The 230,686-nt window shown below is 44.3% G+C and carries 155 protein-coding genes, 5 tRNA genes and 2 pseudogenes (2 of these 162 running past the window's edge); 80 read left to right on the forward strand and 82 right to left on the reverse strand.

Translation table 11 applies throughout. The annotated features are described in order from the left end of the window. On the reverse strand, positions 1-32 hold the start of the coding sequence (locus K9M52_RS17590) for an acetyl-CoA carboxylase carboxyltransferase subunit alpha (RefSeq protein WP_224069750.1). 943 nt of this gene lie to the left of the window's left edge; the window shows 32 of its 975 coding nt (coding positions 1-32); its start codon is at positions 30-32; its stop codon lies beyond the left edge, outside the window. Between the two features lie 137 nt (positions 33-169). Here K9M52_RS17590 and K9M52_RS17595 point away from each other — a divergent pair. The 6 genes from K9M52_RS17595 (at position 170) to K9M52_RS17620 (ending at position 2,917) form a co-directional block, all read left to right on the forward strand. Continuing rightward, positions 170-243 (forward strand) — tRNA-Asp (locus K9M52_RS17595). Positions 244-262: 19 nt separating this feature from the next. Next, positions 263-336, forward strand: a tRNA-Asn gene (locus K9M52_RS17600). 100 nt (positions 337-436) lie between these two features. Continuing rightward, a tRNA-Asp gene (locus K9M52_RS17605) sits at positions 437-510 on the forward strand. 18 nt (positions 511-528) lie between these two features. Next, positions 529-602, forward strand: a tRNA-Asn gene (locus tag K9M52_RS17610). A 250-nt stretch (positions 603-852) separates the two neighbouring features. Continuing rightward, the gene (locus K9M52_RS17615) at positions 853-1,443 is read left to right on the forward strand and encodes a dihydrofolate reductase family protein (protein WP_224069751.1); all 591 of its coding nucleotides are present in this window, start codon (positions 853-855) and stop codon (positions 1,441-1,443) included. 286 nt (positions 1,444-1,729) lie between these two features. Next, positions 1,730-2,917: an MFS transporter gene (locus tag K9M52_RS17620; protein ID WP_224069752.1), complete on the forward strand. Its 1,188-nt coding sequence runs from the start codon at positions 1,730-1,732 to the stop codon at positions 2,915-2,917. Between the two features lie 55 nt (positions 2,918-2,972). Here K9M52_RS17620 and K9M52_RS17625 read toward each other — a convergent pair whose 3' ends face one another. Continuing rightward, on the reverse strand, positions 2,973-5,267 hold the full coding sequence (locus K9M52_RS17625; protein ID WP_224069753.1) for a GH92 family glycosyl hydrolase: 2,295 nt from the start codon (positions 5,265-5,267) through the stop codon (positions 2,973-2,975). Positions 5,268-5,553: 286 nt separating this feature from the next. Between K9M52_RS17625 and K9M52_RS17630 the strand changes: the two genes are divergently transcribed. Beyond that, entirely contained in the window at positions 5,554-6,003 is a 450-nt protein-coding gene (locus K9M52_RS17630; RefSeq protein WP_224069754.1) for an SRPBCC family protein, read from the forward strand. Positions 6,004-6,025: 22 nt separating this feature from the next. Here the strand turns inward: K9M52_RS17630 and K9M52_RS17635 are convergent, their stop codons facing one another. Further along, the gene (locus tag K9M52_RS17635) at positions 6,026-7,246 is read right to left on the reverse strand and encodes a DUF6051 family protein (protein WP_224069755.1); all 1,221 of its coding nucleotides are present in this window, start codon (positions 7,244-7,246) and stop codon (positions 6,026-6,028) included. A 341-nt stretch (positions 7,247-7,587) separates the two neighbouring features. On the opposite strand from K9M52_RS17635, the gene K9M52_RS17640 reads away from it, so the two are divergent. The 3 genes from K9M52_RS17640 to K9M52_RS17650 all read left to right on the forward strand — a co-directional run bounded on the left by K9M52_RS17640 (position 7,588) and on the right by K9M52_RS17650 (position 10,184). Further along, on the forward strand, positions 7,588-8,712 hold the full coding sequence (locus K9M52_RS17640) for a DEAD/DEAH box helicase (RefSeq protein WP_224069756.1): 1,125 nt from the start codon (positions 7,588-7,590) through the stop codon (positions 8,710-8,712). A gap of 20 nt (positions 8,713-8,732) precedes the next feature. Then, on the forward strand, positions 8,733-9,167 hold the full coding sequence (locus tag K9M52_RS17645) for a cold shock domain-containing protein (RefSeq protein WP_224069757.1): 435 nt from the start codon (positions 8,733-8,735) through the stop codon (positions 9,165-9,167). Between the two features lie 153 nt (positions 9,168-9,320). Beyond that, positions 9,321-10,184, forward strand: a complete 864-nt coding sequence (locus K9M52_RS17650; RefSeq protein ID WP_224069758.1) for a class I SAM-dependent methyltransferase — start codon at positions 9,321-9,323, stop codon at positions 10,182-10,184. Between the two features lie 32 nt (positions 10,185-10,216). Here K9M52_RS17650 and K9M52_RS17655 read toward each other — a convergent pair whose 3' ends face one another. From K9M52_RS17655 to K9M52_RS17670, 4 genes are all read right to left on the reverse strand, one after another. Further along, complete coding sequence (locus K9M52_RS17655) at positions 10,217-10,414, reverse strand: hypothetical protein (RefSeq protein WP_224069759.1); 198 nt, start codon at positions 10,412-10,414, stop codon at positions 10,217-10,219. A gap of 219 nt (positions 10,415-10,633) precedes the next feature. Continuing rightward, positions 10,634-12,547 carry a glycoside hydrolase family 2 protein gene (locus K9M52_RS17660; RefSeq protein ID WP_224069760.1) on the reverse strand — a complete coding sequence of 638 codons (1,914 nt, stop codon included), beginning with the start codon at positions 12,545-12,547 and terminating at the stop codon, positions 10,634-10,636. 53 nt (positions 12,548-12,600) lie between these two features. Next, positions 12,601-13,596: a glycoside hydrolase family 43 protein gene (locus tag K9M52_RS17665; RefSeq protein ID WP_224069761.1), complete on the reverse strand. Its 996-nt coding sequence runs from the start codon at positions 13,594-13,596 to the stop codon at positions 12,601-12,603. A 197-nt stretch (positions 13,597-13,793) separates the two neighbouring features. Further along, positions 13,794-15,185, reverse strand: a complete 1,392-nt coding sequence (locus K9M52_RS17670) for an exonuclease domain-containing protein (protein ID WP_224069762.1) — start codon at positions 15,183-15,185, stop codon at positions 13,794-13,796. Positions 15,186-15,533: 348 nt separating this feature from the next. Here K9M52_RS17670 and K9M52_RS17675 point away from each other — a divergent pair, with 348 nt between their 5' ends. The 8 genes and pseudogenes from K9M52_RS17675 (at position 15,534) to K9M52_RS19085 (ending at position 22,010) form a co-directional block, all read left to right on the forward strand. Continuing rightward, positions 15,534-16,292 (forward strand): SOS response-associated peptidase, encoded by a 759-nt coding sequence (locus K9M52_RS17675; RefSeq protein WP_224069763.1) that lies wholly within the window; start codon positions 15,534-15,536, stop codon positions 16,290-16,292. Positions 16,293-16,541: 249 nt separating this feature from the next. Continuing rightward, a tRNA-Ala gene (locus tag K9M52_RS17680) sits at positions 16,542-16,615 on the forward strand. A gap of 418 nt (positions 16,616-17,033) precedes the next feature. Further along, positions 17,034-19,403: an ABC transporter permease gene (locus K9M52_RS17685; RefSeq protein WP_224069764.1), complete on the forward strand. Its 2,370-nt coding sequence runs from the start codon at positions 17,034-17,036 to the stop codon at positions 19,401-19,403. An 89-nt stretch (positions 19,404-19,492) separates the two neighbouring features. Beyond that, positions 19,493-19,630 (forward strand): annotated as a pseudogene (locus K9M52_RS19225) (TetR/AcrR family transcriptional regulator); the annotation flags it as partial. Positions 19,631-19,639: 9 nt separating this feature from the next. Then, positions 19,640-20,044 (forward strand): TetR/AcrR family transcriptional regulator, encoded by a 405-nt coding sequence (locus K9M52_RS17690; protein ID WP_262902411.1) that lies wholly within the window; start codon positions 19,640-19,642, stop codon positions 20,042-20,044. Between the two features lie 6 nt (positions 20,045-20,050). Then, positions 20,051-21,295: a beta-ketoacyl-ACP synthase II gene (gene fabF, locus K9M52_RS17695; RefSeq protein ID WP_224069766.1), complete on the forward strand. Its 1,245-nt coding sequence runs from the start codon at positions 20,051-20,053 to the stop codon at positions 21,293-21,295. A gap of 145 nt (positions 21,296-21,440) precedes the next feature. Next, the gene (locus tag K9M52_RS17700; RefSeq protein ID WP_224069767.1) at positions 21,441-21,806 is read left to right on the forward strand and encodes an iron chaperone; all 366 of its coding nucleotides are present in this window, start codon (positions 21,441-21,443) and stop codon (positions 21,804-21,806) included. Positions 21,807-21,845: 39 nt separating this feature from the next. Further along, positions 21,846-22,010: a DUF6728 family protein gene (locus K9M52_RS19085; RefSeq protein ID WP_317197277.1), complete on the forward strand. Its 165-nt coding sequence runs from the start codon at positions 21,846-21,848 to the stop codon at positions 22,008-22,010. A gap of 19 nt (positions 22,011-22,029) precedes the next feature. On the opposite strand, the gene K9M52_RS17705 is transcribed toward K9M52_RS19085, so the two are convergent. Beyond that, positions 22,030-22,539, reverse strand: a complete 510-nt coding sequence (locus K9M52_RS17705) for a GtrA family protein (RefSeq protein WP_224069768.1) — start codon at positions 22,537-22,539, stop codon at positions 22,030-22,032. Between the two features lie 183 nt (positions 22,540-22,722). Between K9M52_RS17705 and argS the strand changes: the two genes are divergently transcribed. The 7 genes from argS (at position 22,723) to K9M52_RS17740 (ending at position 32,115) form a co-directional block, all read left to right on the forward strand. After that, entirely contained in the window at positions 22,723-24,519 is a 1,797-nt protein-coding gene (gene argS, locus K9M52_RS17710) for an arginine--tRNA ligase (RefSeq protein ID WP_224069769.1), read from the forward strand. A gap of 329 nt (positions 24,520-24,848) precedes the next feature. Further along, positions 24,849-26,123, forward strand: a complete 1,275-nt coding sequence (locus K9M52_RS17715) for an aminotransferase class I/II-fold pyridoxal phosphate-dependent enzyme (protein WP_224069770.1) — start codon at positions 24,849-24,851, stop codon at positions 26,121-26,123. A gap of 159 nt (positions 26,124-26,282) precedes the next feature. After that, entirely contained in the window at positions 26,283-27,161 is an 879-nt protein-coding gene (locus tag K9M52_RS17720; RefSeq protein ID WP_224069771.1) for a UbiA-like polyprenyltransferase, read from the forward strand. 31 nt (positions 27,162-27,192) lie between these two features. Further along, the gene (gene ruvX / locus K9M52_RS17725; RefSeq protein ID WP_224069772.1) at positions 27,193-27,606 is read left to right on the forward strand and encodes a Holliday junction resolvase RuvX; all 414 of its coding nucleotides are present in this window, start codon (positions 27,193-27,195) and stop codon (positions 27,604-27,606) included. Positions 27,607-27,667: 61 nt separating this feature from the next. Next, positions 27,668-28,243 (forward strand): peptide deformylase, encoded by a 576-nt coding sequence (gene def, locus K9M52_RS17730; protein ID WP_224069773.1) that lies wholly within the window; start codon positions 27,668-27,670, stop codon positions 28,241-28,243. 74 nt (positions 28,244-28,317) lie between these two features. After that, on the forward strand, positions 28,318-29,328 hold the full coding sequence (locus tag K9M52_RS17735) for a hypothetical protein (protein WP_224069774.1): 1,011 nt from the start codon (positions 28,318-28,320) through the stop codon (positions 29,326-29,328). Between the two features lie 483 nt (positions 29,329-29,811). After that, on the forward strand, positions 29,812-32,115 hold the full coding sequence (locus tag K9M52_RS17740; RefSeq protein WP_224069775.1) for a sodium-translocating pyrophosphatase: 2,304 nt from the start codon (positions 29,812-29,814) through the stop codon (positions 32,113-32,115). Between the two features lie 141 nt (positions 32,116-32,256). Here K9M52_RS17740 and K9M52_RS17745 read toward each other — a convergent pair whose 3' ends face one another. Further along, the gene (locus K9M52_RS17745; RefSeq protein WP_224069776.1) at positions 32,257-32,454 is read right to left on the reverse strand and encodes a hypothetical protein; all 198 of its coding nucleotides are present in this window, start codon (positions 32,452-32,454) and stop codon (positions 32,257-32,259) included. A gap of 26 nt (positions 32,455-32,480) precedes the next feature. Here K9M52_RS17745 and K9M52_RS17750 point away from each other — a divergent pair, with 26 nt between their 5' ends. From K9M52_RS17750 to K9M52_RS17765, 4 genes are all read left to right on the forward strand, one after another. After that, on the forward strand, positions 32,481-33,302 hold the full coding sequence (locus K9M52_RS17750; RefSeq protein ID WP_224069777.1) for a queuosine precursor transporter: 822 nt from the start codon (positions 32,481-32,483) through the stop codon (positions 33,300-33,302). Positions 33,303-33,473: 171 nt separating this feature from the next. Next, positions 33,474-34,136, forward strand: coding sequence for an alpha/beta hydrolase (locus tag K9M52_RS17755; protein ID WP_224069778.1), 663 nt, complete (start codon positions 33,474-33,476; stop codon positions 34,134-34,136). Positions 34,137-35,118: 982 nt separating this feature from the next. Then, positions 35,119-38,313 (forward strand): SusC/RagA family TonB-linked outer membrane protein, encoded by a 3,195-nt coding sequence (locus K9M52_RS17760; protein WP_224069779.1) that lies wholly within the window; start codon positions 35,119-35,121, stop codon positions 38,311-38,313. Positions 38,314-38,375: 62 nt separating this feature from the next. Beyond that, positions 38,376-40,238 carry a RagB/SusD family nutrient uptake outer membrane protein gene (locus K9M52_RS17765; protein ID WP_224069780.1) on the forward strand — a complete coding sequence of 621 codons (1,863 nt, stop codon included), beginning with the start codon at positions 38,376-38,378 and terminating at the stop codon, positions 40,236-40,238. Between the two features lie 163 nt (positions 40,239-40,401). Here the strand turns inward: K9M52_RS17765 and tamL are convergent, their stop codons facing one another. The 5 genes from tamL to K9M52_RS17790 all read right to left on the reverse strand — a co-directional run bounded on the left by tamL (position 40,402) and on the right by K9M52_RS17790 (position 51,809). Beyond that, positions 40,402-42,741, reverse strand: coding sequence for a translocation and assembly module lipoprotein TamL (gene tamL / locus K9M52_RS17770; protein ID WP_449500888.1), 2,340 nt, complete (start codon positions 42,739-42,741; stop codon positions 40,402-40,404). Positions 42,742-42,767: 26 nt separating this feature from the next. After that, positions 42,768-48,068 carry a translocation/assembly module TamB domain-containing protein gene (locus tag K9M52_RS17775; RefSeq protein WP_224069782.1) on the reverse strand — a complete coding sequence of 1,767 codons (5,301 nt, stop codon included), beginning with the start codon at positions 48,066-48,068 and terminating at the stop codon, positions 42,768-42,770. Positions 48,069-48,242: 174 nt separating this feature from the next. Continuing rightward, positions 48,243-49,331 (reverse strand): glycoside hydrolase family 43 protein, encoded by a 1,089-nt coding sequence (locus K9M52_RS17780; protein WP_224069783.1) that lies wholly within the window; start codon positions 49,329-49,331, stop codon positions 48,243-48,245. 54 nt (positions 49,332-49,385) lie between these two features. Continuing rightward, entirely contained in the window at positions 49,386-49,640 is a 255-nt protein-coding gene (locus tag K9M52_RS17785) for a hypothetical protein (RefSeq protein ID WP_224069784.1), read from the reverse strand. Between the two features lie 66 nt (positions 49,641-49,706). After that, positions 49,707-51,809 carry an alpha-L-arabinofuranosidase C-terminal domain-containing protein gene (locus K9M52_RS17790; protein ID WP_224069785.1) on the reverse strand — a complete coding sequence of 701 codons (2,103 nt, stop codon included), beginning with the start codon at positions 51,807-51,809 and terminating at the stop codon, positions 49,707-49,709. Between the two features lie 551 nt (positions 51,810-52,360). Between K9M52_RS17790 and K9M52_RS17795 the strand changes: the two genes are divergently transcribed. The 4 genes from K9M52_RS17795 to K9M52_RS17810 all read left to right on the forward strand — a co-directional run bounded on the left by K9M52_RS17795 (position 52,361) and on the right by K9M52_RS17810 (position 58,686). After that, positions 52,361-55,558, forward strand: a complete 3,198-nt coding sequence (locus tag K9M52_RS17795) for a SusC/RagA family TonB-linked outer membrane protein (RefSeq protein WP_224069786.1) — start codon at positions 52,361-52,363, stop codon at positions 55,556-55,558. Between the two features lie 71 nt (positions 55,559-55,629). Continuing rightward, on the forward strand, positions 55,630-57,264 hold the full coding sequence (locus K9M52_RS17800; RefSeq protein ID WP_224069787.1) for a RagB/SusD family nutrient uptake outer membrane protein: 1,635 nt from the start codon (positions 55,630-55,632) through the stop codon (positions 57,262-57,264). Positions 57,265-57,458: 194 nt separating this feature from the next. After that, complete coding sequence (locus tag K9M52_RS17805; RefSeq protein ID WP_224069788.1) at positions 57,459-57,995, forward strand: DUF488 domain-containing protein; 537 nt, start codon at positions 57,459-57,461, stop codon at positions 57,993-57,995. Positions 57,996-58,458: 463 nt separating this feature from the next. Continuing rightward, positions 58,459-58,686, forward strand: a complete 228-nt coding sequence (locus K9M52_RS17810; RefSeq protein WP_224069789.1) for a hypothetical protein — start codon at positions 58,459-58,461, stop codon at positions 58,684-58,686. 185 nt (positions 58,687-58,871) lie between these two features. On the opposite strand, the pseudogene K9M52_RS19230 reads toward K9M52_RS17810, so the two are convergent. After that, a pseudogene (locus K9M52_RS19230) lies at positions 58,872-59,054 on the reverse strand (zinc ribbon domain-containing protein); the annotation flags it as partial. Between the two features lie 523 nt (positions 59,055-59,577). On the opposite strand from K9M52_RS19230, the gene K9M52_RS17820 reads away from it, so the two are divergent. Further along, positions 59,578-60,591 (forward strand): helix-turn-helix domain-containing protein, encoded by a 1,014-nt coding sequence (locus tag K9M52_RS17820; RefSeq protein WP_224069791.1) that lies wholly within the window; start codon positions 59,578-59,580, stop codon positions 60,589-60,591. A gap of 607 nt (positions 60,592-61,198) precedes the next feature. Here K9M52_RS17820 and K9M52_RS17825 read toward each other — a convergent pair. From K9M52_RS17825 to K9M52_RS17845, 5 genes are all read right to left on the reverse strand, one after another. After that, a complete protein-coding gene (locus tag K9M52_RS17825; RefSeq protein ID WP_224069792.1) occupies positions 61,199-61,825 on the reverse strand; it encodes a TlpA family protein disulfide reductase in 627 nt (208 codons plus the stop codon). A 235-nt stretch (positions 61,826-62,060) separates the two neighbouring features. After that, entirely contained in the window at positions 62,061-64,118 is a 2,058-nt protein-coding gene (locus K9M52_RS17830; RefSeq protein WP_224069793.1) for a glucosidase family protein, read from the reverse strand. Between the two features lie 258 nt (positions 64,119-64,376). Next, the gene (locus K9M52_RS17835; protein ID WP_224069794.1) at positions 64,377-65,105 is read right to left on the reverse strand and encodes a hypothetical protein; all 729 of its coding nucleotides are present in this window, start codon (positions 65,103-65,105) and stop codon (positions 64,377-64,379) included. Between the two features lie 793 nt (positions 65,106-65,898). Continuing rightward, positions 65,899-67,644 carry a RagB/SusD family nutrient uptake outer membrane protein gene (locus K9M52_RS17840; RefSeq protein ID WP_224069795.1) on the reverse strand — a complete coding sequence of 582 codons (1,746 nt, stop codon included), beginning with the start codon at positions 67,642-67,644 and terminating at the stop codon, positions 65,899-65,901. A gap of 41 nt (positions 67,645-67,685) precedes the next feature. Then, positions 67,686-70,730, reverse strand: a complete 3,045-nt coding sequence (locus tag K9M52_RS17845) for a SusC/RagA family TonB-linked outer membrane protein (protein WP_224069796.1) — start codon at positions 70,728-70,730, stop codon at positions 67,686-67,688. A 51-nt stretch (positions 70,731-70,781) separates the two neighbouring features. On the opposite strand from K9M52_RS17845, the gene K9M52_RS17850 reads away from it, so the two are divergent. Continuing rightward, positions 70,782-71,045: a hypothetical protein gene (locus K9M52_RS17850; protein WP_224069797.1), complete on the forward strand. Its 264-nt coding sequence runs from the start codon at positions 70,782-70,784 to the stop codon at positions 71,043-71,045. A 259-nt stretch (positions 71,046-71,304) separates the two neighbouring features. On the opposite strand, the gene K9M52_RS17855 is transcribed toward K9M52_RS17850, so the two are convergent. Continuing rightward, the gene (locus K9M52_RS17855; RefSeq protein WP_224069798.1) at positions 71,305-72,048 is read right to left on the reverse strand and encodes a class I SAM-dependent methyltransferase; all 744 of its coding nucleotides are present in this window, start codon (positions 72,046-72,048) and stop codon (positions 71,305-71,307) included. A 301-nt stretch (positions 72,049-72,349) separates the two neighbouring features. On the opposite strand from K9M52_RS17855, the gene K9M52_RS17860 reads away from it, so the two are divergent. Next, entirely contained in the window at positions 72,350-73,366 is a 1,017-nt protein-coding gene (locus tag K9M52_RS17860; protein ID WP_224069799.1) for a helix-turn-helix domain-containing protein, read from the forward strand. A 1,104-nt stretch (positions 73,367-74,470) separates the two neighbouring features. Here the strand turns inward: K9M52_RS17860 and K9M52_RS17865 are convergent. The 3 genes from K9M52_RS17865 to K9M52_RS17875 form a co-directional block, all read right to left on the reverse strand. Further along, entirely contained in the window at positions 74,471-75,175 is a 705-nt protein-coding gene (locus K9M52_RS17865) for a TetR/AcrR family transcriptional regulator (RefSeq protein WP_224069800.1), read from the reverse strand. Further along, positions 75,150-76,424 (reverse strand): aminotransferase class I/II-fold pyridoxal phosphate-dependent enzyme, encoded by a 1,275-nt coding sequence (locus tag K9M52_RS17870; protein WP_224069801.1) that lies wholly within the window; start codon positions 76,422-76,424, stop codon positions 75,150-75,152. Before K9M52_RS17870 ends, K9M52_RS17865 begins: the two co-directional genes overlap by 26 nt. Positions 76,425-78,163: 1,739 nt before the next feature. After that, the gene (locus tag K9M52_RS17875) at positions 78,164-78,919 is read right to left on the reverse strand and encodes a hypothetical protein (protein WP_224069802.1); all 756 of its coding nucleotides are present in this window, start codon (positions 78,917-78,919) and stop codon (positions 78,164-78,166) included. 467 nt (positions 78,920-79,386) lie between these two features. On the opposite strand from K9M52_RS17875, the gene K9M52_RS17880 reads away from it, so the two are divergent. The 4 genes from K9M52_RS17880 (at position 79,387) to K9M52_RS17895 (ending at position 84,803) form a co-directional block, all read left to right on the forward strand. After that, positions 79,387-81,018, forward strand: a complete 1,632-nt coding sequence (locus K9M52_RS17880) for an ABC-F family ATP-binding cassette domain-containing protein (RefSeq protein ID WP_224069803.1) — start codon at positions 79,387-79,389, stop codon at positions 81,016-81,018. Between the two features lie 826 nt (positions 81,019-81,844). Next, positions 81,845-83,113, forward strand: a complete 1,269-nt coding sequence (locus tag K9M52_RS17885) for an OmpA family protein (RefSeq protein WP_224069804.1) — start codon at positions 81,845-81,847, stop codon at positions 83,111-83,113. A gap of 65 nt (positions 83,114-83,178) precedes the next feature. Continuing rightward, a complete protein-coding gene (locus K9M52_RS17890) occupies positions 83,179-83,895 on the forward strand; it encodes a hypothetical protein (protein WP_224069805.1) in 717 nt (238 codons plus the stop codon). Positions 83,896-83,942: 47 nt separating this feature from the next. Continuing rightward, positions 83,943-84,803, forward strand: coding sequence for a hypothetical protein (locus tag K9M52_RS17895; RefSeq protein ID WP_224069806.1), 861 nt, complete (start codon positions 83,943-83,945; stop codon positions 84,801-84,803). Between the two features lie 69 nt (positions 84,804-84,872). Here the strand turns inward: K9M52_RS17895 and K9M52_RS17900 are convergent, their stop codons facing one another. The 5 genes from K9M52_RS17900 to K9M52_RS17920 all read right to left on the reverse strand — a co-directional run bounded on the left by K9M52_RS17900 (position 84,873) and on the right by K9M52_RS17920 (position 90,545). Continuing rightward, positions 84,873-87,698, reverse strand: coding sequence for a glycoside hydrolase family 2 protein (locus K9M52_RS17900; protein WP_224069807.1), 2,826 nt, complete (start codon positions 87,696-87,698; stop codon positions 84,873-84,875). Between the two features lie 109 nt (positions 87,699-87,807). Next, complete coding sequence (gene xseB, locus K9M52_RS17905) at positions 87,808-88,077, reverse strand: exodeoxyribonuclease VII small subunit (protein WP_224069808.1); 270 nt, start codon at positions 88,075-88,077, stop codon at positions 87,808-87,810. Continuing rightward, the gene (gene xseA / locus K9M52_RS17910) at positions 88,055-89,494 is read right to left on the reverse strand and encodes an exodeoxyribonuclease VII large subunit (protein WP_224069809.1); all 1,440 of its coding nucleotides are present in this window, start codon (positions 89,492-89,494) and stop codon (positions 88,055-88,057) included. Before xseA ends, xseB begins: the two co-directional genes overlap by 23 nt. Before the next feature lie 189 nt (positions 89,495-89,683). Then, entirely contained in the window at positions 89,684-90,382 is a 699-nt protein-coding gene (locus K9M52_RS17915) for an SGNH/GDSL hydrolase family protein (RefSeq protein ID WP_224069810.1), read from the reverse strand. Between the two features lie 13 nt (positions 90,383-90,395). Continuing rightward, complete coding sequence (locus K9M52_RS17920; protein WP_224069811.1) at positions 90,396-90,545, reverse strand: hypothetical protein; 150 nt, start codon at positions 90,543-90,545, stop codon at positions 90,396-90,398. 150 nt (positions 90,546-90,695) lie between these two features. On the opposite strand from K9M52_RS17920, the gene K9M52_RS17925 reads away from it, so the two are divergent. Next, a complete protein-coding gene (locus K9M52_RS17925; RefSeq protein WP_224069812.1) occupies positions 90,696-92,123 on the forward strand; it encodes an alpha-L-fucosidase in 1,428 nt (475 codons plus the stop codon). Between the two features lie 498 nt (positions 92,124-92,621). On the opposite strand, the gene K9M52_RS17930 is transcribed toward K9M52_RS17925, so the two are convergent. Further along, entirely contained in the window at positions 92,622-95,828 is a 3,207-nt protein-coding gene (locus tag K9M52_RS17930; protein WP_224069813.1) for a glycoside hydrolase family 2 TIM barrel-domain containing protein, read from the reverse strand. A 502-nt stretch (positions 95,829-96,330) separates the two neighbouring features. Here K9M52_RS17930 and K9M52_RS17935 point away from each other — a divergent pair. Beyond that, positions 96,331-99,573 carry a SusC/RagA family TonB-linked outer membrane protein gene (locus tag K9M52_RS17935; protein ID WP_224069814.1) on the forward strand — a complete coding sequence of 1,081 codons (3,243 nt, stop codon included), beginning with the start codon at positions 96,331-96,333 and terminating at the stop codon, positions 99,571-99,573. A 33-nt stretch (positions 99,574-99,606) separates the two neighbouring features. Further along, on the forward strand, positions 99,607-101,340 hold the full coding sequence (locus K9M52_RS17940) for a RagB/SusD family nutrient uptake outer membrane protein (protein WP_224069815.1): 1,734 nt from the start codon (positions 99,607-99,609) through the stop codon (positions 101,338-101,340). A 414-nt stretch (positions 101,341-101,754) separates the two neighbouring features. Here K9M52_RS17940 and K9M52_RS17945 read toward each other — a convergent pair whose 3' ends face one another. From K9M52_RS17945 to K9M52_RS17975, 7 genes are all read right to left on the reverse strand, one after another. Then, the gene (locus tag K9M52_RS17945) at positions 101,755-103,029 is read right to left on the reverse strand and encodes an alpha/beta fold hydrolase (RefSeq protein ID WP_224069816.1); all 1,275 of its coding nucleotides are present in this window, start codon (positions 103,027-103,029) and stop codon (positions 101,755-101,757) included. A gap of 6 nt (positions 103,030-103,035) precedes the next feature. Further along, positions 103,036-103,596: a hypothetical protein gene (locus tag K9M52_RS17950; protein WP_224069817.1), complete on the reverse strand. Its 561-nt coding sequence runs from the start codon at positions 103,594-103,596 to the stop codon at positions 103,036-103,038. A 2-nt stretch (positions 103,597-103,598) separates the two neighbouring features. Then, positions 103,599-103,871: a DUF2089 family protein gene (locus K9M52_RS17955; RefSeq protein WP_224069818.1), complete on the reverse strand. Its 273-nt coding sequence runs from the start codon at positions 103,869-103,871 to the stop codon at positions 103,599-103,601. A gap of 125 nt (positions 103,872-103,996) precedes the next feature. Next, positions 103,997-105,124 carry an epoxide hydrolase family protein gene (locus tag K9M52_RS17960; RefSeq protein WP_224069819.1) on the reverse strand — a complete coding sequence of 376 codons (1,128 nt, stop codon included), beginning with the start codon at positions 105,122-105,124 and terminating at the stop codon, positions 103,997-103,999. Between the two features lie 79 nt (positions 105,125-105,203). Further along, the gene (locus tag K9M52_RS17965) at positions 105,204-105,959 is read right to left on the reverse strand and encodes an SDR family NAD(P)-dependent oxidoreductase (protein WP_224069820.1); all 756 of its coding nucleotides are present in this window, start codon (positions 105,957-105,959) and stop codon (positions 105,204-105,206) included. Between the two features lie 119 nt (positions 105,960-106,078). Next, a complete protein-coding gene (locus tag K9M52_RS17970) occupies positions 106,079-106,702 on the reverse strand; it encodes an NADPH-dependent F420 reductase (RefSeq protein ID WP_224069821.1) in 624 nt (207 codons plus the stop codon). 127 nt (positions 106,703-106,829) lie between these two features. Further along, complete coding sequence (locus K9M52_RS17975; protein ID WP_224069822.1) at positions 106,830-107,516, reverse strand: SDR family NAD(P)-dependent oxidoreductase; 687 nt, start codon at positions 107,514-107,516, stop codon at positions 106,830-106,832. 112 nt (positions 107,517-107,628) lie between these two features. On the opposite strand from K9M52_RS17975, the gene K9M52_RS17980 reads away from it, so the two are divergent. Beyond that, entirely contained in the window at positions 107,629-107,973 is a 345-nt protein-coding gene (locus tag K9M52_RS17980; RefSeq protein ID WP_224069823.1) for a winged helix-turn-helix transcriptional regulator, read from the forward strand. Positions 107,974-108,291: 318 nt separating this feature from the next. On the opposite strand, the gene K9M52_RS17985 is transcribed toward K9M52_RS17980, so the two are convergent. The 13 genes from K9M52_RS17985 to K9M52_RS18045 all read right to left on the reverse strand — a co-directional run bounded on the left by K9M52_RS17985 (position 108,292) and on the right by K9M52_RS18045 (position 135,143). Then, positions 108,292-109,782, reverse strand: coding sequence for a RagB/SusD family nutrient uptake outer membrane protein (locus K9M52_RS17985; RefSeq protein WP_224069824.1), 1,491 nt, complete (start codon positions 109,780-109,782; stop codon positions 108,292-108,294). Between the two features lie 42 nt (positions 109,783-109,824). Next, complete coding sequence (locus tag K9M52_RS17990) at positions 109,825-112,854, reverse strand: SusC/RagA family TonB-linked outer membrane protein (RefSeq protein WP_224069825.1); 3,030 nt, start codon at positions 112,852-112,854, stop codon at positions 109,825-109,827. Positions 112,855-113,400: 546 nt separating this feature from the next. Then, positions 113,401-115,407 carry a glycoside hydrolase family 97 protein gene (locus tag K9M52_RS17995; RefSeq protein WP_224069826.1) on the reverse strand — a complete coding sequence of 669 codons (2,007 nt, stop codon included), beginning with the start codon at positions 115,405-115,407 and terminating at the stop codon, positions 113,401-113,403. Between the two features lie 81 nt (positions 115,408-115,488). Further along, on the reverse strand, positions 115,489-117,786 hold the full coding sequence (locus tag K9M52_RS18000; protein WP_224069827.1) for a GH92 family glycosyl hydrolase: 2,298 nt from the start codon (positions 117,784-117,786) through the stop codon (positions 115,489-115,491). A gap of 84 nt (positions 117,787-117,870) precedes the next feature. Continuing rightward, on the reverse strand, positions 117,871-120,249 hold the full coding sequence (locus tag K9M52_RS18005; protein WP_224069828.1) for an alpha-L-rhamnosidase-related protein: 2,379 nt from the start codon (positions 120,247-120,249) through the stop codon (positions 117,871-117,873). A gap of 248 nt (positions 120,250-120,497) precedes the next feature. Next, positions 120,498-123,560 carry a SusC/RagA family TonB-linked outer membrane protein gene (locus K9M52_RS18010; protein ID WP_224069829.1) on the reverse strand — a complete coding sequence of 1,021 codons (3,063 nt, stop codon included), beginning with the start codon at positions 123,558-123,560 and terminating at the stop codon, positions 120,498-120,500. Positions 123,561-123,616: 56 nt separating this feature from the next. Then, entirely contained in the window at positions 123,617-125,395 is a 1,779-nt protein-coding gene (locus K9M52_RS18015; RefSeq protein ID WP_224069830.1) for a RagB/SusD family nutrient uptake outer membrane protein, read from the reverse strand. Between the two features lie 3 nt (positions 125,396-125,398). Then, on the reverse strand, positions 125,399-128,668 hold the full coding sequence (locus K9M52_RS18020) for a SusC/RagA family TonB-linked outer membrane protein (RefSeq protein ID WP_224069831.1): 3,270 nt from the start codon (positions 128,666-128,668) through the stop codon (positions 125,399-125,401). A 38-nt stretch (positions 128,669-128,706) separates the two neighbouring features. Next, complete coding sequence (locus tag K9M52_RS18025; protein ID WP_224069832.1) at positions 128,707-129,699, reverse strand: DUF4961 domain-containing protein; 993 nt, start codon at positions 129,697-129,699, stop codon at positions 128,707-128,709. A gap of 14 nt (positions 129,700-129,713) precedes the next feature. After that, positions 129,714-130,142 (reverse strand): DUF5004 domain-containing protein, encoded by a 429-nt coding sequence (locus K9M52_RS18030; RefSeq protein WP_224069833.1) that lies wholly within the window; start codon positions 130,140-130,142, stop codon positions 129,714-129,716. A 24-nt stretch (positions 130,143-130,166) separates the two neighbouring features. Beyond that, entirely contained in the window at positions 130,167-131,915 is a 1,749-nt protein-coding gene (locus tag K9M52_RS18035) for a RagB/SusD family nutrient uptake outer membrane protein (protein ID WP_224069834.1), read from the reverse strand. Positions 131,916-132,191: 276 nt separating this feature from the next. After that, entirely contained in the window at positions 132,192-134,513 is a 2,322-nt protein-coding gene (locus tag K9M52_RS18040) for a GH92 family glycosyl hydrolase (RefSeq protein ID WP_224069835.1), read from the reverse strand. Between the two features lie 69 nt (positions 134,514-134,582). Then, complete coding sequence (locus K9M52_RS18045) at positions 134,583-135,143, reverse strand: RNA polymerase sigma factor (RefSeq protein WP_224069836.1); 561 nt, start codon at positions 135,141-135,143, stop codon at positions 134,583-134,585. Positions 135,144-135,787: 644 nt separating this feature from the next. Between K9M52_RS18045 and K9M52_RS18050 the strand changes: the two genes are divergently transcribed. Beyond that, positions 135,788-138,652 carry a carbohydrate binding domain-containing protein gene (locus K9M52_RS18050; protein WP_224069837.1) on the forward strand — a complete coding sequence of 955 codons (2,865 nt, stop codon included), beginning with the start codon at positions 135,788-135,790 and terminating at the stop codon, positions 138,650-138,652. 31 nt (positions 138,653-138,683) lie between these two features. After that, positions 138,684-140,222: an apolipoprotein N-acyltransferase gene (lnt, locus tag K9M52_RS18055; protein ID WP_224069838.1), complete on the forward strand. Its 1,539-nt coding sequence runs from the start codon at positions 138,684-138,686 to the stop codon at positions 140,220-140,222. A gap of 28 nt (positions 140,223-140,250) precedes the next feature. On the opposite strand, the gene K9M52_RS18060 is transcribed toward lnt, so the two are convergent. Further along, on the reverse strand, positions 140,251-142,605 hold the full coding sequence (locus K9M52_RS18060; RefSeq protein ID WP_224069839.1) for a GH92 family glycosyl hydrolase: 2,355 nt from the start codon (positions 142,603-142,605) through the stop codon (positions 140,251-140,253). Between the two features lie 38 nt (positions 142,606-142,643). Beyond that, positions 142,644-143,486, reverse strand: coding sequence for an alpha/beta hydrolase (locus K9M52_RS18065; RefSeq protein ID WP_224069840.1), 843 nt, complete (start codon positions 143,484-143,486; stop codon positions 142,644-142,646). Positions 143,487-143,749: 263 nt separating this feature from the next. On the opposite strand from K9M52_RS18065, the gene K9M52_RS18070 reads away from it, so the two are divergent. The 3 genes from K9M52_RS18070 to K9M52_RS18080 are packed head-to-tail and all read left to right on the forward strand — an operon-like array spanning position 143,750 to position 148,895. Then, positions 143,750-146,497 carry a glycoside hydrolase family 38 N-terminal domain-containing protein gene (locus K9M52_RS18070; RefSeq protein ID WP_224069841.1) on the forward strand — a complete coding sequence of 916 codons (2,748 nt, stop codon included), beginning with the start codon at positions 143,750-143,752 and terminating at the stop codon, positions 146,495-146,497. A gap of 49 nt (positions 146,498-146,546) precedes the next feature. After that, entirely contained in the window at positions 146,547-147,866 is a 1,320-nt protein-coding gene (gene fucP / locus K9M52_RS18075; protein ID WP_224069842.1) for an L-fucose:H+ symporter permease, read from the forward strand. Positions 147,867-147,878: 12 nt separating this feature from the next. Continuing rightward, a complete protein-coding gene (locus tag K9M52_RS18080; protein WP_224069843.1) occupies positions 147,879-148,895 on the forward strand; it encodes a LacI family DNA-binding transcriptional regulator in 1,017 nt (338 codons plus the stop codon). A 25-nt stretch (positions 148,896-148,920) separates the two neighbouring features. On the opposite strand, the gene K9M52_RS18085 is transcribed toward K9M52_RS18080, so the two are convergent. Continuing rightward, positions 148,921-150,435: a sialate O-acetylesterase gene (locus K9M52_RS18085; RefSeq protein WP_224069844.1), complete on the reverse strand. Its 1,515-nt coding sequence runs from the start codon at positions 150,433-150,435 to the stop codon at positions 148,921-148,923. Positions 150,436-150,992: 557 nt separating this feature from the next. Between K9M52_RS18085 and K9M52_RS18090 the strand changes: the two genes are divergently transcribed. Beyond that, the gene (locus K9M52_RS18090) at positions 150,993-152,381 is read left to right on the forward strand and encodes an SGNH/GDSL hydrolase family protein (RefSeq protein WP_224069845.1); all 1,389 of its coding nucleotides are present in this window, start codon (positions 150,993-150,995) and stop codon (positions 152,379-152,381) included. A 117-nt stretch (positions 152,382-152,498) separates the two neighbouring features. On the opposite strand, the gene K9M52_RS18095 is transcribed toward K9M52_RS18090, so the two are convergent. Both K9M52_RS18095 and K9M52_RS18100 read right to left on the reverse strand, forming a co-directional pair. Beyond that, entirely contained in the window at positions 152,499-154,229 is a 1,731-nt protein-coding gene (locus K9M52_RS18095) for a hypothetical protein (RefSeq protein ID WP_224069846.1), read from the reverse strand. A gap of 711 nt (positions 154,230-154,940) precedes the next feature. Next, a complete protein-coding gene (locus K9M52_RS18100; RefSeq protein ID WP_224069847.1) occupies positions 154,941-155,609 on the reverse strand; it encodes a DUF4760 domain-containing protein in 669 nt (222 codons plus the stop codon). 359 nt (positions 155,610-155,968) lie between these two features. Between K9M52_RS18100 and K9M52_RS18105 the strand changes: the two genes are divergently transcribed. After that, on the forward strand, positions 155,969-156,286 hold the full coding sequence (locus K9M52_RS18105) for a hypothetical protein (RefSeq protein WP_224069848.1): 318 nt from the start codon (positions 155,969-155,971) through the stop codon (positions 156,284-156,286). Continuing rightward, positions 156,283-156,927 (forward strand): ATP-binding cassette domain-containing protein, encoded by a 645-nt coding sequence (locus tag K9M52_RS18110; protein ID WP_224069849.1) that lies wholly within the window; start codon positions 156,283-156,285, stop codon positions 156,925-156,927. The genes K9M52_RS18105 and K9M52_RS18110 overlap by 4 nt, the downstream gene beginning before the upstream one ends. 57 nt (positions 156,928-156,984) lie before the next feature. On the opposite strand, the gene K9M52_RS18115 is transcribed toward K9M52_RS18110, so the two are convergent. Genes K9M52_RS18115 through K9M52_RS18130 form a run of 4 tightly spaced genes read right to left on the reverse strand, consistent with a single transcriptional unit; the run spans position 156,985 to position 162,820 of the window. After that, complete coding sequence (locus tag K9M52_RS18115) at positions 156,985-157,548, reverse strand: dihydrofolate reductase family protein (RefSeq protein ID WP_224069850.1); 564 nt, start codon at positions 157,546-157,548, stop codon at positions 156,985-156,987. A 53-nt stretch (positions 157,549-157,601) separates the two neighbouring features. Further along, complete coding sequence (locus K9M52_RS18120) at positions 157,602-160,640, reverse strand: efflux RND transporter permease subunit (RefSeq protein ID WP_224069851.1); 3,039 nt, start codon at positions 160,638-160,640, stop codon at positions 157,602-157,604. Positions 160,641-160,646: 6 nt separating this feature from the next. Next, complete coding sequence (locus K9M52_RS18125; protein ID WP_224069852.1) at positions 160,647-161,579, reverse strand: efflux RND transporter periplasmic adaptor subunit; 933 nt, start codon at positions 161,577-161,579, stop codon at positions 160,647-160,649. After that, positions 161,576-162,820: a TolC family protein gene (locus K9M52_RS18130; RefSeq protein ID WP_224069853.1), complete on the reverse strand. Its 1,245-nt coding sequence runs from the start codon at positions 162,818-162,820 to the stop codon at positions 161,576-161,578. The genes K9M52_RS18125 and K9M52_RS18130 overlap by 4 nt, the downstream gene beginning before the upstream one ends. Before the next feature lie 179 nt (positions 162,821-162,999). Between K9M52_RS18130 and K9M52_RS18135 the strand changes: the two genes are divergently transcribed. The 3 genes from K9M52_RS18135 to K9M52_RS18145 all read left to right on the forward strand — a co-directional run bounded on the left by K9M52_RS18135 (position 163,000) and on the right by K9M52_RS18145 (position 166,732). After that, entirely contained in the window at positions 163,000-163,773 is a 774-nt protein-coding gene (locus K9M52_RS18135; protein WP_224069854.1) for a phosphatase PAP2 family protein, read from the forward strand. Between the two features lie 96 nt (positions 163,774-163,869). Further along, complete coding sequence (locus K9M52_RS18140) at positions 163,870-164,616, forward strand: phosphatase PAP2 family protein (protein WP_224069855.1); 747 nt, start codon at positions 163,870-163,872, stop codon at positions 164,614-164,616. 7 nt (positions 164,617-164,623) lie between these two features. After that, entirely contained in the window at positions 164,624-166,732 is a 2,109-nt protein-coding gene (locus tag K9M52_RS18145) for an LTA synthase family protein (RefSeq protein WP_224069856.1), read from the forward strand. A gap of 6 nt (positions 166,733-166,738) precedes the next feature. Here the strand turns inward: K9M52_RS18145 and K9M52_RS18150 are convergent, their stop codons facing one another. Continuing rightward, positions 166,739-167,152, reverse strand: coding sequence for an EamA family transporter (locus K9M52_RS18150; RefSeq protein ID WP_224069857.1), 414 nt, complete (start codon positions 167,150-167,152; stop codon positions 166,739-166,741). Between the two features lie 225 nt (positions 167,153-167,377). On the opposite strand from K9M52_RS18150, the gene K9M52_RS18155 reads away from it, so the two are divergent. From K9M52_RS18155 to K9M52_RS18215, 13 genes are all read left to right on the forward strand, one after another. Then, positions 167,378-168,043, forward strand: a complete 666-nt coding sequence (locus K9M52_RS18155; protein ID WP_224069858.1) for a response regulator transcription factor — start codon at positions 167,378-167,380, stop codon at positions 168,041-168,043. After that, positions 168,043-169,359 (forward strand): sensor histidine kinase, encoded by a 1,317-nt coding sequence (locus K9M52_RS18160; protein WP_224069859.1) that lies wholly within the window; start codon positions 168,043-168,045, stop codon positions 169,357-169,359. The genes K9M52_RS18155 and K9M52_RS18160 overlap by 1 nt, the downstream gene beginning before the upstream one ends. A 115-nt stretch (positions 169,360-169,474) precedes the next feature. Beyond that, positions 169,475-170,764, forward strand: a complete 1,290-nt coding sequence (locus K9M52_RS18165) for a hypothetical protein (protein WP_224069860.1) — start codon at positions 169,475-169,477, stop codon at positions 170,762-170,764. 11 nt (positions 170,765-170,775) lie between these two features. Next, positions 170,776-171,225 carry a QcrA and Rieske domain-containing protein gene (locus tag K9M52_RS18170; RefSeq protein ID WP_224069861.1) on the forward strand — a complete coding sequence of 150 codons (450 nt, stop codon included), beginning with the start codon at positions 170,776-170,778 and terminating at the stop codon, positions 171,223-171,225. A gap of 32 nt (positions 171,226-171,257) precedes the next feature. Beyond that, the gene (locus tag K9M52_RS18175) at positions 171,258-172,343 is read left to right on the forward strand and encodes an imelysin family protein (protein WP_224069862.1); all 1,086 of its coding nucleotides are present in this window, start codon (positions 171,258-171,260) and stop codon (positions 172,341-172,343) included. Between the two features lie 84 nt (positions 172,344-172,427). Then, the gene (locus tag K9M52_RS18180; protein WP_224069863.1) at positions 172,428-173,798 is read left to right on the forward strand and encodes a di-heme oxidoreductase family protein; all 1,371 of its coding nucleotides are present in this window, start codon (positions 172,428-172,430) and stop codon (positions 173,796-173,798) included. A gap of 228 nt (positions 173,799-174,026) precedes the next feature. Further along, positions 174,027-174,818: a helix-turn-helix domain-containing protein gene (locus K9M52_RS18185; protein WP_224069864.1), complete on the forward strand. Its 792-nt coding sequence runs from the start codon at positions 174,027-174,029 to the stop codon at positions 174,816-174,818. A gap of 146 nt (positions 174,819-174,964) precedes the next feature. Then, complete coding sequence (locus tag K9M52_RS18190; RefSeq protein ID WP_224069865.1) at positions 174,965-175,396, forward strand: DoxX family membrane protein; 432 nt, start codon at positions 174,965-174,967, stop codon at positions 175,394-175,396. 21 nt (positions 175,397-175,417) lie between these two features. Then, complete coding sequence (locus tag K9M52_RS18195) at positions 175,418-175,777, forward strand: dimethylsulfonioproprionate lyase family protein (protein WP_224069866.1); 360 nt, start codon at positions 175,418-175,420, stop codon at positions 175,775-175,777. Between the two features lie 141 nt (positions 175,778-175,918). Then, complete coding sequence (locus tag K9M52_RS18200; protein ID WP_224069867.1) at positions 175,919-177,367, forward strand: serine hydrolase domain-containing protein; 1,449 nt, start codon at positions 175,919-175,921, stop codon at positions 177,365-177,367. A 331-nt stretch (positions 177,368-177,698) separates the two neighbouring features. Beyond that, complete coding sequence (locus K9M52_RS18205) at positions 177,699-179,060, forward strand: NAD(P)/FAD-dependent oxidoreductase (protein ID WP_224069868.1); 1,362 nt, start codon at positions 177,699-177,701, stop codon at positions 179,058-179,060. Between the two features lie 139 nt (positions 179,061-179,199). Further along, entirely contained in the window at positions 179,200-179,955 is a 756-nt protein-coding gene (locus K9M52_RS18210) for an SDR family oxidoreductase (RefSeq protein ID WP_224069869.1), read from the forward strand. Positions 179,956-180,154: 199 nt separating this feature from the next. After that, entirely contained in the window at positions 180,155-182,872 is a 2,718-nt protein-coding gene (locus tag K9M52_RS18215) for a sigma 54-interacting transcriptional regulator (protein WP_224069870.1), read from the forward strand. 16 nt (positions 182,873-182,888) lie between these two features. Here the strand turns inward: K9M52_RS18215 and K9M52_RS18220 are convergent, their stop codons facing one another. From K9M52_RS18220 to K9M52_RS18250, 7 genes are all read right to left on the reverse strand, one after another. Continuing rightward, positions 182,889-183,761, reverse strand: a complete 873-nt coding sequence (locus K9M52_RS18220) for a hypothetical protein (protein WP_224069871.1) — start codon at positions 183,759-183,761, stop codon at positions 182,889-182,891. Between the two features lie 55 nt (positions 183,762-183,816). After that, complete coding sequence (locus K9M52_RS18225) at positions 183,817-184,194, reverse strand: GntR family transcriptional regulator (protein WP_224069872.1); 378 nt, start codon at positions 184,192-184,194, stop codon at positions 183,817-183,819. A 12-nt stretch (positions 184,195-184,206) separates the two neighbouring features. Beyond that, positions 184,207-184,998: a hypothetical protein gene (locus tag K9M52_RS18230; protein WP_224069873.1), complete on the reverse strand. Its 792-nt coding sequence runs from the start codon at positions 184,996-184,998 to the stop codon at positions 184,207-184,209. 44 nt (positions 184,999-185,042) lie between these two features. Next, the gene (locus K9M52_RS18235; RefSeq protein ID WP_224069874.1) at positions 185,043-185,891 is read right to left on the reverse strand and encodes an ABC transporter ATP-binding protein; all 849 of its coding nucleotides are present in this window, start codon (positions 185,889-185,891) and stop codon (positions 185,043-185,045) included. 197 nt (positions 185,892-186,088) lie between these two features. Then, a complete protein-coding gene (locus K9M52_RS18240) occupies positions 186,089-187,345 on the reverse strand; it encodes an MFS transporter (RefSeq protein ID WP_224069875.1) in 1,257 nt (418 codons plus the stop codon). Between the two features lie 44 nt (positions 187,346-187,389). Then, on the reverse strand, positions 187,390-188,040 hold the full coding sequence (locus K9M52_RS18245) for a FadR/GntR family transcriptional regulator (RefSeq protein WP_224069876.1): 651 nt from the start codon (positions 188,038-188,040) through the stop codon (positions 187,390-187,392). 163 nt (positions 188,041-188,203) lie between these two features. Beyond that, positions 188,204-188,938 carry a YggS family pyridoxal phosphate-dependent enzyme gene (locus K9M52_RS18250; RefSeq protein ID WP_224069877.1) on the reverse strand — a complete coding sequence of 245 codons (735 nt, stop codon included), beginning with the start codon at positions 188,936-188,938 and terminating at the stop codon, positions 188,204-188,206. Between the two features lie 486 nt (positions 188,939-189,424). On the opposite strand from K9M52_RS18250, the gene K9M52_RS18255 reads away from it, so the two are divergent. After that, entirely contained in the window at positions 189,425-189,679 is a 255-nt protein-coding gene (locus tag K9M52_RS18255) for a hypothetical protein (protein ID WP_224069878.1), read from the forward strand. A 193-nt stretch (positions 189,680-189,872) separates the two neighbouring features. Here K9M52_RS18255 and K9M52_RS18260 read toward each other — a convergent pair whose 3' ends face one another. Continuing rightward, positions 189,873-190,592 (reverse strand): 3-keto-disaccharide hydrolase, encoded by a 720-nt coding sequence (locus K9M52_RS18260; RefSeq protein ID WP_224069879.1) that lies wholly within the window; start codon positions 190,590-190,592, stop codon positions 189,873-189,875. 450 nt (positions 190,593-191,042) lie between these two features. On the opposite strand from K9M52_RS18260, the gene K9M52_RS18265 reads away from it, so the two are divergent. Together K9M52_RS18265 and K9M52_RS18270 are read left to right on the forward strand one after the other, a co-directional pair. Continuing rightward, entirely contained in the window at positions 191,043-192,527 is a 1,485-nt protein-coding gene (locus K9M52_RS18265) for a BamA/TamA family outer membrane protein (RefSeq protein ID WP_224069880.1), read from the forward strand. A 374-nt stretch (positions 192,528-192,901) separates the two neighbouring features. Then, positions 192,902-193,897 carry an Rpn family recombination-promoting nuclease/putative transposase gene (locus K9M52_RS18270; RefSeq protein ID WP_224069881.1) on the forward strand — a complete coding sequence of 332 codons (996 nt, stop codon included), beginning with the start codon at positions 192,902-192,904 and terminating at the stop codon, positions 193,895-193,897. Between the two features lie 241 nt (positions 193,898-194,138). Here the strand turns inward: K9M52_RS18270 and K9M52_RS18275 are convergent, their stop codons facing one another. Beyond that, the gene (locus tag K9M52_RS18275) at positions 194,139-196,826 is read right to left on the reverse strand and encodes a glycosyl hydrolase 2 galactose-binding domain-containing protein (protein ID WP_224069882.1); all 2,688 of its coding nucleotides are present in this window, start codon (positions 196,824-196,826) and stop codon (positions 194,139-194,141) included. A 786-nt stretch (positions 196,827-197,612) separates the two neighbouring features. Beyond that, entirely contained in the window at positions 197,613-198,746 is a 1,134-nt protein-coding gene (locus K9M52_RS18280; protein WP_224069883.1) for a hypothetical protein, read from the reverse strand. A 212-nt stretch (positions 198,747-198,958) separates the two neighbouring features. Here K9M52_RS18280 and K9M52_RS18285 point away from each other — a divergent pair, with 212 nt between their 5' ends. Continuing rightward, positions 198,959-200,971 carry an ATP-binding protein gene (locus tag K9M52_RS18285; protein ID WP_224069884.1) on the forward strand — a complete coding sequence of 671 codons (2,013 nt, stop codon included), beginning with the start codon at positions 198,959-198,961 and terminating at the stop codon, positions 200,969-200,971. Between the two features lie 64 nt (positions 200,972-201,035). On the opposite strand, the gene K9M52_RS18290 is transcribed toward K9M52_RS18285, so the two are convergent. After that, positions 201,036-202,052, reverse strand: coding sequence for an ROK family protein (locus K9M52_RS18290; protein ID WP_224069885.1), 1,017 nt, complete (start codon positions 202,050-202,052; stop codon positions 201,036-201,038). Next, positions 202,045-203,283 carry an MFS transporter gene (locus tag K9M52_RS18295; RefSeq protein ID WP_224069886.1) on the reverse strand — a complete coding sequence of 413 codons (1,239 nt, stop codon included), beginning with the start codon at positions 203,281-203,283 and terminating at the stop codon, positions 202,045-202,047. Before K9M52_RS18295 ends, K9M52_RS18290 begins: the two co-directional genes overlap by 8 nt. Before the next feature lie 562 nt (positions 203,284-203,845). Between K9M52_RS18295 and K9M52_RS18300 the strand changes: the two genes are divergently transcribed. The 3 genes from K9M52_RS18300 to K9M52_RS18310 all read left to right on the forward strand — a co-directional run bounded on the left by K9M52_RS18300 (position 203,846) and on the right by K9M52_RS18310 (position 205,291). Continuing rightward, positions 203,846-204,385 carry a helix-turn-helix domain-containing protein gene (locus K9M52_RS18300; protein WP_224069887.1) on the forward strand — a complete coding sequence of 180 codons (540 nt, stop codon included), beginning with the start codon at positions 203,846-203,848 and terminating at the stop codon, positions 204,383-204,385. Between the two features lie 193 nt (positions 204,386-204,578). Beyond that, positions 204,579-204,947 carry a response regulator gene (locus tag K9M52_RS18305; protein WP_224069888.1) on the forward strand — a complete coding sequence of 123 codons (369 nt, stop codon included), beginning with the start codon at positions 204,579-204,581 and terminating at the stop codon, positions 204,945-204,947. Positions 204,948-205,048: 101 nt separating this feature from the next. Beyond that, positions 205,049-205,291: a hypothetical protein gene (locus tag K9M52_RS18310; protein ID WP_224069889.1), complete on the forward strand. Its 243-nt coding sequence runs from the start codon at positions 205,049-205,051 to the stop codon at positions 205,289-205,291. Between the two features lie 360 nt (positions 205,292-205,651). Here the strand turns inward: K9M52_RS18310 and K9M52_RS18315 are convergent, their stop codons facing one another. The 7 genes from K9M52_RS18315 to K9M52_RS18345 form a co-directional block, all read right to left on the reverse strand. Further along, a complete protein-coding gene (locus tag K9M52_RS18315; RefSeq protein WP_224069890.1) occupies positions 205,652-206,974 on the reverse strand; it encodes an erythromycin esterase family protein in 1,323 nt (440 codons plus the stop codon). Between the two features lie 9 nt (positions 206,975-206,983). Next, positions 206,984-207,694, reverse strand: a complete 711-nt coding sequence (locus K9M52_RS18320; RefSeq protein WP_224069891.1) for a phosphoribosyltransferase — start codon at positions 207,692-207,694, stop codon at positions 206,984-206,986. Positions 207,695-208,432: 738 nt separating this feature from the next. Continuing rightward, positions 208,433-209,185, reverse strand: a complete 753-nt coding sequence (locus K9M52_RS18325) for a DUF3823 domain-containing protein (RefSeq protein ID WP_224069892.1) — start codon at positions 209,183-209,185, stop codon at positions 208,433-208,435. 90 nt (positions 209,186-209,275) lie between these two features. After that, the gene (locus K9M52_RS18330) at positions 209,276-211,156 is read right to left on the reverse strand and encodes a RagB/SusD family nutrient uptake outer membrane protein (RefSeq protein ID WP_224069893.1); all 1,881 of its coding nucleotides are present in this window, start codon (positions 211,154-211,156) and stop codon (positions 209,276-209,278) included. 17 nt (positions 211,157-211,173) lie between these two features. Then, entirely contained in the window at positions 211,174-214,389 is a 3,216-nt protein-coding gene (locus tag K9M52_RS18335; protein ID WP_224069894.1) for a SusC/RagA family TonB-linked outer membrane protein, read from the reverse strand. 1,395 nt (positions 214,390-215,784) lie between these two features. Continuing rightward, positions 215,785-216,972 (reverse strand): DUF1501 domain-containing protein, encoded by a 1,188-nt coding sequence (locus K9M52_RS18340; RefSeq protein ID WP_224069895.1) that lies wholly within the window; start codon positions 216,970-216,972, stop codon positions 215,785-215,787. A gap of 18 nt (positions 216,973-216,990) precedes the next feature. Further along, the gene (locus tag K9M52_RS18345) at positions 216,991-218,364 is read right to left on the reverse strand and encodes a DUF1800 domain-containing protein (RefSeq protein ID WP_224069896.1); all 1,374 of its coding nucleotides are present in this window, start codon (positions 218,362-218,364) and stop codon (positions 216,991-216,993) included. Positions 218,365-218,941: 577 nt separating this feature from the next. Between K9M52_RS18345 and K9M52_RS18350 the strand changes: the two genes are divergently transcribed. Next, a complete protein-coding gene (locus K9M52_RS18350) occupies positions 218,942-219,196 on the forward strand; it encodes a CBU_0592 family membrane protein (protein WP_224069897.1) in 255 nt (84 codons plus the stop codon). Here K9M52_RS18350 and K9M52_RS18355 read toward each other — a convergent pair. After that, positions 219,176-219,775, reverse strand: coding sequence for a TetR/AcrR family transcriptional regulator (locus tag K9M52_RS18355; protein ID WP_224069898.1), 600 nt, complete (start codon positions 219,773-219,775; stop codon positions 219,176-219,178). The genes K9M52_RS18350 and K9M52_RS18355 overlap by 21 nt on opposite strands. Positions 219,776-220,636: 861 nt before the next feature. On the opposite strand from K9M52_RS18355, the gene K9M52_RS18360 reads away from it, so the two are divergent. From K9M52_RS18360 to K9M52_RS18375, 4 genes are all read left to right on the forward strand, one after another. Next, positions 220,637-223,807 (forward strand): SusC/RagA family TonB-linked outer membrane protein, encoded by a 3,171-nt coding sequence (locus tag K9M52_RS18360; RefSeq protein WP_224069899.1) that lies wholly within the window; start codon positions 220,637-220,639, stop codon positions 223,805-223,807. 40 nt (positions 223,808-223,847) lie between these two features. Beyond that, on the forward strand, positions 223,848-225,365 hold the full coding sequence (locus K9M52_RS18365; RefSeq protein WP_224069900.1) for a SusD/RagB family nutrient-binding outer membrane lipoprotein: 1,518 nt from the start codon (positions 223,848-223,850) through the stop codon (positions 225,363-225,365). Positions 225,366-225,508: 143 nt separating this feature from the next. After that, positions 225,509-227,926: a phosphocholine-specific phospholipase C gene (locus K9M52_RS18370; protein WP_224069901.1), complete on the forward strand. Its 2,418-nt coding sequence runs from the start codon at positions 225,509-225,511 to the stop codon at positions 227,924-227,926. Between the two features lie 233 nt (positions 227,927-228,159). Beyond that, entirely contained in the window at positions 228,160-228,672 is a 513-nt protein-coding gene (locus K9M52_RS18375; RefSeq protein WP_224069902.1) for a hypothetical protein, read from the forward strand. On the opposite strand, the gene K9M52_RS18380 is transcribed toward K9M52_RS18375, so the two are convergent. After that, positions 228,644-230,062, reverse strand: coding sequence for a GDSL-type esterase/lipase family protein (locus K9M52_RS18380; protein WP_224069903.1), 1,419 nt, complete (start codon positions 230,060-230,062; stop codon positions 228,644-228,646). The two genes, K9M52_RS18375 and K9M52_RS18380, sit on opposite strands and share 29 nt — an antisense overlap. A gap of 50 nt (positions 230,063-230,112) precedes the next feature. Continuing rightward, positions 230,113-230,686: the final stretch of a sulfatase gene (locus K9M52_RS18385; protein WP_224069904.1), read on the reverse strand. It continues 974 nt past the right edge of the window; 574 of the gene's 1,548 nt are visible here — the last part of the coding sequence; its start codon lies off the right edge, out of view; it ends in the stop codon at positions 230,113-230,115.

Consider the following 230,686-nt stretch of genomic DNA (forward strand, 5'->3'; position numbering starts at 1 on the left):
TCCAGAAACTGTCTGTTGGGATACTGCGGCATAATTGTTTAACTTTTAGTAATATCGAGTGTAAAAGTAACGTTAGAAAATTTTTTTAAAAAATATTTGTTTGATAAAATTATTTGTCCTTATATTTGCACACCCAAAACAAAGGATATCAAGTAGTTCTGGGTAATTTGGATCGGTAGTTCAGTTGGTTAGAATGCCGCCCTGTCACGGCGGAGGTCGCGAGTTCGAGTCTCGTCCGGTCCGCTTCTTGAAAAGTTAAGATTCTTCCTTAGCTCAGTTGGTTAGAGCATCTGACTGTTAATCAGAGGGTCGTTGGTTCAAGTCCAACAGGGAGAGCAAAATAAAGGAATTTCAGATGAATTCTTTTTGCCTACAAAAATGGAAGATTTGCGGGTTTTGAAATAAGTTCTTTATACATTTGCAGAGATGCATATTTGGATCGGTAGTTCAGTTGGTTAGAATGCCGCCCTGTCACGGCGGAGGTCGCGAGTTCGAGTCTCGTCCGGTCCGCTTCTTGAAAAAGAAGATTCTTCCTTAGCTCAGTTGGTTAGAGCATCTGACTGTTAATCAGAGGGTCGTTGGTTCAAGTCCAACAGGAAGAGCAGAAAATTAAAATGAATTTAAGTCAGTTTTGGAAATATGACTTATGAAATTAAAGCAGTTATAAATTTATCATAGCTGCTTTTTTTGTGTATATAATATATTTCTATATTTTTTGATAAATTAAGTAATACAAAAAGCTAACAGAAAGAGAATAGATTAGCGCGCATAATTGCCCCTCTATTTTGTCGTTATTTACCTTGAGTATTCCCACGTGAACGATCTAATTTTGGGAAATAAAACTTTTAAATTATGCGTAAACTAATGATGAAGATGTCGATGTCTGTTGACGGCTTTGTAAGTACGGGAAACGGCAAGATGGACTGGCTTTTCAGAAGCTCGGACGAAGAATCCAGGGCCTGGTCTGTAGGTGTCACTAAGGAAGCGGGGTTGATTATTATGGGCCGTAAAAGCTTTCATGACATGGTTTCTTACTGGCCTTCAGCTACCGGCCCTTTTGCAGCACCCATGAATGAAATCCCAAAAGGGGTCTTTACCAGAAAAGGATATGATGCGGCCAGTGGTATTGCACCCAAGGACAAGGAGCTGCCCGCAGCAGTGTCATGGGCGCAGGCAGAGGTGTTTAATGGAGATCTTACGGAAGAAATCAAGGCACTAAAACAGGAATCTGGAAAGCCCATTGTTGCGATCGGTGGTGCTGAATTTATGCGCAACCTGATTGCTACTGAACTCATTGATGAATATCAACTGGCCATCCACCCGGTAATCCTGGGCTCCGGATTACCTATATTAAATGGATTGAGGGAGCAATTGGATTTAAAATTGGTAGATGTGAAATATTTTCCAGGAGGTATTGTTGTTCATACTTATCAGCCGGCTTAATAGTATATTAAACACAGAATATTCTTTGATTTTACGCAATTTTAGTGAAAAGGGAAATCTGATTTATCTGACGGAATTCTGGGAAGGCTTCTTTGGCTAACTTTATCTGTCTGGAGCTTCCCCATGATCACTTAAGATCGCATAATAAAATCAGAATGTAGTCTAATGACATCAGCGATCGGCCGGTTCATACGTCCGCCACTTACGCATGAGCTGGTCCAATCGGTTTTAGCCCGATATTTGTGCAATCGCAGAGCATTACAACGGTTTTCCAGTCATGGCAAAAATGAAAATAAAATCTGGCGAATTTATAGCGCTCTCGGCCAGTTCAATGATGTTGACGGCCTTGGGTATTGATATTATGCTGCCTGTTTTCGGAGCAGTGGGGAATTATTTTGAACTCCCACCCGATTCCAATGTTACAGCCAATATTGTTGTTTTCTTCTTTATGGGTCAGATAGCCCAACTTATTTTTGGAATACTCTCTGACCATTTTGGAAGATTGACTATTTTAAGAATTGGCTTTCCTCTTTATATCATTAGCGGTGTCATTGCTGCATTCGCTCCTAGCCTTCCTGTTATGTTTGTCGCGAGATTTGTAGCAGGAATGGGCGCTTCAGCTGTTTTCTCTACAACTGTTGCCGGAGTCCGTGACAGATTTGTAGGAGATCAAATGGCACGTATTATGTCCCTTATTTTTACAGTTTTCCTATTTACGCCTGTCTTTGCGCCCTTTTTAGGTAAGATCATCTTGGCAATTTCTACCTGGCATATGGTTTTTCTGGCGCCTTCCCTATTTGCAGCCTTTGTTTTCCTATGGTCATTCCGCTTAGAAGAGTCATTGCCCAAGCAAAGCCGGAGGCCTGTTAATTGGAATAATATACAATCGTCTTTTGTCAAGATAGTCATGAACCGGCAGTTTATCCGGTATGCCGGCACATCTACTATTCTATTCGCTGCATTTAGTGCGTACATTGCCAGTTCAGAATATATTATTGCAGAAAAGTTTGGTCATCCAGAATTATTTACCTGGATCTTCGCAGGTATTGGATTACTTATGGCATTTACTACTTCTTTAAACGCACGGTTAGTTAATCGTTTTGGAGCCAGAAGAACATTGAGGGGGTTGATAGTTATTTATACAACTATCGGAGGGCTCTTGCTACTGTATACGATTCTATCTGGCCATACGCCAAGGATGTGGGTCTTTTTTCTAGCTGTTGCACCTATGTTGGCATTGAACCTGGCCATCGAACCCAACAGCAGCGCATTGGGGCTTGAACCATTAGGCGATACGGCGGGATTTGCTTCTGCTATCTATGGAACTTTTTTCTTTTTTATTGGCGCGTCGTTGGGATCTGTGGTTAGTCATTATTTAGTGAATGGTGTTTTACCACTCATTTTATGTTTTTTTGGAGGAGGGGTAATTGCTTTCCTTCTGATTTATAGTGACCGCCGCGTGCATGTCAATTAAGGAAACATAGGTAATGCTGATTTTAAGCTTCCGATAATTTGGACGATATCTTCGTCTACGGCGTGGAGCCTGATTCGCTGTCAGATAAAGAGGGGCCGCGTTCTTCTGCTCCGCTTCCCCACTTTGTAGGGTGATCCGTTAACCATATTTGAAGATAACCGCCCTGATCAAAGAGCATTCTGGAGAGGTAGTTTTTATGATATGTTTTCCCATTTAGATTGATGTGATCAATGTAGCTAGCCGAATCGGATGCACTTGTCACGTGAATAGAAAGGACTTTTCCATTTCCTAATCGTAGCGATATACTATCAAAAATGGGGCTTGCTAACATAAAGGTACCTGAAACCGGATCTACCGGATAAAACCCCATAGAGGCAAAAATATACCAGGCACTCATTTGACCGGCATCGTCATTACCGTCTACGCCGCCGGGCCCATCGCCGTATGCCTCTTGTAATATCTTTCTCACTACACGCTGTGTCTTATAGGGTGAGGATGTATAATTATACATAAATGGAATCTGATGGCCAGGTTCATTTCCGTGCCAATAGCCATCCTTCGCAAATAAACTGTCCAGGCTGCTTTCCAGCTTCTTTGAACCGCCTATCAATGCAGCCAGGCCTTTGATATCCTGAGGAACATAAAAAGTATATTGAGCCGGCGTTCCTTCTGTAATATAGCTGGCACGCTGATAAGGCGCGAACTCATGTACCCATTTTCCCGAAAGAGACCTCCCTCTTGCCATCCCAACTTTCGGATCAATGACATTTTTATAATTCATGGCACGCTGCGACAGCTCTTTATAGTCTGCTTTATATCCGAGTGCCTTTGCAAGACTGCTTAATGCATAATCATCATAAGCATATTCCAGGGTTCGGCTTACCTGTTCTTTTTTATGGAATGCCTCCGTGATCTCGTCTTCCAATGGTATATATCCGTATTGCAGATAAGATCTTAGAGCCCTGCGGCCCTTACCAAGTGAATAGGCGACTTTGTCGCTTGTGTCAAAGGCGTTCTTACGCAGATAGGAATAAAGCTCCCTGACAGCGTAATCACGGATACCGAAGTTATAAGCGGCAGCGATAAATGGTGCTGCATGATCGCCGATCATGGCTGCTGTATAATTATTCCAGCAAGGGAAAATGGGGACCCAGCCCCCCTGCCTGCTTTTTAGTAAAATAGACCGTATAAAATCTCTGACGGGCTCCGGTTCAATTAACATCATCAAAGGCAACTGCGCCCTATAGATATCCCACATTGAGAAATCATCATAATAATTTCCATTTGCAATATGCTTGATTGCTGAACGTTGCCGTCCATCAAAGGCCGGATAGGTGCCGCTTACATCGCTGAATAGTCGCGGTTGTTGATAGGCATGATATAGTGAGGTATAAAATATCTTCAGATCTCGAGTTTTCTTTGTATATACTTTAACACGCCCCAGATGCGTTTCCCAATTTTGAATTGCGGCCTGTTTTATTTTCTGATAATTCCAGTGAGGGATTTCAGCCTGAAGGTTATTTTTGGCTTCTTGAATACTGGTAAAGGAAGTCCCCATCTTCAGTCTTAGTGTCTTTCCTATTGGCAGATAATAAGACAACACGACTGTACCGCTATCTACTACAGCTGTTGTAGCTTTCCCTCTCTGGATTTTTGCGGGGGCTGTCTGCGAATACAAATAGAAGTTCCCATCAAATCCGGCATATTCCCCCCAACCTTGGTAGATGCGGTGTGCCGGATTAAGCCCAGTGATAACATGGTGATCCGCTTTTATTGAAACCCTTCCCTGGTTAAAATCACTGTTCGTTCGGATAATTAGATGAAGCGTATCTGTTGTAAGCATAGTGATCTCCCAAATGGCGGACCTGCGGGTTGCAGTCATTTTCGCCATATATTTCTTTGGAAAACGGATTTGATATTCATAGGGTGTGGCTAATTCGACTTCATGATTCAATAATAATGCCGCACTGTCACTTAGCGCACCCACAACCGGTAAGATAGACATGCTGCCGTAATCCTGAGTACAGGAGCCGCTCAGCCAGTGACTGGCCCTGAATCCTTTGAATACCTTTGCTTTATATTCATAAGGCGGCAGGCATTTCTGCTCGGACTGGTTCGTCTGTGGCGTAAATTGTGTCATAGCGAAGGGAAGCCCGACCGCTGGAATGGTATTGCCGCTTCGCTCACTGCCAACTTCACTATGAGCCAGAGCGGCGGCAGAAGAGGAAGAAGCTGTACCCGACAAAGGTTCCACATAATCCACCCTTCTTGTGTGATTTGAAGTATTTTGCGCTTCAGCCAAATAAATGATTCCTGTCAAAAAAATACAAACTAATAGTTTTTTTGCCATTTAATATTTGCTTATGATGAAACTCAGTCGATTGTTTGATAATTCAGTAAAATTACGCTATAAAAGGATAAAAGGCAATGCTCAAGCGACAGTTCTGCCGAAGGTCGCAATCTACCCGTGATTTTGTCTTAATCCGGCCCGCCATATAATGAGAAATTTTGGCATCTTTGTGGTGAGATGAATCGGTAAGCCGATCCGGTCTTCAGTGGAGCAGCAACCACTGTGTTTCACAAAAAAACGGGCGTCTCCGAAAAGCCTTAAGAGTAGGAAAGTAAAATTAAATATTATGTCCGGTAACAGTGTTTCTTTTCACAGAGTCTTAAAAGCAGCCCCTCAAAAAGTATATAGAGCCTTTACTGAAGAGGCTGCAATTGCCAGTTGGCTTCCTCCCTATGGTTTTCTATGTACGGTACATCAAATGGATGCCCGGGTGGGTGGTACATTTAAAATGTCATTCCAGAATTTTTCGACAGGCAACAGCCATTCATTTGGAGGCACCTATTCAGAAATGCAACCTGGAACGTTGCTCCAATATGTGGAGTCTTTCGATGATCCTAATTTACCGGGAGAAATGAAGACCACTATTAAAATGAAAGCTGTAAGTTGTGGCACCGAGATCAATATCGTCCAGGAAGGCATTCCAGAGATCATCCCAACAGAAATGTGTTATTTAGGTTGGCAGGATTCTTTGGATAAACTGATAAAACTGGTCGAGCCCGAGATTCCTGATGCATAACTCTTTGTATCTTTTCGCTTGATTATAATTCGTTAAAAAAGGCAGCAGCTTTTTGCATTACCTGATTATAGGCTATGTCGGTTTGTTGCCTGTATTTTTCCATCAGGGAGAACGGGTGGACATGGTCGTATGGGAAATCAAAATCCATAGGCTCAACCCGAATGGGGATGTCTCTGTAATCACCCTTTAACGTGGACAGCACTTCTACAGGAGGGATAACCTCATCTTTTTTCAGTGGAACTGCCATAATCCTTTCATGCATGCTGGCCATTTTATTTTCCCGCTCTTGCTTATAGTGATTATAATGGAGCATTAACTTAAAAAAATTTTCTCCCTTATGCATATCCATATAATGGGCTAGTCGCTGGCTAGCCTTAAAGTGGTTGTGGAGTTGTTCGCTAAAGTAGCTGTTTAAGGTATGGCCGCCATTTGAATCTAATATATATCTGGATATTGGAAAAGACCTGTCCAGTGTCGTACCCCCGCAAAAAGCAAATAACCGCGTGTCATTAAAATATTCATTAGGATTCGCCATAAGTAAAATGATGGAGAGGAATGCGCCAATTGAATAGGAAAAGAAATCAATAGGGCTGTCCGGTGCGACACCTGATACCTGATCCTTTTTAATTTTTCTGACGAGCATAGTCACATCCCGGTAGGTCTGCAGCCCACTCCAGAATAAGCGATCTGGTTGGTTACCGAGGCGGATGCTAATGGCTGTATTCACCGCGCTAATATTAGAATATCCTGGGTGTTTTTGCTGACGGATTTGCGCTACCTGATGCATAGATTTAATATCTGACCAGCTTTTTGGTGCTCTGTTCATATGGAAAGCAATAGGAAACAAGATGACCGATTTACCCGTCAATTGTACAAGGCTTGCAGCCCAGGGAAGATATTTATCCCAGCTTTTCTCATTTAACCCATGAAACAATAATATAACGCCTTTGCTATTCTTATTTTTATAAGGCGGCTGCATGATATAATAGTCGAAATACTTGTTTTCTTCGATGGCAATATCTTTCATCTTTAGGGGATGCAAAGCATATTCAGAATCCGTTTCAGGAATCTCTTTAAAATTATGATGGTGCTGTGGGCAGCGATACTGAGTCTTGCCTGGGAGGATTTTTGCCCCTGCAGAAGTGAAGGCATGTTTATCCAGCCTAACACCTATTGTTTCGTCTATCCCACCGCCTCGTTTCATAAGTGCCTTAACTCCGTAATATAATTGTTGATAATCCATTTTTATATTGTTCAATGATGTAATGCCAATCCATGACTATCAGATTGCTTGATCAAAACTAAAGGGAAAGCGTCAATTAAAAGCCACCTAAGCGTTAAATTAGATTTTTCTAACTAACGTTTTTTGTGTACCTTTGCGCCAGTTTAATTCAAATCTTTCATAGCAGGTCTGCAATAATTAACGCTACTTCTGAATTGTTCCCAGTCGAATTGCTTTTAATTACACTCAGCAAAGCTTAAAACAAGCTGTTGTTAGCTGATAGCAAAGATTGGATTACCGAGGATCAGGCCAGATCCTATTTAAGGATCCTGGCTCATCAGTATAACATTAAAACAATTTAGATGTCATTTAAGGACTTAAACATTATTCCACCTATTTTATCAGCCCTTGAGGCTCAAGGCTATAAAACGCCCACCCCTATTCAACAAAAATCTATTCCTATTGTACTCGATCGCCACGATTTATTGGCCTGTGCACAGACAGGAACAGGTAAAACGGCTGCATTTGCAGTACCTCTATTACAGTTGATGGCGGCTCAAAGAAGTGTTAAAAAGGGCGAAATAGAAGCATTAATATTGGCGCCGACAAGAGAGCTGGCTTTACAGATCGGGGAAAGCTTCCATAACTACAGCACAAATCTTTCTATCAGGCATACAGTTATTTTTGGGGGTGTATCTCAGAACAAACAGTTAAACGACCTGAAATCCCGGCCCCAGATTTTGGTGGCTACGCCGGGACGATTGTTGGATTTGATTAACCAGGGATTTATAGATATATCAAAAATTCAGTATTTAGTATTGGATGAAGCAGACAGAATGCTGGATATGGGATTTGTGCATGATGTAAAAAGAATCGTACGATTGATCCCTAAAGAACGGCAAACATTATTGTTTTCTGCGACGATGCCAACTTCCATTATGCAGCTCGCAGGAAGTTTGTTGTATCAGCCCAGAAAGGTTCAGGTTGATCCGGTTTCATCTACCGCTGAGACAGTGCAGCAGTCTGTGTTTATGGTAGGTAAAGAGCATAAGAAATTATTACTTGCACATTTATTGAAAGAAACAGCCGCCGATAAAACGCTGGTTTTTACCAGAACAAAATATGGCGCCGACAAACTTGTAAGGCTCCTGGTTAAAAAAGGAATTACTGCGACCGCCATTCACGGTAATAAAAGCCAGCAGGCACGTCAACGAGCACTGCACCATTTTAAAAGCGGACAAATTAAGGTGATGGTGGCTACTGACATTGCAGCCAGAGGCATCGATATTGACCAGTTACCACAGGTCATTAACTATGAATTACCCAATATCGCAGAAACCTATGTGCACCGTATTGGCAGAACCGGAAGGGCAGGCAGTCCCGGGCTTGCGATCTCTTTCTGTGATACTGAGGAAGTGGCTTACCTGAAGAGTATTCAGAAACTGATCGGATTTAAGGTAACTGTGCAGCAGCACTCCTTTCACTAAAAAAATAAAAGAACAACAATATGGGTATAACGCCGGCAAAGAAAGAAAAAGAGAAGAAAAGAGCAAAGGCTAAACAGGAAAAGGCTGAAAAAATGAGAGAGCGCAGAGAAAACGCCAAGAAAGGTAAGACACTGGAAGAAATGATGATGTATGTGGATGAAAATGGTAACCTTTCGCCTACACCGCCCGACCCTAAAAATAAACAGGAAATTGATCCTTCAGAAATTGATCTGACAGGGTTCCATCCTAAAAAAGAACAATCCATTAAAAAGGGAATCCTCACCACCTTCATAGAAGACAAGGGCTATGGCTTCATAACAGACCTGAGCACCAAGCAATCGTATTTTGTGCACCAGAATAATTTTACTGAAGAAATAAAGAAAGGGGATACTGTCACGTTTGAACTCGAAAAAACGCCTAAAGGTGTCAACGCCTGTTTTGTCAAAAAGATTTAGACGATAGATTGCTGATAATACGTCAGGGTCTCTTTTAAATGAAAGAGACCCGGGTGGCGGCCTGTGATACCGCATAAAATCTTTCCATTTCCCAACTAGATGCGTTGGTTGTCTTTTTCCCGCCCTTCGGGATCAGTTATTTAAGTCTTATATTTGTATGCAGTTAGACTGATCTATAAAGCAATGGAGAAATTAGATAATACAGCAGAGAGAACAGCCTTATGGCGTGCATTGCATCTGGAAATTGACGCCAATCCTCCTATATTTGAAGACGACTGGGCGCTTAGACTTACCCGGCCTGCTGCTGACTGGCAACAGCGGCCGGATATGAAATTTACTAAACCTATCCGGGCGTCTATGGTCGGCAGAGCCAGGTTCGTGGAAGATCAGATATTACACAGCATCAAAAATGGGGTTACACAGTATATAATACTGGGTGCCGGGTTGGATAGCTTTGCACTTAGACATCCCGATTTGAAAGGGCATGTGGAGATATACGAAATCGACCAACCTGATACGCTTCGATGGAAAGAACGACGCATTGAAGAACATTTAGACATATTGCCGGCCAATCTTCATTTTATACCGGTGGATTTTGAAAGAGCGACTTGGTGGGAGGCTCTCAAGAACTCCCTTTTTGATTTTTCTAAACCTACTGCTATCTCCTGTACCGGTGTGACACTCTACCTTAGTAAAGAGGCAATAGATGAAATGCTGTTACGCATTGCAGACCTTGCCCCGGACTCGACCGCAATCATCAGCTTTTATGCACCTGTTGAAGATTTGAAAGGAGAAGACAAGGCACTGATGGAAGTCTCCATCAAGGGCGCAGCATCTTCCGGGACGCCTATGATCAGCTTTTTTAATGCGACCGAGGTTAAGGAAATCACGCTAAAGGCAGGGCTTAAAAATTGCAGGACCTATGATACAGATGACTTGATCAAGCGTTATTTTGAAGGAAGATCAGATGGGTTATTACCGAATGCAGGCGAAATATTTTTGGTGGCAGAAGTATAGTTCAGAAGGCCATCCCTGTATAACTGAGCATGTCAAGGTAAGGCGGATTCTTCGTCTTGGTCCGTTTCCTGATCATCATCTTTATGCAGCTCGGGTTTAATATCGGATTGAATCACCTCCTTCTCATATTCTTTTCCATCCTTAATATTGCGCCGGACCAGCCACACGACCAGTACAATGGCTGTTAGTATGAACAAGGCGAACCATAAAACATTACTGGATATTTCCATAGCCGTGAAAATTGAATTCAAGTGCAGTGCAAATTTTTTGCCCTGACTATACAAATTTAATTCATTTTCTAGCCATATCCGCTAGTTGTAAAAGTATAACATAATCAAAACAAAGGTTCCTGCCAGACAAGGGATTAAAATCCATATGGCCGGATCAATGGTTCGAGGTCAATATGGATTTTAAGCGGAGAAAGCCGGCAAACAGCTGTTACGAGCTTCTTATCTTTTCTGGAATGTATTATTCACTGGTTTTACAGCCCATCCCTTCTTTTGTATGTCCTTATAGTATTGCTGCAATATATAAAAAGCTTTTTTCTTTTGCCCCTTATCACTATAAAGGCCCTTACGATTCCATCCTTCCTGATAAACAGGATTGTTCCGCTTAGGAGATCTGAAATCTGCCAGTATCCAGGGCGACATACCCACCCAATTGTCTGGCATTCTTGCCAGCATATCTATTAATTCTCTATAATACCAGGCCTGATATTCTTCGCTAAACCGGGTCAGCGAATCCGCGTGAAAACCATATTTCGCTCCACCGCCTGTTTCACTGATAAACAGCGGTTTATTATAAGGGGTTGCCCAATTAGTCGTGCGGCATTTATCCGGCGTTCCTCCATACCAACCCAAATATTCATTAAATGCCACCAGGTCAACGAATTGTCCCAAAGGGTCGTCTATTATATTGACGTTTTTACCAGAGTTGTAATTTACCTCCAGTGCAGCTGATATCATCCTTGAAGGGTCCAGACTGCGGCCTTTATCGATCAAGGCATGCATAAAATCTGTGCGAGCTTTACTGACAGGCGTTTCATTGCCGACGGACCAAACGATAACACTTGCCCTGTTATGGTCCCTGGTGATCATCTCCCTAAGTTGTTTTTCGGCGTTTTGATACACGGCCCTGTTGGTAAAATCGATGGTCCAGTAGACAGGGATTTCTGACCATACTAAAATGCCCAGGGAATCAGCTGTTCTGGTCATGGTCTCATCGTGGGGATAATGAGCCAGCCTGACCATATTACAGCCGAGTTCTTTTGCCTGATTTAATAATTGCAATGCATCGCCTTTACTCCAGGCCCGGCGTGTCTCTTGCGGGATCTCTTCATGTATGGCAATCCCTCTCATAAACAGGGGTTCGCCATTCAATAAGACTTTATTGCCGCTAGCTCTGACCGTTCTAAAGCCGACCTTATCCGTTATTTTGTCTTTACCTATCGATAGAATTACCTGATAGCATTTTGGATGCTGAGGGCTCCAAAGCTCGATCTGGGGAACCGTGAAATCAATGGCCGTCTTGGTATCGTGGATGGAGAAGCTTTTGCTGAAATGCAATTCGGGAATAGATATAGTGAGTTTTTCCGCTTTGGCAGGTATTTGGTTGAGTTGTACGGCGCCTTTGATGACTGCCTGTTTTGTTATGGGCGCATCCAGATATATAAAGAAATCCCGTATAAAAATCTGTGGCACCTCAAGCAGTTCGACACTGCGGGTGATGCCGCCATAATTCCACCAATCGGTATTCAGTGTCGGCACATCGTCTTTATGGCGGGTATTATTGACCCGGACCACAAGGTCGTTGCCCTTTTCTTTCAAGAGGCTATCTGGGATTTCAAAGTTAAAAGGCGTAAATCCGCCCTCATGGAACCCCAGTTTCTTTCCATTCAGATATACATCAGCCCGGTAATTAATACTGCCAAAATACAGATAAACTCTATTCGACTTTACTTTTTTATGGTAATCAAAAGACTTTTGATACCAGACAGTTCCTTCGTAATACAGGAACTGTTCTTTCTGATGATTCCAATCCCCCGGAACCTGCAGGCTGTACTTAGGATTGTATCCAAATTCGGTCAGATCTGTTTTGCTTTTAGGGTAGTCATTCCAGTAAGCTGAGGGGTTATTTTCTTTCAACTCTTTATACCGATAATCAAAAAATCCTGTTTCATAGGGATCTACAATATAGTTCCAGCGACCATTTAAAGAGACACTATTTGACTGGCGGCCGGGAACATCTGTGATAAGCGGTGTGCCCCTACCCGCCTGTTCTTGTTGTTGTGCATAGGTGCCCGTTACCATACTGCTCCCGGCTAAAAAGCCTGTTATCAAGAAAAGTCGCCTGATTTTTTTCATCTGAATATTCTAGTTTGAATATGAATGTATAAGTAGGAAAATAATCAATTTGATTATAGTTGCCACGCTTCTTTCCAACTGATTTCTATGTTAGCTGAATCTTCACCAGTTTTGTTTTTCGGTTTTAACGAAATGGGCAAAAATTGATATCTGCTGTCTTTAAGGTTCTTAGGGTTCCAGCGGTCAGCCATATACATAAAACGATCCCGTTTTCCCGGTAGTTGAAACACGAAGGTAGGCTGCCCATAGAAGGAAATGCGGCTGTTCCGGCCCTTTAATGGATTGCCTTTTAATGCCCACGGACCATAGAGGTGGTCTGCTACTCTTAAGGAGAGCTCGTTGGGTGCCCAACCTGTACAACCGCTGGTTAACAAGTAATATTTGCCCCGATATTTAAAGATTGCTGGCGCCTCTCTATGGTTTGTAAATAACAGAGAGTCTTTAGTAGTCACATACAAATAATCGTCGGTGAGTTGAACAATTCGCAGGTCGTAATTTTCTTTGGAAGAATAGATTTCGTAAGCAGTGCCATCTTCATCGACAAAAATGGTCATGTCCCGGCTCATATGGCCATTGGGTCTGAAACTGTGTATAAACCGGTAAGGCCCTGTAATTTTATTACTGACAGCAACACCGACTTTTGCAGCGCCATACCCCTTTCCCCTCACTTCCACATGAAACCACATGACAAACTTTTTAGTTACCTTATTATAGATCACTTTGGGGCGCTCCATGATACCGCCAAAGGCGATATCACTAGTGGTGTCTTTGGAATGTCCCAGTGCCAGTCCTTCGGGCTGCCAGTTATAAAGATCATTAGAGGAATAAACGCTGACACCCAATGACTGGTGTTTCCCTCTTCTTTCTCCAAACCAGTAATAGTGTTTTTTGTAATAAATTATGTTACCTCCATGTGCATTGATGGTATCCCCATTGGTATCCAGCCAGGTCGCTCCAACTTGAAAATGATCGCCTTTGACAGGCTGGCTGTGTAAGCCGGTGATTCCAAGAAAAAACATGCAAATAACAAAGACGATAATTTGTTTCATTTTACTCAAAATAACTGTCCATATAATATGCCTAATAGCGGTAAAAATCATATACTAAATGGCTGTTCAGTATATTCATTGTTTAAGAATTGAAATTAGACAATATTACTCAATCAATTGTCTCCAATACAAAATAAACCATTTACACAAAGTGGACAGGGGGGTAAATCGGTAATTATCCAGGTAGTTTTTGAGATTTAGTTATGCATGTTGTCCCACATTTCATATTCCTTCATAAGCACTTTCTCCGGAAAGGTTTTGGCATAGCTGTAAATTAGTTGCATTATATAGTGATTGCCCTGATATAGCTTGAGCAGTTTTTTGGCATCTTCTATCTGAGTCAGATCTGTATCCTTATGTATATAGCCCATGGCACAAAAATGTCCCTTTTCTACATAGATACAGCTCTGTTCATTTTCTGTTCTGCCTTTATCAATAATGACAAAGGTAGGCAGTTGCTTGCGGTACTCCTGTAAAGCTTCTCTGACGAGGTCATTATAATATTCTGGGTCTGTTTTGCGGGGACAAAGTCCACCTTTGGTCTTACAGCCCCCTTCGCTACTGCAATTGCCAAGCCTGCAGAGCTCTGGACAGAGATCAAACTCGTGTACCATTTCGTGGAGCACATTAGAGGCTTCTACCAGGTGTGAGAAGACCAATTCTGCTGTCTGACTTTTATTGAATTTGCCGATAGCCATGCGGAGATAACCATCTAGTGCTTCATAGACAAAAAGACCGAATTTTGGTTCATATTTTTTCATGGCCCGGTTATATTTGGGCCAGAGCCGTTTTATTTCTAGCGCTTCCAACAGGAAAGCTATGAGCTCGGTTCCACAGCTTTCAAAACTAATGTGATGGATACAACGCAGGAAGTTCTGGCGTTGGGGATTGGGATTATGACCGGTAAAGTGTTGGGCGACCCGCTTACGAAGGTCCTTTGCCTTACCTACATAGATTACTTTCCCTTTGTCGTCTTTAAAATAGTATACTCCAGGGCTGTGTGGCAACGCTTCAAAATCAGTTTTGGGTAAATTTGGGGGTAGCGTTTGATCTCCTGCTCCTTTTTTAAGCATACCCATTATTACACCTTTGTTATCCCATTCCAGCAGCCTTGAGAACAATATCGCGGTCGCATCCGCATCCCCACCCGCTCTATGCCGGTCTACCAGAGGTATCTCAAGAGCAGCACAGAGCCTGCCTAAGCTATAGGATGATAACCCTGGCTTAATTTTACGGCTCATTCTCACAGTACACAATTTGGTAGCACTATAATTATAGCCAGCTTCTGCCAGATGATATTTGATAAAGGAGTAATCAAAATTGACATTATGTGCAACAAAGATCCTGCCTTGAAGCAGGTTGTATATTTTATCTGCTACCTGGTCGAAAGAAGGGCTGGTGGCGATCATGCTATTATTGATGCCGGTAAGAGCCGTAATATACACGGGTACGGGTACGCCAGGATTGACGAGGGTTTCATATCGTCCGATGACCTCCTGTCCGTTATGCAGAACAATGGCAACCTCCGTAATACCGCATCCGGAAGCGTGACCGCCAGTCGTTTCAATATCAACAATTGCATACTCCATTCCAGTTATTTAATGTCGTTCGGAATCTATAAGATTACTCGGTTTATTAAAACGCCTAAAAGTTAACTATTTCCATCTAAGGCAAAATATAACTGCATTTTCATTGATAGTATAAAATACTCGAAATAAGCGTTTGCAAATATTTATTTGATATCAGCGTTGCCATACGGACGAAATTTACACAGGTGACAGGCTGATGTAAATCCTATTTGAGTTATCTTTAGGATGCAATAATACTTATTTATATAGTACGGTGAACCAATATGTTTAGTTGTAAGATTTAATTACTTGATTTGTAGACTATTAGGTTGTTATTTATTTTATTAACGCTAAAAATTCAATCGGAGTATGTCATATTTGTTTTCTTTTGCCGGAACATCGGAGAAAATATGCAAAGTGTTTTCTGGGTTAACTGTAGATCCACAGGTGCATAGTTTTCAGCCAGTCTATCTAATCAACGGATTCTCTCTAAATAACCATCCTGTAATCCTTTCAGAAGAAGGGCAACTGAAATTGACAATGTTCGGATGGGGCATGATAAGGGAAAATGCGCTTTCCTATATGGATAAGTTGGTAGAAAAACAACGAGTTCGCTTATTGAAGGCTCGGGCGGAAAAGATAGTCGGAGATTCCAATAGTCTATGGTACAGAAAAAGGCAAAACCGGGTATTGATCCCTGCAACCGGATTTTTCGAGCATAGGGAGGTCAGAGGGTTTAAAAGTAAAGTACCCTATTATGTCCGCTTAAAAGAACGTCCGATATTTTTCTTACCGGGCTTGTATAATTACACACAATTACCTGGCACAAATGGCGGTCGTATTGGTACTTTTACGATGATTAGCCGGGATGGGAACTCTGTCATGAAAAGTATTCATAACAGCGGCCAATTTCCTCACCGGATGCCGTTATTTTTACCTGAAGCACTGGAAAGAAAATGGCTGGATCCCGCCCTCTCCGATAAGGAATTACAAGACGTTTTAGATTATGAAGTACCGTCTTCAGCACTAGAGTACTATCCTGTGAAGTCTTTACATCGGGCAAACCCGAAAGATCCGACGCTAATTGAACCCGTGGATTATCCTGGCCTGCCTCCGATTGAAACATAAAGGGTGCGGTTTTCTGGTTGTCTTAATTGTTGATCTCCGCTCAATTCAGTTGCGACATTTTAAATATTAGCACATGGTTGTAGTAACCGGGCTTTTAATATTCATATCACTATTTCGACAGTCACCGAGCTTTTTCGTTTTGTAATGCGTATAAATGAAAAATTATTAGTAGAAATATTTGTTTTTTAAATTTTCGCACCTACATTTGCTGAAATTTTTAGAGAAGCTTATACTTCAATTGCTCTTTAAGGGGGATTAGCTCAGTTGGCTAGAGCGCTTGCCTGGCAGGCAAGAGGTCACCGGTTCGAATCCGGTATTCTCCACAGTTTATTCAAAGACCTCAAATTTTATTTTTGAAAGTAAGATTTGAGGTCTTTTTATTGTTGATATCTATAAGATGATGCTTGCCATTTATAAATTAGCGATGATCAGATTCAGTTTTTTTACTTGCTTTGAATGCATTTCCTTATCCGCTATAATCGGACGAGACAAAGTTTCAACTTTTTTCAGGATCAGACACCTTGTATAGCTATAACAGGACGAGTCAACCTGTATAGCTATATTAGGACGTGTCAATGTGTTCGGTATCGGACACCCTATGTAATAGAAACGTACACCCACATTTTTACCACATTTTTATAAATTATTGATAAATAGCCTGTTGAGAAAGTGGCATGCGAATAGGATTTAGATAACAACATCAAACTCGTATTTTCTAAATACCGTTTATAATCTAGCCTTATGCTCAGACATTATATCAAAACCGCCTGGCGATCTCTTTTAAGAAGCAAAGGCTTTTCCGCAATAAATATTGCCGGCCTGGCCATTGGTATGGCCAGTGTAATCCTGATTGGACTATGGTTACGAAATATGGTTAGTACAGACAGATTCTATCAAAAGGAAGATCAGCTTTATATTCTATCCAACCGTGACAAAAATGGCGGTAATATATGGGCATGGCAGGCAACGCCAAAAATTCTGGGACCGACACTAAAAAGAGAACAACCAGCAATAGAAGCCGTTAGTAGATACAACGGCACTAATTTTTTATTTACAAGTGGCAATATCAAGATGAATGCCGAAGGTGCTTATGTTGATAGCAGCTTTCTGGATATGTTTGATATGAAGCCGCTTTTTAGCACTAATAAATATGTAAACGCGCTTGCCGGTAATGACAAAATTGTATTAACACAGGCCTTTGCTAAATCTCTATTTGGTAATACTGACCCTGTCGGTAAACCCTTAATGCTAAATAATAAATACAACGTGACAGTTAGTGCGGTGATAAAAGATTTACCCAGTAATACGCAATTTGCTTTTGACTATCTCCTCTCCTGGGGTTTTGCGAAAAAAGCGGGCAATTATGATGAGTGGTGGGGCAATAACTCTGTCAATACCTTTATACAACTTCGACCTCATAGTGATTTAACGGTGTTCAATAATAAAATTAAAAACACGACGATTGACCATTCAAAAAGCACAGACGCGCAAACCACTGAAGTGTTCGCATTCCCTCTTAGCAAAAGGTTTCTATATAATAAAGACGTTAACGGCCAATTTGTTACTGGTAATATCGTTACCGTTCGTCTATTTTCTATTATTGCGCTCTTGATCCTGATCATTGCCTGTATTAATTTTATGAATCTGAGCACGGCAAGGAGTGAAAGGAGAGCCAAGGAAGTAGGCGTCCGAAAAGTAATTGGCGCTTATAGAAGATCTTTAATTGGTCAGTTCTTATCAGAAAGTATTTTATTGTCAATACTTGCTTTTATGATTGCCATAGCGATAGTTGTCATTGCCCTGCCGTTTTTTAATCAATTGGTCGGCAAAGAGTTGACCATTCCCTTTGGCAATCTCTATACCTGGTTGGCTGCAGTCTGTTTTGTGCTCTTCACTGGTTTGTTGGCAGGGAGTTATCCCGCCTTATTTCTATCGAGTTTCCGGCCGGTTAAAGTATTAAAAGGGGCTTTTAGGAAATCCCATTCCAAAATAAGTTTGCGTTCAGTACTGGTGGTTATCCAATTTACATTCAGCATCATCCTGATCATCGCTACGGTCATTGTTTCCAGACAGATTAAATACACGCAGCAACGCGACAATGGTTATGCTAAAAACGGTTTAATTTATACTCCGATTTCCGGGCAGATCGAGAAAAACTATCTTGTTATAAAGCACGAACTCTTAAGCAGTGGCGCTGTTTTAGCGGTATCAAAAAATATGTCTCCAATTACCAGGCAATCCAGTGGTGGTTGGGGAGGCAAGTGGCCGGGTAGCACACCTGAAGATGAGCATACCAACTTCGCCAGGTATAGTACAGACGCAGATTTTGTAAAAACCATGGGTGTACAATTAATATCAGGAAGAGATATTGATATATACAAATACCCCGGGGACAGTACGGCCTGCCTACTCAACGAAGCAGCCGTCAAAACAATGCATATTAAAAATCCGGTTGGGCTAAATTTCTATTTTGACACAACATTACATGTGGTGGGTGTTGTGAAAGATTTTGTGATTAACGGGGCGGCAGAAAAAGTTCATCCGATGATTATATTTGGACCCGGCTCGTGGTTCAACGATATACATTATCGATTGAACCCAAACCGGCCAACCGAAGACTGCTTAAAGCAGATAAAAGCTATTTTCAACAAATATAATCCTGAGTATCCTTATCAATACGCTTTTGTGGATAAGGATTATGCAAAGAAATTTGCAGAACTACAACAGACTTCAAAGCTGTCCAGCCTGTTTGCAGGCCTGACGATTTTCATCTCCTGTTTAGGATTGCTAGGACTGATCATATTTATGGCAGAGACCCGGACTAAAGAGATCGGGGTTCGAAAAGTACTCGGGGCATCTGTATTCAATATTACAAAGTTGCTTTCCTGGCAATTTTTAAAACTCGTTGGCCTTTCTTTTTTAATCGCCACGCCTATCGCCTGGTATGCCATGCATAAATGGCTACAGAATTTTGATTATAAGGTGCACATTGAGTGGTGGTGGTTTGTGGCGGCCGGTGCCCTATCGCTTGCGATCGCCCTGATAACCGTAAGCTGGCAGGCAATTAAAGCCGCCAGAACGAATCCTGTCCAAAGTTTGAAAACTGAGTAAACATCGACAGAAACAGTACATTCTGTTAAAAAACGAGGTTTTGGCAGAAATATTTTGTCTACCTACTAATAGGTAGGTATATTTGCTATATGAACACACGTGATAAAATAATCCAGCTTGGGGATACATTCATACGAAAAATAGGTTATAACGCATTTAGTTTCAGTGATATATCCAAAGAGCTAAACATTAAAAACGCTTCAATACATTATCATTTTCCTGCTAAAACGATGCTCGTGACTTCTATAATTCAGAAACATCAGTTGTTGCTGGAAAAATTTAAGAAATCCGTATCGACTGCCACGCCGATGGAGAAAATGATAAAATTTCTTTTAGTTTATTCAATTGGGCGTTCAGGCGATAAGATAAGTATTCTCGGGGCGCTGTCAAAGGACTATTACACTTTTGAACCGATGGTACAGGTTGAGTTAAAGCTCCTGATGGAAAATACATTGAATTGGCTGACAGAAACCCTGAAAGAAGGAAAGATAGAGGGCATATTCCATTACAAAATGGAGGATAGAACGAAGGCATTAATAATCATTACAAATATTCTCGGAGCTGAGCAATTAGCCCGGATTACATTCAAACACGATTTTCAGGAAATTAAGGAAACGATCCTTTCTGATTTGATAAAATAGCAATAGATGAAAAGAGTTGTAATAACAGGACTTGGTGCATTGACGCCCATAGGCAATACTGTGGAGGCATTCAGGCAAGGATTGTTTAATGGCCAAAGTGGTGCCGGACCTATTACGAAATTTGATGCGACGAAATTCAATACCCGGTTTGCGTGTGAACTTAAAAATTTCGATCCGCTGGATTTTATGGAAAAGCCTGAAGTAAGAAAGTACGATTTGTTTACCCAATATGCCCTCAGCTGTGTTGACCAGGCGATAAAACAAGCCGGTATTGACTTTGATAAGCTCGATAAAAACCGCATTGGTGTTATTTGGGGGTCCGGGAATGGTGGTATTACGACCTTTCAACAGCAGATTACGGAATTTAATGCAGGTGACGGAACACCCAGATTTAATCCCTATTTTATTCCAAAGATGATTGTGGATATAGCTGCCGGGATTATTTCAATAAAATACGGGCTGAAAGGCGTAAACTTTGCAACTGTTTCCGCCTGTTCCACCTCTAACACCGCTATTATTGATGCGTTCAACTATATCAAATGGGGAAAAGCTGATATGATTATTACGGGTGGCTCTGAAGCGCCGATTACCGAAGCATCCGTCGGCGGTTTTAATGCTGCCAGAGCATTATCGACCCTTAACGGCAACCCACAGGCCGCGTCCAGACCCTTCGATATACAAAGAGATGGTTTTGTTATCGGCGAAGGAGCGGGTGCGCTTATACTGGAAGAAATGGAATATGCCAGAAAGAGAGGAGCCACTATTATCTGCGAGATTGTAGGCGGAGCCATGGCCGCTGATGCTTATCATTTAACGGGTACCCATCCAGAAGGCGAGGGTGCAACGCTCGGAATGAAACTGGCATTAGAAGACGCCCAAATCAAACCGGACCAGATAGATTACCTGAATGCACACGCTACTTCAACAAAACAGGGTGATACAAGTGAGTTGAGAGCCATAGAAACCGTGTTTGGCAGGTCAGCAAGTTTAAACATTAGTGCAACAAAGTCAATGACGGGCCATTTACTGGGTGCCGCAGGCGCAATTGAGGCAATTGCCTGTATTCTGGCCATTCATGAGCAAACTGTTCCTCCCACCATAAATACGGCTGAAGTAGATGCTGAGTTTAATGATGTTTTTAACCTGACGCTTGGTTCTGCCCAGAAAAGAGTTGTAAATTACGCGATGAATAATACTTTTGGATTTGGAGGTCATATTGCAACAAGCATTTTTAAACGGTATATCTCTTAAAGATAGCTGATCGGCCTAAACGCCAGCACCTTTCGGCCCATTAAAAAATTGGTAATTCCGCTTAATCTGATGCGCAGGCGCTTTAAATATCGTATCTTACAACCGAAGTTGATCCATTTTTACAGACCCTTAAAAACCAAGTCTAATGGAAAAGACCTTTTCAAATGTTGATGCCTATATTGCCAGTTTCCCTCCGGATATCCAGATGCTATTAGACGATGTACGAAGTACAGTCAAAAAAGCCGCTCCAGGAATCACTGAAGGAATCAGTTATGGGATCGCTGCTTATCATTATAAGGGAAAGCCTGTGTTATATTTTGGAGGATTCAAAAAGCATATAGGACTTTATGCCACACCTGAAGCACAGCAGGAATTTAAAGAAGAGCTGTCGGACTATAAGCAAGGCAAAGGCTCTGTCAAGTTTCCTTTCGGTAAGCCTCTCCCCTTGCCACTGATCACCCGGATCGTAAAATTCAAAATGCAACAGCTTAAAAGTAGTTCGAAAAGGTAGTACCTTTGCCTGATAAGCATAAATAAAGTCAGCAAAGTAATGGGTATTTTAAAACAAATAGCAGAATATCTTTATATTAAAAGAGATAAAAGCAAGCCAAAACCTAGTCTATATATCAGGATGATGCATGGCATGAACCGAATTTCCATTATTGTATTCTTAATTGCGCTGCTAATCCTGCTTTACAGATGGATATTTAAGTAATCCTGCATTTTAGCGCGGTTTAGTTGTCTACAGCAGGCTTTTGCCGGAAGGAAAAGTAGCGTTGGGAGAAATAAGTAAATGTAATGACTAGGGCATAATCAATTATATACGCCGGCGTAGGATACCAGTGAAATACTTCGACAAATATTTTAAGGAAAGTATAATTCAGCAGAATATTACACATAACGATCATGAAATATCTGAATAGCTGCACACGCCTTCTAAGGTGTGAACCTGGAAAAACCACAAACAGGCTCAGGTAAAAGCCGATCGGAAAAGTAATCAGAAAAGCAGAGATAAAGGAAGCTACATAAGGTGTCAGCACCAGGCCAAAGGGTAGATAAACCAATTGTTTCTCATATACGAAATGCAGGAACGAAGAGAACAAAATAATGTTCAAAGCCGCATTACCCCCTCCACAGACGGCATATCGAAAAGTCTGTGCCGGCATAATCCTTTTAAAGGGCGGATAAAAGAAATCCACCAATGTCAGAATCAATTTTTTTAACTTATAATGAAGCTTCAACATAATTGAGTCGCAAATGTAAATAACAAATCCTTAATAATCACGCATCCTTCATAATGATTTGCACCATTTTACCATATATATTTGAACTCATATTCACCTAAATTGTGCCATTTTTCCCCTTCCAAAACTGTATTTGTTATTCCTTGCTAAACAAATTATTTTTGCCCACAGAAATACTTTTGCATGAATATTATTACACAGATAAAATCTGCCGCAGCGGCCACCATTGAATCTTTATATGGCATACATCTTTCCCCGGAATCAGTGCTCATTAATCAGACCAAACCGGAATTCGAGGGAGACTATACTGTTGTTCTCTTTTCCTTTGTAAAACAACTTAGAAAGTCTCCGGAAGCCTTAGGCCAGGAGATCGGTGAACAGTTAGTTAAAGGCTGGCCGGACCTTTTTACAGATTTTAACGTGATCAAAGGCTTTTTAAACCTAAGTGTAGCAGACAGGTACTGGCAGGATTTTCTTGAAGAAAATCTTGGCGGTACAGGTAAGACGGCTTTCGGCCAATTGCCGGCCACCGGGGAGCGGGTCATGGTAGAGTACTCCTCTCCTAATACAAATAAGCCCTTGCACTTAGGACATTTAAGGAATAACTTCCTGGGTTATAGTATCACAGAAATTCTTAAATGCGCGGGGAATGAAGTATTTAGCTCATGTGTGGTGAATGATCGAGGCATCCATATCTGTAAATCCATGATTGCCTGGCAAATGTTCTCAAATGGAGCAACACCTGCCTCAACAGGCATCAAAGGAGATCATTTCGTCGGACAGTATTATGTAAAATTCAATGATGAGTATAAACTACAGGTGCAGGCACTGATTGACAGCGGCCTGGAAAAAGAGCTGGCAGAGAAACAGGCTCCCATCATGGAAGCTACCCAACAAATGTTGCTGGACTGGGAAGCGGGCAAACCTGAAGTGATTGAACTTTGGAAGAAAATGAATAGCTGGGTATATGAAGGGTTTGATGTAACTTATAATACGATCGGAACCACCTTTGATAAAGTCTATTATGAGAGCAATACCTATTTATTAGGCAAAGATTTGGTGGAACAGGGTCTCGCAAAAAAAGTTTTCTACAAAAAAGAAGATGGCAGTGTCTGGATAGACCTCACCCAGGATGGGCTGGATGAGAAATTGGTAAGAAGAAGCGACGGCACTTCTGTCTACATTACGCAAGATATAGGTCTGGCCGAACAAAAGCAAAAGGAGTTTAATATACAGGAAAGTATCTATGTTGTCGGCGATGAACAAAATTATCATTTTAAGGTATTAAAACTCATCTGCCAAAAACTTGGCCTGCCCTCTGCAGACGGTATCTACCATTTAAGCTATGGCATGGTAGAATTGCCGTCGGGGAAAATGAAGAGCCGGGAAGGGACTGTCGTCGACGCCGACGACCTGATCGCCAATATGATCGAAATCGCCCGCCAGAAAACAGAGGAGCTGGGTAAAGTGAGCGATTTTAACGAGGAGGAGCTAGCCGTCCTGTATAATATGATTGGTTTGGGAGCACTTAAGTTTTTCCTGTTGCGTGTAGATCCTAAGAAAAAAATGCTGTTTAATCCGGAAGAAAGTATTGACTTTCATGGATTTACCGGGCCATTTGTACAATATACGTATGCAAGGATCAAAAGTATTCTGCGGAAGCTGGAGCTGCAGGGTGAACAGACGGCCACAGATAAAGTCGCTACAGATCTTTTGAAACCGGAAAAAGAGGTGCTGGTTGCTTTGGAACAATACCCTGCATTAATTCAGGAGGCAGCAGATGAGCATGATCCTTCAAAGATCGCCATTTATGTCTTCAATCTGGCCAAGCTGTTCAACGCGCTTTATGCTGAACTTTCTATCCTTAATGCAGAATCGAAGCAGAAAAAGATGCTAAGGTCCAGCATCGCCCTTCTTACCGGGGATACTATTAAACGTAGTATGGCTCTTTTAGGCATCGAGGTGCCAGAAAGAATGTGATTTCTTTATTAATTCGTTGATTTTTAATTATTATGGTTATTTAAATAAAGTAATAGTTTAGTTATGAGATGTTGTTTCAAGACTAACGTAATGCACATCGGTAGATAATTTTACAGCTGCGGTTTATATTAATGTCTATGTATTATATAAAGTATTATTTATTAATAATTTGTAATTTAATTTGGCAGCTTTGATCCCCAAGAGGTTTATGCGACTCTGTGGTGTTTTACTCCCTAGTGGATGTATACAGTTTTAATTATATTGAATCTTCCTGTACATTTGCAGCACTGAAAATCAAAAATTGTCCTTTATAATAAAATAAGCACATTATGGCAGATATTTTTGCACGACTGCTGCAAGACTCAGGCCCGATAGGCCAGCACCGCGACAGAGCACATGGTTATTTTGCCTTCCCGAAGCTGGAAGGACCACTAGGAAGTCGCATGAAATTTCGTGGAAAGGAGGTGATTGTATGGAGCCTTAATAACTATTTAGGTCTGGCCAATCATCCGGAGATTCGTAAAGTTGATACAGAAGCAACAGCGGCTTATGGACTGGCCTACCCGATGGGAGCCAGAATGATGAGCGGTAATACGGAAAAGCACGAAGAGCTGGAAAGGCGCCTGGCAGCATTTGAAGGCAAAGAAGATGCTATCCTGTTAAACTATGGCTATCAAGGAATCATGAGTGTGATTGACGCTGTATGTGGCAGGCATGATGTGATTGTATACGACGCTGAGTGTCACGCCTGTATCATGGATGGCATGCGCATGCAGTTGGGCCATAAATTTGTCTTTAAGCACAACGACATCAAAGATTTTGAAAAACAGATGGACCGTGCTACTACGCTGATCAATAAACAAAAGCAAGGCGGCATTCTGGTCATCTCAGAAGGTGTATTTGGCATGGCCGGTGACCAGGGAAAGATCAAGGAAATCGTTTCTTATAAGGGAAAATACGATTTCAGGCTATTAGTGGATGATGCCCACGGTTTTGGGACTTTAGGGGAAAAAGGTGCTGGTGTTGGCGAAGCTCAGGACTGTCAGGACCAGATTGACCTCTATTTTTCCACATTTGCTAAATCTATGGCCTCTATCGGCGCTTTTATCGCCGGTGACAAAGCCATTATGGATTATATTCGTTATAATATCCGTTCGCAGATTTTTGCGAAAAGCTTGCCGATGCCGCTAGTCGTCGGTAACCTGAAAAGACTGGATATGCTGCAGACGATGCCTGAGCTAAAAGAAAAGCTTTGGAGTAATGCATTAAAGCTGCAAAATGGCTTGAAAGAAAAAGGATTTGATATTGGTGAAACCAATACGCCTGTTACGCCCGTATATATGAAAGGAGGTGTTGAGGAAGCCACCGCTATGGTTATGGACTTAAGGGAAAACTACAGTGTTTTTGCCTCTATTGTGGTGTATCCTGTTATTCCTAAAGGGCATATCATATACAGGCTGATACCTTCTGCGGTGCATACGGATGAGGATATCGAACAGACTTTACTGGCCTTCAGTGAAACTAAAAAGAAGCTGGATGCCGGTGCCTATAAGGTCGCTGAAATTCCCGATGACTGGCGGCAGACCACAGCCTCTGATGTCTAAGCCAGGTGCTTAGTACAGAAGCATTTAGCACAAAATAATATAGGAGGTTTAAAGTTAACTGGCAAATTCCTTATTTTTAGGCAGCTGGCAAAGACTTTAAACCTCTTTTTTTAATCCAGAGCTTCTCTTTCCATTAGGTATTTGAATGTAAAAACGTATATGAGCACCATTAAAAATTATCTGTCGCTTGTAAAATTTGCCCACACGATATTTGCCCTGCCCTTTGCCATGATTGGCTTTACATTGGGTGCAGTGGTTGTATATCAGCAAGGCAGTTTTACAGGTAAAGAGATTCTAATTAAACTATTACTGGTCCTGGTTTGTATGGTAACGGCCAGAAGCGCCGCTATGGCATTTAACCGGTATTTAGACCGTCACTTCGATGCGCGTAATCCCAGAACGGCCATCAGGGAAATTCCCAAAGGGATCATTTCTGCGGGTAGTGCGCTGCGGTTTACCGTTGTTAACTGTCTATTGTTTATGGCGGCAACTGCGTTTATCAATCCGATATGCCTCATACTCTCTCCTGTCGCTTTATTTGTCATTTTATTTTACAGCTATACGAAGAGATTTACCTCACTTTGTCATCTAGTACTGGGCCTTGGACTTTCACTGGCACCCATCGGAGCCTATCTGGCTTTAACCGGTGTTTTCTCCCTGCTCCCGATCCTGTTTTCCCTGGCAGTGATAACCTGGGTAAGTGGTTTTGATATTATTTATGCCATGCAGGATATCGATTTTGATAAATCGCAAAGCCTGCATTCCATACCGACTGCAATGGGCGGGGCCAGGGCGCTCAAGACCTCTGAACTGCTACACGTGCTGAGTTCAGCTTTTGTGGTTGTGGCCGGGATCTATGGACATTTTTCCTGGTTGTATTGGATTGGTATCGGTGTATTTATTGGTATGTTGGTCTATCAGCATCTGCTGGTCAAGCCTAATGATCTCAGTCGGGTGAATATCGCCTTTATGACGGCTAACGGCATTGCCAGTGTGGTATTTGGCTGTCTGGTTATTGCAGACATTATTTTTATTTAGAAAGAAAACTATTTGCCACTTAATAAATCAAATGGGAAGAATCATATGTATCGACTATGGTGGAAAGCGCACGGGAATAGCGGTTACAGATCCGCTAAAGATCATTGCCAGTGCGCTTACAACTATACCTACGACAGAATTTATCTCTTTTTTAAAGAGCTATTTAGCAAGTGAACAGGTGGAACGAATTCTAATTGGCGAGCCTAAAAACTGGGATGAATCAGATACACATGCGACAGCCATGGTTAAAAAGGCCATTGCCAAACTTCGAAAGAATTTTCCCGATATACATATTGAGACAATTGACGAGCGTTATACATCCAAGATGGCCAGTCAGGCCATGGTGGAGATGGGCATGAAGAAAAAGGATCGGCGCCAGAAAGGCAATACCGACCAAATAGCGGCTACGATTATGTTACAGGAATATTTGGGGCATCATATTTGAATAATTTAGCCTAACTTTGCCCTTTAGCAGAAACCTAAGATAAAAGAAATTATTATAATATATGCAATTACCCATTATCGCCTACGGTACGCCTATTCTAAGAAAAGTGGCGCGCAATATAGACGCTGATTATCCCGATCTGAAAAAATTGATCGAAGATATGTGGGAGACTTTATATGCCAGTAATGGTGTTGGTTTAGCCGCTCCGCAGATTAACCGGGATATCCGTTTATTTTTGGTGGATAGTGAGGTCATATTTAACAACATGGAGCCGGATGACGAACCCTATCCGGATGCACCTGGTATCAAGCGTGTTTTCATCAATGCAAAGATCAAAAAACTGGAAGGTGAACCTTGGTCATATAATGAAGGCTGTCTGAGTATTCCAAAGATCAATGAAGATGTTATCCGGCCCGAAACCGTTGTACTGGAATATCAGGACGAGAACTTTGAACATCATACCGAGACCTTTATCGGTATGACTGCTCGCATCATTCAACATGAATATGATCATATAGAAGGCAAGCTTTTTATCGACTACCTGAAACCCCTTAAAAAGAAGCTCCTGCAGCGTAAGCTGACAGATATCTCTAAAGGAAAGGTGCAGGTAGGATATAAGATGCTGTTCCCTAAATAGATCCGAACCGAATAAAAAGGCCTGGTTGCGCTTATCTTAAGACGTAATCTTTTTTTGGCAGTTATTTATAATGTATGCCACCCAATAAAGCACCAACCGGACAGCAGATCCGTATATCACCTTTAAGAAGCCTGATCGCCATACTATTGGTGTTGCTTTGCAATGCCAGCATAGTATTGATTCCTGGAATCGCAAATGCGCAATTTGTCAATGAGGGAGATACATTACGTCCCGGAGATACATTGCTGGCGGCGGATAACCTGACACTGCCCGTGGTTATTGTCAATTCTGTGAACAGCAGTCAGCTACTCAGACGGATTAAAAATGATACCAGTTTCTATAAGGCTTTTAAAACACTTCGGGTCGTCAACTATAATTCCGATAATCATATTGAGGTATATAATAAGAAGGGAAAGGTAAAGGCAAGCTATCAAAGCCAGGCAGTGCAAATTCGCCAGGGAGGCTGTAGAACGACCCGTATTCTGGAGCAGAAAACGACAGGTGATTTTTTAGACCGGAAAGGGAATTATAACTATACCATTGGCGATCTGTTCGCAGGCCTTTTTTTTGCCAAGGGCAAGGTCTGCGGTGAGACGAATATCGTAGCCGGACATATGAATTTTGAAACCAGCGGGCTTTCCGGTATTGAGAAGAAAAAGGAACAACTCAAAATGCTCTTTTTTAACCCTGGCAAAAAGATCCCGGGGATCCCTTTTATTGGTGATAAGTTAGATCTCTATGATAAGGAAGCCTTGAAAAAATATAATTATCGGCTGGACACCGTGACCTACGGTGAAAATCATGGATACGAATTCACCATTACACCTAAACCAGGTGCCAGAGGGGTGGTCATTGATTATATGCGGACCATCTTCGATGCTGAAACCATGGACGTTTTATATAGGTCTTACTCCCTAAGCTATAAAGCGGGTGTGTATGATTTTGACGTCAAAATGCAAGTAAAGCTAGGCGTTAGAAAGGGGCAGCTGGTACCCGTAGACCTGCATTACAAAGGTAACTGGAGCGTTTTATTCAAAGGCAGGGAAAGAGCCAGTTTCTCAGCCAGTTTGTCTGATTTTCGTTAATGTCGCTATTGGCAGCCAACCGATAATATCAACGTAAAGTTCCCTATAATTTAATTCCATTCGGCACAATCGTAAGCAAAAAATAATAAGGGGGAAAACGCGGCTCTATGGTGTTCTCTCCTAAAGATAGTCCCATTGCCCCTTCAGTCTATTATTTCGAAATTAAAGACGACCTATTAATCACCTCGTGGGCTATTATAAAGATCATTTCCGGTTTGAAAAGGTCATAATATGCATAAACAATAATTTGTCATGCCCTGGTGGCTAGGTTGCTTATAATATAATTCTTATTATGTAGATTTGTAATAGCTGGCATCGGGTAATGCCCTCGGCCTGTTTGACATTAGTAGTAACTTTCTCATTAACAAAAACTTATAGGTCTTTTGTCATTTGCCAGATAGTTGTTGAACACTTTGTTAAATTTAATTTTTTAATCCTTATATTTGTTTCATATTCATTTTTTAATTAAAAAACATGTCGTCTATGAACAATTTGTTTTATGTGGTACCTATCCTGGGTCTCATAGGTCTTATATTTACGATCATCAAGAGCAAGTGGGTTACGGCACAGGATCCGGGGCTGGATCGCATGAAAGAAATCTCTAATTATATTGCCGATGGCGCGATGGCCTTTCTAAAGTCTGAATATCGGGTTATGTTATATTTTGTTGTTATAGCAAGTATTCTCTTAGGGGTAATGGGTTATAGTAATAGTAGCTCTCACTGGTCAATCGCACTTTCTTTTGTTGCCGGCGCCTTCCTGAGCGCCCTGGCAGGTTTTATCGGTATGAGGATCGCCACCAAGGCCAATGTAAGAACCGCTAATGCAGCGAGAACCTCTCTTAGAAAAGCATTGGCTGTTTCCTTTACCGGAGGGTCGGTCATGGGTATGGGAGTGACTGGCTTGGCGGTAATGGGCTTAGGCGGGCTCTTTATAGTATTGTTAATGACTTTTGCTCCGGGTGCTCTCAGTGATACCGAGGAAGTTGCGAAGGCCATCGAAGTATTGACAGGCTTTAGTCTCGGAGCGGAAAGTATCGCATTATTTGCCCGTGTGGGTGGCGGTATATATACCAAGGCGGCTGATGTAGGCGCGGATCTGGTAGGTAAGGTAGAAGCCGGCATTCCGGAAGACGATCCCCGTAATCCAGCCACGATTGCGGATAATGTAGGCGATAATGTCGGAGATGTCGCCGGCATGGGCGCTGACCTCTTTGGCAGTTATGTTGCGACTATTCTTGCTACCATGGTCTTAGGCCATGAAGTTTTAGGCACTAGTGGTGTAGCATTGACAGATGGCTACAATGGATTCTCTCCTATCCTACTGCCCATGTTGATTGCCGGTGCAGGTATTATTTTTTCTATTATCGGTACTTTCTTCGTTACCATCAGTGAAAATGCCGGACTTAGCACGGCAAAAGTACAGGCAGCTCTGAATAAGGGAAACTGGGGGGCGATCATCCTGACCGCTGTTGCCACATATTTTATAGTTAACTGGCTGTTGCCGGCAGACACGACCATGGTGTTACGGGGCACACATTTTACCAGAAATGGCGTATATGGTGCCGTTTTGGTAGGCCTTGGCGTAGGTACGTTAATGAGTATAATCACAGAATATTTTACGGCGATGGGTAAACGCCCGGTGAAAAGCATCATTCGTCAATCCGGTACCGGCCACGCGACCAATATCATTGGTGGGCTGGCAGTAGGTATGGAAAGTACGATGTTACCCATTATTGTACTGGCAGCCGGTATTTATGGATCCTTTCTTTGTGCCGGTCTATATGGGGTGGCTATTGCTTCTGCAGGTATGATGGCCACGACTGCCATGCAGCTGGCTATCGATGCTTTTGGTCCGATTGCAGATAATGCCGGTGGTATCGCTGAAATGAGTGAACTGCCCGGCGAGGTCCGAGAAAAAACAGATATACTGGATGCTGTAGGTAATACAACGGCGGCCACTGGTAAGGGGTTTGCTATTGCCTCCGCCGCTTTAACTTCCTTAGCCTTATTTGCTGCCTTTGTCGGTATCGCCAAAATAGACGGCATCGACATCTACCGGGCTGACGTACTTGCAGGATTATTTATTGGCGCCATGATTCCCTTTATATTTTCCTCTTTTGCGATTAGAGCGGTGGGTGAGGCAGCGATGGCTATGGTTGAAGAAGTTCGCAGACAGTTTAAAAATATTCCCGGTATTATGGAAGGCAAAGCCACGCCGGAATATGATAAATGTGTGGCGATTTCTACCAATGCTTCATTGAAAAAAATGTTGCTGCCGGGAGCTATCGCGCTTATCAGTCCCTTAATCATTGGTTTTGTATTTGGCCCTGAGGTACTCGGCGGTTTTTTAGCCGGGGCGACCGTGTCAGGCGTGCTGATGGGTATGTTCCAGAATAATGCCGGTGGCGCCTGGGATAATGCTAAAAAGTCCTTTGAAAAAGGCGTTGAGATCAATGGCGAAATGCACTACAAGAAATCAGATCCGCACAAAGCCTCTGTAACCGGTGATACAGTTGGAGACCCTTTTAAAGACACGTCAGGTCCTTCCATGAACATTCTCATTAAGTTGATGAGTATCGTTTCTTTGGTCATTGCGCCGACCATTGCCAAGCTGCATTCCGATGACATCCAGAAGAATCTCAAACAGAAGCAGGAAAACATTCAGCAACTACTGGGAACTGAGCATCAACAGGCATATATCAATCATCTTCTGATACAAAACAATGATACCGCAGCCTTATTCACAAGGCATGTTGCAGATAAAAAAGAATTATCAGGTTCATAACATAGATACAAAAGAGCAGCTGATCGCTGCTCTTTTTGTTTCGATTCCGTAATTTTGATGTTTTCCTATAATAAAACGGGTAGAGGACGTCATGCAAAGAATTTCCTGGTTAGCTAAAATCGCGTTTATTTTCAACATCATCTATTTTGTAGATCTTTTGCTGCGTTTTAAGATAATAGCCAACCAACTGCAACAAGGGCCGATAGGGCTCCTTGGGGGCTGGTTACTGGCTCCTGTGTTTAATCTGGCACTGCTGTTCTCCATCATTCTTATTAAAAGAAAAGGAAAGCCCCTACCCGTCTCAAAGTGGATCTGGGTATTTTGCCTTTGCTGTTTCATATTCCAAACAGTTTTATTTTTATTTTATGATTAATCGATTTTTAAAGGACCGTCCCTCTAAACTGTTCTTAGGCTTTACCGCTTTTTTTGTAGCCAATGCCCTGATTGCAGAATGTATCGGCGGGAAAATCTTTTCTTTGGAAAAGGTTTTTGGGTTTCAGCCTGCGAACCTGACATTATTCGGAGAAAGCGGCCTTTCTTTTACCTTGACCTGCGGCGTGTTGTTATGGCCCCTGGAGTTTGTCATTACCGACATTGTAAATGAGTTCTTCGGCCCCAAAGCAGTGAGAAGAATTAGCTATACTGCGATCATTTTGATTGCGTATGCCTTTATCATGTTTTATTTGTCCATTCATATTCCATCAGCAGATTTTTGGATCACTTCGGGCAAAGAAAAAGGTATTGATAATATGCAAAAAGCCTTTAATGGTATTTTCGGGCAGGGTATGTGGATTATTATCGGCTCCCTGGTTGCCTTTCTCTTCTCCCAGTTGGTAGACGTCTATGTGTTCCAGAAGATCAAAAAAAGAACCGGCGATAAAATGATCTGGCTTAGGGCAACAGGCTCTACCTTGGTTTCCCAACTGGTGGACAGTTATATTGTATTGATTATTGCCTTTAAGATCGGCAATAATTGGGCCTGGTCTCTGGTACTGGCTATCGGTGTAATGAATTATATCTATAAGTTTGTGGTAGCAATTATTATGACACCTGTTATCATCTATGTAGAGAAATGGATCGAGCGTTATGTGGGCAAGGAAACAGCCCATAAAATGCGGCTTAGTGCCATGGGGCAGGAAGCCGATTCAAAGGACGATGGCTTTGCAAATATACCAACAGCGGGTTAATCAATACATCTTCTGTATTTTTTACTTAATGTAGTAGTGTTCTAAGAGGCGAAACACGGGTATTGCCCCAGATTATACATTGCCCTGATTAAGGAAATTTTGCGGATAGATTTCTCTTCTTGCTGGCAAATCATTACATTTAAGGGAGAAATTGTGATAAATCAATCGTCAATGAATGTATATTTTATGAGTGGCCTGGGGGCGGATGAGCATATGTTTTTAAAAACAACACTTCCTGAAGGCTTCGAAATACATCATTTGGCTTGGCTAAAGCCTTTAAAAAATGAGCCCTTTCCGGCCTATGCCAGACGGCTAGCGGAAGGAATCGACGAATCGCAACCATTTTTATTAGTGGGTCTTTCTTTGGGGGGAATGATGGCCATTGAAATGAATAAATTTCTGCAACCGGATTATACCATTCTCATATCCAGTGTTACCAATAGAGAAGGATTGCCTTTTTGGTTTAAATTGGCCAGCTTAACCGGCATTTATAGGATTGTCCCCAATTATTTTTATCATCATCGAAACTTTATCACGGCCTGGCTCCTGGGCGCACAGTCTAAAGAAGACAAAGTTTTATTGAGTAAAGTAATGCTAAATGCTGATCCTGTATTTGTAAAATGGGCCGTGCCAAGGATATTAAAATGGGACAACCATTTTATTCCCGCAAAAATGAAGCATGTACATGGTACGGCGGACGTTATTTTGCCTTACCGGCCCAATAAAAGAACTTTGCCGGTTGAAAAAGGAACCCATTTCATGGTGTACAACCGGGCTGGTGAAGTTAACCGGCTGCTAAAAGATATACTGAACAAAGCAGGTATCCAGCCTTAAATTTAAGATGTTCACTACAGGTATTAAATCAGCGGACGTCGGCGTACATTTATACACCTTCTTAATAATCTATCCGTAACTGTTAAACTCGATCGTATATTTTGACTCCTGATACATTGTTGTTGCCTAAGGGCTAATTACAGCGAATTATCTTATCCACGAACCTGAACTCGTTTTCTTTTTTACAGGAAGAAATTGTTGCCTAAACGCCTGTTTATAAAAAATATTCTCCGGAAAGTTCATGACTTGTACAGGTACCGCTTGTGTGGCATCTGGCTAATAACCATTCGGTTATAGTTATGATATTAACAATTATAACATTAATTAGATTAAAAATATTGTAGCAAATTAACAATTAGAATAATCATTTCTTGTAAATTTTGTTTGTTTTACACCTTTATCCCTCGTTTTATATTAAGTATAAAATATTTATAATCAATGTAATATTGTGTGTTTAGTTCCTGGTAATTCGCACTACGGAAACGATTCCGTAGAAAATTTAGTTTTGAATGATCTGCAATGGCTATCTTAGCCTTTGACATTTTTTAACAAAGAAAAATCTGTAAATGGAATTATTCTTTAAGGATATGTTGATACATACGACTATTTGGAAATGCTATTTGAAAAGGCTGAAGATTGCGGGCATTTTTTCGGATTGTAGCGTGAAAACCTTTTCACTTTCAATCCGTCCTTATTACTGATTTCTACTACATACAGGTATTAAAACTCGAAGTATCCAGAGCCATTCCTGTTTGCCTGACTTACACCTTTTTCCAATTGGCAATAGGGATCATATTTTACATCTATTCTGAATTTCATTTTGGTTGCAGTCGAGCTGCATAATTTATTTTTTAACGATTAAAAAAGGAGGTATTCTACGAGAGACCAGAATAAACACCTCTGAAGAACACTTCAGAGGCTACTTTCCGTTAACCCTGAAGTAGCCACCCACACATCACTCAATTATTAAAACTATTTTTTCATGAAAGAAACACATCCAAAAGTTTCTGGTATCTGCTATTTTACCAGAAACCCACTAAAGACTTTCTCTCTGGCGGTCATCGCACTGTTGTTTACGGGAATATCTACCAGCCAGGCAACTCCCCACAAAACAGTTTCTTTTACAAAAGAAACGGACCATTATCAACAAATGGTTTCAGGGATAGTCCGGGACACATCCGGTGCACCCATTGAGGGTGCTTCGGTTGAAGTGGCCGGTTCAAAAAGGGGTACCCTCACAGACGCCCAGGGACACTATCAAATTGAAGCCGCCAGCGGCGCCACGCTTGTATTTAGATTTGTCGGCTACATAGAACAATCCATCCAGGTAAAAGGCAACGAACTGAATGTTAGCCTTGTACCGGAAACGACCACTTTAGACGAAGTGGTGATGATCGGTTATGGTACCCAAAAGAAAAGGGATTTAACGGGTGCTGTATCCACGGTCAACACGGAACGATTAAAAAATGAAAACCCTACTTCGTTACAGGATATTATGCGTTCCAACGTACCGGGGCTGGCCGTTCCTTATAGTACATCTGCCAAACCGTCCGGAGATTTTCAGATACGCGGTAAGAATACTTTGAATGCGGGGGCAACACCGCTAATTGTTCTGGACGGAGTGATCTATTATGGTTCGATCAATGATATTAATCCAGATGATATAGCGTCCGTGGATGTCTTAAAGGACGCAAGCTCTGTTGCTGTATATGGTGCAAAAGCTGCTGAAGGTGTCATTGCCATTACCACCAAGAAGGGTAAAACCGGCAAACCAACCGTTTCAGTGAATGCCAACTATGGCAGAGTTACCCCGGAAATCAACCGGCGTCCTTACGATGCGGCAGGCTATGTCAAGTTTAGAGAAAACGTGGCGCTAAGCCAGAACGCCTCAACGGCAGAGCCTTATGAATATAGTGACCCCAGAAAATTGCCGAGTGATATAAGCGTAGACGAGTGGCTGGCCTATGATGGCTCTAAGGGGGACCCTGTACGTATCTGGCTGCAGCGGTTGTTGATGAGAAATGTAGAGATAGACAATTATCTGGCCGGGCGCAGTGTTAACTGGTACGATATGATCATCAATAGCGGTACCCAGCAAAACTATACCGCGAGCTTGTCCGGAAAAACGGACCGGGTATCCTATTATTGGTCTGCCGGTTATCAGAATAACGAAGGTGTTGTTTATGGAGACAAGTATTCTATTGTCAGGAGCCGTTTAAACCTGGATGCGAAAGTAACGGATTTTTTCAGCATGGGTATGAATCTGGGCTTTGCCGTCAGAGATGAAAGCGGCGTACCTGCGGACTGGGACCGGGCTATAACCAACTCTCCCTTGGGTTCCATTTATACTGATGATTCGTCCACATTGCGCTATAGTCCTAACGACCAACAAGGCCTGGGAGAAACCGAGAATGTACTGGCGGGGCCGACCTTTACAGACCGGCTTAAAAAGTATTACACGCTCAATACTAATTTTTACGGAAAAGTAAAGTTACCCTTTGGTATTCAGTATCAGGTAAACTTCACGCCTCAATTTGAGTGGTATCAATATTACAACCACAATTCTTCTCAGTTTATCGGTTCCAACTGGGAGGTACAAGGAGGTATTGCGCATAGAGAGCATTCAGTTACGTACCAATGGAATATCGATAACCTGCTGACCTGGAATCACGACTTTGGAGATCATCATTTTGAAGTTACCTTACTGCAGAATGCGGAAAAATACCAGTACTGGAAAGACTTAGTGGATAACAATGGCTTTGTACCGAATGACAACCTAGGTTATCATAATATTGGTGCAGGTACTAATCCGATCCCTTCCAGCGATGACCAGTACGGTACAGGTCAGGCTTTTATGGGTAGACTCATTTATTCTTATAAACAACGTTATCTTTTGACCGCCTCCGTGAGAAGGGATGGTTATTCCGCCTTCGGAGATGATTTTAAATGGGGTACTTTCCCGGCCGTGGCGCTGGGTTGGGAGTTTACAAAGGAGCCCTGGTTTAAAACCAACTGGTTAGACTACGGAAAGTTGCGTCTCTCCTATGGTATAAACGGCAACCGTGATATCGGCCGTTATGTTGCGCTGTCTAATATTACCACCGGCAAATATTTTCATGTGGGTGAAGACGGCGCAGTAGAATCTGTCAGTGAACTGTTCGTTGCTAATATGGCTAATCCTCGCCTCCAATGGGAAAGAACGGCCGCCTATAATGTCGGTCTGGATTTTAAAATGTTCCATGGTGTCATCTCCGGGAGTATCGACGCTTATAAAAGTAGAACGACCAATCTGCTTGTTAAGCGTTCGTTGCCTGATCTTATCGGATTTAGCTATATCTGGACCAACCTGGGCAGAATTGATAATAAAGGGCTTGAGTTTGCACTGACTTCACAAAATATCAATCGTTCCAACTTTAAATGGAGCAGTTCTTTTAATTTTTCTTTAAACCGCAATAAGATCGTCAGTCTCTATGGCGATCAGCAGGATATTCGTGATGAAGAAGGTAACGTAATCGACCACCGGGAGCCGGATGATATTGCAAATGGCTGGTTTATCGGCCATCCACTGGATGTGGTCTGGGATTATAAAGTGTTGGGTGTTTATTCCACCGATGAGGCAGATCTGGCGAATAAATACGGACAGCAGCCTGGTGACTTTAAGATTGAAGATGTTAACGGCGACGGCAAGTACACGAATGAGGACAAACAGTTCCTGGGTTATAAAAATCCAAGATATACTTGGTCGTTGCGCAATGATTTTACCTTCCTGAATAACTTCAATTTTTCTTTTGTGATTTATTCAAAGCTGGGAGGGATGTCTCAGTATAATACCGCTAAAAACAACAGCGGATTTATTGACCGCAGTAGTTGGTATGATCTGCCTTACTGGACACCAGACAATCAGATCAACGATTATTCAAGACTATTTTCCAGTGATGGTGGCGCAAGTTATAATGTTTGGCGAAAAACATCTTTTGTCCGTTTGGCGAATGTCTCACTGGCTTATACCTTCCCAAGGGATCTCATCAAAAAGGCACAGATCAAGGATCTACGCGTTTATTTTACTGTCAGAAATGCGGCTATATATGCCCCCGACTGGGACTTCTGGGATCCAGAAATGGCGACTCAGGGACCTTCTCCCCGGTCTTATACACTGGGCTTAAATGTTACGTTGTAATGGCAGCTTATTAGAAAGCATGAGTTAATGGTAAATAATCTTGAAAAGTAAAAACACAGAAGATGAAACATTTAAATAAATATACAACTAAGGCACTTCTTATTGTCAGCGCTGCCTGCTTGATAACTGGTAGCTGTAAAAAGGACTACCTGGATTCCAAACCACTGTCTTTCTATACACCTGAGAGTACCTATAATACGGCAGAAGGATTAAAAGGGGCGTTAGTCGCTTGTGAGCGCAATCTGCGATATAATTGGTCCGGTGACGGTGCACCGGAAATTACCCAGTTGATCTTTTCTGATATTGCAGTAGATGGTACTGACGACAAGTCCGGGCCAGCGCAGAATATGGATCTGCAGATCACGCCCGATGCCATAAGCAGTGGTAATGACAACGCCAATCATAACCGGATTTATTATTACTGGCATCAGGGGTATGCAGACATTAAATATGCCAATACCGTGATTACCTATATCGATGAACCCAAGTGGGATACGACAGATCAGGAGCAGCTGGCTATCAGAAATGACATTTTGGGACAGGCCTATTTTCACAGAGCCTACCGTTATTATGAACTGACCAACGAGTTTGGTGACGTGCCCTGGATCGGTAAGCTCTATAATGAGCCTAAACTGGATTTTAAAACTGTCGACCGAACGGTTATTTTGAAACAGATCCAGTCCGATATGCAATATGCTGTTCAATGGGTCACTGATGAGGGAAAGGCGAAAGGGGAAGTAACCAAAGGAGCCTGTCAACACCTGTTGGCTAAAATTAATCTGGCTCTGGGTGATTTTGATGGCGCTATACAGGCAGCGACCGATCTGATCGACGGCGGCGTTTACCACCTCATGACCGAGCGTTTTGGCCAGGACGCGAATAATGCCGGAAAAAACGTCGTATGGGATCTGCATTTAAACAGCAATAAGGACATCGCTACGAATAAGGAGGCGCTGATGCTGGTGATTGATAAACCCGATATGGATGGAAAATTTGACGGAGGCACACAGATCATGCGTCAAACGTTGCCCTATCTGGCCGGTGGTAAGATTAAAACGCCTTTAGGCAATAAAGGCCTTTCCGACAGAGCGGATATTCCGCTGTCCTTTTCCGCTGTCACCGGCAGAGGAATCGGCCGTTGCCGCCCGAGTTGGTATGCGGAAAAAGCGATCTGGACGGATGCAGGAAGTGACCTGCGTCATGCACCCGGCAACTGGATGGAAATGGAGGACTTCGTTTACAATGAACCGGCCTTAAAGGGAAAGGACCCCTATTATGGTAAGCACTTACAGAAATACAGTGATGACAATGTACTGCTTTGCGGTGATACATTGCGCCAATGGTTCGGTTTTCCTTTCTATAAATTGTATATCCCCGATAACATCAATACGCCTCCCAGAGGAGGCAACGGAGACTGGTATGTATTTCGCCTGGCAGAAACCTATCTGGTCCGTGCGGAAGCCTATTTCTGGAAGGGCGATTTAGCACACGCTGCAGAGGATATCAATAAAGTCAGAATCAGGGCCAAAGCGACACCTATTCAGGCTTCTGATGTAACCATGGCGATGATTCTGGACGAAAGGGCACGGGAATTATATTATGAAGAAGAAAGAAAAGTGGAGCTTACACGTATCGCTTACTTATATGCGCAACTCGGCAAATCTTATAAGGGGCATACCTATTCCGCTGCCAATTTTTCTACCAGTAATTTTTGGTACGACAGGGTTATGGAATGTAACAACTTCTATAAGAACAATACGGTGACGCCGCACGGAGACATGTATAAGATCAGCCCATATCATGTATTGTGGCCCGTTCCGCAAAGTGCCATAGATGCCAATACAGGGGCACGCATCAATCAAAACCAGGGATATTCAGGCGCAGAGGGTAATATTGAACCTTTAAAGGAGATCCCGCAGGGTTAAGCATAGACAACAACTATGAATCAATGCGTTTTTAATAGTTGAGTGTGTTGATGTGCATGCGCTCACGCGTATGGCTCAATGCCGGAGGGGTGAGCACCGGGACAGATCGGACGATCTGGTATCCTGGTACCTCACCCCTCTTTCTGTATACTGAGCAGTCGTACTAGAATGGATAGCCGATGGCAATATTAAAGATCAGGTTATCTTTACGCCAGCTATTGCTACCGAAGTCGATCTCATCAAATACCCATCTGTCTCCTTTAGCCTTCCATGGTTTTCTGATCGGCATGCCTAAATCAAGCCTCAGTACAAGTACGGTCAGGTCAAAGCGAAGGCCGACACCCACGTCAGCGGCCATTTGATTGAGGAAATGCCCGTTAAAAACAGCGCCAGGTTGCCCTTCGTTGGAATTAAATAACCAGATGTTGCCAAAATCTGTAAAAACGGCGCCTTCGACAAATCCAAACAGGTGTGGCCGGTATTCGACAGTACCTTCTATTTTAATATCTCCTGACTGGTCGGGGAAGAAATCACTGCCTGCATATGCATCTGCGACGTTGTAGGTGCCTGGTCCCAGAGAACGCGCTCTAAAGCCCCGAAGGCTATTGGAACCGCCGATAAAAAATTGCTTGCTGTAGGGCAATATAGTAGAGTTCCCATATGGAATGCCCACTCCGGCCAGAATCCTCGCCGCCAGTTTACTTTTTCTGGATATTCTCCTGAAATACCTGAACTCGTTTTCTATTTTGATATATTGATTAAATTCCTGGCCAAAGAGTTTTTTTACATTTCCCTCTCTGGCATTGGCTCCTGCAATGATACCGTATAGATTAGCGGAAAGGTCAATGGCGGCATTATAATAATAGGTGCTTCTTTTATAGGATTGTGCTGTATTTGTGACCGTATAACTATAGCTGGGGCCAAAAGTGAACTGCTTGTCAATAACATGGGCCAGTGTCGGATTCTGGCTATGCGCTACACTATCCGCATAGGCCTCGGAGATGCCTGTCGGGTTCACATAGGTTATATTCAGCAGATTCAATTCATGGGATCGTTTTGCATTTTCACGCCATTGATAACCAAAGGATCCTGTAAAAGAGTTCAATGTGTATAAATGAATTCTTTTATTCAAGGAGTAGCCTAAACTAAGGTTGGTGTGAGGGATATAGGCATTATCAGATTTAAAATCAAAAGGACTGATAAATCGCGGCCAGCTAATACCTGTCTTAATACCCGCCTGATATACATTATTTCCTTTACTGCTGCCTCCCATCTGTATATCTGTACTACCAAAAAGAGATACCGTAAAGGCTTCAGCGCCCTTAAAGGCATTTCTGTTTTTCCAGTTAATATTTATCTGTGAACCCATAAAGTTGGCAGAGGTAGTTCTGCCTTGCAGTTCCAACTGCAGGGATTTGCCTTTATATGGAGTGAGGTAATAATAAACATCCAGCTTTGCAGAATCTTCTTCATGTTGCACAAACTTATTTTTGACAAACTTATAAGGACCCAGATTGATCATCCTGTTGATGCTGTTATTATGCAAGCTCCTGCTATAGGTGTCTCCCGGATGCATGAGTACGGTATTTTTAAACGCGTAAGGTTTAATCGTATGATGCGGATCCACTACATTATACCAACCGTACGGTTCCATAAGAGATTTATGGCGACCGGTATCCCGCAGAGAATAGCCTGGGTAGACAAAAATACTGTCGATCTTATAGATTTTTTCAGCCTTTGCAGGTGTTTCGGGTTTTACGGTTACATCCATATCGACCTGGTGATGGCCGATGGTGCTGTCCACTTTGACCAGAAGATCTTCCGGTGTAAAGAAATAAAACCCTTTGTTCTTCAGGCGGTTGTCGATACGGACCCTTTCATTTTTAATATCATCCAGATTGTATTTTTTGCCTTTTCTGAGAATAGATCTCCGGGTGGCTCTTTTAATAGCTGTTGTCAGTGAATCCACCGGCTTTGGAAAGCTGACTGAAGCTATATGGTAAGACGGCCCTGGGATAATTTCATAAATCGCTTTTCCCTTTTTTGCCGTCGTATCCAGGTTGCCACTTGCTAATGCCTGAAAATAACTGTTATTTTGGAGATAGCCTTGCAGGATCTCACTGTTTTTAGCCAGGTTGACATCATTGACGAGTACAGGCGGCTCTCCAAATTTCTGATTGAGCCAATGTTTCAATCCCTTGGTCTTATTGGTTTTCGTCTTGTTGTAAATATAGAGCTTGATACGCATACCCAAAAACGAACTATTGGGAACCGGCCGGAGCAACTCATCCATCTGCTCCTGCAGATCTTTTGCTTCATTGGAGGTGATTTCAGCGGTCTTTTCCATTTGGATTTTACTACCTGTATACAGCTTCTGCCCTTGTTGCAAATAGCGTGTATTACTACAGCTACTGAGCCATAATACAAGACAGATCCACAACACGGTCGGGAGCGCTGATGACACCGTTACAAGGAATTTGTTATGTGTTTTTTTATAAAACATACCGAGATCTGTTGATATGATAAATCTTACTGACTGCTACTGCTTTGTTTTGTCTGCTCTGCCTTTGCTTCGGCGGCATTTTGCTCTATCTGACGGCGAACCGCCGCCTGCTCCTCTTCATCTTTCGTTTGCGCTTTATAGGTATCCTTAGTAGTTGTATTATCGTTACCGGTACTGTCTTCTTGTTCCCGTTCCATGCGCTGACGCTTCCTGAATCTCCTGCGCCACTCCTTTTGTTTCTCTGTTTTTCCTTTAAGGATTTCTTTAAAGGTGTCATAGTCCAGGGTCATAGAGAAGCCTATCCCCGTTTCAACAACCTGGCCTTGAATGACAATAAAATGGTCATTCCGGTAAGCGCGTAATAAATAACGCCCGTCTCTGCTGAGCTTATATCCTATCGAAACATTCCCGGCAATACTGGTGGCTTTCTCTCCTGCCTGTGCACCTTCCAGATTGAAGTTATTGCCTACGCTAACCGTTAACCGGTCATTCAGGAAACTTTTCGACAGGCCTACATTCAGGTCCGTTCTATTGGTAGCGGTACCGGAAGAGTAATCTTCTCCAGAGGTCAGTCCAAAGTCCAGGTCCACGCCGCTGATCAGATTGTCGGCCAGCCGGTTGAGCTGGTCGGAAAGCAAACTGGATACGCTATTTCTAAGTGCCCCTTCTACCGTCTGCCCTTCCACCATACTCTGCAAAGGATTATCTCCGATAAAATGTCCCAGCACCAACACACCGAGGACTTGCTTATTCATTTCATTGGGATCCATTCGGATCTGGGCTAACCGGGTGTTCACCGCCGTGGTCACTTCGCCCGACACATTGACCTTACTTTTATCATCGGGTAACATAATATCAAAGCTGATCTCCGGCTTGAGTAACTCGTTTTTCATCATCAGATTTACCTCAAACGGTAATTTCTGTTTAAACTGTACGGTATTTTCCGTGCCGGTCAGTTGATTTTCTACCAGATCCAAGGGCGGTACATTGGCTATATAGACAGCTGTCAGATCAACATTGGCACTGGTAGGGTCACCGGTCCATACAATAGTACTTCCTTTTTTGAAGGTGAATTTTCTCTTGACGGTAGCATAGGAGAGATTATAAGACCCGTCATTAACTTCATAGGTGCCCGTAAGACTTGTCTTGCCGCTTGGGTCAATACCGCCATTTAGGTGCGCTTCTCCCCTGAGTTTGACCATATCACCATTGCGCTCATCCAGCACAATCGAAAACAGTGCGTTCTTATCTACATTGATGGTCGCAGATATGTCCATTCCCTGAACCGCTGTATTTCTTAAGGAGTCCAGTTGCCTTTCTACCAGAATAGAGTCCAGGTTGGGCTGCGGGTTCTTTTTAACAAACTCGACTACACCCTCTCTTTCTTCCACAGAGGGGTCTGCACTGGGAACCACAATGGTTAGATCTGTTTTATCGCGAACGCCAATTGTGCCATCCACGACTGGCGAATTCATATTGCCGTCGATATTCATGCGGGCATCCATATAGAGTTTGCCATAATATAACGGATTATCCGCCTTCGTGCTGCTGATAACCTGGAAATCGCGGGCATTGACCCTCAAAGCAAAACCATAATCGGTAAAATTGGTGGTTTTGATCCTGCCATCAATGGTGAGCCGGTTTTTCTGCTGATCCAGCACATGCACCCTGTTAAAAACGATACCTTCGTCATCAAACTGTATTTTTTCATCAGGCATCGTAAAAGGTGCATTCAACATTGCCACATTAAAAGCTGCCTGGTTAAAATGCAATTGACCATTTATTTTAGGTTGGTCAATACTGCCCTGAATGGTCATACGTCCGTCCAGGCTCCCATTCATATCCTTTAGATAACCCAGTGTCAGCCCCTCGATGGATTTAAGTGCCAGTTTTTGTACATTCAACTCAAAATCCATCTTACTTTCAGGGTTGGTATAATACGCACCGGCAAGGTCCACCTGGTTGCCTTGCCCGGTGATCGCAACATGTGTCTGGTATTTGCCGGCTGTTTTATTATCTATGTTTAAGGCGATATTACCAATCGTATCCGTTTTAAAATTCAGATCCTGGATATTCATATTCGCTGTGACCAAGGGATTGGTCATGACCGAATCGATCGTAGCCTCTCCGCTTAGTATACCTCCTACCTGGATAGAGTCCTGATTGATGATCTTGGTTAATGTTTCAATTTTGAAATCTTTAAAATTAACTTTTAGCGGGGCACCTCCTGCTTCAGGTACACTTTGCACCAGTAATTGTTGGCCTCGATCAGATATGCCAAAGTTGTGGATTAGAATACCACTGGAATCATACCGGATGAAATTATCCGGCTGTACTTTCCAGGGTGTATAATCCAGTAACAGGCTATCGGGTAGCAGCCGCATCTGCAGCTGACTGCCATTAATAGCTGCCTGAGCGCCTAATCTATAATACGGTTTTCCGGCCTGGTCATGTACGTTTAACAGGGCATTGAGCTTATTTTGCCGGACAGTCCCCGCGATTGAAGGTTCATATAGCTGAACGGCGTCTCCCACAGCGGCATGTTTAAAGCCGGCCATATAATTCAGCTGACTGTTATCCCCCTGTATACTCAGATGACCTCCTGAAAGGGTATCCGTGTCATAGACCACGGAGGGAATTACCCCCCGGATATCCAGTACTGGTTCTTTGTTATCAAAACGCCCGGTGATGCGAATGGTATCCATTTGTCTTAACTCCGGCAGAAAGGATGCCAGCATCGGTGTTCTGAATACCTGCGCATTGAAACTGAATTGCTGGTGACTAGTGGAGTCGGAAGAGGTGGAATCAGCTGATATGCGATTGGTTGTAATGGTGTTTTCAGCCTTTTTATGGGCAATCGTCAGGCTGTCTGCGCTTTTGTCTCCAACGGGTAAAGCAGGAAGGCTATCTACTGCCATATACTTATTGAAGAGCTGCTGAAAAGCGGGTGCCAGCTTTGTTAATTGATATTGTCCCTGCATCACAGCGGTCAGTCCCAAAGTAGCTGCATCCAGGGTCAGGCTGCTGGAGTCAGGACCAGCCTTTGATACAAAACTCAGAGAATCCGCCTGTAATCTTTTATTGCCGCTGACCAGTACCAGATTTTTAACGTCTATGGAACCGTTCAGAGAGTCCGGATCAGCACTGGCGAAGCCTGCTGACACGTGGGTATGTAATTTAAGCGTATCCGTTGTCAAGTGCAGTGCCTGAAAATCTGCGCTGTCCAGTTGCAAATCCAGGTTAAGAGCGGGAGCCCTGGATGTCATGTCGGCATCTCCCGTGAGGTCAAAATGTATATTCGGGTCCGCCATCGCGGCTGCAACGGTATATTTACCCTGGTCTGCATCGGCCTTAAAGTTGAGGTTCTGATAATCATATCCCTTTAATTCCAATGAATGAATCACACCCTTTAAAGCCAGGCTGGCTTTTTTGGGATTGAAGCTCTTTCCTTTCAGATCTGTTTGCAAGGATATTTTGCCGACCATATCCTGCATGCCAGTCATCTTACCGATATTGAGCTCCTCTGCGGTCAGGTATCCCTGATAGGTTTCCTGATCGGTAGTGCGCATATCAACTTGCCCTTTAAAACCGGCATTCCCGTCACTACTGTTTAACACCAGATCGGTCTTGAACTTACTGATGGTTCCTTCAAAATAACCGCTGGCCTGCATAGACACCGGCAGTTGATACCCTTCAGGCATGACACCGGCGGGCATCATTTTATTAATATCTTCACCTGTTGTTGTAAGCTCTCTCAGGGTCAGATTCATAAAGGTTTTATCGGGATCAGGCAGGCCCATTAAATGCCCGGTAGCTTTCAGGCTTGTATTGCCTAGTCCACTTACCTCCAATGTAGGAATATTTAGATCACCTACTTTACCCTCTAGTTTCGCTTTTAGCCGTACCCGGCTGGCAGTGAAATTCGTTATAGCAGGATAGGCCTTTAAAAAAGGAGCTATCATCAATACGTCCTGCATTCCGACATAACTATTCTCAATAGTAGCGTTTATACCCAGCAGTGAAGGATTTTCTGCGACCGCATCCAGCGAAGGATAGCTGATGGCGATCTGATCTTTTAATTCACTATTGGGGAGTCTGAGAAAAAAGTCTTTGAAGTAAGCCGCTCTTGGGCCATAAAAAAAGATGCCACTCAGACTATCGACGGCAAACCCGCTTCTATCTTTCAGCGACAACGCTTTAATATTTCCCTGCATACTGTCCGAGACGAACCAGAAGTTATCTATCAAGACATGGATATGCTGCATATCCAAATGGCCATAATCCAATCCTTCTTTTTGGTCAGGCATTGCTTCGTTATCAAAACGAACCCGGTTGTTGTTTAATACAATTTTGTTTACAGATAGTGACCAGGGTGCATTATTTGCCGGTGTAATCAGCGTATCAATATGTTTGGCGGTCTCGGAAACGACCTTTGTAACGGTCGTAGGATTACGCATCACAACAGATGCGCTGGTGGTATCTAATTGTATTTGCCGGATTCCTATTTTTTGTTTAGCTAAATCGATCCGGTCAAAATTCACGAGCAGTCTCGCCAGGTCAATACCGGCATCCATTTCCGCTGAGTGATAGTTCAACCATATTTTTGACAGATCTACCTTCCCAACAGAAAGCGTCATATTGAGCGGTTCTGTGGCCGTGTCTGCCACAGGCGAGGCCTCACTGAGTGCCAGCTGTTGTATATTCGCCCGCACATTACTCAGGTGAGTGACCGGAATACCGAATCGCATTTTGTTCAGATCAAACTCGCTGACTCTGGTGTCAAAATGCCCGACATAAAAATGTATATAATTTTGATCGACAGAATCATTATACGTCATTTGTATCCGGTCCAGGTTGATCCTGTCCAGATCGATGGCAAAACTGGAGGAAGAACTAGTGTCCTCAGTTGCCTGTGTCGTGTCGGCGAAGGCGGCAATGATATAATCAAAATTATAAATACTGTCCTTCGTCCTGGAAATTTTAGCCGTCACTCCCTGCCAGTTGATCTGATCGACCACCAGTCGCTTTTTAAACAGCTTCCATAAATCCAGCCTGGCCTCCAGGTCCTGACTGTAAAGTAAAGTGTCCCTATGCTGATCTTCCAGATAGACGCCTTTAACCGAAAGAGCGGTCGGAAATTTTAAGTAAATGGAAGCGATCTCTACTTTGGTGCCTAGCTTATTTTCTAAATAACTAACCGCTTTTTTACGGATAAAGTTTTGAACAGAGGGAACCTGCAATAGCAATACGACCAATACCAGAACCAGGATCACAGATCCCAGTACCCACAAAAGGGTCTTGAGTGCTATTCTAAGGGTTTTAGTCAAAAATTAATTTTGCTGTAAAGGTAATTTATAGTCACCGGGTTAACAAGGATATAGACGACATTTAAAGAATCTGTAATCCAAAGATCCCTACCTGTCAAAATATCAAGACAGATTGGGCAATTATCTCTACAAATGGGATGCCTGATTGTCTAAGCAATCCCGTTAACAACCGGTCTATTGGTGTGTCAGTAACAGCGGTCTGACGCTGTGATAATCCATCTTGATTCGATCAGGGCTCCGCCTGCTCGCTTTAAATGTAAAAGGCATTATATAAGTTTTTCGGGGGCCGACTGCTGAATGGGTATGATGGGCATGAAATACATAATAATATTGCCCGTCTTTATCTTGAAACACGTCTCCATGACCCGTGCCCGAAAGGCCGGTCTTAGCACCGGTAATAATAGGATTATCCGCTGCTTTTACCCAGGGGCCGGTTGGGGACTTAGAGGTGGCATATCCTACACTGTAATCCGGGTTTCTAAAGTCGTTGGCGCTATAAAACAAATAATAATAGCCACGATGGAATAAGACGGTAGGCCCCTCGGTTACCGGCCACTTAGCGGCCGTGGTATTTTCCCAGTCAGTGGTCGCCTGGATACAGCGCTTTTCCGTACCCGCCTTAACAGTAAACTGGCCTTTTTCCGCCCCTGACACAGCCTGTAGTTCTGCGACATATATTTTGTTGCCCGCGTCCAGCTTGACATAGTAGATATAGGTCTTGCCACTGGCACTGTCACGGTATATAAATGGGTCGATGTGTTTAAACCCGTCCTCAAATAGTTTGGCCGGATCTTTCTGAACAAAAGGCCCTTCCGGTCCACGTTCTGACCTGGCAATGGCAATCTGCTCACTAGCTGTATAGGCCATTAAGAACGGCCGGTCGCCGCCCAAAGAGATGACCTGTGGTGCCCAGAAGCCACTGTTTCCATAACTATGAGCGCTATCGAGTACAAGATAAGAGGCGCTATTATTGTGTAATATCCTTTTCCAGTGATGCAGGTCACTGGACACAAAACCTTTGAAACCAGCCCTGACGGTCTGGTCTGCTGCCGTACCATACAAATAATATCTGATGACCCCGTTCTGCTGAAATTTAAAAATTGTGGGGTCGGCGATGGAGAGCGTATCAATTGCCTTGCCTGTTTTTGCATACTGGCCCGAGACGGGTGCCGACAGTTGTAAAAGTAATATGCAAAGACACCCAAACCTGAGAAGAAAAGATAATGCGTTATTGCTGTAAAGAGAATATGTCATTGCTTTCATCCCTCAAATATAATGCAGAACATGCAGAAAAGCTATGGCTACTATCAGGTGAACCTATTTGAGTGCTTCTGTTAACGCCTGACTCATCACCGCAATGAATGCGCTGTCTATATTGTCCTTACTACCAGAGGCCTTATATGGGTTAGCTAGCGTGGCCCGGAAACTTCCCTCTTCGTCGGGTTCAAAAAGCACCTCCTGATTTCCGATCTGTGTGGAAATCTTATAAGTATATCCCAGACGCCGGAATGTAAATTCAAGTGTGACCTCCTTGCCTTTATACTGCACAGGTAACGTAAATGTTTCTTCCATTGATTCAGTCATTAAATCATTGCAGAATACAAAGTGACCGGACTCGTGTCTCTATAACGTTCACCCCTATTGCGCTCGTCTCGCAGGAAGCTCGAATACGTTTACGGAGCAGGCTGGAACGCTTACCGAAATCTGTGCTTCATTTCCGCGGGACTGAACCCTGGGTAACACGTAGTCAGGGCTGCCGGGCCTTTTGTTTTCTTGTTGCTTTTCTCCAAAGCTAAGGTATATCGGTTGAATGGCATCGGGTTCCTGCAAACTGTTATAGCGATAAGCGGAATCACTGTGCAATAAGGTCCATTTACCTACGGCGTTTCTGGCGATCCTAAGCCCCCTTAATGTGATTTGAAGCGATTTAGCGCGACCCGATACATTCACCAGTTTTATAAAGGTCTGGCCCGTTCTGCTGTCAAATGTAGTACTGGCATACAGGCTGTCTTGCCCTTTTAAAGGCGCATTACCCGACGTGATAGGCAGTACCTCTGTGCCCTTAGACAGTGAAAATATTTGTTGTACATAATAATTAGGCGTGGCTATGGAGGTCAGGTTGTCAAACCAGATCAGATCCGGCCGCCATTGCCAGGCATTGACATTAGCTAATAGAGGTGCATAGGAAGCCATGCGTACAATATCCGCATTTCTTTCCAGTCCGGTCATAAATGCCGCTTCTGTCAGCGCGCTGTAAAAACTATTGGCTGATTCCGGTGCCGCGGAAGCTTTTCCGTGTGCGGCATACTCTCCGGCAAAGACTTTGGGGCCTTTTCTGTCATACGTGTCATAACGGCCGGCATTTTTTAAAAACCATTCTGGTGGTGCGTAATAATGCTCATCAATTAAGCTGGGATGGAGTCTGCGAAGCGTGGTCCAGGCGGTATCAAACCACTCACCGCTGTTATAGGGACCACTGCCAGACACCAGCTGAATTTCCGGGTGCGCTGTCCGTAATCTGCTTTCAAATATTTTATACCTGTCAAAATACTGCGTATCCCACTGCTCATTACCCACCCCAAGATATTGAAGGTGGAATGAGCCAGGGTGTCCCATCCGGGCGCGAAGACGGCCAAAAGTTGTTGAGGTGTCTCCATTGGCAAATTCAATCAGATCCAGTGCATCTTGAATATAAGGCTCCAGGTCGGCCGCGACTTCTCCTGAATTAAACTGGCAGGCCATACCACAATTAAGGATAGGTAAAGGCGCAGCTCCCAAATCTTCTGCCAGCTGAAAATATTCAAAAAAACCCAGCCCATAAGACTGGTAATAATCCGGTGCGTTCCGAGGCGCCTTAAACTCTGTCTGCCATCTGTTGGAAATGGTTGTTCTCTCCGCTACAGGTCCTACCGTGTTTTTCCATTGGTACCTGTTCACCAAAGTCCTACCCTCAACGATGCATCCACCGGGAAACCGGATAAACCCCGGATGCAAATCATAGAGCTTTTGTACCAAGTCTTTTCTAAGGCCGCCCGGCCGGTTTTTCCAGGTATGTACCGGAAATAAAGAGAGCATATCTGCATCCAGTTGTCCGTTTCCTTTAAGAAGAAGCCTGAGGTGTCCTTTTTCCACCGTATTTTTGGCGGTCAATGTATCGCTATATTGTACCCACTCCCCTGTTGCCGGCAGCGGCTTCCAGTCAGAACGTGTGAATATGTGACCGGCCGAGTCCACGATCAGTAGCTGTAACTCGATCTGCTGGCCTACATCCAGCCTAAAATTCCCGGTAAACCGGTAGGGCTCATTTTTAACAAACCCCATACCCCTGAAACCTTCGTTCTCCAGTCCAAAATAATGGCTGATCGATATATGTGCATATCTGTGATTGCCATTATGTGGTTCATTATTGCCTTTGTTTGTGATCAGTACTTTACCGCCTAAACTGACCTGCGGTTGGCGGGCATCTTCTTTGCGTAATTGTTTCCATCCCATAAACGGGTCGTCAAACTCAAATGACCGGTTTTTAACGAGTTCGCCGTAGATCCCACCATCGGCTGCGAAGTTTATATCTTCAAAGAAGATTCCCCACATCGTAGATGATACCGCTTTACCTCCACTCCGCCCATCGATCATCAGATGTGTTGTATGTGTGCTGTCATTGGGCATGGCGGCTTGTATGTGGCCAGCCAATGCAAAAATGCATGAAAGAATAACGAATACCTTACGATTCAAATAATTCATTTGGAGTGTGTTTAATCAATTGCAAATTACAAATGTAAATATAACACTTGTTAACCAATAATCAATGAATGTTAGCATAAAAACAATAATATATACATTTTAGTAACAGAAATAAGCGGCGTGTTCAAGATCGGTTATTATGTTATATATGTGATTCCAGATTGATATTATTGATAAGTTGAAAAACCACTTTAAGTTAACATGAATTATAAAGCAATACTAATTTTTTAGTTATGGTTTTCTAAAACAAATTATGCAAACAACTGAGTTTTTGCATTTTTTTTCATAGGTACAACATTTTATACCTATGAACATGTATTATTTTTTGTATTGCTCCAAATGTCTGTTTTACATTGTTTTGCGGACGACATTGCGTATTAGTTTTTTAAGAATAATTATTTTTTTATCCTATGCAAATTTTGTCAATCGTTTGCGTAACGACGGCCTATTTGCAAGAATTGGTTAAGTGCCTGCCTATATTTGACCAAGGCAATGTTAATGTGTTTTTTGGTTTTATTAATGACCATCCACTCAACAAAAATTTTGAATTCATGAAAAAATCTCAGGGAGTTTTGTTATTCGACAAAACCAAGGGCGCTTTTAAGTATGGCGTCGGCCTGATAGCTATTTCTGCTTTGATGATGCCGTCCGGTTTTTTATGGGCAGCAGGAAATCCAAGCAGCAACGACAGCTACACTGATCAGGCAAACAAACAGCAAATTACTGTTACCGGTCATGTAAAAGACCAGTATGGGTTGCCGCTTCAGGGCGTGTCTGTACAAATAAAAGGCACCAATAAAGGGGTGATCACCGGTATCTCGGGAGAATTTACTATTACAGTTCCCGGACCAGAGTCTATTCTGGTATTTACTTCTATTGGTAAACAAACTGAGGAAATTAAAGTAGGAGGCCAGACGGATATCACTGTTCAGATGGAAGAAGGCGCCGGCAATCTGGATGAGGTCGTGGTTGTTGCCTTTGGTAAGCAGCAAAAAGATCTGATTACCTCTTCTATCGCTGTGGTCGATAATAAGGTCATGCAGGACCGGCCGGTACCCAACCTGACCTCTGGTTTACAAGGACAAGTGCCCGGATTAAATATTGTTTCTAACTCGGGGCAGCCGGGTGCTACACCTTCCATCAATATTCGCGGAGCAGGCTCATTGAAAAGCGAGACGAATCCGTTGGTTATCATCGACGGGATTCCGGGGTCATTATCGATGATCAATCCCAATGATGTTGCTTCAGTATCGGTTTTGAAAGACGCCTCTGCATCCTCTTTATATGGAGCCAGGGCTGCCAACGGTGTTATTCTGATTACTACTAAACAGGCAAAAGTCGGTAAGGCAAGTATTAATTATTCCGGTTATGTGGGGGTAGAAAATCCGACTGAACTCTTTAAAGAAGCCAATGCCTACAACTACGCCAATGCTTATAACACCGCCCTGATGATGGATGCGACCAGCAGAAATAATCCGGAAATGGATCCTTCTAAAAAAGTGTTCACCGATGAGGAGCTGGCTGCATGGAAATCCGGCCAGGTACCCAGTACTGACTGGCGTGATGCCCTTTTCAGTGAAAACGGGTTTACCCAGTCCCATAACCTAAATATTTCCGGTGGTCTGTCCAACGAAAATATCGCCGTTAGAAATAACCTTTCTTTGGGCTATTTTCAGGAGAAAGGCAACGTCGTCCACACAGATTATGACCGCGTTACCTTACGGGATAATGCAGGCATTGATCTGGGCCGTTTTGGCATCGATCTGGGCCTTGCGCTCACCTATACCAATCAAAAGGCGCCCACATCGGCAAAAGTCGGCGATCTGTGGGCTATTACCAGTGCCATTAATCGTCAGCGTCCTGTTGACCTCATCAAAGATGAAAATGGTGACTGGGTTATTACGGCTACCAATGATACCCGTAACCCCGTGCGCCAGGCGCAGGAAGGCGGCCTGTATCAGAAGAAGATCTATAATGTGATTGCCAATCTGAAGTTGCACTATGATATCACTAAAGATCTGGTACTTAATTTTACGAACAGCGTTAATTATCTAAGTACGAATGCAGATCAGTTTAAAAATACACTGGAATGGTCCAACGGAACGACCACAGGACCGAATTCATCGACCAAAGAATCCTTCAGCACTATGCATTATATGCAGCAGCTGGATCTCAACTATGATAAACATTTTGGCGATCACCACCTTAAAGTTATTGTTGGCGGCCAGCAGGAATATGAAAAATACAAATACCTTAGTGCTTTCCGCCGCGATTTCGTCAATAACAGTTCCGGAAGCCTGCAGCTGGGTGGCTCAGACGGCAAAGATAATAGTAGTGTTGACTGGGACTGGGGGCTGATGGGCGCTTTTGCCAGGATCAACTACGATTACAAAAGCCGTTATCTGTTAGAGCTGAACGCCAGAGAAGACGGATCTTCCAGATTAACGCCTTCCGCTCACTGGGACTTTTTCCCGTCAGCCTCTGCCGGATGGCGCATCTCCCAGGAAGATTTTTTTGCTCCACTGCGTCATATCTTCTCCGAATTAAAACTCCGTAGCAGTTATGGTGTATTGGGCAACCAAAATATTGTAGGTGCGGTTGACGATGATAACAATGCTAAATATTATCCTTATCAGGCTATTGTGGGTCCTACAGTGGATCCCGCTTATTGGGGGCAGCTCTATTATGTATTTGGCGGTAATCTGATTACACCCATGAGTGTGGTACAGGACCCCAATAACACATTCACCTGGGAAAGAACAGCGATTACTGATATTGCCTTGGAAGGCGCCATGTTTAATAACCTTGTGAACTTCTCGTTAGGCTATTATAATAAAACCACAAGGGGGATGTTGATGACAAAAACCGTTTCGGCGGTCAATGGCGGCAAAGATTATGTAGCCAACATTGGTAAAATGCGCAACGCAGGTATTGAGCTGTCGCTGGGACTCACCAAAATGAATCCAGATGGTTTTTCCTATAGCCTGAACGGCAACCTGAGCTATGGCACCAATAAGCTGCTGGATCTCGGGGGGGTCGGATTGGCGCCAGGATCCACGACCGCTCAGATTGCCGGACATCCTAATAATGCCTATTACTTGTATGAAGCTGACGGACTGATTACTAAAGAAGAGTTTTTAGATCCTGATTTTGCACTGATCAATGGACAAACATATGGCGACCAAAAAATTGTTGACCAAAATGGCGATGGTAAGATCGATAATAGTGATCGTGTGCTGATCGACAAGAATTCCACTCCTAAATGGCTGTATGGTCTGAACTTTGACTTTGGCTATCATAATTTTGGTATTGCCGGTATGTTACAGGGTGCAGCTGGTGGTTGGCTTTATTTAGGCGCTAGTACCGGTTACGGATTTAGCAGCGGCTATGGCATTACCAACTGGACTATCGAGAATTCCTATGATCCCATAAATCATCCAGAAAACTATAATACGCGGTTGCCGAGGGTATCTGTCGCCAATTCCGTCAACGCCACCTACCCTTCCACTACGTATTTGTTTAATGCTTCTTATGTGCGTTTAAAGAATCTGCGCGTATATTATAGCCTCCCCGACAGCTTTCTTAAAAAAATCAGTATGAGAAGCGCCAGACTATATGTCTCCGGTCAAAACCTCTATACCTGGTCCAAGCTACCAAGGGATTTAGGGATTGATCCCGAAGTCGCCAGTCCTACTGCCGGTTATCCGTTGTTGAAGACCTATTCCTTCGGCATCGATGTTACGTTTTAAGCTGTTAAACAGTAATCCATTTTTATTCAGGACGGTCGATCGTGCTGAATAAACCCTATAAAATTATTAGAATGAAAAAAATAATATTAGCAATGGCCGTACTTGCCGCTCTGCAGTTTGTTTCCTGTGTTAAGCTGGATCGGGAACCCACAGACGGCTATTCTACTGACAAGTATTTTACCAACAGACAGGCAGCTGAAAGTAATCTGGCCTCCGTCTATCAACTCACTAAAATGAGTGGTTTTTTTGAGGACGGAAACACCATTCTTTTAGATGATATTACCGACAACGCATACTGTCCTTTTACCAATCAGCTGCCTTATTTTATCGCACAAGGCACAGCAACACCTTCGCTGACGGGTAAATACGCGGATGTATACCGGACATATTTTAGTTATGAAGGCATCAAGAACGCCAATTATTTTCTGGAAAACATCGACAAGGTTCCTTCAATGACCGATGAAGAAAAAACGGAAATGAAAGCAGAAGTTCGGTTTTTAAGAGCGTTCAACTATGCTAGAAAAATGATGTTCTTTGGCGGTGTGCCCATTGTGACTAAAGTATTAGCCTATGGAGAGGAAAATGAGTACCCCAGAAACACCGAAAAAGAAGTCACGGATTTTGTTTTGAGCGAGCTGGACACCGTTGCCGCCGAGTTACCAGTCACCAGAGAAGATGCAGATTATGGCCGTGCCACCCGCGGCGCTGCCTTAGCCCTGAAAGCCAGAGTTGCCCTTTTCGCAGGCGACTATAGCACTGCTGAAAAAGCGGCCAAGGCAGTCATTGATCTGGGCGTTTATGGCTTATATAATAACTATGAAGGACTTTTCTGGGAGAAAAATCAGACGGATCCTGCGCGCAATAAAGAAGTGATTCTCGAAGTTACTTATAAAGCGCCTACCTGGGCTTCTTGGATAGATGCATTATATACAGTAGCAGAAGGCGGCTGGAATTCTGTCAACCCTACTCAGAGTTTGGTAGACGCCTATGAGACCAAAAACGGAAAGTCAATAACTGATGATCCGGCATATAATGCGGATAAACCCTATGAAAACCGGGATCCTCGTTTTTATGCTTCGATCATCTATCCCGGCGAGAAATGGAACGGCCGTATTTTCAACAGCCTGGAACCCGTAGGCCCGGATGAATATTACAATTCTTCCAAGGGTAACCGTAGCCGTACCGGCTATTGTCTGCGTAAATATTGCGCGCCGCTCAATGATCTGCCCAATGGCGATCCGGCAGATGGGCAAGGCTTAAGCTTTATCGTCTTCCGATATCCAGAGGTATTGCTCACATATGCGGAGGCCTTGATTGAGCAAAATAAGGATCTGTCCACAGCAGCTGCTATGCTCAATCAGGTTCGTGCCCGTGTCAATATGCCCCCGGTCACAGAAACCAGTCAGGCCGGTCTTAGAAAAAGGTTACGCAATGAGCGTCGCGTCGAGTTTGCGTTTGAAGGACTTCGCTGGTATGATATGAAACGCTGGAAGATCGGTGCGGAAGTGATGAATGGCCCTGTGTATGGTGTACGTCCGGGTAAAGTTAATATGACGACCGGAGAGGTTACTTTTACCAGCAAAAATCATATTACTGTTGGATCAGAAAGAGTCTTTAACGCTGATAGAGATTATTATTTCCCTATTCCCCAGGAAGACCTGGATGCCAGTGAAGCGTTAAAAGGTCATCAAAACCCCAATTGGTAAACAGACGTATGTACCGTGCCGCAAGTACAGACATGAATGGGTAAGCTGACCCATTGCAGGCAGATAATTGACCATAAAAAGAAAGCTGTCTCCAGGGCTATATATAGGCCGGAGACAGTTTTTATTTATGGCAAACTAGGTAGTATAATGATTTATACCCGTCCGGTCCGTAATTTGCGATAACAAAATAAACAATGTCAACGTCCTCCAAAGAAATGCTCCCCATCATCTATACGATCGGTCATTCAAACCGGTCAGAAGCTGAATTTTTGACTTTGCTAAAGGAATTTCAAATCCGGTTATTAGTGGATATCCGCCGTTTTCCCGGCTCTGCAAAATGGCCCCAGTTCAGTCAGGCACATTTGCAACACGCTCTACCGGAACATGACATACAATATTTTCATCTGGAAGCCCTGGGCGGCAGAAGATCCATCCATAAAGACTCAGCAAATGTCGCCTGGCGCAATGCTTCTTTTCGGGCCTATGCTGATTATATGGAAACACCTGCTTTTGCTGCAGGTATAGAAGAGCTGGAAATGCTGGCGCGGCAACATACAACTGTGATCATGTGCGCCGAAGCCGTATGGTGGCGCTGCCACCGGTCTTTAGTTTCCGATTACCTAAAAAATGCAGGATGGCAGGTTTACCACATAATGGGGCGTGCAAAGGCCACTGCCCACCCTTATACAGCCGTCGCAAAAATCGTGAACGGGCATTTATCCTATCGATAATATAATAAAGGAGTAAAGTAGGGCTGAACGGAAAAGTATAATGATTGTAAAAATATATATTACTAATTATCAACCTTTTATGTTTCTTTCCTTTCTATTTTCATAAATAGATTTTTTTATTTTAGGATTTTCTTTACATTTGTATAGAGACAAAAATCATCCACCTGCCTTGTGTAAGGCAGGCTTTCAATGTAATATATTAAGGTCAAGTATATTAACTTTTATTATTATTTAGTTGCATATATAGTAATCATATTATTATGTATATATATTATTCCAGTAGAGTCAGCTCCTACTGGTATTAGCTACAGTGAGAGGAATCCGACAAAACCTCACTCTTGTACTTGTAAATTGCCCCTGGTTCCCCAGGGGCTCTCTTTTGTTCATATGATTGTGCCGACGATGGAATGTTATTTGGGGAGTCTATTCTGTAATTTGATCGACAATCTTAAAAATGAGTCCCATGAAAACGAAAAGCTTACCGGGCAGCTTGATCATCACCATTACCATGATAGTATTATTTGCAGCACAAAGTTGTCATAACCGTTATGACGAGGGCTCAGAAGAAGGCCATTATGATACCGTTCAGACCAGGACAAACGATCACACAATGACCAATCAGCAACATGATGGTCTGGATAAGGCCAAAACCGATACCATCGCTACAGTTGATTCAACCGGTAATCAATAGTCATTACATAGTTGCGTCAAAACGATTTTATTCCAAGCCGGCAGTAGCGTGAATATAACTTATTTGCTGGTACTGCTCAGCTATGCATTAGATTTCTCGTTTTGCATAGCCTTCGCTTTAGGTCTCACAGACTCCCCTGATGGGGACGTTCCTGCCTGTTTTTGTTTAATGTCCGACTGCGCACCCTAGCCGGACAATATTTTTAGACCTTTCCCGAGTATGTTCCTGGCATTTACATCTTTGTCATGGTGGGTATGACAGCAGCCGCAGGTCCAGGTCCTGTCTGCCAAAGTCAGGTCTTTTTTCTTTTCCCCGCAAACATGACAGGTTTTGGAAGAGGAGAAGAACCTGTCAACTTTCACGGACTTCCGGCCATACCAGTCTCATTTATACGCTAACCGGGCCAGTAGCTTTCCCAGTGAAAGATCTGACAGGGATTTTGCTAAACAGTTACTATTTGCTTAATGAAAATTTTGTAATCTTTTTTATATTACTACAATTGTATAGCCGGCTGTTCAGAATATTAATCGTAAAGTTTTCCAATTTATTAGAAGTATATAGTGAAAAATTTGAAATTTGTATATTTAAACAATTTTACTGTTTATTTTCGGATAATAATTTGACTTTTATAAATGACTACAAAACAACCAATTAAGTCACTTATTTCAGAATACTATAACTGCTTTTATCATATTTCTTTATGGTAATTAATTAATAATCAACAGATTTGCTTATATTTGGGCTGCCGTTTTAACGGCAAAAACTACATGTGGAAAGATGTTATCCGGCTAACCCCTTTTACAACAACTTACCGGACGACATAAAGCAAAACCAGTCTTTTAATATCGGATACAGTGTACCAGCTGTTATCCCAATACGAAATGTTTACACATGAATGATTTAAAACTTTATGATGACCGACATAATTTACTGACCATTGAAGCGGGCATCCCCAAAAAATTCAACAACCACAGAATCCCCGATGCCGCCGGTTATCACGTCAAAGTAGGTAGTAACGGTTATATGCTGTTTCAACATATACCAGGCGCATTATGGAATATCTGGATCTCTCATTATCTTTTTACCAAGAATACCACTATATATTGCGTAGGTAGTATTGATGGCGTTGAGTTCCATAATATCCTTGAAGGAAATGCACTTTATAAGAATGGTGACGATGAGTGGCAACATTTGAAAGAAGGCGACCATAACGTATTGTATAATCACACCGTTAGATCTACTGCTAAGTTTCACGATTCACCCCTGGTTACCTTTGATGTTCATCTGACCATACCGGCTTTTAAAACACTGATTGCCGATCAACCTGCCTTTAGAGAATGGATTTCTTATTTTAGCTCGGGTATTAATGCCCGGTTATATCAGGAAGCCGGTTCAAGAAACCTGCCTTTACAAGCGATGATTATGCAAATTGTTGATAAGTGTAAACAGGCAGGATTTGACAGCAATGGCAATCGGCAATTACTGCGGCAATTTCTGGATTCGATACTGGATAATAAAAGCCTCGATTGTAGTTACAAGTATTCTTTTGAAGAAATCGGGCGTTTGATAAAGGCGAAGGAGCGTTTAGGTGCTGACCCTGCCACAAGGATCAAGATTGCTGACCTCTACAAAGAGACGATGATGGGACACAAAAAATTCACAGAAGGGTTTAAACTTATGTTTGGGGTGCTGCCTAGTGTATTTGTATTAAATGAGAAAATTCGAGTGTGTAAATCTTTAATGATACAGCAAAGGGATCTGACCAATGATGATTATGCAATGATAATGAATTTTAATTCCGGGAGCCATTTTGCCAGAACATTCAAAAATATTGAAGGTTGCACGCCTAAGCAGTTCCGTAAAAAATACGGATTATTCAAAAATAGAAACAATAACTTGACCTAAAGCAGGCAACTAGTACTTTCTTAGTTATTGTTGTTTAGCTTTTGACCAAAAAATGACGTAATCTTTCTCTATTAACTGTGGCTGTTTTCTGATAATAATACGGATATTTGTACCGCGATTCAAGTTGATCGGGTGAGTGTTCTAGACAAGATGCGTGAAAAATTTGAAATCTGACAATTGCTTGAAAACGACTCTTTGGGTTTAATCAGAGAATGAATTAAAAACAACAACGATAATAAAAACGAAAACAACAAGTACTGAAGAAGAAGACTAAGCTCGCTATTGCTAATATTAATAAGATATCACGATCGTAAACTTTATGTTGACATTGATTCGCTGTAAATTGTTATGGTTTATAATAATTGAAAGCTAATGCTGTCACCTGCTTCATGCGAACGGCGCGACTGGCTTAAAAATACTCGTCCAGTTTTGGTGCTTTCAAGCATCGATCTGGATTGAAAATGTGTAACGACAATCAAGTAGTGATTGCTGTTGTATGAAAGATTCGATTTGCCACGTGAAAAAACTGGGGGAAATTTGATTGGGGCTCCATTCGATCGAATTTTCCCCTTTATTTTTCCTGCTTCCTTTACCGACATCCAATGAATCAGATCCTGGAGGCCAATTGTTCTGGCCGAGTGTTGTCCGCATAGATCTTCGTTAGGTGGCCTGATTTATCGTAACTGGCAACAAACGGGAAATGCTGTACTTTATAATATTTTTGCACCGTAAAACGATAACCTTCTGTACCCATTTTAATTTGCGGATATTTGTCTAGTGCGTTCTTTTTATAAAAGGCTTCTACGCTGTCCAGTTCTTCATAAGTGATAAAAACGAACTGCTTATCCTTCAGCTCCTCCAGCCTTTTAACCAGGGCTTCAGTAAATCGCTGGCATTCGTCGCAGCCCGGCGAGAAATAAACTAAGACAACTGCTTTGCCAGGTACTAAGGACTTATATGTATATGTCTGCCCACCAACCAATTGTATCTTAAATGGTGCAATGGTTGCAATTCGTTTTTGGTATTGCCCTTGCGCTGACTTTTGATAGTTTTTGCCTAACTCCGCAATCATAGCTTTTCTGTTTGCAGCACTCGCGAGTCCTCCAGTGTCGACACTAACCGGTTTATCAGATTTGATCCGTTCTGGAGCATTGCTTTTATTGCCGGTTTGGCACGAAATGCATACGCCTATTGATGTAAATATCAAACCCGACCATATTATTTTTTTTAGCATCAGATTCATTTTATCGGCCGAAAAATAACGGGGTCCTCGTTTCGTTCTGTTAACTGCCCGCCTTGCGAAATCGTCTTGACTATGATACGGATAACCTGTTTCAACTATCGTTCGACGCTTGAATGTCATCTGAACAATGAACGAGCCTGCTCAGCGCCGCAGGTATCATTTTACTTAAACGAATATATTAACTCAGCTGTTGTTCACCAAAAAAAACGATGACTGAGTATTGTGGCTACAGCGTTATTTCATAGGGCGTTTTTTCGTCCCAATAACCATGATGCAATACGCCGTGCCTGTTATAAACCGTAATTTTGATTTTTGCGCCCTCTCTGTCTACCCGGACGGAAAAATCCTGCTCTTTGTTACTGTCAGAATTGAAGGCTTTAATATGGGCTAAAGTCATGGTCTTCCAGTCCCTGGGCATATACGGCATTAATGTAAAGCGATTAAACCCGGTTGGCTGGATACCAAACAAGCCCTCGGTGACCGCTCTCAGGTAAAGTCCACTTTCTGCAGACAATTGCCGTTGCCCTCCTTCTGGCCAGGCTTCGATTGCATAAGGCACATGGCTGCCTAGCAAGCGCATGGCACTATAGTAACTGAAATATGGATAGCAGAGATCTGTCTTTCCTGCATTGAATAGCCCTCTGAAGGTATACAGAGTGCCTCTGTCCCAATAAGTGCTGTCTCCCTGTTCTGTCAAAATACCATTCTTGCTCCAAAGTTGTTTACTGAGTAGTGCCGCGGCCGTACCTTCTTTACGATCCATCAGTCCCATCACCAGTGGCAGGCAGATCCAGGACCGTAATGTGGTATTGCCGTCATAATATCGATAGGTTTCAAAATGATCTATTGTCCTGCCAAAATACTGCTCAATAGCGAATGCCAGCGCCTTTGCGCGCGCTTTATAAATACGGACGGAATCTGTGTGACCAAGTGCTCTTGCCAGGTCTGCCGCACTGACTAAGGCACCATAAGCCAGCGCATTTGTGGAAAGGTTGGCCTTACCGGAAGGAAAGCGACCTTCCAGTTCATCACTATTAGAAGCAATAATACCCTCCGGTAATTTTCTGGTCTCCAAAAAGTTAAGGCACCAGGTGATCAGCTTCCAACATCGTTTCGCTTCCACTATTTCGCCATATGCCAGTGCAAATCTGGATGCGCCATAGGCGATCATCGCCTGGTCGCCCCTATCCCCTGCGCCCTGCCAGACATCTGTTCCTTCTGCAATAATGGAGCTGGGCAGCGGTTTATATTCAGGATTCATATACCGGGCAAATAGCCGGTAACAATTAATAGCAGACGCGTTACCTTCCTCATAACCCAGAAATGGGAAAAACGGGCTCATATATTCTGCCTGATCATTGGCCCAAATGGCAGCATAATATACACCTCCGCCCGGCCCATGCATTAACCCTCCCTTGGTATCAAAAATACTTTCCGATGCCCGGATCTTCGCAAAATCAAACATCCGGTTAATTGTATCATTGGGCGTTTGAAGCACCAGGTTTTGATGGATTTCCTTGAGATATCTGGCTCTTTTCTGCCATTCATAGCGGCCATCATAATGATAAGGCTGTTCCTGCATAGTGCGCCCATCCGTTACCAGTGCCAGGTCAATGGCGTCGCCCGGAGTTATGACCAATACATTGTCCTTATTAAAGGCATTTTCCGGGAAATACTTTTGCCGAAGCACGTAGCTGCCGTACACACCTTTGGAACTGTCTGTCATTCGGACGCTGTCTTTAATGCCCTGAAAGTTTAAAGTTACAGGTTTCTCAGACTGGTTTACAAGCCGGTATTGCTCAATAAAGGCTGGTTTGTCCATACTCGGGAACAGGTTTGCTTTTATGAGCAATCCTTCCGGGGTTGTGGCAGTGAAGCCCAGTTGTCCGTGAATACTAAAGCGGGTGGGTTGTAATTGCAGCGGCCTGCCATTTATCGTAATGCCTGGCAACGGCGGCCCATTAAAGTGCTGGCTGAGTTGACCATACGTGTTATTAGGGATAATACGTAATCTGGTAAAGATAAGCTGTCTTTTTAAAACCAGCCTGCTGTGTTCATCCACCCCATAGCGGACAATTGCAGCCATGTATTTTCCACTCATCTCCAGGTGGTCCTGGTAGGAGCTCTTTAATGAGGCCACCTGCAAAGCGATTCCTCCATCCACCGAATCTTCCAGGTTCCATATTGGCTTTTGCGCCCCGATCTTCCTGCTATATAAGCTCACAAATAATAACAGGAAGAGTAACTTACTATAATAACCCAGGTTATGACGATATATCTTCATGGGATGATATTAATAAATAGAATAGGCGAATGAGCAGATTCTCCTACAATTTATGGATTATATATGAGAAGTGTACCGTGACTACCCTCTTTTTTCTTAAGAAATTCGAATCGGCTTGCCAAATAAAATGATACGAAGGGTGCAGGCCTTAATAAGCTATCCATTTCTCCAATAAAACACCGGACCCAACCATAAGGGTTGGGCCCGGCTAACCTACCAATTATTGAAAATTTTGACCATTTGTAGGCATTCAATTGTTTAAAGCAGACAACTGAGTTTTGCTAATACATGCATATCCTTGTTGATCAGGTCTCCAGATAACCCGTTTTTAGGCGCTTTTAGCGATACAAGCATAGCGTTAATGGCTCTTTTGAATATCACCGCCCCGAAGCTGCGGTAATAGCTCAAAATATCGAAGAGGGTCTGTTTAAAAAAGCTTCCAAGATTTTTACCCCAAAAGAGGTAGAGGAAATTCAGCGGTAGTTTGCCTGCAGCATACTGGGCAAACTCATTTTGAAAATCAGGGCAGGCCTTTGCGCGATCCGGTACCTTGCGAAGGACCACCTCGGAACCGGAGACAGGATATGGTTTCGGTTCCCGAGAAACGAAGTTGTTTTCTGTGGGATCAATGACAGCGCATTTGCTTTTGGTGAACACACCCACCTGTCTATGCTGGCCTGTACAATTACCTGACATATATGGGATGGAACGCGGGTTATCCGGCTCCGAACTTTCCGCGATAATCGTATCCGGCTTCCGGATTATATCGCTACCCCCGTCCACTATTGTTTCCATTTTGAATGTTCCATCTTCCAGCCTTTCTGCAGAAGCCTCTTTCTGCAATTTGTCCAGTAAAATGACCCGCATCCAGTCAAAAGGAAGATATTTGTTCTCGCATTGTGTTAGGTGATCAATATCCCTATTCCACTCATCTAAAGTAGCTGTCAGGAAGATATCTTTGTTCTCACTGTATTCATATTGTTCCATAGCTGGTCTCTTTAAAGGGTTTCATTTATATCTTTAACATCATCACCAAAAAGGTTACATGGAACGGCAGTTAAATTCGAGCAATTTATCTACCCCCGTTATTAATTCAATTTCCGATGCTGGCATATAGGTGAAAGAAAAGTGCATACAGGAAATTCAAAAAATAAAGCCATGTAACCAAGAAGGTGTATGATGGTTGTTTGGCAATTACAGATTTCATTTGTTTCACAAAGATAAGACGGTACAATATTGAAAACCAAATTAAAATGTCGGAAAAGCCCTGCTTTTCTAAAATAAATGGGTATAAAAATGGTCCTTTTTTTTGGAAAATTAAAATTGCCTTTCAGTATCGCTTTTTCAATTGGTTGATCTTTTATTATGTATAGTATAACACCCATATATGATTAAAAATACAACTATAGAAAATGGGATATTTTAGACACCTTTTTTGTTTTTTTCATCAATGTCATTAGCTTAATTGCACCTACCCCTGTCGACAGCTACTATTCTGTATTTATAGAACGTGCCGTAAAACCGATTCATCACGTAGTGTGGGTGGGATGTAAGGCACAAAAGTATTTGGCTGTTTTACAAAGTACATTTACCTTCGTTTTGTCAGTAAAAGACTTAAAAACCTCGTAAGGGACTTGCGAGTACACGTGTGGAGCGATAATAAGACTTCTAACCCATTTGGGCAGTAAGCAAGTCGCTGTGAAGCACGAAGCCCATTCATCGCTTTAGCATGGGGGGTAGTTCACCTAACCATATATATCCTTAAGTTATTGACATTGCCTTAATAACCTTCATTTTGTACCAGAAAACCTTCTTTACTGGAAGCGCCGTCGATGGCCTGTTGTGGTATAGGAAACAACCGCTTTTTCGCATCGTTATTTGTTTTTTCAGTCCATCTGCCTTCATATTTTCCGAACCGAATTTGGTAGGTTCTGCGTAAACCCTCCCAGTATAACTCAAAACCTGATTCACGAAATAGAATATCCAGATTTATTTTACTCAATGGTGCCGGAGTTTGAGCAGGACGGGCGTTTCTGGATGTACGTAAGAAATTGATATCTGCAAGCGCTCCTGCCTGGTCGTTATTTCTCAGCTTTGCTTCTGCCCGCATCAGATAAATTTCTCCCAGGCGAATCAATACAAGATCAACAGCACTAAATGAACAACAATCGGGGGCCTTGTGACTAAACTGGTATTTCGAAAAACGGTACCCCGTATTATGCAGGCTGCCTTCTGCTGTAAAATCAATTTTGAGGGTATGGTTTACATAAGTTCTGCTGGTACCACTGGTTCTCGTGTTAATTACCGGATAAATCCTCACTCCACCATCGTCGCACTTTAAGATCTTACCGTTTTCATCTTTTCTGGGGCCCCAGATAATTCCGCGCAAGATGCCCCTGTCTATCTCGAAATCTTCAGCTTTTATACAATAGTAATGATTGGAATCATTAGAGGGATTAACGCCGGTAAGGTCTTTGAGGTTATCGGGAACAATCGTATTCTTCTTAAAGAAGCGGGCATCGGCATCAGCCGGGTCAACCTGGCCATATGCGTCAACCCAGGTTTGGTAAAAATCAGGCGTAAGTGCAGCCGCGTCGGTTCCCCGTGTGCTGGGAGACTCAGGCCTTGGCACCTGATCTCCCGAAATCGACCAGTAAGCCCATCGCTGATGCTCCGTCTGAAGTACGCCTCTTTGATCCAGCGCAAAAATAAGCTCAGCATTCGCTGAGTTATTATCGCTGAACAAATCAAAATATTCCGCAGACAGCTCATAGGGGCCGGATATGATATTACTGGTATATTCAATCACTTTGTCCATGTCCTCTTTTTTGAATTTTGGTGTGCCATAGGGATCGCGATACACTGCAGCATTCAGATATAACCGTGCCAGCAGCGCCATAACGGAATATTTGTTCAGCCTTCCGGAATAACTGTCATCACCCATGGCATCCAGCGCAGATAAAAGATCCTTTTCTATATAATCTATGGCTTCCTGTTTTCTTAAAATTTCCGAAGTTTCTGATGATTTTTCTTTTTTAAAGACAAGTCCCCAGTTATCAAGTGCCATCATATTCAAATAAGCTCTCATGGCTACCATCTCGGGCAGTGCTTTACGGGCTTCTTCATCCCCCTTTTCAGCCTCCGGCTTCAATTTTTCTATAGCCAGTACCGTTTTGGATAATGTTTGGGTAATCTTTTTCCAGGTATCGCCAACCAGGCTATTACTTGGCGTCATCAAATGTTGATGTACCGCTATGAATTTGCCGCCGTCGTACCAATCTTTACCACCTCGGTATGGTAGAATGGCTTCATCTGACGCAATTTCCTGTAATCCAAAATTTACGGTATGCAACCAAACATCACGAAGGCTGCCATAGACTGGCGCTATTGATCCGGACACCAACTCCGCCTGACCTGTTCCTGTTAACGACTCATCCAGTATTTCTTCTTTCAATTTCGTACAAGCAAACACCGTATATATAATTGTGACCAGCACAAGAGCCCGATAAATATTTTTACTTTTCATTTTTCTTTCTATTTTGATTCTTATTTAAGAGATCGTTCCGATTAAAAAGTTAGGTTAACGCCAAACATAAAGGTTCTGGCCTTGGGATAAGTATAATAATCTATCCCGAAAGTTTGTATGCCTCCAGATTCAATTCCTGTGTTCAACTCAGGATCGAATCCTGAATAATCCGTTATAACGAAAAGGTTCTGGCCTGTCAGCAAAATCCTGATATCTTGAAATGCACGACCTAAACCTATTTTCCCCGGATCTAATTTATAAGATAATGTTGCATTGTTCAATCTCAAAAATGAACCATTTTCCAGAAACCTGGTAGAAACAGTATTGGAATTAGCAATAGATTCGCTGGGGAATTGTACTGCAAAATCAGTTGTATTATTCGACCTGGAAAGCTGCGCCTTTGTAAAGAGCGACATTTTTGTATGGTTGTAGATTTTATTTCCCGAAATGCCGTTGAAGTTCATTCCAAAGTCAAACGCCTTATACTTAAGATTTACATTAAAACCGTAGATAAGATCGGGTATTGCACTGCCCAGCACTCGCCGGTCGTTATCCAATATGGTTCCATCACCGTTTGCATCCCAAAATTTATTTAATCCATCGGCACCGATCCCGTCGAACCTGAAAAGATAGAATGCTCCAATAGGCTCATTGTTTATGTAGCCGTTAATGGTAGCACCGGTTTGACCGGCGCCCTGTGCCGATCCAGTGGTTAAAACCGAATAGGGCGAATTCTTGACCTTGTTCATGATATAAGTTATGTTGCCTCCCAGGCTATACGAAAAGTTACGGGTAGCATCACTATTATAATTCAACGCCAATTCAAGTCCATTGTTCTGAATTTTCATATTCTCAATATTGGCCCAATAGGTTGATGTCGGCTCAACAGGATCCGTCGGGACCACCTCCAGTAATATGTTTGATGATTTTTTGTTGAAATAATCTACCGTACCTGACAGTTGGTTGTTTAGTAAGGCAAAATCGAACCCAAAATCAAACTGCGTGGATACTTCCCATTGTAGATTGGGGTTGGCGAGCCTGGTGTAAACAATACCATATGGATAACCGTCGATAGAATTAGAATTGGTATTGATCGGGTAAGTGTCTGAGCTACCGGAGCCGGAAACTAACCGGGTTTCAGAATAGCTTGCCTGTGTAATCTTGGATGGAATTTCCTGGTTTCCGGTTTGTCCCCATCCGCCGCGCAACTTCAGGTTATCGAATATAGAATTTTTCATGAAAGCTTCATTGGCGATATTCCAGCCAAAAGCAAAGGAGGGGAAATAACCATACTTCCGGTTATCACCAAATTTTGAAGAGCCGTCTGCCCGTAAAGTAGCAGTAACCAGAAATCTTTCATCAAAGGAATAGTTTATCCTGGCAAAGAAAGATTGCAGTTCATTTTTAACGGCAGATGAATTTACAGAAGTCGGGTATTGATCAGAGCTGGTTTGATCCTGGTATATCGGCTCTATATTGTTATCTGCAAAGCCTCTGTAGGCAAACTGCCGGTTATTATCAGTGAACTTTTGGTACGAATGACCAACCATCGCTGTTAATTTATATAGAGGTTTACTCAGGCTGTAGGTGAGGGTATTTTCTGTCAGTTGATTGGAATTTGTACTGATATCAGTTACTACATCGCCATTAGAGACATCGCTTTCATTGACAACAGAGGTATAGGGTTTATATTGCCGGTCACGGTTCGTCGAAGAATAATCTATACCAAAATTCAGTTTATAGACAAGCCCTTTTACGATTTCAATCGACGGAGATATAGTGGCCAAAAAACGGTTATTGAGGGCTTTATCGCTATAAATATTATACCTGGTAATTGGGTTAAGTTCGTTTGTTTTAAGTGGTGTAGGAATGCCGTTTGTATAGGCAGGTATGGTTGGATTTAAGCCAAGCATATCACTGATTGTCGCATTGATATCTGGTCGAAGGTTCTCGATATGTGAAGCTGTTATGTTATAATCAACATTTATCCTGCCATTCCATGCTTTTTGCGTCATATTCAACTTACCAGAATACCGCTCTAATTCACTATTCTTTAAAATTCCTTCTTGCTTTTGATATCCACCGGACGCAAAGTAGGAGAATTTTTGGCTGGTTGCTCCGCTCATTGAAAAAATCAGGTTATTGGAAACCCCTGATTGAGTCAGTTCATCCTGCCAGTTTGTATTTCCTCCATAATCAATAAGAGTGCCTCCCGAGGCCGGTACCTGCTTGCGAAAAGCTGCGGCATCAAAAACTTTGATTTTCCCGGCCATAGACGACATAGCCGTGGACAGCCCGACGTTTATCTGTGTTTTTCCATCTTTTCCTTTCTTTGTAGTAATAACTACTACCCCATTAGACGCCCTGGAGCCATATACCGCTGTGGCACTTGCATCTTTTAAAACATCGATGCTGGCAATGTCGCCGGGATTAAGGAAGTTAAGGGGATTGGAAGCAACCCCAATGGATGAGTTGTCTATCAGGAAGCCGTCAATAACATAAAGAGGCTGCGTTCCAGATCTTAAGCTGCCGATACCTCTGATAATTACATTCTGTGAAGTACCGGGTTCGCCGCTGCTGGAAGTTATATTCACACCGGCCATTTTTCCCTGTAAAAGCTCTACCGGGTTGGTTACAACTCCTTTATTGAAGCTTTCGCTCTTTAGCGATACAATAGAACCCGTAACGTCCGATCTTTTTAAGGTTCCATACCCCACTACCACAACATCGTCCATTTGTGAAACAACTTGAGTCAATTGAACCGCTATTTTTGACTGACCATTCACCGGAATTTCTTTTGTTTCATAACCGGTAAAGGAGATTTGAAGAATAGCATTCGGAGCAACATCGATTATAAATTTCCCATCAGCGCTCGATGTCACGGCATGTGTTGTCCCTTTTTCTAGAACTGTAGCACCAGACAATGGCCGTCCATTTTTATCCGTTACCTTACCTGACACAGTTTGTTGTAATGCGGTTTGGCTTGCTTGCAAAGTACTGGCAAGACGTGGAGCACTTATTGCAGCCGAATACATCGACGGCGTTGAGAAACACGTGACTGCCAATAATAGTTTTTTGAAATTCATAGAAATTCTGGTTGGTTGAAAATGATATCAATCAATTAAATAATTTAGAACTTGAAACGATGGCGTTCGATTCGAGGCGAAATTATCGGTAGCGTTGTAACAAAAGGTTATGAGGGTTTTAATTTTATATTAACTTATCAACTTTTGTCCGCCGTGTTGATTACTAATATTTTATTTCTCTTTATCCTTTCTTTTCTTAAGGTAATGACATTGATTTTTTCATCGCTTTTTCCGGCAGCGCATAGCATCGCCGCAAGAATGGGTGGCAGAGCAGTTGTATTAAAAATCAATGCTTTAAGCAATCGCTTTCCATAATATGGAGTAAATGGGCATGGGGGATAATGAACTATGCATACCTACCTATGCCTTTTCTTCATAGCAGCAACCAGCAGTCAACAATTGATGCATAATTATTAGTAGTTCAACAACAACAAAAAGATAGCACCAGGGAGAATAATTAACCTGCCTGATGCTATAATGCTATAAAAAGTAAAGTAACAGATAATAGTTTCTGTGTCCCGGCGTCGCTGCCTGTTTATGATAAACACCTGACAATATCACGCAATTACCTGGATCAGGGACGACGCATTATATAAAAGAAATAATTATAATACTGTCGATATTCATGATAGATCTTCAATTCCGTCTTGATCTGTTCCAGAAATCCCTGCAGCGCCGGGCTACCCGATCCATCAAGCTGTGCCAGTTTTTGTGAAACAGGCTCATAATAATTTCTCCAGCCTACATCAGGAAGCGCGAATGCACCAATTGTGCTATAGCCCATCATCTCCATCAATCTCACTTTAGCAGACACCAGATCCATCTCAGGATAGTTGCTGTTCCAATAGTCTGTTAATAATTGGGGGCGGCTTTCTGTTGTCCAGGAAATTTCAGAAACCACCATAAAACCACCAGGCTTTAGGAGTTTGCCCCAGTTCTTCAAACCATAAGTGAATCCCATATTATAAATGGCACCTTCACTCCAGATCAGGTCAAAACTCTCTGCTTCGAAAGGTAACTTATCCATTTGTGCATGATGCAGCTGAATTCTGTCACTAAGACGCTGTTGGTCCCTTTTGATTTTTAATACATCTAAGAAATCCTGTACTCTATCCAGGGCATCCACCTTGGCACCGGTTTCCTGGCCCAGGACAATGGTTTGGGCACCGGTTCCACATCCGATGTCAAGTATATGTTCAATAGGACCCATTTCCATGATTCTGGTAAGGGCCCATTTCGTGGCCCGCGTGCTACCAGGTCCCTGCCTGGGCAGATCTTTGTAAAAATCAGTGATAATTTTCAGCAACTGTTGATCCATATGCGTTTTATTTAGGTGGAAAAAACAGCATTTACTCAATGCGTGTTTGTAAATCTAATGATTTCCGGCAAATTATCCTTATTTGTCATCCTTTTATTTTTGCAATGTCTCTGCTTCTTTTAAATACTCATTATCTGTAGATGAAACTCGTTCTGAACAAAGTTATTATTTGCCATGACATGCTAAAAATATGATTTTACCATTTGGTAAGAATATTTTCAAAATACATCATATTATTGACAATTATTCTATATATTTACTACTTCAACTTGTGAATATTACACCTAACAATACGCTATAAATGGAGAAAATAAAGATCTGGCTTGCCGGAGGTGACCCTTTACCAATTAAACAAGGCTTTCCCCGTCGCTACAAATCACGACAGTTTAATAATGCAACCTGCTACCATATAGAAGTCTCTGAAGACGAATATATCCTTTTCCAGAATATACAGGTTGGCCCCTTCTCTTGCTGGTATACGGAGTATTTCTTTAATAACCCAAAGATCTTATACTGTAACATGGTCTCTGAGGGTGTTGAGTTTCATAGTCTAATAGAAGGCGCTGCTATGTATAACATGAACCATCACCAAAAATGGTATATGGAATCGGAAGGCGTTCATAATATATTAGTGAATCCACCTCATCACACTATAACTGCGCTTACGGTTACGCCGTTAAAAACGTTTGATATACATGTAACAGCAGATTATTTTTTGTCGCTGATTGAGGACTATCCGGCGTTTGCCAAGCTATTACCGGCATTGAAGTCTGGTAAAATGGGAACACTATTCTCTGATAAGGAACAAAGTGCACTGGAGCTGAGATATCAGATCTCCAAAGCCCTTCAACGCTTTGCGCAGCAGACAAAATATACGCCACTGGAAAAGACCGCCTTAATGCAAGATATCAAGGCTGTCATTGCCTCTTACGCCAATGTTGATAGGCCTATGTCAACCGGCTTTAAAATTCAACAAGCAGAAATAGACACACTGATCCATATTAAGAATTATATTCAGACGCACTTTATGGACAGCCAGGTCATTGCCGATGCGCAATTAAAGTATCCGATATCTCCGGAAAAGTTAAACAAATGTTTTAAGATTCTATTCAATAGAAAGCCAAAAGAGTTCCTGATGTCTGAAAGAATCCGGCAGGCCAAAATATTCATGCAAAATAATCCTACCGCGACCAGACAGGAAATTGCCATGTCCGTAGGTTATTTGGACGCCAGGCATCTGAATACTTTATTTATCAAGTTTGAAGGCCATAATACGGAGCAATACAGGGCACAATTGCTGCAATTATCTAAACGCTAATGCAATCTGCTCTTTCAGGATTCGGACCGGTTCGGTACAAAGGTGTAACTGAACCGGTCTGTTTTATTTAGTTGCATGCCTAACCTGATGAATAAAAGCTGCCTGGCAATGAAGCATCCTTTCCGCATTTGACCCAGTTTTTTTCACCAACATTTCATGAAAAAATTCGCATTAAAACAAGAGAATTCTTCCTTCAATTTTCCCTCATTTTATCCATGAATAAGCGCAGCGGGCGCATTATATTTGTTGGCGTGAAAGAAACATACTTTTGGACAAGGCTGTTAGAGTGGCGAATAGTTTATGTGGCTGAGAAACTGCCAGAGAGCCGACTATTTCGAAAAGCTCTGTGTTTTAAGCAAAGCTATTGCACTACATGATTGATTAAATCGAAATGCCCTGGCCGGCTGGAACTGGTACATTGATAGCGTTACAGGTATCTGAGTGGAAGAGGTTGTGTGTATATTTTAATTTCCTGTCTTTCAACTGGTCGCGATCAGGATAGCCATTCCCCTATTATTTGTCACAGTAACTCATGCTGTAATCAGCCATGGGTCTTCCTTTTTGATATTGTCGTTATAGAATTTATTCATCTTATGCATTGTATATTATGTTACAACAAGTGTAACCCGACAAGACTTCGTCTGGGTCGGAAAACATCGGCGCAGCGGTGTTACCCTCTTTTTGCGCTCTGTTTACGAAACTGTCAACGCACAATAGAATTAATATACTGTGACATCTGGCCGAGGGCTCCTTGATTCGCTCATGGGACGGGTTGTCCTTACATTAGAGAGATAGGGTTCTTACCATAAGTCACTATCATAAGTTTGCCCCTAAACAATTTAGAATAGCGGCTGCTTAGATATGCGCTCAAACGACGGCATGAATACTGTAGCCCCTGTTTTATAAATCCAGGCAGCGTACGCGTATTATGGAAGGGACAATAATGAAGCTTATCGGGCTGTTCTGACTTCTGTCTCAGGTTGAACAGGGCTTGGGATGGGAAAAGTCGGGGGCTTTCATTAACAAAGAATAAGAAAAGCCTTTTTTCAAAAAAGTTAAGGAAGGTACTGTTTTAATATACCTTCCTCAACTTTTCGGCAAAGATTATTTTTTTGCTTTTTCTTTTTCGTGTTTTTTCTGCTGTTTTTTGGCTTCAGCATATGTCCATTCAACTAGACGACCAAAGGTCTGTTTTACGGCTTTGTAGTCTCGGTCTTTGTTGATATCCAATCCACAGAATGAACTTCCGTTGGCTCTGGCATGCAGTACCAGATAATAAATCCCACCGATCAATAAGGCTTCGGTTGCCCTGAAATTGACATCAGTATTTCTAAATGTCGATTTTGCTTTTTTAAACAGTGTTTCTCCAAATGCTTCCCTTTCATCGGCAATTTCACGCATCAACTCACTTTCTTCACTGATTTCCCAGAGCAGGATTTTCTGCAACTCTTCAGAGTTATAGATAAAGTCCATCTGATGCTCCATAATAGAAATCACTGATTCTTTATCTAAAGTGGGTTTGGCATTAACCTCGTCAATCAGGTCCTGTGGAATATTGTTCCAGTAGTCTTTACTTTTGACATACATTTCGACAAGCCTGTCTACGTTGCCAAAGTAAAGATAAATCAACTTGTTATCTAATCTGGAGGCTTTACCGATACGGTTAACAATTAAACCTTTATAGCCTTCTGAGCGGATGATTTTACCAACTGCTTCTAAAATCCTGTTTTTAGTTCTTTCTTTGTTCCTGATTGGACCATCTGTAACTTTTCTAGCCATGGTTTTAGTTTTTATATTTAATTTTTGCAATATGCAACTTTTTATCCGAAAACTCAAATCCTTCCAGCACTTTATCTAATTGTTCTTTCGTATGTGTTGCCATAACACTCATTCTGATGCGTGCATCTTTCTTAGACACAGCAGGATAGAGAATCGGATTGGTGTAAATACCCTGGTCTAATAAAATTTTTCCAACCTCGCTGGTCATATGCGGATCACCTATTTTCACCGGTACAATGGCAGATTGAGTCGTTCCTACGTCAAACCCTAAATCCACTAATCCAGATTTAAGATGATTGATATTCTCCCAAAGCTTAGCCTGCCACTCAGGCTCTTCCTCTAACAATCGGATAGCTGTGGTCACACCGGCGACAGCCGGTGAAGAAGTTGCAGAGAAGGCATTCTGTCTGGACTGATACTGCAAAAAAGATGATATATTCGGATTGGAGATCACAAATCCCCCAATATTCGCAAATGTCTTGGAAAAGGTTCCTGTGATAAAATCCACTTTATCTTTCATGTCAAAATGCTGCAAAACCCCCTTGCCTGCCTCTCCTATTACACCGATGCCATGCGCATCATCTACCATAATCAATGCGCCATACTGACGGGCCAGAGCATAGATCTCTGGAAGCTTGGCCATATCTCCGTCTTGCGAATAAATACCGTCGATGATAATCAGCTTGGTGCGATACTGAGGCTGGACCATCTTGAGTATCCGTTCCAGGTCTTCTAGGTTATTGTGTAAAAACCTTTTAGTATTGGTTAATTGGATACCTTCATATACACTGGCGTGTACGGCCATGTCGACAATTGCTATATCTTCCTTCTGCAGCAGACTCATAAGAGAAGAGCTATTGGCCGTATATCCGGTATTATAAATGATTGCAGAGCCGGGCTCCCTGTCAAAGAAGCGGCACAGCATATCTTCCAGCTCCTTGTGATAACTATAATAACCACCTATTAATGGAGATGCGCCGGCACCTGTTCCATACTGCTCAATGGCAGCAATGGAAGTTGCCTTGACTTTTGGGTGTTGTGTAAATCCTAAATAATCATTGGAGACAAGACTAACATACTCTCTGCTCCCGGTTCCGTCGACATTCTGAATATCAATCAAAGGCCCACAACCACTGTTGCCCAGCAGTCGGTAGTTGAGATGACCACTTTTTTTCATGTACTGCAGAAACTCGTAATGGACATCTGCCCGCTGCTGTACACTAAAATCTTTAATATTTTCGAAATCTTTAAAAGATGCTTTGGTAAAGTCAATTTTCATAGGGTATAAAAAAGAGTGAATGTAAAATGAGCCAGCCTGGGAAAAGCCATGGGAATATGATCTTCATTTGCCAGACCCAATCGACTCTACAAAATATTAATTCATATTTGAGAACGAAAGATACTATAATATTTTGCATTCAGGTAATATTACACGGGGAATTTTTCTCATTAATCAATAATTATTGGGAAGATTTAAACATTTCGGAATAATTTCTCTCGAAGTTGTTACTTATTCCGGAAATAATTCCAAGTGGTTTCTTATTATTTTGTATGTCAAACAAAGGACACTTTTGGGGTTTAACAACGGATAGGTAAGTTCAATGATGCTGCTAGCAGCCGGTTGGGCTTCAAGTTTCAGAAGATGGTTTTGAGAGCCGGGCTTTATTTAGCATAATAGTTTTGTAAAGGAATACATAATCAATCACTTCTTTGTCAACTGACTATTTCTAAGGTAGCCAGGTCCGGTATCGAATTTATCTGAGCTATGTCGGAAAACAGCAAGTCCATTGCCTTGTGTTCTAAGAAAGTATCCAAAAGCAATATTCCCGGATAGAACTGGCCGGCAAGCGATGAGGCGATATAGGAAAATCGTCGGATCCACAACGACAGCCCATAAACGGACTGGTTTACCCAGGTCAGGCTTGTACCGCTGAAGGATGATTTTGTTATTATTGAGAAGACAGCAATCACAAGCATTCATTCAAGGCCTGATTAAAAAGAAAAGAAATATCTGATCACCTTATCCCCAAAACAGGAAAGTGTCAGATCAGCAATGCGCCTTTGGGGAGTTCGAGGTCGGGATTTGCGAAGTACAATTAATACAAACCTTCACCAAAACCATTTTACCTGAAGTTTGTTTAAAGTGCCACAACCCAGAGCGAAATGCCTCATTTAAAAATAATATACATTTTCTGGCACATCGGTGAATATGAAAGATAGTATAATCTAATCCGGTAATGGGTAATGCATGATCTATTTAATGAGGAATGCGTCGACACTGTTTTCAAATATAATTGATCAATAGACGCCGGGCAACTTCCAAAATGGCAAACGGGAGTCACACGATACCGGTTTTTCCGGGGTTGGTTTAACGGTTTTGCAGGATAAAAGGCTTCACCAGACAGGGCTTGGAGAAACAATATATTATTACCTAGTATGAGGTAGAGCCTAACTTTAATTAACGCTAAGTAATCTTTGTAGAGCGGGCGCCAGCTCGAAGCAATTATTTTTCTCTGCAAATGATAACATCAAAACCTTCGTAGGAAGTTTTATCATTTATCATATATTATTTCTTTAAAAAAATGATTATTAATTTAATATAAACTATTATTTATTATTTAAGTTAAGTAATATAAGTGAATTTTATCTTCATGATACTTCAATCGTATGTATTAAAATGCCATACGGAAAGTGGTGATAGAATATTAAATATATATCAAATGAGTGATATAATTAATTGATTATCAAAATTAAACAGAATAGTAAATATGAATCTATGCCGGGGCAATATTTAGTTTATATTTAATTAACGTTTGTATATTATTAATTATTAACTTATTATGATTAAAACTGGTTGAATGTTGTTAAATGAATAAGCCTGCCGCCGGCTTGAATTTCTTGTTATTGTCTTTTTTTAAAAAGTTGGATACCAGCCGTTTGCATAATATAATGCATAAGTTTAAGTAATTGATATATTTGGTTGATAATTAATATATTAATGATAGCTGAAATATGGTGTCACTGTTGCCTGTATACAAACTTTTTGTTCTGAAGCAGGATTGTGTCAGCAACTTCCAGCAGTTTTACATCCGGGGGCGAATATCTTTTCGGCGTATTGCTGGTGAACTTCCAACAACTCCCGCTACTGTATATGAACAAATCGGCAACGTGGAGCTCTATTTGTCCGTCTTTAATATCTATAAGAAATTGATTGCGCCCTCTATATGTCAGAATCTCTTGACTGGCACTGTTTATTGTGTATCTGCGAAAGCCGGCTGTATTGAGCATGGCGATCTCCAGCCCACTGCAACCTGACCCATAGAAGTTTGACGAGTCTCTGTTAATCAAGGTGTATGTCCCGTCTTTATTTGCCGCAATATCGCAAATCACTGTATCCTTCAAGGAAGGGAAATGGATGAATAAGGCAATCGGACCCGGCAAGATTTTAAGGATACTATTACCGGGTGGTTCTTCCAACGTCTGGGTGCCGGTATATTGCTTAAAATCATGGAGCAGTTTTTCCGGAAAATCCTCCCCAAAAAAATCAGGCCATGATTTTCCATAAGCCCAGTATTTTAAGACGCCGCCGATAATATTCCTGTCTGCGGTGCTGCCTTGATTTGTGTACAGTGTCGGCGCCTCATAATAAACCGTATTGGAAAGGAAATAGGTACCCTGTTTTACATTAATTTTCTGAATGTCATCATTCTTTTTGCATCCGAAGCTCACTAAAATAAGTGAAAGGAGTAAACATGGAAGTAGATCTTTTTTCATCCATCTTTTTATGTAAAAATAAGTTTAATTTATATCACTAAGCGATTTATTTATATATGGATTCGAAGAAGTGACCATGCTGCCAATCGTAAAGTTTTTAAAGTCGCCAATACGCTGATGGCACATTTAAGCGAAGTGTACATTTATACGCGTTGCATAATAATCCACCGAAGGATCAGTGGGATAGCTATCTGAATCTTGGATTGGATGGGCATTGCGATGTAGTCCGTTTATGATTTACCGGCGCTTGCTAAGAGAGAAGATAGACAAGTGTGCCGCCTGCCCTCAAAAATCGCGGAAATTTCTTTGGGAACGTCGAAATTTGGTATAGCTTTGCAACGCAACAATAAAGCATACCGCAATGAAAATGTAATTTCTTTTCCATATATGACAACCGGCTGAGGCAGCTGGTATATGTTCGTTTACCGGGTGCAGCGTACATGCCGTACTTTGAAAGAAAAGAAATTATGTTGCAACTTCATCAACTTGCCTATGGGCATCCCAACGGAGATATTTTATTTCAACAGCTAGATTATACGCTCACGGCAGGGCTAACCGGACTTACGGGTCCCAACGGATGTGGTAAATCTACCCTGCTCAGACTCATGGCTGGTCATATTCTGCCGACAGAAGGCCGGATTGAAGCCATGGAGATACCCTACTATGTTCCGCAGCATTATGGACAGTTTGACCATTTAACGATAGCTGCGGTCCTTCAAATCGAAAAACCACTAAAAGCCTTGCAGGCGATATTGGCAGGAGATACCTCCGAGCAACATTTCACAGCGCTGGATGACGGCTGGGATCTGGAAGAAAGGCTGCAGAAAGTCTTTCACCTTTGGGGACTTAGCACAATCAGGCCGCAACAGTCTTTTGGTGCGTTAAGCGGTGGTATGAAAACCAAAGTCCTGCTGAGTGGTCTTTGTTTACATAACCCCAGGTGCATATTACTGGACGAACCCACTAATCATTTAGATGGAACCGGGCGCAAATTGCTTTATCAATATTTAGATGGGTTTAAAGGCGCCGCCCTTATTGTGAGTCATGACAGGGTCTTACTGGAGAAAATGTCGACCATTGTTGTACTTCAAAAAGAAGGGTTCACGACCTATGGAGGCAATTACAGCTTTTACATGCAGGAGCTGGACAAACAAAAAAACGCTCTGCAGCAGCAACTTAAATCCAGATCACAATCTCTCAAACAGGCAGAAGAAATACGCCGGCAAGTGATACAGCGTAGACAAAAGTTGGATAGCCGGGGAAAAGGGAAGCAGCAAAAAGCGGGTCTGCCGACTATTTTGCAGCATTCCCTTCAAAATAAGGCAGAAAACAGTACGGCCAGACTGGACGGCGGCCACAGAGAGAAAATAGAGCAGCTGAAGTCAGACGTAAAAGCCCTTAAAGAACAAGATAAAAACCATGCGGGGATGCGGTTGGCCATCCCCGGTTCAGACCTGCACAGTGGCAAGCTTCTGGTAGAAGCCAAAGATCTGACATTTTCCTATGCGCCTACAGCCGTCCCTGTCTGGAACGTTCCGCTGAACTTCAGTCTATACAGTTCAGACAGATGGGTAATTGCCGGCGATAACGGCAGCGGTAAATCCACTTTAATGCAACTTATTCATAATCAGGTTAAACCAACAAGTGGTATATTATATATAGCTGATGCCACCATACTGCATTTAGATCAGCATTATCAGATCATAGATGATGCGTTAAGTGTAATGGAACAGGCTGATGGCTGTAAGCATTCCGCTACCCTTACTCATGAAGTCGGTATTGCTCTTACCCGGTTTTTATTTACCCCCGATTATTGGGACAAACCCTGTCATACTTTGAGCGGAGGAGAACGTATGCGTCTGGCTTTATGTTGTCTCTATTTGAAAAAAGAGGCGGCAGATATACTGCTACTTGATGAACCGACCAACAATCTGGATCTCGACAACCTGGCTATTTTAACGCAGGTAATAGCCGCTTTCAAAGGAACCTTACTGGTAACATCGCATGATCCACTGTTTTTGGAACAAATCGGAGTGACTCATGCACTTAGCATGGATGAAGGCGGCAAGGTCGTCGCACTGGAAAAAACATCGAGTTGAACAAATTGTTACCAATATACCGGCGATTTTATAATCAGCCGCCACTATCCTACCTTTGTAATCCAGAAGATCCGAACCCTTAATGCACGAATTGCATCACCATCAAATTTGTAAGCCATGACGTTGAGAATACACAGAACCGTTCCGGTAATGCCGTCTATTCCGCCATTTAATTGGGGTGGTCTTATTAAAATGATCAGGAAAATACTAGACAATTGGCGATAACACCCGATCAGCCTATCATCCACCCGTATGGACTACCTTTTTCTTAGCAGCGGCAGTTTACCGGGGTATTATCATTAGAGCAGGATTTCCAGATGTCCGAAAACTTAGACGGAGGGCGGTGCCTAACGGTAATAGCAGTATCCTTGCCGGTATATGCTGTATGCCGGCCACAAAGCGTCCGGATTTGTGATGTCTGCCTTAATACCGGACAGGCCTTTCCGGTATTAATCATCGTTTATAATTTATATCCTTTGCTGTTTCCCTTGCCAGTTTGTACAATTCTTTTGCGCGCCAATATACCAATGTTTCATTGGTTATTTGCTTAATGAATTAGATATTACCGGGAATTCCCTACACCGCCATCTGGCAAAAGATGAACTCCTTAGGCCGATTTCCAGATCTGTAACGGGGCATGTCGGGGAAAATCCCGTCCGTGGATCCCCAAAAATCCCTTTTTTAGGGGAGAGACAAAAAACCAGTCTTTTCGGGATTGTCTGGCTTTGAATAAGGACAGAACTTCGCATTACAAATCAGCAAAATAAGAAAAGCCAGCCAGTATAAGCCTTCAGCAATCAGAAGTTACAATCAGAAAAACAAGATCATGAAACAGAATCTAAAAAACGGCAATATCAGAGGTGCCTTTTTAGCGGTGGTAGCAACACTTACTCTTCTTGCATCCATAACATCATGTCCAGTCCAGGCACAACTCTGGAAAAAAGTAAAGGACCGGGTAAAACGGACCATAGAAAATAAAGTCACCCAAAAATCAGAAGACGTGACAAATAAAACAATGGATAAAGCCGAGGTCGCCATCCAGGGGAAAAAGCCTGCAGATGCAGGCAGCGGTGCTGTAGGGGGTGGCCAAAGTAGTCCATCCTCCATTTCTACGCCACAAGCAACTGTCAGCGATTACAGAAGTTATGATTTTGTACCGGGAGACAAGATTATTTTCGAGCCGGATATACGGCAGGAAGCAGATGCAGAACTACCTGCCCGTTTTAAGCTCATCAAAGGGAATGCAGAAATCCAGAGTTATGAAGGCGATAAGCTTCTTCACCTGGATAAGGGTGCCCGCATGATCATTTCTCCTTTGATGTCGACAGAAAATTATCTGCCCGCGCAATTTACGGTGGAATTTGATATGTCTTATGAAGTCAATGATTCCTACATGAGGTATGTCAATTATTTCGATGTGGATTTCCAAAAATCAGATAAACAGTTCGATGCGCCACTCTATCAATTCCGGATCACGAGTGGTTCTGGATGCGAGTGGGGAGACGGTGGGCATATTCATCTGCCGGAAAGCCTGGCCCGGACACTTGCTGCGGATGGTAGCTGGCACCATATCGCTATTTACATCAATAAGAATATCGGCAAGGTCTATATTGATCAATACCGCGTAGCGGCTTCTAATACGCTGGCTACCGGAGCCGGTAAAATGGCAGTCGGCACCGATGGGAGATATGGCATTAAGATCAAAAACTTCCGTTTAGCAGCAGGAGGGTCTGACAAATATAACAAGGTGGTAACAGATGGTAAATTTATAACGCATGGAATCTTGTTTGATGTAGCTAAAGCTACCATTAAACCACAATCTGCCGGAACGCTCAATGAAGTGGTTAAAATGATGCAGGCACACCCGGCACTCAGGTTTGAAATAGACGGCCATACCGATAATGATGGCTCAGATGAAACCAACCTGAAATTGTCTGAAGAGCGGGCTGCTGCTGTAAAAAAAGCGCTGGTCCAGATGGGTATCGCCCAGGACAGACTCACTACTAAAGGGATGGGTGAGCGCCAACCTATTGACAGCAATGATACCCAGGAAGGGAAGGCCAATAACCGGCGGGTAGAGTTTATCAAAATCTAGTGCGGTGCGGGCATTCCATCTGTTAAAATCAGGTAATGTATCAATAGTTATTTAAAGTCGATCTGATGTTTTTACTATTCAGTATAGCCATGAGCCATCCAAGGAATGTATTACTGCTCTGCATCTGTTTAACCTGTGCCCTGCTGGTGGTAAGTTGCAGCAAATCTGATGCTCCCGTTAGTGACAAAGACGGTAATGATCTGCCCGGGCATATCAGCGGCATGGGGCCTTCGACGGAAGCCCTTCAGGGACAACTCTTCCATTTTAGCGCCGGCGTAGCCATTGACGGAGGTATAAAAGGTGTTTCAGCACTTGAGTCACAGGGGGACTATTGTCAGGTCATAGGCAGCGGCAGCTTTGTTTTGATATCCATGGAACTAGTGAACAATACAGGTAAAGATACTTTACTGGTATTGCCTGCCGGTCTTAGTTTTGCATCTCAAAGCCTGGAAGACCAAAATGGTCTTCTGATACAGGACGTGCCTGTATACCTGGCAAAAAACACCTCCTGCAAAGTTTTGTTATATACCTATTGCCTCAACGAACATCGCCATGCCAGCAGCGATGAAAGTAGGTATGACTTTGGCCCTGTATGCAATGCGGCTCCTATCAAAGAGTTAATCCAACTGCTGGCAGACAAAAAAGTAAATCTGGCTCCCGGAGAAAAGGCCAGTCTTGACGGGGCTATGGGAGATATCCAGCTTTGGATCTGGCAGATTACGGATGGCGAAGGTTTAACAGCCAGTGATAAACAACGTATCAGCGTACTAGAGAATAAGTAAATAACTACATCAGCCACAATACAAATTAAAACGATAAACTTACAATCATGACCTATACCTATCTTTTTAAAAGACCCGTTTCCATATGGCGGGTGACACTGCTAATAACCATTACCTCTTTTATAATGAGCAGCTGCTCGAAATCCGCCGCCAGTAGCGGGAGCGGCGACAATAAGGGCAGCGATCAGAGATCCGGTGACAGCAATTCAACCCATAAAAGCCTAGGCTATATGCCCGATCAACAAGGAACGGTATTAACGTATACGATCGTCTCAGGCGACGAGATCGGTGCCAGTGCCCGAATTAATTATTTAGATATACATGACTCCGCCGGCTATCGCGTCGCAGCGGCAGAAGCTGTCGTTGCGGGTATTAAGCTCTATCCATCTGCCAGGTATAATGAAGAGTACACCTACTCCACCTCCTATTTCGCTACTGCCTATTATGACGCCCTTCAGCTACTGGCCTCCACATTTAATAGTTTTACCCATCAGGAAACACCTCTTACGATGAAACTACCCCATAAAGACGCACTGCATAAGGTTGCATTTCCGACGACGGTTACGGCGACCTGGCATGGTGTCAAAGATGAAGACGGTACTGTGACCGACAGCAAGATGAAACAAACTGTTCAGGAAGGCGTCATTGATTCATCGGCCGTCATACAAACAGCAGCGGGGACTTATAAAGATTGCATCCGGGTCCACTATTTAAAAAGTCAGCAACGTATTATTTCCATCAGTTCGCCTGATGGAGACTACACCGTAGACAATACCGTCCATTTCGATATTATGGTATGGATGGCCAAGGGGGTGGGCGCGGTGAAAACCATAGAGCTCAATCTGGATACCGGCCTCTCTACAGTCACAGATCTGACGAAAATCGAGCAGCCCGGCAATGCAGATTAAACCAGTCATATCCTATTTCCCAACACAACCGGAAACTTAAGCATACAACGTTGTAAGCTTTTGCTGTGATCACAGGATCCGGACATTTTTTTTCGGCAAATTCCAGCCCTCAACCGTAATCTCCATGTCTGTAGGCGCTGTTGGTTCGAATTTGGAGGTATTTTCAGTTGAATGGATCATTTTTTTCTGGACCGTTTCTGAAGGAGGATCTACGTAGATCGTTTTAGCATCGCCGGGAAGTATCGTCAGGTAATTATCTGAATAAAATGCCGGCAATATCCGCTTCTGAGTGGATTTATTGACAACAGAAATCCTGTTGAAAAAAGCTGGCGCTGCCTCTTTCGGATTATCCAGCTGCACTTCTATTCTTTTTTGTCCGCCGGCCTCTTCAATCCAACGTGCCGTTATTTGTAGAGAGGAGGCCTTCATATGTTGAAGGCCACTGTAATTACCTGCTTTGTCTCTGGTCCAATAGATATTTTCACTGATGATATTTTTATGCAGATCTAGTAACTTTAAGGACAAGAGCAAGCCTTTCCCCGCTTCCGGTCTTGACAGCGCGCCGGCCACAGATAAAAGAAGTTTAGGGTGTTGTGGTATGGCCTGCGTGATCGTTCTGGTCAGCAGCTTTGTGGCACCGTCATAGCTACAGACTGTAATTTCCATGATCAAATTGCGTACGGTCTGATACGTATTATTGGCGATATATATACTGCTATCGGCCGGATTAAACATCAGATGCACTTTTTCAGCGGCTTTTTTAAGCCCATAGAGACAGGCATTGGGATCCAGGTAATAGTCGTACATCTGCCCACGCATAGCCGTCCAAGGGTTTTGGGTTTTCCAGATGATAAAACCTGTGTACCAATCCCACTGCCGCGCCGTAAAGCCTTCCATTAAAGCCCGATACTGATTATAATTGATCAGCTGACAGATCCTGGCAAATTCAGTCGTATTTTCCGGTTGTCCATACCGGCTCACAGAACTGCCATAACCGATATATTTATGATATTGCCAGACACTGTCGATCAGCGTACTTTTATCATAACCGGATTGCTGACCGGCGGCGGGTAGCTGCTCGGGCAAACTGCCGGGTGGCAAAAAGCGCTTTAGAGAAACAATATCTCCGATACCCACGGAACCGATTTCAGAATTAAAAGGAAAAGTTCTATGGGTCCAGAACTTTTCTATCGGCTGTATTCCATAAGGTCCGTCTCCATTTCCTCCCAGCGTATTAAAAGACATGCTGTCAGAATTGGAAAAATCAATATACCAGCGGGTGGTATCCAACAGCGGCAGCAGGCTGTCTTGTAATCCGGATTGCAGATCCGGTGCCAGGGTTATTTCATTGCCACCACACCAGATGGCCAGTGACGCATAATTGCGGAGCATCCGGATCTGGTCTGCAGCAGATGCTAAGAACAGGCCGTGATCATCCGGGTACCCTCTTCGTGTCCAGATATCATCTTTCTTTTTGGGATCCTGCCACCTGCCATTGCAATCCCCCGACCCCCAAAAATCCTGCATTACCAGTAATCCATACTTGTCGCAGGCCTCATAAAATTCCGGCCGCTCGGTGAGTGCGCCACCCCAGACCCGGATCAGATTGAGCCCCATATCCCGATGAAATCTCACTTCAGCATCATACCGCTCGGGGCTGAGTCGAAGCATTGCGTCGGAAACAATCCAGTTACCCCCTCTGATAAAAAGTGGCTGACCATTGACGAGTACCTCTGTGCTTCTGGTTCTGTCATTCCATCTGTGATCGATCTGGCGAACGCCAATCAAAAGATGCGTACTATCCGACACATTTCCATCCTGCAATGTAAACTGAAAACTGGCCGGGTATAGAAACGGCAAGTGATGATCCCCCAAGGCTTCCATGCCCGACGGCCACCAGAGTTTAGGACGGTAAAGGGTATCTGTGTCGAAGATGACAGTCGTAGATGCTCCCGCGCCTATTGTCACTTTTCTGGTAAGCACACTGCCTGCCATATGAAAGCTGGCTGTCCCCGTGACAGAATGGTCCGAACGGTTATGCAGGTCCACCGTCGTATGGAGGATAGCTGGCGCCTGGTCTTTAGCGGAAGGCATTCTTTTGCCCGGAACACGCGTCACCACATGAGGTGCCGATAGGAAGATTGGGCCCTCGCAGGAGATAAAAACCTTATCCCAGATGCCTGTATTACGGTCTCTGACCGGTTGAATCCAGTCCCAGCCCGCCACATATTGATGGGTGACATTTTTAGCGATTGTTCCGTCACCCCCCTGGCCACCATTGGGATTACCAACCGGATCCGGTGGATAAACAATAATCGCCAGACGGTTGCTTCCCTCTTTATTCAGTAGCCTGGTGATGTTAAAATGACGGCGCAAAAACATACCCTTTAATGTCGTATCATTTAGTTTATGTCCATTCAGGTAGGCATCGAACCCATAATTTACACCTCTTAAATGCAAATAATATTGCCCATCATGATCGAGGTTGCTGATCGCAAAATCTTTGACAAACCAATACGTGTAGTAATCGCTTCCTGTTGCATAAATATCGGGGATCTGATTGTTGTTCATGCCATAAAACGGATCCGGTACTTTACCATTATTGAGTAAGCTGGTCAGTACGGTGCCAGGCACAGTGGCAGGTTGCCACCCTTTTAAAGAGGCGCCGGGCTCGGCCCATTTGCCGATATCCTTACCCGAAGAAACAGTTGCTGCCTGTTTAAAAACCCAGCCCCGGTTAAGCTCAGTTTGAACAGCTTTGGCCGCGCCATCTATCCTCAACGGCTGCTGGCCGGCGCTATTGAGAGTCGCCATTAGGAAAGAAAAAGCCAGTACAGCTGCTATTGATCTTTGGCACAAATGATGGGTCAGTAAGGAAAAAATAAGTTTCTTCATCAAATTACAAGGCGTACAACGCATCTAGTGTAAATATAATAGGTGATATCAATGTATTAAAACAGCCTGGCCAATTGGGGCCGGCTTTTTATAGAATAAATGTGGTCTGTTAATCACGCCTTTTATCGTCATCCTTATTATTGACATTTGCTGGATTACTTCCTGGTTTTGCGGCACTTTTCCCCTCTTCCATGCTGGTCATCACAGCCGCCACTTCCTTTTCCGTAGCGCGCAACTTGTTTTGACAAAAGGCGATTAACTCCGCAGCGCGCTTTACGCGGACAGCCAGTTCATCAATGGAGACAGACTCATTTTCCATTTCCAGGGCAATGTTCTCCAGCTCTTCGTAAGCAGCACTATACGTTAAATCCTGTTCCATCTGTATTTTCTTTTTTATTGTTAACCGTTACATCCAGTGTGATCTTACTGGTAATAATTTCTATTGATTGGTTTTTTGTTAACTGGGTATGATCAGTGATGATCCTTCCTTTTGCCCTGATCAGGGCAAAGCCTTTTTGCAGGATCTGATCCGGGCTCATTAACCGGATATTTGTTTGCAGATGCCTGAGGCCGGTATCGGCGGCCTTCAATTGAATCCCGGACCAGGTCCATATCTTATCTTTTTGAATGCCTATGTCCCTTCGTGCGCCAGCAAGTCTGTGTTCAACGGTGCTAAAAACTTCATGTTTAAAGTTTTGCAAAGCATGTTGATGCGCATAGACTAATTCCGTAGTGCCGGTGACTATTAATGACTGCAGTTTATATAGAGCGCGTTCCTGCAGCTGCAGAAAATCGCGGGTCCGGTGTAACAGGCGGCCATTGAGATGTTCCACCAGCCGGGTGCGCTCTGATAAATAGGTTTTGGCATGCAGCAGAATGGACTGGCGAAGTTCCGATATACTTTTCTCAAAATTTCGATTATGATGCAGTATGAACTCCGCGGCCTGTGTAGGGGTTTTCGTGGCAGTATGCGCCATCAGGTCAGCGATCGTTTCATTTTTCTGATGCCCGATACCAGTGATGACCGGTATCGGAAACTTAGCCACGGCTCTGGCGATCTGGTAATGATCAAATACAATAAAATCTGTTTGGGCACCACCCCCTCTAAGCAATAAAACAGCATCATACGATTTGCCGGAATTAAACACCTGAATAAGCTGTCCGACGATCTGATCCACATTATCCACTCCCTGTACCACGGTCAGATATCTATCCAGCTCAAACTGATAGCCTTCCGGATTTTTTTCCAGTGTGTGGATAAAATCTTCCATGCCTGCCGATGTCAAAGATGAGATAATGGCCAGTCTTTGCAGTACAGGTGGCAACTGGATGGATTTATTGCGCGTACGATAACCCTCGGGTGTCCTTTCAATAAAATCATTTTCCTGCACCAGTTTTTGAAGCGTCAAATGCCGGGCCTCATATAACTTCCCGACCGTATAAGCCGCATCCAGGTCCACCAGATCGAGTGCCAGACCATACTGCTGGTGGAATACCACTTTGACCTGCGCCAATACCTGAATATTACTGGTAAACCGCTGTCCCGTTTTCTTTTCAAATTCCTGCACTTTGGTTGAACCGGCTCCCCAGGCCTTGGCAGAAAACTTTGCCAGTAAACCATCGGTGTCCTCTCTTTTTTCTACCAGCTCAAAGCTATGATAATTTTTTTCCTGTCTGTATTGATGCCCCGAGACTTCCGCCAATACCCAATAAGCTGTCTGTCGGAACCGGGTATCCAGTACCTGCCCGACAATGGCAGCCAGTTCAGAGAGCCTTATATAAGGAGGATATTGCATATGTTTGAATAATGAAAAACTGCCTGAGGGTGATTTAAATTTTAAAGACAAAAATACAATAACTCAGCGGAAATGCCCGGGTAGCTGGTAATGTACAATATAAAAATTGGCGGTAACTTCAGGCTGGAATAATACCAGCAAAAGAAATACCGCCGATCCAACACGATGAATATGATGTATGTTCAGCTCTTAAAGTGCTTTTTTGATGGACTTCAGGACGATCTCTTCCATGATCTTGTACCCTTCCAACGTAGGATGGACGCCATCTTTGGCCAGGCTGGCCGGTAATCCGCCCCTTTCATCTGCCAGTCTGGAGAAATAATCCACATAAATAAAATGATTTTTGCGGGCATAGGCCTGAATCATTTTATTTAAAGCAGGAATTTTTATATTAGGCTGCTTGCCTCTACTCCAGGGATAATCGAAAGCTGGCGTAACCGAGCATAAAAGCACTTTAACACCATGCGCCTTTGCCAGTTCAGCCATGGACGCCAGATTCCCCATGATATTATCCAGTTCGATATCGCCGGTATTTCCAGCAATATCATTGGTGCCCGCCAGAATGACTACGGCTTTGGGATGTAAGTCCAGTACATCTTTTCTAAAACGCACCAGCATCTGAGATGTCGTCTGTCCGCTGATGCCTCTGCCGATAAAGTGATGGGTCTTGAAAAAACTACTATCATTATGATACCAGCCTTCTGTAATGGAGTTACCCATAAAGACCACCTGCCTGTCCGAAGACGGCAACGCTTTGACCATCTGATTGGAAGCGTTATATTTTTTAAAGTTAGCCCAGTCTCCTTTCTGGGCCTTGGCTTGTATAGTGCCCAACCCAAATGTAAGCATCAGCAAGGCTGCTGCAGTAATTTTGCTTTGAATAGTCATAGTCATTTGTAATTTAATAGATCGATTTTAGTTTTCTGAATGAGTTAAAAAGCTGACAGGTGGCTGCTGGAAAAAGCATTGGTAAATGTTGAACAGCCGTGTGTTTCATGATCGGAACGATCTGCCATTCTTCCTGCCATCCGCCTTCTTTTTCAAAGGTCAAATTAAGAATTTTATAGATTGAGGCGGCAACTATTAACATTTGATTGCAGTTTCTCCATATGAACGGATTGAAAACAGTAATTGAAGATTGCTTCAAAGAAGCCAAGATTGTTGTATAACAAGTTAATTTGTCATTAAAGACTTGAAATAAATGCGTGTAATTTCATGGAGCAAAATCACTCAACCGTATCATCAGGCACAGCGGATATATTTTGATCACCAAAATCTAAAAGATACCATGAAAAAACTGATCTCTTTTTTATTACTTGCTGTTTTAGTAACAGGTACCGTTTACAGCCAGCAACACCTGTCAAATGAAACCGCGCAGCAGAAAACAACGCGTATGAAGTGGTGGACAGATGCCCGATTCGGCATGTTCATCCATTGGGGGCTGTATTCAGAAGCCGCCCGTCATGAGTGGGTCAAAAACCGGGAAAGGATGACCAACGCTCAGTACCAGAAGTATTTCGACAATTTTGACCCTGACCATTTCGAACCCAGAAAGTGGGCAAAGGAGGCAAAAGCGGCCGGCATGAAATACGCGGTACTGACCACAAAACACCATGAAGGGTTTTGTCTGTTCGATTCTAAGTATACGGACTACAAAGCGATGAATACAAAAGCACACAGAGATCTGGTCCGGGAATTTGTAGACGCCTTCAGAGCTGAGGGACTGAAAGTAGGCTTTTATTATTCCCTGATCGACTGGCATCATCCCGATTTCACCATCGACAAACATCATCCGCAGCGCCTGGATAAGGGCGACAGTGCTGCCTACGCTTCGTTAAATCGGGGGAAGGATTTCGGTAAATACCGGCAATATCTGTTCAACCAGGTGAAAGAACTGCTGACTAATTACGGGAAGATCGATATTATGTGGCTGGACTTCTCCTACCCCGGCAAGTTCGGTAAGGGCCATGAGGACTGGGGGTCCAAAGATCTATTAAAAATGATCCGAAAACTACAGCCAGGCATTATCGTAGACAACCGGCTGGACCTGAACAACTATGCTGACGGATATGATTTTGAAACGCCCGAACAGGTGAGCGCCGAAACCCTTGCCAAATACAGAGGCAAGACCTGGGAGACCTGTCAGACATTCTCTGGCTCCTGGGGCTATTATCGCGATGAAACATCCTGGAAATCCAATCATCAACTACTGGACCTGTTAATATCCTCTGTAACCAATGGAGGAAATCTGATCTTGAACGTCGGACCGACTGCCCGGGGAGAATTTGACTATCGTGCCATCAGTCATCTGGATAGCATTGCTTACTGGATGCACGCCAATGACAGGGCCATTTATGGCTGCACCTATGCGCCAGATAGCTATCAGGTACCGGATGGCACAAAGATCAGTTATAATCCGGTCACAAAACGGCTTTATGTCTTTTTATATGAGCTGCCTGACGATGGTAAGTTAATACTGCCAGGATATGCGGGAAAGATCAGTTATGCGCAGATCCTAAGTGACGCTTCAGAATTGTTATATAAAGAACAGAATGGTGACATTGTCTTAACGCTGCCGAAGGTCCGTCCGCCCTACGATATCCCGGTTGCCGAACTCATGCTGAAATAATATTTTCTAGACAGTAAAAGAGCCACGGGTTGTTTTAATTTTCAATAATAAAGCAACCGGGAAGAGAAACAAAAACACCATTGTTTTTGGGGCTTTGGAAAAAACTTAACAATACATAGATTACGGGGGCGAATTCGCCCCCGTAATCTATGAAGCCGGCACAAATTCATTTACCATGAGTCCTTCTCGTTGGATTGAATTAACAGACGCGATAGGTGGACGCCTCCGGCGACGAAGTGCCCACTCGTTTGCATGTGTAGTCCGACTGGGTACCCCAGTCAGACTACATTTTTAATGCTTTTTTAATATTGACAGCCTCATTGAGATCTGTCTGCTGTTCGGCATGCCGGGACGGTATTTCGTCATAGAAAATGAAGATGCTATATCAGGATAAGTCAGTAAGTTGTACCAAGACAGAATCCTTTACTTCTTTTGATTAAAGAATCCCGTCATGGTAGTGCAACTCAGACATTCCAAATCAGTCGACTCCGCTTACGCTTACTGTTTTTTACCCGACAGGTCCAGCCCGTAGCTGAAGCGGGTATCCCTGGAGCGGACAATAAAACGTTCCAGCGGTTTAGGGCCGCAGCCGTATGATCCGACCCCCAGTGTCTGATGGGCAATGACCAGCACCGAAGCGTCAGGCTCTGGCAAATCAATTTTATATTCAACCGGTGTCATCTGCTCATCACTATACGGCAATGCCGTGAATTGTATATAGGACTGACCCACATGAAAAGCTTTCAGGCCTTTACCGGACATGCTGTCTGTCAGATTGATCCAACGGACATCTTCATGGTTGCCGCAATCCATCGGCTTTTCATAACCCGTCATCTGGGCCATAATGCTGCTGGAATAGTCCCCGACGTCAAAACCGGATTTACGGTCGGCGTAATTTTCCATAGGCCCCCGTCCCAGGTATTCAACCCGGTTGAGCGATTTATTTAAAAACAGCCGGACGCCCAGTCTGCCGAGTGCTATGTCCTGCTTGCTAAAATGGACTTTGTTGTCAGCCGTCAGCCGGCCATTTCCCTGGATCGTATATACCACCTGATGTTCTACACTGAAATTGTGATGACCTTTACCGGTAAGGGTAACAGAAAGCTGTACCTCAGTTGGCTTTTGCGCTATTATGTGGCATTCAACAGCTGTCCATTTCAAATCATCCAGTCCATAGGCTTTCCAGTCACCATAGGCCCACATGTCATCTTTTCTGTGCGGAGCCCGCCATAAATGCAGATAAGGACCTTTCGCCCCTTCTTTGAGCAGGCTTTCTCCCTGGCTGGTCATACGGGTAAATACACCGGCTTTCTTATCAAAATTCAATGTAAAACCCCGACCTGTTATCAGGATGTTATCTCCCTGTGTCTGTACTTTTAGCTGACCACTGACAGGAGGCGCTGCTTTAGCCACCGGAGTGCCCAGTTCAAATTGCTGACTGGCCACCTCATACCCTTTATTCGCCCAGAGCGCATCACTGCCCAGCTGAAAGGCAACGCGTACAAAATACGCCTTGCCAGGTTTTGCCTTTAATTTGTACGGAATCTTGACGTCCTTTTGCTGTCCGGGGGCCAGCGCCCCTATTTTTAATGGACCGCCGGCGACCTGATGGCCGTCTTCCGATAAGGCCCACGAAGCGGTGAGCTGATCCAGATCGGTAAACTGGTATCTGTTTTTAAGGGTGATCATCTGAGCCGCCGTGTCCTTTAGACGGATCGTTACCCATTGATAAGCATGCTTGAGTTCCGGATAATGGGGTTTGAGGCTGCGATCAGAAAAGACTACGCCTTTATGGATAAAATAATGATCGTTGGGTACTTCCCCAAAGCCGCCGCCAAAGGCTGTAATCGGATGCAGCGGGTCTCTTCTGTTATAGATACCCTGATCCTGCCATTCCCAGATGGCCCCACCCAAAAGCGCAGGGTACTTATCAAAAAGATCATTATAGAGATCTACGGACCCCATTGAATTAAACATCGCATGCGCATATTCACAAAGATAAAACGGTTTGGTCAGCCGGCTGTCTTTGGCATGATCTTCCACCCCATCCAGGCTGGTATACATTTCACTGTCAATGTCGGCCGGATTTTTATCACCGATGCCGAAGCCCTGGTAATGAGTTGGACGCGTCGGATCGATTTCCCGGATCCGGCTGAGCGCGGCCCTAAAGTTGGTGCCGCCGCTGCCACATTCGTTACCCAATGACCAGATAATTACACTTGGATGGTTCTTGAAGTTTTCTACATTGGCCACATTGCGGTCAATGATCGCCCCTTTGATCCTGGGATCCTCATTAAATTCATCCCAGGCGCCGTGACTTTCGACATTCGCCTCTGCCACCAGATAGATCCCATACTGATCACAAAGCTCATACCATCTGGGATCATCACTGTAATGACAGGTGCGGACATGATTACAATTGGCCTGTTTAATCAGTTCAATATCTCGGATCATCTGCTCTTCGGTGACAGCGTGGCCGTCATCCGGCCAGTTTTCGTGACGGTTAACGCCCTTGAGTTTAATGGGGACACCGTTTACTAAAAGTTCGCGACCCACGATCTTAATATCTCTGAAGCCCGTTTTGGCTGAGAGAATCTCTGCTGAAGTACTCTCCGGCGTCAATTTTAATACAGAAGTATATAAAACCGGCGTTTCTGCCGTCCATTTTTTAGGATCTTTCACGGTGATTGCTTTATGCAGTTCTACTTCCTGGCCTGGCCTGAGTTCCGGTACACTGACCGTTGTATTTTCACCTTTTATTTCCCGGTTGCCTTCATAGAGCTGCAAAGTGAGCTCTCTTGCAGGCTGGGTCCTGTCACTGAAGTTTTTCACTTTGGCACCCAACTCTAATGTGGCATTCTTGTATTGCTTATCCAGCCTCGTTTTAATAAAGAAGTCCCGGATATGCACTTTAGGGCTGCTCCAGAGCGTAACATTGCGGAAGATGCCGCTTAACCGCCACATATCCTGATCCTCCAGATAGCTTCCTGTGGTAAACCTGTAGACCTCTACGGCGATCATATTTAGGCCGGGATGCACATACTTTGTCAGATTAAATTCAGCCGCATTGCGGCTATTCACGCTATAGCCGACCTTCTGGCCATTGACATACAGGAAAAAGCCAGCGTCAACGCCGTCAAAAGTGACAAAGACCTCTCTGCCATCCCAGGTAGCGGGCACCTCAAAATTGCGGCGATAGCTGCCCACTGGGTTTCTCTTCTCATAGGTGGTAAAGCTGACGGGCGGCGTACTCATAACCTTTGGAAAGTCTTTTTGAAAAATATAATTGTAGTTACTATAGTTAGGTGTCCCATAGCCCATCACCTGCCAGTTAGATGGCACGGGGATATCTGCCCACCCGGATACGTCATAGCCTGGTTTATAAAAGTCCACCGGCCTTTTCTGTGGCCAGTCAACCCAGTTAAATTTCCAGGTGCCATTCAGGCTCCGCGCAAAGGTTGAATGACGGCGGTCGCCCTTTAAAGCTTCCTGCAAATTACCGTAGGGCATTAGGGTCGCATGGTACGGTTCTTTATTGATACCGAGACATTCGGGGTCCTGGATTTCCTTAGGTACGGCTGCCGTATCTGTCTGGCTGAACAGATGGCTGCCTGAGGAACCCTGAGAGCGGCCCTGCATAAATAATCCGCTTAATAACAGGGACGCGCCTGCTAAAAGACTTCTTGAGATAAATAACTGATGCATTTGCATGTAGTTTTCTGATTGGTTTATAGAAAAAGTGAGTGATAAGCTACTGTGTTTTTGCGTATTTTTATTTGCGGCCTTTTTAGTGCAAACCTTTGCATTGAAAAGGCCACAAATAAAAATAGTGATCTGGCAAGATAATTAAAAATCTCAAGGATGACGGCGCTGTTTCCATTTTCTGAAAGCTTCCCTAAGCCATTCAAATGAAAAGTCGCTTTTTTTCCACAATTATTCTATGGAAAAATGGTCGAATAAATCCGACATATGAAGCTCCTCCGGCGGACTATGAATGTTTGTTAAAAAGAGGGCTGGCAGGCATTATCCCCAACACATGATTATATAATGTTATCCTTATTTATGCCATTTTTATTCAATATACTGTTTTATGTTAAGCATATTTTGCACAAACTTGTTAAATTTTATTTTTTATTAACATAACTATTTAACATATCTTAGGGGAGCAATTGCATCAAAATCAGTACACTTTAAAACATTTTAATGTATGAAAAGATTGAACCCCACTGCAATGTTACTTTTCTTGCTTACATTTTGTTTTGCCATGAGTTTCCAGGCTTTCGCGCAAAGCAAAACCGTTTCAGGAAAGGTAACTTCAGAAAAAGGAGCGCCGCTCCCCAATGCCTCTGTTGAAATTCAGGGCAAAAAAGTAGGAACCACCACTGACGAGAGTGGGCAATATACGATTAATGCTGCCGTCGGCGATGTGCTACAGTTTTCTTCCGTCGGTTTCAAAAAAGCCACCTTCACTGTCGGGAACGATGCTGTGATTAATATGCAGCTAACACCGGTCAATTCAGATCTGAGTGATGTGATCGTCGTTGGTTACGGCACCATGCAAAAAAAGGATCTGACCGGAGCGGTCGCTGTGGTGGACATGAAAGAAGTCAAGGATCAACCTGCTGCGAGCCCTGTAGAAGCGATGCAGGGAAAGGCCGCCGGTGTACAGATCATCAATGATGGATCTCCCGGATCGACTCCCCAGATCCGTATCAGAGGTTTCAGTACGATTAATAACAACGATCCGTTGTTTATTATTGACGGAATGCCCTATACAGGGAAGCTAAGTTGGTTAAGTGCTGAGGATATTGAGACGATGCAGGTCCTCAAAGACGCCTCTGCCGCCTCAATCTATGGTTCCAGGGCCAATAACGGTGTTGTGATCATTACCACTAAAAAAGGCCGGGTCGGTCCGCCCAGGATTTCTGTTACATCTTATTACGGTGTTCAGGCGCCTAACAAAGGGACTTTTCCCCATTACCTCAATCCACAACAGTACGCTGATTATCTGTTTACGGCTGTAAAAAACGCCGGGATCCCCATTAACGAAAAGTCCGTGGGTGATAACTATGGCACAGGCGATGTGCCCACATTACCCGACTACCTGATTGCTGGCCCCGGGGATAACAAAGGACAGAATATAACACCGGCGCAGACAGATCCCTCTTTGTATCGTTACTCCCAGGACGCGTCGACCTTCTATCAGATCACCAAGGCCAATAAACAAGGCACTAACTGGTTTGAAGAAATCACGCATAATGCACCCATGCAGAGTCATGAAATGAGTATCATCGGTGGCGGTGAAAATGCCACCTATGCCATCAGTGGCGGCTATTTTAAACAAGACGGTACCGTAAAATATACCGGCTTTGAAAGGGCACAGATTCGCGCCAACTCAACATTCAAGACATTGAATGACCACCTGACCATCGGAGAGAATATGCAATATTCCCGTATGAAGTTTAATGGCTTTGCCACGAACCCTAATGTAGCGGGCAGCTATCAGGGAGAAGGTTCACCGATTGGCTGGGCCTATCGTATTCAGACCATCATTCCCGTATATGACATCAAAGGTAATTTCGCCGGTACCAGAGGCAGTATGCTGGGGAACGCAGAAAACCCGCTGGCTGTCCTGTACCGCGCCAAGGACAACATCAACAGCGATAATCAGTTCTTTGGAAGCGTTTATGCAGACCTGAAAATTGTCGAAGGCTTGAATTTAAAGACCACTTATGGTCTGCGGTATGATAACTATTCTTCGATCAGCATCGGGTACCCCAATCCTGAGTTCTCTGAAGGGAATTATGACAATAATCCGTTAAATGAAACCCAGGGTTATGCCAGTGAATGGACCTGGACAAATACCTTGACCTACAAGCATACTTTTGCCGAAAAGCATGACCTGACTTTACTGGCGGGAACAGAAGCGGTACAAAGCAACGGCAGGGTACTTACCGGGACCGGTAATAATTTCTTTATTTTCGGAGACATCAATTACTATTATCTGGATGCCGCCAGCACCAATAAATCCAGCGGAAGCAGCGGTTATAAATCTTCTTTGTATTCATTATTTGCCCGTGCGGATTATGATTATGCCGATAAGTACTTACTCAGTGCCACGATCCGCAGAGATGGCTCCTCCAATTTCGGCCCTAATCACCGTTATGGTAATTTTCCGGCCGCCAGTCTTGCCTGGAGAATTTCCAATGAAGATTTCATGAAAGGTGCTGACTGGATCAACGACTTGAAATTGCGTGTCGGTTATGGAGCCACCGGTAACCAGACCATTCCTTCTTTCCAGTACCTGCGTCGTTATCAGGCTTCACAGAACACCACCTCCTATCCTATCGGTGGTACAGATCTGAGCAGTGGTATCTGGACCAACAGCTATGACAATCCGGATGTTAAATGGGAAGCGCTGAAGTCCTGGAATGCCGGACTTGACTTTACCGTTATGAACCATAACCTGGACGGGTCTCTGGACTTCTACAACAGAAAGACTACAGATATGCTCTATCCGGTACCATTGCCGGCTCAGGCCGTCGGTGGCGGTGCTTCTCCGTATGTGAACATCGGTACGATGACCAACAAAGGGATAGAACTCGCCTTGAATTATCATTATCATCAAAGTGCCGGTAAAGACGCATTCAAGTTTGACCTGGGTTTTAATATCTCCAGAAATGTCAATAAACTGGTTTCTCTTGCACCTACCGTTGCAGAACAGATCTATGGTACCTTCAGAAGTATCAATACTTCTATTTTGAGAGCCGGTGAAGTATTTGGCGCCTTCTACGGATATAAAGTAACCGGTATCTATCAAAGTGAAGACGATATCAAAAACACGCCATCTTATGACGGTGCGCGCGTGGGCGGTCAGAAATATGCCGACATCAATGGTGATGGTACGGTTAATGCTGACGACCGCACCATTATCGGTAACCCGCACCCTGATTTTCTCTATTCTATCAGTTTTAACGCGAACTACAAGCGTTTTGATTTATCTATGTTCTTCAATGCTTCTCAGGGTAATGATATCTTTGACGCCACCCGCTATTATACAGATTTCAGCGCTTTTGATGGAGCCGTCAGCACGCGCCTGTTAGATGCCTGGAGTCCTAGTAATACGGGCAGTCATGTTCCGGCACCTTACAGAAACCCGTCAGCCATGGAACTGCAATCCAATAGCTATTATATTCAGGACGGCAGTTATTTTAGAATGAAGAACATTCAGTTAGGCTATACATGCCCGACAGAGAAATGGTTTAAAAACAAAGAGATCAGCAATCTTAGGTTCTACGTCAGCGCCACTAATCTGTTTACCATTACGGGGTACTCAGGGTTAGATCCTGAAGTAAGCCAGTTCTCCAGCACCTTCTCTGCTCCTGGCGTAGATCTGGGCGTTTACCCGGCTTCCCGTCAGTTTATCTTTGGTATGAATGTCACTTTCTAAGCTTCCTTGAATCACATTAAACTCGTATTAATTATGAAAAAGATAAATCAAATAATTATTCCACTCTGCTTGATGTTCGCGCTTTTTTCCTGCGGCAAAGGCTTTTTGGAATCTACACCCAAGGCGCAGATCACGGACGATCAGCTACTGACCACCAAAGCGGTCAACAATGCGCTGGTCGGGGCATATGCATTAGTCAACGGCAATATCAATGGCACCTGGGGGAATTATTCCACGGCTCCCAGCCAATGGCTCTTTGGAGAAGTGGCCGCGGATGACGCCCATAAAGGCAGCAGTAATGCCGACCAGTCGCCCATGAATGATATTGAACTGCATAAAGTCAACCCTACCAATGATAACTTACCCACCATGTGGAATAACTATTATGAAGGGGTGATCCGGTGTAACCTGACATTAAGATTACTTGCCAAGGTTCAGGCAACGGATCAGGACGATAAGTTCTCTGATGAAGAAGCTAAGCTCATCGAAGCACAGGCTAAGTTTTTGCGTGCCCACTATTATTTCTTCCTGATCCGTGTCTTTGGCAATGAGATCCCCTATATCGATGAAAGCATTACCAGCACGGCAGATGCTGCCAAGGTGCCTAATGATGCGGATATCACGCCGAAGATTGAACAGGATTTACAATTTGCCGTAACCAATCTAACTTATGATAAACCTGGTGGTCAGGCTGGCCGGGTCGATAAATATGCCGCTGAATCCTACCTGGGTAAAGTCTACCTATATGAGAAGAAATATGATCAGGCATTGCCGCTGTTTAAAGATGTCATCACGCGCAAACCAGCGCTGACCAGTATTCCTTTTACGGACAATTTTGACGTGAATAAGGAAAATGGTCCCGGCAGCATCTTCGCTGCTCAGCATCTCATTAACCCGGACGGTTCCGGTGATAATGGAAATATAGGTGATATGCTCTCCGGCTTTTATGGGAACGCGCCTGTCAACTGCTGCGGTTTCTTCCAGCCGTCTGTTGATCTGGCCAATGCTTATAAAGTAGATGCCAATGGCTTACCTTATCTGGATCCGGCAGATTACCGTGCGAATCCCTATAAATCTGATGTAGGCCTTTCAGGATCAGCCAAGGAAAATTATAAAGTAGACCAGAACCTGCGGGTAGACCCCAGACTGGATTATACGATAGGCAGAAGAGGGGTTCCGTTTAAAGACTGGGGCATCTTTCCAGGGGACGCCTGGATTCGTGAAGCAGCCTTTGGCGGTCCTTTTGTCTCTAAAAAGCAAATGATCGATAAGGCCGATTTTGGCGGCAATAGTGTTCCCGGTACCCCACAGATCACCAGCTTAAATGTCAATATCATTCGCCTGGCGGATGTATATCTGATGGCGGCGGAATGTGCTGCCCAGACAAACGATCTGACATATGCATTAAACAGGGTCAACGATGTCCGTAAAAGAGCCGCATTGCTGCCGGCGCTTAAAATCGGCGGTACACCTGCGGCCAAATACCTGGTCAAAACCTATCCATCTTTTGCCAGTAAGGAATATGCCATGAAGGCTATTGAAATGGAAAGACGGCTGGAGCTGGCTCTTGAAGGACACCGGTTTTATGATCTGGTCCGGTGGGGTATTGCTAAAACGGTGATTGAAAGCTACCAGAAATTCGAAACAAATTATGTGTCAGCTTCCCAGCCGCTCACCTTTGAGGACAGGGATAAGATCTTCCCTATCCCTCAGCAACAGATCGATCGTTCAGGTGGCGTACTACAGCAAAATATTGCTGGAAAATAGCAAGAGCGTGAAAGAATATGAGTTGATACATATGATGCAATTTAACGCAAGAAATCGGGGCTTTGGCCCCGATTTTTTTGGCCCTTATACACGCATCAATCTATCAATAGGCAATGCACATATTCTCATAGTAAGCATTGTAACCGGCGGTTCCTTTATGCAGTTTATCGCATGCAAGCAATTAAATGTTGAGTTTACCTCTGAAAGAATATCGTTTGTGTACGCTATCAATTTTCGATCTACGAATAGAGGCAAAGAATCCTGGTATTGAATATTTCTATGAGGTGATCGGACTAGTTATAATAGGGATCAGGAAAGAGGACATTTTTCTGATGGATCTTTATATGCGTTGATGATGGATTAGGCTACTTCTAAAAGTAACGAGTTGGAACCGGCCAAAACTATTTAATGCTATCAGTGGGCTAAAATCCACTCTGCAATATCTTCGGTGACATTACCAGGTATATGTTTCTGCCCTACATAATCTTTGGGACCCGGTGTTCCTTCGCTCGGCATAAAAATATGAGACAACTCCGGATAGCTCTTGAAACGGATATTCGGCATACCTTTGGTCGCGCTTTTCCATAAGTTAAAATCCGTCATCCGGACTTGGTAGTCCTTTTCTCCTTGCAGGATCAGAACGGGCTGGGACAAACTTTGAATGATCTGTAACGGTTTGTAGGATCCGAGGGATAACCAATAGCTCGCTTTTTGATTCAAGGGCAACGAATCAGGCAAAGAGTTCTCATTGAAGGCCGAGCTGTGCAGATAATTTACTTTTTTTCTTATTATTTGTAGCGCCTGGTTCCTTTTTTTATCTGGTAGCAAAGAATCCAGATAGATGGCTTGTTCGAGGAGCAAGTCCTCAATTTGTCGAGCGGGCGCTGCCAACATGACTAAGCCACTGAGTACCCCATCCGCTTTTTGAGCTATTCTGGGGGCCATCAGGGCGCCCAGGCTGTGCCCGATTATATACAGTTTGTAATTGCGAAAACTGTCATTTGCATGGAAATAGCCAATGATATTTAAAACATCATCTGTTACTTCATCATCTACGGTAAAATTCTGAGGTAATGAACCTGGATCTACATAGGTTCTTTTATCGTATCTGTAAGAGGCGATGCCTTTTTTTAATAATTCATCTGCCAGATCCCGGAAAGGCTTAATCTGTCCTAATGTTTCATCCCGGTCGTGCGCGCCGGAACCATGGACCAAAATAACCAGCCTTTTATGGTTGTTTTTACTGGGAATAAGTAAGGTGCCTGGCAATGTCAGATTGCCCGATTGTATATTGTACGTGTTGGGGTCATTTGCAGAATAACTGTTTTTGGGATGTGGCGTCAAAAACAGGCCAATGACTTTTAAGTCCTTATTAATAACTGTTTTAAAATCCAGGCTGTCTTTTGCAAATCCACAAAAAACATAACAAGCCTGATTGCTCAGTTCCGGTTTTAAAGTTGTCGATATGATTTTTTTAAAATCCCCCAGTTTTTGAATAATGCCTTGTCTCAATTGTCCCAGCATAGCCGATGTTACCTTATTCTTAAAAGAGCTGTCCGCATAACTGAGTGCCTGGTCATAATTTCCTTGCATAAAGGCATTGACAAATGCGTTAGCATTATCCTGTGCTGTCTGCGCGAAGAGTATTATTGGAAAGAGCAGCACCAGCAATAAAAGTTTCAGTTTCATAAGGTATTATTTTAGATGAATGCAATGGATAATAAACAGAGATGTGGCCTCCGCCATGATCATTACGGCAATAAACGACCATATGGCTTTTTGGCCTTTGATATTTAAACAAATCCGGTAGCTGTTGTAGTAAAGAGCAATGGTCCAAATAATACATAAAAGGGAAAAAGTAGAAGCGATATAAAATCCCGCCGTAAAGTGAATCTTGGACAGATTGCTCAGTGCCGCGGTGTCAATATAAGGAATCGCAAAGGCCGCAATGGCAATCAGCAATAAAGGAAATCTGCTAAGCAGCGTAGTTCCGGCTATATCTATCCATCTGAATCTTGTTTTAGTGAAAATCAGGCCGGCTAATCCAAAATAAATAACCAGACATAGCCAGGCAATGACATAATAAAACGCGTAAGGCCAGATCGTCGAAAATGGGAACACGTGAAAATCGATGACGCCATTAAATACACTATGACTATAAAATGATATCAACAATGTTAGAAAGGTAATTACGATACCCATATTGAGGGCTCTTGTTCCGGCTATTTTTTGAAAAGGGTTAAAAATAGAAACCATGATTAGCCCTCCAAATTTTTTATTTTTTCAATAATATCATCCAATATATTGCGCACAGTAGGATAACTGAGTTTCATTTGTTCCGCTATTAATTTGATGCTGCCGCTGGCCTTGACAAATTCAAGAATGAATTTCTGATCATCGGCCGTTAAATGTATCAAATCCGGTAGCTGAAAGTCCCCCATTACTTTAGTCTGGCAATATTGACAATTGAGTGATTCAACATTTAGGTGGCCGTTGCAGCTAGGACAGTAAATAGGTAACTTTTTCTCCATTTCGGCTCAAATATACTAATATTTATCAATTTTATTTAACTATAGTTTAATAAAATTAATTTTTTTATTAAATAATTTGAATTATAGTTAAAACCCATTTCTTTAATATTTTAGTCTATTATTTTTTAAGACCGCTCATGAAAGAATCCCCTGATGTCTTTTGCTAGGAGACTGGGTTGTTCCATTGCTGCAAAATGTCCGCCGTGTGGCATTTCGGTCCAATGCTCAATATTAAATCCTTTTTCTATATAGGAACGTGGCGGTGTAGGGAGTTCCTTTGGAAATTTTGCAAATGCCACCGGAATACTTACAAAATCATGCTCTCCAAATATGAGTGGATGTAGGCTGTTTTCATGATAAATACGGATAGAAGAGTGAATTGTCTGTGTAATCCAATATAAAGTAACATTTGCCAGTAATTCATCTTTTGAGAAGACTTGCTCAATATTGCCATTATTATCCCTCCAACTGTTAAACTTCTCAATTATCCAGGCACATAATCCGACGGGTGAATCATTTAACCCATACGCCAATGTAATGGGTTTTGTAGCATGCTGGTAAGCGTATGCGCCTTCCTTTGCAGACCAGCCATTTGCAACTTTTTGAAAATGTTTTACTTCCTCTGGGAGCAACGTATTATCTTTAAGGAATGGTTTGTACGATCCTGAAATATAGTTAAGATGCAGTCCTATTATATTTTCAGGATGTTTTAACGATAACCATGTGCTGATGCCGGAACCAATGTCTCCACCCTGACAACCATATCTTTGGTAGCCTAATTCAGTCATTAGTTTATGCCATAGTTCAGCCACAAAAGCGCTATTACATCCCGGTTCTGTTGCTTTGCTGGAAAAGCCAAATCCAATAACACTCGGGATCACCAGATCAAAGGAGGTATGCTCATCATTCGTTAGCAACGGAATCAGTTTCATCATTTCAAGAAAGGATCCTGGCCAACCGTGCGTAATGAGTAATGGAATCGACTTTTTCCCCTTTCCCTTGATATGCAAATAGTGAATTTTATGCTCCTCAATTTCTGCTATGAAATTGGGATAGGTATTAATTTCACTTTCAACCTTTCTCCAGTCAAAAAAGCTGGCCCAGTAATCCGCCAATTCTTTCATATAAGAAAGGCTCGCTCCATGGTTCCATCCAGAATCCATTATTTCATCCGTCCAACGGGTATTTTTAATTCTTGATTTTAGATCATCAAGAGTTTTCTGAGAAGCGCTGACTGAAAATGGTGTTATCATAATAAAAGATAATTTGTAAATGTAACAAAAAATGGAAACAGTCAGAGGGGCCGGCTGTTTCCATTTTGAGCGAATGAAATTAAAAACCATACATGCCACCCGAAACCGATATTTGTTCTCCCGTAATCCATGCTGCATCATCGGAGGCAAGGAACACGGCAGCTTTCGCAATATCTTCTGGTCGACCTCTGCGGCCAAGCGGCGTATTTGCAATAAACATTTTCTCGTACTCACTGCCGGCCGTAACACCTGCACTTCGGGCACCTTCCGTATCCGTTGCACCCGGCAGGATGGAGTTGATACGGATGTTCTTGGCGCCCAATTCTTTCGATAATGATATGGTTATTGCATCCAGAGCGGCCTTAGTTGAAGAGTATAATGAAGCCGACGGAAGTGGATATTTGCTTGCACCCGAACTAATATTGATAATATTACCGCCCTTACTTTCAAATGATTTCAGTGCGATCTGAATTGTCAGTATCGGGCCTAAAACGTTGACGTCAAAATGCTGACGAAAGGCCTCTACCGACACTGCTTCAATAGGTAAATACTGTTGAAACACGGCATTGTTCACTAAAATATCTAAAGTGCCAAAAGCCTTTTCTGTTTCTTCAAATAGCCTAAGAACATCTAGTTCCTTAGAGATATCTGCTTTCACGGCAATAGCCATGCCACCATTGTGGTTGATGGTTCTTACTACTTTATCCGCTGCTTCTTTACTCGATGCGTAATTTACAACAACTTTTGCACCTTCTTCTGCAAAATGTTTTGCTATGGATGCGCCTATGCCTTTAGACGCCCCTGTAATTATCGTTACTTTATTCTTTAGTTTCATTTTTTTTTATCATTTAAATTTGTAAATGGATACTATTATGGAAAGCTAATGGGTTCCATAACTTACTGATAAGGTTGTGATAGCCCCGAATCTCTGATAATTTATAATCATGCGATGCATTAGTTAGCCTTGATCAAGTCCTTGAAGATAAGTTGCCCCCAGGTATTACCGTATCCATGTACAAGCATCCCTCCTTTTGAAAGCGCGCCAAGATCAATCGGCGCAAAACCAAGACCTTCTGCAAGTCTGCCGATTTCTGCCGCCGCACTATCATCGTCGCTTGTTAAGAAAACAACTCTTTTACCTCCTGGTACGGCGGGGTTCTGGCTAATGATGGAAGCGATCAAATGATTGAATCCCTTCACCAGCTTAGATCCGGTGAACGCATTTTCTACGACCTTGGCGGAAGGTAACCCTCCCAACTTCTCAAGAGGTACACCGTACGCGTTCGTCACATCCACGATAGTTTTACCTTCCCAGCTGGGGAGTGCCTTTGCAACATCTGGGTGCGACTCGAAACGGACAGCCAGGAAGATGATATCTGCCTTGACGGCTGCTGCGAGCGTTGTGGGGATAATTTCCGGTCCGATGACGGCCGCTTCGGCTGCAAAAGCTTCCGGCTGGCGGGTCGTCGCAACGGATACCTGAATATGATTACGTGCGAAGGCTGTGGCCAGTGCCTTGCCAACGCTGCCGAAACCAATTATTGCGTAATTTTTTCCTTTGTTATCTGATTTATTCATTTTGAAAATTTTTAATAATTAAATGGTATTGGTGTATGTTCATATCTGGTTAGAAAGTGATTATTTAGCTAGATAAGTCATGCCCCCATCAACAATTAGTTCCGCGCCAAGCATAAAGGCTGAATCGTCAGAAGCCAGAAAAAACAGCGGTTTTCCCGATGTCAGATGGCTGACCGATCCTGCCTGTTGGCATTACACTGGCAAAATGTTCTTTTACAGCCTCTATCTGTTCTGTGGGGACGAACTTTTCAAATGCCGGTGTATCTGTCGTACCCGGTGTTATGACATTCGCCCGGATTCTCCTGTCTAAAAGGTCGTTTGAAAATGCTTTTGCGAAATAGATTACGGCTGCTTTTGCGGCACCATAAAGCCCAAATGAGGGGTATGCCCGATGGGCGGCATTTGAACCGATAAGAATAATGGAGCCACCGTCATTCATATATGGAAGTGCTTTATTAACAGTAAAATAGACACTCTTTAGGTTTAAATCCATTGACTGGTCATAATCGGCTTCAGTGGTATCTGCCACTGTGCCATTTATCCCGCCGCCCGCATTCGCAACGACGATGTCTATTTTGCCAAATTTATCAGAGGTTTCCTGAAACACCTTCTCCAGGCCCGTCAGGCTAGTTACATCCGCATTGATGGCAATAAAGTCGCCGCCAAGCTGATGCGCACTACTGGTTAATGTTTTCTGGTTTCTACCGACTATAGCACCCTTTGCACCCTCACTTTTGAGTTCCTGGGCAATGCCAAATCCGATGCCGCTATTACCACCTGTAATTACGGCTATTTTGTTTTTTAATCTAGTCATGTTTTTATATTATTTTAAATTGTTTCACAAAGATACTATTGATGGTATCTAAAATATCCTATATTTGTATTATCTAGTACCCAACAGGTAACTAGTTTTAAATACGTATAAAATGAGAGATGAAAATTTTTGCAGATCACAATGTCCATTTACTAGAGCTATTGGTACAATAGGTAATAAATGGAAGCCTATAATTATTAATGTAATTAAGGAACGACGGCTGCGTTTTGGACAATTGGATGCCATTATTCCGATGATAACGCGCAAAGTATTAACCCAGCAATTGAAAGAAATGGAAGAAGATGGCATTATCCAACGCATTGCTTATAAAGAGCTGCCTCCTAGAGTAGAATATTCACTTACGGAAAAGGGCTTAGCTTTCTTGCCTATTCTGGAACAAATAAAAGAATGGAACTTAAAATATGAAACAGATCCAATATTCGGAGCAACAGCTTAAAACGCAGTAGTCGATACTTATATCAGCATATATAATTCATATTGTCTGTTTCGTATCACACTTCAATAGTGACTCGCCTCAACACAATAGCAGAAGCTTTGGACGGATAATGGATTAAAAATTCTCCGTTATGTAAGCAGGACATGCGTTGCACTTATTGTATAGTCTCCGAAAATGTTATTATAGCGCAAATGATCAATGTTCCTAAAACGGATTGTTGTAGAAGCGCTTGCTTAGCTGAATTTCTTAAAGTACTGAACTGCGCCCTTTAAAAAAAAAATCGGGGCATTGCCCCGATTTCACTATAATCTCTTTTACTCACTTAAGGTTCGGATTCTTCTGAATTTCATTGAACGGAATCTGAAACAGAAGATCCTTCTCCTGAAAGGGCTCCAGACGCGTCGGCGCCTTGTAGCCAATCAGGTTTACTACTTTATTGTTTACCACGTCGAAGGCTTTGCGTGTTCGGACCATATCATACCATGTTTTAAATTCAAAGCAAAGCTCCCAGAAGCGCTCTTTATAAACCTCATTAAAACTGATCGATCCGGGTTTGTGATAATCAGATACCGCCCTGTGATGCACGAGATAATAAGCATCAATGGCAGCTGGGTCGGAGGTCTGTCCGCCGTCGGCCTGCGTTTTTGCTTCCGCGCAGTCAAGCAAAACCCCGGCGTAGCGGATCAGTGAGAAATTCGCACCGGATTTTCCCGTGCTCTCCGCAGCCTCATCCCAGTATTTGTAAATATAGGGTTGCCTGAATTTAATGATTTGACCCGGATCTCCGTATTTTTCATGTTCGGTATAAAAGAATTGCTGATTATTTTTGCGGCTATCATCCGGCGCGTAGGATTGATAAAAAGCCATACTGGGGGCGAGTCCTCCCCCACCGGTATAATTGACAGAGATGGGCGCTTCCGGGTAAGGCATGAGAAAAAAGTGCATGATGTTATTGGAGTTCTGTTCATTATGTTGCAGCATAAAGATATGCTCACCTGTATTCTGCAACGCGGGGTCGCGAAGATCTGAATAGTGATTAAACAATGAGAATTTTCCACTTTGAATCACTTCCAGGCTCTTTTCATACGCTTTCTGATAATAAGGCGTTCCCTTGCTAAGTGGGAACCCCGCCATTGTAATATAAACATGTGCCAATAGTGATTTAATGGCACCCATTGTCACATGGCCTGACTTATCTGTCCAGGGAAGCCCCGAGGCTTCCGCCGCCTCGAGGTCGCTGACAATCTGATCATAAATCTCTCCCTCGGTGGCTTTTGGAAGTTGAATATTCGTAAGATCGGTTGTAGGCGTAGTTTTTAAAGGTATGCCTCCAAATAACCGCACGCCTTGAAAATAATACCAGGCTCTTAAAAAGTACAGCTCTCCCAAATACTTGTTTTTGGCCTCATCGTTTATAATCGTGGTCTTGGAAATATTTGCAATGGCACTGTTACAATTTTCAAGCGGGTAATAGGTGGCATTCCACCAGGTCTGATACCGGCCGTCCGTGTTGATCAGGTTTTTCATATCCAGCCAGGCCTGGTCAGCGCCGTTTCTGGGGCGGACACTATAGCCTGTAATATATTCCAAGGTAAAGACAGCACTGACGCCGACACCGATATCTGCGGTAAACATATCATCAAGCCCTAAATAAGCCCCATTGACAGCGGCCCGGATCTGGGATTCAGTTTTATAATACGCATTGGTGCTGATAAAGCCTGTTGGCTTCTCTTCCAGAAACTTATTACAAGATGCTAAAAGGCCTGCAAGTGTGAACAATAAACAAAGCTTTTTTATATTGATTTTCATGGTCTCTTTTTTGAGTGTAAAAGAAATGTCCTCTGGGTAGGGTTAAAAAGTAACGTTCAGATGTAAGGCAATGACTTTGGGCTTAGGATAGCCATATACATCGACTCCCTGGTTTAGACCTCCTCCAAAGGAAGAAATTTCAGGATCGTAGCCCGTATAATCGGTAAAAAGAAAATAATTCTCGGCATTGATGCCGACGCTTAATTTTGTCAGATGCCATCTATCCACGAGGCGCCGATCGAAGTCATAGTTTAAGCCAATATTTCTGATACGCACAAAGGACCCGTCATGGATCGTGAAATTGTCAATGCCCATGGCACTATTTTGTTCCGCAGTAGTCCTGAGTGCACCTAAAATGGTATTTTGATGCGCTGGTGTCCAGCTATTCAATATACTCGTGTAGCTATTGACATTTGGGTTATCCCCTTCAATAATAAAACGGCTGAAGTCCATGATCTTATTGCCCTGCATGGTTTGTACGTCAAAAAACAGTGTGAATTGCTTATAACGGAGTGTACTGGTCAGGTTCATTTCAAATCTCGGCAGCTTATGACCGAGATAATCCTGGTCATCTCCATTGATAGCGCCGTCATTATTTTTGTCCAGATATTTAATATCGCCTGGCTTACGGCCGTATTTAGCAGCTTCGGTGGACTGGTCCGATCCCCAGGTACCGATGCGGGTATATCCATAGAATTCATCCATCTCCCTGCCCTGTTCAATTCTTCCTGCCCATTGCCCGAGGATATCCCCGTTAATATCCAGTACCTTGGAACGATTCATTGAATAATTGAGCGAAGTGGTCCAGTCCCAGTTTTCTGTCACGATATTGCGGGTGGTCAGGGCCAGTTCGATACCGCGGTTGCGGATGGATCCGATATTGTCCCATGTCGTCTGGTAACCGGTTGTGGCGGGTAATTGCTTGAGATATAACAGATCTGTTGTACGTTTACTGTAATAATCGGCGGTAAGCTGGATTCTGTTGTCAAGAAATGCCGCGTCAATGCCGACATCAAACTGGTTTTGCCGTTCCCATTTCAGATCATTATTACCCAGGTTGGTCAGGACGACAGCAGGCTGCCCTGTGCCGTCAAAGACCGCCACCTGACTGGAGAGCTGATTGAGTGTCGCATAGTTGCCTATCTCCGAATTGCCCACGACTCCATAGCTGGCCCGGATCTTCAGATCACTGATCGAAGACTTCACGCCCTGAAAAAAATCTTCATTGGAAATACGCCAGGCCCCGGACAGGGAATAGAAAGTGCCGTACTTATTATTTTTACCAAATCTGGAAGAGCCGTCCGCCCGAAGTGAACCGCTCAGAATATAACGGTTATCATAGTTGTAAGTCGGGCGGAGGTAATAGGAATTGAGCTGATATTCCGCCTTGGAAGAATTCGGCTGTTCTATGACAGTCCCTGTCTGCAAACTGTTATAGGTGAAATAGTCATCAAAAAAATTCTCGGCCCCTGCCTTCGTGGAAGAGCTGACATTATAATACCAGCTTGCTCCTGCGATGACGTTTAAATGGTGCTGGCCGAAGTTGTTATTATATGAAAAGTATTCTTCATTGGTCCAGCCTGCACTTGTACCATTCGTTCTCTGCGCTATGCCGTTTTGAGTTTCCGAGACGCCAAATACCGTTTTACCTGCATAGTAATTCTCATAGGGACCGGCGTACTGGCCGCCCCAACTGGTGGTGAAGTCCAGCTTTCGACTGAAATGAATCGTGGCGATGAAGCTGCTCTGGGCATAGATATTCCCCTGGATATCCTTGATTTCACCTAGCAGTTTGACAGGATTCTCTGAATTCTCTGCCCCTGGATAATCCCCTTTACGTGAATAAGTCCCATCCTTATACCTGACCGGCAAAAATGGCAGGAACTCATAGGTTTCCCGGATGGCATTTAACCCCAGCGTATTCATTTCCACGTTATTGCCTTCGAAGGCGCCGGCGTTGATATTGGCTTGCAAATGCAGCCAGGGCTTTACATCCCATCCGATATTCAAATAACCATTAATTTGCTTCTGATAGCTGTTGAGCATGATCCCCTGTTGATTCTTATACGACAGGTTCGCCATAATATCCATTTTATCTGTCCCTCCCGAAAAGGATAGAGAGCTGTTGATCGAATAGGCAGCTCTGGTAGCTTCCTTTTGCCAGTCAGTATTATATCTGGGTGTCCCGTCCGCGTTAAATAGTTCATCCTTTCTGGCAAAATCATTATCAGGGTCTAAGTGAGGCGCTAATTTATCGCTGTAGGCATACTGTCGCCGAAGCATCTCCAGCGCGCCTTCTGCATCCAACAGTTTCAGTTCTCTTTCCAGCGTTCCTATACTGCTGGTGTGATTGAAACTGACCAGCGACCTGCCCCTGGCTCCTTGCTTTGTGGTCATAATAACAACACCATTCGCGCCACGGGCGCCATAAATAGCAGAGGCAGCTGCGTCCTTTAATATGTCTATTGATGCAATTATATTCGGATCTATCGTTGTGGGATCCGCTCCCACAATGCCATTGATGACATACAGCGGTTCATTGGACGCATTCAATGACCCTGTACCCCGTATTCTGATGGTCGGGGCTCCCCCAGGTTTTCCGGAATTCTGAAAGATACTCACGCCGGCAACCTTTCCCTGGAGTCCCTGGATGACATTTGTGGTGGTTGACTGTTCTGTCAGCTGAGCCGCGTCGACAGAAGCAATTGCAGTCGTCAGGTTCTTTTTTTCCACCGAACCGTAACCGATAACGACTACATCATTTAATGCGTCGACTTCTGCGGCGTACAAAACGATCTGCAGCAGTTTTTTCCCACCTACCGCTATATGCGTCGCTGTGTATCCGACATATCGGATCTGCAGGGTGTCATCTTGCCGGACCCTGATGGAAAACCCGCCCTGCGCTCCGGTGATCGCAGAAGTCTTGTTAAGCAGACTCTGTACTGTTGCGCCTGCAAGCGGTTTACCCGTTGAATCTGTAACTGTACCGGTAACTTCGTACGTTCCGGGTGGCTCCTGACTACGGGCCACCAGCGAGATCAAAAACAACATAGCTAGAAAACAATACTTCATGGCTTATAATAATTTTTTAATGAGTGGATGCGGTGGTCAGTAGGTGGCCACTTATTCCGTTTTTTGTCACATGACCGGTATGCTTCTTTTGTGATATTCGGTTTATTTCCCTAATGTGTGTTATAAGGAACGCCTGAATGGCTGTAATTTCGACACATAGCTTTAACGGTGACCGCCATTGTGCAGCCATATTTTTTCATCATTAAACGTAAATCACAAAAAGGTCAAAAAACACCAAAAAATTACCAGTTTTCAAGTGGCGGATTTTTGGGTATTATGTTACTTTCGTAATGAGAGCTGACCGTTTGCCTAATATTTTGTTCTAAGCAGTATCCTGGTTTTTTGATGCAAAAATTGTCAGAAAAAATTTCCTCTATTTAGGTATTATCATGCAGGCATAAAAATAGCCTGTCAGCCGGCTTTAATAACATTAATATTGAAGCCGGCTGACAGGCCAATTGCTTTTTTCTTTAATCTTTCAAATGGCTATCTGCCTTAGATTTGATGTACAGGACAAAGAGACTGCTATCGACATACGGAATCTGTCTATAACCTTATCAACCGGGCTACATATCCGCCGCCTTTTGCCATCCGGATCGTTATTGTTGCCTCTGGGTTTACTTGCAGCGTTTTCATCTGGAAGTCCTTGGCATTACGGTCCGCATTAGGCCCGTCCTGCCACAAGATCATTTTATAATTTCCTTTGGGAAGGAAGTCCAGCTTTATTTCGAAATCCCTGGGTTCCCAATCTGTCATGGCTCCAATATACCAGTCATTATTCAATGCCTGGCGGGCAATCACGACAGATTTTCCGACCTCGCCTGCCAGTGGGACGGTGTTTTGCCAGACCGTCGGTACGGCCCTTAAAAACTCCATGCATTTTGGAGAACGGATATAATGCGTAGGCACGTCGCTGAGCATTTGTAAGGGGCTTTCATAAATGACATACATGGCCATCTGATTGCACCGCGTACCGAGCGTCATGGGTTCTGAAGGCACGGCTTTAAAAGCATCTTTTTGTACATTGCGCATTCCGCCCGGTGTGAAATCCATTGGACCGGCCGCCATACGGGTATAAGGCAGTGTCGCTGTATGTCCCGGTGTGATCCAGTCGGTAAATTTACTTAGCTCATTGCCAAGGACTCCTTCAGAGGTCATCACATTCGGATAGCTGCGAATAAGCCCCGTCGGCTTATAGGCGCCGTGAAAATCCACCAGGATCTTACGGGCGGCAGCGGCTTTTGCCACTTTTTCATAATAGTCTACCATCAGCTGGTCATCCCGTTGCATAAAATCAACTTTTATACCCTTGATACCCCACGAAGCAAAGCTATCCAGTGCCTGGTCCAGTTGCTTGTCCAGGGTCAGCCAGCTGGCCCAGAGTATAAGCCCAACATTTTTTTGTTTCGCGTATCTGGCCAGCATCTCTACATCTATATCCCTGGATTGCTTGAGCAAATCCCTCACGTCACACCAACCTTCATCCAGCAAAACATATTCAATGCCGTTTTTGGCCGCAAAGTCTATATAGTATTTATACGTATCGTTATTAATACCCGCCCTGAAATTCACATTATACACGTTATTGAGATGCCACCAATCCCATTGGACTTTGCCGGGCTTTACCCAGCTAAAATCACCATCTGCCGGGCGTGCCAGATTATAAACCATCTGGTTGGCAAGAATATCCTTATCTTCTCTGGCCACCATCAATACCCGCCAGGGGAAGTCTCTGGCGCCCGCCGCCTTAGCAATAAAGTCAGCCCTTGCCTCGACGTGCACATCTCTGTCCCCCGCCTCTTTGAGGCGGGTAGGAAAATGCGGAAAAACGCCTTTTAAGCCGCCTCTGCCTGTGCCCCTGACCCACATTCCGGCATAATCGAATAAAGAGGACTCTGTCAGTAAAAGCTGAATGCCGCCGGCTTCCATCAGGACAGGTAAGCTGGCCAGTTTGCCGGATCGAATACTGTCCACCGGCCAGTGGTGATAAAATCTTTCGTTACCGGAATAAAAACCCTCTTCGAGGGCGTACCAGAGACTGTCGCCGGCCTTCAGGCCTATTTCAGCCTGCTCACCTACGATATGATAAGCGGTGTTATAGTCCCTGGATGGAAGGGTACTCCACCGCCAGGCGACCCCGTTATTATATACCCGCCAGGTGAGTCGTAAATTATTTTTAAAAGCAATGGTAAGCTCATTGCAATGATTGATTACGACAGAGGATTTTTGAGCAACGACAGGCTTCAGCCGCTCATCAATGATTTGCTTATGGCTGTTTTTAACCTGCCAGCCGGGAGATTTTGCCGCCGCCTCTGTTGTCGTCTTGTTGGTCCTAAAACTGAGCACGGCCGGAGAGAGGATCGGTTTGCCGTCAACCGTGAGATCATAAGTGATTTCACTTCCGACCTGAAGATTGACCTGCAGTCGTCCATCGGGAGAACTGATCTGATACTGCTTTTGCTTTGTTCCCTGTGAGGTGTTTTGTGCAAATGCGCTCAGGGTAACCGTGGATAAAATAAAAAGGAACCAGTTGCCTAAAAACTTTTTTTTCATGAATACATTTTTTTAATCCCTAAAATTTGTTTTAACGCATAGCGTGTCAGGTTCGTTGAAAAAGCATTACCTGTTGCTATATCAGTCGAAAGAAGGCGGTACCGGTAATCCGTTTACGCCCCAGTGCCTGTTGGGCTTACCGGACAGTTTAAAGCTGAGGTTCGCGCCGTCGCTAAGCGTTTTCCACTGGATCCAGGTGCTGTTGTAGGGATGGCCATTGAGTTGCATTGCCTGGATATAGGGCTTATCGGGACTGCCGCCACTAATCGATAATAAACCGCCGGGCAGGTGTACGCGGATCTCATTGAAAAACGGGCTATGGACAGAAAAACCGCCTACGCCGGGTATTTCCGGATAGAGACCTATGCAACAGAAAACGTAATAGGTTCCCATTGCCCCCAGGTCATCATTTCCCGGTAATCCGTCTTCTCCGCTACCGTATGCTTCCTTGATAATGCGGTGCACCACGGCCTGCGTTTTGTAAGGTGCGCCCGCCCAGTTATAGATCCAGGGAATACCAAAACTGGGTTCATTGCCGCTGGCAAACCATTCTTGCCCATAATTGGCGTCCAAACGGACAAAAAGGCTGTCGAGCCTCGCCTCGGCTGCTTTGTTGCCACCGATTGTGTCAATCAGGCCCCTGAGATTGAAAGGCACCATCCAGAAATAATTCTTGTAGGTGGACTCCCGCCAATCTTCATAATAAGGTTTCCAGCTGCCGTCCGGATTCCTGGATTGTAACCATGTGCGCTGCGGATTGTATAAGTTCTTCCAGCTTTGCGCCCTTCCCAGAAGTCCGCCACTCAGGTACTGATCATCTGCCGCAGCGAGCGCAAACCTGGCAATGGCAAAATCCGCGCTGTTGTATTCCAGCTGAATGGAAGCGTCATAATACCCTTTTTTAAGATACTGGCCGAGTCCGGGCCTTGTGAGAAACTGCTGCGCGTGCGCGGTGGAATCTGTGGCGCCGTGCAGCATGATCTTCAGAAGCTTCCTGGCGTCGTAGTTTCGGGCGCCAAAAGCATAGGCATTCGCCACCAGGATACTGGACGGGTCACCCTGCATAATACCGGTTTCCTGATTGGCCAAAACCCAGCGGGGCATACCGCCGCCTGCCTGCTGTGCAAAATCACCCAGCGAAGCAACAATGTCGGAGGTTTCGACAGGCGCCAGTATACTTAACAGCTGAATCTGGGTACGATAGGTGTCCCAGTTGCTGAAAGAAGTGTATTGCGGCCGCGAAGAGCGGTGAACTTTATTATCGGCACCCATGTATTCCCCGTTGATATCGGAGCAGATATTGGGGTGTATAAAACTGTGATACAAATGGGTGTAAAACTGCGTGATCCTGGAAGTATTCTTTGTCGAGGAAAGGTCTTCCTTCACCTCTATTTTGGACAGATAACTGTTCCATGCCGCCTCTGCCCGCGCCTTCCACTGATCAAACCCCCATCCATGATCTTCTGCCAGAAGATTCTGTCGGGCATTGTCTACTGAGACATAAGAGATGGCTATTTTATATTTTACCTGCCGGCGATCCTTTTTAAGGTCAAAAGTAAAATAAGCCCCGGTGTTGATTCCTTCGACAAAATCGCTGCCCGGTCTCAGTTGCTCTCCTTTCCAGGTGCCATGGGCGGAGGGTTGAATGTCGAATTCAGCGACAAAGTAAACTTTATAGGAAGCATTGACACCACAAAACGAACCGCCCATAGCGTATCCCTCAATGCGCCGGCCGTCTTTAATGGCCAGGGCTGAGGCGGACAGGGGCGTTGAGGCGACACCGCCGCCGACGATAATCGTTGCCTGACTGCTGTCCCCGTTAAAGACAAAACGGGCTAACCCACAACGCTCCGATACGGTTAAGCTGGTCCGGATATTTCCCTGGACCAGTCCCTGGTAATCGCCTGCCGTCCCGGATTCATTTGTAACGGGAAGGCGCAGGTGCTTAATATTTTCAGGAGAGAGGCGAAGCGCTCCGTTCAGGGGCAGTACCGGAAAGTTTCCCATATTTTCACAGCCGGCGCCGTTTAGCTGATTGATGACAAACCCTCCCTGTCTGGAAAAATACGTCCTGGTAAACTGTACCATTCCAAAAGGATAGGTTGCTCCGGGAAAAGTATTGCCGGCGGCGGTGTTGCCGATCTTTGTATCTACCAGCCTTGCGTAGTTAAGCTTACAGTTTTGAGCAAAGCCTGTGTTTTTGCTGACCTGCCGCTGCGCCCGTGAAGGATTTATTGTCACAAAGAGAACTGTGAGCAACAGCATGAGCGAAGCGTAGAGAGAACATATAGAAGGCTGTCCTCTATTTCGGCGGGGGGAGCTGTATGGAGATATACGAAAAATCAATACTTTAACGGCTTTTGGAAAAAGAAGTTTCATTAGTTCAATGCACGGTTTAAAAGTTTGATGCAAGGCGATCAGCGTTCCGCTGGTGTGCATCAAAGCTGAGCTGTTCGATAAATTTTACAGGACAAACTGATTGCTGCCGGCCACGAGCGGAAACGATTTACCTTTCCATATAAACCTGCCTGCGACAGCTGCAGGGAGCCGGATCTGAATTTGCCATTTGCCATTGGTTTGCCTGTAGGACACTTTAATTATACCGTTTGGATGCGGTATTTCTCCGCTAATATTAGTGAGCTCGCCCGGATGCGGTTCGATCTTTACTTTTCTGAATCCCGGCCCGTCGCTGTCGATCCCAAGAACGGTTCTGTAAAACTCAATATTCGGACTGGCGCCCCAGGCATGACAGTCTGATCTGGCATACTGCAAATTAGAATCCTCAGCCCAGGTGGTCAGGCCCATTTTCAGATTCTCCCGCCAGATATCCAGCCACTGCAGATAATTATCACCCAGCCCCCCTTTCACCAGGGCCTTATTCAGGTAATACTTAAAATAGATACTGCACTGCACAAGGGTGGTATCCGTTATCAGCCTTTTGTTGAAGGCCGGTAAATCAGAGCCGGGAATAAGGTTTGCCAGAATTGCCATCGCATTGACATGTTGAGAGTACGTATTTTTTTCTCTGGTGTCGGCAAAAAGGCCTCTCCTGGCGTTCCAGTATTTTTCACGTATCGTATTTTCCAGCTGCTTTGCCTTGCTTCGATACAAATCTGCAAAGGCTGTCATTCCCAGGCCCCTTTCCATGCCGCCGGCCCACTGGTAGGCTCTGAGCAACTGTAGGTCAAGCATGGCTGCACTGCCGTCACTGCCCGAGGGCGCCTGTCCCATCTCCCAACCCGGACCTCCGACCCAGTCCACGAATTTCCAATAGGGCAGATTTTTAAGTGAGCCGTCTGCTCCCTGAAAGTGGCTGAAAAATGCGAGCACCTGTCTGGCTCCCGGTAGTTTATCCCGGACAAAAGCGCTGTCCGGCCGGTACATCCAATAGTCATGCAACATGCCGATATACCAGAGCGAAAAAGTAGAGATGATCTGAGTGCCGTGGCTGGGCCAGCGGCTCATGGTCACCCCTTCGGGCAGCCTGGAATGATCGATCAGGTTAAGGGCGTTGCGGGCCAGGCGGTCATCCCCGCTGTTAAAATAAGAAATCATCGCCTGTATACGGGTGTCACCGATATACTGTAGCTGCTCGTAATAAGGACAGTCCATATAGGTTTCCATGGCATCCAGCCTCGCTGTCCGCCAGCCCCTTTCCAGGATCTTGTTAATGACGGTATCCCTGGTGTTAAACCGGGCGTTTAGTTTAAACGGATAACCCGTAAAGGTACCGTATACGTCGTCAATGATCAGCGGCGCTGACCGTGTATGGATGCGCAGCTGTATATACCGATAGGTCCGCCAGAACATCGAGGTGTAGGTTTGCCTCAGACTGCCATCTGAGAGGATACTGTCTGCCATGCCTGTAAAGAATTTGCCCTCCACTTCGTCACGGTGACCTTTTCTGGGATGGTTATCCTTGTCTTTATCTTCAGGATTTTCATAGAGTGTCTCCGCATAGCCGATCGCAATACTGGCGCTTTCGCCCTCGCTGAACTGCAGTGTAAAATACGCGTTGGTCAGATATGTCTGATCCAGCAGCAGGGTAACGGTGGTGTCGGCCGGGATACGGATCTGTTTTTTCGTCCCCGGAAATTCCCTGGAAGGGGCAGCCATTCCGACCGTTTTTCGCAGCAGGGGGATACGCTGATAGGTCCTTTCCATGGCGGGCAAGGGAGAAGGCACCAGCATCCATCCCGCGTCAGAACTCCCCTTTGGATAGCCATTGCTGACGACAGTGGCGGATGGCCAGGCGCTGTCATCGAAGTCCTGATTTTTCCAGCCTTTAATCACCTGACGCATATCTGCCAGTTGGCCGGGACCTGCAATAAAATAGTATTGTATGGGCCGGTATCCTTCATCTTTGATACATTTCCAGGAGGTATCGGTGTTCACTGCCGATTGCTGCGCTGTATTTCCCTGAACGATGAGCCCGGTCCGGTAGGTGATCTGCGCTTCATTGCGGTACTGGCCGTCATTCCATACCAGCGCTGCGATAATATTTTTACCTGCCTTAAGATACGGCGCCAGGTCGACGGTTTCATAATTCCAGTGGGAAAGATCGCCCCTGGCGGGACCCAGAGATACCAGCTGGCTGTTGACAAAAAGTTTATAGCGGTTATCCGCAGAGATCCTGACTTTATAAACAGCCGGCTTTTCTTTCAGCTCAATTGGTTTACGAAAATGATAAACGCCGTACTCGGTTCCGGTAATCCCTGGCGGCGCGATCCATTTCGCGGCCCAGGGCTTAGGCTGGTAATAATGATCGCCGGACTGTGCCTGAACGCTAAGGGCCGCGGTCAGCAGTGAAAACAATACACTCAGAAAATAAAGAGGTTTCATAGATTGTCGTATTTGGATAGCAGGAACCTTTTTTAATAACGCGTCATTAGCAGAACGGCCATCTTTCGTGGCCGGTAACTGTTTGACCGCATAGATTTGTGTTGAAAAAAATCCATGATCAAATCTGTTGATTCGGCGCTTCTGCACATTTGATCTCCATATCCGGAAAAAATTGATTTGACCTGTCCTGTTCATTTATTTTTCAATATTCATGGACCGGTCTTACGGGACCGGACGTAACATCATTTTTAGAATCCGACCTGCAGACCCAGGTTAATGACCCGCTGATTCTGGTAGGCATCACCCGCACTATTGGACTCCACTTCCGGATCCTGCTGATATTTTTTACTGATATTGCTTTTTGTCGCCAGATTATATGCACTTAGATACAGCCTGGCATTATTGATCCTAAAAGGCAATAGTTTTTTAGGCAACTGATAACCCAGCTCTACTGTTTTTAAACGGATATAATAGGCATCGATCAGCCAGAAGTCAGACGGATAGACCGATGGGCTGTTCACGGTAGTGGGGTTCGTGGTGAGCCTGGGGAACGCAGCCGACCCGGCGTGCTGAGGCGTCCACCTTTTCTCATGAATGGGCTGGAACTGACTCTGGAAGGGTTCGATGGCAATACCTTTCAGGTAGAGGCTGTAATTAAACGCGCCCTGGAACAGCAGGCTTATATCCAGCCCCTTGTAGCTGAATTTGACCGGCACGCCAAAAGTGGTATTCGGCAGGTTGGGCATACCGATCGCTGTACGGTCATATTCATCAATCACGCCGTCGCCGTTCAGGTCCTCGTAGCGCAGATCACCGGGTTGTACGGGAATAGCGGTCGTAGGTTTGGCGACAGCCGGGTCATTGATATCTGCTTCGGTATAAAATCCGATAGATCTATAACCGAAGGGCTGATTGATGGGATGTCCTGTTTCTGCCAACCAGGGATAAGTCGGCGTCGCTTCCGCCTCATAGAGGATCTTGTTTTTAGCATAGGACCAGACAAGTCCGACACTGTAACGCCAGTCTCCCATCTGGTCACTATAGGTGATCTGCCCGTCAAACCCGCGGTTCACGGTTCTGGCTACATTCGTGGGCGACACGCCGATTCCCAGAATCAGCGGAATATCATTTCTGGTAACCAGCTGGTCAAACCGGTAATCATGGAAATAATCGGCTGTGATGGAAAGCTTATTATGCAGCGCGTTAATATCTACCCCGATATCAAAACTTCTTTTCTGTTCCCAGGTGACATTGGGATTACCCAGCGCCCCTTCATAAATAGAACCCTGGCCCTGCGCGGATTCCCCGAAGCTATAACCCGGACCCTTAACATAGACCTGGCGGTACAGGTACTGATCACCTGGCGCCACATCTGAACCCACGACACCATATGAAGCCCTGATCTTAAACAAACTGAAACCCTTCAACAGATCTTTAAACAAGGCTTCCTTTTTCAGGTTCCAGCCCAGGCCAATGGCCGGAAACAGGCCATAGCGTTTATCGGCATCAAAACGGTCCGAACCGTTATAGCCCAGGTTAAAGTCGATCAGGTATTTCTGGTCAAAATCATATCCGATCTTATAGGAGAAGCCGCGAAACTTATGGGGGGCTTCGGCAGTTTTGTAATTGGTGTAGTTCTCCTGGTTCCACAGTAAAAGGGAATTAAAGTGATGGCGTCCGAAAGCCCGGGTATAGTTTAAAAAGAGTTGCATATTCACCCGTTGGTCTTTCAGGTCCGTGTTGCCGATCGTACGGTATCCGATTAACGTATACCCGCCGGAACTGGTACCGGTATTCAGCGAATAGCTATCTGTCAACGGATCATAATGATAAGAAGGCGGAAAAGCGTAAGGCCTGGCGAGATTCAGGGAATTGAGTTCCACGCCCGCATAGGCCAGACGGCCCGACAGGGACAGCCCCTTGGTAACGAAGTCCATGTTTTCCTTAAAGCCAACAAGCGCATTAAAGTCCGTTCTGCGCTGACGGCTATAGCCTCCCGTGGCGATCCGGCCGTTGAGCGTCGGCAACTGGTCTTCCGTATCAAAGGCATAGGCGTAACTGCCATCCGGGTTTAAAAACGGCGCAGAATATGGATGATACTTCGAAAAATCATACAGTGTACCCGTTACGTTCTGATTATAGGGCGAATTGATATCCCCGAACCGGGCGGTTACATCGAGCCGGAGGCTAAAATTGCGCGTTGCCTGGATATCGAGATTGGATCTCAGGTCATATCTTCTGTAAAAATAATTGGTATTGACCCCGTCCTGACCGGTGGAAAAGTCCCGGACATTACCGTTCTGGCTGAACACCCCGCCGGATACAAAATATTTAACCGATTTCGAACCGCCCGATACGTCCAGATTGGCATTATGCTGCAGGGAATAGGGCTTCATGATCGCTTCATACCAGTTCACGTCCGGATGGCCGTAAGGGTCATTGCCGGATTTAAAGGCATCGAGATCCTCCTGGGTAAACAGCGGGTTTAGCCCGTCGTTCTGATAGGCCTCATTGACCAGCGTCGCCGTTCTGTACGCGTTAAGGAATTTCGGCTTTCTGACCGGAGACTGCATACCGGTTTCTACACGGAAATTAAACTGGGGTTTGCCGGTAGCGCCCCGTCGTGTGGTGACGATCAGAACACCGTTCGCGCCTTTGATCCCGTAAATGGCTGTCGTAGACGCATCCTTTAATATGGATATGCTCTCAATTTCATTGGTATTGATCTGGGAAAGCTGCTCGTAGGTATATTCTATGTCGTCTACGATGATCAGGGGTTTATTACCGTCAGGGTTTAATGAGCTCACACCGCGGATAAAATAGTCGGAGGCGTCCTTTCCCGGCTGGCCGGAGCGCTGCTGGGCAAAGAAGCCGGGCATGCGGCCAGCCAGCGTATTTTGAACGCTGGAGGTAGGAATGCGGCGGATCTCTTCAGCCTTGATCGTGGCAACGGCGCCGGTATTGGTAATACGGTTGGTCTTGCCGAAACCCACGACCATGACTTCATTAAGAGAGGTCGTTATCTGATGGAGGGTCAATTCCATATGACGTCTGCCGCGCACAGAGATCCGCTGTGCGTGATAGCCGACAAGCGTAATAAGTAAAGAGTCCTGGCTTTCTTTCAATACCAGAGAAAACTGGCCGGAAGAATCCGTGGTCACCATATTGGTCGGGTGGGCGATTTCGTTAACGGTGGCACCCGCCAGCGGGCCGGCCGAGTCCACAATGACACCTGTCACTTTTTTGCCCTGGCCATAACTGAACACCCCGTGGCAGACCAACAGTAAAAGGATAAATGCAATTTTGTTCATGAATCGAGTATTAATGAATTCAATTATTTTATTGGGTGCACGAATAGAACACGACTTTATTTCCAGCCCGGATTCTGCTCCATCTTTTCATCTTTTATAACCTCCGTATAAGGGATGGGATACAGATACATTTTCGGAGCCGTAAAGGAAGGACTGTAGACGTCCACAGGATTGTAAAACACCTGCCCGTTGCCCGTGCGTTGTATATCCATACCGCCGACCGGCTGGCTATACAGCTTTTCGGCGATCTTCCAGCGGCGGATATCCCAGAAGCGTTGCTCCTCAAAAGCCATTTCGATCCGCCTTTCATTTTGGATAGCCCCGCGCATGTCCGTTTGATCCATGTTCGGATCCAGGCCGTAATGGCCCTCACTGCCCGGATCGATGCCGGCTCGCTTTCTGAGCTCATACAGCACCTGAAATACTTCAGCGGTCGGCCCTTCGAGTTCATTGATCGCTTCTGCATAGTCCAGCAGGATACCGGCGTACCTTATGAAGATCCAGTCATGTAACGTATTGGAATAAAGTCCGTTGGCAGCATTCTCAAAATCACCCATAAACTTGCGCAAGTAATAACCTGTTTTTGTCTGCTGCACATTGCCGCCAGGACGGTCCAGTCCGCCCTCAAAGAGCTCCACATGGCGGTTTAACCACTGCTGGTCGTTGTAAAAAACAGTCCATTTTAACCGGGGATCCCGGCCCATATATGGATTGGCCCGGTCATACCCACTTGTGCCGTCCGTTGTTGACAATCCGTTGAGCATCGGAAAGGCATCGACCAGGTTCTGTGACGGGCTCACCCGTCCGTTACCGCCGGCAGAGGTATAGCCTACCGGCCCGTTGGTCTTCTCAATATTCTGATTATAGCCGTTTTGCCGCCAGAATATATTTTCCGTATTCGGGCCGACAGGCATGTTTTGCGTGCTAAATACCTTTGGAAATTCTTCCATAAGGCTGTAGTAATGCAGGTCAATGACTTTCTTTGCCGCGTCAGCTGCGAGCTTCCACCGGTTTTTATCAAATCCGGTGTAGCCGGTCAATGGATTGGAGGGGTCAATATTGCCGCCGTTGAACAGCGGGCTGGCTGCATAGAGAAGCACTTTGGCTTTTACGGCCATGGCGGCTTCTTTTGTAATCCTGCCATAGCTCGTACTGTTCACAATTTTCTGTGATCTGAGCGAATCGGCAGCTTTATCCAGTTCGCTGACAATATAATCCACACATTCCTTGAAACTATTTCTTGGAAGTTCCATATCATCTGTCAGTTCATATACCTTATCTCCCAACAGCGGCACGCCGCCATATCTTCTGATCAGTTCAAAATAAGTCCAGGCACGCAGAAACCGCGCTTCGGCCTTATATGCCGTTTTAGCCGGTCGGCCGTCGGGCAGCTTTTCAATGAGCGGGACGCGGTCGATGTTAGTGATAAAGACTGTCGCCGAACGGATTGCCTGATAAGACCTGGCCCAGTTGTCGTCTGCGCCCGGGTCCGTCGACGTATAGGCGCCATCCGCTATTTTCTGTACAGCAGAAAGTGAGGTGGCTGATGAGAGGCCGTCGTCTGTAGCTTCATCCAGGTAGTCTCCGCCCGAAAGCCGGTTATGGCCGCTGACCAGCGCGTCATTATAGACTTCATTTAGAAAGCGGATTGCATAGACGCCGGCCGAGTCATGCACATCGAAGATCAGGTCTCTGGTCTGTTGCTGACCTAAAGGAATCTGTTCGTAATCTTTGGCGCAGGAGGACAGCATTGCAGCGGTTACCAGCGTTGCTCCAATCATTTTTATGAAAGATGAAAACCGCCTGTTGTGATGGTATATAGTAGGTTGCTGCATTTTCTAAAGTTTAATGTTAATACCGGTATTAATCACTCTTTGCATAGGATAACTGGGCAATGAAATCTCAGGATCCACGCTGTCATAGGCAGCCCATGTCCATAAATTCAGGGCGTTGGCAAATACTTTGATACTGCCTACTTTCAGGCGTTCGGTCCAGCTATAAGGTAACGTATAGGCGATACCCACATTTTTCAGTCTGATATAATTGCCGTTATGCAAAAACAGGGAACTGGAGGCAAAAATCGGGTTATAATTATAGCCGTTGCCGCCTGCGCTAAGGGCCGGATAAACTGCTGAACCGGCCGTCTCCGGGGTCCACCTGTTCTGTATCTGCTCATATGCCTGACCATAACCGTTGTTCTGCCCCAGGAAGCCCGCGTCCATAGTCAGGTTATTGACATATATATCCCGGTTCTGAACGCCCTGGATGAGGAAATTCAGCTCAAACCCTTTAACGGAGAAACCGCCGCTCAATCCGTAGTAGAAAAGAGGCCCGGTGTGGCCCAGGGCCGTCATGTCAAACTGGTCAATGACCCCGTCACTGTTCATATCCTTGTACTTGACATCTCCCACGCGGAGCACATACCCCGGAATGGTAGGCCAGACGTCAGCCTCGTCCGCGGTCTGAATGAATCCTTCGGCGATAAGTCCGAAACGCTGCCCCACCGGGAGACCGGTGCGGAAATTCCAGAAGTAAGGCTGCGCCTGTTCATCCATGAAGAGCACCTTACTGTATTGTAACGACGCATTCCCGGTAATGTAGTAGTTGAAATTCCTGGCGCTGTTCTGATAGGTTACAGAACCTTCCAGCCCGTGATAGAGGGCCCGTCCGATATTCTCTGCCGGATAATCCAGTCCGATCAGCTGAATGCTCTTGCCACGGTTTTGCATCAGGTCGGCATACCGCTCGTGATAATAGTCAAAACTGGCCTGCAGATGATAGTTAAAGAGCGTGATATCCAAACCGATATCCAGCTTATTGGCTTTTTCCCAGGTGGCGTTCACATTGGGCAGTGTACGGCCTTCTTCAACGCCCTGCGGCCCGGGATACTCACTGCCAATCTGATAGGCCACGTTCACCTGCTGGAAATGTTTATTCCAGATGTAATAGCCATAGTTGTCCACATTAGCGTTACCCGTTTTGCCATAGGTGCCGCGCAGTTTTAACTGATTGATCCAGGTAAGATTTTCCCGGATAAACTTTTCTTTGGCGATATCCCAGCCCAGGCCGCCTGCGTAGAACAGTCCGTAACGGTGCCCCGCCTGATAGCGGCTGTACCCGCTGTAATTAAGTGCCGCTTCGGCAAAATATTTTCCTGCGTAATTATATTGTCCCTGGAAAGCATAGTTACTTAAAACAGAAGGCAGGTCATAATTAAACAGTGTCTGTTTCTGGTCATAGAACAGTTTGAGGCCCAGCTGATGCTGGCCGAAAGTCTTGTCATATCCCGTAGATGCCTGTGCGTACCAGTACCTGGCCCAGGAAGTGGCTTCGAATTCATTTTCCTGATTAATCGTGCTGCCGAACCGGTTATAGGTCGTATCACCGGAAGGTGATACATTGAACTGAAAGATCGGCACCTGTTTACTGCGGTTTATAAAACTGGCCGACTGCACGGATACGTTACCGTTCAGCCGCACCCACCATCCGGGCACCCAGTTATCCAGTTTATAGCGCATATCCAGATTCACCATGATATCCCGCTCCTGATCCGACAGATAGCCGGATTCCAGGACCTGCGCCATCAGATTATCGGTATAATTGGAGGTGCCGCCGAAGGAGCCGTCCGGATTGTACACCGGATAAGCGTTATTGGGCGTATTGAGCAGGGCCGACAGGATGGCCGCCGGTCCGGTACCTGGCTGATTATTATCCATGATGCGGCCGATGAGGTTCAGCCCCAGATCAAAATCCCGGTTGATCTTAAATCTGATCTTGGAATTGATCGAATATCGTTTCTGGTTTAATTTTGTACTATAGGTATGCTCGTCGGATCCGATAAACATGCCGTCCTGGTTCATATAGCCCAGATCCACCAGGTAACTGGCCTTTTCGCCTCCCCCGGTCACGTTGATGTTATAGCGCTGCAGGAGCGGATTATCTTGGATGATCTGGTCATACCAGTTGACGTCAGGATGCCCGTATGGATCAGAACCGTTCTGATAGGCGGCAAAATCTTCCGCCGTATAAGCCGGTTTTTTGCCGTCGTTGAGCAAAGCTTCATTGAGCAGATAAGCATATTTCCCCGCGGAGAGCGGCTTAGGCAGCTTCAGGGACTGCTGTATACCGGCCTGCGCCGTAAAGCTCAGACGGGGGGCGCCTTTTACCGGCTCAAGGGTCGTGACGATCAGTGCGCCCCTAGAACTGTTCTGGCCCAACAAGATGGTGGAGAGCGCATCCTTAAGCACAGTGACCGACTGGATCTGATCGGGATCCAGGGAGTAAAGTTCCCGCTGCACACCGTCGATGACCACTATCGGAGATTGACCGTAAGAGCTGTTATGCCCGCGCAGCTGAATATTAAATTGTGTATTGTCGGTGGGGCCGGTGCCGCTTTGGTTGGTCGGAATATTGCCGATAAAAATATCGACGGCCGTCTGGCTGGTCAGCGGTGGTGTATAAAACCCCTGCGTCTGGATGACATTCAATCCGGCAAGCCTGCCCGGAAGCCCATAGGTATATTGCGGAGCCGGCGTATAAGAAAGTTCATTGCGGGTAGTTGTGGCTGCGGCCCCTAAAAAACTGCCAGCCGGCCGGCTGCCGTAAAGCACGTCTAAATCGCTTCGTACGGCAGGGGTGAGCACCGCAGTACTGTCATCGCTCTTGCCGTCAGCAGCTGTGACATCAGTCAACGTTTCCTTTTTGACACCTGTAGGTGCCGGCGGCAAGAAACTGCGCCGCATGCGGACCTGCAAAGAAGATTTGCCGGTTATTTTTTCTACTTTCTGATCATACCCCTCAAGGGTAAAATAAAGGACCGATCCACCGGATATATCCAATGTAAAAGTACCCTCACTATCAGTTGATGCCAATAATTTTCCGGCCCGGTTTTTAATCATGACGCCCGCCAGGGGTTTATTATAGAGGTCTATCACAAGGCCGCTGATCTGTTGGATGCCCGCTTCACTGCGGATCGTAGTGGACGACCTGGCCATGCCCGGGCTTTGTTGCCCGACGGAAGGAGTCTGTGCGTGCGCCGCCATCGTCGAGACCGTGACAGCCATTACTGTCCTGAAGAAAAGTCCGTATTTGCGATATTGTTTTCCCATAGAAATGATATTATCAAATATGTTGAAATAGGAAGGCGTTATTCACAACTGAAAGTATAAGTAAAAGGCGTGGCGCCAGTACCGTCCTTCCCGACCAGTTTTTGCCCCGTTTTATCCGTGAAATAATAAACCAGGCCGGATAGATGCTGGTCCTGCCCCAGTTTGAAAAATTGCCGGGGCCAAAGGTCGATCCGCCATTTTTTCAATGCATAGCTGGTAAGCTTTGTCCGGTCATCCTGTGCGCAGGCGTTCAGGGTGTCGCCATTGGTCGTAACACCTTTCATACACAGATATACCTCGTCGGCGTCTTTGAGTTCCGTATCAATGATCCCGCCGTCAAAATTCAGCGTGACAATATCATTTTCCAGAGACTTCAGCGGATCTACTGTCGACAGCTGCGGATTGCAGTAATCAAGCAGGTCGCCCTGACCAAAGACGCGAAAACATCCGGGAAATGCGGAGGCATAATAATCTGTGCCGGACAGCCCGTCTGAACTATTGGCCACGACATAGCCCAGTTTGAAAGAGAGATTCTCCACCCCTACCTTTACTTTGATAGAGATCGTCACGGTAATGGCGAGATTGGCTACGACGCTATACGCGTTATCAGAATAAAAGGCGACCCACTCCCATCCGGGCAAAAGGTTGCCGCCGTTGCCCACTTTTTCGGCGATCACGGTTGGCCAGTCTTTACCCCCGCCCTGAGGAGCCGCTACGCCAGGTGCGACCGGGCTCATCGTTTGCGTGCCGGTTGTAATGCTACTGGTGAAAGTAATCTTGGAATGGGCAGCACTGTTCCATGATTTAGGGACCAGCAGGGCTACCATGAATTTTGTATTATTACGGGTGTCATTGGTATTAATCGTGACATGCAGTGTGGAGGAGAGTGTATCGCCCCCATTGACACTGTCAGCCTGATCTATGCTGTCAATGGTGATACTGCAGCTCACGATTACCAGAAAACCGGCTATGAGTAGGAGCGCCGCCTGCCACCATCTGGTGCGTTTAGTGTTTTGAAGAACCTTTGCCATAGTGAATCTTTTTTCTATTGAACTTTCTGTAAAGTATATTGGTAGGTATTAGAGGTGCATCCCGGGGAAAAACTGATGATCATATTGCGTACTCCCTGATTGACAGGAAACTCCATATCCAGTTTCCGGACCTCCTTTCCTTCCTCAGTAAAGTAGATGCGGAAAGGATACTGCGGGTCATCCAGCTGGAAGGATCCGTCCGTTGTAACAGGAAAAGGCACCAGGCTGTCCAGACTGTAGTGTCCGTCCTGAAAGACGATTTTAAAACCGGAAAAGTCAAAACGGCCGGTCAGGTCTGTTCCGTTTCTTAAGGCCTTGGTAATTTTCCAGGTCCCGTTTAGTGTTTTGGTGGATTCAACGGGCTTCAGGCCGACCTCACGCTGACAGGCCAACAGGCTGCAGGAGGCCGTCAGGATTAACAGAAAGCTTTTAAAATTTTTCATAACTGAATTTTCTTTACCAATCAATTAATAAAGCGGATTTTGTTTCAGTCCGGTCAATTTGGATATTTCAGATAACGGCAGCGGCCATAGATACATCGCTTTACGGAAGTTATGCTTGCGGACATTAAATTCTTTATAGGTCACTGTATTGCCTCTGTCGACCTCCATTCCATGCATCATCTGGTTTTCCGTAGAGTCAGCGATCATCCACCGGCGGACGTCAAAGAATCTAAAACCTTCAAAGGCAAGTTCCACCCGGCGCTCATTTCTGATGACGCGGCGCATGGCGGTCTGATCCAGATCCGAGGGTAGCTCATAAGGCCGGAGCCCGGCGCGCTGACGGACGGCCTCCACAGCCTTAAAAACGGACTGATCGGGACCTGCCGCTTCATTTTGCGCCTCTGCGTAATTAAGCAGGATTTCTGCGTAACGGATCAGCGGAAGACACCGTTTGGATTCATTGATACCGTTGTTGATAATATTGGGGTCGATCATTTTGAAAATATAATAACCGGTTGAAGTGCCTTTATGAACGGCGTCCCCACTGGCAGCTACGGCCGGCGTCACCTTGGTATTCCAATACAGCGCTACCGGACTGGGCTCGTTGGCGCCATAAGTTATTCTCAGCGTTGAATCATGGATAATACTGTAATTTAGCCTTGGGTCCCTGTTTTTATAAGGATTCGCAGCGTCATAGCCTGATCCCTCTTCCGTGATCAATTTGCCGTTGGCCATGGGGAAGGCGTCGACGATCTCCTGATAGGGAAACGGCCCGCCTGATCCCCCTCTGGAAGGAACATCCCAGAGCGACTCCAGGTATTTATTGTTACCCATCATATGAGCCAGAATATATTCGGTGTTATAACGTTGCGTAAAGAGCTTCTGGAAGCCGTAACCTAACTGCCCGGCCATAGTGGTAGAATCAACTACCAGCTGATATTCGTTCATATCGATGACATCCTTGGCGGCGCTGGCGGCGCTGGCCCACCTGGCGGGATCCTGGTCCGGATACGCAACAATCGTATCCAGGCCGTCAAGTCCTTTACCGAGGCCACCATTATTAAAAAGCGGACTGGCTGCATATAACAGTAGTCTTGACTTCAGGGCCAGTGCGGCACCCCTGCTGGCCCGTCCATATTCGGAACCTCTTTGTACGGGTGGCAGATCGGCTGCAGCGGCCGAACATTCGCTTAAAATATAATTCACGCAGGTTTTAAAGGAATTTCTGATCTGAGGCATCGGGTCAGAAGCCTTGTAAATAGAATCTCCGATAATAGGAACACCTCCGTAGTGTTCCAGCAGCATAAAATAATACCAGCCGCGAAGAAAATGCGCTTCAGCCGCCGTAGATTTCTTTAAGGTTGCTGAAAACGGAATCTTGGGCAAATGCTTTAAAAACTGGTTGACTGCCCGGATGTTATTATAGCAGACGGCCCAGGCATCACTGGGTACGACAGTTGGATTAACTGTTCCGGTAGCAAACTGAATAAACCCGTTGGAGCTGGACGCATTAGGGCCCTCGGCCTCATCGGATGCCGCCTCCAGACCGGCAGCATAACTGCCCCCGTTGAAGCGCCTGGGGTCCGTTGCGAAGCCGATCTGCGTATAGATATTGTTCAGAAAGGCCATCGCATTGGCACTATCCGAGAAAGTAGACGCTTCATTGAGACTGGTTGTGCTGGTCTGGTCCAGAAAGCCACTCTTCTGACAGGCACTTAATGCGATAAAAAAGCCTGCAAGGGATACCACCCAGGGGATACACTGTTTTTTCATTACAATTATAATTAAGGGCCTATAATTTGACTATTTTAATCAGTTAGTACTCAAGTTGTCAACTTTTTGCTCTTCCTGCTTTCTCTCGACAGCGATTTGTCCGGATACTGCTTTGATGTATCTCTAAAATATAATCTATCTTTAAAGACACTTTCGGCAAATTCTACCGCTACTGTTTTTTATGTTTTTTTAACGGTGTTTTTTCCCCGACCGCTATGCGTGACCGTAAAACAACTTTTATACAAATACCGCAGATATTGTTTTTAGCCAGGTTATTTAATTTTTGACCGGCAGGCTTTTAGTGGCGGGTGTCAGAGAAAACGGCAAGTCGGCAGGCAGCCGCCCTCTTTCTAAAGCAGGTTGATCACCCATTTCAAAGACCAGTCGTCCTCCCTGCATAATGGTTGCATAATCGATCCAGCTGGCCGTAAACGGGCGGCCGTTTAAAGTAGCTGACTGGATGTATATGTTTTCGGGGCTGTTATTTTTAGCTTCAACGGTAAACTGCCGCCCGTTTTCCAATGAAATTGTCGCTTCTGTAAATATAGGACTGCCGATCACATACTGATCGGTACCGGGACAGACACTGTAAAGCCCCAGTGCGCTAAGTACATACCAGGCCGACATCTGCCCCTGGTCTTCATCGCCCGGATATCCCTCAGGTCCACTGTTAAAAAGGTGAGACATAATATGGCGGACATGGTACTGTGTCTTCCAGGGCTGACCGGCATATGTGTACAGATAAGGCAGGTGCTCGACAGGCTCATTGCCCTGGGCGTACTGTCCCATCCCGGCTGTTACCATTTCACGCATTTCATGGATCGTATCCCCATAGCTGCCCACATCGATGGAGTCTCCGGCAGCAAACAAGGCATCGATTTTTCCGGTAAAACGTGCGGGGCCTCCCATCAGCTCTATCAGACCCTGGACATCATGGAAAACTGACCAACTGTAATGCCAGGCGTTACCCTCTACAAACGGACCGCCCCATCTAAAAGGATTAAAGGCCGGATCAAAGTTGCCGCTACTGTCTTTTCCTTCCATAAACCCGGAAAGTGGATTGAATACATTTTTATAGTTATACAGCTGACGGGCAAATATTTTTTCATAATAAAGATTACCCGTTGCTTTTGCTAACTGATAGGCACAGAAATCATCATAGCAGTATTCCAGGGTCTTTGCCGTGGATCCTACCTCCTCCTTTTTATAAGGAATATAACCCATTACAAAATAATCGTCCCATTCCTTTCTGCCGAATCTGCCATCCGGCGCCGAACCTCGGACCTCATGTAAATAATAAGCCAGCGCGCTATCCGGATTAAAACTGTGAATACCTTTCATCCAGGCGTCCGTCAGAACAGAGATCGCATGATTGCCGATCATTACACCACCGGTTTCTCCAGGGAAAGACCAGGATGGCAACCAGCCACACGCTCTTTTTACTGCCAGGATGGCTTTCATATACCGGCCCTGCAGCGTCGGCTGTAATAAATTATATAGAGGAAACTTTGCACGAAACGTATCCCAGTATCCATCATCCGTATAGAAATATCCCTGATGAATACGCCCGTCATTGGGGCTATAATAATAAGGATGCCCCGAACTGTCCAGATCATAGAACTTGCAAGGGAAGAGACTCGACCTGAATAAACAACTGTAAAAGGTTTGAAGTGTTTCTTTTGAGGCCCCTTTGACCCGGATCTGCCCCAGTTTTTTATTCCAGATGCTGTGGGCTTCCAAACGCACCTGATCAAAAGATTTGTCTCCCAGTTCTGATGCGAGGTTTCTTCGTGCCTGACGGCTACTAATATAAGAGGAGGCGACCTTAACTTCTAGCCGCGTGCCTTTTTTAAACCGGAGATAAATTCCTTTTTTTTTGCCGGATACGCTATCCTGACCGGACGTGACAGTCCCCGAAGCCCCATCCCAGCTGCCAAAGGCTTCAATGGGCTGGTTAAAACGAAGTATGAAATAGTTTTTAAAGTTCCCAGGAATGAAAAGGCCGTTTTTAACGTACCCCGTCACCAGGCCCTGCTTCACATCAATGTGAAATGCACTAAGATCGGTATAACCGTCCAGCACCAGAAAACCTGGCGCGTTTTTGGGAAAACTAAACCGGAATACAGCACCCCTGTCCGACGGACTAATCTCCGTCTGCACACCATTGTCAAAGCGTACCCGATAATAATCCGGCCCCGCTATTTCATTTTGATGCTGGAAGCTGCTGGCGCGCTTATCTTCATTTACCTCCAGTTTTGCTGTTAGCGGCATCAGTGTAAATACCCCATAGTCATTCATCCAGGGACTACACTGGTGCGTCTGCCCGAAGCCACGGATAGTGCTGTCCTGATAGCGGTACTTCCAGCCGTTACCGTTATTTCCTGTCTGGGGGGACCAGAAATGCTCTGCGAAAGGCAGTGCTACGGTGGGATAAGTATTGCCATAAGAATAATCCGGACTGGACCGGGTTCCCTGTAAAGTATTGACATACCCGACCAGATCGCTGACAGGGCTTTGAGACCAGCCAGTCGTAATCATCATTACCATAGCCATCAGGTAAGCTATTTTTGAATGTACAAAGACTTTAGATGACTTCATAATAACCGGATAACTGGATAATGAATGAGGTGTTAGCTGCCGCCCACCACTTTGGTGGGCAAAGGCATATTAGGCGGGCATCCCGTTGTAGTTTAATTTCAGTCTGAGTATTTTCAGTGCCTTTACAATATGTTTTTCTACAGTGGAAGTAGAGATATTCAACTCCCTGGAGATGGCTTTATGAGAATAGTCCCCTTCCCTGCTCAAAAGGAAAACCTGTTTACATTTTTTGGGCAGTCCGTTGATCGCAATATGTAAGTGGGTGTTCAGTTCCTTTGTCTCAAGTATATTAGAAAAAACGTTTTCGCCTGCCTGCCGATAATAAATTTCATGATGGCAGTGATGGTGGATCAGCTTGTCACGTTTGCTGTTGATGATTTTATAACGTAGCGTCTGATACAGATATGCCCGGAAAGAGTATTTAATGTCAATTCTTGACGCTTTCTGGAATAAAGAGATAAAAATATCCTGTACCAGGTCTTTGGATTCGGCACGGGAGCCCGTCAACCGGAAAGCCTCGCTCAGCAGGTTAGACCAATACCTTTTGTATATCTGTTCAAATGCTTGTCGGTTACCGGATTTAAACTGCTGGAACAGCTCAATGTCTGTGTAAAACGGTGCAGGTTTCATAATACATTTTTTTTAGGGCGATTAAGGTATACTCGAGAATAACTTACATGACTTTACTAAGTAAACGGCTTAATAATCTTATAATATAAATTATTTTATCTATATATTAATTGTTAATATTATTTAAAATTATCTGCTTCAAACATGCTAATTGCTGTTATTATTGAGCAATATTAAGACTATAAATCGATTTAGCAAATATAATTTTAAAGTTTTTTTATTTATTCTCCAAATTTAGTTAACATTTTTTATCATATTAAAAAATATGATATAGATAGTAGGATATTGCCCAAATCGAAAGAGCCGGTTCAAAGAAAAAGTGACACCTGCGCGGGGAAATATGCTGCGGTAAAGAATCTTCTTTCAAAAAATACTGACTTATTGGAATAATGTTGCCAGCTGCTTTCTCCTGGCATCAAAAATTGCTTTTTTGCCGACACAACTTTGTCCGACAATGGCGGAGATAGCTCCTCAATGTGTCAAATCTGGTGGAGGTATGACCACTTTAACTGTAAATACATCCTTAACGCTTAATAGAATTTTTCCTGGAACAAGACGGTGAGCTATGCATTAGAGCATAGCGCTGTCTTATTCTATAAAAGATCCAACACAAAATCTAATCACCCCATTAATCCGGTTCAATTATGAAGAGACTGATGCTCTTAACAGCTGCCTGCTTACTTATTTACAGCCAGATCTTTGCCAACCTGACACAAAGTCAATGGCGTTGGCGTAATAATGATGGAAACGAAACGTCTGCCACCTGGAAAGCGGACCAGGGCAGTACGATTACCATATCAGATTACAAAGCCATTCGCCTGCGCATGAATGTTTATAACAGCACCGGAGATGTCAAGACCATGGACCATCAGCTAAAATATGCAACTTCTGCAACGGGTCCCTGGTATACCATCACCGATGCGTCGGCTATTAACGCCTTTGTGCTGGGAGGCGACAATACACTGATTAGCCAGGGACGGTCTACCACTTCGCAAATGCCAGAGGGAAGCTATAGTTTTGTGCCCGGCACGGTGATTACCATGCAGGACCAGATAACAGATACCTTTCAGAGCAACACCCGACGGGAATTTGAATGGTGCATTAAGCCAACAACCCATACCCGGCCAGGTGTCACTTATTATTTTAAATCCAGCGCCGGAGATGCTCAGACACCCCTACCCTCCCTTACAGCTTCAGGGGATGCTTTTACCGCACCGCCAGCAGCCATATTATCCAATGGCGGCTTTGAAAACGACTTGAATGGTTGGATAACGGCTACAGCCAATGGCAGTACTGCGACATTTACGCCCACTCAAACGCCATTAGAATTTCACGCGGGGACGAAAGCGCTGGCGGTAAATGTAACCAATGCCGGGCCGGCCGGCTCAGTGACCTTAGCTACAGACCCAATAAACCTGCAGGATACAGGTGTTTATCTATTGCGCTTTTGGGCGATTGCCCAATCGCGCAACGCACTGTTGGATATTGAGCTGAACAGTCCTTCCGGTGATGATTCTTGCCATTATCAGATATATGACCGTTTTGATGATACCAAAAACGGTTGGCAAATGTACCAGTATGCATTCCGGGTTACTGAAGGGCCGGCCACACTTACTATGCGTTTCAATAGTAATACCACGTATTACCTGGATGATATTGAGCTCATCAATGACAGGACCCATCCAAATATCGACGTTCACGCTCAATATATCTGGCAAAATAACTTTAATGAAAGCTACGGTTGGTTGTCAGGCGATAATAACAACCCGGTACTATTGCCCGACAGCAGTGTTGCCTGGGTCTATAATGACTCTTATATGGGTACCATCACGCCACATTCCAATGTTCTCTCCTCTGGCCATATTATTAACAACCTGGTCGTAAAGCAAACCGGTGATGTGCTGACTTCGGTCTACAAAGGTACTGCGCCCAGTTCCCAGTCCCTGTTCAGTCCCGGCAACGGCAATATTTTCTGGCAAAGTGGCGGCATTATTGAGAACGGTACCCTGAAGGTTTTGCTGATTGAAATAAATAATGGTAACTATGCCGGTCACAGTTGGGTCGGAACACTTTCCTTACCGGATTTACAGCCCATAGGCTTAACCCGGTTGCCTGCTACTATTAATGTCAGCCCCAACTGCATTATGACGGACGGGGCCTATAATTATATCTATTTTGGTCAATCGAGCGGTACTTTTGAAATGCATACCCTTGTTGCCCGTGTTCCCGTGGGGCAGTTCGATTCCCAGACACCCTGGGAATATTACCAGGACGATGGCAGTTGGTCTACCGACTACGCAAATGCCAAAAGTATTGCCACCGGTGTCGCTGCCGGTAATGTCTTGAAACTCGGAGAAAATAATTATGTGATGAGTGGTGTGCCACATCTGGCTAACGAAATAGCCGCCTGGTTCGCCCCGACCCCCTATGGCCCCTGGACCAATAAAACGATTATCTACAACATCCCTGAACAGGAAGGCATACTCGCCTATCAGGGACATCTGGATCCACTGAGCAAAGGTGGTTATTATACATTTACCTATTCTGTCTATCCATTTGTAACAGAGGACAATGGCTCATCGGGCTCTGTTCCGATGCAGTTAGCGGTTAAATCTACCTATCTGCCCATTTTTGTCAGAGCCAGGCTCGCAGAACTCTCTCCTTATACGCCAAGTAAATCAGCCGATTCCCTCTTGAGCTTTACTGCTCAGATGGGAAGCAGCAGCGTTCAACTCAACTGGACATCCGCCCACACAACGGATGAGCATTATGAGGTGCAGCGTAGCCCGGACGGCACAGGTTGGACAATACTATCCAGCGTAGCCGGTAAGGATTCCGTCACTTTGGCCAGTTACAGAGTGACGGATCCCAGTCCGCTGACGGGCATCAATTACTACCGGCTGGCGCTCTACAATCTGGACCATCAGCTTAGTTATTCCAATGTTATTGAAGTGGATAATGGAGGAACAGTCCCTATACACCTGACCAGTTTTACCGCAGCCAGGCAGGGTACGGTTAAAGTCCGGCTCCACTGGACCACCGCTACTGAACAAAATGGTGCCGGTTTTACGGTTGAACGCAGCCGGGACAATAAAGTCTTCATCCCACTATACCATGTCACAGGAGCTGGTGTCACTTCCGGCACCTCCCGTTATACCTATTATGATGAAAGTCCACTTACTGGTGTTAATTACTACCGGCTCAGTTATACCGCCGGTGGCAGAGAACAAAAGTCAGCCGTCCGCATTGTTCATCTGCCAGCTACTGTTCGGCTGCTGATAACACCCAATCCGGCGCAGGGAAATATCAGATTTAGTTTAAAAGGTTATACCGGCGATCATTTCCAGACAATACTGACCGATATAGCAGGTAAAGTGATCGATCAGCGTGTGATACATACATCTGACGGTCCGTTATTCAGTCTGCCGATTAGACCTGCAAGCGGCATTTATCTATTAAAGATCACGGGTCCGGATATTAAAGAAACGAAGAAGGTGATCATACGATAAATAGAAAAAACACAGATCTAAGTATGTCTATATGCTAAAATTCAAACGTAGCGTCCTTCGCCCCCGAACTGGCGGGCGGGCACTACTGTCCGGTCTGCTTACAACTGTCGCTATTACCCAGTTCAGCCCGGTACTGGTATGGTGCTGTTTTGTTCCCTTATTCACGCTGCTATCGACCGGCTCGGTAAAAACGGCCGTTAAGGCTGGTGTGTATTTTGGCGCGGCGTTGTCTCTGGGACTGTTTTTTTGGATGATACCCGGTGCCAGCCGTTTCACCGGTCACCCGACACTGTATGGCTGGTTAGGCCTGGTTGTGGCTGGTACCTTTTTTTGTCTTTTTTTCGGATTGATCAGCGGTGTTTTCAGCTGTTTAAAATGGCGGGGAAAAAACCACCTTGTCTGTATAGATACATTACTCATCAGCAGTTTTTTTTGCCTGGGAGAAGCGTTCCTTGAAAAGATTACGACCGGTGGTCCCTGGTTGCGTTTTCATGCTGGCTTTCCCCTGGCCGCCAGCCGCTATGGGATACAGCCGGCTGCCTGGCTGGGCGTGTACGGGTTGTCCTTTGTTGTTGTGGCCGTAAACTATTTGTTCTCACTGGCTATCCGGCGAAAAGCCTGGCACGGGCTTATACTGCCGGCAGGGGTTATCGTGTTGTATTTGGCTAGCGGTTATCTGCTAAAACTTCATTTTGAGCAAACACGACCAGCCGGTAAAAGAATAACAGTCGCCATCTTGACAGAAAACACGCCACCGGAAACCAAATGGAATGATCAGACCGGCAACCAATTGGCACAAGGGCTCTTGCGGCTGAGCCGTCAGGCAGCCGCAGCAAAGCCAGACATCGCGCTATGGTCGGAGTCCGCCATTCCCTGGACTTATCGTAAAGACGATGATCTGGTAGCCGCCGTTTTAAAGAATACAGCGCCGGCTGGTCTTACCCATATACTGGGCATGAATACAGTTACTGGAAAGGAAAATGTTGTCTATAATTCAGCCTACGTCATTACATCAGATGGACGGGTGAGCGGCAGATATGACAAACAGGTATTATTATCGCTGATTGAAGAGCCCGTTGGAGGACTGCTGCTTCCTTTTATGAGCAGCGGCGGTTACTCTGCCATGCCCGGCCCCGGCAAAGACCCTGTTCTTACGCCTGTGGGTAAGGCAGGTATACTGATCTGCAACGAATCGATGCAGCAGGAGCTGGCCCGGAGCGCCGTTCAAAAAGGCGCCGTTTTCCTGTGTAATCTGAGCAACGACGGCTGGTTCAGTGACAGTTATCTGCCGGGTGCGCACTTTTATAATGCTAGACTCAGAGCCGTTGAAACCAGAAAAGATATGGTGGTTAACAGTAACCTCGGGTATTCGGGACTGATTCGAGCTTCAGGCGATATCAACTTTATGCAAAAGACCGACCACCCGACAGTAGCGCTGGCCAGCATAGAGGAAAATCGTTCGCAGCCACTGGCCGTCAGATATCCATGGCTGTCACTGTATTTTTGTTTGGGGCTGGTATTGGCTTTGCTGATTTTGAGGTCTTTGTCAATCGGTCAGCCAACAAAATAACGCCCTGTCCGCCTTTGCTAGGCCAGCGTTAAGGCTCCGCCCCCCAGGATTTATTTGGCCTGTCTCCCATCACCAGTTCAAGCGTACCGCCGGCCGCCATATCACTATGCATCAGATAACATTTGTTATAAGGTTTCCCATTGAGTTTGGCGGACTGGATATAAATGTTCTTTTCACTATTGTTTTTGGCTATGATGGTAAAATTTTTGCCGCTTGCATAGGGCGCCATCAATTTAAAGCGGATTTTAGAAAAAACAGGAGAAGTGATCTCATAACGCGGGTCTCCCGGGCAGACGGGATGAATGCCTGCAGCTGCCAGTACATACCAGGCCGACATCTGTCCTACATCTTCATTGCCGACCAGACCTTCCACTTTATTGTGGTATGCCCCGGCACAGATCCTTCTGGTCCACTGCTGCGTCAGCCAGGGTGCACCCACCCGGTTAAAAAGAAAAGGCACATGGTGCACCGGTTCATTGGCATGGTTATAATAATCATTCCACATAAAGTTTTCCGGCGTATGCTCAAACATATAGGTCAGATCATTTTTAACTTTCTCTGGTCCGCCCATCATAGCCACCATACCATCTACATCCTGAGGCACAAACCATCCCTGCTGATAAGGATTGCTTTCTATCGTGCCATAGTTCTGTGTCAGACGGCCGTTTTCCGGCCACCTCTGCCAGGAACCGTCTTTATTTTTAGGCCGGAACCAATGCTTTTCCTTGTCAAAGATATGTTTGTAATCCATGGCTTTGTTCGCATAGAGCCGGGCATCTGCGGACTTGCCCAGATCAGCTGCCAGTACAGAGAGGCACCAGTCTGCATAGGCATATTCCAGGGTCTCAGAGATACTCAAGCCACCTGGCGTATAGCCTTGTGGGCCGTTATCAAATTTTCGGACGGTGCCAAGACTATACTGATAGGCCTTTTGAAGATCATAACTTCTGATACCTTTACTGTAAGCATCCGCGATCATGGATACCGCAGGGTTGCCTATCATACACCCGGTATAAGCGTTAAAAAGTTCCCAGCGGGGAAAATAACTGCTATCTGTCTGTTCGGCTAAAGAAATCAATGAGTTGATCATATCGCTGACCAGGGCCGGATTGATAATCGTCTGCAGCGGCATCTGACTGCGAAACACATCCCAGCCGCTGAATATCGTTCTTTTGGTAAATCCCTTTGCCTGATGAGGCCTGCCATCGCCTCCCGGATAATCACCATTCACATCGGTAATATTTCTGGGATCGATCATCGTATGATAAAGCGCGGTATAAAACACCGTTTTTTCTTCCCGGCTACCACCCTGGATCATTATTTTGCCAAGCGCCTTATTCCAACGGTCCACGGCCTGGTGATGTACCCGGTCAAAATTCCAGTCTTTTATTTCAGCCATCAGATTTTCACGGGCACCTTCCTGACTGACAAAAGAAATCCCCGTTTTCATAAAGACGTTTTCCTGGTTACCGGTAGCAAATTCGGTATAAAAGCCAATATGTTTTTCTGTAAAAGACCGCTGGCCGGCTAACACCCTGGCTGCTGCTACTCTCCTCTGATAGGCAGCGCTGGTTACGGCCTCCCGTTTGCGGCTGGCCGTATCTGGGATTGTGGCCGTCCAGACACCGTAGTCACGCAGCGGCTTGCTGAATTTAGTATAGAAATACACCGTATAGTCTGCCTTTCCTACGCCATCACCCCAGCCGCCGCCTTCAGGCGTGCATTTCATCCATCCTTCAATGGTATGATCATCCACCACCCGGACAAACGCTTCAGAGGCTGTCCCGCCCACGCGCCTGGCCAGATCGATCTGGATCCGGGAATGGCTGCCTGCAGGGAATGTAAAGCGCATGATACCGCTGTGCGGAGCAGCCGTCATCTCTGCCTTTACTTTATATTTTTCCAGAAACACACTGTAATAGCCGGCACTGGCTTTTTCTGAAGCTTTATCGTACAAAGACCGGTAACCTTCAGAAGGGTTTTCAAGTGTGCCGGCAAAGGTCCGCAAAGGCCCCGTAGCAGGCATCACCAGGAAATTACCCAAATCCCCGTACCAACCAATGCCACTCATCTGCGTAAAGGCAAATCCCTCAATACTTGTATGTTCATCACTATATCCTGATCCGTTATCGCCGCCGGTAATCGTGTTGGGGCTTACCTGCACCATCCCGTAAGGGGTAGTAGCCCCGGGAAATGTCTTACCCAGGCCGTGGTAGATGCCCGCCTCTCCTACACTGGTACTGGCGCCGATCATCGGGTTTACATAGGCTGCCGGAGATGCCATTCCAGATTGTCCGCATAAGGGTGCCAGGCTTGTTAAAATCATTAGCCCACTGTAGCATACAGAGAGCACATATCGGAAAATAGTGGTGTTGCTATTCATAATTTAAAGACGAAAAAGATGGTGTGTTGTAAAGATCCCTAATTTTTTGAAAGCTCAAAAAAATGATGCATAAATAAAAGTTCAAACTGGACTGAGTTCGCCCAGTAGTCCCAGGTATGTGCACCGGGCCGGGTAATAAAATCGTGGTCGATCTTATCGTATAATAATTTCTTATGCAGCGCCAGATTCTGCTGATATAAAAAATCATCCGAGCCGCAGTCAATGATGATCTTCAGGGAATCATTGACTAGTTTATGTGTCAGGTAGAGAACGCTATGGGCCTCCCATCTTTTCGGAAACGCACTGTAGGGGCCCAGTAACTTCGCAATATCAAAGGAACCGGCCAGCGCTGTAATATCCACGGCACCGCTCATGCTGCCGGCTGCTCCGAACAGATCCTGATGTTCTATGGCCAGATAGAGTGCACCGTGGCCACCCATACTCAGGCCGAGAATGGCCCGCTTTGAGCGTGCGCCAAAAGTCGGATAATGCTTATCTACCCACGGGAGCAGTTCTCCGGTAATAAAAGTCTCATATTGGCTCTTCTTATCTATAGGGCTGTCAAAATACCAGCCGGCAAATCCCCCATCGGGACATACGAGGATCACTTTATACCGGTCTGCATAGGAAGCAATTGCGGGTACCTTTTTGATCCAGTCGCTATAGTTGCCCGAATAACCGTGCAGTAAATAGGCCACTGGTAATTTACCATTGGTTTTATAATCCGTAGGTAAGATAACGACCGTTTTCATATCACGGTCCATCGCCCGGCTATGAAAAGAAATCGTGTCTACAATAGCCGCTCTTGTATTAAATACATGGCAAAGGAGTATAAAAACCAGCATAAACCTGAAACCTCTTTTTGTCGTTTTAACTTGCATGGATAAAGATGATGATGACTAAATTAAAAATGAACGATTACCTGTTAAAGCGCAGCTGTTTACAATGCACTAATAGAAAGTAACATAAGGGCGCCTAATCCGCCATTTAACTATACAGAAAATCACATATTATTTTCTGTCATAATAGCGGATGCCCTTTCAGAATGTGACTTCAGTTATATACAGGATCACAGCAACCAAGTACCCACTTAAATGAACGAAAACATATCTCCCACTTAAGGATAAAAAACAGCATTTACTTTATGCCAAGAACCTTCACCTTTACAGGCGCTATATCTCTTCTCGTTTTACTATCGTTTTTAACGAGCGCCACGGCGCATGCACAGGAGCAAAGCTATTTTATAGACGGGTACCACGGTGGCATCTGGGGGCATTTTCCCTATAAATACGCCTCTTTCATCAAAGGAGAAATGCAAAAATATCCCGAGTGGAAGGTTAATCTGGAGATCGAGCCGGTTACCTGGGATTCTATTCAGGCTGTTGATCCCGATGGATATGGGTTTATTCGCTGCCAGCTGATGGACAGCTCTTACACCGCCAGAATGGAATATGTGAATCCGGCCTACGGACAGCCTTATATGTTTAATATATCCGGGGAAAGCATCATTCGTCAGCTGGCCTACGGGATGCGTACCCTGAGAAGGCATTTTCCCGGTGTTACCTTTTCTACCTATAGCTCAGAAGAGCCCTGTTTTACGACGGCTTTACCCGGCATCCTCCACTCTTTTGGCTTTCAGTATGCCAGTCTGAAAAATCCCAACACCTGCTGGGGCGGTTATACTGCCGCTCATGGCGGAGAAATGCTTCAGTGGGTCGGCCCCGACGGAAGTGCTATACGCACCGTGCCCAGATATGCTACAGAAAAGCTGGAGAAAGGCTCTACCTGGCAGACCAACGCCTGGAGGAACGACCCGGCGTATATTAGCGATGCAATGGCTTACGGCATCCGCCGGCCGGTAGGTATGTGCCTCCAGGACGCCGGATGGACTCAAGGCCCCTGGCTGGGGTCCCGTGAGGCCCTGCAGACAGCCCCTCATACAAACACCACCTATACGACATGGAGGCATTACTTTAAAGAGATTTTAAAAGGCAGTACAAAAGATAAACGCGCTGCTGCTATCCCTGACTGGAAACTGAGCCAGGAAGATATTCATGTCAGTCTTGTCTGGGGCGGGCAGATTCTTCAAAGAGTTGCGGCCGCTGTCCGTCAGACAGAGAACAAACTGGTCAGCGCCGAAATGGTCGCTGCCCTAAATCATCATTTTTATCAGACTCCCTGGCCGGGCCAGGCTTTGGACAAGGCTTGGACGAACCTGCTGCTGTCTCAACACCATGACACCTGGATCGTTCCCTATAACAAAAAGCACGGTATCACCTGGCAGCAGCAGGTGGATCTATGGACCGATACGGCGCTGCATATCTCTGACAGTATTCTTTCAGCAGGTACAGTGGCTAACGGGTTTTCCGCGAAAAAAAGAAACACCGGCATTCGCGAGCTGCGCGTTTACAACACCAGCGGACGGGAAAGGACATCGATGGTGCACTATAGCTTTTCCATGAGCGCCGTTCGGCCCATGGCCTCTCCTTTACTACTGGATCCGGACGGGCATCCGGTACAGTACCAGATTGAAGAAGCGCCCGAAATCCAGCCGACAGGCGGCTCAAAACAGATAACCCTGCATTTTGAAGCCACCGCACCGTCGCTTGGCTACGCTACCTATCAGCTGGTACTTCACCCAGTAAAGGCGCCGGGGCCCTTTACAGCCTCCCGACCGCCCATTATCAGCCGGTTGAAGAACGGCAATTTTCAGCTGGAAACAGATCTCTATAAGATCCTGGTCGACCCTAAAAGAGGGGGGATCATGCGTCGTCTCCTACTTAAAGCAAAAGAGAGAATGGGCGACCTTATCCCGTCCCATGAATTTCTGGCAGACACTGCTAGCCGCGGCATCGGCGAACTGCGGGGGTATTTTTATAAGGAGAAGGTCTTTCATTCCAGCCAGGAGCATCCGGCCACCGTATCCATTTTAACCAATGGGCCTTTATATGCAATCCTTAAAATAGAAGGAAAGATCGGCAATACACCTTTTACGCAGCTGCTTCAACTCTCCAGACGCGATCCGCTGATTCGGACGCAGCTGACTATTGACTGGCAGAAGGCTGCCATCCCCGGCATTGGCGCTTACCCCCAGCGGCGTCATTTTCGCAATGTGGATCCCGGTAAAGCGTTTTACAACAGCCGGTATAAACTGTTGACCTTATTTCCGGTAGATGTGCCGGAAGCCACCGTACATAAAGATGCGCCTTTTGATATTTATCAAAGCAGGCTGAAAAACACATTTTATGACCGTTGGGACAGTATTAAAAATGATGTACTGCTACACTGGGTCAATATCGACAGCCGAGATAAAACCTATGGATTTGCGCTGTTTGCAGATGCTACGACCAGCTATGCCCAAGGCGGAGATCTGCCGCTGGGGCTGACGACCCAGTACATTGGCAGCGGTTTATTTGGCGCGAATTATACAGTGGACGGCCCAACAGTACTGCGCTATGCATTTATGCCGCATGGCGGGGACTGGAAAACCAGCGGCGTCAACCGGGCTTCAGCAGATTTTAATACACCGCTGAAACTGATAGCGACAGAAAATCGGGCACATGACCGCCCGGTAAAACGGCGCTCTGGCAGGAAAGCACAAAAGCGAGCCTCCTTTTTATCTGTTGATCCGTCGGCCGGTTGGGACGTTACGGCCTTTAAAATGGACGGCGAAGGCAGTTATATCCTCAGACTTTTTAACGCTGTGGGAGACGGCCAGCCCTACTGTCTGCGATTATCTGAGCGCCTGGTAAAGACCAAGAACATCACCCTGGAACTGATTGATCTCAATGGTCGGTCTCTTGGGACATTACCTGCTGATAAAAACGGCAGGGATTTTCAGCTCCGAATACCACCTCTGGGTTTGAGGACCATTAAAATTATCTGTAACTGATACTTCGGTTGCCAGGGCGGTAGGTCTGATTCAATTTAATACCGGTCAAATGGCTATATTTACCCAAAGATACGTAGCAATGAAAACAGACAGGATTCCACTCACCGATAAAAAATACTATCTCTTATTTGGGTTCCTCACCACTATTTTCCTGATGTGGGGACTAGCCCTTACGCTGATGGATGTACTCAACAAACATTTTCAGACAGCACTGCATATTTCTAAATCCAGATCAGCGCTGATTCAGCTGGCGACATTTGGCGCCTATACCCTGGTGGCCCTGCCGGCGGGTATTTATATGAAACGCTTTGGCTACAGAAAAGCTATTTTAGCAGGACTGTTTTTGTTTTCGATAGGCGCTTTTCTTTTCATTCCGGCAGCCAACCGGGGATCTTTCGAATACTTTTTGATGGCCCTTTTTATACTGGCCTCCGGAATGGCGGCACTGGAAACAGTGGCTCATCCATATGTAGCTGCGCTGGGTGATCAGCGAACCAGCGATCAACGTATTAATTTTGCGCAATCCTTCAACGGCCTGGGTGGTGTCATTGGCCCGGCGATTGGTAGCTTTTTTTTGCTGAAAGCGGAACAGCAGCATCTAAGCGATCTATCTACCGTCAAAACGCTATATGTGGCTATTGGTTGCGTTATCGCGCTGATGGGCCTTGTTTTTGTCTTTTCTCCCTTTTCCAGCACTTCCCTGCCGCAGGAAGCAGCCCATCCACAGACGGGTGAACGGTCGGGTGCGATGCAACTCGCTGCTCCTGCTTCCGTCAGGCATCTGATCCATGAAAAGCATTTCGTCTTCTCGGTAGTGGCCCAGTTTTTCAACGTAGCTGCCCAGGCAGGCACCTGGGCCTATTTTATCAATTATGGAGAGGAGGTGCTGCATCTAAGTGCCGAACATGCAGGCTATTTTTTCTCGCTCAGTATTTTTTTACTCGTGATCGGTCGCTTTACCGGTACCTTCCTGATGCGCTATATTAAACCCCACAAACTATTGGCTATTTTTGCCTTTTGTAATATTCTGATGTGCATGATCGTGGCGCAGAGCGCCGGGTGGGTGTCATTTGCAGCATTATTAATGATCAACTTTTTTTTCAGCATCATGTATCCTACGATCTTCAGCCTCGGGCTCAAGGATCTGGGCAGCTGCACACAACAGGCGTCCTCGTTTATTGTTATGGGTTTTTTAGGGGGAGCTATTTTCCCGCCTTTAATGGGACTTATCGCCAATCGGCACATGGCGGCTTCTTATTATTTACCCATTCTGTGTTACATAACCATTTTTGCTTTTGGCATCCGGTACCCGCGACTTAACAAGCATTATAGAACATTACATAAAGTGGATCATACCCCGAAAAACTAAAACCTTTACGACTTGAAAAAATTATCAATTGCCGATATTGCGCGAGAGCTGAATATTTCTAAAACGACCGTTTCCTTTATTTTAAATAAGCGGGCGGAAGAAAAAAGGATCAGTCCCCAGCTGGTTGAGCGAGTGGAAGCGTTCATAAAAGAGGTCGGATATAAACCCAACCCTATTGCCAAAAGCCTTAGAACTGGCAAGACCAATATCATCGGGCTGATGGTAGAAAATATTGCTGACCCCTTCTTTGCAGCTGTCGCCAGGCATGTAGAAAATAAGGCCTATCAGAACGGTTATAAAATCCTGTATTGCAGTACGGATAATAACACAGAGAAAACCAAAGAACTCCTGGACATGTTTCGGGAGCGTAATGTGGACGGCTGTATTATTGCGCCACCTGTAGGTGTGGAAGCAGAAATTACCTCGCTGCTGGATTCCGGCATGCCGGTGGTCTTTTTTGACCGTCATCTGGAAGGTATCCAGACTGACCAGGTAGAAGTCAATAATTACGAAAGTACTTTTGAGGCAACCCGACTGCTCATCGCAGAATCATATCGTGATATCGGATTTATTACTTTCTCCTCCACCCAGACCCAGATGCAAGGCCGGCTGGCCGGCTACCGGGCAGCCGTCGGCGCCGCCGGCCTGAAACAATATATACTGGAGATCAATTTTGATCAGGACGAGAGACGGATCATCCAGCCTATCGTCGATTTTCTACGTCAGCATAAAAAAATGGACGCCATTCTTTTCAGCGCCATCCAGGCGGGCACCAACGGGCTGAAAGCTTTCCAGCAATTAGGCATCCGTGTCCCCGATGACCTGGCGGTCATTGCCTTTGACGACTGCGATCTTTTTGAGTTATATAATCCTTCTATTACGGCCATCTACCAACCCATTGACAAGATCGCCGAAGCCACTATCGACCTGCTCTTAAAGCGTCTTAAAAAGAAAACCCCCGTAGGAGAATTCAAAAAAATTGTTATACCTACTGGTCTTACCCTTCGTAACTCTTCCGGGTTGGTATAGCGCTGTCTGCCAGCAGGTGTCTGTGCTATTTTTCCAGCCGTTCCGGCCAGTCATCCGATCTAAAAGGCTCCGCCGGCAGTCCGGCGCCGTTCTGCAAATTGGTCACCGGGTAATTAAAAAAAGCGTACCGGACGGCCACCGGACTGGCTACTTTCTCAGTATGCAGGATCACTGTATTTCCTTCAATAGAAGCCTCGGCGGGATAAAATACCCTGTCGCTTCCGGCCAGAAAGAAAAATTTGGGCGCTCTCCCATCTTTTGTATGTAATCCGCCCGAGAGCGTCCGGGGAACAAAATATACTACCACCCTGTTACTTCTATAGGCTGCATAAGCAAACGCCGGCCCCCTGTAAGGCACATGCAGCCAGCCATACGTTCGGTTCAGGGCTACTTCGGCCAGGCGGCGACCGACAGGGCGTTTATCTTTGGGATGCAGGTTTTGCGGATCGCCGACATCCATGGTCAGCACCATATTCGTATTATTAAGGCGGCGTATCTTGGCCTGCGCTTCCCTGAAAAAAGCGTCTCCTGCTAATGAAGGATTCATTTTCTCGTGGGCATAAGGCGCGATCTGCACATATTCAAAAGGAAGCGCGCCTTGCTGAAATCGGGCCCGCCAGCTTTGAATCATAGCAATAGTTGCCCGTGTATAACTTTCCCGATCCCTGTAATTGGTTTCTCCCTGGTACCAGCAGAACCCCTTAATAGAAAGCTTGATAAAGGGATGAATCAGGGCGTTATATAGCAGAAAAGGCCGGGTAACTTTTTCAAAAGAAAAAGCCGCATCGACGGGTTCCCTGGATTTTGGATCCTGTAAATAGGGCTGCAGGTAAGCATGGTTCAGTAAACTGTCTTTTTTAAGCACCTCCTCGGGCACAAATGCCTGGACGGCAGAGGCGCCGATACCGGAGAAAATAAGGCCGATCGGGATGTTCAGCTTCTTTTGCAGTTCTGCTCCGAAACTATAGCCGACTGCACTAAAGGTCCGGACGGTAGAAGGCGTGCAGACTGCCCAGTTGCCTTTTATAGAGTCTACCGGCTGTGCACTGAAGTTCAACGCGACATTCAGTAGCCGGATATGGGGATTATCAGCTTCCGCAATCACCCTGGTGGAATCCAGCATTTCCCGGACCGCAAACTGCATATTGGACTGACCGCTTAAAAACCAAAGGTCACCAATCAACAGGTCATTTAATACGACTTGCTGGCCCATGCCACTAATGCGAATGCTGTGTGTCCGGTAATCACCACGTTTCGCTTTCGGAACGCTGATAATGCCTTCAAAGCATTTATCCGAAGTCGCCCTGACCTGAAGCGGTGAGGCCATCCAGTCCGCTTTTATAGTAATCACGGTTCCCTGAGGAGCCTTTCCCCACACCTTAAAGGGCTTATTTTGCTGAATCACCATATGGCTCTGCAATACAGTAGAAACGCTGAGGCTGTCCTTTGGGAAGTCACCGGCAGATGCAACGAAACCAAAGTGCATAAAAACAGTAAAAAATACAATACGATAAACGCTTTTCAGGTATTTGTTCAACATTATTACTCGATTAAATTTAATAAGCCCCGCTGCATAGTATACTTTAATATATCTCTTTCAGACCTGGACCGGACTGAAAGGCCCCAACTGCGATTACTGCTGGGGAGCTGCTTCAAGATCCCAATATAAGAAACATAAAGCGGGCCGAGCCGCTACTAGAGGCCAGGAGTAGATCTGTTTTTTTATCCAGATAGCGATCTGGGACCATAAAATTCTGAAAATACCTAAAAATGCAAAGCATCCTGTGTGAAACCCGGTAATGTATTCGGTAATTTTGATCTTTAGGTTCTTTAACTTTCTTTAGTGCTGTGTCAAAACGGGAGTAGCCGAATTTTACACTAAGCATTTGAGGGTTAATTTATTAGAAAGCCGTTTGTGCTGGCTTTCATCTTTAACTTAAAAAATAATAGCGGTCAACGGTACATACATGTGTCTATCATACGGGTGAACAGTGAAGGCGGTGAAAGAATAAAGCCGGAATTAACGCCCGGCCTGTTTCTCAGAAAGCATAAGGTCATCCGAATCATTAAATTTTCAGACTTCATAAAATCTCTAGAATGAAAAAACCTGGACTATTCATCTCTTTTTTGCTGGCTATTGCAGCAAACAGCTTCGGCCAGCAAAAGCCCGCTCCCTTCAAAGCGGGTGACAGGGTGGTTTTTGCCGGCAACAGTATAACGGAAGCGGGATTCTACGAATCCTATATCTGGCTGTATTATATGACACATTTTCCCAACCGGCCCATTACGGTGATCAATGGTGGCGTTGGCGGTGATGTAGCAGAGCAGATCTACCGGCGGCTGGAAGGCGACCTCCTGCCTAAAAAGCCGACAAAGCTAGTCGTAAGTTTCGGTATGAATGACAGTAAGTATTTTGAATACAACGACACCAAAAACCCGGTAACGGAAGCCAAGCGGAAAGAGATCGTCCAAGCCTCTTATAAAAGCTATCTAAAGATCCAGGATACGTTATTAGCCCACCCGGAAATTCAGAAAATCATCATGTCCTCCTCTCCTTATGATGAAACTGTGAAGCAAGAAGGCAGCCTTTTTAAGGGGAAAGCCAAAACCATGGAAGAGATCGTAGCCTTTCAAAAAAAGGCTGCGAAGGATCAGCACTGGGCCTATGTCGATCTGTTCCATCCTATGACTGTCATTAACGAAAAAGAACAGGAAAAAGATTCCTCCTATACTTCGACCGGTCCGGATAGAATCCACCCAGGTAGCGCCGGACATCTGATTATGGCCTATATCTTTCTCAAAGACCAGGGATTGGCAGGCAATCCCGTTGCCCGGTTTACCATTAAAGCCTCCAAGACGAAGGCCATTGAAACAGAGAATTGCAGCATATCCGACATTCAGCATCAGGCAGGTAAATTCAGTTTCAGCTACCTGGCGAAGTCCCTGCCCTTTCCCATTGATACTGTTGCCCGCGTCTGGGGCAATAAGCAGGTGGAGACAGAAGCACTGCCAGTGATTCCTTTTATGAAAGAATTTAATAATGAAGAGATGAAAATAGACGGGCTGAAAGGCAAGTCTTATTTATTAAAAATTGACGGGCAGCCCATTACCATTTTGTCGTCCGAGCAATTAGAAGCGGGTGTAAACCTGGCAGCCTTACACAATACACCGCAGTACCAGCAGGCGCTTCAGATTATGGACCTCAATTCAAAAAGAAAAGAGATCGAAGCCAGATTCAGAAACTACTATTGGGTACAGTATGATTTTTTGTATGATAAAGGGTTACTCTTTGATACAACTCAGGTCGCAACCGATACGATTAATGCCAATTTATCCAAGAACGGATGGCTGAAAGCTAAGTATGAGGATTATGAAGCCGTCAGAACCAAGGCTCCCGATCTGAGACGCCAGATGAGCACATATGTTGACAAGATTTATTCAGTCAATAAACCCGTCCGCCGCCAATTTGAGTTAATTGAGCAATAACTGTTGTCGTTTCAGCAACAATGTTTGCATTATTACTAAAGCCCCATCTATGGCATATATGCTCATTGGCTGGGGCTTTATTTTGGTGGTATATTGCCTATTGAAGATCACCGGCTGTTATCGATCTCCCAGATCCAGTCTTATCGCGCCCTTTTCCGGTACAATTTCAAAATCAGCCGGTGCTGTATTTCGATCAATGCCGGCGACAAAATGACCCTGGATGGCTTTAACTTTGTAGTCATGGCCCAGAAACCTGCTTTTTATCCACCCGGGAGTTATTGCTGTAAAAGGTAACTCGTCTTTTTTAGCCGCTATTAATTTCATTTTCCACTGGGCAGCTGCCGGACCGTCCACCAGTTTTGCTTCCACACATCTTTCAGAGAGCCGTATCTCTAAGGTGCCGTTGTTGCCCTTTAGAGGCCAGCTAATCTGTAACGCCGTCTTGCTCTTTTTCGTAACCAAAGGCTGTTCCCCCTCCATCGGCTCAAATATACCATTTCTCTTCACTAGAAACACAAGCCCTGCACTACGCGCTTTCGTGCTCCAGAAATGCCCATCTATAAAGGGCAGCGTAAATAAGGTGCACTTACTGCCGGTAGCATTCCTGCTATAATAGGGAGAGGTCATTGTTTCATCAAAGAGATGAATATCCCTTATCCGGAGCCGGGCGCTGTCCCAAAGTAAATTGATCCGGTAGAATCTGCTATCCAGCCAAACTGTTTTCTGACCTTCTTCCGGAAGGTCCGTCAGGGCCGTCACAGAAGTCACTGGCGTCACATTGAACTGCTTTTTAAACCAGCGGGCTGTTTTGACCATGGTTTCTACCTGAAAGCTGCCGGTTTGCCGTAAAGCTGCGATTTTCCTAAACTGATATTGCAGGCCGTCTTTCATAGCTTTCCAGGTAAAAGAATTCTCCTGTCCGGCCTGTGCATAGCCAAAGGCCATTGCTTCTCCCTGAATAAGCGTCTTAAAGAACCAGTCTACCCAGGTAGTATCACCGCCGCCGAATTTATATACCGGTTCCAGCGTGATCACGCCCTGATGCGCTGTCCCGATACCGTCATCATACTGACGGATCGGGTCACTTCCCAGCATTCTAAATATGGGAACAGGAATCTGCCCCTTTTGTGTCTGTGCCGGCATATACGCATTTTGCAAACTGGGGTAATAGGCCTGATTCCAGTAGCCGCCCCATAAAGTGTAGCCGTCGGTGCCGATCTGATCTTTGCAGTTACAGGAGGCGATGATGCCATATTTTCTATACATGTAGTTAATGCTATACGCATCCAGGTACCAGCAGCCGACCGTTTTCGGATAATCGCCAAATACCCTTTTAAAGTCCCGCATATAAGTGTCAATCAACTTTTCCCTTTCTTTAGGTGTATAGCCTGTTGTAAAATCAACATCGGCTCTGGAATCCCAGCGTGCGTTTCCCCGCCATTTAAGGCCCGCCTTTTCTGCCAGCGGTTGTGGGACTTCCAGCCAGCCACCGATTTCAAAGCGGTCTTTAGGTAAAGCGCGCAAGAAATTTTGATACCGGCTGTCCAAAAGGGCGTCATACTGCAATAGAAACGTCCCTGGCAACTGATATTGATTCATTAGCTCCACCTGTTTTACGACCGTCTGATAGAGCACATCTTCAGTTATAGCCGGATCTCTGGGCTCTAGTAAGCGTATAAAATTAACGATATGGATAATTTTTGGACTGTTTGTATCTGCCTGCAGCAAACCTCCTCCTTGATCTACGGTCGTTACATAGCTTGCGTTCACTTGCCTTATGCCAGAAAATAGTAGCACGAACAGTACTGCATACTTGATTAATACCTTTGCCTGAAAGAATATTTTCATCACAATATTTTAAGATTGTAGAGACTATCTTACCGTAAGTTAAGCAACTCTTCAGGCAAAATGTTCGCGTTTAGTATTTGTTTGAAATTCAGCGCAGTCATAAAGACCTCTAATTAAATGAATGCCCTTTCATGTAGAAAAGAACCCTGATTGACCGAATTGTAGTTAATTTTTCGACCAGCTTGAAAAAGAGGCCTTATGTTAGCATCTCCTTTTTTCCTGTGAAATATAACTGTGATTGATCAGGTCAATAATAGCTGTCGGGAGGCTGCCCGGCAGTCATCTGAAAGAAGTCCAACAGAAAATACCTTCCGTCCTCAATATTTTATCATCTTTCGCTCGATGACAAAATCCTTTCAACGCTATTGCTATTTCACTTTTTAATTTGCTGTATGATTGCCTGTGCATATGCAAAGGGATTCATTTCAAAGCGGCCGTATCATATTTATTGATGTCGTGGCTTCGCAGTATGCTGCCATAATCAGAAGAATACAGGGGTTCAATATTCTCCTTCAAGTATACTGCTTTTCTAAAATGTCGAAGTTATGAGTAGTTGCAAGGTTCAATAGGCTTTTATACTTAGAAACAAAAATAGGCAATCAAGTTATATAGATTGCCTATTGATTGCCCTTGAAGGCTACCAGCCGGACATGTCATAAATTTTGCTCATAATTTTAGATATTTAAAAGTTAACGGATACTGTTTGCCAGTTTATGAAGGTCTCTTTTGCCATTTATCAGCCAGATCGGTAAACTCAACCCAAATTGTCGGGACACTTTGATACTTTCTTTTGTACATGATATAGAAGCTATAGTCGTTAAAATAGCCTATCATCAATGTTCTGAAAAGTTTTTTGACAAAAAGCTCATCTAGAATGCCCTGATTGACACCTACTGCCAGAGACTCAAAGTAATTCAAAATGGCAATTAAGGCAGCCCGGGCTTCATCACTTTCCTCTAATTGTTCATAAAAATCCTTTGCTTTATTCTCAAGGATTAAATGTTTTTTGGACTCAAAGAGCTGCTTCGTTGTCTTTAAATTCACTACCATAGCAGGGCGATGCCATTCGCATATGGTGTTGTAAGTTTCAGCACACTTTGCAAATCTTCTGTCATACAGGTCTTTGTCATGCTTATGCTCATAGTTCAAAATTGCATAGAAAATCCCGATGATCACAGAGCCGTAAGTTGCAATAACGGCGATGTTTCTTAGAAGTTCACTATCGGTAGAACAAATAACTGCCTCATAAACGCCGTAACCAATGGCAATCAGGAATAGGAGGATAAAAAGCATCCTATACTTGAACACAAATCCTGTTACATAATTAATCCACTTGTCTAGCCCTGCTATGGAATACTTGGGCTCTACTAAACTTTCCATTTATCGGATTTAAATTTTGAAAAATAATGTTTCTTAAGCAATCGCACTTACTTTTCAATAATGGGTAGGATCAATGAAAGGCAAAGGTAACTGCTTTTGTTTATCAAACAAAATGTTATCCCCAATAAATTCCATTTTTTTCACGATAACTAAAGAATTAACATTTTGGTGCCCGCTCAATACAATCGGGTCTTCTGTTATTTTTATGTAAATATCAGCAGTCATATTTCTGACTGACTCCCATTCCAATCATCTACTTACAACCATAGACAAGAGATCTCATCAGGCATATACATAGATAATTTTCTATTATTATTAAGACTGTACTTCTTGCATTTGCAGTATCTTAGAACTTAACTATGAAAGGAATTTTTAAAAGATTACACCTGAAACTTCTGTTTACCTTTTACAGAAGCCATCTTCTGGCTGACACGGTCATTACGCTATTATGTTTGTCGACACTCTATAAATGGGGTCTTGTTTCTTTTCAAGGCATATTTTGGCTGAAAATTATCAGCTATGGGGTTATTTATTATTTTATGGATGCACTTTACAAAAATCAATACTATTATTATCTGAACCTGGGTTTGAGCAAATCTGCCCTTTGGACTGTTACACTATCCATAGATTTTGCTGTTTTTATATTACTGATCATCCTTACCTGTTATATACGATGAGTATCCTGGAAATCGATAGTATCATCCTTGAGTTGGGTGCCCGACGGATCCTGTCAGACATTTATATCAAATGTGAAACCGGTAAGGTTACAACGCTGGTTGGAGCAAACGGCTCCGGAAAGTCCTGCCTTTTAAATATCATTATGGGTAAATTGACTCCTTTAAGTAAATCTGTAAGAATTGATAATAAGCCTTTGAAATCGGTTTATCCGGATATCAACTATTTGCCACAGGTACCCTTTGTCCCTGGAAGGTTGACTGTCAGCCGGGTTTTCTCAGATTATCAGGTAAGGTTGGAAGAATTTATCAACCATTTTCCATCATTTAAAACTAAAGTAAAACATAGATTTCGACAATTGTCCGGCGGTGAAAGACGGTTGATTGAGGTCTATCTTTTAGTTAAAACACCCGCGAAGTTTACATTACTTGACGAGCCCTTTACCCATATCGTGCCCGTGCACTTGGAAAAGATAAAACCAGTTATCCAGTCAGAAAAAACTAAAGGCTTTTTGATAACCGATCATCTTTATAAGGAGGTGATGGATATTGCCCAAAACAGATATTTGTTACAGCAGGGAAAAACCTGGCCTGTTAAAGACATGGCCGATCTGCAAAGGTTGGGTTATATTAATATCTCTTGAATTTCTTATGATAGTATCGTCATAAACGGACGGCCAACAGGCAACAAATCCCTGGGACTAGGACAAATCTTTTTTATGGTAAACAACCTGAATCACTCCAGAGTTAAAGGTTCGGCTTCCCACTAAATTCAATGATACCGTCCGGTCGACCTGTTCAAACAGCCGCTTACCACTTCCAAGTATAATCGGGTGCACCGACAGGCGGTATACATCGATAAGATCATGGGCCATAAAATAACCAATTAACCCTGCACCACCGTATAACCAGATATCTTTTTGCCCTGAAGAATCGCCCTCTGTCTTGATCCGTTGAATTTGATGCACGATATCGCTATGGATAAATGTCGCATCCGGATCTGAATGCCTTGTTCTTGAAAAAACATATTTTTTCTTTGAATGAATGGCTGCCCACAGCACCCTGTCAGTTTCGGTGGCGTCTTCACCTGGCTGGAAATTCCCCCATCCGTCATAACTGACCCTGCCATAAAAAATCGTATCTATGGAAGACAGAAACCCTGAAAAGTCCATTTCTTCATCCATTATACACCAATCTACTTCTCCGGCAGGGCCTTCAATAAACCCATCCAAAGTAACAGCTAAATCCAAGATTATTTTTCTCATCCCTGGTCAAATTTTCTGATGGGAAGTTAGTGAAAATTGACCGCGTATCCAATTTAGGCATTTTCCGCCTGTTCATCCCTTACTTTTAAGCGCAGCAGTAAGGTTGGCAACACAATTAGTAACAATGGCAGTGCCACCACAAAGCCGCCGATGACCGCTATAGCCAGCGGCTGATGCATTTGTGCGCCGGTGCCGATGCCCAGCGCCAGGGGCAACAGTGCAATAATGGCGCCTATGGCCGTCATAAGCTTCGGCCGGAGACGGGTGCTGATCGCATAAATAATTGAATGCGCTTTATCCATGGTTTTAAGTGACTCCTTGAACTGTGCGTAAGTAAATATGGCATTTTCCCCGATAATACCGACAATCATAATAGTCCCCGTATAGCTGGCGACATTTAACGGTGTCCCTGTCAGATATAGCAGCAGAAAACTGCCGCTGACCCCAAGCACCGCTATGAGTAAAATGACCAGGGCGACCCTAAAATCTTTATATAAGAACAATATCACTGTAAACACCAGCACACTGGAAAGGCAAAGGATCAGCACCAGCTCGCTAAAAGACCGCTGTTGCTCTTTATAGGCACCCCCGTAGTTGATAGCGTACCCTTTAGGCAAATGCACTGCTGTTTTGATTTTGCTTTGAATTTCCTGCATGGTACTGCCCAGATCCCTGCCTTCCAATCTGGCACTTACGATTCCCATATTCTGTAAATTATCTCGTTGTTCTTCTGCGACACCTGTGACAATCTTAAACCGGGCAAAATCAGAAAATAACCTTTTGCCGCCACCTGGTAAAAAAACAGGCTGGCTGCCAATATCACTTATGGAGGGTGGACGATTATGGAAGTACATCATTCGCATCGGTACCAGCTGCAAGGGATCCTGTACATAACTGACAAGAGTGCCGTTTAAATAGCTCTGTACCTGAAACTGGAAATCGGCCGGCGTTATGCCATATCTGGCCATTTCTGCAAAATCAGGCCTTATTACCAGAGAAGGACCTGCAATCGTTATGCCGTCAAAGACATCTGCCGTTCCCTGCACAGCGGACACGATAGCAGCTACTGATCTGGCCGTTTGGTGTAAAATAGGTTGATCACGGCCGAAGATCTGGATTTCAATAGGCTGCGCGGCAGTCATCAGATCCCCTAACATATCGCCGATTACCTGCCCAAAGTCTACCTGAAGCGGCAGTCCGGCTTTTTGAATGCCGTCACGCAGATGGCGGATTACATCTTCAGTAGTCGCCGTCCTGTTCTTCTTTAAGCCGATCAGGTAGTCACCCCTATTAGGTTCTGTAATAAAAAAACCCATCTGTGTGCCGGTTCTGCGATTGTATGTCGCTACATCACTATCGGCTGCAATAATCTGATCTACCTGATCGAGTATCCGGCTTGTTTCGTCTAGTGTTGTTCCGGGCGGAGAACTATAATCCAATACGATACTGCCTTCATCCATTTCCGGCAAAAATCCGGTAGGAAGTCTGGGGACAGTCCAGACGCTTATCAACACCAGTATCGCGACGAAAACGACACTGTAAACAGGCTTGTGTATAAAAAAGCTGACCCATTTTTTTTCTTTGACAGGGTGGCTTTCCAATGGGATGCTTTTCTTTGATCTTTTAGAGAGGATGAGATAAATTACCGGTAAAAAAATCCAGCTAGAGAAAAAAGAACAAATCAGGGTGATGATCATGGTGTCGGTCATCACTTTAAAATAGGCACCCGCGATACCTGACATTAATATAAAAGGAATGAATATGACAATCGTGCTCAAAGAAGATCCCAACATGGCTTTAAGCAGATAGTGAATGGCATTTTTTACTAGTGAAGCGGAGGGGCGACCTGCAAACTCCTCATGTGTTCTCTGTATCTGTTCCACGACTACAATGGCATCATCAATAATCAAACCAACAGAAGCGGCGATGGCGCCAAGCGTCATAATATTTAGCCCCTGACCGGTAAGTTTCAAAGCGATCATGGTCAAACCGAGTGTTATCGGAATGGTCAGCAGCAAGGTAAGGCTGGGCTTAACAGACTTTAAAAATATTACGGCTACAACTACTGCCAGCAAAAGGCCGATCCAGAGGCAGTCCGATACGCTGTGCACAGCATCCAGCACAAAATCTGCCTGGCTGTAGTAGGGTTTCAATACCACGCCTTTGGGTAAAGAGGAGCTTAATTCTTTTACTTTACGCCGTACCCCGCTGGCCACATCTATTACACTCGTACCTGGCTGTTTAACGATCCCTATCAGAATGCTTTCCCTGCCATCGGCTTTTATTTTCTGATACTGCCGGGCAGCATGAACGGTGATACTGGCCACATCCCGCAGTAGTATAATTCTGCCGGCCGTATTTTTAATAATAATGTCTCCTATCTGTCTTATATCGGTTAACCGGGCATCTGTTACGTTAAGGTATAAGGTTCTGTGATCGGACAAGTAACCTGAAGAGCGGATAAAATTAGTGTTGCTGACGCCATCTGCGACCTGCTGGGGTGTGATACCCAGCAGGCGCATTTTCTCTGGATAGAGCTGTATCCAATATTCCTTGTCCTGCCCGCCCAGTATAGGCACATCGCTGACGCCCGGCACCTGTGACAAGCCGGGCTTGATCGTAAACATTGCCAGCTGTTTTAAGGCTATGGGATCTAGCCGGTTACTGATAAGGGAATAGCCCATCACCTGAAGGATAGAAGGGTTCATTTTCTCTACGCTAATGCTGGCCCCTGGTGGTAAATTCCCACGGATCTGATTGATCCTGGATTCAATACGCTGTTTGCTTAGATCCAGATCCTCATTCCAATCAAAAAAAGCAGCGATCTCAAGACTGCCACGACTTGTTGTGCTTCTGATATCAGTCAGCCCAGGCACCTTTTTTATGGCAGCTTCCATGGGACGTGTAACCGTCATCGACATCTGATCCACCGGTTGGTCCCCTGCTTCAACAATCACTTTGATCTTCGGGAAGGTGATTTCCGGGAAAAGCGCCACCTGCATACGAGTATAGGCATATACACCCGCTATCAGGGCGGTAACGGCTAATAGCAGAATGGGAAACTTATACAGCGCAAAAAAATTACGTTTCATCGATCTTTATTGTGGCGTTGTTATTTTAATACCGGACGAATCCGTCAGGCCGTAACCACCCTCCAACACAAATCTGTCCTGCGGTGAAAAATGAGGAGAATCAATCCCCGTCTGACTGTCATTTTCCAGACCGATGACGACGGGCACTTTATGTACCGTGGAATCATTGAGTAGCTGCAGCACCCAATAATGCTGCTTATTTTCATCGGCATAAATACTGGCGGTCGGTAATATAAAGCCGGAGAAAGAACGAGTCGTTAAAAAGACACTGGCCATCAGCGCCGAAGGAATACCGCTGACAGCTGTTTTAATGAATATCTGTTGCGTTTGTGAAACGCTGTCCATTTGGGGCATTACTTTTTTCACTGTCCCATTTATGGCCGTTCCGTCCGGCAGGTTTATTTTCAACGATTGGTTCAGCCTGATCTTCTGACGGTATTCAAATGGCAGATTTAACTTAAATCCGAAGCTGGCTGCGTCAGCGATGGTTGCCAGCACTTCTCCTTCCTGGACATAATCGCCCACCTGATGGTTCAACAATGTGATAAGGCCACTGGCAGGGCTTTTTACCCGGCTGGTTCCGGAGAACCGAAACGATGAATCGAGTTGATTGATGATGTTGCCTATATTTTTAGATTCTTTTGTCTGGATGGTAAACAGGGGCTCTCCGCGCCATACCTTATCTCCTACCTGACTCGCTATTTGTTTAATATAGCCATTCATATCATTTTTAACCGCTATCTCCAGTAAATAAGCCGACACTGCGTTCAGTGCAATACTATCTGCCATGGACCCATAGTTACCACTTGTAATGGTCACGGGTGTCTGTTGCCTTGCCTGATCCATATCTCCCTGCCCACTGTCCGTAGATGCGGAGCCGCCATGGCATCCGGTCATACAGATTATCACAGCGAGCGCCGGTAGAAGAACATATTTCATGGTAAAAGAAGATTATGCAATTGATTAATGATTAGAAATCGTTTTATTTTATTTTGTATAACGGTTGCCCTGAGATTCATATAATTATTAATGCCCATTAAATAGTCAGCCATTCGCATACCTCCTGTAGGTAACTGCTTTTTACCGGCAATGATCAGGGTTTTTGCGTACAGCAGGCGCTTTTCCGAAGCGTTAATCTGCTCTTCACAGATATGGAGTTGTTGATTTAACTGCATCACGATCCCCTCGTACTGCCTGCGTCGCTGCGCCGCATGCCTTTGTCTGCTTTCACTTAATAGATTGTTTTGGAGCAGTGCATATTTTTTTTGTTGGCCATCATATATAGGTAATGAATAGCTGAGGCCAATGCTCGCGCCAAAATTTTTTGCGGCCTGTCCGGGCAGGGAGGAACTGTAACCCCCATCACCGAATACACTGATTTTGGGTTTGTAGTTCAGGTGAATGACCCTGGCGGTATTATCAATCTGGATACTGTCCAGCTGGTTTTGTTGATAGTAGAGACTCTGGTTAAAAGCCACCGGTTGTGCGTCTTCCGCCGGAGGCGGTGCCAGTTCTGTCCAACTGGTATCCACAATACCACATTGATAGTTAAGTAGCCCCAGATCATTTAAAAACCGGCCCCTTGCTTCTTTTTCCGTCAGGTCCTGGGTCTGGAGCGCCACTTTGAACAAAAGATAATCGGTTTGACTAAAACTTGCCGTGCGGGTAAGTGCCAGTAAAATATGATCTTCGACGGCTAAAAAGCTACTGATTTCCCTGGCCAGCAAATACTGTAGCTGATCGCCATAGCAGGCAATATACTGCTCAGTAACCGTCTGTCCGATACTCCTGCGGGAAATAGTCTCCTGATTATCCAGCTGTTTTCCCTGAATGGAGAATTGCTGCAGCCTCGTCTGCATATTATCCCTGCTGACGATTTCTTTCTTTAAGGATAATATTCCCGTTATATCCTGACCATTGGTAATGGCCTTATCATATCCCCATCCATGAATGACAGGTGCATATATCAGATTGACGTCAGCAGACACCTGTATACCGTATATGGCCTTCAATTTAGCACTATCGAGTGAAAGGGACCGGCGCTGCCCCGCCAGGTCATCGAAAACCGGTGTATGTTGCCTGGCCATCGAGAGGTAAAATGATAAGTCCTTTTTTTGCCCCAGCGCCGCGGCAGCGACCAGCATCGCTCCGCTCAGTAAAAAAAGTTTCCCCTTTTTCATCTACCAAAGGTTCATCTGAATTCTGAACAAAATCTAAAGGCCACCTCTCCGTAGCAAGGGGAAAATAGACGCATGCCCCTTTTCAAATTTTCTTCAGGATGAGAAAATAGCTTTGCTGCGGCCCCGTTCGCTTAATTACATAAAATTCGTACAGCACGCTCTTAAATCGACCCGTAAAGATGTTCAGAATATGTTGCATTATACTGCAGCTGACATTATTGCTTTTTCTCTCCTTTATACGTGTCAGCGCACAGCTGCCTGCTGGAGATGAGACCAGCCCACTGATGAAGGCAGATTCACTGTCTGCCGGCAACATTTACCGATACGAAACCAAGCCTTCTCGTGCTGCCTTTGCTCATGATTCAGAAAGGCTGGTTTATGCACCCAGGCAGCTTCTGGCGCCGGGTCTGCTTGCGGCCGCCGGCATGGCGACTTTTTTTAATCAAAAAGAGGGACTAAAAAACGAACTGGTGGAATACAGAGCCGATCATTTCTCGAGTTTCAGAACGAAAGTGGATAACTACCTTCAGTTCTCGCCACTAATCGCGAATTACGTTCTGGAAGGCCTGGGTATACCCGGCAGAACGGACCCTGCCAATCAGGCTGTGATCATGCTTAAAAGCGAGGCCATCATGTTAGGTACGACCTATCTGCTAAAGACCAGTGTCGATGAACGAAGGCCGGACGCCAGTAATCATCAGTCATTTCCGTCAGGACACACAGCTCAGGCCTTTATGGCAGCCACTGTTTTGAGCCAGCAGTATGGTTACCGGTATAACTGTCTGCCCTATGCTGCCTATACAATGGCAGCCGGCACCGGCCTTCTAAGGATGGCCAATAACAAACACTATATCTGTGACGTATTGGCAGGAGCCGCCATTGGGATACTCTCCGTTAAAATCGCCTATTGGACCCACAGGTATCATTGGGGCAAACATGCTATAAGACGTTAATTTTCATCTCTCAACCTGGGTATGCTTTCCGTTCTTCAGAATTCATTCAGAATATCACATCACATTTGCAGAAATATGTTGATGGAAGGACCAGGGATGAAAGTTTTTAAGTGGCTGGGATTTTTATGGATCTGGGTCTGCCTGCCCCTGTCGGTGGTTTACGCGCAGGCCGGGGGTGGATCAGACACCGCGTTAAACCAGGTGTCACGGCCAGTCACTGACACTGTTGCCATACCCGATTCTTATCACAGGGCGTATTTATCCGCCCCACGGTATACGCCGAAGCAACTCCTTACACCCGGTGTGCTCACGGCCGCGGGAATCGCTATGGATTTCAGTCAGGGCTTGAAAAACACCCAGTTAAGCTTTCATGACGCGCATTTAAAAGATTTCCATACAGCAGCGGACAACATCCTTTTGTATGCACCTGCTGCCATACCTTATGGATTGGATCTCATTGGGATCCGATCAAAAACAGATATAGCCAACAGAACGGCCATACTCATCAAAGGAGAAATCTTGCTGACGGCTACAGGCTATTTATTAAAGCACACCATACATGAATGGCGCCCGGATGGAAGCAATCACTATAGCTTCCCTTCCGGGCATACCCTGCAGGTCTTTGCGACAGCCACGATGCTCAGTGAAGAGTATCGGGACAAATATAAATGGATGCCTTATGCAGCCTACGGACTGGCAACCGGCGTTGGCTTACTTAGACTGGCCAATAATAAGCACTACATAGGAGATGTATTGGTTGGTGCGGGTTTGGGCATCCTGTCTATGAAACTCGCTTACTGGACGCATCGCTACAGCTGGCATAAACACAGGAAATTCAAATGATAATATCATGCGGGCATATTTAAAATACGGCAAACCCTTTGCTTATCTTTGCGGATTTTATCTGGTGGTCAACACAGCGCTTCGGCTGCTGTTGCTGGCCGACCATCAAATGCGCGCGACTTTTCATTTTACGGACTATTTCCGGGTGCTGCTGCCGGGACTCTTTCCCAACCTGCTGGTGTTTTTCATGCTGGCTATGCCCTTGTGGCTATACCTGCTTTTCCTGTCTGATGGCAAACTCAAAAAGCCCTATGGGCAGATTATATTGGGTCTTCTGATCCTACTACTCGGTTATGTATTACTGAGCAACAATATCATTAAAGCCTATGGCAGTGTCCTGATCAATATCGTGGTTATTTTTCTTTCTATAAAGCTACTACTAACAGCCTGGATGGTCGGTGCACCACGTTACAGGCTACAAACCCGAAAATGGTTATTTGGATTTACGCTTTTTCTTTATGTAGCAGCCATTTTACTAAATGCGCTCAGTGAATATTTTTTCTTCAAAGAATTCGGTGTCCGTTACAATTTTATTGCAGTAGATTATCTGATCTACACCAATGAGGTGATCGGGAATATTATGCAGTCCTATCCCGTAGTACCCCTGTTTTCAGTATTGGCGCTCGTGGCCATTGCGATTACGGTATTTATTTACCGTAGAACAACAGACTATTTTGCTCCCTTACCCGATCTCAAGACAAAGCTTTTGCTGATCATCGCCGCCGCGGTAAGCATACTTGTTGCTTCCCGGTTATTACCCTTCTATGCCGGGGAAAACACCGGTGATAACATATATGTCAGTGAACTCGGCGCGGATGGCCTGTATAAGTTTTATACCGCCTTTCAGGACAATGGCTTAAGTTATACAAAGTTCTACCCGGAAATAGAGCAACAAAAAGCCGTTACCTTCCTGGCACGGCAGCTGGGATGGACACCATCCCCGGATCATCAAACGGGCTTTGAAAAAAAAGTCACCGACACCGCCGGCGAAAGCCATAAAAACATTGTGCTGATCAGCGTGGAAAGCCTGAGTGCTGATTATCTGGCCCATTATGGCAACAAGCATCATCTTACTCCTTTTTTGGATTCTCTGGCAGACCAGAGTTTAATGTTTACCCGGCTTTACGCCGCGGGCAACCGGACTGTCAGGGGCCTTGAGGCTTTGACCCTGTGTATTCCCCCCTCTCCCGGGGAAAGTATTATTAAGCGAAAAGACAATAAAAATAAATTCACGACAGGCGGCATTCTGAGGCAAAAAGGCTATACGGTACAGTTTTTATACGGCGGTTACAGCTATTTTGACAATATGCAGGATTTTTTTGAGGGCAATGGCTATCAGGTGATCGATCGAAATAATTTCCAGGCTTCCGAGATCAGTTTCGCTAATATATGGGGTGTTTGCGATGAGGATATGGCTGGCAAAATGATCCAGGTATTAGACAAGGATCATGGGACCGGCAGACCGTTCTTTGCCCATTGGATGACCGTTTCCAATCACCGGCCTTTTACCTATCCGAATGGTAAAATAGCTATACCCGGGGATGCCAGATCCAGAAACGGCGGTGTGATGTATACAGACTATGCTCTCCGCCGCTTTTTTCAAATGGCCCGGCGCCGGCCCTGGTTTAACAATACTGTTTTTATTATTGTGGCTGACCACTGCGCTTCCTCTGCCGGCAAGGTCGCCCTGCCGTTGGATAAATACCGGATCCCCTGTCTGGTATACAGCCCGGGCTTTATACCGGCCAGGAAGGTCAACACACTGATGTCCCAAATAGATATTATGCCGACTGTTTTCGGGCTGCTACACTTCAGTTACCGGTCAAAATTTATCGGAGAAGATATTTTTAAACAAAGCTACCGGCCAAGGGCACTCATGGCCACCTACCAGGATATGGGCTATCTGCAGGACAGCGTATTAACGGTATTGTCGCCGGTCCGTCAGATCAAATCGTACCGGATCCGGCCCGCAAAGAGCACAGCTACGATACCAGGGGATTTTATCAGTAAATTTGATGAACTGCCAGTAAGCCCCAGGGATAGTCTTAAAGACGCGGCTATCAGTTATTATCAAATGACTGCATGGCTGCTGGATAAGAGAAAATACCAAGAGTAAAACCGCTCAAAGGATGAGTATAAAAGTGCCGACGATGATCAGTGCAGCACCGGTCAGTGTTTTCCAGTCAGGTGTTTCTCCCAGAAAAATAATCGACAGTACGATAGCCAGCGCCACACTTAATTTATCCACGGGAGCCACCTGAGACACTTTGCCCAGACTAAGTGCCTTGAAATAGAAGATCCAGGAAAGTCCTGTGGCAATACCGGAGAGCACCAGAAAGGTCATATTCTGCCGGCTCAGTTGTTGCCAGTCTTTCCACTCTCCTTTATACAAGACAATCCCCCAGGCGAGTGTCAGGATCACTACGGTGCGGATCGCCGTAGCCAGGTCTGCTGACATGCCTTTTATGCCGACTTTGGCAAATATGGCCGTAAGCGCGGCAAACAAGGCCGCCAGTAAAGCATAGATCCACCACATAGTTGACTATTTAATTGACAGGACCACAAAGATAGGAACAAACAAAACGCAGCAACGCCGCTATTTGTGATCTGTTTGCTGCTTTTGAAGATCCGTCTATAAATTCAGGGTTTATTCAGATTTTTGCAGGTTCTTTGTTCAGGGCAAGCGGCCAGGAAACTGAGCACTGGCTCAGGCAAGTATCATCAAAATCAGTATCTTTAACGTACTTCCGGCAATTTAACTATGAAAATATTAATCGTAGAGGATGAAATAGAACTGGCTAAAAGTATCCAGCAATATTTACAAAGAGAGAATTATCTGTGCGAGGTGGCGGCTGATATCGCCCAAGGACGGCAAATGATAGAGGATTTTGCCTATGACTGTATCTTACTGGATATTAATTTGCCGGAAGGCAGCGGCCTTACCTTGTTAAAAGAGCTTAAGCAGGATAAAAAAACGGATGGGGTGATTATTATTTCCGCCAGAGACGGCTTAGAAGACAAAGTACTTTCACTCAAACTGGGAGCGGATGACTACCTGGCCAAGCCGTTTCACCTGGCAGAACTTAGTGCGCGTATTGAAGCCATCATTCGCAGAAGATACCTGAAGGGAGAAAGCCGGTTAAGTTATGAAGATCTGGTAATCGATACGCTGGCCAGATCGGCCAGCGTGGAAGGACTGCCTATCCAGCTCACCAAGACGGAATATGAATTACTCTTATTTTTAATGATCAATAAAGGGCGGGTGATTACTAAAAATGCCATTGCCGAACACCTTTTAGGCAGATCCGCCTTATATTTGGATAATTATGACATTATTTATGCCCATGTCAAGAATCTGAAAAAGAAATTAGGATCAATGGGCAGCAGCATTAAAACGATCTATGGCACAGGCTATAAGTTCACCTGATGAAACTATTACATTATACTTCTTTACGACATCTGCTCTTTGCCTCCTTGCTGACCCTGGTCAGTATCCCGGTTTTTTATATACTGTTAAACAATATTTTTGTTCATTCCATTGACAGAGACCTGAGGATGCAGGCCTCACAGATTCCCTCCATTGTCAGTATCATTCAGACGCCGGCAGATTTCCAGTTGTGGAAAGAGCTGGATAATGACCTCGATATCCAGCCCATCGACAGTGTCGCTTTCCATGATAAGCCCTTTACCATTCAAAGACAATCTGCTGACGGTACGGATCCGGAAGACTTCAGGATCCTGCAGAAAAAAGTGGAGATTATGGGCAAGCCTTATGTTGTCAGCATTGAATCCTCTTTATTTGAGAAAGAAGACCTCATCCAGACCATTTTAACCATTCAGCTCGGCATTCTTATCCTTTTACTACTGGGTACTGTCGGGATCAATTATTTTATCCATAAAAGAATCTGGAAACCCTTTTATGACGCGCTCGCCTACCTGAAGGCGTTTAATATCGAATCTGATAATATGCAATTGCCAAAAAGGCTCAAAATACAGGAATTTAAAGAATTGAATCACTCTGTCCAGCAACTTTCCATCCGGGTACGGCGTGCGTATCACTCTCAGAAAGAATTTATCGAGAATGCTTCCCATGAGTTGCAAACACCACTCACCGTACTCAAATTCAAATTAGAGTTATTACTGCAGCAGCAAGATCTTACCGGCGAACAGGGGGAGCTGATCGGTGACATGTATCGAGAGATTGAACAGATGCAGGAACTGAACAGTAATCTGTTATTGTTGAGCAAAATAGAAAACGGGCAGTTTGCCGATGAAGAAACAGTTCATGTACAGGAAACCATAGAGGAAGTCACAGAGGACCTTTCCTTGCTGGCACAGTCGAAAGCTCAGTCCATTCAGACAGACTTTGCCACACCGGCGATCACACTTGCCAGTGCGAACAAAACACTTTTTAAAATCATGGTGGCCAATCTGGTAACCAATGCGATTCAATATTCTGCATCAGGAAGCACTATCCGGGTAAAGCTAACCGCTACCTTCCTGCAGGTCTGTAATCCCGGGACACCCTTTAATATCTCCTCTGAAAAAATCTTTAAAAGATTTGTCAGACAGAACAAGCAAAAAGGCAATGGGCTCGGATTATCTATTGTACAAACCATCGCCAGGTACCACCATTACCATATTTCTTATGACTACAATAACGGAACGCATCAGTTTACCCTCCGCTGGGAACCGGTCAGCAAATCAACAGAAAAAGCCTCCCCTGCAATAGCTCTCTTATAAATCTGCATCCCAGGCGCTCTTTAAAAGAAATTTCCGATCGCGGTAAATTATTCCTCATCTCGTAAATTATAAAAAAAGCGGCCTCCTACATTTGCGGCACAAAACTGTGACGTACATGTTGAAAAAACTATGGATCGCTATTGGTGCCCTTGCTGTCGTACATTCCCTTTATGGTCAGACAGACAGCATAGGCCCGGATAGTAGCTCTTTGAAAAGACCGCATACAAGTTATAAGCTGACCCCTGCTCAAAAAATGGTCGCCAGTTCGGGTGAAGACCTGTTAACCGGCGGAAATGCTAAAATTTCTCAGACCGTTATATCCGGTTATGGAGAAGCCACCTACCAGCATGATTTTGCCTATAAAAATTCCATGATTAACCTGGCAAGAGCCGTTTTATTCGTAGGGCACCAGTTTACCGGTAAAATTGCATTTTTCTCAGAACTGGAAGTGGAGAGTGCCAAGGTAGAAGGAGGCGACAGTAAAGGAGAAGTAGGTTTGGAACAGGCTTTTTTAAAATTCTCTCTAAACCCCAGACAGTATTTTGTGGCCGGTTTGTTTACGCCCAGGATCGGGATTACCAATGAAAACCATTTACCCATTAATTATAATGGCACGGAGCGTCCTTTAGTCGAGCAGCTCATCATTCCTACTACCTGGCGCGAAGTCGGGATCGGTTTTTACGGGCAGGCAGCCACCCTGCCACTCGCCTATTCGGCCGCGTTGGTCAGCGGTATCAGTTCCCAACATATGATCCATGGCAATGGCTTTGCCGGTGGCATGAGTGACGGACAGTTGGCTACCGGGAATAATCTGGCCTTTACCGCATCACTCAGGTATTTTGCCGGGGATTTTCAGTTCCAGGTTTCCGGCTACGCCGGTGGAACCACAGGTATGGGTACATACCAGGCCGACAGCCTCGGCCTTGAATCCGGTCCGTTGGGCACACCGGTGTATTTAGGCGAAGCAAACATACAATATAACAAAGGCGGTTTTTCCGCCAAACTGCTGGGCACCTATGTTTCTTACCCGGATGCTGGGAAAGTCAATGCCGCTTTTGCCAGCAATGTCTTTAAAGCCATGTATGGTGCTTATGGTGAGCTCGCCTATAACCTGCTCTATCATACGGGAAGCCGTCATCAGTTGGTAGGTTTTGCCCGATACGAAAACCTGGATTTAAACCATGAGATTCCAGCAGGTGGCATTGAAGATCCTACACTTAAACAGTGGCATGTAATTACCGGGCTCAACTATTTTCCGACACCCAATGTCGTTATTAAGGCCGATGTACGTATTACGCATACAGGGCCGCAGAACCCCAACCTGATTATCAACCCGCCTTCTGTCATGCAGGCCTATCAACAGAATAACCAATTTTTAAATATAGGCATTGGCTACGCCTTCTAAACAACCAATCGATGGATAGAAGAGACTTTCTGAAAAAGACCTGTGGCACCTGCGCCGCCATTAGCCTGGGAACCATGCTGAGCGCCACTTTTATGGACGCCTGCAAAACAGCTTCGGTCAGCGTTTATAAGGCAACGCCGAGCCAGGGAACTATTGCAGTACCAGCTTCCAGTTTTGCAACCACTGATTTTAAATTGATCCGGGTCAGTAATTATGGTTACGATGTAGGTGTGATCAAAAACGGGTCTTCATATACCGCCTTACTGCTGATGTGTACACATGCCGGCCAGGCGCTGACAAAAACCGGCAGCGGCTATTTCTGTCCCCTGCATGGCAGCCGGTTTTCCGGCGCCGGAGAAGTCATCAAAGGTCCGGCAACCGACCCGTTACAGCATTTGAAGACAAAGCTGGTAAACGAAGACGTCGTTATACAACTGGATCCTGATTATTTTTTTAGCTAATTATTTTTAAAACCTATAGATAAAGTAAAACAATGAGAAAAGTATATATTTCGGGGTTAGCGATTGCAGTCATACTGTCGGCCGCTATGACCTCCTGTTCCAAAAGCGAGACGCCGGATATGAACGGCAACGAAGATATCCAGAAGGTAGAAACAAAGGCGCTCGGTGATTTTGTTAGCGTGCTTGGCAATCCGTTATACAGTGATTTTGTAGATCAGGCAACGGTCCTGAATACCGCTGTTCAAAAACTGGTAGAAGCGCCAGGTCCGGTTAATCAGACAGCTGCTCAGGCAGCCTGGAAAAAGGTACGTGTGGTTTGGGAACAGAGTGAAGGTTTTTTGATCGGACCCGTGGACGATGACAATTATGATCCTCATATGGACACCTGGCCTACGGATAGAAATCAGATCGATATTTTTCTGAAAAGCAATGACCATATAACCAGTGAGGACTTAAACAATACAGAAGATGCCCTTAAAGGCTTTCACCCGTTGGAGTATCTGCTATGGGAGACAAAGCCGGAGGCCTATACTGATGAGGAGAAAAACTACATGATGGCGCTCTCGGCAAATATTCTTTCCAATGTAAAGGCCCTTCAGGCCAGTTGGCTGGAAGGGGGCTTTGGAGAAGAGATCAGCCGGCCAGGCGTAAATGGCAGCCGTTATACGACAAAAAAAGAAGCACTGGAAGCCGTCGCCAATGCTTTGATCAACATCTGTACTGAAGTAGGAGAAGCTAAAATACCCGACCCATTCGGTAATACGAGGTCTGACGCAGATTCAACAAAAACAGAGTCTCCCTATTCACACAACTCTATCGCTGATTTTAAAAATAATATCCAGGGCGCTTATAACAGCTATACCTGTTCATACGGCGGCAAGACCGGCAGCAGCCTGAGCGCGCTGGTACAGATCCATAATAAAAACCTGGATAATCAGATCAAGGCAGCCTTTTCGAATGCCATTCAATCTTTTGACGGATTTAAAGATATCACTTTTGAAAAAGCGATTTACGATCAGCGGCCAACTGTGCAACATGTAATCGATCAGATCCAGACGCTGAAATCCCAGGTCGAAGACGGATTGATTCCTTATATCCAGCAATATGTAAAAGACTAAACGGCGCAGCCGTACATTTAAAGCGGTAAGCGAGGCGGCCGTTACCAGGCAGCCTCTCAGCCTCTACCCAACTATTCCAGTTCGATGAAAAAGTTCTATGTGATGTGTGTGATCGGCGTCATGATCCTGATCGGCAGTTTTTGTCGCAAAGCGGAAGAATTCTCCGATGACTTGCATGATCTCAGACTCTCCGGTGGCGCAGCCACCACCTTCTTATCTAATTCCAAGGCATTTGGCGATCCGATATCCGGGATGAGTACCTATGATGGTTTTGTCCACAGTGTGGGGGACGGCATCTTTAGCCAGGTTTTTGTGTCCGCACCAGCTCCACATTTTCCGGGGCTCGGCCCGATCTATAATAACGTGTCCTGTGTTTCCTGCCACCATAATGACGGCAAGGGCACGCCTACGCTCGGTCTGGTTGAGTCGTCTTTACTGGCAAGGATTTCTGTCCCTGGTATTGCCAGTGACGGAGGGGCGGTCCCGGCACCCGGTTTTGGTCTGCAGCTGCAGGATAAATCGCTTACAGGGATACCAGAAGTAAAGATAAACGTCAGTTACACCGAAATCCCTTTTACCTTCCCCGACGGAGAAACGGCATCTCTGAGGAAACCTGTGTACGCAATATCCTCTTCCTATAAGCCCTTACCTGCAGGTTATATGATATCCGTCAGGCTGGCGCCGCCAATATTTGGCCTGGGCCTGCTTGAGCTTATTCCTGAGTCCACGATTCTTTCCTATGCAGATTCCAGTGACCTCAATGGGGATGGTATTAGTGGAAAACCCAATTATGTCTATAACCCTGAAGATAAAAAAAGAGCGCTGGGAAGATTTGGTTTGAAAGCCAATACGCCCTCGATCCGCATCCAGGTGGCCTCTGCCTTCCAGCAGGACATGGGACTTACCAGCAGTATATTTGCAGCGGAAAGCAGTTGGGGGCAGCCACAATATGATGACCGGACAGATGATCCCGAAATCAGTGACAGCCTCTTAAATGCCACCGTTTTCTATGCCCGTACCCTGGCCGTCCCTGCCAGAAGAAATGTACATGACTCCGTCAGCCTCAGAGGCGAAAGAATATTCAGGCAAATTAACTGCGGTAGCTGTCACTTGCCGGATGTAAGAACGGGTGTGGATGTCAGGCTTCCTATGCTCAGCCATCAACTGATCCACCCGTATACAGACCTGTTACTCCATGATATGGGCGACGGGCTGGCCGATGGAAGGCCCGATTATCAGGCCACAGGGAATGAATGGCGCACGATGCCGCTTTGGGGCATCGGCCTGTTTCAGAAAACCAACGGGACCGCCTACTATCTGCATGATGGCCGCGCCAGAACAATGACAGAAGCGATATTATGGCATGGAGGTGAATCAAAGAAGTCCAGAGACCTGTTTATACAACTATCAAAGACAGACAGAGATGCCTTGCTTACATTTCTACAGTCTTTATAGTCATTTTACTGGAGCCTTTAGACTGGATAGATCAGATTATCCGCTCAAAGGGCACGGGGCTGGTAAAATGCGCCGGTTCTACTGATCGGCTGTTAAGATCGACAGAAAGAACGGAATCCCTAAATTTGAGTAGCTTTGTCGGGTAAAATGAAATTATCCCTGCACTAAGTGGCGGTTTTGTCATTGAATGATCTAACCGGCACTTGTTTGCAATATATAGTTTAGTACATGGTTCAGTTAACAGCATTTCAAGATTTGGATCTTTGTAATCAGGCACCTACGCGCCTGCTTGTATACCGGTTGGTCTATTGCCAGTCCGGCAGCACCGGGCTTCACATAGATGAGACTGAATTTACGATGCAATCCGGTCAGGTGATTACCATAACTTCCGGTCAGGTACATTATTTTACTGCTTTAAGGGGCCAGATCCAGGTGTTGGATTTTGCACTTGAATTTATCTGTAAAGATGATAGTGATATTGAACTCATCTTCCACAATGGTCTGTTTTGCCATTTTGGAGAAAACGAGCTGATCTCGCTCAGGGACCCGGCCTTATTTGAAAATCTTTTAGACAAGAGCGCTGCAGAACTTGAACAAAAGCCCTTTCAATATCTGATAACCGTCAGAAGCTATATTGAACTTTTACTCATCGAGATCAATCGAACCAAAATTGCCAATGGTGATCCCATTTGGAAACCTGATGCACTGTTTTTAAAGTTCCTGGAAAGCGTCAGGTCTACCTTTGAAAAGAATTATACAGTGAGTGATTATGCACGCCTGCTTTCTACCACCGAAACCAGGCTGAACGAAGCGGCTAAACAACACACCAGCAAAACAGCCCAAAATGTGATTTTCAGCCTGAAGATATCTGAAGCAAAGCGAATACTCCTCTATCAGGACCAAAGCATCAAAGAGGTCGCCTATGCATTGGGCTTTTCAGATCCGTTCTACTTTTCCAATTTCTTCAAAAAACATACGGGAACGTCCCCAAAAGAGTATAAAAAGGCTCATATCGTCTGAGCCCCACATAATATCGCCGTTTCTGCCCGGGCTTATAGGCACTCCAAAGCCTATTTGTCAGATCTTACATGTGTTTTCTAGAATCTTCCATTTTTGGTAGGCCGGATTTGTAGAATTTTGCATGCATCAATAAAATATAATCAACAATGCAAAATGTATTACAATCCGCTTTTTCCTTTTTGCTGCTGAGATTGGCGCTGTCAGCAGGATTCTTATCCGCTGTAGCCGGCAGACTGGGATTATGGGGCAAGAAATCTTCCGGCTGGCAGGGATTTCTGGACTATACCAAGCAAATTAATTTTTACCTGCCGGATCAGCTTATATCACCAACGGCGATCACCGCGACCTTTTTAGAAACGGTTCTCGGTCTATTGCTCCTTGTCGGTCTATTTACCAGGGAAGCAGCCTTAGGAGCCGCTATATTGACACTATTGTTTGCCGTCGCCATGAGTGTCTCCAGCGGTATTAAAGAGCCACTGGATTATTCGGTATTTGCTTTCAGTGCCGGTGCACTGGTTCTGGCTACCGCAGAAAACTATATCTACAGTCTGGATCAGCTGATGCATCCTATCAAATAGTTCAACATAAATATGCCTATCATGGATACAAATATGCACGCCTACATCACGCCATCAGGAAAACAACAGTGGCAGCCCCTGATCGAAAAAAACATACACTACAAAGGTGTCTTCGTGAAATCCTTGCGCTTTGATGCCCGGCAAGGGCGCTCTACCACCATTTTATTAAAATTCGAACCGGGTGCCTCCTACCCCTATCATGACCATCCCGCCGGCGAAGAGTTGTTTGTGCTTACCGGAGAAGCCATTATCGAAGAAGCGCACCTTAAAACAGGTGATTACCTCTATACACCTCCCGGCTTCCGGCATCGTGTGCAGTCTGACAACGGCTGTACGCTTTTATTGATCGTGCCGGAAGAAGTAGTGATTCTGGAAAAATAGACTGTTCTGTATAGTTTGGTTTCCCGACCAGGAGAACCGGACCCGGAGACAAATCACTTATCTGGTTGAATCCTCCTATCTGACGTATATTTGCGTGTTGCGCATTATTGACACGTGCCGTTATACTAAAATACCTATCGGATGCATAGACAACATAGGATCTTGCTATTTTTAGTTTTTTTTGTTTCGAGCCAATTGCGGGCGCAATCAAAGGCTAAACTACTCCATACGCTTTTTGACAGCCTGGGTAAGGCCCATGCATTTAATGGTGCTGTGTTGGTCGCGGACAGTGGGAAAATCATCTTGGAGAAAGGTTACGGATATGCAGATTTTGAGTCCAAAATACCTATGACAACCGATACCCGCTTTGAAATAGCATCGGTTTCCAAGCAATTCACTGTGCTCGCTATTATGCAATTACATCATCAGGGGAAGCTGGACTATGATGACCGGGTGACAAAATATCTCCCCAGGCTTCCCTATAAAAATGTAACGATCCGCGATCTGACTGATCATGCCTCGGGCATTGTGGATTTTCTCGGATGGACAGCCGAACAGATGGGCATGGCCAAGGACAGCTACACCAACGAGGATATTGAGCGACACCTTTGCGCTTCGGCTCCTGACACGCATTTTGAACCGGGCACGCGCTTTAGCTATTCCAATACCAATTATTTATTACTAGCCGATATCGTAGCCAGAGTGAGTGGGGTGCCCTTTGCGGACTATATGCAGCGGCATATATTTCGCAAAGCGGGCATGCATCAGAGTTCTATACCGGTTTTCAAAGGCAGCAGGTTCGAACCGCCTGCCGGCAATATCGCCCGCAATTATATGTTTGATCCGGTCACAAACAGCTACCGGCTCTTTAGCAAAAGCGCCCCTGTGGATTATCAGCGTTTTATGGGTGGTGTCTGTGGCCCTGCGGGAATCAAAAGCACGGTTGGCGATCTTTACAAATGGACACAGGCGCTTCGAAGCAACATTTTGGTACCGGACAGCATTTTTGCTGCTGCTGTCCGCCCTCAGTTGACCAAAGACGGAAAAGATACACTTGGATATGACCATATGGCCTATAGCTTCGGCTGGCTGATTACCCACCAAGGCAAGCAGACTTATATATGGCATAACGGTGGGTTTGGCGGTTACAGAAGCATAATCGCTTTTTATCCGAACATTAACCGCAGTATTATCATTCTTGAAAATACAAACCAGACCGTTTCTCCGGATCAGCTCTGTGTATCTATTATGCAGATTATGAATGGCGCTTCTTCCATTCAATGGCCCTCTTTAAGAAAAATACCCTCCACCATTCGGGTTGACAGCATATATCTTAAAAAACTGACCGGGACTTATTGTATGTCGACAGACCCGAAGATTAAAATGGTCATTACAACCAGAAGCGGCCGGTTATACGCGCGTTATCTGGATCAGCCCGTAGCAGAACTGTATCCCTGTGCCAGGGATAACTTCTTTTTCCTGATCGCCGACGCGCAGGTGAAATTCAGAAAAAAAGAAGATAGATATGTTGAGTTGGTGCTCGTGCAAAATGGCAGGGAGCTGCCTATGACGAGGCGGCGTAATCATTAAATGATTTTTAATGTGATATTTTTTCATGTCAAACATGGCTAAAATTATCATGAAGCAAGTGGCTGTTATTTTGTGTCAACAATATTTAAAAACAAAACGGCTGCAAAAGCTACAGACATTCTTTTTGAATAATCGCAATCTAGCTGTCTGACCGTATTGACAGAATCACCCGCTATATATCGTCACTTCAGTGGTCATTTCACGAAATATCGCCATTTATTTTCGGCGATTATTTTGTTGCCTATTGAAACATAATGGGTTGCATAATGGCACTTCAATTGCCAAAAGGGTAAACAGTAAAATCATTTAAATCAGTTTTAAATATTTACCCATGGATGCAGACAAAAAAAAGGTGATCATTATCGGTGGCGGTTTTGCCGGCATGAATATGGCCAGAAAACTATACAACAATTCCTACTATGAAGTCACCCTCGTTGATAAGCATAACTATAATTACTTCACACCCCTGTTATATCAGGTTGCCACAGGTTTTCTCGAACCTTCCGCCATCAGTTATCCCTTCAGAAAACTCTTTCAGCAAAAAGGTATTCATTTCAGGCTGGGAGAAGTAATGAAGGTAGACCCGGATAAACAGCTTTTATTCCTGGCAGATGACAGTATATTACGTTATGATGTGTTGATCTTTGCTGCCGGTTCTACCACCAATTTTTTCGGAAATGCCATGCTGCAGAAAAACGCGCTGTATATCAAAAGTATTGAAGATGCGATTACCATGCGTAATACATTGCTTGATATCATGGAGAAAGCATCTGTTGAGAGGGACCCGGTTATCAGAAAATCATTACTTACGATGGTTGTTGCCGGTGGCGGACCCACTGGTGTGGAACTGGCGGGTATGCTGGCAGAATTCAAGCAGTGCCTGTTAGGAATGGACTATCCTGAACTTCAGGGAGAGATCCTGCAACTGTATTTGATAGAAGGTTCTGCCAATCTGCTGGCGCCAATGAGTGAAGCCTCTCATAAAGAAGCCTTCAAAACCCTCGACAAACTCAAGATTGACATCAAACTAAACACAAGAGTCCTCAAATATGAAGGAGAACAAGTATATCTGTCCAGTGGAGAAATCATTACGGCCAGTACCTTGATCTGGGCCGTAGGCATAACGGCGATGACCTTTCCGGGCATCCAAAAAGAATCGCTGGATAAAACCGGCCGGATGATCACAGATGATTATAACCGTGTCAGAGGATATGATCATATTTACGCGATTGGCGATATTTCCGTGCAATACAGCGATCCCAGATATCCAAACGGTCATCCCCAGTTGGCGCAGCCTGCCATTCAGCAGGGAAAGCGGCTGGCAATAAATCTGCTGTTAGCAGCGAAAGGCAGATCCATGCGGCCCTTTCATTACTTTGACCGGGGCGATATGGCGATCATCGGCAGGTCCTGGGCTGTGGCGGATCTGTTCAGACACGGCAGCCGTCCGGTTCATCTGGGCGGTATACTGGGGCTGCTCAGCTGGTTATTTATCCATTTGGTTTCGTTGGTCAATTATAATAATAAGATCAAAACTTTTTATAACTGGCTGGTATCCTATCTGACCCATGACCAGATGCTACGGATGATTTTCCATACGGATAGTACAAAATCTCAAAAAAGACCGCTGTCGTCTTCTCATCCTCAGGCGGCACCGCAGCCAGCCCAAAAGAAGCAAACCGTATTGTTTTGATCAACAAGCGGATGCAGGCTGACTGAAGATGGCGGGCAGTGCGCGACAATCTTATGTTTTTCTCATCGGCTTACCGGATCTGTCTGTAATGGGTCTGAATAAAAGACAGCATCCGGCAAGCCAGCAAAATCGATATAAAATGAAAATTGTAGTAATCGGAGGAACCGGACTTATCGGTTCAAAACTCACGGCCAAGTTAAAGGCCCTGCATCACGAAGTCGTCGTAGCTGTACCTTCTACCGGCGTAAACACACTGACCGGAGAGGGACTGGATCAAGCCTTTGCCGACGCCGAGGTTGTCGTTGATCTGGCCAACTCCCCTAATTTTGAGGACGAAGTCGCCATGCACTTCTTTAAAACCGCTGGTGCCAATATATTTGCGGCCGAAAAGAAAGCAGGCGTCCGCTATCATGTTGCCCTTTCTGTTGTAGGGACTTCAAGAATGCTGGCCAGTGGCTATTTTAGAGCAAAGCAGGAGCAGGAACGTATTATCGAGGCTTCCGGAATTCCGTATACCATCGTACATTCCACACAGTTTTTTGAGTTTAGCGCCGCCATTGTCGGGGCCGCCACAGTGGGTGATGAAGTCCGTGTGCCGCCGGCCGCTTTCCAGCCCATAGCAGCAGAGGACGTCGCAGAGATATTAAAAGACGTAACGCTGGGTGACCCGCAAAACAAAATCATCGAGATCGCCGGACCAGAAAGAAAACCGCAGGACGAATTTGTCAGCACTTATATGCAGGCGACCGGTGATAAACGCAAATTGCATAGAGATGTACACGCGCTTTATTTCGGTATTGCCCTTAATGATGAAACGTTGGTGCCTGGCCCCAATCCCCGTCTGGGTAAAATTCGCTTTTCAGACTGGCTGGCCAGCCAGCCGGTTAAAAAATAATTTTTCAACGGAGGACCGTAACAGATACCCATCCCTTTTCAACAAACGACTGTCTGCCCATGCCGGCGGGCAGTCGCCTTTTTCACACGAACCGGTCATGATTCAAATTCCCGGCATCGTTTTCCGGTAATTTTGTAATTTCGGGTAATGAGCAGGGGCTCTTATTCATCATTCTGGCATTACAGTAAGATAAATATTCATGAACGCGTCTTCCAAACATACATCGATGTCTGCTTTCAGTGCTGACCAGACCGTTCAGGATCCGGATGCATCCATCCGTGAAAAACAGGTGCTGCTCTCTTTGATCAGAGCTACATCCAGGGTACGGGATACGAAGGATCTGGTCACGCTTTTTTCAAAAAAGATCAGAGGCTTAGGCCATCATTATGACCAAGCACAGATCCTCCTTTTAAAAAATCAGCATTGTGCGCATCTGTCTTCCATTACACAAGGCATTAACCATTTACTGAAAAGCCACCCGGAAGCGCATTTAAGTGCTGTATACTTACTGGATTTGCAAGATGCCGTTTGGTCCTTATGCACCAACGCCACAGCTCCTTTTGAAGTGGCGCTACCTGTCAAAAACGGAAAGAAAGCTGATCCGGCCACTCGTGCACTTCATGAGTTGGTCAGTGAACTCATGATAAATAAGGACGATCATCAGATGCAGCGCTGCCTGATCATGCCTCTGAAAGACAGAGACATGCTCATGGGTTTGTTGCTGGTTGCCAGTAAAAGTAAAGGCCGTTTTACCGCCGAATTATGTCGCATTCTACAGGAGATCGCTCCGCTACTTTCCAACGCCCTTCTTAATATTATTGATCATGCGGACATACGACAGAAAAACTGGGAAGAAAGTTTTCTTTTGGATTTCAGCGGCGGCATTGCTGCTGTAAGAACAAAAGGAGACCTTGCGTCAGTCATTTATACCTTCTTGAAGAAGCTCAGTATGGTGCAGGCCTATTTTATCCGGCTGATTAATGAAGTGGGCGGCGAGCTGATGCCTTTTATGCATGACAATGAAACGTTTTATCACGCAGAACCCCGCTTTAAGGCCTTACTGAACGAAAAGATAAGCCCCAGACATGGGATCTCTGGACGGGTATTAAAATCTGAAGGGCCGGTCGTTATTGACTTTCTGCAGGAAATAGCCAATGACACACGGGATCCCTATGTGGAATTTTGGAAAAAAGTGGCACGGGGAAAACCCGGCTTTGAGAAAATGACCGGAGCGGCACTAAGGGTGGGTAGTCGGAATATCGGCATCTTATGGATCATCACAGAAAAGATTGACACCAGACTACTGGAAGGAATCTGTGCGCAGATTTCCATTGCGATTTCCAATATAAAGGCGAATGAGGAAATACTGAGAAGGGAACAGGAAAAGGAGACGCTTCTTTCTCTCAGCCAGGAAATGGCCGCGCTAAGAGAAAGAAATGACCTTTTTCAGAAGTTCTATACAAAAGTTACCTCGGTTTTAGGTATTGAAGAGTTCGGGATGGTCCTGCTGGACCGGGAAAAGAACACCTATAGCATTATCATTGACGAAGCTGCCACCTTTGCCCGTCTGCACCCGGGTCATGAAGGCATACTTGATATGACCTTTAAGGCCTCAGATCCGGTCTTCCAACGGATCAGCGGATCCAAGGAGCCTGTTTATTTTGACGTAGCTACACTCTCCGCGCTCCCGGACATGCCGGCGTATGTGCATTTCTGGCAGGCGATCCATCTGAAAAGAGTGGCGGGCACCTTACTGAAAGTGGGCGGGGAAATAATAGGCGCTGCATTCTTTCATGTTGACCCCGTGGCAAAAACGTCCGCCTACAGCGCTTTACTGCAATCCGTTTCGCACCAACTGGCAGTGGCCATTTCAAACATCTACGCGAATGAACAAGTCCTACAGTATAAGCAAATGCTTGAAATGGAAAATGTTCAGCTCAAAAATGAAATCAACAGTCTATATAATTTTTCGGAGATTATCGGCAGCGGAGAAAGAATGCAGGAAGTCTACCGACTGATCCGGCTGGTTGCCACGACTGACTCAACCGTACTTATTCTGGGGGAAACGGGCACGGGAAAGGAGCTTATTGCCCGGGCCATTCATAATGCCTCTCCCAGAAAGGATAAACTTATGATCAAAGTTAACTGTGCCGCCTTACCGGCAAATCTGATCGAAAGTGAACTCTTCGGTCACGAAAAAGGTGCTTTTACCGGCGCCATAGAGCGCAGAATAGGTAAATTTGAACTGGCCGCTGGCGGTACTATATTCCTGGATGAAATCGGGGAAATGCCGCTGGAAACACAGGTGAAATTGCTCCGGGTGATCCAGGAAAGAGAATTCGAGCGCGTTGGAGGTAAAAGCCCCATAAAAGTAGATGTACGCATTATCGCCGCTACGAACAGGAAACTGGATATCGAGGTCAATGAAGGCCGGTTCCGGCCTGATCTATATTACCGGTTAAATGTTTTTCCCATTCACCTGCCTGCGCTCAGGGACCGAACGGAAGATATGGAAGCCCTTACCCGGTACTTTGTTCAAAAATATAGTAAGCGGACCGGACACGCCGTTAAGAGCATTGCTGCCGTTGTGTTCCGGGAACTGCGCAGCTATAGCTGGCCGGGCAATGTCCGGGAGCTGGAACATTTAATTGAAAGAAGCATCTTACTGATGGAAGGCTCTGTCTTAAAACGGGTGCCTTTGCCCTTAGGTCACGTTGATCAACGTCTTCGTCACTTGAGTGAGGAAAAAATAGCACTTAAAGATATGGAGACGACCCATATCATTGATATTCTGAAAAAAAGCCGGGGTAAAATAGCAGGTGTGGACGGTGCCGCCCGCAGGCTGGGCATCCCTCCCACGACCTTGCATTCTAAAATCAAAAAGCTCGGCATTAAAAAAAGGGATTACCTGTCCTGAAATGACAACCGCCGCATTAATCTTTAATCAGCGCCTTTATGGATCTGAGGCCGCGGACACCTCCCTTAATTTCTGTATCGGCGCCTAACTGCCCTGATAACTGACCGGTTTTGAAGGGGTGGGACAACTCCAGTGAAGAACTGTTTTCCATTTCGAGTTGGAAATTCTTAAAGGCAAGTGGCTGGATAAATCTTACCGTGCTGTTATTGGCAACTATATGAAACCCTGTCATCGGAGCAAATGTCGAATCAAATTTATTTTTGCTTGCCTGACAGCTGTCCCGCACGAAAATAATTTGCCCTTTTGGCAAGATTGTATCCCGCTTTAATACATACCTGAGATTTTCACTGCCCATTTCTAATATAGCGCCGTCTTTTAGATAAATAAATCCAGGGGCCGTATAAATACCGTCCAGTGTATCCGTATTCCAAGAGGCAAACCCGAGTTTACAATTATCCGCAAGTACAGGTATATTCCCGGGTAGCTCCAGAACTAACCTGATGTGATGGAAACTTCGAAAATCGTTCATCCCCTTGGTTGTATCCTTATAATAGGCAAAGACCAGAGTATCTCCCAGCCGTTGGATCTGCACACTGTCTTCTCCGGATTCCTTTATCAGAGTATAGCTATTTTGGCTACCATGTGTAAAAACTGTACAGAAGGTATCTGTACTTATCCGATCATGACGGGGTCCGATTAATTTAATCGCTTTTACATCGTCCAGCGGTCCACGTGATCTGAGCGAAGGGTCTTCTTGTCGTATATGTCTTTCAATCTGAAAATGGCCGGTACGGACTTGATGACGCAAGACTATGGCTACTAACAGAGGAATAGAAATCGTTAAGGCCAAAATACAAAGAAGTATCTTATTGCTGTTTTTTGCTTTCATCACCGAAAACTTTTTAATAATTTAAAGAAACGCTGTTTGATCAGAAGATCTCGGACTAAGTATCCAAATTCTTTTTAAATTGTTCAAATGGCTGTTGGAGGTCCGTTATATCCATTTTGAGCAGATACATCGTTTTAAAGACTTGTGGCAAGGATTTACTGGTAAACTCCTGTTGCAGATATATAAGGGCATTGGACTGGCCATGAGGTGCAATAAAATAGCCAATGCCTCTTTTATCAAAAATGATCTGCTCGTTTTTAAGTACTTCATAACTGCGCATAACAGTATTAGGGTTAACCTCCATTTTTACTGCCAGTTCTCTGACACTAGGTATTTTCTCTCCAATAGACCATTGTTCCAGTATAATCTGTTCACAGACATATTCGACAATCTGCAGGTAAATAGCCTGGGTACTGTTTTCAAAATGCATCATCAGATAATTTTTTTAAATCTCCTTTTCTCTCAACCTGAACCAAGCTGCCGACCAAAAGAGCGGCGCCCAGCCCAAAAGACAAATCCACTTCAAAACAAATCTGACAGATTCCGGCATTCTATATACTTTATCTCCACCATATCTAGGATGTAAACCGGATTCACTCCAAGAGTGGTTAGGAAAGAAAGCGTCCTGTAAATTATTTAAATAATAAATCCCTAAGCAAAAGAATATGGCGAGAGCAATAAGCGTTAATAAAAATGAAAAACGTTTAAAGTAGACTGAACCTAATAGAAACAAAGCTTGTACCCCAAAAAATAGTATGGCAAAATAACCAAGGGCTTGGTCCAACCAGACATTTTGACCAAATTTAGCGGCAGTATAATGAAACTGATCGGGATGGGCAGCAGCTTTTGCTTTGACAATTAAAACCGTCAGCCATTGCATGCCATAAAAACAAAGACTAAAGATGAACGTAAAGAGCAGCGTGTTATACACGATCAGGGTTAGTAATTTTTCAAAGTGGCTGGCAGGAAGTGTCAGGTAGTAAACTCCTTTCTCCTTTTTCTGTAGCACATCAAACGAGCCGCTGGCAAAAATAGCGCCTACAACATAGAGTCCAAACATATACATTACAAACAAGTCTGTCTGCCTGTAATCGTGATTAGATTGGACCCAAAAAAACAGGGAAATACCTATTGCTCCTATTATGGTCAAAATACCGTACAGGTATAACGTTCCATTTTCCATCCAATGCCTGCGCATCAGAAGTAACCACCTGCTTAAACTAAATGTCTGGTTCATATTGTTGATAAAATAAATTAGATAATAGTTTGTAAACCCACTCATTAGGATGCTGCCACGGCAAAAGCCTGGTCAATAGCCGGTCCGTTTAGGTTCACGGCTTTGTACAGCATTTCCAGATCGACTTTGCCGGCATTCATTTCACCCGCTGCAGCCTTTTTAATATAAGCAAGGCCGCTCAGCACACTTTCACTATAAAGCGTATCCTGAGGGAGCGTTTTCTCAAAACTAAAGCCAAAGTGCAGTACGTCCTGGATCGTTCCCATATCATAATGAAAGCGGATCTCGCCGTCATCCAGAATTGTGATATAATCAATCAGAGATTCCAGATCCCGCACTTGATGGGTGCTGATGATAATATATTTATCTTCTGTGACTACACTGGCCATTACTTTTCTAAATTGACTCTTACTGAGAATATCTAATCCATTGGTCGGCTCATCCATTAGTAATAATTTCGTATTACAAGCCAAGGCGAAAGAGATCAGTACTTTTTTTCGCTGACCATAGCTCATCTGATCAAGTGGATGGCTCACCGGCACATCAAACTCCTTGAGATACTCCCAAAACTGCGCTTCATCAAATGCCGGGTAAAAAGGGCTGTTACTTTTCATAAAACGAGGCACAGAAACGGAAGGCAAATAGAACTCTTCGGCTACCATAAAGGCCTCCTGTAAATACTCCGGATGGCGTTTAGAAGGATTATACCCAAAGGCTTCAATGGACCCTTGATCCGGGAAAAGCAATCCCATCAGCGTACGCAGTAAAGTGGATTTGCCGGTACCATTCTTACCCAATAATCCATAGATATGTCCTGGTCTTAATTCCAGGGTGAGGCGGTCAAAAACAGTGCGACGTTTATAAGCAAAACCTAAAGACTCAATTTTAATCATGGCTTATGATTTGAGTGTATTAGTTTATTAGTACACTACAAATGTAAACATTATTTTTACAAACCACCAATTTTATTTTGAATTTTTATCAAATTCATCGAACCTTATCGTAATACTCTGGCACCCAGAACAAAGGGGTCCGCCAGCTGGCGGACCCCTTTGTTCTGGGGCGTAAATACTGTTTAACAACGAGCCTCTTATCCCCGGTTATGGGTTCCGGATTGATGCTCCAGATTGGGTAGAAAACCCGTAATAATACCCAGCAGCGGCAGAAAGGAACAGAGCTTAAATATATATTCAATGCTGGTCCTGTCCGCCAGCCAGCCTAAAAATGCCGAGCCGATACCCCCCATGCCAAAGGCAAATCCAAAGAAGAGTCCTGCGATCAAGCCCACCTTGCCGGGCACCAGATCAGTGGCATAAACCAGTATGGCAGAAAAGGCAGAAGATAAAATGAGCCCGATGATCACGGCCAGTATGATGGTCCATGTCAGGCCCACGTAGGGTAATAGTAATGTAAAAGGCGCTACACCTAAGATGGATATCCAGATAATGTACTTTCTGCCAAACCTGTCTCCCAGTGAACCGCCGATCACCGTTCCGGCGGCCACCGCCGCCAGGAAGGCAAATAAATACAATTGAGAGTGTTGCACACTGACATTAAACTTGTCGATCAGGTAAAAGGTAAAGTAACTGGTAATACTGGCCATATAAAAATACTTGGAAAAAATCAGCACCAGCAATATGAACAGTGAAATGCTGATCCTTTTTGAGGATAACCTTGGTCCGGCATCAGCTTTGGCGGCTTTAGGCTTAGACCTTACATAGACCAGATGTTCTTTATACCAGTTTCCCACTTTAATCAATACCAGCATGCCGAGTACAGCAGCAATCGCAAACCATATAATGTAAAACTGTCCGTAGGGTACAACAATCAATGCGGCCAGCAATGGTCCGGTGGCGCTCCCCGCATTGCCACCTACCTGGAAGATAGACTGCGCCAGGCCTTTTTTTCCGCCTGACGCTAAATGCGCCACCCGGGAAGACTCCGGATGAAAGACAGAGGAACCCAGGCCAATTAAAGCGACAGACAATAGGATCAGATAAAAGCTTGAGGCAAACGACAAGGCGATCAGCCCTGATAAGGTGAACCCCATGCCAATGGATAGAGAAAAGGGCCTGGGCTTTTTATCCGTATACCGGCCCACAAATGGCTGCAATAAAGAGGCCGTCATCTGAAAAGTCAATGTGATGAGCCCGATCTGCGTAAAGGATAATTTGTAGTTTTCCTTTATAATCGGATAGACAGCTGGTATTACGGACTGCATCATATCGTTGAGCAGGTGCGTAAAACTAATCGTGAAAAGAATGGAAAATACCGTCTTCTCAGCCAGGGATTTTGGGGAAAGGCGCTGTGATGCTGCAGGATTTACAGAAGGAGGATTATTTTTCATTATGTATGTTGCTTTGTCGGGCTGTGATGGAGCCATGCGCCCGGTTAAACATGATCGATGATGGCAGTGGCTGTGTTCCAGGCGGCTTTCGCATCCTGCTTTTTAATGTATTTTAGTAACTGTTCATGTAGTTGCTGGCTTTGTATAAAAGGCAGGGTATCATTATAAATTTGTAAAAACCAGGCTTCCACGTGCGTGGCTGCAGCTTTATATAAGTCCAGAAGAATCTCATTCCCGGAGGCTTCCGCAATGGTAATGTGAAAATGGATATCGGCTTTGATAGCGCCTGCTAAATCTCCGGACTGAGCAGCCCTGTTGCGCGCCGCCAGATATGCTTTCATTTTTTCAATGTGCTTTGCTGTATAATTTTCTGCAGCTTTCTCTGCGATCTTCAGTTCCAGGAGCTTCCTTACCTCATCCAGATCTTTGATATCAGCCCGTTTTAGCCTTTGGCCCAGGGGCTCACTTAAGGCTACCTGACTTTCAACAAAGGTGCCCACGCCCTGCTGAACACTTAATAATCCCCGGTTCGCCAGGATCTTTATGGCCTCTCTCACAGAAGACCGGCCTACACCGAAGGACTTCATAAGTTGCAGTTCAATAGGTAGCTTATCGCCTACTTTAAATACGCCAGAAGTAATCTGCTGCTGCAAACGTACAGCCACTTCATCGGCGAGGGATCTTTTCTTTATCATTGTATGCACGGTGTTAAAAAATAAATTCATCATATCATCTGATGAATTACAAAGGTAATCGATTTCCCCAGAAAAATAAACGGCGGGCGGTTTATTTTTTGCTTATCCGCCTGGGCGGAGGCAGATCTTGATCCTGATGTGTGTATAACGATCCATACATGGCTTAGTTATTCTGCTCATTCCAATAGTAACTGTCCGGATATATCCGCTTACCGAAAATAGCGGTACCGACTCTTACAATGGTAGCACCTTCTTCTATGGCTATTTCCAAATCTCCACTCATACCCATAGAGAGCTCCCGCATCTGCACATTCGGTATATGAAGGGTTTTGATGTCTTCACTCAGCTGTTTCAGTAATTGAAAGCAAGGTCGCACCAGTGCAGGTTCGGCACTGAAAAGCCCGATGGTCATCAATCCTCTTATATGTAACCGGTTTAGTTGAGCGACCGCCTTTATCAGATCAATCGCGCCGGCAGGATCTACACCGAACTTGCTTACCTCTTTTGATGTATTGACCTGGACCAGTACATCCAGGTGCTTATCTTCAATCGTCAAACGCTGGTGTAGTTTTTCTGCCAGCTCCAAACGATCCAGAGATTCTATACAGTCGATATTATAGCGAAGGATTTCCTTTACCTTATTGGTTTGTAGGTGTCCGATGAAATGGCTTTCATGTGGTATACGGGCAAGCGCCTCATATTTCTCTTTGACTTCCTGAATTTTATTCTCTGCAATCAATCTGTAACCGGCGTTCAAAGCAATCTCAATACGTTTAGCTGATACGGTCTTGGTGGCCAGTAACAATTTTATCTCTTCCCGGTTCCTGCCACTTTTTTCGCAGGCATTCATAATCCTGTTTTCGATGGCTTCAATATTTTGGATTAATTCATCGTGCATTTCAGTAGATCCTCAATTATTTTAGTTGCGTAATGATATGCTTTGTAAAGGTAGTAGCTTTCGTATTCAACGGCAAGATTGCCCTTTTGAGGTATCGACTTATTATAAGATATCAACATTATTATAAAGACTTCCGGATGTACTTGTCGCTGTTATATAAGACAAACGTGCTGAGAAAATGCATCAGAGCAGGCATTAAAAAAAACAAACAACTGGTAGTATGCAGTCTTCCGGACGGAATGCAAAAATAATTCATGATGCAAGTAATTGGTAATCTATCTTATATATAATTAATATACAAATAATCCGCCGAAGAAAAATCTCTCAAAAAAAAATCGTAGTTTTACAATTGATAAATACTCCAACCGACTAACCCAATAAGCTTTATGTATCTTTTGGGTTTTCCTTAATCATTTATGAAGTAGACCCACAGGATACTAAAGACGAAGGTGTCTTGGGTATGAACCTATAAATACGAACATCATTATGCTTTTTGGAAAGAAAAAAAATCGGGAGACTGCGGTCGAAAAACAACACAGTCAGCAAGGCTTTAGTGGCGGCGCTGAAAATCCATTTTTAAAACCAGGTGATATTATCCGCTTACGCTCCAGGGAAGGAAAATTTCAGGTGGCTTCTACAGACCATGATGGATTTACCGTTCATCATTATCCGGTCAAACAAAGTGGCGCCCGTCTTATCCAATGCCGATGGGAAGATTTCAGGCACTGGTCCAGACAATAGCAACAAGTTACACATTTATCATTCTGCTGCTATTATTAGCATTTGTCAGGCTGGTATCGTATTTTCGTATATAAAGAAATAAACCGCTCCAACAAAGGTGTCACACCTTAAGGAGCGGTTTGTTATTTTAATTTGATGGATGGAACATGTACCTCTGCTGATACCTTCTCAAAAGAAACCGGTAATATGCACTTTATAACTGCCGGATCTTAATATTTCTCCAGGCACTGGAGCCCGGATGTTGTTGTAAGGCAATATGTCCCTTAGCCACTTTACCAAAATCCGCAAAGGCTTCATTGGCAAACTTACTGCCGGCCACCATTTTATTCCAAGCTTCACTACCCATCTGGCCTTCAAAGGTCTTGATACCATTCAGGTAAAATGTCAGATGGCCTTTATCCTGAATAATGCGGACTTTATTCCATCCCCCTACCGGTACAGGCTTAGAGACTGTTGCGTCTCCCGACATATCATATAAACAGCCGGCCAAATGATTTTGTTTTTTATTGTCCTCGGCATTAATATTGTCCAGGACCTGCATTTCCGGGCCCGTTAAATAAGTTGCGCTGTATTTTGGATCTTCCTGTACATCGAAGATAATACCACTATTTCCACCTTTGGAGATCTTCCATTCCAGATTGAGCTCGAAGTTCTCATACACATCATTGGTGACGATATCCCCACCTCCCGCATCTGGCTGACTGGGATCAAAAACCAAGGCTCCATCTTTTACCTGCCATTTAGAACCCACCGTATCTTTCAGATAAGTGTGCCACCCAGAGGTCGTCTTACCGTCAAATAGCAATTTCCAGCCTGCTTTCTTTTCTTTTTTTGTAAGCGTATTCGGTTTTTGTGCCATTACAGCGGATCCGGTAAAGGCAAAAAAGATACCGGCGAGAAGTAGTTTTTTCATTGTTTATTTTTTGTTTTAAATATTACTGATCAAGAATGCATTAAAAAAACGCCTGATCGCATTTTTATTCGATTAAGACGATTGAATGCGATGAAATCACAACTAAAAATAACAAAACTAATCAGGAATAGCACCTAAAATGTGTGGATTTAGGTTACGGAGAGTTTTGATTTAAATTTGATTAACAATTCAAATCAGCCCTTTCTGTGGTTAGGATCCTAGCCAGGATAGCTGTAAATAAAGGTATTCTTATGATTCAGGAACTATTTGCAGGCCTATGCAGTAACAAAATGGTCTGATTTTAGTTAGGCTTGTTAAAGACTACGGAACTATCTGGTAAAGGGCAGGTATTCAAAGTCTAATGGGGATTATTGTGCCGTGATAACAAAAGAGTGGCTGACACAATAAAATCCAGGTGCGCTTCCCTCTATTGACATTAATATTAAGGTAATGGCGAAACAATACTGTGTTCAACATCAAGTCCGGTGCGCCAGGCTGCTCCATACAACAGCGGAGATGGCGCATGGCGCGTTTTCTTACCCGATTGGTCTGGCAGATCATGCAGCAAAATGCACATGCTGCCCTGCTTCTGCTGTAACCGCCCGTCAACGAAACAGCGGCGGTATTGTTCTTTTATTGTCAGCCGTGATGCTTATGATAATATCTATTTCCAGCTATGGGCAATTAAATACACGTAATGAAAGAAACGACTCTATAAAACCTTATACAATGACGGATAGCAGCATGCTGCCTGCGTATATGCAGCCTGATACCAGCCGACAGCAAGCTATTCAGCCAATACCAGACAGTATACAAATGGATATATGGGATCTATACCGGCAACTTTTTCATAAACAAAAAGACTCCGCCAAGGCGCCATCAGCCATTACCGTTGTGCCGAACATCTCTGCCAACCCTACGATCGGGTTTCAGATCGGCATTAAGGCGGTTGCAGGTAAGGTCCTGGGTAAAGATCCTAAAACTTATTTATCCGTAGCGGCCACATCTGCGTCGATTACTACCAAAAATATTCTGTATTTTTACCTTACACACAATATATTTACCAACGGTAATAAGTATAACCTGCAGGGAGCATTGATTGCTTCTAAATCCGTTACACCGGATTTTGGGCTAGGCAGTAGGCCTGGTCCGGACGGCACACGCAAGGGCTATGTCTTCAATTCTCAATACTATCAATTCAAAGAGAAAATCTATAAAGAGCTGGCGCCTCATTTATATGGTGGAGCGGGACTGGAATTCGATATCCGCCGAGGAACAACAATGAAGGGCGGCGATATTGAGACGACGCCCTATGGTCAGTATAATGCCAGATATGGGTTCAGGCAAGACAGGTATAATTCCAACGGCTTTCTGTTTGATGTACAATATACGACCAGGGACAATCAGAACAGAGCGTTTAAAGGCATATATGCAAATGCAGGTATCCGGCTGAATCAAACCTGGATCGGCAGCACCAAGAATGCCACGCAACTGAATCTGGACCTGCGTAAGTATGTCAGCCTGTCTCAAAAACACCCGGAACACATATTAGCCTTCTGGACCTGGAGCTCCTTTGTGTTGGGTGGACGACTCCCCTACCTGGAATTACCCGGCACGGGCAGAGACATCAATTTCAGAAGTGGCAGAGGCTATACCATCAGTTTTTTCAAAGGAACCCAATTTTTTTATTATGAGACAGAATACCGTTTTCCCATTACCCGTAATCAACTCTTAAGCGGGGTTACCTTCTTCAATCTTGAAAGCGTTAACGACGAATCTGTACATCAGCCACTGTTTCACTCCTGGCAACCCGGTGGTGGTGCAGGGCTGAGAATCTTGTTTAATAAAGCGACCAGAACCAATCTTTGCCTTGATTATGCCTTTGGTAAGTTCGGCAAAAAAGGCTTCTTTTTGGGGTTGAACGAGGCTTTCTAACCGGTTTTTCTACCAGCGCTGCTTACTGCTTTCCGGGGATGATCCTGATTTGCGTTGGGGTCGGACCGCTCTGTAACCACTTCCGGTGGTACCGCGCGAAACAATATGGTTGCTCCTCATTGCCGCTTGATTACAAACGTCATTAAAAGATTAATGTGGATAACCTGTCTATTATAGACATATTACTCTCACTTCGTCTGTAACTATTGATATGACTGGGTTATAGATGTGCATATCTTGCCTAAGATATACCTCTAAATAGTAGGAACAGGCCGTCTTTTCGATCTATCTTGCAGCCGTTAACAAAGAAAGAATTTGGCTGGTTAAGGTGTTCAATCACGACTCAGCCATCAATAACAACAAAAAAATGCAATATGATGACTTCAAAGCCAAATGAAAAAGAAAGTTCTGATCTAGTACTGGACGTAGACAAATTCAAATACCTGAATTTAATGACCGATTATGGGTTTAAAGCGTTTTTGGGAGATGCAAACAATATTGATTTATTGATCCAGTTTTTGAATGATTTATTTGAGGGTGAAAAGACCATCAGCCACATTCAATTGATGGACAAGGAAATTCTTGGCACAACGACCTATTACAAAAACGGGATATTGGATATTCTCTGCGAAGGACAGGATAATAATGAATTTATCATTGAAATTCAGCGTGTAAAACAACCTTTTTTCAAAGATCGTTCTGTCTTTTTTACTAGTTCGCGTATCTATAATACAGCACGGAAAGGCCTTATTGAAGGAAATAAGAGCGATTATCGACAAAAACCTGTCTATTTTATTGGTTTGCTGGATTTTGAAATAGAAGGTTCTAAGCCCAATGATTATAAAAATGTCGTACAGCTGTGTGATATAAAAGACGGAGCTGTTTTTTCCGATAAAGTGACCTACATATACCTGGAACTCCCTAAATTGTCCAAGGGCGTTTTTGATAAAGCGGACAAAAACATGTCCAGCCTTGAAAAGTGGCTTTTTATGATTAAAAATCTGCATAACTTAACGACGTTACCAGATTTTTTGCAAAAAGCCCCTTTCAAGAAAGTATTGAAAATTGCAGAAATTAGGAATATGTCAGATGATCAGAAACGAGAATATGAACTGAGTCTTCGTAAACTATGGGACGAAAATGGCATTCGGCAAGGCGGCTACAATGATGGCTTTGACGACGGCTTTGAAAAAGGGGTCGACGTTACACAGCGTAAGTTTGAACAACAGATCAACAAGGCAGAAAAAATGCAGCGGCTCAGTATAAAAAACATTTTGGAAACAGGTGGCCTTAGTATCACGCAAATTGCACAAGCTTTCTCAGTCGATGAAGCCATAATCCTGGAAGTCAAAAATTCAATAGAGAAGTAATTGCCTGAAAATTAGACAGCTGTTGCTGTTGAGTTAGCCCTTTACAGTCAACGAGTTTGCCGGATGAGGTTTGTTTGCTCAAAACGTTTGCCAGATTATTTCCCATTCATTTCTGAGTGGGAAATAATCTGGCAACTTGTTGAATGAAGCAGCAATGAATTCCCTAAAAACAGTGCATCCGTTCATACGCCACGCCTGTCCAAACAATGGATTGGCTGGTTTGATTCAGGCCGGTGGGTCATTATAAATTCCAGCCTGTCACCTCCATCAGCGCCTGAGCTTCACTTCCCTCCTTTTTGGCCCCCGGGAGATCCTTCACCGCATAGGTACAAGTAACAACTCTTGATTCGCCCGGCGCCAGCTGTAGGTAGTTGTCACTATAAATGGCCGGCAATATATCTGCACCTGCACTACCGGAGGCTGTTTGCTGAGCTGCACGCACCCGCACCTGAAAGGCCACCGTGCTGCCGGTATTGGTTAACTTCAACGTATGCCGTATAGAGTCTCCCGCGGCGCTATTAATCAGCTGGCTGGTCTTGCCAATATCAAGTGTCGTTTTACCTAAAGCTTGCAAATCCGTGTAATCGGCGTAAGCAGACTGTGGTGTCATCCACCAGTTCGACTTCGCCCAGTTCAGGACGTCTTTCTTTCTGGAGAGCCAATACCAGTTAATGCTAACGACCTCTCCCGCCTTATTTTTTAACTGTAAGCGAAGAAAATAGGTATTTGAGAGATCTGTCATTGTCTGCGGCAGGCTGAAGAGATGTTGGATAGCGTCTGCCCCTACTTCTGTCGGCGTCTCTTTGGAAAAGACTGTTTTACCTTCCAGGTTATAGACCTTCGCGGAGGCCGTTAGCCCTTTTTCCGCCTTAAGCCTGGAATTCACCAATGCGATGCCGTGGGTAGCATAGGAATACTGAATATGTAAGGGCTCCATTGCTTTTTTAATGCCAAAATAGGTGCCACCTGGATTCAGATAGTAATCAAAAGTATGCCAGATCAGACCCGGCCAGGGGTTGGCGCCCATCCACTGTATCACACCGGTAGCGGTGTGATACTTATGTAAGCCGTAAGCCTCCATCATTGCCCGATGCGCTTCATAGTTCTGTGCCTGCGCCTTCTTTGCATAGTCCTTCATATCGGTTACCTTGCCATAACGCGCAAACAAGGCCTGATTAAACACTTTTGTATCGCCAAACTTCATGGTCCCGCAGTGATAGTTCCAATCCTCGGAATCATACCAGAGCCCGTCTTTTGGCAGGAACCGCGTAAGGCTTTCATAGGGAGGAATAGAAGGACCGGGAGAAATTTCAGTCGCAAAGCTCCATGCGCCTCCATATTGTCTGGATTTATCAGCTTCCCAATAGATCGGGGATACCCACTCATAGGGACCGGCCATCTTGACGCCGCTATAGCCAGAGACTTTGGACTTTTGTTCATTGGCTGTGGCCAGGATCGGGTTAGGCCAGTGCAACCCTTTTTCAATGTTTAAGTAGTCTCTTTCTACGGATTGGATCCGGGGCGGCATATCACTGCCGTTTAGCCATACCATGATACAGGCTTTATTTCTGAGCCAATACATCATGGAACTGTCTGAGGCCATTGCCACCTTCCTTTCAGCCGTAGTCCAGTTTTCCGGATACTGCCAGGCACCACAGCACATCCACCCTGTCATCACCAGCATCCCATACTTATCACACAGATCATAGAACTTCTCATCTTCAAACTTGCCCTCCGAACGGATGATATTCAGATGCATATCCTTGTATAGCTTAATTTCCTGTTCTTGCCTTTCAGTAGAACGGCGTTGGAAAATATCAGGCGACCAGGCCGCACCTCTCAGCATGATCTTTTTGCCATTGATCCTAAACATCCTGGAATGATTATCGATCAGCTCAGAAGTTACCTCCCGTATGCCAAATTCGTCACGGACCGAACTGCAGATTTCATTGTTTTGATAAACGGATAATTCAATATCATTGAGTAAAGGTTTTCCGTACTGCCAGGGCCACCAGATCTTCGGATGGGTAATATTCAAAGCAGCATAGCTATCAGGCGTAAAGCTGATGTCTTTTTTCTGACCGGGTCCAAGTGACACCTTTTTTTTGAGGGTTATATCCTTATTGATCTTAGCCTGCACTTCGATCTGTTGCGCCTTATCGGTATAATTGGTCACCAGACCATGGACCGTCAGGTGGGCTATATCCAGAGAAGGCAAATCAAAATGCGTAACGACATGTGGATACTGAACGCCTACCTTATTGTACCAGTGAATAACCACTTCATTGATAATACCGGCATTATAGTCCGGTGGATAATGAATCCAGTCTGCATAATCGATAGCCAGATCGCCATCCTTTCTATTCGGCCTGAAGGGTCGCTGAATCTCCAGGGCAAGAACGTTATCCCCCATTTTTGCATAGCTCGTTATATCCAGGTCTATGATTCGCATCGGGCCTTTAATTTCGCTGGAATCCGCTACTTTATGGCCGTTCAACCAAACATTCGCCTTATAATTAATGCCCTGTAACTTTAATACAATGTTTTTTCCCTTATAGCCAGCATCTATTGTAAAGGCCTTTCGAAACCACCAAGGCTTGTCCATAGCCGGATCATCCAGTTTTTTGAAATTCTGTCCCATAAATGGATCAAAGTCATAATAGTCACTAGCCATTAGTCCACCAATAATAGTAGAGGGTATTGATATTTTAAACCAGCCAGCAGGCTGATAGGTGGGGTTTGTGAGTGTTGCTCCATCTGCCTTGACCTTCAAAGCGGACTGCATATTCCAGCCATCCATAAGTATGATCTGATTGCTGGGATTAATATTATCTTGATTAGAGTTGGACGCTGGTTGACAGGAGCCATACACACCCAGCAGACAAAACGTTGCCATCGTTAAAATCCGCAACTGTGTTATCATAGTCATGAGGTATTTTTTGCATTTTGATAAAAGGCAGCCCAATTCCTATTGGGCTCATTGTATCTGTGATAGCCGTTATCGCCATCTATTCAGTCAAAAATACCATCTTTTGCTCTATTTATGAAGCAAATTGATGCCGATATAGAAATACAATCGGTAAAACTGTAAAAAGACTGGACAGTTCTTTATGAATTTACTAACCAGATTTTCATCAATTATGTAACCAATTTTTTTCTGCGAGGTAACCAATTCTTTACTTTTAGAAACGGTAGCCAGATTTTGATAAATTTACTAACCAGATTTTCATCAATTATGTAACCATTTTTTTTCTGCGAGGTAACCAATTTTTTACTTCTAGAAACGGTAGCCAGATTTTGATAAATTTACTAACCAGATTTCATCAATTATGTAACCATTTTTTTTCTGCGAGGTAACCAATTTTTTACTTTTAGAAACGGTAGCCATATTTTGATAAATTTACTAACCAGATTTTCATCAATTATGTAACCATTTTTTTTTCTGCGAGGTAACCAATTCTTTACTTTTAGAAATGGTAGCCAGATTTTGATAAATTTACTAACCAGATTTTCATCAATTATGTAACCATTTTTTTTCTGCGAGGTAACCAATTCTTTACTTTTAGAAACGGTAGCCAGATTTTGATAAATTTACTAACCAGATTTTCGTCAATTATGTAACCAATTTTTTTCTGCGAGGTAACCAATTTTTTATTAGGTCAATTGTTCCCGACTGATTATATTGATCATCGGCCAATTGCTTAGATATCGACAATCACTGCATGGCGGCCTTTAATAATTGATAATCAATGTGATGGAAAATATCGAGCATCGCCTGACCTAAATAATCCGGGCTTTTTGTATAATCCAATCCAGGTATTGCATAATACATTACCAACATTTGCGCTGTTGGTGCGCCGGGCGAGCGGTCATAATAGTCAGGATTGATTTTGACAAGAAGTGTACCTTCAGTTTCTCCTGCCGGCAGTAAGGATGTCAGACTCGCCAGCCTCGTCGAAGTGTTTTTATTGTAATCTACGCGCGCCGGCGCACGGGTTTCCTCAGGCGACATAGATTGTAATAGAGCCTTGCATCTTTCTACCTCTGCTTTGCTTTGCGCCATATTTTTCCGAAACTGTTCTATGCCTTCATCCATACTTTTTAAAGAAGACGCTGCATAATCCCTGTCGCTTCCCGTTTCTGTCTTCATGAGCTTTCTGATGGTCTGCTCGCCTTCGAGACTGGTTTTTACCGCATCACTATCGCTTTTAATGGATTCCTGTTCATATTTAATTAAAAACTGTATGTATTCTTTTCTGGTAAGGGCAATGAGTAAGGGCTTATTATTGCCAAGGACGATACGGACCGGATCGCCTTTGTACTGGAATTCAATATAATCACTGCTCGAATCAGAATAGACAGGAGACTCAAAGAACAGCTGAAATTTTAATTTGTAACAATCCTGCCAATAATTGCCCATCTGATCAAAAATGTCATAGTCATTCATGATCAGATAAAGATCCGCCCCGTCCATCGATTCTTTGATACCCGTATAACGGGAATCTTTCGTAAGATACCTTAACATACAATCTACCTGAAAACGAGGCTCCTTTTCCTTTAGTTTCGTGTCCAGCCCTACCGCATGTACGTCAGCATTGAATCCTGTAGGTGGGTTTAGAGGTGGCTGCTGGCAAATAATATCCATTATTTTATCAGATATGTATGCCAGGGATGCAGCTTTTCCCATTGACAAAGCTTTAAAACTTTGAATAAATGCAAGCGTATTGCGATTTCTGGTAAGTTTACCCGGTGCATCCCGGAGTTTTTCAATATTGATCTGCGCTACTGCGGAAACCATAACTGGACAAAGAAAAACTGTAAAAAGCAATGCCTTGATCCTCTTTTTCATTATAAATCGTTTTGATGGGGTATTGACACAGAATGCCGGTGAATGCTCTGACAAAATTCCATTAAATACACATTTGAGACAATCCTCTAAAAACAGGCTTTTCCCGCCCTCCCCTGAAGGGGGGATTTTATCGAATTGCTTGGCCGGATCATATTTTTTGAGGAAATTTATGTAACTAAATACGAACCGGAACAGCAATCAAACCGTCATACATGCGCAATATCCTTTTTACATCGTTTCTCGTTGCAATATTGGTCTGTAGCATTTCAGGGAGGGGCACCGCGCAAAATCGATATATAGATAGCCTGAAAAATGAGTTGGACAAAAGGGATCTGCCGGACAGCAGTCGCCTGAAAATTCTGTTGGATTTAGGCAACAATCTGTATCTGTCCAACAAACCAGAAGCCTCAAAGTATTTTTGGCAGGTTTTCCAGCTGGCCCGAAATAATAGAAATGACTATTATCAGGGAGAGGCACTGAGTGGTCTTGGGAATACCTGTTATGAAAGAAGTGAGTATGACAGCGCTATGTACTATTATCACCTTGCTGATAGCCTGTACGCCACTGACCCCTCAGAAATGGCTAGGGAATCAAGTGCCTCTAATAAAGCAAGCATGGGTAATATTGAAGTCATGCGCAACAACTATGAGACCGCTATGCAGTATTTTACGGAGGGAATTGCGATTATGAAAAACAGCGCCGCCGACAACAAATGGCAAGTAATCGGTAATCTATATGCAGACATTGGCAATATCTATAATGATATGGATCAGACGGATAAGGCGTTAACATACGATTTAAAGGCACTGGAGTCCCATAAAAAGCAATCAGAGAATTACTTGCTGACAGGCATGCTGGAACTGTATGTCGCCAGTGATTATACAAGTCTCAGAAAAATGGAGCAAGCCCGGACGCATCTGACGCAGGCCAGCCATATCGCCAAACAGCTGAATGCACCTGCATTTTATTACAGCCTCTATAGCGAATGGGGTCGGTATTATCAAAGGTCTTCCTTGTTGCCCCAAGCGGCTGACAGCTTCCAAAAATCGCTGAAGTTCGCCAAACAAAAAGGAAGCAAATTTGATATCATGACGGCCAATAAAATGATGGGATATGTACTGCGTGACATGAAAGACTACCAGAAAAGCGCCGATGCATTGTTAAATGCATTTCGCCTTGTAAAAGAGCTTAACAATATCAGGCAGAAAGCTGAAATACTTAAAAATCTTGCATTAGTGGAAGCGAAACTGCACCATGACCACGATGCAGTACAATACTATCAGCAATATTTAGAACTCAATGATCGTCTGAATCAGTCTGAGATGCAAAGAAAAATCAATGAAATAGAAAACAAATATCAGAACAGGCAAAAGACAGACAGCATAATAGTACTGCAAAAATCAGCACAAGTTCAGCGGTTGGAGCTCCACAGAAAGAAAGCCATCAATATTTTCCTTGTGGTCGGTTGTGGTATACTGCTGTTTTTTGCCGGATTGATTTACATTAATTTCAAAAGAAAGAATCAGCTGCTTAAACAGTCTGAGGTATTGCAAAAACAAGAGGTTGCCGAGTTACAGAAAGCACAACAAATTGTAGCTATGCAATCAGTTCTTAAAGGGCAAGAACAGGAACGAAGTCGTCTGGCACGTGACCTGCACGACGGTGTTGGAGGTTTATTGTCAGTCATAAAATTATCGTTATCAGGTATGAAAGGAAATGTGTTTTTACCAGAAGAAAGTGCTCAGTCGATCAACAACATCATTACCCAATTAGATCAGTCCATTGGTGAACTACGAAGAGTTTCACATAATATGATGCCTGAAGCGCTCATCAAATATGGGCTGAAAGAGGCGCTGGAAAATTACTGCAGTAATCTTAATTTCAGCGGCAAGATAAAGGTGCAATTACAGACCTATGGTATGGAGCAGCGCATGGAGCAAAGCACAGAGATTATTCTGTACCGCATCATACAGGAACTATTGAACAATATTATAAAACATGCACAGGCAAAAAGTGCGCTGGTTCAGATTGTCCGTACTGGTGACCGGTTCAGTCTTACGGTGGAGGACGACGGCAAGGGGTTCGATATAGCGGCTGCCGAAGGCGGCAATAACGCAGGGCTGGCCAATATCAGGGCTCGTGCGGCTTATCTTGGCGGTACTGTGGACATACAATCCTCTCCCGAAAAGGGAACTTCTGTAAATGTTGAAGGTGAATGTAGTTGACAGTGGCGAACAGTGTCCCCAAATTGTCGTCCAATATGGAATGCATGATACCAGATCATTATATTTATGCGTGTCTGACATGGTCAAAATAAAGGGACGCGGCTCCCAGAATAGCACCATTTTGTATCCGGGAAGGGTAAACCTGTATTTTTTGTAATATACCCGGAAAATCAAAATCCTGCATGGCTTCGAACATTTGTTGTTTAAACAGGTCAAATGCCTGACTGACCGTTCCTCCTAGTACAATCATATCGGGATCATAACTGTACATCGTAATTTTAATGGCCTGTCCCAGGTGAAAACCGAACTCTTTATATAAGTCCAGTGCCGATGGATCGCCTTCCAGGGCTTTTTTATAATGCGCTTTACCATCTAACCCGTTTTTATTAAAGAAAGCGCCACTTACATAGCGTTCGAGATTCGCATCCAGATATGGCAGGCAGCCGATTTCTCCTGCTCCACAATTAGGGCCGCAGTATAACTTCCCGTTCAAGATCAGCCCCGCGCCCAATCCTGTACCCAAGGTTAACCCTACTAATGAGAAAGCCTCATCGGACACGGAAGACGAAAGAAAAGGGGTATTAGATAGCGTAATATCATGTTTTTCTGAATATTGAGATGGGTGTATGGGTTTATTTCTACCCTCTCCAAAATAATATTCACCTAAAGCAAAGGCGTTAGCATCATTATTAACCAATGCCAGAACGCCAAATTTCTCAGAGATAAGTCTGCCAAGCGGCAGCTCTTTACAGGCAGGTATGTGTTGTACATCATAAACAATACCATTGAGGGTATCGACAACACTGGGCACCCCGACACATATCGCCGCCGGCATACGCCCCTCATTTTGGTCAATGACGGACTGAATTAACTCAGCGAGGGATCGCCATACATCATCTGCATTTCCCCGATTAGGCGTTGCTCTTTTTTCAATAGTCCCAACACCGTGTTCTGTGACAATAGCTGCCCGGAGCTGCGTGGCGCCGAAGTCAATACCTATCACACCGCCTCCTTTTAAAGCAGAAGGTGTGCCGTCCGGTCTGGACTGAAGTTGTTCTCCATCAGTTATGCTATCATCCATCGTTATTCTTTTTTTTACTGCCGATCGTCGCATTATTAATCAAAGGTTTAGCCCAGAAGCCGATACTTAGAATGTAACCCATTGTCAAAAATAGTACAATCATGCCACCAGTGAGTCCAAACTGGTCACTTATTGCACCCATGATGAGTGGGATGACAGCACCGCCGATAATTGCCGTTACCAGAATGCCCGCAAAAGAGCCATGGTGTTCACTCATGGAATTTAAAGCAAGAGAGAAAATAATCGGATACATAACAGAAATAAAGAATCCCACCATGGGGAACGCATATAAAACAGTACCGCCTGATCCAAATAATCCCACTGCCAGGCTTATCATCGCCAGAATTGTAAATATACGCAGTAATAGCCGGCTATCCATTATTTTGAGCAGCAACAGTCCCAGGATATTGCCAACCGTCATATATCCCCAGAAGTTACCCAGCGTATCAGCGGCAGTAGCCGGATCGACCCCATGTAAGGTCTGAAGCAGTAAAGAAATATTATTATTCAGCCCCTGCTCAGTTCCTACATAAAAGAAGATTCCCAAAAAATACAAGATTACAACAGGTTTTCGAAGGAGCGCCAGATGCACTTTTAAAGAGCCTGCTTTCTCATCCTCGTTCAACTCCACCTTTGGAAACTTCATCAGAGCAATGATAATGATCATGGCCAGGGAAATCAATGCAAATATCCAATATAAAGCAATCCAGGGCATGCCCGATGGTACAAGACCGGTGTATTTTGAATCCGCATCACTGGAAAGACGCTGGACTACATAGGTAAAAGCCCTTGGGCTTAAAAAAGAGGCAGCCCCGAAAATCAGTTGGGCCAGGACAGAAGTAAAAGCATAGTTTTTCTCCCCTCCTGCTGTCCGAAGCAGCGGATTAATGACCACCTGAAGCATAGCCATTCCACTGCCGATAATAAACAGCGATATGATAGCCGTTAGATAGTTTGGCCATATGGCCAGTATCAGAGAGCCGGCAAAAGCAGTCACGAACCCAAATATCATAATTTTCTTTTCCCGGTACTTTTCCAGTAGTATTCCCGTCGGAATAGAAACCAAGCCGTAAGCAATAAAAAAAGCAAAGGGAAGCAGTGCTGCTAAGGTCAGACTCAAATCAAAATCCTGAATAAAATCAGGATTTAAAGCACCAATAATGTTAGTCAGAAAGGAGATCACAAAAAATGTGAGCATGATAAGGCTAACAATAGTATAACTCCTTTTCATTGGATTGGTTTTTAGTTTTAAATTTTTATAATACCCATAACTAGTTACAGATCTGAATGAAATTGTATAATGTAGGCCATTTCCGGCCAGTTATAAAATCCATGTTATGAAATATACAAGCCTCATTGATTAGCCGGGATTTACTTACGATCAAAAGTACAAGAATCAATGACTATACATTTCGATACTTTTTCCATATAAAAATACCAGCAATATCAGGAACCACAAAATAATATATCCAGTATACTCTTAAATCCTCTGCCGCTGTTATTGAGATCGACCAGTTGAGGGCCCTACCCGGAGCTAGACTCTAAATTCAATTTCTGGAAACCTGAAGAGCCACTCTTAATCAGAAAATCTATAAGAACTGTATAGCTAAAAACCAAACTTTCCAAAATCCAATACTAATCGGCTCTCATCATTAATCATGTCGATAGTCATTCACAATTTAGGCACGTCCTCCGGCACTGAATGGTTGAAAATCTTCTCAAATGCCCATCCTGACGGCAAATGAAAAATTTGAAATTTGATTATTAGGTTTATTTGTCATATGGCAAATAAGGTGAAAGATTTAGTCAAAATTGGTAAAAAAGTAAAGCAGTTTAGAGAAGGGAATGCTTTCTCTTTGGTTAATTTTGCCATCGTTACAGGGGTGAGTGCTGCTACACTTTCTAGAATCGAAAACGCAGGGCAATACAGCCAGGAAATGTTAGATCCCATTTGTGCGATTATGGGCATAAGCGCAGAAGATCTGTTGACAACAGATGTTACAAAAATTTCCAAGGAACAGATAGCTGGCCGAATTGAGGACCAGGTTGAGAAAAGGGGCATTAGAAAAACAGAGCTCAATCAAATTAATCGGAAACGTAAGACTTTTCACGGGCCTTCCTATTTAGTCAGACAAGCTATGGAAGACGGCTTCCTGAGTCAATTCAGACATGTAAATGAGATCCAGACCTATATCAAAGATGAATACGGTATAACACTTATATCTTCAAGTATTACCAATGCCCTGAATAGAAAAGAAGATATTATCTACAAGCCTTCCGGTATTTCTAACTATAAGCAATACAAATTTGTCCGCCGAAAAAGTAAAATATAGCGTTGGTATACTGGTCAAGTCGCCCGGCGATAGAGATTTCATGGCAAGTTGGATTAAAGGCCTGTTCCGCTATAATGTTAATTTTTTATTTTACCTTTTCTCTGCATCAATATACAACTACCTTCATATAACAAATAAATGAATTTATTCACCTATGAAGGCAATTTTGCCTTGCTCAGCGCACATGATTCCTATGAAAAAGATTTTGATTCAAGAAAGAAATAAAGATGTTCGCGAAGTCCTCCAAATTGCGTTGGAAAGCGTAAATTATATGATATTCACCTTGAATGATGCGACAAATCTGCTATCGACTATTAAGCAGCTTCAGCCTCATCTCCTTATTATGGAATTTCATCGGAAAACGGAAGCCTGTATGGATATCTTTAATAAGGTTTTTTCAAACCACCCCAGATTACCGGTCATCGCCTTTAGCAGTAATCCGCAATGTGAAAAATTATACCATAGTTTAGGGTTCTGTGGCTTTATACCCAAACCTTTTGATCTGAAACAGCTTTATAAAACTATAAGCGATATTCTAACTGACAGTACGCCGGCGGACTGATATAGCTTCCTTATCTGGTTAATGTACCATAAGGGTAAGATCTGAGATATTGCTGCTGCAATTTTGTAGGTGTTTCCTGCCTCTGATCAAAGAGATCTATCATGAGTCATCATTCATGTATGCCGAAACAATGGAGCTATTTCAGAAATGCGCAGTTATTTCTCCATGCACGACATATCAATTTATCAGATAGCCGTTTTCCGATTGTAGAAAATTTACTCAAATATGTAACGCCATTCCCAAATCAGGGGGAAAATTTAGAATCTTCTGGTTTGGAAGACGCCGGGAAGGCAGTAATGGGCCTGTTGAATCTTCTAATTGATAGGATAAATAAAATCTACTAAATGCCTTTTCGTATTAATTAGAGATCAATGATTTATCAAATTTGAAAAACATTGAAGAGAATTTCAATCTATAACCCTCGCCCAAAAATAGCTCTCCCCAAAAGAGCTTTTTCCTATAATTTATTTGGCATTAAATTTCATCAGGGGTAATAGAGCTTTTTACCGGGGTGTGTCAGGACGTGTTAGGATGGACCTGATTCACAGAGAAAATACCCGTTGAACCTAAAGCAGGTAATACTGACGAAGGAAGCTAAAAGACTCAGGCTCCGGTGAAAAATCACCGGAGCTTATTTTTGGATAGCTGTGAGATGAAATTGCCGCCAACTGTTCTTTCTGTAACAGACTATTTTCTCACAATATCTATATACCAAACGGATATGTTTCAGGAATTTCCAGGTTATCAGGCTGGATATGTAAAGGATGTAAGGCAGTTGTCTCATCTATAAAGATGAATGCGTCATAACGGAACGGAATAATGCTTTTTACATAGTTTGCCGCTCTTTCATATTCAGGGCGATATACAACACCGATGGCTCTATGGCCAATAGGGACCTCTAGTGCACTTTCTTTAAGTTGATTCATCATTAGCAGGCAACTGTGACTGGCTCCTTGGTGCAGAACATGTTCCCAGCTATCTTGCTTGGCTTCAGGCACCGTCATTTTCTTCATATCATCTCCCCAGTATTCACCTGCGATAACACCACCTTTATAAGTCCCGAAGCCGATTAGCACAGTATCGTTGTATTTTCTACGGGATAACTCACCTATATTGTACATTCCTTCGTCTGCCATTTCAGTGGCACCCGCATCTCCGATATGTGTATTATGTGCCCACACGATGGCTTTGGACCTGGGCCCGTGAAATAACAGTAAACGCTCCAAGGTATCTTGCATATGACTATCTCTGACATTCCACGAATGGGCATCCCCCTTTAACATCGTCCGATAGTATTTTTCTGCATTGACAGCTACTAATGCATTCTGCTCCATATTAAACGCTTGTTCAATATCGCCATCATACCGGGGCATTTTTTCGTGTATTGTAGCTAAGAGCCGTAACATTTTCGGTTCGCAGCTTTCCGAAACAAAACGACTGGCCCTTGCATAACGCCCTTCGTCTTTTTTATACGGTTCAAAACAGTTAAAGGCCTCTCGTGCGACTGCTAACGCATCCGGATCGTTTTTCTTGAGATACTGCATTATTACTTCCATAGATTCCCACAGACTATATACATCAAGCCCGTAGAAACCTATTTTTCTTTGTGTGGAAATTGGCTGATTATATTTCTTTAACCAATCCGCAAACGCCACTATTTCCCAGTTCGCCCACATCCACGTTGGCCAGCGGTTGAACTGCTTCAGAACATCAACCGCAGTCATCTCAGCGCCATACTGCTTAACATATCGGTTAAGTGCGTAACAATCCGGCCAATCACCTTCCACAGCAATAAAATTAAACCCCTGCTCATCAATAAGCCGTCGACTGATCCGGGCTCGCCAGGTATAAAACTCATGGGTGCCATGAGAAGCCTCACCCAGCATGACAATACGTGCATCCCCAATTCTTTTTATCAGCGGATCAAGATCTTTATCATGCTTTAGTTCATGACAAGCATTTTTCACCTGCTTAATATAGTAACCGTTTGGTACGGTTTCAGCCTCGTTTTTTTTAATTCGTTTCATTAACATCATTCAAATATTAATAGTTTTATTGTATAGTTGTATGTATTTCACAACCTCTTCATCACTCAATTGTCTAAAGTCTTCATAGAACTCACCTACACCTTTGAATATATCTGGCACAAGCGGGCAGATTACCACATCTACCTGCTCAGACAAAAGGTCGATGCTTGACTGACTAGCGACAGGGACGGCCACTATAATCTCGTTAGGGTGATGTGTCTTTACCATCTGTAAAGTACTCAACATGGTATGCCCGGTAGCCAATCCATCGTCTGTTAAAATCACAGTTTTCCCCGATAGTGCTTCAGGTGTATGATTGGCTCCCATATACATTCTGTACATTTCCCGTAAACGTGTACGAATAACTGATATTTCCTTTTCGAAATACTCGCTCGGAACCCGTGTGTTATCATCGACAAAACTATCTGTCAGGCTTACTGCGCCGATGGCGTATTCTTTATGCAGCGGATGGCCTATCTTTTTTGACAATGCCAGATCTAGTTTAAAATTGAGTGATGTCGCAATTATATAGCCAATCGGCACCCCTCCTCTTGGAATGGCCAGAACAACGCCATTCATATCCGCATATCGGTCAAGCGATGCTGCTAGCAAATGCCCAGCCTCTTCCCTGTTTTTATAACCATGTATATCCCAAAAAAACATGTTGCCTCCCATTTCTTTTTTGATACTCAATCGTGTACAAATCTTTCTGTGTTTCATTATAGACTGCTGTATAAAAGTCTCAATAAGCACTCCATATTCATATTTTATCTTGCAACTTTGTTATATAAAAGGTTAAAATACCATAGATATAACAGCCGTTCAGCCCACGGTAAAGGCCTACGTTAAATAAATACATTCACGTTTAAAACCGGCGGCCGTCAGCATTATTTAGTGCGCCCGTTTGCCGGTCATCTTAAAAATATTTCATAAAGCCCCATGTTTTCAGTATTGCGTTTAAATACAATTATTTTTTGTACCGATATTTTAATATAAAATCAACATTCGGGTGGCAGTTTGGCAGCTTTATTGTGCTACTCCAGTTAGATAAAAAAGGAGGAATTATGTCATTATTAATAGCTCAGATTATTATTGGAGTTGCAGCAATGTGGTTAATTAATATCCCCACCCCTCAGAAGAAAAAAACGGCTAGAACGGCGGGGTAGATCTCAAAGTTTGGGTATCGTGGTGCTTGCTTTTTTTGATTTTAACCTGGAAATATAATTATATCGGATGATCAATGATTCAGCTAGCTTGCCGCATTCAATTTCCATTATTCTATTGCGTGAGGCGTCCTATTAACAGCCGTATAATACCTGTAATCACAGGTTACATAATAGGCATATGGGCGTCAGACTAAAACACGACCGGCCGGCACAATCTGAATATTCAGCATTTTATACGGAAGTATTCAATATGCACCGACCAGCCTGTTTTATTAAACACTACACTACTACTCTACTTCAACTGGACCTTTACAATTTCAGAAAAGATCCGGTCATCGACACCAGAGATCTTTACGCCTACCCTGGCGTAGAAATAGTCCTGATCCGCGACACCAATATTGCCTCCGGATATATCCTCAGGTATCTTAGCAGTCAGTTTAATGCTGGAAAGATTGGTGATATCTGAGCCCGCTATGGAACCAAAGGCAATTTTATTATCCTCATCCACAAAGGCCGTTCTATTGACGTATAGGCTAACAGATTCGATATCTTTGGCTCTGTTATCCGTGATAATCTTACTAATACTGGCTGTAGCCGTTACTACAGAATCAGTTCCTATGCTAAAATCAGCCTTGTCTACCATATAGTACGGCAATACCTCAATATCCATATCTGTACTGCCATGTAAGCTTAAAGGGATCGTGTCAGAATGAGTCTGTTCATTTTCCAGGCTCAAAAACGGTCCCTGTGATGAAGGAATGACCAGCCGGTAATCTCCATTAAATAACAAAGCAGAAAAGGAGCCATCCTGATTCAGATAAACGTTAATGGCCCCGCTCTTACCAAACCCTGATTGCCAGAGTTCAAAATAAACTGCTGATATCTGATCTCCCGTATTTTTCACCTGGATTGGTTTCCCCTGGTATACGAGATGGCCGGTAAACCGGGTCTTGGGTGCCTCAAAATTGTCCTTCTGGCAACTGCTTATACCAATGCTCAGCAGCCCCATTAAAGATAGATAATATAAAAAACGATACTTTTTCATAATGTAATTTTTAGTATTCCTTGAATAACCAATCAATTTCACGGATCATGATGTAATCATCGCGTCGCGATGATTACCAGGTCTTTAATCCTATTGATTAGGGTTTTTAACGATCTTGGGATTATTGCTAATGATATCCTGATTGATCTTAGAGTAGTAGTTACCCGTCTGAAAACGATGAGCAGCCGTTACTTCACTTGGCTTGACCACTTTAAAGATCCATTTGCCATCATTAGCGGTACCGGGTGCATATACTTTATAAGACCATAGGCCGTAGGCCATCGTATTGGGAGCAGCCGCCTTGCCAATACCATTGTCCAGATCTGTAATACTGATACTCTGACCATTCCAGACTTTATGTGCAATACGCCAGCGCTTGTTATCAAACAATTCATGTCCCTCAAAGGCCAGCTCTACCCGTCTTTCATGAACGATCCTGTCAAAGGTAATCTGCGTGGGCGTGAGGTCTGTTTTAAACCCGGCACGACGGCGGATCATATTCAGGAAAATAGCGGCAGAATCTTTATTCCCCAATTCAAATTCGGCTTCAGCCAGGTTAAGCAGCACTTCTCCGTAGCGGTATCTTACCCACCAAACTTCACTCTGCGTACCGATCTGGCCAGAACCCGTTGCAGGGTCCATAAACTTACGTACATAGAACCCGGTCTGTGCACCAAACTCTAACCCATCAATCGGGCCGGATCCACCTACCACCTTTTCCTTATAGTTCCTGCCCGGTAACTGAGCCAGTCCGCCAAACACATTCGAGGTAATGATCCTGCCCGTTGCTGCGACATAATAACCAGCCCAGATATCTACATCTTTACCCTTAAACTGACTACCCGGCAAAATAAAAGTGCCTGCCAGACGTGCATCACGATTTTTAAATATATCCGTCTCCTGATCATAATAAGCATAATCGGCGCCATTTTTTAGTACAAATGGTGTGTACTTGTTATCCAGCGTTTCATATTTAAGCGCCAGATTCAGTGTAGGGTTAAGCCTGCCTCCCTGTGCTTCTTCTGCAATAGCTCTGGGTTGATTATTCAGGGTCCATGCTTCAATGGTGCCGCTCTTCAGCTTGAAATTTTGAGCGAAGATGACCTCTGGATTGTTAGACTTGTCATAAAAGAGTGCTGCAAAATTATCAGACAAATCCTCCGGTTTTTTCATATACAGACTATACTTATGACTATTCACCAGTGTCAGAGAAGCCTTTCTGGAGATCTCATAGTATTTTCTGGCCTCAGCAGTAGGAATGCCTACTTCTCCACCAGGTAACGAAACGCTGGGCGTCATAGCTCCATATTTGGCGATGGAGGCCGCATACAAAGCTGCTCTTGACTGCATGGCTAAACACACACCCTTAGAGGCTCGGTCCTGCACACCGGCATCATCGGGCAAATACTGTTGGGCGGTGTCTAATTCAGCTAATACAAAATCGTATACTTCTGACTCCTTGGCTCTGGCGTGCTGTAAATAAGACGGATCACCATTATAGTCGTAGGTCAGAGGTTCAGTTATAATAGGCACCCCTCCCATTCTTTTTACCAGCTCAAAGTAATTGGCTGCCCTTAAAAAGCGTGCTTCTGCAATGAAACGCTGCTTGTCTTCATCTGCCAAGGCTTTTGAAGCGCGACAACGTTCAATATAGATATTGATATGGCGGATATAATCATAATTCCATATGCTCCACCAGTCGTAAGGGTAATCGGTTTGCTGAACGCGCCAGTAATTGCCAGCCTCAGAAGGAAAAGCCTCATCATAATTTGTAAACTCCGACCAGTTCGTAATCGTCTGCAAATCCACATAGCCCTTATACAGGTCCGCCAATGCTGAAAAAGCCAGCTCTTTAGACCCAAAAACCTGATCTGTTTTTAGAATAGAGGTCGGATCATTGGTTAAGAAATCTTTACTACAGCCAGAAGCCAGTAAACTGGCCATCATGACTATCAAATATATCTTCTTCATAACTTATTATTTAATAATTAAAAGCTCAGATTAATCCCCACATTAATAAACTTACTCTGCGGGTAAGTTAAACCGTTGTCGTCCACAATCTCTGCATCAATGCCATAATCATGCATGTTGTCAATGGAAAACAGGTTGTTCGCATTTACATAGAATCTAGCCTTGCTGATTTTGATCCGTTCCAAGACAGCCGTGGGAAGCGAGTAGCCGAGCTCCAGCGTCCGGCAGCGAATGTATTTGACATTCGTCAACCAGAATGTAGAGAGTTTGTTGTAGTTGCTGTGGCCCTTTTCATTAAAACGCATGGCTGGATAATCTCCGGCTACCCAGGGGCTGTTGACATCATAGATATCCTCATGGTGCCAGTGACTCTTATAAAAAAGTTCCTGTAGAGCACCTCCATTCTGATAAGGCCAGCGCATTTCCCAATTGCGGACAAAGGAATAGCCGGCACCAATCGAAAAGTCCATATGAAAATCAAACCCGTTCCAGTTGGCTGCCAAATTGAGTCCTCCGTTAACGATAGGGTCTCTGCCCGTGCCCCATCCCAGAGGCCTGGTGTCATCTTTATTAATGACACCATTGCCATCAATGTCCTTATAAATAAAGTCCCCCGGCAAAAGGGTTTTGTTCCCCTGTCCGTCAATATTGACAGGATAGTTATTGATCTGTTCTTGAGAGGTAAACTGTCCAATCGTAATATATGCCCAGGTAAGGTTCTGTGGTCTGCCCTCCATACTGCTGTAATATTCATCCAGGGAATTAAAGAATCTGGGCTTATAAGTAGAAACAGTGGAGGTTCTGGCATAGGACAGGTTCGCCCCAATTGAGAATGACACTTTACCGGCCTGACCATGATAAGAAAGAGAGCCTTCAATCCCCTGTACTTTATCACGGTTCACATCCAGATTCTCATCAGGCAGGGTGTATCCCAGTTCGCTGGGTAACAACACATCATATTTCTGAGCAGGTATATCGGAGCGTTCTCTTTTGAAGAAGTCAAAAGTACCCGTCAGTTTATTATGGAACATACCAAAATCGAAGCCCAGATCCAGCATGTGGCTCTTGATCCAACTGATATTGGTAACCGGTTGCCCTCTATAATGAGAACTGATCACCGGTACCCCATCCAATATTGCCGGGTTACCATTATTATAATTGTAGGCTTCCAGATAAGAGAACTCATCTATAGGCAAGTCACGGTCATCACCGGTCAATCCATAAGAGCCTCTCAGTTTTAGTTCATTCAAGATGTCCGGGCTGACTAACTTTTGAAAGAACGGCTCCTGCGTGATACGCCAACCGGCAGATGCAGAGGGGAAGGTTCCCCATTTATGGTCAGGGCTGAGGATATAGGAAGCGTCCCTACGTCCTGCCACCTCCAGATAATACTTATTGTTATAATTGTAGCTGATGCGGCCCACATAGCCAATCTTAGACTTGGTTACATCCGCATCATCATAGGTGTCCATCGTAGAGAAATAAATCAGCGGTAATACATTGGTCGTGGGGACCGCATGGACCCAGTTCTCCAGTTCCTGTCTTTTGTTACGTTCCGTTACGAAAGTAATGCCGACAGAATGTTTCCCAAAGGTATGGGCATAGTCCGCCTGCAACTGGATATCGGAGGAGAGTACCATTTTTTGCCTGCGCTCTCTCCAGGGGTTAGAGCTGCCACCGGTAACATTATAACTACTGTCCTTTGGATCAAATGTATAGGCATCGTAGGTATACTCATGGTTATTGAGCAGCTGGTTGGCATAGTAATAACCGAACAGTCCTTTTAAAACCAATCCTTCCAAAGGTGTTTTATATTCAGCGGTCAGATTGGTTTGTAAAACGCGCCAGGTATCACGGTATTTACCAGACAGATGCGTATTAAGCAAACCCCAGTTTTCATTGTTATGTCCGATATTATTCAGGTAATCCGGGTTATCATTGGCAAAAGGCCTTTCCCATGGCGTATTGCGCAAGATAGCAAAGCGGGCTTCCCAGTAATCATCTGTGCCAGGAACCCCCGGATTCTGCCGGTCTTCCACACGTCCATTGATAGAGGCGCCAATCTTTAAGCGCTTGGTGACCTGGGCATCAATATTGCTTTGGATATTGCTCCTGTTGAATTTGTATTCCCGTCCCAGTACAGAGTTCTGGAAGAGATTACTGGCTGATACATAATAGTTCACCTTATCTGACCCCCCCGTGAAGTTCAGGTTGATATTATTGAGCGGTGCATTGCCCTGCACAATAAAATCATGCCAGTCGAAACTTTTATACCCCTCTTCCGTTCCCTGGAGGTATTTATTCAATTCCTCCTGGGAGATCGGGTTTCTGTGCTGATTGATATCAGATTCCACCTTTCCTTTCTGCCAATCGTAATTGTTGACAGTCTTGGGGAAGCGGCTCCAGTTTTGCCAGCCTGTGTATGCATTCAGGTTGATCCGACTGGGGCTGCCGAGCTTGCCACGTTTGGTGGTTACCAGTACAACCCCGTTGGCAGCTTCCACCCCGTAGATGGCAGCCGACGCATCTTTTAATACAGAGATACTCTCAATGTCATTGGGGGAAATATTATTGAACTGGCCTTCATCCTGTGGGATGCCATCAATTATGTATAAAGCAGCCCCCATGTTTCTGATAGAAATATTGGCGCTGGCACCCGGACGACTGTCAGACATCCGGAAGGATACCCCCGGCAGCTTGCCTGCAAGAATAGCGCTCACGGTAGAGCCATTGTGGTTGTTCTCTATATCCTTACTCGAAACCGTGGCAATCGCCGAGGTTACATCAGATCTTTTCTTGTTGCCGTAACCGATAACAATAACGTCATTCAGGCTGCTGTCCGCCGCTTCAATCAGCTGGATCTCCATACTCTCTGTGTTACCCAAAGCGAGTCGTTGGTCTATATAACCGATGAAAGAAACATATAAGGTATCACCCTCATTCGCTTTGATAGCGAAAGAGCCATCTGCCAGACTGAGTGTACCGGAAGCGGCGCTTTTAGCTTTGAGTGAAACCCCTTCCATAGGCTTTCCCTGAGTGTTATAGACATGACCGTGGTAATCATGCAGATCTCCGTCGCCAGTATTACCTGTCTGGTCCTGGGCTAACAGACAATGACTGATGCCCACGATAAGGATGGTGAATAACACAGGACGCAGTATGGGGACGGTCTTAAACAGCCGCCTTCCAGGGATCCGGGTATCACCATTTTTTTGTTTTGATTTAGTTTTCATAAAAAAAATTTTAGGATAGTAATTTGTTAGAACCGGTGTGCTGTAGCATTTATCTGGTAGGCTATCGTGGCATTTACGGTCAATGAGTACAGATTTATTTTTTCAGTTAAGGAATATATTCGCCTGAAATAGCCACCGCCATAGATGATTGCAGTCGTGTTCGTTATTATTTCAACGAATGCGATCAATACCTTAGCTCACAGATGATGACCATTAGCCATCATCTGTGAGCTGTAACAGCAGTCCCTTGAGCTGTTTAGCTGCACCAATTGTAATCACAGCAGATGCGCTACAGTGACTGGTGACAATTTGATTAAATGCAGTATGATTTCTTATATAATTACTTTGCATGACAACAATTTTGTAGTTGATAACTGTAATAATCTGATTTGACTATAGGGCATAAAATGGCCTTTCAGGCCCAGACGCAAACGTTTGCGTTAAAAGGCTTGATAAAACCAGCGTATTACTGGTTCGTTGTTGATATGTTATTCACCGGATTTTACTGACAATCAGCCGGTCTTAATTTGGATACCCATGCTGCTTTCGTTTTACTTTTCTTCAATGTGGCTTTAAATTCCCAGACGAAAAAAGATGTTTGTCAGAAACTTATACGTTTAAGCATGACAGACACACATCTTTCTCAACAGAAGTAATATTTATTCAATAAAAAGTTTACGCATAAAGCGTAATCGTTTGCATTGACAACACAAAAAAATAGCTTTCGCGACGCTTTAATTTTGATTAAACTAGATTTAATAAGATGTTACTACCATCGGTTTTTAATTGCCTCAAATTCCAATTCAAAATCCCGGGCAATGCATAGGACGTTTTTATAAGATTAATCATCGTAATTTATTCAGTTTTACTTCAACGAGGATTTAAATTAATAAATCATTGACAGTAATTTGGCATTTTCAAACGGGATTAGGCAATTATTCGTTATTCATTTAACATTCATTAACATAGTTTGGCGCATTTTTATTAAATAAACGTAAATGAATCAATTCGTTATTTTTGTAATGTCATAAAAATCTTTGATAAGAAGCCAATAGGGCCGTTAAGCCGATTTATGTATTAAAAAGTAGTTTCTAGTATTTTTGAAATGGCGTTTCCGGCAATTAAAAACGGCCTTGAATCATCCTTTTACGGTGAAAGTATACAGCCTTGAGCTGACGGTTATTGCTGAACGGTAGATAAGGTATGTCATTCGCCCCGGTTAGCCAATTTATTAAAACTTTTGGACAGAATGGCGCTAATGTTGGCGTTGAATTTCATCTCTGAATCTATCGGCAAAGAACTCGAAAAGCAAAAAACAGTCAGTGATGTCAAGAGATCTTTGGCGGAGGCATGCGCTTTCTCTTATCCCCTCAAATATTTACATCCATCTTCATTCTATATAAAATCATACATACCGTTTTTCCACCCCAGAACTTTTGTTGCGTCTGCTTTAAGCCAGTTTTTTAAAACAGTTGCATAAACCTTGCGAAAATCCTCTATGAATATGAGATCTCCCTGATCAAGTTTTTGCAGATCGGGTAAGGCATTCAGGATACCTGTTTTCTTCAATCCCCCTGAGATAAAGAACATCTGATTGGCAGTGCCATGATCGGTTCCACCACTGGCATTTTGAGCAACTCTCCTTCCAAATTCTGAAAAAGTCATGATCATTACATCCTTAAAAAGTCCATTTTGTTTAAGGTCCGTTACAAAGGCTTCTACTGCTTTATTCATGGTCTTGAACAGGTTTTCCTGCCTTTGCTTTTGATTAACATGAGTGTCGAAGCTACCAATTTCTACATAATACACACTTGTATTAATATCAGATTTGATAAGAGAGGCGATCGTCTTAAAATCTTTCCCCAATGCAGAATTCGGATAAATCGTGTCTGTTTTTTTAGCTTTGCTTTTTTCGAAGATATAGCCCGCATTGCCAATAGTTGATCCTAAAGTCTGATACAAATACGCCACTGTTTCATCATGATGGTCGTGATGGTCATATAGTGACTTAAAATAAGTCTCCTGACTGGTGCGATACATTTTGGCGGGATCTTTAAAGGCAAAAGCCTTATTGTGTTCACCTTTTAGGGCCAGACTAAGCATATCGTTGATTTCTAATGCCTGTGTCGGATGACCACAGTTATAGCAAGCTTCATCCAGGTACCGCCCTATCCAACCGGTTTCCAGAAATTCATTGCTTTTACTCGCACTCTGCCAAATGTCCATACTTCGAAAATGGGATTTATCGGGCCTGGGATAGCCAACATTGTTTAATACCGCCATCTCTCCATTGTCATACAGCTGCTTGAAAAAGCGCAAAGCAGGGTTGATACCCGCGTCATCGTTAAGAGGTAATGCGTTATTCACGGCGATCGTCTGCCTTTCCCGGAAATAGATATCATTTCTGGTGGGAATAATCGTATTCAGTCCGTCGTTACCGCCACTGAGCTGAAGAATAACCAATACTTTGCCTTTCATTTCCATTGCTCCCGGCAGATTCATGGCTTTCAGGAATTTCGGCACCATAAATGAGGCGCTGGCCAGAGAGGTTAGCTGGAGGAATTCACGTCTTTTAATAAGCATTACACAAAATTTATAGTTTTAACAAAGCTGGTATTCCGGCGTACTCATGATATCAATAATACGCCGGCTGAAATCCCCATCTGCGTATTTTTTTATCAGGTTCCGATTAATACTGCCGTCGTTTAACAGCAGGATCCCGGCCGCGTCCCTTCCTGAAAAGGCCGCTTCTACCTGCGGCCAGAAAATAGACATATGCGGGTTTTTGAAATTCCTGGCGAGGCTTTTCTGTCTTTTAAGGCCCATATCTATATCGTCATCACTGCCAGGGCTCAGATCCAGAGGACGGAGCCCGCTCCATATCTGGGGGATCTGCATCCTGAGTAAAAGCGTGGAACTGTCGATCCAGGCGTTGCCCGATGGCCAGCCCGAAACATTTGGCGGATATAATAACATCTGTCCCAGTAACCTTTGATAAACAATCAGGTTTTCAGGATCATTCATTTTCATAGGGAGCATGCGCATGATGCCAGCCATAAGTTCTATAGGAGATTTTATTTTAGTGCCAATATTTTGTTTGTCATAGAACCAGGAGGACATAAAAATGCCTTCCAACAGCCTGGGAATATCATACCCTGCATCGTAGAACTGCCGGCTTAACGTGGCAACGACCTGTTCATCAATTTGCTCATTTACAAAAAAACGGTATAACTTGGCTGTAATAAAACGAGCGGTCGCCTTTTGCTCTAAAATGATATTCAACACATCATTCCCGTCAAAATTTCCGGTCTTACCTAAAAAGGTCTTACTTCCATTGTCATGAAACTTATCTCTTTTAATAAACGTTCCGTTTCTATCGTAGGACCAACCTGTATAGGCTCTGGCTGCCTCCCGAATATCCGTTTCTGTATAATGCCCCCTGCCCATTGTAAAAAGTTCCATTACCTCTCTGGCAAAATTTTCATTGGGATGCCCTTTCCTATTTTGCTGATTATTGAGGAAGCTAAGCATAGCCGGCGCCTTGGAAACGGCAAATAGAAGATCTTTAAAATTGCCAAGCGCATTTTCCCTGATCACATTTAGAAGTTGCTGGCTTAATTTAGGATTGGCTACTCTCGTGGCAAAATGCCCATGCCAGAAAAAGGCCATCTTCTCTCTCAACTGGTCTTCGGAATGGACCATTTCATGCAGGAAATTAAGGTTGAGTTCTATGTTTTGTTGCCTGTTACGCCGTTGTACCTGCTTTTTCTGTTCGGCGTTCAATTTTGATATCCTGCCGTAATCAAAATTGATCGCCGGGGAATCAAAACGGATGGGTTTAAATGCTCTTTTCTTCACATATCCTTTCCAGATATCTGTGTGATTTTGCATTTCACAGACTTTAATCTGGGTTAAACTCATTCCAAATCCCGCCCGGCTTACCAGGTGCTTATTTTTTGTAAACTCAGAAGCCATACCACTATATTTTATAATTTCTGTCAACTTCTACACAGCAAAGTTATCCCTATTCCCTACTAAATTAACGAAAATCATAACAGGTTGGATCCAAGTCTCCGTTAATTTAGCTCCGGTAGCCTTCGGTCAGGCTGGACGATTATGGCCCGCTCACAGTAAAAAATTGATTTTCATAAGGCCGATAGAACCGATTTATGGATTCCGTATAGGAAATAGCAATTAGATAACCTGTAATTATATAGGAATGGAAAATTGATTTTGATCTTTGCTGTCATAGAATATCAACTTACCAGACTGTAGGCTCCTTAACGGGAATCTCCAATATGAGAACTGATATTATTAGAAATAATGATCCGGGCCTTCTTGGACAGTTCTTTGAAAATTTAATTTAATTACAGCCTTAAACATTGTAATTCATCGACTTGTAATACGTCCGTTAAGGCACTGCAGTTATCAAAGAGCAGAATAAACCGGCTATCTGGGCAATGATCCGCTCTGATAAAGTGACAGTAAAAATTAATTGTTGTATTTTACTGCCATTACCGTGGTCAGGTGGCCAATTTTAAATGAGAGAGTCATGAATCTTATCAAACTATCCGGGTGGCTGGGCGTTATGTTCTACTTGGTAGCCTATTTATTACTAGTCATCAAAAAATTAAGATCAGAGCGCCCCTTATATCATATACTTAATATACTAGGGGCCATCGGGCTGTTGATAAATGCATGGCTGCTTGACGACTATCCCAATCTGGCGGTGAATATTGTCTGGGCATTCATAGCGGTCTATGCGATTATAATGATTGTTAAAAGGTCAAACAGAAATATCAAGTAAGCTAATGGCGTGATCTTTATATCTTTTAAGATTCTCACCATATTCTTTTTTGTCTCTGATCAGGCTTAAATAATAGTAAGCACCATCAACTAATACAAAAATAAGGTCTGCAGTTGTTTCGGCATTCTTTACTTCGATTTCGCCATTCGCGATACATCGGGAAATTAAAGCGGATAGCCGGCTTCGCAGGGCCTTTAAAACGATCCTGTATCTTCCCTGGATGGTCTTATCCCTAAACGTCAAGGCGTAACAACTGTAGGAAACACTGTCGTCAAATAAAAGATTCCATTTGTTAGAGAAAAGCCTTTCAATCACTTTGATCAGCTCTTCCAGTGAGCTGATCGTATTTTTACCTTTGACATCAAAGATCAGAAGATATTTATCTAATATATATTCCACCAAACCATAGAGTAAATACTCCTTGGTTTTAAAGTAATGCATGATCAGACTTGGCTGAATATTAATTAACTGGGCGGTTTTGGCAATTGAGGCATTCTCCAGTCCTTCTTTTTTGGCAAGTTCATAAAAAGCAATAATAATCTCTTTTTGCCGCGGTTCTCTTAGACTTTTTCTTCCCATATAATAATTAAATTTAAATAAGACATACAGGGTATACAACAGGTTATGTTACAAGATTAAAGTACAAATTACATTCATAAAGATAAACAGATTTGCAAACGCAATGTTAATCCAATAAGAAAATTTTTATACAATGATGAATCGATATACTTTTATTGAACATTCAATCAATATATTATTTTATACCTGAGCGCGCAACAAAAAGATGCTGCGTTGTTCCGATCGAAAACGAAGATGCACAGGCCAGGATATACGGGACCCTCAGCGCATGCAGGGTATAATAATGATTACAGTTTTTACATAGAGATTCATTAGGCACTTCCTGCGAGATCGCTCTAGGAAAATATAAAGCGCTGGCAGGAGGCCCTTAAATATGCTGGCGAAATACTGAACTAATTGGCGTGTATCTTTTATTTCAAAGGTAATGCCTGGGTTATGACTGTAGTCATCGCCGGACGATCCTCATAAACCGAATATAAACATAATTAACGCAGAATGGAACTCCTTTATGGTATGAATTACGATAATGAGATTTCAGGCAATCCAGGCGCCTTTTCAACCGGATCGGGTATCGTATCTGTGTTATCAAAACTTGCCGTTCCCAAAATTTACGACGTTACCTGTTTGTTGTACCGGTTTCAAATAATGATAAGAAGTCTGTCATAATCTGTAACGATACAGAAATTCGATAATAAAAAATTAAAGTAACCATTAAAATATAATAAATGATTCGACATTACAGGACCTAGCCATTCAACTGTTCACATCTTCATGTTCGCCAGACAGTCGTCTGATTTTACTATAGGCGATACCATCCATTCGGCATACAAATCTTAACTAATTCATCTAATTGAAAGAACCATGCGAAAGTTCATATTTACAATTGTCTTTTCCCTTGTTTTTTGCACCCTGGCCCTGGCACAAAATATAGAGATTAAAGGCACGATCAGGTCTGCCGCAGATAGCAGTGTGCTGCAAGGCGCCTCCGTTGTTGTCAAAGGAAAAACAGGAGGCTCGATCACCAATACCACGGGCTTCTTTACCATACACTGCCCTGCTGACGCTGTGCTGGTGTTTAGCTATATAGGCTATATAGCTAAAGAAGTGCCCGTAAACAGTCAGACAAACCTACATATCCTTTTAAACCCTGCGTCACAAAACCAGTTAGGGGATGTCGTGGTTACAACTGCCTTGGGTATTAAAAAGGAACAAAAAGCCCTGGGCTATTCCGTTCAGGAGGTCAAGGGAGCTGCCCTTGAAAAAGTTAAAACCTCAACTGCTGTGGGGGCCCTTGTCGGCAAGGTTGCAGGCCTGAATATCAAGAACACCACTGATCTGTTTCGTAATCCCGGCATTTCCCTGAGAGGAGAATCTCCGCTGGTGGTCATTGACGGCATTCCGGATCCCAATGCAGACCCTTATAAAGTTAATGCTGACGACATAGAAAGTGTTACTGTGTTAAAAGGAACAGCCGCCGGCGCCCTTTACGGGGCTATTGGTATCCATGGCGCTATTTTATATACAACCAAAAAGGGAAAGCGGGGCAAACTAAATGTAGAGATCAATTCTTCTACCCTCTTCCAGGCTGGCTATACCAGAATACCAAAGGTGCAGACCATCTATGGTGGTGGTGATCAAGGTAAATATGCCTATATCGATGGCAGTGGCGGCGGACTGGAAGGTGGCGGCTGGATCTGGGGGCCTAAATTAGACCAGAAAGACCCCTCTACAGAAAGTGGTTTTGTAGAATTGCCACAGTATAACAGCCCTTATGACCCCAGCCAGAACTATACCGTTCGGTATGCAGATGGTTCGACCTACACGGGGCATTACAAGCCCCTGCCCTGGGTATCCAGGGGAAGCAATAATATTAAAAACTTTTTCCGGCCTGGTATTTTATCCACCAATAGCATTTCTGCGTCGGTAGGCAGTGACAAGGGGTCATTCAGGGTATCCGCTGCGCATAACTATCAAAGGGGATTAGTGCCGAATACTGCTGTCAATAATTCCACTTTTTCAATAGGAGGTAATTACGCACTGACATCCAAATTAAATATCGATGGCAAATTGACCTATAATAGGGAATACTCGGAAAATTACCCCACAGTAGGCTATAGTCCACAAAATATACTCTACAATCTGATCTTGTGGATCGGCCCCGATGTAGATATCCGGGATTTACGTAATTACTGGGCGAAAGATCAGGAAGGTATCCAGCAAAGAAACTACAATCTATCTTGGTATAACAATCCTTATTTTCAAGCTTATGAATATCTGAATGGCTACGTTAAAGATAATACTTTTGGACAGGCGACCATGACTTATCAGTTCAATAAGGATTTTTCCCTGGTATTTAGAAACGGGTTTAATGCATACGGAGAAAATACGGAGATCAGGGTGCCAAAAAGCTATATAGGATATGGCGATAAATCCCTGGGCAATTATTCAAATGCCAAAACCAACTATTTTGATATCACCTCTGATTTAATACTGACCTATAAGCATACCTTCAGTGATTATCTAAAGATCAACCTGACAGCAGGTGCTTCTAATTCCTATAGAAACAGCAAATATCTGTATGCTGCCACGGACGGCCTCACAGTGCCCGACCTATACACACTGAGTAACTCAATCAATCCCGTTAGCGGCTTAAGCTCCCTGCAGGAACGCAGAACCGCCAGTTTGTATGGAACGGCTGATATTGAAGCCCTGAAATTCCTGTATTTTTCATTTACCGGCAGAAGAGATCAGACCTCTACCCTACCTGTTTCAAACAATGCCTATTTTTATCCATCAGTAGGTGTTTCGGCCGTGTTGTCGGACGCCTTGCAGCTACCTGAATTCATCTCGTTTTGGAAACTGAGAGCTTCCTGGGCACAGGTCAATACAGGTATTATTGATAACAATGATGCGTATTCCCACATCCTGACCTATAGTAATGGCATCAAGTGGAATAGCGTTCCTTCACTTTACTGGCCCACCTCGGTCATCAACCCGGTTTTGATCCCTCAGACAACAAAATCAGGGGAATATGGAATGACATTGGGATTGTTTAAAAACAGGATCAATATAGATGCCACTTTCTTTAGAAATGTCAACTCCAATAATTATGTCCGGGGACCGCAGTCTCAGGCCAGTGGCTACACCAGCGTCTTACAGAATGCGGATGTCTATCTTAAAAAAGGCTGGGAATTTATCGTAAGCGGTGTGCCGTTCAAAAATGCAGATTTCAAATGGGAGACCACACTTAACTTTAGCAATATCCATGAATGGCTGCAGCAGGCGACGCTTTCCGATGACGGATATATCGGCACCTATTTAAAAGAAGGCGCCAGAACCGATAAGCTCTATATCAGCGATTATCTGACCCCGGACGGCAGAGCCATATACGGCAGCGACGGATATCCCGCCAACACCGGAGCTACGCTTACCGGAGGTGTATATGGTTATACACTGGGTTACAGTGACCCAGATTGGATCTATGGATTTCAAAACAGTTTCACCTACCGGAATTTTCAGTTTAGCTTTTCCTTTGACGGCCGCCTCGGAGGTTTGATCTACTCCTCCACCAATCAGAAGATGTGGTGGGGCGGCACAGCTCCCGGTACCGTTACCAAATACCGTGATGATGCAATTGCCGGTAATAATACCTATGTCGGCCCGGGCGTGATAATTACTGAGGGCAGTGTTACCTATGATGACCATGGAAACATTCTGGAAGATACCAGAAAGTATGCTCCTAACACGACACCGGTAAACTATATCAGCTTTATGCAATCCACTTCAGGTGGCATGTCCAACAATTATTTCTATTACAGTGGTTCTTACTTAAAACTCCGAGAAATAGCACTGACCTATACCCTTCCTGAAAAGTGGGTAAAAGGTATTTGTAAACAGGCATCCCTTTCGCTAATCGGCAATAATCTGTTCTTGCTCTCAAAGATTCCCAATGTCGATCCGGATGCCGAAGCAGATAATTTACAATCCCCTTCTATCCGGAGTATGGGCATCAACCTCAATGTTAAGTTCTAAACCACTATTGTCCAATACAGTTATTCTAAAATACTTTCACATGAAATATTTAATGATTATAAGTGCGCTCTGCCTGGTCATGGCAAGCGTATCTTGCAAGAAATTCAGTGATTTTCAAAATAACCCTAATCTGCCTACGGTAGCCGATCCTTCTTCGCTGCTCCCTTCCATTGAGGCTGATGCATTCGCTAACATCTCAGCAGATGCAGATCTGGCCAGCAGGTACCTGGTGTACACGCAGTCGAAGGCTGCTTCTCAATATTATAGCTGGACTCGCAGCGGCTTTAACTATGAGGCCATTACCCAGGTCGTCAAAATGCAACAGGAAGCCAGGAGAACAGGCAAAACCAATTATATCTATCTGGGTAAGTTCTTCAGGGCGTATTATATGATTGGTATGACAATGGCTTTTGGTGATATTCCTTATTCCCAGATGATGCAGTCCATCGAGGGCGGTAAATTTGACGCCGGTGCGGTAAAACCTGTCTATGACACACAGGAACAAATCTTTGAAGGTGTTTTGAAAGAGCTGAAAATCGCCGCCGACTCACTTTCTGAAGCAGGTGGTGGTATCGCTGGCGATATTATCTACGGTGGCAATATTACAAACTGGAAAAAACTCATCAACTCCTATACACTGCGTGTATTAATGAGCCTTTCAAAAAAAACAACCGTTGGCTCGGTTCAAATCTCGCAGCGATTTAAAGAGATCATTGAGTCTCCGGAGAAATACCCCATTTTTCAATCCAATGAAGACAATGGCGCATTGCCTTATTATGCATTAGCAGCAAACCGGTATCCTTATTTCAACGATAACAGTATGAAGACCGACTATTATTTAGACAGCAGCTTTGTGCGTATCCTGCAGCAACTAAAAGATCCGAGGCTCTTTGTTTATGGAAGGCCCACGCCGAATGCAGCCGGTTCCAATATGCCGCCCGACGATTTCGATGCCTATGGGGGACTTAGGGGGAGTGCCACACTTGATTACAATACAAGTAAAAAAGGGAAAGGAACCGCCTCACAGATCAATAAGCGGTATGCATATGACTCCATCAATGAGGTGAGTCTTCTGATGGGCTATTCAGAAGTAGAGTTTTTAATGGCTGAGGCTGCTGCTAGAAAATGGATCAATGGCGATCCGGGGGCTTATTATAGGAAAGGAATTGAAGCGGCAATGAATTTTTCTATGTATGAAACCACAAGTATTAGCGGTATCTCTTATACGCAGCAGGACATTGCCCGGTACCTGGCTCAGCCTTCCCTCCTGCTCCAGCCGGGTAAGGAAATTGAGCAGATTATTACCCAAAAATATATCAGTATGTTTATGCAATGCGGATGGTGGCCGTTTTATGAGCAGCGCCGCACCGGTTTTCCGGATTTTGACGTGGCCGGCGGCGGTGTAACCAATATGGTGAATGGAAAACCTGCGGTGGCGCTTCGTTGGAATTATCCCACCGACGAATACACGAATAATGATGAGAATCTGGAGCTGGCCGTCAGGCGCCAGTATACCAATGGAGATGTTATCAATGGGAAAATGTGGTTGCTCAAATAGAATGCATCCAGAGAAATAAAACCATCTTAAACCTCGTTGATGACAGCTGATCTGTTATATTTGTTTAAACCGGCCGTCACTCCGGTCCGAACACTGAATATATACCGCCTTGGCTATAGGTTTTAAGAATAAATTTATCAGCAATGAAAATTGCCAAAACAGACACAACGAACAATATGACGACAAAAACCACCACAAGAAGAGAATTTTTAAAAAATGCGGCGATCCTGTCCGGAGCGGCGGGGCTGTCCAGCGTCCTGCCTTTTTCCATCAAGAGAGCTATGGCGATCAATGCGGAGAAGGGAACCACGTTTTTGGACGCTGAACATGTTGTGTTCCTTATGCAGGAAAACAGGTCCTTTGATCACATATTTGGTACTATGAAAGGCGTAAGGGGTTTTAATGACCCCAGAGCCAAAACTTTACCTTCGGGGGATAAAGTCTGGATTCAGCGTGATAAAGACGGCAAGGCCTACCCACCCTTTCACATCGATATCCAGAAAACGAAAGTCACCTGGGAGGGAGGCCTCCCGCACGGCTGGCCAGACCAATCTGCGGCCAGAAATCGCGGCAAATACGACCAGTGGATTCCAAATAAAACAGCCATGACAATGGGGCATTACCAAAGAGAAGACGTGCCTTTTTATTACGCTATGGCGGATGCCTTTACTATTTGCGATCACAACTTCTGCTCTTCTCTGACAGGCACAACTCCTAACAGGCTCTTCTTCTGGACGGGTAATATCCGCCCTGATCTAAAGAGTGATTCCGTGGCTGCAGTACTGAATTCCTTTGCAGAATCCAGAGACAATGCCTATGTTGACTGGAGTACCTTTCCCGAACTTCTGGAAGACAATGATATTTCCTGGAAGATCTATCAAAATGAGCTCTGGACCGCTAATCTACAACCCTCCAGCACGGACTACTGGTTAGGGAACTATGGCGATAACGCCATCGAATACGTTACCCGGCACAATGTCAAGCTCTCCGCATATTTCAGAAAAAACGGCGATAAGAGTGTGAAGCCAGATCTAAGCCCTGAACAGGTACAGGAAAAATACGCCAAGCTATCTGCTAAGCAGAAAAATCTGGTAGATAAAGCCTTTACCACGAATATCGACGATACGGGGGATTATCTTCGACTGGCTCCGTTTACTTTTACCGATGACAAGGGCAAAAAGTGGACGATCGAGGTACCTAAAAACGATATCTTTCACCAATTTAGGCAAGACGTCCAAAGCGGCCAGCTGCCAACGGTTTCCTGGCTGGTTGCGCCACAGAGCTTTTCAGACCATACCAGTTCTCCACTTTATGGTACCTGGTATGTATCACAGGTGCTGGATATTCTTACCCAGAACCCTGAAGTCTGGAAAAAAACAATTTTTATATTAAATTATGACGAGAATGACGGTTATTTTGATCATCTGTCTCCTTTTGTCGTACCTAAACCGGGCGATCCCCATGCCGGAAAAGTATCTGAATCGATAGATACGCTTGCTGATTATCATCAAAAAGACGATGCACCTATCGGGCTCGGCTACCGGGTACCCATGATCATCTGCTCCCCCTGGAGTAAAGGAGGCTACGTCAATTCACAGGTCACTGACCACACATCCACTTTAATGTTTCTGGAAAATTTTCTGAGTAAGAAAACTGGAAAACAGATCAGGTCCCCTCATATCAGTAGCTGGCGACGGGCCATTTGTAGTGACTTATTCTCTGCATTCAGGCCCTATAACGGAGAACAGGTCCCCCTACCAGATTTTCTAAACAAAGATGCGTCCATTATCCGCATACAAAATGCTAAGAACAAGCCTCGCCAGTTACTACCCGATCCACTGACTGATGAAGACAGGAAGTTGATCAATGGCAGCCCATCATTTGACGGGAAAGTAGCCGGTTTAATACCACACCAGGAATCCGGTATCAAAAATGCGTGCGCGCTGCCAATGCAGTTATTTGCGCATTGTATCGTAGATAAGGATACAGGTATCCTTGAATTGAGTTTTGCCAGCAGCTCTCTTCCCGGAATAGATAAAAACAGCATTAAAGGTGCCCCGTTTAACATGTATACGACAGGAAAATACAAAGGTGAAGCAGGCAAAGTATGGAATTATGCCGTTTCGGCCGACAGGACACTTTATGATCAGCTTCTGTTAAGAGATTTTGCCGACGGAGCATACGCGTTAAAAGTGGATGGGCCAAACGGGTTTTTCAGGGAATTTACCGGTAGTCGCCAGGATCCCCAAATCAATATCCAGTGCCAGTATGAAAAGAACGGAAAGAAAATAAGCGGTAATATCGCCTTGGAAGTCGAAAATAAAGAGAGACAACCGATTGAAATAGAACTTTTGGATAACGCCTATAAAACAGCGCATCACAGCCTCGTTATTGGACCAGGCCAACGGAAAACTGTCATTATCGCCTTGCAGAAGCAGCATCATTGGTATGATTTTACCCTTCGGGTAAACAACAAGGATCAATACGCCAGACGCTTTGCAGGACATGTTGAAACAGGGAAGCCGTCTATGACGGATCCCTATATGGGCGGGATCGTATAAGTGAAAGGATGCCCGCTTCAGATATTCGGGTGGCATAAAGACAGCAACAAGTAAACCGTCTTGTGCCACTGTTTCAGCCATCCCGTTGGCGGACTATTTTCTTCGTCTTTTCGTAAACCAGCCTCTTATTGCTAAATTTGCCATCATTATATTTACACAGATGTCTCCTTTATAGAATTTGCGGAGACGTCTGTTTACGCTAAACAGTATTCTCGATTAATTTTCAGATAGTTATGTCCGTGTTTGACATCCTCAAGACGCAAAAGGAGGCACTTGACCGACAGGCACAAAACCTTCGGCGCAAGCCAACAGATATATTTATTCGGCTCGATTTTGATCAAAAAGGTGCTTTTATCCAGACAATAGATAAGACAGGTAAGGAAACGCTGATTGATCCTAACCTGTTTTCCGGTGCAACCCGGCATCTTATTCAATCCGTCAATGCCATATCAGACAAAAATGCTTTTTTAATTGACTGGGAGAATCCCGGCAGCCGGCTCTACCTGCATGACTACCCGCATTTAATAGCGCCGCTAATGAGTAGCGGCTTGCTGGTGAATAACGGCCTTAGGCCGGTTAAAACCGATAGCCGGGAGCAGAATATGGGCAATACGGATCAACCTGCTATTTTAAAACTCCGGTTACAACCGCATACACCAGCAGAAAAAATTGTTTCGAAAGACAGTAACGCCAACAAAAGAAATACAGCGCCCAGATTTATTTATGTTCCGTTGCATGCAAAATAAAATTTATGATGCGTTCCGGATTAGCCAGGCTATGTGGATGGTGGAACATGCCGGGCTTATGGATCACTTCGATCGCCCCGCCAAGGGCGCGTATATTCTTTACAAAGGGTGTCGTATTTTCAGAAACCGGCACGACCGTGTCAGCGTCTCCAACTACATGCAGCATCGGGTAGTGTCCCGCTATGATCTCCTTAGCCCGGTATATCGGTGCACCCCGGAAAGCTACTGCCTGCTGTTCTGATCGTAGGCCGTAATCTTTTTGAAACAATGCCCAGTCGGCTTGACTTCCAGGGCCGGTTCCTTTTCCACCGGGCCAGCTTTTAAAATCCAGCACAGGGGCATCGGCATAGACACATGCTACTTTTTCAGGATTGGCCGCGGCCCAGTTATAAATATATATCCCTCCCCTACTATATCCTTCCAGGGCGACTTTGGCATTTAACCCCAGCCGGGTATGCAAAAATGCGTAAAACTTGTTCCAGATATCTATACACGCCTTATTGCCATATAACTCGGCGACATCACAATAGGCGAGATAAAATCCCCTTTCCAATAGTCCAAGCTCGGCCTGGGGCTGATTGCCCCAGAATCTGGCTCTCCATATCCAGGGATTGCCCTTCTCAAAAGCATAAGGTCTGACAATCTTGCACTCCCGGCCCTCAAATTTGAATTCCACACATTGATATCCATGATAGTTCTTAATACTTGTCGGAGAAGGTATCTTTTTAAAAAAGCGGTCATTGTGGGCCGGCGTCAGCTGCAACTGCTCATACAGGCGTTGCGCAATCCTTGTATCGCCAATGGAATTCGGATGAATTTTATCGAATAATTCGTTCTCCCTGCCCAAAAACATGGGGTGAAGGTCGATGAACTCAACCTGCTTTTTAAAGGCGACTGATTCACACATGGGTATGATCTTTTTTACAATTACCGGATCATAAATGGAGTTTGAGTCAGCATTGAAAGTAGCTATGGGCAGAACCATTATGACCCTTGGGTGGGTTGACAAGGCGCGGAAAGAGTCAATTAAATCACTATAGTCTCTTTCAAACTGATTAAAATAGGGTCGATTGACAGCTTTGCTGTCATTGGTTCCTAACATGATAAAGACGACATCAGGTTTAAAAGCCATTGCATCGTGAAACGCTTTCTCCTTCCAATAGGGATGATTGCCATTACGAAGTAAGGTTCTGCCGCTGACACCGAAGTTCCTGACATCATATCCATCGCCTAGCATTGCCTGCAGTTGACCCGGATAGCTGTTCTGTTCTCTCGGGTTTATACCATAACCAAAAGTGATGCTATTGCCTACGCAGGCGATTCTTCTGGCCTTCTGACTAAAACATTGAATCGATAATAGCAGAATCAGAAATATAAATATGGGCTTCAAAAATTTAGGCTTTAATAACATTATATAACGCTCTATGATTATAAGTAAATCTACAATTTAACCTGATCAGGATATGGCACCCACTGCCCTGTACTTTTTAAAACAGTCATTTGGGCATGCTGCTGTTTTAATTTTTTTGTAAGTAGCCTTGCTAACTCTTTGGTTTTCTGACGATTTTCCATTGACAGATCATGTACTTCCTTTATATCTTCTTTCAAATTATACAGTTCGAGCCTGCCATACTTTTCAAAATAAATCAGCTTCCAGTCTCCTTGACGGACCGCACAAGTCCAGGAGCAATCCTGACTTAAGTGGCCTCCGGACCATCCATTGGGAAAATTCCAGGTCAGTGTACGGCTGTTGTCCCTAAAGGAGGGTTTACTAAGATAGGGCACCATGCTTTGACCATCTATATGCTGCACAACGGCAGGCTTTCTAATACCTGCCATTTCCAGGATTGTAGGGAAAAAATCCTGAATGATCACATATTGATCACAGCTACTTCCCTCCCTGGTAACGCCCGGCCACCTTACCATCATGGGTTCCCGGATACCGCCTTCATATAACGACCCCTTACCATTACGGAGCGGATAATTCTGGCTGTTTTCCTTTCCCTGACGGGGT

It is taken from the genome of Arachidicoccus terrestris (assembly GCF_020042345.1).
In the GTDB taxonomy this organism is placed as follows: domain Bacteria; phylum Bacteroidota; class Bacteroidia; order Chitinophagales; family Chitinophagaceae; genus Arachidicoccus; species Arachidicoccus terrestris.

Coding starts and splice junctions, on each gene's coding strand:
- K9M52_RS17615 (WP_224069751.1), top strand. CDS start 853: ATGCGTAAACTAATGATGAAGATGTCGATGTCTGTTGACGGCTTTGTA.
- K9M52_RS17620 (WP_224069752.1), top strand. CDS start 1,730: ATGAAAATAAAATCTGGCGAATTTATAGCGCTCTCGGCCAGTTCAATG.
- K9M52_RS17625 (WP_224069753.1), bottom strand. CDS start 5,267: ATGGCAAAAAAACTATTAGTTTGTATTTTTTTGACAGGAATCATTTAT.
- K9M52_RS17630 (WP_224069754.1), top strand. CDS start 5,554: ATGTCCGGTAACAGTGTTTCTTTTCACAGAGTCTTAAAAGCAGCCCCT.
- K9M52_RS17635 (WP_224069755.1), bottom strand. CDS start 7,246: ATGGATTATCAACAATTATATTACGGAGTTAAGGCACTTATGAAACGA.
- K9M52_RS17640 (WP_224069756.1), top strand. CDS start 7,588: ATGTCATTTAAGGACTTAAACATTATTCCACCTATTTTATCAGCCCTT.
- K9M52_RS17645 (WP_224069757.1), top strand. CDS start 8,733: ATGGGTATAACGCCGGCAAAGAAAGAAAAAGAGAAGAAAAGAGCAAAG.
- K9M52_RS17655 (WP_224069759.1), bottom strand. CDS start 10,414: ATGGAAATATCCAGTAATGTTTTATGGTTCGCCTTGTTCATACTAACA.
- K9M52_RS17660 (WP_224069760.1), bottom strand. CDS start 12,547: ATGAAAAAAATCAGGCGACTTTTCTTGATAACAGGCTTTTTAGCCGGG.
- K9M52_RS17665 (WP_224069761.1), bottom strand. CDS start 13,596: ATGAAACAAATTATCGTCTTTGTTATTTGCATGTTTTTTCTTGGAATC.
- K9M52_RS17670 (WP_224069762.1), bottom strand. CDS start 15,185: ATGGAGTATGCAATTGTTGATATTGAAACGACTGGCGGTCACGCTTCC.
- K9M52_RS17675 (WP_224069763.1), top strand. CDS start 15,534: ATGTCATATTTGTTTTCTTTTGCCGGAACATCGGAGAAAATATGCAAA.
- K9M52_RS17685 (WP_224069764.1), top strand. CDS start 17,034: ATGCTCAGACATTATATCAAAACCGCCTGGCGATCTCTTTTAAGAAGC.
- fabF (WP_224069766.1), top strand. CDS start 20,051: ATGAAAAGAGTTGTAATAACAGGACTTGGTGCATTGACGCCCATAGGC.
- K9M52_RS17700 (WP_224069767.1), top strand. CDS start 21,441: ATGGAAAAGACCTTTTCAAATGTTGATGCCTATATTGCCAGTTTCCCT.
- K9M52_RS19085 (WP_317197277.1), top strand. CDS start 21,846: ATGGGTATTTTAAAACAAATAGCAGAATATCTTTATATTAAAAGAGAT.
- K9M52_RS17705 (WP_224069768.1), bottom strand. CDS start 22,539: ATGTTGAAGCTTCATTATAAGTTAAAAAAATTGATTCTGACATTGGTG.
- argS (WP_224069769.1), top strand. CDS start 22,723: ATGAATATTATTACACAGATAAAATCTGCCGCAGCGGCCACCATTGAA.
- K9M52_RS17715 (WP_224069770.1), top strand. CDS start 24,849: ATGGCAGATATTTTTGCACGACTGCTGCAAGACTCAGGCCCGATAGGC.
- K9M52_RS17720 (WP_224069771.1), top strand. CDS start 26,283: ATGAGCACCATTAAAAATTATCTGTCGCTTGTAAAATTTGCCCACACG.
- ruvX (WP_224069772.1), top strand. CDS start 27,193: ATGGGAAGAATCATATGTATCGACTATGGTGGAAAGCGCACGGGAATA.
- def (WP_224069773.1), top strand. CDS start 27,668: ATGCAATTACCCATTATCGCCTACGGTACGCCTATTCTAAGAAAAGTG.
- K9M52_RS17735 (WP_224069774.1), top strand. CDS start 28,318: ATGCCACCCAATAAAGCACCAACCGGACAGCAGATCCGTATATCACCT.
- K9M52_RS17740 (WP_224069775.1), top strand. CDS start 29,812: ATGAACAATTTGTTTTATGTGGTACCTATCCTGGGTCTCATAGGTCTT.
- K9M52_RS17745 (WP_224069776.1), bottom strand. CDS start 32,454: ATGAAACAGCAAAGGCAAAATACCCAGATCCACTTTGAGACGGGTAGG.
- K9M52_RS17750 (WP_224069777.1), top strand. CDS start 32,481: ATGATTAATCGATTTTTAAAGGACCGTCCCTCTAAACTGTTCTTAGGC.
- K9M52_RS17755 (WP_224069778.1), top strand. CDS start 33,474: ATGAATGTATATTTTATGAGTGGCCTGGGGGCGGATGAGCATATGTTT.
- K9M52_RS17760 (WP_224069779.1), top strand. CDS start 35,119: ATGAAAGAAACACATCCAAAAGTTTCTGGTATCTGCTATTTTACCAGA.
- K9M52_RS17765 (WP_224069780.1), top strand. CDS start 38,376: ATGAAACATTTAAATAAATATACAACTAAGGCACTTCTTATTGTCAGC.
- tamL (WP_449500888.1), bottom strand. CDS start 42,741: ATGTTTTATAAAAAAACACATAACAAATTCCTTGTAACGGTGTCATCA.
- K9M52_RS17780 (WP_224069783.1), bottom strand. CDS start 49,331: ATGAAAGCAATGACATATTCTCTTTACAGCAATAACGCATTATCTTTT.
- K9M52_RS17785 (WP_224069784.1), bottom strand. CDS start 49,640: ATGGAAGAAACATTTACGTTACCTGTGCAGTATAAAGGCAAGGAGGTC.
- K9M52_RS17790 (WP_224069785.1), bottom strand. CDS start 51,809: ATGAATTATTTGAATCGTAAGGTATTCGTTATTCTTTCATGCATTTTT.
- K9M52_RS17795 (WP_224069786.1), top strand. CDS start 52,361: ATGAAAAAATCTCAGGGAGTTTTGTTATTCGACAAAACCAAGGGCGCT.
- K9M52_RS17800 (WP_224069787.1), top strand. CDS start 55,630: ATGAAAAAAATAATATTAGCAATGGCCGTACTTGCCGCTCTGCAGTTT.
- K9M52_RS17805 (WP_224069788.1), top strand. CDS start 57,459: ATGTCAACGTCCTCCAAAGAAATGCTCCCCATCATCTATACGATCGGT.
- K9M52_RS17810 (WP_224069789.1), top strand. CDS start 58,459: ATGAAAACGAAAAGCTTACCGGGCAGCTTGATCATCACCATTACCATG.
- K9M52_RS17820 (WP_224069791.1), top strand. CDS start 59,578: ATGAATGATTTAAAACTTTATGATGACCGACATAATTTACTGACCATT.
- K9M52_RS17825 (WP_224069792.1), bottom strand. CDS start 61,825: ATGCTAAAAAAAATAATATGGTCGGGTTTGATATTTACATCAATAGGC.
- K9M52_RS17830 (WP_224069793.1), bottom strand. CDS start 64,118: ATGAAGATATATCGTCATAACCTGGGTTATTATAGTAAGTTACTCTTC.
- K9M52_RS17835 (WP_224069794.1), bottom strand. CDS start 65,105: ATGGAACAATATGAATACAGTGAGAACAAAGATATCTTCCTGACAGCT.
- K9M52_RS17840 (WP_224069795.1), bottom strand. CDS start 67,644: ATGAAAAGTAAAAATATTTATCGGGCTCTTGTGCTGGTCACAATTATA.
- K9M52_RS17845 (WP_224069796.1), bottom strand. CDS start 70,730: ATGAATTTCAAAAAACTATTATTGGCAGTCACGTGTTTCTCAACGCCG.
- K9M52_RS17855 (WP_224069798.1), bottom strand. CDS start 72,048: ATGGATCAACAGTTGCTGAAAATTATCACTGATTTTTACAAAGATCTG.
- K9M52_RS17860 (WP_224069799.1), top strand. CDS start 72,350: ATGGAGAAAATAAAGATCTGGCTTGCCGGAGGTGACCCTTTACCAATT.
- K9M52_RS17870 (WP_224069801.1), bottom strand. CDS start 76,424: ATGAAAATTGACTTTACCAAAGCATCTTTTAAAGATTTCGAAAATATT.
- K9M52_RS17875 (WP_224069802.1), bottom strand. CDS start 78,919: ATGAAAAAAGATCTACTTCCATGTTTACTCCTTTCACTTATTTTAGTG.
- K9M52_RS17880 (WP_224069803.1), top strand. CDS start 79,387: ATGTTGCAACTTCATCAACTTGCCTATGGGCATCCCAACGGAGATATT.
- K9M52_RS17885 (WP_224069804.1), top strand. CDS start 81,845: ATGAAACAGAATCTAAAAAACGGCAATATCAGAGGTGCCTTTTTAGCG.
- K9M52_RS17890 (WP_224069805.1), top strand. CDS start 83,179: ATGTTTTTACTATTCAGTATAGCCATGAGCCATCCAAGGAATGTATTA.
- K9M52_RS17895 (WP_224069806.1), top strand. CDS start 83,943: ATGACCTATACCTATCTTTTTAAAAGACCCGTTTCCATATGGCGGGTG.
- K9M52_RS17900 (WP_224069807.1), bottom strand. CDS start 87,698: ATGAAGAAACTTATTTTTTCCTTACTGACCCATCATTTGTGCCAAAGA.
- xseB (WP_224069808.1), bottom strand. CDS start 88,077: ATGGAACAGGATTTAACGTATAGTGCTGCTTACGAAGAGCTGGAGAAC.
- xseA (WP_224069809.1), bottom strand. CDS start 89,494: ATGCAATATCCTCCTTATATAAGGCTCTCTGAACTGGCTGCCATTGTC.
- K9M52_RS17915 (WP_224069810.1), bottom strand. CDS start 90,382: ATGACTATTCAAAGCAAAATTACTGCAGCAGCCTTGCTGATGCTTACA.
- K9M52_RS17925 (WP_224069812.1), top strand. CDS start 90,696: ATGCGTGTAATTTCATGGAGCAAAATCACTCAACCGTATCATCAGGCA.
- K9M52_RS17930 (WP_224069813.1), bottom strand. CDS start 95,828: ATGCATCAGTTATTTATCTCAAGAAGTCTTTTAGCAGGCGCGTCCCTG.
- K9M52_RS17935 (WP_224069814.1), top strand. CDS start 96,331: ATGAAAAGATTGAACCCCACTGCAATGTTACTTTTCTTGCTTACATTT.
- K9M52_RS17940 (WP_224069815.1), top strand. CDS start 99,607: ATGAAAAAGATAAATCAAATAATTATTCCACTCTGCTTGATGTTCGCG.
- K9M52_RS17945 (WP_224069816.1), bottom strand. CDS start 103,029: ATGAAACTGAAACTTTTATTGCTGGTGCTGCTCTTTCCAATAATACTC.
- K9M52_RS17950 (WP_224069817.1), bottom strand. CDS start 103,596: ATGGTTTCTATTTTTAACCCTTTTCAAAAAATAGCCGGAACAAGAGCC.
- K9M52_RS17955 (WP_224069818.1), bottom strand. CDS start 103,871: ATGGAGAAAAAGTTACCTATTTACTGTCCTAGCTGCAACGGCCACCTA.
- K9M52_RS17960 (WP_224069819.1), bottom strand. CDS start 105,124: ATGATAACACCATTTTCAGTCAGCGCTTCTCAGAAAACTCTTGATGAT.
- K9M52_RS17965 (WP_224069820.1), bottom strand. CDS start 105,959: ATGAAACTAAAGAATAAAGTAACGATAATTACAGGGGCGTCTAAAGGC.
- K9M52_RS17970 (WP_224069821.1), bottom strand. CDS start 106,702: ATGAATAAATCAGATAACAAAGGAAAAAATTACGCAATAATTGGTTTC.
- K9M52_RS17975 (WP_224069822.1), bottom strand. CDS start 107,516: ATGACTAGATTAAAAAACAAAATAGCCGTAATTACAGGTGGTAATAGC.
- K9M52_RS17980 (WP_224069823.1), top strand. CDS start 107,629: ATGAGAGATGAAAATTTTTGCAGATCACAATGTCCATTTACTAGAGCT.
- K9M52_RS17985 (WP_224069824.1), bottom strand. CDS start 109,782: ATGAAAATCAATATAAAAAAGCTTTGTTTATTGTTCACACTTGCAGGC.
- K9M52_RS17990 (WP_224069825.1), bottom strand. CDS start 112,854: ATGAAGTATTGTTTTCTAGCTATGTTGTTTTTGATCTCGCTGGTGGCC.
- K9M52_RS17995 (WP_224069826.1), bottom strand. CDS start 115,407: ATGAAAAAAAAGTTTTTAGGCAACTGGTTCCTTTTTATTTTATCCACG.
- K9M52_RS18000 (WP_224069827.1), bottom strand. CDS start 117,786: ATGAAACTTCTTTTTCCAAAAGCCGTTAAAGTATTGATTTTTCGTATA.
- K9M52_RS18005 (WP_224069828.1), bottom strand. CDS start 120,249: ATGAAACCTCTTTATTTTCTGAGTGTATTGTTTTCACTGCTGACCGCG.
- K9M52_RS18010 (WP_224069829.1), bottom strand. CDS start 123,560: ATGAACAAAATTGCATTTATCCTTTTACTGTTGGTCTGCCACGGGGTG.
- K9M52_RS18015 (WP_224069830.1), bottom strand. CDS start 125,395: ATGCAGCAACCTACTATATACCATCACAACAGGCGGTTTTCATCTTTC.
- K9M52_RS18020 (WP_224069831.1), bottom strand. CDS start 128,668: ATGGGAAAACAATATCGCAAATACGGACTTTTCTTCAGGACAGTAATG.
- K9M52_RS18025 (WP_224069832.1), bottom strand. CDS start 129,699: ATGGCAAAGGTTCTTCAAAACACTAAACGCACCAGATGGTGGCAGGCG.
- K9M52_RS18030 (WP_224069833.1), bottom strand. CDS start 130,142: ATGAAAAATTTTAAAAGCTTTCTGTTAATCCTGACGGCCTCCTGCAGC.
- K9M52_RS18035 (WP_224069834.1), bottom strand. CDS start 131,915: ATGAAAAAACAGTGTATCCCCTGGGTGGTATCCCTTGCAGGCTTTTTT.
- K9M52_RS18040 (WP_224069835.1), bottom strand. CDS start 134,513: ATGAAGTCATCTAAAGTCTTTGTACATTCAAAAATAGCTTACCTGATG.
- K9M52_RS18045 (WP_224069836.1), bottom strand. CDS start 135,143: ATGAAACCTGCACCGTTTTACACAGACATTGAGCTGTTCCAGCAGTTT.
- K9M52_RS18050 (WP_224069837.1), top strand. CDS start 135,788: ATGAAGAGACTGATGCTCTTAACAGCTGCCTGCTTACTTATTTACAGC.
- lnt (WP_224069838.1), top strand. CDS start 138,684: ATGCTAAAATTCAAACGTAGCGTCCTTCGCCCCCGAACTGGCGGGCGG.
- K9M52_RS18060 (WP_224069839.1), bottom strand. CDS start 142,605: ATGAATAGCAACACCACTATTTTCCGATATGTGCTCTCTGTATGCTAC.
- K9M52_RS18065 (WP_224069840.1), bottom strand. CDS start 143,486: ATGCAAGTTAAAACGACAAAAAGAGGTTTCAGGTTTATGCTGGTTTTT.
- K9M52_RS18070 (WP_224069841.1), top strand. CDS start 143,750: ATGCCAAGAACCTTCACCTTTACAGGCGCTATATCTCTTCTCGTTTTA.
- fucP (WP_224069842.1), top strand. CDS start 146,547: ATGGCTATATTTACCCAAAGATACGTAGCAATGAAAACAGACAGGATT.
- K9M52_RS18085 (WP_224069844.1), bottom strand. CDS start 150,435: ATGTTGAACAAATACCTGAAAAGCGTTTATCGTATTGTATTTTTTACT.
- K9M52_RS18090 (WP_224069845.1), top strand. CDS start 150,993: ATGAAAAAACCTGGACTATTCATCTCTTTTTTGCTGGCTATTGCAGCA.
- K9M52_RS18095 (WP_224069846.1), bottom strand. CDS start 154,229: ATGAAAATATTCTTTCAGGCAAAGGTATTAATCAAGTATGCAGTACTG.
- K9M52_RS18100 (WP_224069847.1), bottom strand. CDS start 155,609: ATGGAAAGTTTAGTAGAGCCCAAGTATTCCATAGCAGGGCTAGACAAG.
- K9M52_RS18105 (WP_224069848.1), top strand. CDS start 155,969: ATGAAAGGAATTTTTAAAAGATTACACCTGAAACTTCTGTTTACCTTT.
- K9M52_RS18110 (WP_224069849.1), top strand. CDS start 156,283: ATGAGTATCCTGGAAATCGATAGTATCATCCTTGAGTTGGGTGCCCGA.
- K9M52_RS18115 (WP_224069850.1), bottom strand. CDS start 157,548: ATGAGAAAAATAATCTTGGATTTAGCTGTTACTTTGGATGGGTTTATT.
- K9M52_RS18120 (WP_224069851.1), bottom strand. CDS start 160,640: ATGAAACGTAATTTTTTTGCGCTGTATAAGTTTCCCATTCTGCTATTA.
- K9M52_RS18125 (WP_224069852.1), bottom strand. CDS start 161,579: ATGAAATATGTTCTTCTACCGGCGCTCGCTGTGATAATCTGTATGACC.
- K9M52_RS18130 (WP_224069853.1), bottom strand. CDS start 162,820: ATGAAAAAGGGGAAACTTTTTTTACTGAGCGGAGCGATGCTGGTCGCT.
- K9M52_RS18135 (WP_224069854.1), top strand. CDS start 163,000: ATGTTCAGAATATGTTGCATTATACTGCAGCTGACATTATTGCTTTTT.
- K9M52_RS18140 (WP_224069855.1), top strand. CDS start 163,870: ATGAAAGTTTTTAAGTGGCTGGGATTTTTATGGATCTGGGTCTGCCTG.
- K9M52_RS18145 (WP_224069856.1), top strand. CDS start 164,624: ATGCGGGCATATTTAAAATACGGCAAACCCTTTGCTTATCTTTGCGGA.
- K9M52_RS18150 (WP_224069857.1), bottom strand. CDS start 167,152: ATGTGGTGGATCTATGCTTTACTGGCGGCCTTGTTTGCCGCGCTTACG.
- K9M52_RS18155 (WP_224069858.1), top strand. CDS start 167,378: ATGAAAATATTAATCGTAGAGGATGAAATAGAACTGGCTAAAAGTATC.
- K9M52_RS18160 (WP_224069859.1), top strand. CDS start 168,043: ATGAAACTATTACATTATACTTCTTTACGACATCTGCTCTTTGCCTCC.
- K9M52_RS18165 (WP_224069860.1), top strand. CDS start 169,475: ATGTTGAAAAAACTATGGATCGCTATTGGTGCCCTTGCTGTCGTACAT.
- K9M52_RS18170 (WP_224069861.1), top strand. CDS start 170,776: ATGGATAGAAGAGACTTTCTGAAAAAGACCTGTGGCACCTGCGCCGCC.
- K9M52_RS18175 (WP_224069862.1), top strand. CDS start 171,258: ATGAGAAAAGTATATATTTCGGGGTTAGCGATTGCAGTCATACTGTCG.
- K9M52_RS18180 (WP_224069863.1), top strand. CDS start 172,428: ATGAAAAAGTTCTATGTGATGTGTGTGATCGGCGTCATGATCCTGATC.
- K9M52_RS18185 (WP_224069864.1), top strand. CDS start 174,027: ATGGTTCAGTTAACAGCATTTCAAGATTTGGATCTTTGTAATCAGGCA.
- K9M52_RS18190 (WP_224069865.1), top strand. CDS start 174,965: ATGCAAAATGTATTACAATCCGCTTTTTCCTTTTTGCTGCTGAGATTG.
- K9M52_RS18195 (WP_224069866.1), top strand. CDS start 175,418: ATGGATACAAATATGCACGCCTACATCACGCCATCAGGAAAACAACAG.
- K9M52_RS18200 (WP_224069867.1), top strand. CDS start 175,919: ATGCATAGACAACATAGGATCTTGCTATTTTTAGTTTTTTTTGTTTCG.
- K9M52_RS18205 (WP_224069868.1), top strand. CDS start 177,699: ATGGATGCAGACAAAAAAAAGGTGATCATTATCGGTGGCGGTTTTGCC.
- K9M52_RS18210 (WP_224069869.1), top strand. CDS start 179,200: ATGAAAATTGTAGTAATCGGAGGAACCGGACTTATCGGTTCAAAACTC.
- K9M52_RS18215 (WP_224069870.1), top strand. CDS start 180,155: ATGAACGCGTCTTCCAAACATACATCGATGTCTGCTTTCAGTGCTGAC.
- K9M52_RS18220 (WP_224069871.1), bottom strand. CDS start 183,761: ATGAAAGCAAAAAACAGCAATAAGATACTTCTTTGTATTTTGGCCTTA.
- K9M52_RS18225 (WP_224069872.1), bottom strand. CDS start 184,194: ATGATGCATTTTGAAAACAGTACCCAGGCTATTTACCTGCAGATTGTC.
- K9M52_RS18230 (WP_224069873.1), bottom strand. CDS start 184,998: ATGAACCAGACATTTAGTTTAAGCAGGTGGTTACTTCTGATGCGCAGG.
- K9M52_RS18235 (WP_224069874.1), bottom strand. CDS start 185,891: ATGATTAAAATTGAGTCTTTAGGTTTTGCTTATAAACGTCGCACTGTT.
- K9M52_RS18240 (WP_224069875.1), bottom strand. CDS start 187,345: ATGAAAAATAATCCTCCTTCTGTAAATCCTGCAGCATCACAGCGCCTT.
- K9M52_RS18245 (WP_224069876.1), bottom strand. CDS start 188,040: ATGATAAAGAAAAGATCCCTCGCCGATGAAGTGGCTGTACGTTTGCAG.
- K9M52_RS18250 (WP_224069877.1), bottom strand. CDS start 188,938: ATGCACGATGAATTAATCCAAAATATTGAAGCCATCGAAAACAGGATT.
- K9M52_RS18255 (WP_224069878.1), top strand. CDS start 189,425: ATGCTTTTTGGAAAGAAAAAAAATCGGGAGACTGCGGTCGAAAAACAA.
- K9M52_RS18260 (WP_224069879.1), bottom strand. CDS start 190,592: ATGAAAAAACTACTTCTCGCCGGTATCTTTTTTGCCTTTACCGGATCC.
- K9M52_RS18265 (WP_224069880.1), top strand. CDS start 191,043: ATGGCGAAACAATACTGTGTTCAACATCAAGTCCGGTGCGCCAGGCTG.
- K9M52_RS18270 (WP_224069881.1), top strand. CDS start 192,902: ATGATGACTTCAAAGCCAAATGAAAAAGAAAGTTCTGATCTAGTACTG.
- K9M52_RS18275 (WP_224069882.1), bottom strand. CDS start 196,826: ATGACTATGATAACACAGTTGCGGATTTTAACGATGGCAACGTTTTGT.
- K9M52_RS18280 (WP_224069883.1), bottom strand. CDS start 198,746: ATGAAAAAGAGGATCAAGGCATTGCTTTTTACAGTTTTTCTTTGTCCA.
- K9M52_RS18285 (WP_224069884.1), top strand. CDS start 198,959: ATGCGCAATATCCTTTTTACATCGTTTCTCGTTGCAATATTGGTCTGT.
- K9M52_RS18290 (WP_224069885.1), bottom strand. CDS start 202,052: ATGGATGATAGCATAACTGATGGAGAACAACTTCAGTCCAGACCGGAC.
- K9M52_RS18295 (WP_224069886.1), bottom strand. CDS start 203,283: ATGAAAAGGAGTTATACTATTGTTAGCCTTATCATGCTCACATTTTTT.
- K9M52_RS18305 (WP_224069888.1), top strand. CDS start 204,579: ATGAAAAAGATTTTGATTCAAGAAAGAAATAAAGATGTTCGCGAAGTC.
- K9M52_RS18310 (WP_224069889.1), top strand. CDS start 205,049: ATGAGTCATCATTCATGTATGCCGAAACAATGGAGCTATTTCAGAAAT.
- K9M52_RS18315 (WP_224069890.1), bottom strand. CDS start 206,974: ATGAAACGAATTAAAAAAAACGAGGCTGAAACCGTACCAAACGGTTAC.
- K9M52_RS18320 (WP_224069891.1), bottom strand. CDS start 207,694: ATGAAACACAGAAAGATTTGTACACGATTGAGTATCAAAAAAGAAATG.
- K9M52_RS18325 (WP_224069892.1), bottom strand. CDS start 209,185: ATGAAAAAGTATCGTTTTTTATATTATCTATCTTTAATGGGGCTGCTG.
- K9M52_RS18330 (WP_224069893.1), bottom strand. CDS start 211,156: ATGAAGAAGATATATTTGATAGTCATGATGGCCAGTTTACTGGCTTCT.
- K9M52_RS18335 (WP_224069894.1), bottom strand. CDS start 214,389: ATGAAAACTAAATCAAAACAAAAAAATGGTGATACCCGGATCCCTGGA.
- K9M52_RS18340 (WP_224069895.1), bottom strand. CDS start 216,972: ATGCTTATTAAAAGACGTGAATTCCTCCAGCTAACCTCTCTGGCCAGC.
- K9M52_RS18345 (WP_224069896.1), bottom strand. CDS start 218,364: ATGGCTTCTGAGTTTACAAAAAATAAGCACCTGGTAAGCCGGGCGGGA.
- K9M52_RS18350 (WP_224069897.1), top strand. CDS start 218,942: ATGAATCTTATCAAACTATCCGGGTGGCTGGGCGTTATGTTCTACTTG.
- K9M52_RS18355 (WP_224069898.1), bottom strand. CDS start 219,775: ATGGGAAGAAAAAGTCTAAGAGAACCGCGGCAAAAAGAGATTATTATT.
- K9M52_RS18360 (WP_224069899.1), top strand. CDS start 220,637: ATGCGAAAGTTCATATTTACAATTGTCTTTTCCCTTGTTTTTTGCACC.
- K9M52_RS18365 (WP_224069900.1), top strand. CDS start 223,848: ATGAAATATTTAATGATTATAAGTGCGCTCTGCCTGGTCATGGCAAGC.
- K9M52_RS18370 (WP_224069901.1), top strand. CDS start 225,509: ATGAAAATTGCCAAAACAGACACAACGAACAATATGACGACAAAAACC.
- K9M52_RS18375 (WP_224069902.1), top strand. CDS start 228,160: ATGTCCGTGTTTGACATCCTCAAGACGCAAAAGGAGGCACTTGACCGA.